The following is a 230,686-nucleotide window of genomic DNA, read 5'->3' as shown; positions in this document are numbered from 1 at the left end:
CTTCTTCCTGGTAGCGCTTCTTCAGTGTCCGATAGAGCTTCGCGTTTTTCTTGCCCATCTTCACGATCGCACCTTCAGCCTGCTCTTCAAAGCCGGGTTCGCGACCATAGATGTGATTGAACCGACGGGCGATTTCCCGCGTGATTTCCACATGCGAAACCTGATCCGCGCCAACAGGCACCTTACCGGCCCGGTACATCAGAATATCCGCGGTCTGCAGCAGTGGATAACCGAGGAATCCATAGGTTGCCAGATCCTTTTCCCGCAGTTTTTCCTGCTGGTCCTTGTAAGTTGGAATGCGCTCCAGCCAGCCCAGTGGCGTAATCATGGAGAGCAGCAAATGGAGTTCGGCGTGCTCAGGTACCTGGGACTGGATAAACATCGTGGAGGATCCGGGATTGACACCGGCGGCCAGCCAGTCGATCACCATATCCCAGACGCTCTGTTCGATGCCGGAAGGGTCGTCATACTGGGTCGTCAGAGCATGCCAGTCGGCTATAAAGAAGAAGCACTCGAACTCGTGCTGGAGCTTTACCCAGTTTTTCAGCACACCATGGTAGTGACCAAGGTGAAGCTTTCCGGTCGGACGCATGCCCGACAAAACCCTTTGCTGGGAATCTACAGAACTCAAAGCACGAACTCCTTATGTTTCTAGCGATAGGCCGAGAAAAATCGGCTGACCGGGCATTATAGTCTGATAGCCCTCCGCCGTTAAGGACACAGGCCAAAAAACAAAAACCCCCGCACACCGGCCGGTGTCGGGGGTTTTTGTCAGAAAGGAAGGCTTACCAGCCAGTCACTTCCTTGAGCGCCTTGCCAATATCGGCCAGGCTGCGCACGGTTTTGACACCGGCATCGTTCAGGGCCGCGAATTTTTCATCCGCAGTGCCCTTACCGCCGGAGATGATCGCACCGGCGTGACCCATACGTTTGCCAGGAGGCGCAGTCACACCCGCGATGTAGGATACCACCGGCTTGGTCACGTTCTCCTTGATGAACGCAGCCGCCTCTTCCTCAGCGGTACCACCGATCTCACCGATCATGACGATCGCCTCGGTTTCCGGGTCTTCCTGAAGGAGCTTCAGGATATCGATGAAGTTCGAGCCCGGAATCGGGTCACCACCAATACCAACACACGTGGACTGACCGTAGCCGAAATCAGTCGTCTGCTTGACCGCTTCGTAGGTCAGGGTACCGGAACGGGATACGATACCGACCTTGCCCTTCTTGTGGATATGGCCTGGCATGATGCCGATCTTGCACTCGTCCGGAGTGATCACACCCGGGCAGTTCGGGCCGATCATGCGAACGCCTTTACGATCAACGTATTCTTTGGCGTACAGCATATCGATGGTCGGGATGCCCTCGGTGATGCAGACGATCAGCTGGATGCCCGCGTCGGCCGCCTCGATGATCGCGTCCTTACAGAACGGAGCCGGAACATAGATAACGGTCGCTTCGGCACCGGTCGCCTCTACGGCGTCACGGACGGTATTGAAAACCGGCAGGCCCAGGTGCTCGGTGCCGCCCTTACCGGGGCTTACACCACCAACCATCTTGGTGCCGTAGGCAATCGCCTGTTCGGAGTGGAAGGTACCCTGCGAACCGGTAAAGCCCTGACAGATAACCTTGGTGTCTTTGTTAATCAGGATGCTCATTATTTACCCCCTGCGGCTTTAACAACTTGCTCTGCCGCATTTGACAGACTGGTGGCGGCAATGATGTTCAGGCCGCTGTCGGCGAGTACCTGGGTACCCTTTTCGGCGTTGTTGCCTTCAAGGCGAACAACCACAGGAACTTTCACACCCACTTCCTTCACCGCACCGATGATGCCCTCTGCGATCATGTCGCAACGAACGATACCACCGAAGATGTTGACCAGAACGGCCTTGACGTTGGAGTCAGACAGAATGATCTTGAACGCTTCGGAAACGCGCTCTTTGGTGGCACCGCCGCCAACGTCCAGGAAGTTGGCAGGCTGGCCGCCGGACAGCTTGATAATGTCCATGGTGCCCATGGCCAGGCCAGCACCGTTGACCATGCAGCCGATGTTGCCTTCGAGCGCCACGTAGTTGAGCTCCCACTTGGCTGCTTCCGCTTCGCGGGCATCTTCCTGGGAAGGATCGTGCATCTCGTGGATTTTCTTCTGGCGGTACAGCGCGTTGCCATCAACCCCTACCTTGGCGTCCAGGCAGTGAAGATCGCCGGCCGGAGTGATTACCAGCGGGTTGATCTCTACCAGTGCCAGGTCGGCATCTTCAAACAGCTTGGCAAGGCCCAGGAAGATCTTGGTGAACTGACCAATCTGCTTGCCTTCCAGACCCAGCTTGAATGCCAGCTCGCGGCCCTGGTATGGCTGAGCGCCAACCAGCGGATCGATTTCGGCCTTCAGGATCTTTTCCGGAGTCTCCTCAGCCACCTTCTCAATCTCAACGCCACCTTCGGTGGACGCCATGAAGACGATGCGACGGGTACCGCGGTCAACAACCGCGCCGAGATAAAGCTCTTCAGCGATATCGGTCAGGGATTCCACCAGAATCTTGCTGACCGGCTGGCCATTCTCGTCAGTCTGGTAGGTCACCAGGTTCTGACCCAGCCACTTCTCCGCAAACTCACGGATCTCGTCTTTGCTCTTGACCAGCTTTACACCGCCGGCCTTACCACGGCCACCGGCGTGAACCTGGGCCTTGACTACCCAGCCGTCACCGCCGATTTCATCTGCCGCTGCTACGGCTTCCTTGGGAGTATCGCAGGCAATGCCCTTGGATACGGGCAGGCCGTACTCGGCGAACAGCTGCTTGCCCTGATATTCATGCAAATTCATAGTTAATGTCCCGCTTATTGATGGAGGATAACCACGTACGGAAATTGAACCCGCGCAAGCTCCGCAAGACGGAGCTGCTGTTGCGAATTCCGCTCGGCGGGCCGGGGATCACCTCAACCCGCCCGGTGCGCAGCCGGAAACGTGCCTTTCAGATGGCAGCGGGGCGCCGATCCAGGCGCCCCCGTTTTCCTGACTTGCGTTACTTCTTCTTGCGACGGTTGGCGACGTGAATCGCCCCGCCCGCTACGGCCAGTGCTGCCTCGTGCACAGACTCGGACAGAGTCGGGTGCGCAAAACAGGTCAGGGCCAGATCTTCGGCGCTGGAGCCAAACTCCATGGCGATCACGCCCTGTGCAACGATTTCGGAGGCGGCAGGACCAACCACGTGGAAACCGAGGATCCGGTCAGTCTTGGCGTCAGCAATGATCTTGACCATGCCACTGGCAGCATTGGCAGCCATCGCGCGACCATTCGCTGCAAACGGGAAGACCCCGACGTTGTATTCTTCGCCTTCGGCCTTCAGTTGCTCCTCGGTTTTGCCGACCCAGGCCACTTCCGGCGCGGTGTAGATCACGTTCGGAATGCAGTCATAGTTGACCTGCGGCTTGTGACCGGCAATGCGCTCGGCAACCATGACCCCCTCTTCGGACGCCTTGTGCGCGAGCATCGGACCCCGAACAACATCCCCAATGGCCCAAACGCCCGGGGCCTCGGTTTTGCAGTTGTCATCCACGAAGATGAAGCCACGCTCGTCCATCTGGACGCCGGCATCCTCGGCCAGGAGGTTGTCGGTGTACGGCCGGCGACCGACCGCGACAATCAGCTTGTCGAACTTCGCTTCCTGTTTGCCCTTGGAATCCTCATAGCTCACATTGACCAGCTTGCGCTTCACTTCCGCGTTGGTCATACGTGCGCCCATGACAATGTCCAGGCCCTGCTTCTTGAACTGTTTCAGGGCATCCTTGGCAACCTGCTGGTCCACTGCCGGCAGGAAGGTTTCCTGCGCTTCCAGCACAGTCACTTCTGAACCCAGGCGCGCCCAGACGCTGCCGAGTTCGAGACCAATGACGCCTGCCCCGATGACACCCAGACGCTTGGGCACTTCGGTGAACTCCAATGCGCCCTCGGAATCGACGATGTGCTCGCCATCAAACGGAGCGGGAGGAATCTCGATCGGCTTGGAGCCAGTCGCGAGGATCACGTTGTCCGCTTCGTAAGTCTTGGTCTTGCCATCCTTGTCGGTCACTTCGACCTTGCGACCTGCCAGCAACTTGCCGTGACCGTGGATGGGTGTGACGCCGTTGGACTTGAACAGCCCGGCAATACCGCCGGTCAACTGCTGAACGATTCCGGACTTGCGCTCCATCATCTTCGCGATGTCCATCTGGACATCCTTGGCGACGATCCCCATGGTCTCGTAGTCGTGGTTGGCTTCCTCATACTTGTGAGAAATCTCCAACAGCGCCTTGGACGGAATACAACCCACGTTCAGGCAGGTACCACCGAGCACCTGGCTCTTTCCATCTGTGGACGTCCAGGACTCAACACAGGCGGTCTTGAGGCCGAGCTGGGCCGCCTTGATGGCTGCCACGTAGCCGCCCGGGCCAGCACCAATGACAATGACGTCGTACTTGTCAGACATAATTTATCCCGTTTTCTGATTCGTTAAGGGTCAGTTCACACGTCCAGCAGAATACGTGCCGGGTCTTCCAGCATTTCCTTGATCGCAACCAGGAACTGCACCGCTTCCTTACCGTCGATCATACGGTGATCGTATGACAGCGCCAGGTACATCATCGGCAGGATCTCGACCTGACCGTTGACCGCCATCGGGCGCTCCTGAATCTTGTGCATGCCCAGAATTGCAGTCTGCGGCGGATTCAGGATCGGCGTGGAGATCAGTGAACCGAAAATCCCACCGTTGGTAATCGTGAAGGTGCCCCCGGTCATTTCATCAATACCGAGCTTGCCTTCTTTGGCCTTGGTACCGTATTCGACAATCTTCTTCTCGATGTCGGCCAGGCCCATGGCGTCGGAATCCCGAAGCACTGGAACCACGAGTCCGCGATCGGTGGAGACAGCCACACCAATGTCCTGGTAGCCGTGATACACCATATCGTTGCCGTCGATGGAGGCGTTAACGGCCGGGAAACGCTTGAGCGCTTCCGTCGCCGCCTTGGTGAAGAAGGACATGAAGCCCAGCTTGATACCATGACGCTTCACGAAGCTTTCCTGGTACTGCTTCCGCAGGTCCATAATCGGCTTCATGTTCACTTCATTGAAGGTTGTCAGCATGGCTGCGGTCTGCTGTGCCTCCACCAGACGCTTCGCAATGCTCGCGCGCAAACGGGTCATCGGAACCCGCTTCTCGGGACGCTCACCCTGGGCAACATTCACTTCCGGCATCTCGGTCGCAGCGGGCTTGGCCGGCGCAGCGCTCTTTTTACCATCGACGTAGCTCTGAACGTCTTCCTTGGTTACCCGACCGTCCTTGCCAGTGCCTTTTACAGCGTTCGGATCAACGTTGTTCTCCTCAGCCAGCTTGCGAGCGGCCGGGCTCAGAATGGCTTCGCCGGAGCTGGCTTGCGAAGCCTCTTCCTGTTTCGGAGCCTCTTCTTTTTCCCCGGACTTATTGTCGGCGGGCTTGGATTCGCCTGCGGCACCTTCCTTGAATTTGCCGATCACTTCGCCACTTTCGACGGTGTCGCCTTCACCCTTGACGATTTCCTCGATCACACCATCTGCTGGCGCCACGACTTCCAGAACCACCTTGTCGGTTTCGATATCGACAATCAGTTCGTCACGTGAACAGGCCTCGCCCGGCTGTTTGTGCCAGGTCGCGACGGTACCCTCTGCGACCGACTCTGGGAAAACGGGTGCTTTAATCTCAGTTGACATTACAAATCCTTAGTTCGGTAGCTCGTCAGATTTCAAACGCGTCGTTGACCAGTTTCTTCTGCTCTTCAATGTGCACTGACATGTGCCCACAAGCAGGAGCAGCAGAAGCATCACGACCGGCATACTGAAGGTACAGCTTGGGATCCAGGCGCTGCAGCGCATTACGCATATGGTGCTGACTGCAGTACCAGGCACCCTGGTTCATCGGCTCTTCCTGGCACCACACCACGTTCTTCAGCTTGGTGTACTGCCCCAGTAGTTCGTCCAGATCGTCTCCGGGGAACGGATACAGCTGTTCAATACGCACAATGGCAGTATCGTCTCGCTCATCCGCCTTTTTCTTCTCCAGCAGATCATAGTAGACCTTGCCGCTGCACATAATCAGGCGGGTCACCTTCTTCGGATCGGAAGGCTCCTTCTCTGGCAGCACAGTCTGGAAGGTACCGGACGTCAAATCATCCAGCCCCGAAATCGCTTCCTTGTGACGGAGCAGACTCTTGGGCGTGATGGCAACCAGAGGCTTACGGAGCGGCCGCTTTACCTGCCGCCGAAGCATATGGAATACCTGGGACGGAGTCGTCGGCACACACACCTGGATATTGTGCTCGGCACAGAGCTGCAGGAACCGCTCGAGTCGGGCGGAACTGTGTTCCGGGCCCTGGCCTTCATAGCCATGCGGCAACAGAAGCGTCAGACCGCAAAGCCGGCCCCACTTGTGTTCGCCACTGGTCAGGAACTGGTCGATGACGACCTGAGCGCCGTTGGCGAAGTCACCAAACTGCGCCTCCCAGACGATCAGAGCGTCGGGTGTGGTCGTTGAATAGCCGTACTCAAATGCCATTACAGCTTCTTCGGAGAGCAGCGAGTCATAAATCTCGAAACTCGGCTGATCATCCGCGATGTGCTGCAGGGAGGTATGCGTCGATCCGTCTTTCTGGTTGTGCAGGACCGCGTGCCGGTGAGAGAACGTACCCCGACCGACATCCTGGCCGGTAATCCGGATCGGATGGCCCTCGTTGATCAGTGTGGCATAGGCCATCATTTCGCCGTAGCCCCAGTTCAGGGCCAGTGCGCCAGCCGTCATCTTTTCCCGATCATTGATGATCTTGGAAACCTGACGCTGGATACTGAAACCTTCCGGTACCGATGTCAGCTGCTTACCGAGCTTCTGGACTGTCTTCAGGTTGACACTGGTCTTGCACTTGGCCGTCCACTCGTGGCCAAGGTACGGCGTCCAGTCCACGTAGAGCTCCTTGTTGGGCTCTTTAACCAGCGACTTGACCACGTGCTCGCCCTTGTCCAGGGCATCGCGATACTCGGTTTCGATCTGCTTTGCTTCATCCTCGGCAATGACACCCGCAGCCACGAGCTGCTCGGCGTAAAGGCCCCGGGTCGTTTTCAGCTTGCGAATCTTTTCGTACATCATCGGCTGCGTGGCAGCCGGCTCGTCGGCTTCATTGTGGCCGCGGCGACGGTAGCAGACCAGATCAATCACGACATCGCGCTTGAATTCGTTGCGATAATCCATCGCCATCTGCGTGGCAAAGATGACTGCTTCGGGATCGTCCGCGTTCACGTGAAGGATCGGCGCCTGGACCATTTTGGCGACATCGGTGCAGTACTCGGTGGAGCGGGCATCTTCCTGTTTGCTGGTGGTAAAGCCAACCTGGTTGTTGATCACGATATGGATCGTTCCACCAACACCGAAACCACGAGTCTGCGACATCTGGAACGTTTCCATGACGACGCCCTGCCCGGCAAACGCCGCATCACCGTGCATGACAATCGGCACAACCTGGGTGCCGTCCATATCGCCACGACGGGTCTGGCGTGCCCGTACCGACCCCTCCACCACGGGAGAGACAATTTCCAGATGGGACGGGTTGAAAGCCATTGCCAGGTGAATCTCGCCACCGGCCGTCATAATGTTCGACGAGAACCCCTGGTGGTATTTGACGTCACCGGAGCCGGAATCCGCGAGTTTCTTGCCCTCGAATTCGTCAAAGAGCTCCTTCGGATTCTTGCCGAGGGTGTTTACGAGGACGTTCAGGCGACCACGGTGGGCCATACCCAGAACGATTTCCTTGGCACCGTATGAGCCTGCCCGCTGAATAAGTTCGTCCAGACACGGAATCAGGCTCTCTGCACCCTCCAGCCCGAACCGTTTGACACCGGGATAGCGGGAACCCAGATATTTTTCCAGCCCCTCTGCAGCGGTCAGACGCTCGAGAATATGCTTGCGCGTCTTGGTTTCGTACTCGGGACGGGAGCGAACCGGCTCCATACGCTGCTGGAACCAACGCTTGATGCGGGTATCAACCACATGCATGTATTCAGCGCCGATGCTCTCGCAGTAAGTCCGGCGCAGGCCGTCCACGATATCAGACAGCTTCATGGATTCCGCGCCGAAATTCAGCGAGCCTACCTGGAACTCCAGATCCAGATCGGAGTCACTCAGCTCATGGAACTTCGGATCCAGATCCTCGACCGGGGTGCGTTGCCAGACACCCAGCGGATCAAGCTTGGCCTCCTGATGGCCACGAAAGCGAAAGGCGTTTATGAGCTGCAGAACACGGATCTGCTTCTTGTCCGCATCGGAGGTCGCGCTGGCGGGAACGCCACTGCTGGCGAGGAAGCGCTGATTGCGGGAAATGTGCTCGAACTGTTCACGAATGGAAGAATGAACGACGTCCCGGCCTTTATAGCCATCGACGCTGGGAAGCTTATCGAAGTAGCTTCGCCATTCTTCTGGAACGGCATTGGGGTCTGTCAGGTAGGTCTCAAAAAGCTGTTCAACGTAGGCAAGGTTTCCTCCCTGAAGATGGGAGGTCTGCCACAACTGCTCCATTATGCTTTCGTGCATCTTGAATAGCTCACCTTGGGCTGGTGCGGGGAGCCGGTATGGTCGGTCAGGGGTAATTCTCAGTCAATACGGGATATTACGGCATGACTTTGACCACCACACGCGACATGGATGTTTTCCAATCCCCAGTGGTTTTTATACTCGGCAACGCCGCTGGAAAACCTGATAAGTTATCGTAACGGCATGCGTAGTGTGCACCCGGATAAGACCTTTGACTATAAGCCTTTGGTTGAAGGCCCTGCGTGTTGCAGGGCCTTCGGGGTGCTAACCTGGTCAGAACAGTATAGCGTCTACTGAGAAGTCTGCTGCTTAAGTAGCCCGTTGCAGCAGAAGATTCCGAATGTGGCCGATTGCCCTTGTGGGGTTCAGGCCCTTCGGGCAGACACTGACACAGTTCATGATGCCCCGACAGCGGAATACACTGAACGGATCATCGAGGTTCGCGAGGCGCTCAGCCTGGGCGGTATCCCGGCTGTCTGCCAGGAAACGGTAGGCCTGCAACAGGCCCGCCGGGCCGATAAACTTGTCCGGATTCCACCAGAAAGACGGACAGGAAGTGGAACAGCAGGCACAGAGAATACACTCGTACAGCCCGTCCAGCTTCTCCCGGTCTTCCGGAGACTGCAGACGCTCAATGGCAGGGGCCGGCTTGTCATTGACGAGGTACGGCATAACCTTTTCGTACTGCTTGTAGAAAAGACTCATGTCCACCACCAGGTCGCGAATGACCGGCAGACCGGGAAGCGGGCGCAACACCAGCTTACCGTTCTTGACGACATCGGACACGGGCGTAATACACGCCAGGCCGTTCTTGCCGTTCATATTCATGCCGTCAGATCCGCAAACGCCTTCCCTGCAGGACCGGCGATAGCTCATGGACGGGTCCTTTTCCTTCACCAGGTTAAGGACATCCAGAACCATCAGGTCCTTGCCTGCGGGAATCTCGATCTCAACGTCCTGCATATAAGGGGCGTTGTCAGTTTCCGGGTTGTAACGGTAAAGGCTTACCAACATTGTCTTGATCCCCCCTTAATAAGTCCGGATCTTCGGTTCGAACGTCGGAACGGTCTTCGGCGCAAAGTTCACGTCACGCTTGCCAACACGCTTGTCCAGCGGGAAGTAAACGGAGTGCTTGAGCCAGTTCTCGTCATCACGCTCGGTAAAGTCGTTGCGTGCGTGAGCACCACGACTTTCTTTACGTTCGGTTGCCGATTTCGCAGTCGCGTACGCAACCTCGAACAGGTTGTCCAACTCGAGAGCTTCGATCCGCGCGGTATTGAAGGCATCGCTGGTGTCCGCCAAACGGGTCTTCTTCACCCGCTCACCGATTTCCTCCAGCAGCTTGAGACCTTTCTCCATGCTCTCGCCGTCACGGAATACACCGAAGTACAGCTGCATGCAGTTCTGGAGGTCCTTGCGAACCTGGGCAACGTCCTCACCTTCGGAAGCACTGTTCAGCCGGTCCAGACGAGCCATGGCACGCTTGATGTCTTCTTCGCTCGCGCCATCAACTTCGAACCCACCCCGCAGCTGCTCCTCAATGTGCAGACCAGCCGCACGACCAAAGACCACGAGATCCAGAAGCGAGTTACCGCCAAGACGGTTGGCGCCGTGCACCGATACGCAGGCTGCCTCGCCACAGGCAAACAGACCCGGAATGGGCTTGTCCTTGCCGTCTTCATCCTGGGTAAGAGCCTGGCCACCAACGTTCGTCGGAATGCCGCCCATCATGTAATGACAGGTCGGAACAACCGGGATTGGCTCTTTGACCGGATCGACATGAGCGAAGGTGCGGGACAGCTCACAGATACCCGGCAGACGCAGGTTCAGGGTCTCTTCGCCAAGGTGATCCAGCTTCAGCAGCACGTGATCCTTTTCCGGACCACAGCCGCGACCTTCCAGAATCTCCATCACCATGGACCGTGCAACCACGTCGCGGCCTGCCAGATCCTTGGCGTTCGGAGCGTAGCGCTCCATGAAGCGTTCACCCTCGGAGTTGATCAGGTAGCCACCCTCACCCCGACAACCTTCGGTTACCAGAGTACCGGCACCATGGATACCGGTCGGATGGAACTGCCACATCTCCATATCCTGAACCGGGAATCCGGCACGCAATGCCATACCGATACCGTCGCCGGTGTTGATCATCGCATTGGTGGTAGAGGCATAGATCCGACCAGCACCGCCGGTTGCGAGGACAGTAGCCTTCGATTTGATATAGCAGACTTCGCCGCTCTCGATTTCGATCGCAACAACACCAACGACCTCGTCCTTGGCGTTCTTGACCAGATCCACGGCGTACCATTCGTTCAGGAACGTTGTACCGCCTTTCAGGTTAGCCTGGTACAGGGTGTGCAGCAGGGCATGACCGGTCCGGTCGGCCGCGGCGCATGTCCGGGCAGCCTGGCCACCTTTGCCATAGTCCTTGGACTGACCACCGAACGGACGCTGATAGATTCGCCCCTGCTCGGTACGAGAGAACGGAAGCCCCATGTGCTCGAGTTCGAAAACCGCCTGAGGGCCGACGGAACACATGTATTCAATGGCATCCTGATCGCCAATGTAGTCAGACCCCTTCACGGTGTCATACATGTGCCAGCGCCAGTCGTCATTCGGGTCAGCACTGGCGATCGCGCAGGTAATACCACCCTGGGCAGAAACCGTGTGAGACCGGGTCGGAAATACTTTCGTGATACACGCGGTATTGATACCGGATTCGGTCAGCTGCAGGGCGGCTCGCATACCGGCACCGCCACCACCGATAACAATCGCGTCGTAAGACATGGTTTTGATGTTAGCCATCTATTAAAGCCCCCAAAGAATCTGAATGCCCCACACCAGGTACACAAACATTGTCAGGCCGCACAGCGCCTGCACAATGAAACGCGCTCCCATGGGTTTGATGTAGTCGGTGGTGATCGTCCAGAGGCCGACCCAGGCATGACCGCCAATCGAGAGCAACGCCAGGAGTGTAAAGATCCGGAACCAGGTCTGGTCGAAAAGCCCGGACCAGCTCGCGTAACTGACATCGGTTGTCAGCAGAAATCCGAACATGAACAAGGTGTAGAGGGCGAGTACGTAGGCTGTTACCCGCTGGATCATCCAGTCGAAGACACCACTGCGACCCAGGTTCGTGACGCTGTTTACCATACCCAGACTCCTGCGAGAACGATAAGAATGACGGAAACCACGATCGTGATCTTCGCGGCGAGGCGACCACTCTCAAGCTCTTCACCGATGCCCATATCCATGAACAGGTGCTTGATACCTGCAACCAGGTGGTACAGCAGAGCAGACAGGATGCCCCAGATAATCAGCTTGGCAAGGAAGCTGTCCAGCAGTTCACTTACCCGACTGAACCCTTCTTCCCCGGACAGGGAAAGCTGCAGCCCATACAACAGAAACGCAACGCCGACAAAAATGATAATGCCGCTGATACGGTGCAATATGGACGTGATGGCTGGCAGTGGAAAATGAAACTTGCCGAGATCGAGATTTACTGGTCGTTTGCTATTCACAGCGCTCTCACACTCTCTCTTGGTTCCGCTGAGCCGGCGAGCCGACGGCGGACGTTGGTATGTTAGGATCGGAATATCGATACGGTACCGATAACCGATTGGTTCAGGAGGGCGGATGACAGCCAGGTAGCTTGCTAGGCAGAAGCTTACAGGCACTTTCATCCCCGATTCCGGGCTACGGATTATAAGGAGAGGCCCTTACAATTACAAACGCTCCACCCTTTCTGTTGCCCGTAATCAGGGGGTTGACGGCATCTATAAGGATGATTGACAAACCCGTTTTCGTCCGTCCGGGGCACTATTTGGGATATCCCTGATTTACAAGTGGCGAGAATTTGCACGCTTTTCCACGCCTGTCCATTGACAAAAAAAGCTGACGCCCTATATTTTGCCGCCAGTTTTGCGATAATACGCGCCTTCTAGCGCATCTACACATGCAGCCAAAAGCTGTCGAAGCTGATACATAGGAGAGCACCATGACCGACAGGAAAGCCACGCTCTCGGTGGGTGATAAGTCCATTGAGCTACCGGTATACTCCGGCACCGTCGGCCCTGACGTTATTGACGTACGAGGCCTCGTCCAGGAAGGCGTATTTACCTACGATCCAGGATTCGTATCCACCGCTGCCTGCGAATCAGCCATCACCTACATTGACGGCGCAAACGGCGTGCTCCTGCACCGGGGCTACCCTATTGACCAGCTCGCGGAACACTCCGACTACCTCGAGGTATGCTACCTCCTGCTGAACGGGGAACTGCCCTCGGACGAGGAAAACAAGCGATTCCACGAGACCATCAAGAATCACACCATGCTGCACGATCAGATGCGCAATTTTTTCCACGGCTTCCGTCGTGATGCGCATCCAATGGCCATCATGTGCGGCGTTGTGGGTGCGCTTTCAGCTTTCTATCACGACCAGATGGACGTGACCGACGAAACGCAGCGCCAGATCACTGCACATCGCCTGGTTGCAAAAATGCCAACGATTGCGGCCTGGTGTTACAAGTACAGCCTCGGTCAGCCGTTCATGTATCCCAGGAACGACCTGTCCTACTCCGAGAACTTCCTGCAGATGATGTTCGGCGTACCCTGTGAAGAGTACAAACCGAATCCGGTGCTGGCCAAGGCCATGGACAAGATCTTCATCCTCCACGCCGATCACGAACAGAACGCATCGACGTCAACCGTTCGTCTGGCCGGCTCTACCGGCGCCAACCCCTACGCCTGCATTGCCTCGGGCATTGCCGCACTGTGGGGCCCGGCTCATGGTGGCGCCAACGAGGCGGTACTGGACATGCTGGCCGAAATCGGTGATGAAGCCAATATCGAAAAGTTCATCGAGAAGGCCAAGGACAAAGACGACCCCTTCCGCCTGATGGGCTTCGGCCACCGCGTCTACAAGAACTTCGACCCGCGCGCCAAAGTAATGCGTGAAACGGCCCATGAGGTTCTCAAAGAGCTGGGTCTGGAAAACGATCCTCTGCTGAAAATCGCGCAGCGACTGGAAAAGATCGCACTGGAAGATGACTACTTCGTGGAGCGCAAGCTTTACCCGAACGTCGATTTCTACTCAGGCATCATCCTGAAAGCGATCGGCATTCCAACCTCCATGTTCACCGTTATTTTTGCAATGTCCCGGACAATCGGCTGGTTCTCGCACTGGAACGAGATGGTCAGCGGCAACTACCGTATTGGCCGTCCACGCCAGCTCTACACCGGCTCAGAAAAGCGCGACTACCCGACGAAGTAAGTCTGGACAGATCGCGTTGACAACAGAAAGGCCGCTGGATCCAGCGGCCTTTCTGCTTCCATGGAATCAAACCCCGAAAGGATAGGTGTCCGGCATGCCCGGGACAGCCCCCGTCGACAACGGGGTGATGGCAGACGTCTCATCCAACCAGACAAATTCGTCGAACTGCTCGGGCAGACAAGCCCTGAAATAATGGCTCTGCCGTTCCGTCTCCGGCCGATAGATCACCCCAATCGCCCGCTCCAACTTTTGCGGCTCGAGAGCCTGACGGAGTTCTCCCGCCGCGTTCCGCATCGGCAACAGGAAACATGGCAACCCCGTCTCATGACAGGCATGCTCATAGCTACCTGCGAGCGCCGGTCTCACGGACTTTATCTCCATTGGCGCATCCCAGTTCGACGCCGCTGCAACGGTACCGTGATCGGTACCAAACCCCACGACATACACAGCATCTCCATAACGGGCCCGGGCGAGCCTGCCGATGTTGAATTCCCCGCGCCGCCCCATATCCGTAGCCACGGAGTCGCCAACATGACTGTTATGGGCCCACACGATCGCCTTGCTACCGCTACCGTAGTGGTCCAGCAGATCTGCCAGTGTCTGGAACATATGAGTATCCCTGAGATTCCAGGCACTGTGCGTGCCGTAATACAGCGTCCGGTAATACTCTTCTGCATCGGCAACCAAACGCGCATTCTGGACGGCATCGAGAAAACGGTCAGAATCGTGTTCGGCATAACGCCGGTGACGTGACAGGAGCTCGCGGAGCATGTCCAGCACCGGTTTTTCGCACGTCTGATAGGCAGGATCCAGCGCGGCACGGGCGTAGGTTGCGGGCTCTCCCTCAAACGGCGCCAGGCACTCATATCGTTGCCTGGCATCAACCGCCAGATCCGGATCCACCTCTTCCAGGTAGTCCAGCACCGCACGTATGGAACTGTACAGACTGTAGAGGTCCAGGCCATGGAACGCCACGCGCTCCGACGCGGGCCTGGTGCGATTGAACTCTCGCAGCCAATCGACGAACCCCTGTACCTCTTCATTCCGCCACATCCAGGTGGGAAACCGGGAAAACGCCGTCCACTCGGAAGGAGGATATTCCGCATGCCGCACATAGTGATCAATTCGGGCGGCATCGGGCCAATCCCCTTCAATCGCCACGAAGGAAAAGCCCTTTTGCTCGATGAGTGCCCGGGTAATGCGTTCCCGGGCCAGGTAAAATTCCGAGGTTCCGTGGGACGCTTCGCCCAACATGACGATTCGAGCCTCGCCAATTCGGTCGAGCAGTCCCTCTATCGGGATTTCAGCCCCGGACTCGAAAGGCTCGGCAAGCCCCCTGAGCGCCTTCGGCAAAGCGTCCGCCTTACCTGCTCCTCCAGCATTCACGAACCTGGATTTATCGCCTGATTGGAAACCCTTGTCCATGAGCACGCCCCCTCGTCCAGCAACTCTAAATTCGAGTCTAGTACAGGACGAGGGTTAACCCTCATGCCCGGGTTGTTTCAACGACAGTTGGCGGGCAAATATCGCTGGTCCGCGTTCTGGCCATAACAGGCCCACTCAATCATTCCTTCGTTGACTGAGGGCTCAAGTACCAGATACTGGGCCTCTCCGGACAAAATGGGAGACAAATACAGAATGCACAAAGCTAACTGATAGCGACCGTGTGACTGCGTTCAACAAAAAGGCAGGGTATGATGGAGTAGTCCGGGAAAGTTGCGGATGGGCGCGACAACACGCCCATTTTTCCGGGAACAGGGGTTCCACCGGATATGAGCGGGTTACCCTAGTAACTTCAAACGATAAGAAAAAACATCTCGACTTCAGGAGACCTCTATGACAACCACCGTTAGCTTTATTGGGCTCGGCGTTATGGGCTACCCAATGGCTGGTCACCTCGCCAGGGCAGGCCTTTCGGTTCGGGTCTGGAACCGGACGCTGGCAAAAGCCGGCGAATGGGCCAGCAAGCACCGGGGGACCGCTTGCAGCACCATTGCAGAGGCCGTGCAGGATGCCGATTTTGTGATGACCTGCGTCGGTGCAGACAAGGATCTGACCGAAGTTTATGAGGGCGAAGGAGGCATTCTGGCCAATGCCCCGGAAGGCGCCATCCTGGTCGACCATACGACGGCGTCCGCAGGTATTGCAGAGCATCTTGCCGCTGCTGCGGTTAAAAAGGGACTGGGCTTCATTGATGCGCCGATCTCCGGCGGGCAGCAAGGGGCTGAAAACGGCCAGCTGACTGTCATGTGCGGCGGATCCGAGAGCGACTTCAGCAAGGCCAGTCCGATCATGGATCACTATGCTCGCGCAGTGACCCTCCTGGGCCCTCCTGGAAGTGGCCAGAAAACCAAAATGGTTAACCAGATCGCCATTGCGGGTCTGGTTCAGGGCCTTTCCGAGGCGTTGCACTTTGCCGAGCAGGCCAACCTGGATGTGCGCAAGGTCGTAGACGTCATCTCAAAAGGCGCGGCTCAATCCTGGCAGATGGAAAACCGCTCGGGCACCATGATCGACGGAGAGTTCAACCACGGATTTGCGGTGGACTGGATGAGAAAGGATCTGGGAATGTGCCTTGAGGAGGCAAGAAAGATCAATGCAAGTATTCCGGTAACCGCTCTGGTGGACCAGTTTTACGCCGACGTCCAATCAATGGGAGGCCGTCGGTGGGACACTTCTTCCTTGATACAGCGCTTGAGGAAGTTCAGGTAATCAATTGAAAAAGGGGCATTTCTGCCCCTTTTTCTTATCCACCCTATTTCTCTTTGGGCTGCCACTTTCCGTTAACGTACCAGGCGGACCAGCCCGTGGATTTGCCATCCTTCTCCGACATTACATATTGTTCCTTGGACTTCCGGCTGTAACGAATCACCGTTGGATTGCCCTCCGGATCCGTTTCAGGCGCATCCATAAGGAAGTCGTATTTCGGATCAATTTCCTTCCGGTGCGGTTTGATCTCCTTCACCAGTGGCGGCCGGGTTTCCCGGTTTTTCGGGAATTTACTGGCTGCCAGGAACAGGCCTGAGGCGCCATCGCGCAGAACATAGGTGTCGTCGACTTTCTGGCACTGGAGTTCCGGCATCGGTACCGGATCCATTTTGGGCGGGGCCGGCTCTCCGCTCTTCAGCAGCTTACGGGTATTTTTACAATCGGGATTGGTACATCCGAAATACTTGCCGAATCGCCCGGTCTTCAGCTGCATTTCCGAGCCGCACTTGTCGCATTCAAGAGTGGGCCCATCATACCCTTTGATGCGGAAGGTTCCCTTCTCCACCTCATACCCGGAACAGTCCGGGTTATTACCGCACACATGCAGCTTGCGGGTCTCGTCGATCAGATAACTGTCCATGGCCGTACCACATTTCGGACAGCGACGTTTCTTCCGCAGCAAACGGGTCTCGCCCTCGCCTTCCACGTCCTCTTCCGCGCTGACCACTTCGTCACCGGATACAAGGTTGATCGTGGTCTTGCAACGCTCCTTGGGGGGCAACGAATACCCGGAGCAGCCCAGGAAGACGCCCGTACTGGCGACCCGAATCTGCATGTTCCGACCACAGCTCGGGCAGGGAATATCCGTCTCGGTAGGCGTATTGGCCCGCATTCCACCGTCTTCCCTGCCGGCTTCGTCCAGTTGTTGCCGGAACCGGCCGTAGAAGTCGTTAAGGACGTTCTTCCAGTTGACTTCACCATCCGCAATTTCGTCGAGCTCATCCTCCATTCGGGCGGTAAAATCGTAGTCCATCAGATTGGGGAAAGACTCATGCAGCCTCTCCGTAACGATTTCGCCCATCTTTTCCGCATAGAAGCGCCGATTCTGGAGACGCACATAGCCCCGATCCTGAATCGTAGAAATGATGGAGGCATAAGTGGAGGGTCGACCGATTCCCTGCTTTTCCAGCTCTTTTACCAGGCTAGCTTCGGTATACCGGGGGGCCGGTTTGGTAAAGTGCTGGCTGGGATCCAGTTTTTTCAGATCCAGCGTGTCGTTCACCTGGATATCCGGCAAGGCGACATCCTCGTCCTTCTTTCCGGATTGCGGCGCAGCCTTCAGAAAACCATCGAATTTGATAATGCGACCGCGGGTTCTTAGCTCATATCGGTCATTGGCAACAACGATCGATGTGCTCAGGAACTCCGCATCCGCCATCTGGCAGGCAATAAACTGGCGCCAGATCAGGTCGTAGAGTTTTTCTGCATCCTTTTCGAGGCCACTGATGTCGGAGGGGCGACGACTAACGTCGGTGGGACGAATCGCTTCGTGAGCTTCCTGAGCTCCCTCCTTGCTTCCGTAGACACGCGGCTTCTCGGGCAGATACCGATCACCGAACTGGCCCTGGATAAAATCACGGCAGCCGGCGACCGCCTCCTGGCTCAGGTTGGTGGAGTCCGTACGCATGTACGTAATGAAACCCGCCTCGTACAGACGCTGGGCCAGCATCATGGTTTTCTTGACACTGAAGCCCATCCGGTTGCTCGCAGCCTGCTGCAAGGTCGACGTGATGAAGGGCGCGGAGGGCCGTGAACGGGTCGGTTTGTCCTCCCGCTTTGCGACCTTGAACGTGCCCGCCTTCAAACGATCGACATGTTCACTGCTCTGACTCTCGTTGACCGGACGATAGGGCTGATCCTGGTACCGGGTCACCTCAAAGCGAACGGGCTCTTTTGCCTGCGCTGGCGTGAGATCGGCATGCAACTGCCAGAATTCTTCCGGAACGAACTTCCGGATCTCTCGCTCCCGCTCGACGATCAGCCGAACGGCGACGGATTGAACCCGCCCGGCGGACAGACCACGGGCAATCTTGGCCCACAGCAGGGGTGAAACCATATAGCCGACCACCCGATCCAGGAATCGGCGGGCCTGCTGGGCATTGACGCGATTGGAATCCAGGTTCCCGGGATCCTTGAATGCCTCTTTGATTGCGCGCTTGGTGATTTCGTTAAAAACCACCCGACGATATTTTTCCGGTTCACCACCGATGGTTTCCTGAAGGTGCCAGGCAATCGCCTCCCCTTCACGGTCCAAATCCGTTGCGAGATAGATATGATCTGCCGATTTCGCCAGACGTTTCAGTTCGCTGACGACCTTCTCTTTGCCGGGGAGAATTTCGTATCGGGCCTGCCAGTCATGATCCGGGTCCACACCCATACGGGTGACCAGCTGTTCGCGCGCCTTGCGTTTCTTGTGCTCGGCTTTTTCCTCCGGACTCATCTTGCGTGTCAGTGCAGCCTGACGTGCACGCTCTTTCGGATCAGTCTGGGAACCACTGCCGCTGACCGGCAGGTCGCGGATATGGCCCACACTGGATTTAACGATGTAGTCCGAGCCCAGGTACTTGTTGATGGTCTTGGCTTTCGCTGGCGACTCGACAATAACGAGACTTTTACCCATATCGGAGATCTGTTTCCTTGGCGACAAATCGGTCAAATATTCAGCAAACCGTAAACTCGCTGTAAAATCAGGCGGCTAGAAAACACATACGCACCGCCCCTTGGTATAGGCTCACTGTTTTACAGGGTCAAGATTGGCAAGACAACCCATTCTTTGTTCTAAACCGGCCTTTTTCACATTCCCGAAACAGCGAGGCCCGGCATTTGCCGGGCCTCCTGCATTCAGAGCATCAAGCTACCCAAACGGGTCTCAGAGACGCTCCCACACTGTGGCAATGCCCTGACCCAGACCGATACACATGGTGGATACACCAAGCTTACCGCCTTTGGCCTGCATCACGTTCAGCAGGGTTGTGGAGATCCGGGCACCTGAACAGCCCAGCGGGTGCCCAAGGGCAATCGCACCACCGTTCAGGTTCACCTTCTCTTCCATCACGCCCAGCAGTTTCAGGTCTTTCAGAACCGGCAGTGACTGGCCAGCGAAGGCTTCGTTCAGTTCCCAGAAGTCGATGTCTTCGACTTTCAGGCCAGCACGCTTAAGCGCCTTCTTGGTGGCCGGCACCGGACCGTAGCCCATGATCGCGGGATCACAACCGGCAACGGCCATGCTGCGAATCTTGGCGATCGGCTTCAGGCCAAGGGCCTCTGCCCGCTCCGCGGACATCAGTACCATGGCAGCAGCGCCGTCAGTCAGCTGGGAGGAGGTGCCTGCAGTGACAGTACCGTTCTTCGGATCAAACGCCGGACGCAGCTGAGAAAGAGACTCAGCGGTAGTTTCCGGGCGAATGGTCTCGTCTTCCTCGATCAGCTTCACAAAGCCATTCTCATCATGACCTTCGATGGGAACGATTTCGTTCTTGAAGCGGCCTTCAACGGTTGCCTCGTGGGCCAGTCGGTGAGAACGGGCACCGAACTCATCCTGCTGCTCACGGGTAATACCATGCATCTTGGCCAGCATCTCCGCGGTCAGGCCCATCATATTGGACGCTTTGGCGGAGTACTTGGAAGCTGCCGGGTTGTGGTCGAAGCCTTCGGTCATGGGCACGTGACCCATATGCTCAACACCACCCACCATGAACATATCTCCGTTGCCAGTCTGGATAGCCTGGGCAGCGGTATGGATAGCGGACATGGCAGAACCACACAGACGGTTTACGGTCTGCGCTGCAGACTCGTGCGGGATACGCGTCAGCAGGGAAATCTGCCGGGCCACGTTAAAGCCCTGCTCCTTGGTCTGGTTCACACAGCCCCAGATCACATCTTCAACTTCTTTCGGATCGAGCTTCGGGTTGCGCTCAAACAGTGCTTCAATCAGCGCAGCCGACAGTGTCTCGGCACGTACGTTGCGGAAACAGCCGTTTTTGGCACGACCCATCGGAGTCCGCACGCAATCGACGACGACAACGTCTCTCGGATTAAGGCTCATAGATCTTTCTCCGTTCGGAAATCTCGTAAGGGTTAGCCAAAGAACTTCTTGCCAGTCTTGGCCATTTCACGCAGCTTCTCGGTCGGCGCGTAAAGAGGACCAAGATCTGCATACTTATCTGCCAGTTCGACAAACTTGTCGACGCCCATGTCGTCGATGTAGCGCAGCGCACCACCACGGAACGGCGGGAAGCCGATACCGTAGATCAGGCCCATGTCTGCATCGGCCGGGTCTTCAACAATGTTGTCTTCGAGGCAGCGAACGGTTTCCAGGCACAGAGGGATCATCATGCGGGCGATGATCTCTTCTTCGTCGAAGTCTTTGCTGCCGTTAACCACAGGCTCGATGAGCTTGTAGGTCTCTTCGTCGACAACCTTCTTCGGCTTGCCCTTCTTGTCTTCTTCGTACTTGTAGAAGCCCTTGTCGTTCTTCTGGCCGTAACGGTCATTCTCGAACATCACATCAATGGCGGACTTGAAATCGGCCTTCATGCGCTCGGGGAACCCGTCAGCCATGACTTCGTTGGCGTGCCTGGCGGTGTCCATGCCAACCACGTCGAGCAGGTAAGCCGGACCCATCGGCCAGCCGAATTTCTCCATGACCTTGTCGATCTTCTGGAAATCGGCACCATCACGTACCAGTGCTGCGAAGCCACCAAAGTACGGGAACAGAACGCGGTTCACCAGGAAGCCCGGGCAGTCGTTGACGACGATCGGAGTCTTGCCCATGGCCTTGGCGTAGGCCACCGTAGTCGCAATGGCACGATCGCTGGTCTTCTCGCCACGGATCACCTCAACCAGCGGCATCATGTGTACCGGGTTGAAGAAGTGCATGCCGCAGAAGTTCTCCGGACGCTTCAGGTTCTTGGCCAGAAGGTTGATGGAGATGGTCGACGTGTTGGAGGTGAGGATGGTGTCTTCACGAACCGCATCTTCGGTCTCGCGCAGAACGGCATCCTTGACCTTCGGGTTCTCAACAACCGCTTCAACCACCAGGTCGACGTTCTTGAAGTCGCCATAGTTCAGGGTCGGTGTGATGTTGTTCAGGACATCGCCCATCTTGTCGGCGTTCATCTTGCCCTTGGCAACACGCTTGGACAGCAACTTCTTGGCTTCATTCAGGCCAAGCTGGATGCCTTCCGGAGCGATGTCCTTCATGATGATCGGCGTGCCCTTCAGTGCAGACTGGAACGCGACACCGCCACCCATGATACCCGCGCCGAGTACGGCGGCCAGGTTCACATCAGACGCTTCTTTCTCCCAGGCGCCGGCTTTCTTTTTCAGGGCCTGGTCGTTCAGAAACAGACCAACCAGACACGCGGCAACGTTGGTCTTGGCCATCTTGGCAAAGCCTTTGGCTTCAACCTCGATTGCCTTGTCGCGAGTCATGCTGGCGTGCTTCTGCATGGTCTTGATCGCTTCCACCGGCGCCGGATAGTTCTTGCCAGCCTTGCCGGCCACGAACGCCTTGGAAATCTCGAATGCCATCATGCTTTCCATGGCATTGAGTTTGATCTTGCCTTTCTTCTCTTCCCGACGGGCCTGGTTATCAAGCTTGCCTTCGTTGCACTGATTGATGATCGCAACGGCCGACTCGACGAGTTTTTCAGGCGCAACCACGGCATCGACAGCGCCGACTTTCAGAGCTGCGTCCGCCCGGTTCTCGGTACCGCCGGAAATCCACTCGACCGCATTATCAACGCCCACCAGGCGCGAAAGACGCACAGTACCGCCGAAACCGGGGAAGATACCCAGCTTCACTTCCGGCAGACCTACCTTGGCCTTCGGAGCCATGACCCGGTAGTCGGTCGCCAGGCACATCTCGAAACCACCCCCCAGAGCGATACCATTGATAGCGGTAACGGTCGGGAACGGCAGGTCCTCGATGGTGTTGAACACCTCGTTGGCCTTGAGGTTGTTGGCAACGAGATCTTCCTCGGAACCCGCAAACAGCTCGGTGAACTCGGTGATATCGGCACCGACAATGAAACTGTCCTTGGAGCTGGTTACCACCAGACCCTTCAGATTCTTCTGGGACTTGAGTGCTTCGGCTGCGGCACCCAGCTCTTCAATGGTGAGACGGTTGAACTTGTTGACTGACTCGCCTTGCAAGTCGAAGTCCAACTGAGCGATCCCGCCTTCGATCTCTTTAACCGTGATGGCTTTACCTTCGTAAATCATCAACTGATCTCCAGTCTGTGTTTGGAACTGCTGGCAGCCCACAGACCTGGTCCGTCGTTGGGGCTGCCCGTGCAGCGAGATTTCGGTCACTGCCCGATCATTCGATCCAAAATTCATACAGTCGTTTGAATCGTGAGGGCACACGATGAAAAAAAACCGAGCGTTTGTCAATTTGTTTCTTGTCTGGCCGCCCCAAAAGTTCTCGCTCGAAGCAACAACTGAGGGCCGAAACCATCAAGACGTTATGAATTTCAGGGACATATAGTGGGTCTTGAAGAAAAACCGTGAACTTTGTCACATAGATTTCAAAGTTCTTTGCAATTTAGACTCCGAACCTTCGGAAAACCGCTTGATTGGTTGGTGCAGTTACTTTACCTTCGAATTGCGACTTTGGTCGACAATAATAAAACTGTATTACGGAGAAATATCCGATGAATGATGCCCGCTTGCGGTTTCGATCCCTTGCCCTGGCCCTTGTTGTCCTGGCCATCACATCCCTCAGCGCCAGGGCCCAGGAGAATACGAGCGCCTTCCTCTCCGACCTCCACAGTTTCCGGATCAGCAATTATATGGCCCTGGATGCGTTCTACCGTTTCAGCGCATCTGGATCCACCGACACCCTGAACGAAATTGTCGCAGGCATCAACGCCGCAAATGATGCCATGAACGCCGTCAGCGAGAGCACCGGCGGGGTGTTATCAAAAGATCAGATCGAGTCACTGAATCAGGAGTTCGACAAGTTCAAATCCCTGATGCGGGAAAATATCAACGTTGTTCGCAAAGAGGGATATCCCGATCTGCGCCTGGTCTCCGACATGGCCAACCAGGCTGTTGCCATGAGCAACAAGGCCACGGACCTGTATAAAGTCGCCCAGGACAGCACCCAGACGGATACCAACGGCCGGATTGAAGCGGCACGTATGGCGGCCGTCAAAATGGCGCAGATGATGGCCAAATACTCGGCAAGGACAAATTCCTCCGTCGCCCAGACATTCCAGGGCTCCTCCTCCGAGAAACCGCTTGATGAACAGGCGCGCGATTTTGATGCGCTATTCGCGACGGTCCGGAAGGGCCCGGCACAGGGAGAGCTCAAGGACCAGTTGGACAACATCAGCACCAAATGGCAGTTCATCCGTGGCTCTTACGTCAATTACAACGAAAACAACGTCAGCTTCGTGATTGACCGCTATTCGAAGGGCATCCTGAAGCATCTTGCCAAGACCATCGAACTCCTTCAGAAAGCCAACGGCTAACGCCGTATTCCGGCCGGCGCTTCATCTGTCAGCGTCGGCCTGTTTCCCTCCCGTTCTTGATGCCTGTCACTTTGGCACTACACTGTTGTTCTAAAATTTAGGCTACTATTCCCCTATACGCTGAACCCTAAGGAGTAATGCGATGTCCGCCTATCAGAAAATGCTTGTTGCCATTGATCTCACCGAAGAAGCCCCGCAGGTTCTTGAGAAGGCAAAGGCAGTGTGTAGTGCCCACGGTGCGGAACTGGTTCTCGTCCATGTTGTTGAACCGGTGGGTTACGCTTATGGCGGGGATATTCCAATGGACCTGACCGAGCTGCAGGATCAACTCGACAAGGCCGCCCGAGAGGAGCTCGGTAAATACGGCGATCAGTATGGCGTTGCAAAGGATCAACAGATTGTGACCGTCGGTCGCCCGGAATCGGAGATCCATCGACTGGCCAAGGAGCACAATGCCGATCTGGTCATAGTCGGCAGCCATGGACGTAAAGGCTTCCAGCTGCTGCTGGGCTCAACGGCCAACGGCGTTCTTCACGGTACCGAATGCGACGTACTCGCCGTCAGGATTCACTGATCCTCAGGCACCGGGGCGGTCTTTCCAGACCGCCTCATTCCCCCTTCATTTTTGCTTCGAGCTTCCTCAGCTGACTCTCCAGGGAAAAACTCACGCTTGAGGCCATCGAGAAGAAATTGAGCAACGCTTTCAGGTTGCTGTCGCCCTTGCACACCGAATGAATTCTTTGCCAGAGGGCCTGGTTTACCAGTTGCAGCCGCTGGTTTCGTTCGACCAGCCCTTTCAGCTCCCAGTCCGGCTCGCCATGATTGCGCTTTACAAAATATTGCTCCAGCAGATAGTGCGATACGCTGCGCATGATAAATTCATCACTGCTGGCAAACGGCAGATGATGGACCGCCATCGACTTGAGCTCCGCAAGCACAGGACACCCACTGGTCGCCATTTTAAGCCCCAACAACGAACGCAGTGCTTCCTCCAGCGCCGTTTGTTTGTGGTAATCCCGGCGATCGTCAGTCACCCTCACATCGACCTTCTGATAGGCATCTTCTGCCTGGAAGGCCTCCACCACCGGGAGGATTTCCAGGGCTGCCGGGCATTCCGGCGAACTCTCGCGCTTGAGCGGACAATTACTGCATTGACAGTGTTCCAGCTTCACCCACGCAGGGACCTTTCCGGTCACCCTCGCGGGCTGGTCAGTGACCCTGAACTCAACCTGCCGCCCGTCTTCAAATCGAAAATCATAGGTAACGTTCATTGATTCGCCTGTTCTTCCAGCTCCATCCACCGCTCGATAGCCTGCTCCAGACGGGCCTCCGTGTCCGTCAGTTTCTGCAGAGTGGCCGCGACATCATCGGGTGGGCCTGAATAAAAATTCGCGTCTGAAATTGTATCCTGCAAATCAGCAACTTCCTGTTCCAGTGTCTCAATTTTGCCCGGAAGTTGGTCCAACTCAAGTTTCAGCTTGTAACTCAATTTGGCAGGCTTCTTTTTACCGGAAGACTCGACGGATGCCGATGCTCCAGAAGACTGCTCATTCCCTACCGAACTTGCCGGCTTTTCGTGCTTATCCTGTTTATCCGGTCGGTTTCCGCCGAGCTCAGAAGGAAAACGGCCTCCCTGATGGCGCCAATCGGAATAACCGCCCACGTATTCCCGGACCCTGCCCGTCCCGTCCAGGAAAACCGTCTCGGTAACCACGTTGTCCAGGAACTCCCGGTCGTGACTGATCACAATGACCGTACCCTGAAATTCGGCCAATTGCTCTTCCAGCAGTTCAAGGGTTTCGACGTCAAGGTCGTTGGTGGGCTCATCAAGTACCAGAATATTGGCCGGTTTACTGAACAGCTTGGCGAGCAGCAAACGTGCCCGCTCTCCACCCGAAAACACCCGAACGGGGGACCGGGCCCTCTCGGGCGTAAACAAAAACTCCTGAAGGTAACCCAGGACGTGCTTGCTCTGACCATTGATATCAATGAACTCGCGCCCTTCCGACAGGTTATCGAGAGCATTCCGCTCAAGATCGAGTTCACCCCGAAGCTGATCGAAATAGGCCACTTCAAGACGGGTACCCCGTCGAATACTTCCCTCTGTCGTAGCCAGGTCTCCCAGCAACAGCCGAACGAGAGTGGTTTTTCCGGTACCGTTTTCACCCACAAGGCCGATCTTGTCACCCCGGAGGATCGTCAGGTTCATGTCGCGGATGACCGCCGTGCCATCCGGGTAATGAAAGCCGGCGTTGGCGGTTTCTACTACCAGCTTGCCGGACCGGTCCGCCTGCTCGACGGAGAAACTGGCCGTGCCCCCACGGACTCGACGCTGACGATGCTCTTCCCGCATTGCCTTCAACGCCCTCACCCGCCCCATGTTGCGGGTCCGCCGCGCCTTGATACCCTGTCTTATCCAGGCTTCTTCCTGCTTGAGGCGCTTGTCGAACAGGGCGTTCTGGCGCTCTTCTTCCGCCAGGGCCTTTTCCTTGAGGTCCAGATAACGGTCGTAGGTGGCCGCAAAACTCACCAGTTTACCCCGGTCGAGCTCCACAATCCGCGTCGCCATGCGGCGAATGAACGCGCGATCATGGCTGACAAACAGCATGGCTCCACGGAACTGGGAAAGCGCATCCTCGAGCCAGGCAATTGCCGGCACGTCCAGGTGGTTGGTTGGCTCGTCCAGCAACAGGATGTCCGGCTCCGCCACCAGCGCCCGGGCCAGAAGAACCCGCCGCTGCCACCCACCAGAGAGCGTGTTCAGGCGTCGATCCGGATCGATACCGTATTGTCCCAGAATGGTGGTGACTTTCTGGTCGAGCATCCAGCCATCCAACGCCTCAAGCCGCTCCTGAACTTTCATCAGGGCCTCCAGGGACGATTCGTCCGCCTGCTGCGACAGTCGGTGATATTCCGAGAGCAATTCACCGGTTTCCGGAAAGGCACCGGATACAACGTCGTAGGCCCGGCGATCGTCATCCGACGGCAGGTTCTGGGGGAGCACGGCCAGAATGGCGCCATCATCCAGCCGCACGGTACCGCTGTCAGGCGTGATTTCGCCACTCACAATCCTGAGCAAGGTGGACTTGCCCTCACCGTTACGGCCCAGCAGACACACCCGCTCACCCGCTTCCATGATCAGCGAGGCGTCGTCCAGCAGCGGGTGCATTCCGTAGGCAAGGGATATGGAATCCAGGGTCAGCAAAGGCACGTTCAATCATTCTCCGATTTGACAATAGTGACTGCGTCGCCGACTCGAAGCTTGCCGGGCCGGTCGTGTATCGCGTTCATTCCGAAAATGACGCCATCGTCGGTGCGACGATAGCTCGTCAATGTCCGTAAAGGCTGAACAGAGGGGTCCTTTATTCCGGTATCCGGATCAACCGTTGTCATAACGCAGCGCGAACAGGGTTTGACCAGCCGGAACGGCTGCTCGTTGATCATCAGCTCCCGCCAGCCATCCTCTGCCCAGGGACGTGCGCCCTCTATGACGATGTTCGGTCGAAAACGCCGTATGTCCACCGGCGTCTCCAGCCTACTGTTCAGCTCCTCGAGTGAGCCGAGGCTGGTGATCAGGAAGGGAAAACCATCGGCAAAACTGACGCGCCGGTTGTCCGGAACCCGGGCAGGATCCACACGACGGAAGCTGTCGTCAGACATGTACACCAACCGGAGCGAGACTCCACAGAAACGACTCAACGCCTCATTGGCACTCTGTTCTCCAACCAGGGCCTCTGGCCAGTCTCTCCAGACCTGGACCCGAATTGCGGCCGACGTGGGCATCAACCTGAAGCGACCCTCTCCGGGGATACTGATTTCCACCTGCTGATCTTCCAGGTGGGCTCCCACCAATGCCAGTTCAGGATGACGCCGCTGGGTAACAAAGACTCCATCATCGTCAACAATCATCCAACGACGATCTCCCCGAGGCCCGAAATCGTCCATCTCAAAATGTTCGACCGATACGCCGGCAAGGGATTTGACTGGGTATACGAATAGCGAGTGGATTTTCATCGGGCGCGGCTCCTTGGCGTAATTGGCTGGCACGGCCGAAGAGTATAACCGAGAGGGAACCGGGGCGCTGTCAGCTTGCCGGCCCGGAAACAAAAAAACCCGGCTTGAAACAAGCCGGGTTTTCGAAATCTGGAGCGGGAAACGAGATTCGAACTCGCGACCCCAACCTTGGCAAGGTTGTGCTCTACCAACTGAGCTATTCCCGCGTGGCCAACGCTTGATGCGTCAACGGAGGCGTATTCTACGGATCAGAATCCCTCCGTCAACCTCTTTTTCCCAATTTTTTACCCAAAGCTATTCTGGCACCCGGAAACCAGCCAAGTTATTGAAAAGCCAGCTCAGCTCTGGCCACCGTCGCTTGTGGAGGAAGACGCCATCCGGGAATCATCGCAATGCAAAAACTCACTGGTCTGTAACCAATCCTGATCCGGGTAATATTTGAAGACCAGCTGCCCCCCTTTCAGATCATCCACCACTTCCTCAATCACCTTGTTATCCACCGCCGGACACCCGAAACTGCGGCCAATTCGACCGTACTTCTGAACCCAGCGTTCACTGACATAGCCGGCACCGTGTATAACGATTGCACGGTCCCTGGCCTGATCATTCACTCCTCGCTCCAGCCCGTCCAGACGCAGGGAATAACCGTGTTTGCCATAGTAGGTCTCGCTGGCCCGGAACAGACCCAGGCTGGACTTGTGACTGCCTTCCACATTGGAGAAGGAGGTGGATCGGGTCATGCCCGAGGCCTTTCCGTGTGCCACAAGGTCCTTCAACAAGAGCTCCCCCGACCGGATATCAAAAATCCACATGCGTTTTCGATTTGAAGGCAGAGAAAAATCGATAACCGCCAACCGGGCGGGCTCCTTGACACCACTTGCGACAGCGCAATGGGCCGCCCGGACAGCCTTGGAGAGCACCTGACGATCAATACCGGGAGCAGCGCCCGCAAGACGTTGAACGAGATTGTTATCGAAACCCTGCGCACCGGCAGGTGTGGAAACCAAAAGGAACAGCGGCAGGACCAGGCCCATACACGCCTTGAGGCTCAAGGATTGCATCAATCATCACCACTGGCTGCCGGAAGACACGGCAAGCACTCATAAAGATCGTAAAAGTTGAGGTTAAACTGTGCCGCATTCTACCAGTGTTCGTAGCCAACCCGGTCACGCTGTACACTTTTTATACATTTTGGTAACAAAATCGAGGAATCACTGACCAAACGTGCGACCGCTTTCAAGGTACGCCAACTCTTCAGGGGTCGAGGTTCGTCCAAGCGCCCGGTTTCGATGGGGGAACCGGCGAAACTTCTGGATGATCTCGCGGTGAACGGAGGCCGACTCGAGAAAACTTTTCATGAATTCACCCAGCGGGCCGGACGTCGTTGCCGCCAACTGCTTGTAGCGCTCAACCGAAAGCTCCTGATCTTCCGCACGTTCGGAATGTTGCAGGGGCATATAAAGAAACGCTCGCTGGACCGGTGGCAGACTCATGTCCTGCCCCTTCCGCATCGCCTGGTGGCAAAGCTTTCTGGCAAGCCGGTCCTGGTCAAAGGCCAGCGCCGCTCCGCGAAAGATATTCCGGGAAAACTGATCCAGCATAATTATTTCTGCCAGGGCACCGCCGGGGCGGGCGCGCCAGTGTTCCAGTCCGTTCTCCGAGGCAAAGAGCACCATGGAAAGAAAACGCCTCCGAATCTCCTGATCAAACTTTCGATCAGACCGGAACCAACGATCACGGTGAAGCCGATCAGGCAGCCCCTGATCATCGAGTTCGCCAAACCAGAAATCCAGAATCTCACTCCAATCGAACATTCATCCGTACTCCGTACCCTGCTATGGTGAAGGCATAAAAGGCCCGAATCGCTCAATCTGGCAGTTATACGGGGAATTGCCAACCACCGATTAAACCGGAGCATCCATGAAGCAAGCCCCTCGCATCGTTCTCCTGGCCCATGGAAGCAGCGATCAACGCTGGTGTGACACCTTCGAGCAACTGGCCAAACCCACACTTGAGGCCGTGCCCGGCGCACGCATTGCCTACATGGAACTGGCACAGCCTTCATTGCAACAAGTTATCGCTGAGGGCGTTGCCGCAGGCGCAGAGTCTTTCACCGTGGTTCCGTTGTTTCTGGCGGCCGGAAGGCACCTCAGACGGGACGTTCCCGAAATGATTGCCGCTCTCGAAGAGGAATACGCGGTGCGTGTCTCCCTGGCGCCAGCCATCGGAGAAAATCCGCTGCTGGCAGAAGCGATAAAGGACGTTGTGACGCTGCAACTGCAGACAACCGAAGCATCAGTCGGGTAATGCCAACCGCAAAGGAGGCTCGACGTCATGTCAAAGAACATTCTGATCACCGGTGGTACCGGTTTCATCGGCCGGGAACTGTGTCGGCAACTGCTCGAACGGGGCGATACCCTGACGATACTCAGTCGCCAGGCGCCGGAAACCGTGAAGGCGGTCTGCGGCCGCGTTCAATGTGTTTCCAACCTGACCGAACTGAGAGATCACCAGGGATTCAGTGCCGTCATTAACCTGGCCGGAGAGGGCATTGCAGAGAAGCGGTGGACGGCGGCCAGGAAGCAGGCCCTGCGCGATAGCCGCATAGCGTTGACTGAGACGCTCGTCCAGGTCATGCAGAGCTGGTCCAAATCACCGGAGGTTCTTGTCTCGGGGTCTGCTGTCGGCTTTTACGGCGATCAGGGGGACCACACTGTCAACGAAGACACGCAGCCCCGGGATGAATTCACCCATCAGCTCTGCCGGGACTGGGAGAATGCGGCAGGAGCCGCGCGGGATCTTGGCGTACGCGTTTGTGTGTCGCGCACAGGTCTTGTCGTTGGACCGGGCGGAGGCTTTTTACAGCGGATGGTTCCGCCCTTCCGTTTCGGCCTGGGTGGGCGTCTTGGCAGCGGAACACAATATATGCCGTGGGTGCACCGAGCCGATGTCGTTAACGCGCTGATCTGGATGCTGGACCACGCCAGCGCTTCCGGCGCTTACAACGTTGTCAGTCCTGACCCGGTAACCAATCGGGAATTTACCGCAACACTGGGCAAGGTATTGCATCGCCCCACCCCCTTTCCTGCGCCGGCAATGGCACTGAAACTGGCACTGGGAGAGATGGCAGGACTTCTGCTTACCGGACAGAGGGCAATCCCCTACAGACTTTCCGACGAAGGGTTCCGATTTGAATTTCCGGAGCTGCAAACCGCGCTGGAAGACGCCTTGCGGCGGGGAACAACGGCCTGACGATCGGCCTTTCGAAGTGGCGGCTATTTTTTTCGTGAAAAGCGTTGACAGAGGTCAACGCCTTACTTAATATACGCGCCACCTCGACGAGGCAAGGCTTTGAAAACGTTGCGTCCCCTTCGTCTAGTGGCCTAGGACTCCGCCCTTTCACGGCGGCAACAGGGGTTCGAACCCCCTAGGGGACGCCAATTTTCAACTGACCTACATCGGGTCAGTGCTTGCCTGAATTACCCCCGCTTTTGTCATGATGATGCAACCCTGCATGACCATGGCGTTTCTCGTCTCTCATGACGAAGATGCCGACCCCGATAAAAAATCCCAGCATCAGCAGAACCGTTACAATCCCTGCAATTACGACGGAATCCATATACATTTTACGTCTCCTTCACTCAACACGTTCGATTGAGTTCAGGTTACGCCCGCGATCAACCACCCGTATTGACCTAAATCAACTGGCTACATTTACACCGAAACCGGGTATTTTGCTGAACGGCCCCACATTTCTCTCCATTTTTCCTGTATTTGCAAAGCATTTGATAACGACTACTGCTATATTCGACGGGGTGCGGTTGCTTCGTTTTTTACATTCCGAACAGGGTGGCTGAAGTTACGACATGGCAAAACTGTCGACACGTCTTCAACGTTTCCGAACGGGATCGCCCCTGTCCTTCCGGTTGCTCGCCTGGATTCTGCTGTTCAGCTCGGTGTTCACGCTGATCGCTTCTGCGATCCAGATCTACTCGGATTACCGCAAAGACCTTTCCCTGATCGATCGCCGAATGCAGGTTGTGGAATCCGGCTATTCCTCCAGTTTGTCGAGAAGCCTGTGGGCACTTGACCAGAAACTGCTTCAGACGCAGATGGAGGGGATCCTGAGCCTTCCGGATATTGTCCATCTTCGCCTCAGAATCGAGCCGGATTCAGAACTGGTCCTCGGCGATATCCCCCGGAATTCGCAGACCAAAACCCACAGCTTCAATCTCTATCACGAGGGTGACGAGAGCGTGAAGCTCGGCGAGCTTACAATCACCGCCAGCCTGGATCGTGTGTACCGCGAAATGAAACACAAGGTCGGCGTCATTCTTGCGACCCAGTTTCTCAAGACGTTTTTTGTCTCCATCCTTATCTTGTGGATATTCCGTTTTCTCGTTACCCGACACCTTAGTGCCATGGCGGACTACGCCAGGGATTTCTCCCTGGAAACCCTCGGCCTGCCCCTGTCCCTCGATCGTCCTGACACGCCGGTTAACCGGCGGGATGAACTCGGACAGGTAACCGACGCCATCAATCAGATGCGCGAGCGACTCAATGCGGACCTGGCACGCCAGGAACGCGATGCCGCCGAAATCCGGAAGTTTTCCAAAGCCATTGAACAAAGTCCTTCATCGGTCCTCATTTGCGACAGGCAGTGGCAGATCGAATTTGCCAACCAGAAGTTCAGCCAACTCACCGGCTTTGATCGCGAGTCGATCATCGGCAAGCACCCCGCCGAACTGAATGAAAAGAATGTCGACAGCCGTGAAAGCCGAAATCTCTGGCAATCCATCCGGCTTCAGGTTCAGCGGGTCGGCGTCTGGCAGGGGGAAGTAAACAGCGTCCGGAAAAGCGGAGAGCGTTTCTGGGAGCAACTGATCGTCACTCCAATCAAGGATAATTCCGGCGAAATCACCGGTTATCTGATTCTTGGTGAGGACATCAGTATCCGGAAACGTTACGAGCAGCAGCTGTTGCGCCAGGCCAACTACGACATCCTTACAGGGCTTCCCAACCGGATGCTCGCACTGGATCGCCTCAAACTTGCGCTTGCCCAGGCCCGCCGCGAGAACACGCTCGTGGGCGTCATGTTCCTGGATCTGGATAATTTCAAACACATCAACGATACCCTCGGCCACGACGCCGGCGACAATCTCCTGATCGAGGCCGCGCGCCGGATCTCCAGCTGCCTGCGTGGGACCAGCACGGTCGCGCGCCTGGGCGGCGACGAATTTCTGGTAATTCTTCCCGGGCTGCCCGGGGCGGAGGCGTCGTCACAGGTAGCTGAGCGGATCCTGAAAACGTTTTCCACACCCTATATTCTCAATGGTCAGGAAGTCTTCGTGACCACCAGTATCGGTATCGCCATATTCCCGACGGATTCAGACAATAGCGGAACTCTGCTGCAACATGCCGATGCGGCGATGTATCAGGCCAAACACAAAGGTAAAAGCGCTTTTGCTCACTTTGCGCCGGAGATGACTGAAGTTTCTCATGAGAGGCTTCAGATGGAATCAAGGATGCGGCGTGCGCTTGAACTTCAGGAGTTCGAACTCTACTACCAGCCCATCGTCCGGACCGATACCGGAAATCTTCATGGGGTCGAAGCGCTGTTGCGGTGGAACAATCCCACAATGGGCATGGTGATGCCGGACCGCTTCATCCCGCTGGCAGAAGAAACCGGCCTGATCATACCGATTGGTGAATGGGTTATCGAAGAGGCCTGCCGCGCTGCGGTCAGCTGGCGAGATATGGCGGGACGCGACATCGGAATATCCGTGAACGTATCACCGAGACAGTTCCGTGACCCGGGGTTTACCAATGTCGTAATGAACGCGCTCAAAAGGACCGGCCTCTCGCCACAGCTCCTGGAGCTGGAAATCACCGAACGACTGATACTGGATAACTCCATCGAAACCGCCGAAATCCTTCGTCAGCTTGACCACGCCGGCATCAAACTGTCCGTGGATGATTTTGGCACGGGCTACTCCGCGCTCAGCTATCTCAAGAGTTACCCCTTTGATACGCTGAAAATTGACAAGTCCTTCGTACAGGATCTGATGAAGAACCCGGAGGATGCCTCTCTGGTTCGCGCAATCATCAACATGGCCCACAGCCTTGGGCTGAGCGTGATTGCCGAGGGTGTTGAAGAAGAAGCCCAGACGCACTTCCTCAAACACGAGGGATGCGATTTTTCACAGGGCTATTTCTACAGCCGGCCGCAACCGGAAGCGGATTTCGAGCGCTGGCTGAAAACCAATCACCGGGTACGGATCCAGGAATCGGAATGATGGCATGGAAGACACGATTCTCGTTGTAAATTGCGGAAGCTCCACTCTCAAGCTCGCGGTGTTTGACGGCGCGTTTCGGGTCCGGGCCTCAGGTCTTGCCGAAAGACTCCACCAGGGCGACGCGGTGGCCCATCTCCGGCATCACGACCAACCGGTCAAACTACCACCGGATGCTTCGCACCGGGAGGCCCTGGAAGCGATGATTCACGCGTTGGTCGACCTGGACGTTATCCAGGGAACACCCTCCGCTGTCGGACATCGGGTGGTTCATGGTGGGGAGACCTTCCATGATGCGGTATTGATAGACGAGGCCGTCATCGAGGCAATTGAAGATTGCGCCAGTCTTGCACCCCTGCACAATCCGGTGAATCTGTCCGGCATCAGGGCAACCCGCGCGCTGTTTCCATCGGTGCCCCATATTGCCGTATTTGATACCGCATTCCACCAGACCTTGCCCCGGAAGGCCTACCTGTATGCCCTGCCCTATGATTATTATCGCCAGTGGGGCGTGCGTCGCTATGGCTTTCACGGGACCAGCCATCAGTTCATGCTGACTGAATCGGCCCAACGCCTCGGGAAAACACCGGCCACTACCTCCATCATCTCGGCCCATCTGGGCAACGGCTGCAGCATTGCGGCAATCCGGGACGGGATCAGCGTTGACACGAGTATGGGGTTAACGCCGCTGGAGGGGCTTGTCATGGGCAGCCGGAGCGGCGACATCGACCCCGGCCTGTTCGACTTCCTCAAGACCAAAGGCATTGATCAGGACCAACTCCACCACGTCCTCAACCACAAAAGCGGCCTGTTGGGACTCTCCGGCCAGACCAACGATATGCGCACACTGTGTGAACTGGCGGACCACGGACACGAACCTTCGCTCGTCGCTGTAGAGGTCTTCTGCTATCGCCTCGCGCGCTATATCGGCGCCATGATGGCCTCTCTGGATCGCCTGGATGGCCTTGTGTTCACCGGCGGCATTGGCGAAAACAGTGCGAGAGTCCGAAAGCAGACACTGGATCACCTCCGGCTTTCAGGACTCTGCCTGAACGCGGAACTGAATCAGGAGCACGGTCAGAACAGCGACGGCTACATCAATGATGCCGACTCCCGGTTCCCTGTTCTGGTTGTACCAACCAATGAGGAACTGGTCATTGCGCGGGAATCACAGAGAATTGCCGCCTCTCAGGAATAAATAACGGAAACCGGTGTCCGACTATGGCAAAAAGTCTCTTCATTGCTCCCACCTCCATGGATTCCGGCCTGACGTCGGTGTGCCTGGGCCTGCTCCGGGCACTTGAACGCGTGGGGGTCAGCGTCGGGTTTTACAAACCCTTCAGTCAGGCTGTACACCAGGCCGAATCCCGACACAACAAGGGAAAGGACTCCTCGGTCACCTTCATTCGCGATCGCAGCCATAGAAATACACCGGATCCGATTCCTCTCAAGAAAGCGCAACAGTTGCTCAATCGCAACCAGTCAGACCTGCTCATGGAAAATGTGGTTGGCGAATTCCAGAAGGTCGCCAGCCAGTTCGACGTCGTCCTGATCGAGGGTCTGGTACCCGACCGCAGTGAGGCCTACATCGCCCGCCTCAACGTAGAGGTTGCCAGGAATCTGGGTTCCGAAGTCATACTGGTCAGCACCCCGGACAGTTGCGGAGCTTCCGAGCTGGATGAACATCTGGAATTCTCCGCGCGTCTTTACGCCTCGCCGGAAGACCCGGACGTCATCGGTGTCATCCTAAATAAGGTGGGCGAACCCCAGAAAGACGGACTGATTCTCCATCGCGAGCTGGAAAGCACGCCCAACGTCGATTACCGGCAGGAGTGTCGGGTCTTTCGGGAGAACCGATTCCGGCTGCTGGCCGAAATACCCTGGCAGCCGGATCTTCTGGCTCCGAGGGTTTCTGACATCGTGCGGGAACTCGAGGTACCCGTCCTCAGTGAGGGGCAGATGCACGCCCGCCGCGTGAAGACCGTCTCCGTTTGCGCCAGAACCATTCGCAACATGACCAGTATCCTCAAACCGGACACGCTGGTCGTCACTCCCGGCGACCGTGAAGACATTATCGTAACCACGGCCCTCGCCGCCCTGAACGGTGTCCCTCTGGCCGGCCTCATGTTGACTGGTGGCCTGATGCCGGCCCAATCCGTCATCGATCTCTGCCGTCGAGCCCTGGACACCGGCTTGCCGGTTCTGGGCTCCGACTGCAATACCTACGAAACGGCACATATGCTCGCCAGTCTCTCAACGGCAATCCCACTGGACGACCCGGAACGTATTGAAAAGGCGATGGACGCCGTGGCCCCCCGGATAGACGCCGAATGGCTCCGCGAACACCTCCGCGTTGAGCGACAGAGCCGGCTGTCTCCGCCCGCCTTCCGCTACCAGCTTTCCGAACGCGCCAGAGCCGCACACAAGCGGATCGTATTGCCGGAAGGGAGCGAGCCACGGACAGTTCAGGCGGCCATCATCTGTCACCAGAGGAATCTGGCCCGCTGTGTCCTGATCGGTAAGGCCGAAGAAATAGAGAGTGTTGCCCGGGCACTCGGCCTCACGCTGCCCGAAGATATCGAGATTATTGATCCTGCCGAGGTTCGGGAGCGCTATGTGGCCCCGATGGTGAGCCTTCGCAAACACAAGGGGTTGACCCACCAGATGGCCGAAGCGATGCTGGAAGACAACGTGGTGCTCGGAACCATGATGGTCGCACTCGACGAAGCCGATGGCCTGGTATCCGGCGCTATTCATACGACCGCAAACACGGTCCGTCCTGCACTGCAGCTAATCAAGACGCATAAAAAGGCAAAAGTGGTCTCGTCCGTCTTTTTCATGTTGCTGCCGGAACAGGTCGTGGTCTATGGCGACTGCGCCATCAACCCCGATCCGGATGCCGAGGAGCTTGCGGACATCGCCATCCAGAGCGCCGAGTCGGCTGAAGCATTCGGGATTGACCCGGTGGTTGCGATGATCAGTTACAGTACGGGTGAATCAGGCACGGGCTCGGATGTGGAAAAAGTGCGGAAGGCAACGCATATCGCGCGTCAGAGACGCCCTGACCTGCTGATCGATGGTCCGCTCCAGTACGACGCCGCTGCCATCGAAAGCGTCGCCCGCAGCAAAGCTCCGGACAGCAAGGTTGCCGGCCGGGCAACCGTGTTCATCTTCCCGGATCTGAATACGGGCAATACCACCTACAAGGCCGTTCAGCGCAGCGCCAATGTGGTGAGCATCGGCCCCATGCTTCAGGGTTTGAGAAAGCCCGTGAACGACCTGTCCCGCGGTGCTCTGGTAGAGGACATTGTTTTCACCATTGCCTTGACGGCCGTTCAGGCCCGGCAGGTGGAGCAACAAAAGCCCGTCAGCGCTTGAGACTTTTCTGGCGTGTCTTCCTGATACGCCGCCCTTTCTTCAGGTCATTGTCTTTTTTGACCTTTTGACGGGGTGTCAGACGATCCACCTTGCCGGCAAACGGGTTTTCACTGGACCGGAATTCGAACCGTATGGGAGAGCCGTTGACCTTCAGAATCTTTCGGAAGGTGTTTTCCAGGTAGCGCTTGTAGGCACCGGGCAACGCCTCGGTCTGGTTTCCGTGAACCACAATAACTGGTGGGTTGGAGCCACCCTGATGGGCATAGCGCAGCTTGATCCGGCGGCCATGCACCATGGGCGGCTGATGCTGAACAACGGCATCCTGAAGGATCGCGGTGAGGCGGTTTGTCGGCCACTTCGCCATGGCGGATTCGTAGCAGGCTTCCACAGACTCATACATCACACCCACTCCGGAACCGTGGAGCGCAGAGATGTAATGCTTGTCAGCGTAGTCGAGAAAATCCAGGCGCCTTCTGACCTGCTCCTTGACCCGGGAGCGCTCTTCGGGATCCATGCCGTCCCACTTATTGACAGCAATCACCAGCGAACGGCCGGCATCGAGCACAAATCCGATCAGATGGAGGTCCTGATCGACAAGACCTTCCCGTGCGTCAATCACCAGAATGACGACATGGGCATCGTCGATTGCCTGAAGAGTTTTGATAATCGAGAACTTCTCGACGGTTTCCCGAACGTTCTTTCTTCGACGCACCCCGGCGGTATCGATGAGCGTGTACTGCGTTCCCTGCCTTTCGTATGGGATATAGACACTGTCTCGCGTGGTCCCGGGCATATCGTATACCACCACCCGGTCTTCCCCGAGCATCCGGTTAACCAGAGTGGACTTGCCCACATTTGGCCTGCCAACCACGCCAATCCGGATACCGGGATAACGTTCTGCGCTGTCTTCCTCACCTTCTTCCGGATTCGGAAGCAGCTCTTCAAGCATCGAGCGAATGCCCCGGTTGTGGGAGGCCGCAATCAGGTAGGTGGAATCAAAACCCAGGCTGTAGAAATCGGCGGCAGCGACATCCGGATCCTGACCATCCGTCTTGTTGACGACCAGATGTGCCTGCTTGCCGCTTCGGCGGAGATGATCGGCGATCATTTCATCGCCAGCCGTCAGCCCGGCACGCCCGTCCACCAGGAACAGTACGATATCGGCTTCTTCGACGGCCTGCATCGACTGGCGCGCCATCTCGGCGTCAAGTCCGACCTCATCGCCAGTCAGTCCCCCGGTGTCGATGACAATGAACCGCTGGCCCTCGTAATTACCTTCGCCGTATTTACGGTCCCGGGTCAGGCCCGGAAAATCCGCGACAAGCGCATCCCGGGATCGGGTCATCTGATTGAATAGCGTCGACTTTCCCACATTGGGTCGACCAACAAGGGCAATTACTGGCGTCATAAAGGTAGGTTACTCTGATTTTCTGAGTTCGAAGACGGCCAGACGTCCGCCGTTTCCAAAAACGAGCAGGTTACCATTCGCCAGTCTCTGTGCCGGTACGCGGATACCCTCATCGTCGAATTCCATCTGCCCCTGAAGGCTCCCGTCTTTCGCAGACAGGGCGTGGAGGTAGCCCTCAAAGTCGCCGACCACGACATAATCCCCCGACACCACCGGCTGGGTAACCTGCCGCCAGGCGAGGCGGTCCTGGACCCACAATTCATCGCGATCGGAACCGCGCAGGGCTCTGACATCACCGTTGGCCGACGCCAGATAGATGTTGCCGTCGCCAAGCGCAGGTGCGTAAAGGCTGGACGCTTTCGTGCTCCAGATCTCCCGTCCGGTCTGGATATCAATCAGCGCAAGCTTTCCCTGATAGCCAACGACCATCAGTGCCCGGTCAAGGACAACAGGCTGGCCGGTGATATCCACCAGGCGCTCAAGCTCCGTCCGCCCTTTGGGCTGGCCGACTTCATACTGCCAGATGGGCTGCCCGGAGTCCCCGGCAAGCGCCATAAGCTTTCCGTTGGCGAAGGAGGCAATAACAACATCCCCACCCACAAGAGGCGCAGCGGCCCCCCGGATGGAAAGAACCGGGACTGTGCTCTCATATTGCCAGAGCTTGTCACCCTTGGCGGAATCGTAGGCCAGGACGCGACCATCGGTCGTCTGAACCACGACCATGGAGCCGTTCGATTGGGGGGCAGAGAGCACCTCTGTCGGCAGGGATTTGCGCCAGAGTTCCTCGCCGTTTTCCCTTGAAAGAGCAATCAGATCCGCTTCCCGCGTGACGAGATACAACTGGTCGGCGTCGCCACCAACGCCGGCAAAGATTCGGTCCTTGAGCTCCCGCTCCCAGATCAGCTTGCCTGTGTCCGGTGTTACGGCGACCAGGTCGCCATCCGCGGAAGCTGCGTAGATCGTATCGCCGGCATTCAGCGGCGCCAGATACAAAAAGCTTCCATCATGGCCGTCGCCAACGGACATGTCCCAGACCTGATCAAATTCTACCGTGGTATCGACGTCGGGCAACGGTGCCGGTTGTTCAAAGGTATCTGTCGTGCTGCAGCCACTCACCCCGATGATCGAAGCGAACAGCGCCAGCATCCAAACCGTCGATCTGCCAATGCGCAGGCCTGGCATCAAGCGCCCTCCCCGACACCGAGGTCTGACAGTTTGAGTTCCAGCACACCATTCCGGCCCTGCTCGCTCTGCTCCCGCGCGGTAAGGTAGGCCTCGCGTGCACCATCACGGTTACCCTGTGCCAGCAGAATATCCCCTTTCAACTCGGAGAGTATGGAGGCAAAGGTTCCCGGATCTTTCACGTTACTGATGGTCTGCAAAGCGTCGTCATACTTGCCAGCGGCAAACTGCGTACGAGCCAGACGGTTCTGGATAACCAGGGTAAGCTCGGGGTGGCCCTTGGCATGCTCCAGCGCCCAGCTCAGTGAATCAATGGCCCCATCGGCATTATCCTCACGCATCAATTGCTGGCGAGCCAGAATCAGGTTGCCGTAGATGGCGTAGGCACTGTCTGTGTAATCTTCCCGAAGCTTCTTGGCAACGTATCCGACCGTTTTGGCCGAGGTTTCGTCGTCCTGATTACTGAACGCTCCGAGCAACTCGGCAAACTGGTTAGCCGCTTCCGCGCGCTGTTGGGCCTGCTGGTTCTGCCAGGCCTGCCAGCCGAATACGATTGCCAGTGCTGCGGCAATACCAATCAGCAAGGAACTGCCGTTTCTTTTCCACCAATCCTTGATCGCCTGAATCTGTTCTTCTTCGGTGCGCAGTTCGGCCATGATGACTCCTGTTAAAAATTATTGCTCTTGTCGGGTTCGTTTCAGTGTGAAAGCCTTTCTGACAGCGCCTGCGCCAGATCCTCCTGGGGCACTTCCTGCTGGGGCTCATCATCACGCAGAGGTTTGAGAGCGGCGGTACCGCTGGCCAATTCGTTTTCGCCCAGAATAATGGCGTAGCGGGCTCCGCTCTTGTCGGCTTTTTTCATCTGGCTCTTGAAGCTGCCACCGCCACAATGAGTGACAATGGTTCGCCCAGGCAACTGATCGCGGAGCTTCTCTGCCAGCGCCAGAGCGGGAGCCACCGCGCTGTCGCCCATGGCTGTCAGGTACACATCCGCATTCGCGTTGACCGATTCCGGAATCAGGCCGAGGGTCTCAAGCAACAGAATGAGCCGCTCCAGCCCCATGGCAAAACCAACGGCAAACGTCGGCTTACCGCCCAGCTGTTCAACCAGGCCGTCGTATCGTCCCCCCGCGCAGATTGTGCCCTGCGCACCCAGGCTGTCGGTCATCCATTCAAAAACGGTCTTGCCGTAGTAATCCAGCCCCCGAACCAGCGCCGGGTTCACGGTATAGCCAATACCGGCAGCATCAAGGAGTTCCCGCAACCGGTCAAAATGGGCACGGGACTCTTCGTCGAGATAATCGTCCAGTTTCGGGGCACCCTCCAGAATCTTGCGGGTGCCGGCATCCTTGCTGTCCAGGATGCGCAGCGGATTGGTTTCGAGCCGGCGCTGACTGTCTGCATCCAGCTGGTCCTGGAACTGCCGGAGGTAGTCTACGAGAGCAAGGCGATACTCCTTGCGGGACTCTGAGGTACCAATGGAATTGATTTCCAGCCGGGCATGATCGGACAACCCCAGTGCCTGCCAGAGGCGCGCTGTCAGAATCAACAGTTCGGCATCAATGTCCGGACCACTCATTCCGAAACATTCCACGCCAATCTGATGAAACTGCCGGTAACGTCCTTTCTGGGGACGTTCGTGCCGGAACATTGACCCGGTGTACCAGAGCCGGCGCGTCTGGTTGAACAGAAGTCCATGCTCTTCCGCTGCCCTCACGCACCCCGCGGTACCCTCCGGGCGAAGTGTCAGGCTGTCCCCGTTGCGATCCTCGAAGGTATACATTTCTTTTTCGACAATGTCGGTTACCTCACCGATGGACCGTTTGAACAGATCGGTCTGTTCCACAATCGGCATCCGGATTTCCTGGTAACCATACTGGCCGAGCACCTGTCGAACCGTTGCTTCAACAAACTGCCACACCGGCGTCTGTTCCGGCAGGATATCGTTCATCCCGCGAATTGCCTGAATCTTAGCCAAATGAAAACCTTACTGATTCTGTCTGGTTGTTAGCGTGTATTCCGGAAACGTTCAATCATCCGAGCGGGCAATGATCGCCTCTTCCTGCTCCTGACGGCGGGCAACCTCCTCACGGATCAATCGTTCCAGATCATCGGTGAGCGTGGCATTGTCCAGCTTCTGGTTTGGTTTTCCTGCCATATAGAACAGGTTCTTGGGGCTACCTCCGGTCAGGCCGATATCAGCCTCCTTGGCCTCGCCCGGCCCGTTCACGATGCACCCGATAATCGCCACATCCATGGAGGTATTGACGTCTTCAAGGCGTGCCTCGAGGTCGTTCATGGTCTGTATGACATCAAAGTTCTGCCGCGAGCAGCTCGGGCATGCGATGAAATTGATCCCACGGCTACGAAGCCGCAGACTCTTCAGGATGTCATAACCGACCTTGATTTCCTGCACAGGGTCCGCGGCAAGCGATACCCGGATGGTATCGCCAATGCCGTCCATCAGAAGCATTCCGAGTCCGATGGAGGATTTCACCGTACCAGAGCGAAAACCACCGGCTTCGGTGATGCCGAGATGCAACGGCTGGTCGATCTGGCTGGCAATCTTTCGGTAGGCATCCACAGTCATGAACACTTCCGAGGCCTTCAGGCTGACCTTGTAATTCTGGAAGTCATAGCGGTCAAGGATGTCGATATGCCGCATCGCTGATTCCACCAGCGCGTCTGCGGTGGGCTCGCCGTATTTCCGTTGCAGGCTCTTTTCAAGTGACCCTGCGTTAACCCCGATCCGGATCGGAATGCCACGATCACGAGCCGCCTCAATCACGGCGCTGACCCGGTCGTCCCGGCCAATGTTCCCGGGGTTGATCCGAAGGCAATCGACGCCGAGTTCAGCCACTCGCAGTGCGATCTTGTAATCGAAATGAATGTCTGAGACGAGCGGAACATTTACCTGCTGACGAATCTTTCCGAAGGCTTCCGCCGCGTCCATCGACGGCACAGACACTCGAACGATGTCCGCACCAGCCTCCTCCAATGCCCGGATCTGGGCAACGGTGGCAGCAACATCACAGGTATCGGTGTTGGTCATGCTCTGCACGGCAATGGGTGCATCACCGCCCACCGGAACCTTCCCCACCATGATCTGGCGGGATTGACGTCTCTTGATAGGAGATTCGTGCTTCATGTTTTCAGGACCAAAAAAATACGAATGAATTCGTTCAGGGTGCCAGGGTGAATTCCGTGCGATTGTTTGTCACGCGAAAGTCATTCAAATCCACCGGCTCGCCCTCGAAGTTGATGGTATCTACCGCGTCCACGGCACCAATCACGACCCGCAGTGGCGCCTCGCCGGCCACATCAATTGTATCGCCGGAACGTTGCAGTGAGGCGACCAACCGGTTGCCAACGGAATCGGATACCTGGATCCAACAATCTGCCTTGAAGGTCATCTGCAACCTGCCCTTATCCGACAGTGCGATCGGCTCAGGCTCAGTGGCGGTTGACGGGGCCTCTGCGTTTGTTTCCGCTCCCGCCACGGCTACAGCCTCTTGCCCTGTGGGCGCTGCAACCGCGGTTCCATCCGGAGCAACCGGCGCCGTCAAATCCCCGCTCTCCGATGTGTCAACATTGTCCAGGGTGCCTGTGTCGGCAGGCGCAGCCAGTTCCGACTCATTCGACACGCCTGCAGGCTCCTCCTCAATCGCGGGCTGCTCCTGGGCGGATTCCGCCGTATCCGCCTGGGCCGGAACCGCGGATTCCGCCTGAGAGGACGCAGCGGTTTCAGAGACCTGGTCTTCAATCACAAAATGGAACACCAGATAGCCCGCCAGAACCAGTACCAGAACCAGCAACAGGCCCTTGGCGATACGGCGTTTCTGCCGTCGCCGGCGTTCAATATCCACCAGCGGGTTGGCTTCGTATTGCCGCTCCCGCTCCTTTCGGAGTGGCTCCAACTCCCTGTCCAGAGATTCGATCAACGCATCCGGGTCAAGGCCAACCTGATTGGCATAGGCTCGGACATATCCCTTCAGGAAAAGTTCGCTATCGATGCGTGAGTGATCGCCGCTTTCAATGGCCTGTATCACAGCGGGACGCAGGTGCTGCGCATCCGCAACCTGGGCAACACTCAGGCCAAGCTTTTCACGCGCCCGTTTGAGCTGCTGCCCAACAGGGTCATTGACTTCTGGTTGAGGTGTTTCATCACTGGCCATTAGAAATCAGCACCTTGTATTGTTGGTATTCCACTGACTCCGGGTATTCATTTTTCAGCAACAACGCCAGGCTGGCTTCCTGGTCGCGGTCGTTGAAATGGCGGGCAATCCGGATACCGGTATAGAGGCTTTCCGCCGAATGTTTAATGCTTTTATTATGGGCAATCACCGATAGCAGCCGACTGTAATACCGGGAGGCCGCCTGATAGTTCCCTTCTTCCACCAGTACACGGGACAGGGACAGCAGCGGGCGTGAATCACCACGGGACAGTTCCACCGCGCGCCGATAGGAAGTCGCGGCTTTGTCGGGTTCACCGAGCTTTTCCTGGGTCAGCCCCAGATTGTAGAAAACCGAACCCCGGTCCTTGTACTCGGTATCCCGGGAGGCTGCCCGGAACTGGTTTCTGGCCTCCTCCATGCGCCCCTGGGCGTAAAGGAATGCGCCGTAGTACACGCGCCCCCGGGTATAACCGGGATCTGAATCAATGGCCTTCCTGAAACTCTCGTCGGCGAGTTCAGTCTCTCCATTGGCGTTCTCGACCAGCCCCCGTGCCGACAACGCGGCGGCATTATCAGGATCGATCTGAAGCGCACGATCGAGGTGGTGACGAGCTCGCTCGAAATTTCCCTGCCCAATGTAGGCGGTCGCCAGTTTTACATAGTTATGGATGGCTTCCTGTTTGTCTGCTTCCCGGGCAAACGGACTGTTCGTGGTCGTTACGCATCCCGCTAAACCGGCGAGACCCACCAGTATCAACGCCATGGAGATTCGCCTGATTACACGTTTAGTCCTCACGATTCCACAGTCCTCGCATCTGGTGGTTTTAGCCTCAGGGATTGACCTGTTGTACCGCAATGTATCGCTGACTTCGGCGAGTACGGTCTTCTACCCGTCCAACGAGTTGACCGCATGCCGCGTCGATATCATCCCCACGTGTGGTCCGCACAGTCGTGACGAAGCCGGCTTCATTCAGTACTGCCTGAAACCGCCGGGTTGCATTCATGCTGGGGCGCCGGAAGTCACTCTCCGGGAACGGATTGAACGGAATGAGATTGATCTTGCACGGCAGCCCTTTGAGGACCGTAACCAGTTCCCGAGCATGTTCGGGCTGGTCGTTCACACCCTCGATGACCGTGTACTCGATCGTTGCCTTCCGTTTATCCGGCAGCCGACTGAGATAACGACGCGTTGCCGCCAGCAATTCCGAAATCGGATACTTTTTATTCAACGGCACCAACTGGTTACGCAGCTCATCATTCGGTGCATGGAGCGAAATGGCCAGTGAAACATCGGTAACTTCACCCAAACGGTCCAATGCTGGTACAACACCCGAGGTGCTGAGTGTCACCCGACGTTTGGAAATCCCGTAAGCGAGATCCTCCATCATCAGGTTCATCGCATCGACCACATTGTCGAAGTTCAGCAGGGGCTCACCCATGCCCATCATGACCACATTCGTGATCGGTCGATCGGCATTGGGATCAAAAGGCATGAAGGCCTTCCGCGCAACCCAGACCTGGCCAATAATCTCCGCAGCCGTGAGATTGCGGTTGAACCCACGCTTGCCGGTGGAGCAGAAGGTACAGTCAAGGCTGCACCCGATCTGGGAGGACACACACAAGGTACCGCGCTCGCCATCCGGTATCAGCACCGTCTCGACGCTGTTACCGTTGTCCATGCGCATGACCCATTTCCGGGTTCCGTCTTTCGAAGTCTCATCGTAGACCACCTCCGGGCCACGCACTTCGGCAACGTCCTTGAGCTTCTCCCGAAGCACCTTGCTCATATTGGTCATTTGATCGAAGTCATCCACACCACGCTGGTGGATCCACTGCAATACCTGCTGGGCCCTGAAGCGTTTCTCGCCCAGTGTTTCAAAGAATGCCTCAAGCTTGGCCTTGGGCATTCCGAGCAGATTGGTCTTTTCGACACCAGCGGTCATTTGTAACCTCGATCAGATAACCAATCCGGGGCAGCCAGTGGCTGCCCCGGGACAACACGATCAGCCGCGCGGGCAAATCTCGTTGTCATTGAAGAAATAAGCGATTTCGCGCTCAGCAGACGCTGCGGAGTCGGATCCGTGCACGGCATTCGCATCAATTGAGGAGGCAAAATCAGCGCGAATGGTACCGGCTTCCGCTTCCTTCGGGTTGGTAGCACCCATCAGGTCACGGTTTTTCAGGATGGCGCCCTCGCCTTCGAGCACCTGAACAACAACCGGACCGGACGTCATGAAGGCCACCAGGTCGTTAAAGAACGGACGCTCTTTGTGTTCGGCGTAGAAGCCCTCGGCCTGTTCCTGAGTGAGATGCATCATCTTGGCGGCAACAATCTTGAGATCGGCCTTTTCGAAACGGCTGTAGATTTCGCCAATCACATTCTTGGCAACCGCGTCGGGCTTGATGATAGAGAGCGTGCGCTCATTTGCCATGGTAAGTCTCCACTATGGTTAGGGTAAAAATTCAGGCCTGCGATTATACGCAGTCCGGGACCGACTGCCTACCGCACCTTGCGTAGCCGGCCCACAACATCAACTATTTGCGTCCCCGCGAAGGCGATTTCCTCTTCGGTGGTAAACCGGCCGAACGAAAACCGTAACGCCCGATGCGCCTGGGCGTCATCCAGACCGATACCCCGGAGCACGTATGACGGCTCCACTGTCGCCGACGCACAGGCGGAACCGGAGGATACCGCCAGGTCTCGCAAACCCAGCATCAGCGACTCCGCCTCAACACCCTCAAAAGACAGGTTCAGCAGACCGGGCACACGATGGGACTCGCTGCCATTGAACGACACGCCTTCCAGACCTTCCAGCTGCGCCAGAAAAGCCGAACGCAGCCCCTCGAGCCGATCCATTTCAGCCTCAAGTCCCTCACGGGCAATGGCAAAGGCTTTCCCCATGCCGACAATCTGGTGCGTCGGCAAGGTTCCCGATCTCATGCCACGCTCGTGTCCACCACCGTGCATCTGGGCTTCGATTCGAACATCAGGCGAGCGCCGAACGTACAACGCCCCCACCCCTTTGGGGCCATAGACCTTGTGCCCGGATAACGAGAGCAGATCCACAGGGGTCACATTCACGTCGATGGGCATCTTGCCCGCCGCCTGGGCCGCATCAATGTGGAAAAGCACACCGCGCTCACGCAATGCGGCACCGATACTCTCGACATCGGAAATGCAGCCCAGTTCATTATTGACCATCATCAGGCTGACCAACACGGTGTTATCCTGCAGCGCATCCAGCACCCGGTCTACAGGAACCCGTCCGTCGGGATCCGGAGACAGCCAGGTAACCTGAACGCCTTCAGCTTCCAGCCATTTGCAGGTATCGACCACGGCCTTGTGCTCGATAACCGATGTTACGATATGGGCATTGTCGCGACCCGCGACCGCGCCTTTGATCGCCAGATTGTCGGATTCTGTTGCGCCGGAGGTCCAGACAATTTCGCGAGGGTCGGCATGAATCAGGTCAGCCACCTGACGGCGGGCCGCTTCAACGGCGGCTTCGGCTTGCCAGCCATAGGCATGGGTCCGGGATGCCGGGTTCCCGAACACGCCATCCATCGTAAGACAGCGGCTCATTTCATCGGCAACAGCAGGATCAACGGGCGTCGTGGCCGCGTAGTCCAGATAGACGGGCTTTTTCATGATCAGTAGAAGCTTTTTGAATCAGGCCGGCGCCTGGTCGCTCAGGCGTTCGGTATTAATGGTTTCAGATTCCGCGTCAGATTGAAGGCGGTTCTGGCGATCCGCTACCTCGCGGATCTCGTGTTTTTTCATCAGGTCCCCAAGACTGATTTCACTGAGGAACTGATGGATCTGGTCGCTCAGATCGGACCAGAGATGGTGGGTCAGACACTTCTCGCCTTTCTGGCAGTCCCCTTTGTTTCCACAGCGCGTCGTATCGAGGGACTCGCTCACAGCGTCTACCACTTCCGCGATAAACACGTGATCGGCATCCCGGCTCAGGCGGTACCCGCCTCCCGGTCCCCGAATGCTGGTGACGAGCTTTTGGCGACGAAGCCGGGAAAAAAGCTGCTCAAGGTAGGACAGTGAGATCTCCTGCCGGGCCGAAATGTCCGCAAGACTGACGGGCCCCTGGTCGCCATGGAGCGCCAGATCAAGCATCGCTGTGACAGCATAGCGGCCTTTGGTCGTCAGTTTCATGGTCTAAGCCCCGGGCGGGATCGTTCTCGGATGACAGGAACGAGTATGAATTGACCCAGTAAAGCAGTCAAGTATTCAGCTCCGGGTGTCCGTTTCATCCCGGACGCAGTCAAAGTCCTCGTCATGCAACGGCGGAAGCTCGCCATTCTGATACTCGCTGTTCACTTTTTTCAGTGCTTTGCACATGGTCTCGATGCGATCGTCCACCGCATGCATGTGGTCGAGCAACGCCCGCATTGAACGCGCCACGGGATCCGGCATCTCTTCGGTGACACCGTAGGCATCGAAGCCCATGCGTTCTTCCATTTCCTTCCGGCGCACATCGTCTTCGGATTTGCGTTTTACAATCGAACGACCGGGAATTCCCACGACCGTTGCGCCAGCCGGAACGGCCTTGGTTACGACAGAGTTCGATCCGATCTTGGCACCCTCTCCGACCTCAAAGGGGCCCAGAATCTTCGCGCCCGCTCCCACAACCACACCGTTCCCGATGGTGGGATGACGTTTGCCCTTGTTCCAGCTTGTTCCGCCCAGGGTCACGCCCTGATACAGCGTTACATCATCACCGATAACGGTGGTTTCACCGATTACCACGCCCATCCCGTGATCAATAAAGAACCGCCGGCCAATGGTGGCCCCGGGATGAATCTCGATCCCGGTCAGCCAACGCGCAATTGTGGAAATAGTCCTGGCAAGCCATTTAAGGCCCAGGCCCCAGAGCCAGTGCGCAAAACGGTGAGACAGCAGCGCATGCAGCCCCGGGTAATTCGTCAGCACCTCAAAGGTATTTCTTGCCGCCGGATCCCGGTGAAAAACACTGTTAATGTCTTCCCTCAGCTGGTTAAACATGATCTTTTTCCTGTCCCGGTGCCGGGGCATCATCCCCGGCGGATTGAGAGTGAGCGCCTTGCTTTCCGGCCGCTTTCTGGGCAGCCGTCAGGATGCCACGGAGGATATTGACCTCCATCTCGTCCAGTCTGGCGCGCTGGAATAGCCTCCGCAAGCGCGTCATCAGCTGACGCGGATTGTCCCTGCGATGGAATTCGACATCGACCAGCATCTGTTCCAGGTGACCAAAAAAGCCCTCGACGTCACGGACGCTTGCCAGCGACACATCCCACCCGGCATCACCCGGTGCAGCCATGGGCTTGAGGTATGGGCTCCCCTCGCCCGCTTCAAGGCCGCGGAGATAATGCATTCGCAATTCGTAACACATCACCTGGACTGCCATGGCCAGATTCAGCGAGCTGTACTCGGGGTTGGACGGAATGTGGATATGATGGTGGCAACGCTGCAACTCTTCGTTGCTCAGGCCGTTACTTTCGCGCCCGAACACCAACGCAACACATCCACCGGCCGTGGCTTCGGAGGCGGTAATCGCGGCCTCCGGCGGCGGCATCACCGGCCAGGGCACTTTCCTGCCTCGCGCACTGGTGCCCATCACCAGGACACAATCATCGATTGCCTCATCCAGACTGGCGACAACCCGGGCCCGATCGAGCACATCCGAGGCGCCGGCGGACCGGGCGTAGGAGGCCTCATCCGGAAAGGACTTCGGATTGACCAGCCAGAGACTGCCCAGCCCCATGTTCTTCATGGCACGGGCAACGGCGCCGATATTCCCGGAATGAGTGGTCTCAACCAGAACGATCCGGATCCGGTCATTGAAAGTATCCGTGCCTTCCAGCGGGAGCGCGGGTTTGTGCATGATGAAGTCGCCCGTATCTGAGTACTAGATGAACCGAGCGCGACATCATACCAGAACGAGCAGGACCAGGCTCCTCAGGAGAATCCGTAACCTGCCGCCATCCGTGGATTTCCGGAGTCAAAAAACAGACAAATCAAGTCATCTTTTGCTATGATACCGGCCCTCCATACACCGGGATAATGAACACTCCGATGCAACCAGCAATCAAAATGGCCCTGCGCATTGCGCGGCAGGGGTCCGATTATCTGAAAGCCCATTTCGAGCGTCAGGAATCCAGCGACAAGGACAGCAGCGAACGCAGCCGCCAGCTGGACCGGGTTGAGCAGTCCATTTATGACAACTTCAAAGAGCAACTTGAGAAGGCGTACAAGGACCACAGCATCGCCCCGCTCAACGAGGCAAGTGCCGGCGACAGCGACAAGAGCTGGCATATTTTTCCGGTCCTTGGACGGGAGAACTTTCTGCGAGGCATCCCGGAGTTTGCCCTGGCACTGTCTCAGAAGAAAAACAACCGGACCGAAAACCTGCTCCTGGTGAACCCGATCACCGGTGAAGAATATTCTGCCTCGCGGGGACACGGTGCAGCGCTGAACAGCCGCCGGGTAAGAACCTCCGAAACCCGCCAGATCGAGAAAGCTGCCATTGCCAGCAACCTTCTTGACCAGGCCAGAAAGAGCGAGCAGTCCCAACTGTGGGGCGAGATGGCCGCCGTGCTGGCACACGATTCAGCACTGTTCCGCACCAGCGGCTGCGTTGTGCTCGACATTGCCAGAGTGGCCTCCGGTCAGCTCGACACCGCGGTAATCTTCCGACCAGAGCCTGCCGAGCTGGATCTTGGCGTCACTCTGGCCATGGAGTCAGGTGCACTCACAGGCGACTTCTCCGGCAATCCATCCACCGGCACTGCGCGCCAGTTGGTGGTAGCCAATCCGAAGCTGTTCCGGGAAGTCCTCAAGACCCTTCACCCCTTCCGTGGTCGCCTGCCCCGCTGAGGCATTGCCTACAGCAAACAGGCATAAAAAAACCGCCAACTCATCGAGTGGCGGTTTTTTTGTTGGCCGGTCACATCACATGCGGTTCAACCATTCCGGCGGCTCTTCCTCTTCTTCTCCAGCAGCCCCTTCCTTCACCGGCAGGAGCATGTCTTCGCGGGAGACCCGGAAAACCATCAACAGGTTGGCGGCGACATAGATGGACGAATAGGTACCCACGACAATACCGATGATAAGCGCCAGCGCGAAGTTATTGATCGCCTCGCCACCGAACAGGTAGAGCGCAAACAGAACCATCAGGGTCGTTCCGGAGGTGTTGATTGTACGGCCAATGGTCTGATGAACCGAAACGTTGATGATGTCCCAGGCGGAGCCCACCCGCATTTTCCGGAAATTCTCACGGATGCGGTCCGCAACGATAATCGTGTCGTTCAGTGAATAACCGATAATCGCCAGCAGCGCGGCAAGTACCGTCAGATCAAACGTCCACTGGAACAATGCAAAAACGCCAAGCACGATGATGACGTCGTGAGCCAGCGGCAACACCGACGCAATACCGAACTTGAACTGGAAGCGCATACCCACATAGATCAGAACCACCGCAAGCGCGAGCAACAGACCAAGTCCACTATCTTCCTTGAGCTGCTCACCAACCTGGGAACCGATAAACTCCGAGCTGATCAGATCCAGCTTGTCGCCACCCGCCTTCAGGGCGTCGGTCACTCGCTCGGCGAGCTGATTATTGCCCGCCTCGGCAAGACGGATCAACACCGTGGTGTCCGAACCGAAGTTCTGCACCACGAAATTATCGAATCCGGACTTCTCCAGGGTTGCGCGAACCTCATCGAGAGACGGCGCCTGGGCATACTCCAGCTCCACCGAGGTGCCGCCGGTAAAGTCCATACCCAGATTCAGACCACGAACCGCCAGCAACGCGATAGAGATTACCAGCAGCGAAATGGAGAGAATGGAGGCCGCTTTCCGCAGCCCCATGAAATCAAATGGCTTCTTATCCTGATCAGACATTGGCCAGCTTCCCTCCGATTGAGAGTTTTTCGATTCTCCGGCCGCCGTATACGAGGTTTACGATTGCACGGCTGATCATCAGTCCGGAGAACATGGACGTAAGGATACCGATGCTCAGTGTCACGGCGAAGCCCTTGACCGGACCGGAGCCCATGGCAAACAGGATCACCGCGACCAGCAGGGTCGTTACGTTGGCGTCAAAGATCGAGACAAAGGCCCGGGAATAACCGGAATTAATGGCCAGCTGAGGCGGCGCACCGGCTTTTAGTTCTTCCCGTATTCGTTCGAATATCAATACGTTGGCGTCAACGGCCATACCCACGGTCAGAACAATACCGGCGATACCCGGCAGGGTCAGCGTGGCAGACAGAATCGACATACAGGCGATCAGCAGAACCAGGTTCAGAGTGAGCGCGACATTGGCGATCAAGCCGAACACCCGGTAGTAGGCTGCCATGTAGATCAGCACCAACAGGAAGCCCAGGCCCGCAGATGCGACACCGGCGTCAATGTTCTGCTGTCCCAGGCTAGGCCCAATGGTCCGTTCCTGGACGAAATACATCGGAGCGGCCAGAGCACCGGCACGCAGCAACAGGGCAAGCTCCGACGCTTCGGGAATGGAGTCGAGTCCGGTAATACGGAAGCTGCTGCCCAGAGCAGACTGAATGGTTGCGAGACTGATGATGCCTTTGTCCACAACACGCTTGTCGACGGTTTTCTGCTCACCATCAACCATTTTGGTTTCCGTCTCGGTCCGGTACTCGATAAAGAGCACCGCCATCCGGCGACCGACCGCATTGCGGGTTGCCCGATTCATCAGGTCACCACCCACGGAATCGAGGGTGATATTAACCTGCGGCTGACCGTTCTGATCGAACGCCTGCTGCGCGTTGGACACATTGTTACCGGTTACGATGACGTCCCGCTGGAGACGGGCCGTGCGCTGGGGATTATCCCGGAAACCGAATTCTTCGGTTTCCCCGGCAGGCGCATCCGGGCGCGCTTCAAGCCGGAACTCAAGATTGGCTGTTGCCCCGAGTACCCGTTTGGCCTGGGCAGTATCCTGGACACCAGGCAGCTCTACGATAATCCGGTCGGCGCCCTGGCGCTGAACCAGCGGCTCGGCGACACCCAGTTCGTTTACCCGATTACGGATGGTCGTCAGGTTCTGCTCCAGTGCGTAATCCCGGATGGACTTCACTTCCTTCTCTGTGAGCGCCAGGATCAACTGGTACTCGTCACCGTCCCGCTTCTGGTCCAGGAGAAACTGATTGTACTGACCCTTGATCAGATCGAACGCTTCGGCCCGCGACTGCTCATCCCGGAAACTGAGAACGATGTTCCGGTCCCCCTGGACGTCACCACCACGGTACCGGATCCGATCATCCCGCAACTGGCGCTTGATCTCGCCGGACAGCGCATCGAGCCGCTGACTCACTGCGGTATCCATATCGACCTCGAGCAGGAAATGCACCCCGCCCCGGAGGTCGAGCCCCAGCTTCATCGGACCGGCACCGAGGCTCCTCAGCCAATCCGGCGTGGAAGGGGCCATATTCAGTGCTACCAGATACTGATCGCCAAGCGCGCGCTGAACAGTCGGTCGCGCCTTGAGCTGTGCATCGGAACTGGTTTGACGGATCAGGGCATCCCGCTCCTGAAGTGTGCTGTCCTTGACCTCGATCCCTTCCGCCTTCAAGGCCTCAACGGCACGATCAAGCACCCCGGCGTTGACCTCGGTGCTGCTTCTGGCACCGGTGATCTGGATGGCGTAGTCATCGGGGAAGAGATTGGGCAGAGCGTAGATGATCCCGATCACGAGTGCGATCAGGATAACCAGGTTTTTCCAAAGCGGATACTTGTTCAGCATGGGTTCCCTTATAGCCGGCACAGAGGCCGGCCTTGGTTATCAGCCAGAAAGAATCAGACGGGCAGGCTCCGGGATCGGGTAAAACGCCCGGAATCAGATATCCTTCAATGTACCCTTGGGCAGGGCGGCGGCTACTGCAACTTTCTGAACCTTGATCTCGACGTTGTCGGCCACTTCCAGAACGATGAAATCATCGGCGACCTTGGTGATCTTGCCGACTACACCGCCAGAGGTAACGATCTCGTCGCCCTTATTGAGGCCGGACATCAGCGCTTTGTGCTCTTTGGCGCGCTTGGACTGGGGACGCCAGATCAGGAAGTAGAAAATGAGAATGAAGCCGGCGAAGAAAATCACCTGACCGATGACCCCCATGCCCCCCTGAGCACCCGCGCTCTGGGCAAAGGCCAGTGTCGGCGCCAGTCCCAGCAGTGCAGCGATAAGTACCTTCATTGATTTCATTAACTGTCTCCGTTGGTTTTTAAGTTTGTTCAGGCGGCCGGCATAGGCGGTACAGACTCGCCACGCAGGCCATAGAATTCGCTGATAAAGTCGGACAATGTACCTGCTTCAATGGCCCCACGCAATCCGGCCATCAGGTTCTGATAGAACCTGAGATTGTGAATCGTGTTGAGCTGTGCGCCGAGCATTTCTCCACATTTATCCAGATGATGCAGGTAACTTCTCGAAAAATTCTTGCACGTATAACAGTCGCATCGTGCGTCCAGCGGCGATGTATCGTGACGATGCCTTGCATTACGGATTTTTACGATTCCCTCGGATGTGAACAGATACCCGTTTCGGGCATTGCGTGTCGGCATCACGCAATCGAACATGTCCACGCCCCGCCGCACGGCTTCCACGACATCCTCCGGCCGCCCGACACCCATCAGGTACCGCGGCCGGTTTTCAGGCATTTTGGGCGGCAAATGATCGAGGATGCGTATCATGTCTTCCTTGGGCTCGCCGACAGACAGGCCCCCGATGGCATAACCGTCGAAGCCGATCTCGGTCAGGCCAGCCAGCGACCGGTCACGCAGCCCTTCGTACATCCCGCCCTGGACAATGCCGAACAGCGCCGCCGGATTACCCTCGTGGGCCTTCTTGCTGCGTTCAGCCCAACGCAGGGACAGCTCCATGGACTCCCGCGCCTGCTTTTCGGTCGCCGGGTACGGTGTACACTCGTCAAAGATCATGACGATATCCGAACCAAGGTCACGCTGTACACGGATCGCGATCTCCGGTGAAAGTTCCACTTTGGAGCCGTCAACCGGTGAACGGAAAGTCACGCCCTCTTCCGTGATCTTGCGCATCTCCCCGAGGCTGAATACCTGAAAGCCGCCGGAATCGGTCAGGATGGGGCCCTGCCACTGCGTAAAATCGTGCAGATCACCATGGGCTTTGACCACCTCGGTTCCCGGGCGCAGCATCAGGTGGAAGGTATTACCCAGAATAATCTCGGCGCCAATTTCATGGATGTCCCGCGGTAACATGCCCTTGACCGTTCCATAGGTACCAACGGGCATGAAGGCCGGTGTTTCAACCGTCCCACGCGGGAAGGTCAGTCGCCCCCGACGGGCACGACCATCCTCGGTGAGCTTTTCGAACGACATGAAGCAGGTTTCGGTCACTGGGGATCTCCGGACTCATCAGAATCGACACCGGCGGAGGTGTCTGAGGCGCCCAGAAGCATACCGCGACTGGGGTCCTGGGGGGTAATGAACATCGCATCGCCGTAACTGAAGAAGCGGTAACGCTCTTTGACCGCCTCCCGGTACGCGCCCATCACGTTATCGTAGCCGGCAAACGCAGTGACCAGCATGATCAGCGTGGATTCGGGCAGATGGAAATTGGTGATCAGGGCATCCACTGTCTGGAAACGATACCCGGGGTGAATAAAAATGTCGGTTTCACCGCGGAATGCGCAAACCCGACCACCGCGACTTGCCGACTCCAGGGAACGAACCGACGTAGTGCCTACCGCGATGACGCGCCCTCCCCGGCTCCGGGCCCGCTCGACCGCAGCAACCGTTTCCTCGGGCACATGGGCGACCTCGCTGTGCATCACGTGGTCCTCGATCCGATCGACCCGAACCGGCTGAAAGGTTCCCGCTCCGACGTGCAGGGTGACAAACGCAATCTCGACGCCTCGGTCGCGCAACCGGTCCATCAGTGCCTCGTCAAAATGTAACCCGGCCGTGGGCGCGGCGACGGCGCCTGCTTCCCGGGCATAGACCGTCTGGTAGCGCTCACGGTCAGACGATTCATCCGGGCGGTCAACGTACGGGGGCAGAGGCATGTGCCCGATGCGTTCCAGCAATTCCAGCACTGGCTCCGCCTCGGGTGCTGCCAGCCGGAACAACGCGTCCTGGCGTTCAACCATGGTCAGCCGTGTGCCATCCTCAAGAATCAGCACCTGCCCGGCCTTGGGTGACTTGGACGCACGCACGTGAGCCAGGAATTCGTGCTCGCCGGTGAGTCGTTCCACCAGGATTTCCACCTGTCCGCCGGTCTCCTTTCGGGCGAACAGACGAGCCGGGATCACCCGCGTGTTGTTGAAGACCAGGAGGTCGCCGTCCTGAACAAGGTCGGGGAGATCGGTGAAATGACGATGATGGATTTGACCGGTCAGTCCGTCCAGATCGAGCAGCCGGGAAGCACTGCGTTCTTTGAGCGGGTACCGGGCAATGAGTTCGTCCGGGAGATCAAAGTAAAAGTCAGAGACATTCATGGATGGACTGGTTTTGCAACTGCAGGAAAGAAGGTGGTAGCGGCGGGCGGACTCGAACCGCCACGGGTTTTACCCCAACGGATTTTGAATCCGTCGTGTCTACCAATTTCACCACGCCGCCATCGGAGAGTGTGGGCGATTATACTGACGTCGTTCGCGAAAGCAATAACTTATGCGGGCATTGGGGCCCGCATCGATCAACCTTTAAAGTCGGTCAAACAGTGACAGCCGCGAGACCTGTGCAAACGACTGTTGAGCCGCCTGGAGCACGAAACTCTGGAAGCTCAGATTGCTGATGGCCTCGGCATAATCAACATCTTCAAGCTGGGACCGGATATCCTTGGAGTAAACGGCCGAATCCTCAAGAAACCCTTTGGTGGATTCCACCGCATTCATCCGGCCACCCAGCTCGGTTTGCTTGAGTGTCACACTCTCCTGGGCGTTATCGAGATTGACCAGCGATTCAGCTATGAGGGAATCGTAGGCCGCCTGCCCTTTCGGGGTCGTCTTATCAATGGATTCCAGCCCCGAGATAAGGTTCTCAATGGAGCCAAAGACCGACTGTTTGTCATTGATCCCAATCGTGAAGGTGTCCCCCGCAACCGCATCATTGACGGTCATCGCGACGCCCGCCACCTCGAAAGCTTGACCGACTGTCGGTGCCGGACTCGGGGTAAGATCCTTCGGACTGCCGTTAACCTGGCCAGTTATCTGCAACTGGCCACCAGCGCCAACGGTCACCGTCAGATCATCGGGAACATTGCCCGGAGCCGGCGTTGAGAACGCAGTCCGGAGTGCCTGCTCATCATTTACCGACAGGTCCGAAATGTAGCCGTCTGCCGAGGTCGCAGACTTGACGGTTGCTGCGCGGGGCACATCCACAAAAATCCCTTTCCCCGGATCGCTGATAGGAACCGTAACACCATCATCGATCTCAAGTACCCGCTGGCCCTCGTCGCCGTTATAGCTCCAGGTGCCATCCGCCTCTTTCACAAACGCCGGCTGGTGCCCCTGAAAGCCACTGAAAATGTACTCTCCGGACGCGTCCTGGGTGTTGGTGATATCCGCCAGTTGATCCACCCGCTCCCGCAGTTCGGCAGAAATGGACTGTCGATCATTAACCGAAAGAGCGCCATTGCCCGCCTGCACCGTCAGCTCTCGAATCCGTTGAATAATATCGACGGAGCTGCTCAGCGCACTCTCTTCCTGTTGCAAACGGTTGTCAGCCAGATCCGCATTTCGCTGGTAGGTTTCAATGCGCTTGACCTCCTGATCCAGCTTCAGGATTCGTGCGGCCGCTACGGGATCATCCGAAGGCTGATTGACCTTCTTGCCAGTTGAGATCTGTTGCTGAGTTTTATTCAGCGTCGTATTCAGATCCTGGAGGCGGTTGATGCCGCCGGAAAACACCTGTTGTGATGAGATCCGATTCATACGTCGTCACCTCGCACCCTGAGCGGTGCCATTAGCGGAAACTTTGTAGCAATGTGTTGAACAAATCCTGCCCCACCGAGATTACCTTGGCAGAGGCGTTGTAGGCCGCCTGGTACTGAATCAGCTTGCCGGCTTCTTCGTCGAGGTTGACGCCCGACATCGATTCCCGCTGATTCGTTGACTGCTCCAGAAGGGTTTTCCCGGCTTCCAGGTCCAGCTGACTCTGCCTGGTCTTGACACCGACATCCTCGACGAGGCCTGCATAGCCCTCGGCAAAGCTCTGGCTGGCACCGTTCATGGTATTGGCGGTACCAAGTGCCGCCAGGAACTGGGCATTCCGGTTATCGGAAACCCCGCCGGCGTTGAAATCGATTGTGAAGGTATCGCCGGATTCCGGCTGGCCGGAAATTTCGAACTGATACCCCTGGTAGGCATCTCCGGCTCCGGGATTTTCACTGAAGATCTTGTTGGACTGGCCTGCAACGTAGTTCGTGGGTCCCACGATTTGAGTGCCGCTGTTGTCGTATACACTGAACGTCATGGATCCGGAACTGTTGTCAAAGCGCACTTCGAGCGGGCCATTGGCCAGATCCTGCTGCTGGGTAAAACCAGGAAGCAGACTGTTTGTCAGCGGGTTGCGGACATTGAGCATAGTGCCCTGACTGATGATGCCAGTGCCCTTGTTGTTGTCTGCCACTTCCAGAGGGTTAGCAGTGACAACCTGCCCCGTCAGGGCCTTTATCGGGCTTGCCAGTGCCAAATCTTCTTCCCGGCGGATCTCAAGCCCCATATTGGCGGCTGCGTTACGGCTGGGCTGGATCAGAAACTTGTCGCCGGCATTGATATCACCGCCCTCATACCGGATGTTGAACCCCGGCATGTTGATCTCGGCCAGCGGCGTCGCCGGCAGCCGGCCCTGGTTTACGATTTCGCCGGTCTCATCATCAATCAGTTCATAGCTGCCATTGGTTCCGAACTGCAGCGTCCAGGTTCCGCCCTCCAGTGCCCCGGCGTCGGTAATTTCAACCGCCAGCTGGGTATTCTGGGGAGACTGGTTATTGGCGTTGGCAACGACCCGGCTGGTCTGCGCCGCCATAGTGTTGATGTCCTTGAAGAACAGCCCCCCGAGGTCGCCTTCCAGGTCCATACCGATTTCATGCTGGTGATTGATGGCAGAGGACAGAGCCAACGCCACCCGACCGAGGTCTTCAAACGCCGACTGCAAACCTTCTTTCTCGAATCGACGCAACCCGCCCAGTTTGCCTCCGGTGATCTGGTCATCCACGACGAGGGTGCGATCGCCGGCCCTGAGCGTAAACTCAAGGCGTGTCGGATCCTCCGCATTCTCACGGGTACCGAAAGTGGCCGCATTGCTGCCCACCACCAGCGCGAGGCCATTGGACAGGGACACGTTGACCTGACTGCCTTCGGTTTCGGTGACTTTGACGCTGACCAGTTCCGATAACTGACGAAGCTTCTCATCCCGCTGGTCCAGCAGATCGTTAGGCATCTTGCCTTGGGCAAGGCCCGGCGACTCCGAAATCGCGAGGTTCAGATCCGCAATGCTCTTGAGCAGACTGTTCGCATCCTTGGCACCCTGCTGCATCTGGGTCTTTACCGATTCGCGTTGCTGAATGAGCTCCTCATTGAGCCCCTGGAACCGGTTGACGACCTGCTGTCCCTCGCTGATCACCATATGGCGCTGAGGCAAAGACGTCGGGTCCTCCGCGGCATTCTGCAGGGCCGCGAAGAAATTGTTCAGCGCGTTGCTGAGCCCGGTAGAATCGCCTCCGAGCAGGTTGTCGAGCCGAGTCAGTTCCGAGTTGAGAGCCTCCTGCTCGCCCGACAGCGATGAATCTTCCCGGATCTGCTGGGTCAGATACTCATCTGCCAGCCTCCGGACATCTGCCACGTTAACGCCGCTGCCAATACTGCCTGCACCGGTGCGTTGTGCCGGCTGGGTTTCAAACAGCACTTCCTGCCGGCTGTAGCCCGGCGTATTGGCATTGGTAATGTTGTTACCGGTGGTATTCAGCGCGGTCTGGTGACCGAGAATCCCGGTGAGACCGATATTGATCAGGCCTGCCATAACCGTTACTCCTCAAATCCGTCGTCAGTCCGGGCGCTGTTACCCATGGCGGCGGTCATCAGGCCATCACGGCCCATAATGTTATGAATCTTGTTGCCGTATTCCGGATCGGTTGCGTAACCGGCCTGCTGCAAGCGGTGTGCGAATTCCCTGGGCTGATCCGCGACCGCCAGTACATCCCGGTAGCGGGGATTGGATTTCAGGAAATCGACGTAATCCCGGAAACTGTCTTCATACCCGTCGTAAGCCCGGAAATCCGCCTTTTCCTTCATCGGCAGGCCGCCGCGATACTCGGTCGTGGTGATTCTGACGGAGTCACCCTGCCAGCGCTGATCCGCCTTGATACCGAAGAGGTTAAAACTCGGCTGATCGCCATCGCCCTTGATCATATGGCGGCCCCATCCGGTCTCAAGGGCTGCCTGGGCCACCATCAGGCGCGGATCAATGCCACTGTCGCCTGCCGCCCTCTGAGCGATCGGCAACAGGGTTTTCACAAAGGATTCCGGTGAATCGAAGGTCTCCGGAAGCGAGTCACGGCCTGCTGCCTCTACCGAGGACGCATCGGAAGCGGTTGCTTCTTCTGCCGCCATCTTGTCGACCTTTGCGACCTGCTCTGGCAACTTCCGGGACAACACCGGCAGACTGCGGTCGTAGTCCGCCAGCGAAGTCTTGTGGCCCGGCAAGGTCTGGCCGTCTGCACTCATGCCCGGTATCTGACGGCTCAACTGCGACACCAGCGCATCCGCCAGTCCGGTTCCCTGGTTGCCCGCCATGGTCAAACTCAACTGGCTGTCGAACATGTCCCGATAGAACTTGGATTGCTGGCTGTTCAGGTAATTGCCCTCGGAAAACGCTTCTCCGGCCTTGCGCATCGACTTGAGCATTTCCGAAAGGAAAAGACTTTCGAACTGCTTGGCGACCTGTACAAGGGCGGCCTTCTTGTCGGTATGGGATTCGGTTTTCAGGGCATTCAATCCCTTGAAATCCGTGTAAACCTGAGCCTGCTGAAGCTGATAGTCCTGCATGGCGCCCCCTAGATCACAATCAGCTCAGCGCGAAGTGCACCGGCCTGCTTGAGAGCCTCCAGGATCGCCATGACGTCCCCGGGGGCAGCGCCAACCTGATTGACCGCCTGGACCACTTCGTTCAGCGTCACTGCAGGACCAAACTTGAACATGTGGGCCGGCTCCTGGGTCACTGCAATCTGGGTATCCTGCTGCACGGCTGTCTGGCCCCCCGACAGCGGATTCGGCTGACTGACGTTCGGGTTTTCCTGGATCGTGACTGTCAGGCTACCGTGGGTCACCGCCGCCGGGCTGACCTGAACGTTCTGGCCGACCACAATGGTGCCGGTGCGACTGTTGATCACCACTTTCGCGGCCTCTTCTGCCGGGTCGACTTCAATGTTTTCCAGGATCGACAGGAAGCTCACACGCTGTGATGGATCCCGCGGAGCCCTTACTGAAACCGACGTCGCGTCATGGGCATAGGCCATATCGGGCCCGAGTTTGCCATTGATGGCCTCAACCACCCGCCGCGCGGTGGTGAAATCCGGCTGCATCAGGTTGAAAGTGATCGTATCGCCGGAATTGAACGGTGATGCGATTTCGCGCTCAATGGTCGCACCGTTCGGGATACGCCCGACGCTGGGAATATTGACGGTGATCCGCGAACCGTCCTTGCCTTCTGCTCCAAAACCTCCAACCACCAGGCTGCCCTGGGCCATTGCATAGATCTGGCCGTCCGCGCCCTTCAAGGGTGTCATCAGGAGTGTTCCACCACGCAGGCTTTTCGCGTTACCGATGGAGTTCACGGTAATGTCGATTTCCTGACCGCGCTTGGCAAAAGGCGGCAAGGTAGCACTGATGGTGACCGCAGCAACGTTGTCCGCGCTCGGGTTCACGCCATCCGGCAAGGTGATGCCGAACTGGTTCATCATGTTCCGGAAGGTCTGATTGGTGAACGGAGCCGAATCCCCGGTTCCATCCAGACCAACCACCAGGCCATAGCCAACGAGCTGGTTATTCCGCACACCCTTGATGCGCGCCAGGTCCTTGAGACGATCGGCCATTACCGGAGCCGCCACCAGGCAACCCAGTACCACAATCAACGTCAGGTTACGCAGATACCTCATAGTGGCCACCACTCGCCGTTGAAGAATCGGGCCAGCCAGCCCATGCGATTGGACTGATCGAGGTCACCCGTACCGCCGTAAGCAATCCGCGCATCGGCAATCCGGTTGGATGCCACCGTGTTGTTCGGCTGGATATCCTGGGGACGAACCAGTCCGGTCAGCCGGATGTACTCCTTCCCGTTGGTGAGCGAGAGCCACTTCTCCCCCCGCACCTTCAGGATGCCGTTGGGGAGTACTTCGGTGACGGTAACCGTGATGTTGCCAGCGAGGCTGTTGCTCTGATCGGCCGAAGCCTGGCCCTGGAAATCCCGCTTATTGTTCAGGTCGGTATTTATGCCGAAATTGCTTTTTCCAAGAATGGTCGGATTCGGCAGCGTGATCTTGTTGTCCTTCTTGATGCTGGTGTCCGAGGCCTTGCTCGCCTGGGTGGACTCCCTCAAGGTCACCGTCAGCACGTCCCCGACATTCAGAGCGGTGGTATCGCCGTAGAAATTGTAGTTCCGGGACGTCTGGAAGATGGCACCGGAGTTTGGATCCCGTTGCATCATTGCCTGGGGCTGCACCGGTGCATAAGCCGGATCATCCGGTTTTGCCCGCTCCCGGCTCACCGCCGCACACCCCTGTAGCGTGACCAGCAGCGCAACCAGACAACTGGTGGCCAGGGAGTCTTTTCTGAAAAAGGTCATGGTGCTTTTCATCGCAATACCGTCCCGACGACCGGTTTACCCGTTCGTCCTGTCTTACCCAATGTTATTGGTAATGAACTGGAGCATCTGATCCGTGGTCGAGACCACCTTCGAATTCATTTCGTAGGCGCGCTGGGTCGTGATCATGTTGACCAGCTCTTCAACCACTTCAACGTTGGAAGATTCGATCTGTCCCTGTTCAATGGTGCCCAGTCCGGCCAGTCCGGCTTCGCCCTCGTTGGGGTCGCCACTGGCAGTCGTCGCCTTGTAGAGGTTGTTGCCCACCGCCTGCAGACCCTGAGGGTTAACGAAATCCACGAGGGTAATCTGGCCCAGGTTGATCGGTGCAGTCTGGTCATCCACCACCGCCGACACGGTTCCGTCCTTGCCGATGGTGACGTTGGTGGCGTTGTCGGGCACATTGATATTGGGCACCAGTGGGAAGCCGTCCGGAGTCACCACATCGCCATTCGAGTTCAACTGGAACTCGCCATCGCGGGTATAGGCGATCTGGCCATCCGGCGTTTCGACCTGGAGGAACCCGCGGCCATTGATCGCCATATCCAGCGGCTGATCAGTCACCTGGAGGTTGCCCTGGGAGAACTGTTTGGTTGTACCCACCACCCGCACACCGGTACCGAGCTGAAGGCCGGAGGGCAGTTCGGAGTTCTGTGTGTTCAGACCACCGGGCTGACGCTTGATCTGGTAAAGCAGATCCTGAAACTGAGCCCGATCCCGCTTGAACGCCGTGGTATTGACGTTCGCCAGGTTGTTCGAAATGGTGGACATTTTGATGTCCTGGGCACTTAACCCGGTTTTACTGACCCAAAGTGCTGGATGCATCGTCTTCTCCTCGCCGGGACCCTGAGGAGCGGCCATATTTTGCCGCTTACCGGGCCCCCGCTGTGTTTAATCGTTCACTGTCAGAGGTTCTGCAACAGGCGTGCCGTCGCCTCGGAATTGTTCTGCGCCGTTCTCATCACCTTCACCTGCATTTCGTATTGCCGGGAGAGCTGCAGGTTGTCGATCATTTCCTCGACTGCATTCACGTTGGAGCTTTCAAGAAAACCAGAGGCGACGCGAAGTGCGCCATCTGCAGGCTCAGGGCCGCCCAGTGCCTGATCCGGCTTGCGACGCATAAATCCGTCCTCGCCCTTCTCCAACGCGTCTTTGGGTGGATTGACCAGCTTCAGACGATCGATCTGCACCACCTGCCCCGGATCGCCCCCGGCAGGCACGATGGAAATGGTGCCGTCATCACCGATGTCGATTTTGTCGTAGGGAGGAAGAGCGACAGGCCCACCGTTACCAAGGACCATTTCACCGCTGGGCAACCGCAGCAGACCGTTCACATCCACCTGCAGACTGCCGGTGCGGGTGAACACCTCCTGCCCCTGCTGATTCTGAATGGACAGCCAGCCATCACCCTTCACGGCAACGTCCAGCTTGCGCCCTGTCTGCATCAGCGAACCAGCCGAAAGATCGGTGCCCGGACGCTCGGTCATTGCATAGGCGCGAGTGGGAAAGTGCTCGCCGAAAACCGGCATACTCCGGGCCTGGGCAAAATCCCGTTTGAACCCGGTGGTATTGACGTTAGCGAGGTTGTTGGCGTGGGCACGCTGGGAAAGCATGTTCTGCTTGGCACCCGACATGCCGATATATAACGCTTTGTCCATGGGCAAACTCCTGCCGGAATTTTGACTGTTTCCAGTATTCCTGCAGGAGTCATGCCATGTTGGTTATGTTACTGATTAGCGGAGGTTGATGATGGTCTGGGTGACCGCATCGGAGGTTTCGATGGTCTTGGCATTGGCCTGATAGTTCCGCTGGGCAATGATCAGGTTCACCAGTTCCGCCGAGAGATCGACGTTGGATTCCTCCACCGAACTCGCCTTGATGGAACCCAGCGTTCCGGTATCGGCTGCGCCAATAATTGGCTGGCCGGATTCGAACGTTTCCACCCAGGTGGTATCTCCCACCGGGGACAACCCATCCGTGTTATTGAAAGCAGCCAGGGCAACCTGTCCCAGAGACTGGGACTGGCCGTTGGTATAACGGGCGAAGATCACCCCCTGATCCGACACGTCGAGCCCGGACAGACGGCCAGTGGTGTAGCCGTTCTGCTGCTGGTCGTTCACCCCGAACGCCGCGCCATACTGCGTGGTATTACCGAGATCCACTACAAAGGCTGAGCTGGTCGGCGGTTCCGGAATGGGGCTGACCACGCTGGTGGGATCGGCAGGAGGGCCGTCTGCACCGTTCGGCGCGCCCGTGGCGTCCTTGGGAATCCAGTCGGTAACGATGATCTCGCCGTTGGGATCGCCATTGATCGACTCAAGCTGTCCATCCTGATCAAACAGCGCGGTGTATGGCTGGGTATCGGTCCCGGCTACCAGCTCGCCGTCGATCTGCATATAGATGGACCACTGGCTCTGTCCAACGCCGTTGCCCGGTGACGGGTCCTTGACATAGAACTGGGTCAGTTCGTGGGAGTTGCCCAGGCTGTCGTAGATAGTGGTCGATGTGGCGTGATTGTAGGTCCGCTGGTCAAGCGGATTGAATTCGTTGGTGATGCGAATGGGCGACGCCGTGTAGGCATCGGCAAAGTTAGTAGTACCAGAAATCGGAGTCACACCCGCGATGGAGCGGTCCGTGGTGACATTGACATCACCCTGAAGGGTCGCCGTGGTCGGAGTTCCGCTGCCATTGTCAAATGAGTAAGTCAGGTCCTCACCGCGACTTTGAATAACTCTGAGTTGAGGACCTGATCCTTCGTCGACCACGGATGCGGAGATGGTCGTCTCGCTGGAATTATTGATGGCGTTAGCCAGGGTTTCCAGAGAATTTACCTTCGCCGGGCTGGTATCCAATGCCAGCGGCGCACCACCGATATTCAGAGAAAAGGTGAAGTTACCGGCGGCCTGCGCGTTCTGGATATAGGTATCGTTCAGGGTCGTCGGCAAAAGCGCGGTGGTAGACGCAGAAGCACTGACACCCGCCGCGCCGTCAATCAGCCCGGCGGCTTCCCGGGCATCCGCGCCGGCAGGAATCGCTACCTGATAGTCGGCGGAGCCATCGGTGTACTGGAAAGAAAAGGTCTCCCCCTGGATCGCCGAAACGTTTACGGGACCAATGTCACGTACTCGCTGTTCCAGGACCGACTCCCGTGAATCGAGATTCACGTCGGTCTGAAGATTCGTGGTGCGCCGGGGCGCCAGGTTAGCAGTTTCAATCTGCAGATCGCCCCGAATACCGCTGAGGTTGCCGTCCTCATCCGCCGTGTACCCCTGAACCTTCATGTTCTGGTTATTGACGACATAACCTTCCTTGTCGATGCTGAACTGGCCCGCACGTGAGTACCGCACTTCCCCGTTGTTATTGAGGATAAAGAACCCGTCACCACTGATGGCCATGTCCAGGCCATTGTCGGTAAAGCTGATGTTGCCCTGGCCGAACTTCTGCTGAACGTCCTGTACCCGGACGCCATCGCCAATCGGGTTGGTACCACCGCTCAGAAAGCCGCTGGCGTAAAGATCGCCAAACTGAACCCGACTTCCCTTGAAGCCCACGGTGCTCGCATTGGCAATGTTGTTGCCGGTCACATCCAGGTCTACCGATGCTGCCCTAAGGCCACTCAATCCCGTATTAAATGCCATAAATCACCTCTTGGTCTGACACCGGTATCAGTTGATTTCTTTTACATCCGACAGGGCAATGGAGCCCATGCCGGCCAGATTCAGGGTGATGGAGCCGTTCTGGCCCAGCGAAACGCTGTCCACGTTCGCACTCACCATCGTATTAAGCTGTTGCGCGCCGCCCGGGTAGGAGCCCTCGGCAACAAACTGGTAGCGCCCTGGCGGCAAGGCATTGCCGTTACCGTCTTTGCCGTCCCAACTAAAGGAGGTCACACCGGCCGGGCTGTTACCCAGATCGATTTGCCGCACCAACTCACCATTCGCATTCTGGACCGACAGCCGCAGGCCACCGGTAGAGGCCGGCACTTCGATAGCACCGGTGACCTGGCCATCAGCGCCCAACATGCCAACGCCAGAGGGCGCCAGCACACTCTTGCCAACCATGGCCGAGGCCTGAAGCGCCTGGGTCGAACGGAATTGGCCGACCACGTCATCCACCGTGCCGGAAAGATTCTGCATCTCCTGCAGCGAGCTGAACTGGGCCAGCTGGGAGATAAACTCTCCATTATCCTGGGGCTCGAGGGGATTCTGGTTTTTCAACTGCGCCAGCATGAGATCCATGAACTCATTCTGGCCCAGTTCATTGCTGCCTTGTGCGGAGCCCTGCTGCTTGGCCTGGTATTGGGCAAGCACATCAGAAACCCCGTTTGCATTGATGGCACTCATGATTATGCTCCTCGCCCGTTACTGCTGACCCAGCGTCAGAATGCGCTGCATCATGGTTTTGGCGGTGTTCATTACATCCACATTCATCTGGAAACTGCGGGACGACGACATCATGTCCGCCATCTCTTCCACCACATTGACGTTGGGGTAGAAAACGTAACCGTCCTCGTTTGCCGCCGGGTGATCGGGCTCATAGCGCATCTGGAGTTCTGCGTCGCTCTCCACGATGCCGGCGACCCGGACGCCCGCCCCGGCCTCCTCACTATCACCCGCCATATAGCCCTGCTGATCCGGATTCAACATCGACTGCTGGATCGCGGCAAAGACCGGCTTGCGGGCCCGGTAGGTTTCACCGGTGCTGGAACTCGCGGTTTCCGCGTTGGCGATGTTAGAGGCCGTTGTGTTCAACCGCAGTGACTGGGCCGTCATGCCGGAACCGGCGATATCAAAAATGCTACCCAAAGACATAAGGATCTCCTTGAACCGTAAAACTGCGGCTTATTCGCCTCTCAACGCCTTGGTCAGGCCGGAAAATTTGCTACTCAGAAACTGGAAGCTGGCCTGGAAGTCCATGGCGTTTCGCATGTAACGGGCCTGCTCCTGCTGGGCATCCACCGTGTTGCCGTCCACGGACGGCTGATACGGCACGCGGTACTTCAGGTCGTCAGCCCCATCCCCGGAACCTCCGCCGATATGGGCACTGTTGGTCCGCTCAAGGGCCAGGCCCGACATGGAGTCCTTCGCCTGCTGCATCATCGACTGGAAGTCCACATCCCGGGCCTTGAAGCCCGGTGTATCGGCATTGGCCAGGTTATTGGCAAGTACTTCTGCCCGCTTTACCCGCGCCTGAAGGGCCTGCTCGTGGATACCCAGCGCCTTGTCGAATGAGATTGCCATACCGCCTCCAAAACCTGTCACAACCGGCCAAACTGTTGCCGGCATTGCGTTCTGACGGTACTGAAGCAAGGGGGATGCCAGAATTGAAAAAGGAGGGGAAATCGAATGGGAAGGCCCAAAAACGAAGGGTTCCTGGCGTCAGTCAGAAAATCGGCGGTATCAACAGCCGGAAAAAAGCGGCAAACCCTTTCCTCCGGCCGGTTACACGAGGAAGCCGGCCGTTTTCACTGGCCGCCGGGCCAACGCTTCACAAAATCCGCTACGGCCGGGCGGGGAACAGCGGGTTTCTCCACCGCAATGGTCCCGGTATAGAGAAAGCCGATGATGGACTCACCCTCCCCCAGTCCAAGCCCCTCTTGTACCACCGGGTTGTAGGCAACCGATCCGGTCCGCCACATAACTCCGAAGCCGGCATCCTGGAGGGCCAGTTCCAGAAAGCTCATCCCTGCAGCGGCAGACATGATCTGCTCGACCTCCGGTACTTTCGGGTGTGCCGATGGTGAGGCAATTCCGACGATCACCATCGGCGCCCTCAGCGGAGCACGTCGAAGCTTCTCGATGGCGGCATCATCGGCATCGTCCGGACAGGTTGAGGCAAACAACTCACCCAGCGCTTCCCGCCCCTTCCCTTCGATCACCAGATAACGCCAGGGCCTCAGCAGCGCGTGATCCGGCGCCCTGGCCGCGCACGAAAAGGCCTTTTCAAGAACGTCCGGGGACGGAGCGGGCGCCTTCAGGCGCGGCTCGGAGGAACGGTTCAGCAGGAATTGGCTTACTGACGTCATAATGCCTCTTGGTCTGAGCGATCGAAGGTGGATGATGCAGGCAAATCGTGATCAAGTTTGTTAATTGTGGGTTATACGTAATACTGTTAACCTTTAGTCGTATGTCTGGCCTGACCAACAATCAAAACAATGTGGCAGTACCATGAGTGACAATCAGACGTTTCGCAACTTCTCTGAATTCTATCCCTACTACCTGGAAGAACACAGCGATGTTACCTGTCGGCGACTTCATTTCGCCGGAAGCCTGCTGGTTCTGATCGTTGCCCTGTACGCACTGATATCCGGCAAGCTCCTCTGGCTTCTGGCCTTGCCTGTCATTGGTTATGGCTTTGCCTGGGTCGGACACTTCAAATTCGAAAAGAACCGCCCGGCAACGTTCCGCTTTCCTCTGTACAGTCTGATGGGAGACTGGGTGATGTTCCGGGACATGCTGATTGGCCGGATTCGCTTCTGAAATGATGAGTGCCCACGTGGATCTCCGCAACGCCAGCAGCGCCACCAAGGCGCTGTCGTCGGATCAGGCAACGGGCTCCGTTGCCATTCCGCCGATGCCCGACTACAACGGTCGGGTCATGGCGTATACCGTCACCGCAGCGATCATTGTTGTCGGCGTGTTGCAACAGGCGTTTGCCCACTGGCTGCTGTGGCTGGTCGCCGGGGCGGTCGTCTGGCCGCACATCGTCTACGTCGTTACCCGGAAGACCTTCCTGAGCCGATCACCCCGCATCCGGCAAAAAATGCTGCTGGTCGATTGCGTGATCGGCGGTGCCTTTGTTGGCTGTACCGGACTGGTGGCGATCCCCTCCGCGTCGGTCGCGCTGATGCTGATGTTCAGTTGTCTGATTGTCGGCGGCATCCGCCAATGGCTGATTGGCAGTTGCTTCATGGCGATTTCGGTTCTGGTGGCGCTGGCCTTCGTCGGCCCTGCGGCGTCGTTCCAGTCTCCCCTGCTGACCAGCCTGTGCGCCATCGTCTCCACCGGTCTCTATATCTGCATGACCGCCTACTACTCCCACCAGCAGGCCCGGGCGCTGATGCTCGCCAAAACCCAGATCCAGAACCAGCGGGAACAGTCCATTGCACTGTCTCACAAACTGTCCAAGTATCTGTCGCCGCAGGTATGGCAGTCGATTTTTACCGGTGAACGGGATGTACGCCTGGAAACCCAGCGCAAAAAGCTCGCGGTGTTTTTCTCCGACATCAAGGGCTTTACGGAACTGTCTGAAGAGATGGAGCCCGAGGCCCTGACCGAACTGCTGAACCACTACTTCAACGAGATGTCCGAAGTGGCCCTGAAGTACGGTGGCACCATCGACAAGTTCGTGGGTGACTCGATCATGGTGTTCTTCGGCGATCCCACCAGCCGCGGCCAGCGTGAGGATGCCTTTGCCTGTGTTTCCATGGCCATCGAAATGCGCAAGCACATGAAGATCATGCGCCAGAAGTGGCGAAGCCAGGGCATCAAGACGCCCCTGGAAATCCGTATGGGCATCAGCACCGGCTACACCACAGTGGGTAACTTCGGCGCCGAGAACCGGATGGACTACACCATCATCGGCAAGGAAGTGAACCTCGCCAGTCGCCTAGAGTCCCTGGCCCAGCCAGGCGAAATCCTGATTTCCTATGAAACCTTCTCGCTGATCAAGGACCGGATCATGTGCCGGGACAAGGGAGAGATCACCGTGAAAGGTTTCGGCAAGCCGGTTCCCATCTACGAAGTGGTCGACTTCCGTCGTGACATGGGCCCGAACCGCAGCTTCCTTGAGCATGAACACAGCGGATTCGCCATGTATCTCGATTCTGACAAGGTCACCGAACGGGAACGCCAGGTCATCCTGCAGGCATTGGAAGACGCCGCAGAGCGACTGCGTACCGGGGAAGACGTTCCGGAATCCGAAACCGGCAAGCTCGGCTAGGGACTACTGCCGAACCAGCCGAGGGCCCGGATCGCCTTCGGGTGCCGTACTTCTCCACGGATTGATATCCAGGCCGCCCCGCCGCGTGTATCGGGCACAGACCTCCAGCGAATCCGGAGCGCAATGCGCCATCAGATCCGTGAACACCGTTTCGACACAGTGCTCATGGAAATCCTGCTTGTTGCGGAAACTCACGACGTAACGCAGAAGCCCTGCCCGATCAATCGGTTTGCCGGTGTAGCGGATCAGCAGGGTCCCCCAGTCCGGCTGGCCGGTGACCGGGCAGTTACTCTTCAGCAGATGGGAACACAGCGACTCCGTGACGACAGCCTCGTCCCGAACGGCCAGTGACGCGACATCGTATTCGTAAACGACGCCGTCAACCGGCTCATCGTCAATCAGCTCATAGCCGGCCGGACGCCCCCGGGTCACAACATCCTCATCAACGGAGTGCAGCTGCACCCTGACTGCCGCACCACAGGCACTCGACAGATCATTGATGATGGTTTCGCCAGCCTGTTGCCAGGAAGAAAACGTGTGCTGATTGAGCGAGTTCAGATACAGCTTGAGGGATTTCGACTCGATCAGGAATGGCGATGCACCGGGAACATGAATCTCGGCCCAGGCGACCACAGGAACCCCTCCGGGCTTCAGCCAGGAAAGCTCCCAGGCCTGCCAGAGATCCTCTCCAAACCAGGGCCAGCGGCCGTCGTCCAGCCCGATACGACGACGATTTTCCTCCCGGGGTACCGGAAACAGAATATCCGGATCGTATCGATCCGGATATTCACTGGATTTGCCCAGTGGGGCGGTGTGCAGAGCCATATCGGTTCCTGAAACTCAGTGACGGATACCCTTGCCGCGCTGGAGCATTTGAAGGGCAACCAGCGACAGCAGGACGATAAACACCAGTATCATACCAAGGGATACGAACGGATTGACGTCCGATACACCGAGTATGCCGTAACGGAACCCGTTCACCATGTACAGGATCGGGTTCGCCATGGACACGCCCTGCCAGAAATCCGGCAGCAATCCGATGCTGTAAAACACGCCGCCGAGATAAGTCAGCGGCGTCAGCACAAACGTCGGAACAATAGAGATATCGTCAAACTTGGTTGCCAGCATCGCATTGATAAAGCCACCCACCGAGAACAGCGCCGACGTCAGGAAAACCGTAATCACGACCATCGGCAGGTTATGGATGGTCAGATGGGTGAAAGCCAGCGACACCAGCGTGACAATCAGTCCGATGCCCAGACCCCGCGCCATGCCTCCGGTGACATAGCCTGCCAGGATGACCCAGTTGGGCACGGGAGACACAAGCAGTTCCTCAATGCTGCGCTGGAACTTCATTGAGAAGAACGAGGACACCACGTTGGAATAGGAGTTGGTGATCACCGCCATCATGATCAGCCCGGGAACGATAAACTGCATGTAGGTAAAGCCACCCATCTGGCCGATCCGGGAGCCGATCAGGTTACCGAAGATGATGAAATACAACGTCATGGTGACGGCCGGTGGCAACAACGTCTGGGGCCAGATCCGGGTAAAACGGCGAATCTCGCGAATGACGATGGTGTAGAACGCCACCCACAGCGCTTCGATTCTCATGCCGCGCCCTCCAGATCTTTCGCAGAGTCCGAGGCGTTTTCCTCCACCAGGCGAAGGAACAACTCTTCCAGGCGGTTCGCCTTGGTTCGCATACTGACCACCTTGATGCCCAGGGCGTCCAGCTGGGCAAAGACCGCGTTCAGTCCCTGCCCTTTTTCAACATCCACTTCCAGCGCACCCTCGTTGTTGATCCGGCAACTGACACCCTCAAGAGTCGGCGCGCCCTCAAGCTCCTGCTCGGTATCCAGAATGAAGGTCTCCACGCTCAGTTGCTGGAGCAGGTCCCGTTTGCTGGTGTGTTTGACGATCCGGCCGCGGTCAATGATCGCAATGTTCCGACACAGGGCCTCTGCCTCTTCCAGGTAATGGGTCGTGAGAATGATGGTGGTGCCCTCACGATTGATCTGCTCAAGGAAGGCCCACATGGACCGGCGCAATTCGATGTCCACACCGGCCGTCGGTTCATCCAGGATCAGGAGCTTTGGTTCGTGCACCAGTGCCCGCGCAATCATCAGGCGACGCTTCATCCCCCCGGACAACATCCTCGCTGGCGTGTTCCGCTTGTCCCAGAGGCCCAGCTGCTTCAGGTATTTCTCGGCCGATTGTGCCGCACGCCCCAGCGGAATGCCGTAATACCCGGCCTGGGTCGTCACAATGTCGAACACCTTCTCGAACTGGTTGAAATTGAATTCCTGGGGCACCACACCGAGGTTCAGCTTGGCCTGAACGAGGTGGGTATCGATATCGTGTCCGAACACCCGGACCTTGCCGGACGTCTTGTTCACAAGCGAAGACACGATGCCCAGCGTCGTTGATTTTCCGGCGCCATTAGGCCCGAGAAGGGCAAAGAAATCTCCTTGCCTGACGTGGAGATCAATTCCCTTCAGCGCCTGGAACCCGTCCCCGTATTGTTTGGTCAGGCCTTCGATTTCCAGTGCATTGGTCATAAATGATTCCGCATTGAGTAACTTTTGACGGCGACCCTGTCGGCCGCTGGCAGTAAAACGTAGATTGCTATTCTTTGTGGCAAAGTCCGGGAATTCAAGGGGCTGGCTTTCCAGCATTCCGAAGGCCCAAACTGCGACGGGAATCCCGATATCGGCCGATACCGCCCCCTATAATGCGGTTACAACTTATTACAAAGCGTCGCGCAGTTGTCTCTGCCGGCCGAACAACAAGGGATGTACGCCGAAGAATGAAATCCGTTCACCGACTTTCTCCCCTGGCCCTCCTGTTCAGCTCCGTTTTTCTGTCCGGCTGCCTGGGAGGTGGCGGTGGCAGCGACAACGACCCCAGCATCGGCCGCCTGAATTATAACGGCTTCAATGGACTGAGCTATCAGACTGCCAGCCAGTCCGGAACCACCGATGCCGAGGGGCGCTTCCGTTACTACCCGGGGGAAACCCTGTCATTCAAGGTGGGCAATCTCCCGCTGGTGCAGGATGTGCCCGCCAAGCCCTACATCTCCCCACTGGAATTCTTCGCCGACGTCCGGACCGCGCTGCAAACGCCTATCGTGGACGACCAGAACCTCCGCTCCCATCAGCTTACCGAGGAGCAACTGCTCTATAACGTACCGCTGATGAACCTGACTCGCTTTCTCATGTCCCTGGACTGGACCCAGGGGGTTCGGGAAGGAGAAGGCATCGATATCCGGCAACGAGTGATTGACCAGCTCAACGCCGCGCTGCCCGATATCACCGGAACCATCGATTTCAATGCGACCGAACAGGAATTTACAGCTCTCGGGGCTACCCCCTCCCCGGCCAACCAGCTGCTGGCAAAGATCTGCTTTTATCCGGAAGACGACGAATTATGCGACGAGCCGCCCACCCAGGCGGAAATCGACGCCGCCCCGGTCAGACCTGAAAACGAAGCCGACTGGGATCCTGATGTGGAATACCAACAGGATCTGCGCGCCAAGCGTGACCGCATACTCGAATCCATTCGCACGCTGGATGAGATTGACAATGAAGACGCCCGGACCTATCTGTCCCGGGAGCTGGACGCCATTACCACCGCCTTCGGCAACCAGTATTACCTCGAAAACCACGTGGCCGAATACCCGGCATCGGATACCGGGATAAAGTCGGTAAAGATCGAGAAAATCGGAGGGGATACCGCACTGACAGACATCGAGGCCATCAGTACACGGCCCACGGACGTCACCATCCATTCCTGGAGTTGGCAAACCGCCGATGTCGATTTTTTCGTCAGTGGAGATACCGGAGGGGAATCTGAACTGCTGATCAATTTCCGGCCCCAGGGCACCTACCGCTGGATCCGGAAATCGCTCAGGGTGCTTATCCGCTGATCAATCGCCCGAGTCCCCAGCGGGATTCGGCGCCGGTCACATCATACCGGGCAGGGTCCAGGCCATCGGTTCCGTGCGGCAGGCATTCACGGACGGCAAGGGCCTCCTCCGCCGCACGGTCTTCGTTGAATTTCGCCAGGTCGATGATACGGGCGGATTTCAGCGGCATCTGCTGCTGGTCCGTCATCACCATGACCTTGGGCCACAACCTCCGGCCTGGCGTATGCGACACCACGATCCCTCGCTGGCCATCACTCAGTTCGACAAGGCTTCCAGTCGGGTAGATACCGATCGCCTGAATGAAGTGCTCAACAAGGTCCTCCTGAAACTCGATGTTGCGCATCTCATAGAGAAGGCTTACCGCTTTTGCCGGGGTCATGGGCTCGGCACCGCCGCCCCGCGGCCCTATCAGGGACTCGAAGAATTCCGCAATCCCGGCAACTTTCGCCAACAGCGGAATCCGGTCACCGCGGATGCCCTGGGGGAAACCGGAACCGTTATGACGCTCCCGATGACCCTGCACGACGCTCAGAACGGCGCGCGACAGACCGCTGTCCTCCAGCAGTGCCACGCCTTTCTGCACATAGCTCTTGTACAACGCATGCTCATCGGCACTGAACTGCCCTTCCTTATCGAGCAGCGACCGGGGCAACGCCATTTTGCCCACCTGGGACATCAGGCATCCCAGGCCAAGGTGGTTCAGGAGTCCTTCGTTCAGGCCGAGTTCCCGGCCACAGACAAGAGCCCATACAGAAGAATTCAGGCCGTGACGATAAATGTAATCGTCATAGGAACGTACCCGACTCAGCCAGAGCAGCGCATCCGGCTGCCGGATCACGCTGCTGACCATCTTTCGGGTGATATCCGCCAGCGGGCGCAAATCCGGAACCGATCCGGACTGGAGCGTCTTGAACAGGCGATCGAGTGTGACTTCGGCATCGTCGAGCAGCCGTTTGGAAACCTTCATTTCCTTTTTCAGCGTAGAAACCGTTTCGTATTCGACCGGTTCCCGAATCGCCAGCGGGGGCAATTTCAGCTCTTCGCGACCGCGCCGACTCCGCTTCGCGGCGCGACCGAAAACCGAGGACTGCTCGGAAGATTCTGTGGTTTTCAGGTCACGGACTTCAGCAACATCGATCATGACCCACTTGCAGTGAGAGACCAACGCACGAATGTCGTCCTGCGAACGGATGTGAAAACCCTGGATGGGGAATGGAGTCTGGTGCCAGGGCCGGTCCAGGTCGGACACGAACATACCCACTTCCAGGTCGTGCACTGCTACTTTTTTCTGTTGGACGCCCACGAGCCACCCCGTACTGCAAGAATTTTCGATGTTTTACATTTTGACGGGATGACGGGAAGAGTCCATTACATTTTCGTATCGCAATGCAACCGTTCAGCAACATGACGTAACGAGAATGTTCACCGGGAAACAGAATGTAGCAACGTGACTGTTATCACACTCTGAAAGTGAACCTTATTCGCATTCAGTCGTCGCACACGGAATCGTCGAATTCCGGCAAACGAGCCCGAAGCGATCCCCTTGGCGCTTTTCTCGCATAGACGGTATACGGGACTGATGAAGCACGGAGGTAATCCATGTTCACTTTCTCATCGGCCTTCTGAACCACTGGCCTGGTCGGCTCGCAGGCCACAAGCAGGTCGAACCGGTCACCCATGCCCGCAATCGTGGCCTGTTCGTCGCCCGGGTTAATCACCATGCACGCAGAGGCGTCCAAACCGGGCAAGGCAACAACCTTCCAGTCAAGTGCCTTATCGCCACAGGCCCGGATGCCGCGGCCACAATCCACCGCCTGGTCGTGCCCATCGTCATAAAGACGCCAGACACGGGCACTGCATTGGGTCTCCACCTTCACCGAGGTGGTCTGATTGTCGCTGAACCACCAGCCGGGATACTCGGCGGTGTCCCAGGACACCCGCACCTGACGGGTCGCCCCCTGCGAATTTTCCGCAGGAAACATGGCAAAGTGGGTGTAATAGCTGGCGCAGCCAGTCATGGCCACAGACGTGAGTAACAACAGTACTATCGACTTCATGGTATCCATCCCTGAATACAGTTCATTCGGGATCGAACTGTAACCCGAATCCGTCGTTGGTTTTGCGAACCACCACCATATTCAGGACGGGCGCAGGAACGGGAAGCCCCTGTACCTGCACGGTGACCTGATCACCGATCTTAGGCTCGAACGGCTCACCCTCAACCACGATGAAGACCCCACCATCGGAAATGTCACGGGTCGAAAAAACGAACTCTCCGAGGGACTCGTGCACTACCTTCACCTTCGCACTCATCGCGGTGCGGATATACTCTCTGCGATCGTTCACTGGCGTTATCCGGATTCCGGTCCATTTACTTAATTTTTATAGTGTTCCGAAGCATACCACCATTTTCCAGGAAATAGATCTCACAGATATTGACTCGACAGCAAACACAAATGAGAATGGTTGCTGTTTTTAGTTATCCACCACCCACCCGGTGGAGCGAATACACAAAAGCTGGAGAATCATCTACATGACAGTGACACGGACGCTTGTTGCCGCTGCAGCAATGACTCTTCCACTGGCCGCGTCGGCCAGCGGTGACGTCAACATCTATTCCTACCGCCAGGCCTACCTGATTGAACCGCTTCTGAAGGCCTTCGAGAAGGAAACCGGCATTGACACCAATGTGGTCTTTGCCAAGAAGGGGCTCGCCGAGCGACTGGAGCGCGAGGGACGGAACAGCCCCGCGGATGTGGTCATGACCGTGGACATTTCACGCCTGAACGAACTGGTCGAGCGTGATCTTGTTCAGGGCGTGGACAGCCCGGTCCTCGAGCAGAATATTCCGGAGAACCTCCGCAACCCTGATGGCAAGTGGTTTGCACTCACCACCCGCGCGCGCCTGATTTTCACGTCCAAAGACCGGGTAAAAGAAGGCGAAATCACGACCTACGAGCAACTGGCCGATGACAAGTGGGAGGGCCGGATCTGCACGCGAAGCGGCAAGCACCCCTACAATATTGCCCTGTTTTCGTCCATGATTGCCCACCACGGTGAAGAGTGGACCGAACAATGGCTGCAGGATCTGAAAGATAACCTCGCCCGGAAGCCCCAGGGCGGCGATCGGGACCAGATCAAGGCCATCGCCGAGGGCGTCTGTGATGTGTCCATCGGCAACAGCTACTACTACGGCAATATGCTGCAGGACAAAAACCAGCGTCCGATTGCCGAAAAGGTCCGGCTGGTATTTCCGAACGCCGACGGACGTGGCACTCACATCAACATCAGCGGCATCGCGATGACCAAGAGCGCGCCGAACCGGGAAAATGCGGTCAAGCTGATGGAATTCCTCTCCTCACCGGAAGCCCAGCGTATTTACGCCGAAGCCAATACGGAGTACCCGGCCAATCCCGCGGTTAAACCGTCCGGCCTGGTGGCAGAATGGGGAGACATCCACCCCGATTCCCTGCCGCTCCAGACCATCGCGGAAAACCGTGAGAAAGCCGTCAAACTTGTTGACCGGGTCGACTACGACGGAGAGTAGGATTCACACACAATGACCGAGACCACCGCTGTCGCCGATCCGGGACCAACGCAGCCATTGCTGTCCGGGCGCACATCCCGACGCTGGATCGTCGCCGCAACCGTCATTACAGCCATCGTTGCGTTACCGGTGCTCTCGGTCATTTTCCTGGCCTTCTTTCCCGAAGAGAACATCTGGCCCCACCTGATCGACACTACACTGCCACGCTACCTGGTCACCACCCTGAAACTGATGATCGGAGTGGGCGCGCTTACCCTGGTGATCGGTCTGTCCAGCGCCTGGGCGGTAACCATGTGCGAATTCCCCGGCCGCCGCTTTTTCGAATGGGCCATGCTTCTGCCCTTCGCCGTGCCCGCCTATGTTATTGCCTACGTCTATACCAGCCTGCTTGATTACGCCGGTCCGGTACAACGGGGACTGAGAGAGCTGTTCGGCTGGCAGAACGCCAGCGACTACTGGTTCCCGGAGATCCGCAGCCTTGAGGGGGCCATGCTGATGCTCGGGCTGGTTCTCTATCCCTACGTCTATCTGTTGGCCCGAGCGGCGTTTCTGGAGCAATCCCCATCGCTGTTCTCGGTCAGCCGAAGCCTTGGCCATTCCGCCCTGAGCACCTTTTTCAGAGTCGTCCTGCCGATCGCCCGGCCCGCCGTCGCGGTGGGCCTTTCCCTGGTTCTCATGGAGACCCTGAACGATTTCGGCACCGTGGATTTCTTCGCGGTACAGACCCTCACCGCCGGCCTGTTCGACACCTGGATGAACCTGGGCAACCTGGGCGGCGCCGCACAGATCGCCACCACCATGCTCGTCTTCGTGGTTATCCTGGTCTCGCTGGAACGGTATTCCCGCCGGCGTCAGCAACAGTTTGCAGCCCGCGACAACCGGGATCCGATACGTCGATTCACCATGTCCTTCCCGCGCCAGCTGATCTGCCTGGCGGTGTGTGCGCTGCCGGTCATATTCGGGTTCATCATTCCCGCCGGCACACTTGGCCTCTATGCGTGGGAGTATTTCGAGGAAAGCTGGAACCCGGATTTTCTGGAAAATACCCTGAACAGCCTGCTCCTCTCGGGCAGCGCCGCATTCACGACGCTGGTCATTGGCGTGATCCTGGCGTACAGCCGGCGCCTGCATAATACCCGCGGCATGCAAGTGCTGCTCAGGCTGTCGAGCCTCGGATATGCGATGCCGGGCGCGGTACTTGCGGTGGGCGTGATCGTACCGCTGGCAGGATTCGATAACTGGCTGGATGGCCTGTTGCGGGATTCGGTCGGCATCAGCAGTGGTCTGTTATTGAGCGGGACCGCCTTTGCCCTGGTATTTGCCTACACGGTGCGCTTCCTGGCAGTGTCCGCGGGCAGCGTGGAGAGCGCACTGCAGAAAGTCACGCCAAGCATGGACATGGCGGCCCGCTCCATGGGGCATACGCCCGGCAAAACCCTGCTGAGAGTCCATCTGCCCATGCTGCGGGGCACGCTTCTGACGGCGGCGCTGGTGGTCTTCGTTGACTGCATGAAAGAGCTGCCGGCAACATTGATACTGCGGCCGTTCAACTTTGAAACCCTGGCCACCTATGTCTATCAGTTTGCGTCAGACGAACGGCTCTTCCATAGCGCCCTGCCCTCGCTGATCATCGTCCTTGCGGGCATCGTGCCGATCATCCTGATGAGCCGGTCGATCTCCAACACCCGGGCCATGACCTGACAAGGCCCCGGAGATCCTGCCGGCTTCAGCCGGAACGCACATCCCGGACCACGAAACGCCCCTGGAACACCGCAACCGGGTCTCCCGAGGGCACCGCCGAGGGTTGCCCAAGGAACACCTCTGCCGTCAGGTCGAGGCGCCCCTTCCCGTGACGCGCCAGGCTCTTGCGGAACCTTTCGGGGATTTCATCCCCCGGTAGCCGGCAGACCGCGTAGAAGTCCATGGTGACCGGTTCGACATAGTCAATGGTGCCATTCTGGACGACCACCGATCCCCGGAGCCCCAGATCCGCCAGGGAAAGCTCTGTAAGCCCCCATGCAGCGGTGACGGCCACGGCATAGACGCTACCACCAAACCCCGTTCCCTGATGATTCTGATTCGGTTCCAGAGGGGCGCTCACCACCAGCGCTTTGCCATCCCAGGAATGCAACTGGACGCCCATCGCCCGGGACAGCGGAATTTCGTCGTGAATACGTTTCTGGAACAAGGCCAACTGAGTCATAACTTCCTCCCAACTACTTGAAGTTTAGGCCCTTCAGGAGGGTTTCCCTATGCGACTAACGTCGGTCTGAAACAAAAAAGGCCCGGTCGAAACCGGGCCTTTTGGCGTAGCACGAAAGTCGCTTATTGCCAGATCACGGGCTGCTTCTGCGCGTACCAGTTATCGACCTTTTCCTGGTAGGCATCTTCGACCACGTTACGCTTGAGCTTCAGGGTGGGCGTCAGGAAGCTGTTCTCAATGGACCACTCGTCGCTGACCACCGTAATGAATGCCAGCTGCTCGTGCGGATCCACCGTCTTGTTCACTTCCTTGATCAGGTTCGTGAAGCTCGCCTCCAGTTCCTTTCGGAAGTTCTCGTCGGCCAGCTTCGGACGCGTCTCCTCGCCCAGCATAACCAATGCGTGGGGCTGGGTCTGGTTGGCACCGGACACGCACACCATCTCGATGGCGTCGTGGGACATCAGGCGGTTTTCAATGGGCGCGGGCGCAATGTACTTGCCCTTGCTGGTCTTGAAGATCTCCTTGATGCGGCCGGTCAGCTTCAGGCGACCCATCTCGTCGATCTCGCCCTTGTCACCGGTTTTCAGGAAACCATCCTCAGTGAACGTTTCCCGGGTTTTTTCCTCGTCCTTGTAATAACCCATCATGGTCGCCGGACTCTTGACCAGGACCTCGCCTTCGTCGCTGATTTTCACTTCCACGCCCGGCAACGCCTCACCGACGTACCCGGTACGGGAACGACCCGGCTTGTTCATGTGGGAATAGGCAAAGTTCTCGGACATGCCGTAGCCCTCAAGCAACTCGAGCCCCAGGTTCCGGTACCAGTCCAGAACATCGTGGGACAGCGGTGCAGAGCCACTGCCCGCCAGTTTGACCTTGTCCAGGCCCAATCCCTTGAGCACCTTCTTCTTGATCACGCGATTGAGCAAGGGAACCTTGAGCAGGCGGTCGAGCTTCTGCTTCGGAAGCTTTTGAAGGACACCGTGCTGGAATTTCACCCACAGACGCGGAACAGACAGGAACAGCGTCGGCTGGGCCCGCTGCAGATCCTGCACGAAAGTGTCCAGGGAATCGGCGAAGTACAGCTGGAAGCCGGAGTAAAGCGAACCCAGTTCCACGAACGTGCGCTCGAACACGTGGGCCAGCGGCAGATAGGACAGCATGCGCTCCTCGGGGCCCACGCCAAGTGTCTGGATGCCACCGGCAGCGGCAAAGGCCATGTTACCGAAGCTCAGCATGACGCCTTTCGGGCGACCGGTGCTGCCGGAGGTATAGACAATCGTCGCCAGCTCATCCGCATCGCGGTGGGTGTTTTCCTCCAGCGGCGGGTACTTGCTGACGATATCGTCCCAGGTTTCGAAGTCGTTGGGCGGGCTCAGCGGGAATGAAATGCAACGGACCGATTCCGGTACGCCCGGCTTCATCATGTCCCAGTCGTCCAGCTTTCCAACGAACAGCACCTCACATTCGGCGTGATTGAGGATGTAGTTGACGGTGTCGGCATTGAGCGTCGGGTACAACGGGACGGAAATATGGCCTGCCATCCAGATCGCCCAGTCCGTCATCACCCACTGGGCGCAGTTCTTGGAGATCAGGCCGATACGGCTCTTCTCCGGCAGGTTGAGGGATTTGAGGTAGGCCGCCATGCGACGGGCTTCGTCAACCGCTCGGCCCCAGGTGTATTCGACCACCTTGCCATCACCGATGGGCTGGGTCATATACAGGGAGTTCTTCTTCGCCTGCTCCCAGTGGTACACCATATCCAGGGGAAGTTTATTAGTCGTGTCCATGGACCTTCCTTGTTATAAGTTGTGTTTTTCGTCAGCGTGTTCTTATAAGGGCTATTATTAGACTTTCGTAGGGTATTGCAACACGGTAAGGGTCGTCAAAACGTGATTCAACCGGAATTATTCAATTCCTCAACTATTGACCGATCTTTTCACCCCCTACCCCTTGCAATGCCAGGCTGTGGTAAACTCTCGCACTTTCCGAATTCCAGACACCGATCCAAGTCACACCTCTAACCACTCGGAGATGGGTATATGGCCACCAAAACACTGCGCACCCTTCTGGGCGCTTCCCTGCTGGCAGCGGCTAGCCTGGCTCAGGCCCAGGACACCAAGACCGTCGCCATCACGCAGATCGTTGAACACCCGGCACTGGACGCCGTGTATCAGGGGGTCAAGGACGAGCTCGCCGACGAAGGCTTCAAGGAAGGCGACAACCTGAAGATCATGCACGAGAGTGCCCAGGGTAACTCGGCAATTGCCGCCCAGATCGCGCGGAAATTCATCGGCGAAGAGCCGGACGTGATTGTGGCCATTGCAACCCCCTCCGCCCAGACCGTTGCAGCCGCTGCCCGGAACATTCCGGTCATCTTCTCGGCGGTCACCGATCCGGTAGGCGCAAAGCTGGTTAAAAGCCTCGACAAGCCCGGCGCCAACATCACCGGCGTCAGCGACATGCTGCCCATCGACAAGCACATCGATCTGCTGCAGCGCGTCATGCCCGACGCCAAGCGCATCGGCACCGTGTACAACCCGGGCGAGGCCAACGCCGTGTCCCTGGTGAACCTGCTGGACGAACGCCTCAAGGCCCGTGGCCTCACCCTGGTAAAAGCCGCTGCCACCAAGACCTCGGAAGTGCTGGGCGCCGCCCGCTCCCTGGTCGGTGACGTAGACGCCATCTACCTGACCACCGACAACACCGTGATCAGCGCCGCCGAGGCCGTGATCTCAGTGGGTGAGCGCGCCGACATTCCCGTGTTTGCCGCAGACACCGCCACCGTCGAGCGCGGCGCGGTTGCCGCCCTGGGCTTCAACTACTACAACCATGGCCGCCAGACCGGCAAGATGGTCGCCCGCGTCCTGAACGGCGCCAGCCCCGCGGACATGCCGGTTGAGACCATGGACACCCTGGACCTGTATGTGAATCCGGCCGCGGCCAAGAAAATGGGCATCACCCTGTCTGATGATCTCATCAAGGAAGCCAAAGAAGTCGTCAAAAGCGACAAGTAAAGCCTGACGAGAGCGGGCGGACCCCACAAGGGCCCGCCCGTTTTCTTTCACAGTGAATCGTACCCATGCTCAGTGAAATCGCTTTCTATGGCGCCCTGGAGACCGGCCTTATCTACGGTCTGGTCGCCTTCGGCATCTATATCTCGTTTCGTGTACTCGATTTTCCCGACCTGACCGTCGACGGCAGTTTCCCGCTGGGTGCTGCTGTTTCCGCCGTCCTGATCATCCACGGCTGGAACCCCTGGATCGCCACCGGCGCCGCCGTTCTGGCGGGTATGGCGGCGGGCTCGGTTACTGCCCTGCTGAACGTCAAGCTGAAGATCCTGAACCTGCTGGCGTCCATCCTGACCATGATCGCCCTCTACTCCGTGAACCTCCGGGTCATGGGGCGCCCGAACGTGGCCCTGCTCTCCGAACAAACCGTTCTGACACCCTGGTACGACCTGGGGCTCGCCTACCACCAGGTACCGGTGGTGCTGTTCCTGATCGTCGTGCTCGTGGCCCTGTTCCTGCTCTGGCGATTCATGAAATCGGAGACCGGGCTGGCCATGCGCGCCACCGGCGCCAACCCCCGGATGGCCCGGGCCCAGGGCATCGCGACCGGCGGCATGATCGTGCTCGGCGTGGCCCTGTCGAATGGCCTGGTCGGGCTGGCTGGCGCACTTTTCGCCCAGAGCCAGGGCGCTGCCGACGTCACCATGGGCGTGGGCGTGATCGTTATCGGCCTGGCTTCCCTGATTGGCGGTGAAGCGCTGATCACACCGAACACGGTCATTCGGGCCCTGCTGGCCTGCGTTGTCGGTGCCATCATCTATCGCCTGGCTATCGCCTTCGCCCTGAACGCTGACGTTCTTGGCCTCCAGGCACAGGACCTGAACCTGATCACCGCCGTACTGGTCACACTGGCCATCGTATTGCCGGGTGTACGGAACTCCGTGGTCAGCAAATTCACCCGCAAGAAAGCCTGAGGACTCGACATGATCAGTGCAGACGATCTCCGACTCACCTTCGGCAAGGGCACGCCGCTGGAAAACCCGGCGCTGCGAGGTATGAGCCTCACCGTTAACCAGGGTGAATTCGTAACCGTGATCGGCAGTAACGGCGCCGGCAAATCCACCTTCCTGAACGCCCTGGCCGGCGAAGTGATGGTCGACAGCGGCCAGATTGTCGTCGACAACCAGGACGTCACACGCCTGCCGACCTACAAGCGGGCCTCCCGGGTGGCCCGGGTCTTTCAGGATCCGCTCGCGGGCACCTGTGAAAACCTGTCCATCGAAGAGAACCTGGCCCTGGCGATCAAGCGGGGCCAGCGTCGTGGACTCAGCACGGCGGTCAAGAAGCAGTACCTTGGCCAGTTCCGGGAAAGCCTCTCATCCCTGAAACTCGGGCTGGAGAATCGCCTGGGCGACAAGATGGGCCTGCTCTCCGGCGGCCAACGCCAGGCCGTCAGCCTGCTGATGGCAAGTCTGACGCCATCGAGCATTCTCCTTCTGGATGAGCACACCGCCGCGCTGGATCCCAAGACGGGCGCGTTCGTGCTGGAGCTCACCGAAAAGATCATCGAGGAGCAGAAGCTGACTGCCCTGATGGTGACCCACAGCATGAAACAGGCCCTGGACGTGGGAGACCGCACGGTGATGCTGCACCAGGGACAGGTGGTGTTCGACATTGCCGGCAAGGAACGGGAGGGGCTGGAAGTGAAAGACCTGCTCGGCCTGTTCGAAAAGCAGCGTGGGCTGGAGGTGGACGACGACAGCCTGCTGCTGGGCTGACCATCGATCCACCGGGAAACAGCGATAAAAAAAGCGGGGCCTGGCCCCGCTTTTTTACTGCTTTGCCGAACGCCGGTCAGTGACCGTAGATCAGCATCGACGTATTGGTGATCGCCAGGTTATCCATGGCCACCGAACCAATCGACGTTCCCCCGATGAGCACCCCACCGATACGGATATCGGCGTTGAAGCTCTGGAGGTCCACCGCAAGACTGTCTACACCGGCGTTGTTCGGCGCCTTGTAGATGTCCATGTCGACACTCGCAAACAGATCCAGTGGCTGGGGAGCCGAAAGATCATAGTCTGCGCCGGTCAGCTGGAAGTCCCGAATCCCGATCGCCAGGAACGGCACGTCAAAATCCATGTCGTCAATGGCGAAATCGGTCTTGAAGTTCAGCTTGTCGGTTGCAGTATCAATCCGGATCGTGCCGGAACCGATCAGCGCGTCCATCTGGAAGTTATCCAGAATGGTTGTACTGTCGGCCGTGGTGGAACTCACGAGGTTCCAGGCACCGGTTTTCACGGTGAAATCCACCGCACCGAATGCCATCGGCAGGATGTTGATGATTGCATCGCCATCGGCGGCAATATCAACGTTGATCCGGAGGTTATCGATCAGATCCGAAGGTGCCTGCCCGGTGAGGTTGAACCCCAGCTCCGAGAAGTAATCGTTGCGGTTACCACCGCCCACGAAGATATCGTTGACTTCCAACGAGCCTTCGTCGGTGTAGATAAACCGATCGATGTTCACCTTGGTCTCCAGCTCAATGGTGACACCAGCCTGGCCGGTGATATTCCCCATTGCAGCTTCATCCAGCATCTGGATTTCCGCCATGGCTGCAGGTGGCGCACCCGCAACACATAGCGCTAGCAAGGAAGGTTTCAGGCCTTTCATTTCTTGTTCCTTTTATAGTGGTTATCACTTCCTGTGGGCCACTGCGATACTACGACGCCACCCTACTACTCTAGCGACAGGTCCGGTTCAGATACGTGCAGGGATCACAAAACTAATTGCACAAGGGAACTATCCAGCGTGTTACTCGTGCCCCCTTCCCCGCCTGCCGAATTTTTAACCACAACATATAGTAATTGTCCGACATCCTGTCCCAACCACGGCGTGACGCGGCTTCCCGCCAATGCAAGGCCTCTTCCATTGATTTTCTTTCGAGGCTCGCCGTATTCAATAGTTGCGTTCTTGTTCACACACCACTATATCCTGTTATACTTTCGAAAAATAAGCCCACATATAGGGTATACAATAAAACCGCCGCCGGACCTCCCGGGGGCCAGACGAAGGGGCTACACGCCAGGCCCGCAGCAATGATTCGATACCAGACCGGCCTCAACGCAGGCAAACGCACCAGACGACCAACCACCACATGTTGTGGTCGCTGGCCCGTTTTGACCATGGCCGGCCAGGAACCAGACCGGAACGGAATGGCTCCAACGATTTAAAAGGGGTATGACGCTGGAGACAGCGCCATCAAAAAGAGACAGACTGGAAGAACCGAGGGTGGCAATGAACGCTAAGGCACAGGCAGTGATCACAACGATTCCGATGCAGGAAGCTTCGCTGGACATCTGGAGCAGCAAATATCAGCTCAAGACCAAGACCGGCGAACCCGTGGACAAGGACATCAACGCAACTTACGAGCGCGTTGCGAAAGCCTTGGCCGAAGTGGAAAACAAGTCTGTGCGCACCAAGCACATGAAGGACTTCATCTGGGCCCTCCAGAACGGCGCCATCCCGGCCGGGCGGATTACCTCCAACGCCGGTGCGGAAGCCCACAAGCCCGCAACGTCCACCATCAACTGCACCGTCTCCGGCACCGTCCATGACTCCATGAACGACATCCTGGAGAAAAACCACGAAGCCGGCCTGACCCTCAAGGCCGGTTGCGGTATCGGTTACGAGTTCTCCACCCTGCGCCCGCGCGGCGCCTACGTGGCCGGCGCCGGCGCCACCACCTCCGGCCCGCTGTCCTTCATGGACATCTTCGACCGCATGTGCTTCACCGTTTCTTCCGCCGGTGGTCGCCGTGGTGCCCAGATGGCCACCTTCGACGTGCATCACCCGGACGTGATCGAGTTCATCCAGGCCAAGCGTGAAGACGGCCGCCTGCGCCAGTTCAACCTGTCCCTGCTGATCACCGAAGACTTCATCGAAGCCGTCCGCAACGGCGACGACTGGCACCTCTCCTTCCCCGTCACCCAGAAGGAAGTGGACGACGAGAACCTCGACCTGTCCGACACCTCCCAGTTCGTGTACCGCGACTTCCCGGTTCTGGACGGCTACGTGGTGAACGACGAGGGCAAGGTCGCCTGCCGCATCTACAAGACGGTGAAGGCCCAGTTCATCTGGGACACCATCATGACCAGCACCTACGACTACGCCGAGCCGGGCTTCATCCTGATCGACAAGGTCAACCAGATGAACAACAACTGGTTCTGCGAGGACATCCGCGCCACCAACCCCTGCGGTGAGCAGCCCCTGCCCCCGTACGGCAGCTGCCTGCTGGGCTCCGTGAACCTGACCAAGTTTGTCGAGTACCCGTTCACCGAGAAAGCCAGCTTCAACTACGAGAAGTACCGCAAGGTGGTGGGCATCTTTACCCGCATGCTGGACAACGTGGTTGAAATCAACGGCCTGCCGCTGGCCGAGCAGCGCCACGAGATCACCCACAAGCGCCGACACGGCATGGGCATCCTGGGCCTGGGTTCTACCCTCGCCATGCTGCGCATGCCCTACGGTTCTGACGAGTCCGTACAGTTCACCGAAGAAGTCGTGCGTGAAATGGCCGTAGAGGGCTGGCGCCAGTCCCTGGCCCTGGCCGAAGAGAAAGGCCCGGCGCCGATCATGGACGAAGAGTTCGAAATCACGCCGAAGATGATGAACAAGTGCCCGGAGCTGGCCAAAGAAGGCTACAAGATCGGGGATGTTCTCAAAGGCAAGCTGCTGCACGCCCGTTTCAGCCGTTACATGCAGCAGATCGCCCACGTGGAACCGGAGCTGGTGAAGCAATTGGCCGAGAAAGGTGGCCGCTTTACCCACCACACCTCCATCGCGCCCACCGGCACCATCAGCCTGTCGCTGGCCAACAACGCCAGTAACGGCATCGAGCCGAGCTTCTCGCACCACTACGCGCGCAACATCATCCGCGAAGGCCGCAAGACCAAGGAGAAGGTAGACGTATTCTCCTTCGAACTGCTGGCCTACCGCCACCTGGTGAACCCGGGCGCCATGCCGTTCTCCGACGACGAGGACAAGAAACTGCCCTCCTACTTCACCACCTCGGACGACGTCACCCCGGCGCAGCACGTGGACATCCAGGCTGCGGCCCAGAAGTGGGTAGATTCCTCGATTTCCAAAACGGCCAACGTTCCGACAGACTTCGCCTATCCGGACTTCAAGGGCATCTACCTGTACGCCTACGACAAGGGCCTGAAGGGCTGCACCACCTTCCGCTTCAACCCGGAAGCGTTCCAGGGCGTACTGGTGAAAGAGAAAGACCTCGAGAACACGCTTTACGAGTTCACACTGGACGACGGCAGCAAGGTGACCCTGCGCGGTAACGAACAGGTAGAATACGACGGTGAGACCCACACCGCCGCCAACCTGTTTGATGCGCTCAAAGAAGGCACCTACGGCAAGTACTGATCCGGGAACCGACCACAGGACAACGAACATGACAGTCAAAATCAGCAACCAGATCGTCGGCTACCGCGTAAAGAAAGCCGATACCGACACCCCGAACGAGCACCAGGCACCGGTGCAGGCGGAAACCAAGCCCGTTGAGATGAATGAATACATCGAACGGCCGGACTTCCTGCTGGGCACCACCTACAAGATCAAGCCGCCGGTGGCCGAGCATGCGATGTACATCACCATCAACGACATCCTGCTCAACGAAGGCACCGACCACGAAAGCCGGCAGCCGTACGAAGTGTTCATCAACTCCAAGTCGATGGAACACTTCCAGTGGGTTATCGCCCTCACCCGCGTTATCTCTGCGGTGTTCCGCAAAGGCGGCGACGTGACCTTCCTGGTGGAAGAGCTGCGCTCCGTGTACGACCCGAACGGCGGCTACTTCAAGAAAGGCGGCGTATTCATGCCGTCCCTGGTGGCCGAGATCGGCGCCGTGATCGAGAAGCACCTCAAGGCCATCGGCCTGCTGGAAAGCGAGGAAATGAGCGAAACCACCAAGCGCATCCTCGCCGAAAAGCGCGCCGAGTTTGAAGCCAGCCAGAGCACGGCGACCAACGACGAAACCAGCAACGACTACCCCGCCAACGCCACCATGTGTGGCAAGTGCAACACCAAGGCGGTGATCGTGATGGACGGCTGCGCCACCTGCCTCGCCTGCGGCGACAGCAAGTGCGGCTGAGGTGATTGAGCAGTGAGTAACGAGAACGCCCGGAGTGAAAGCTTCGGGCCTTTTTGTTTGGTCGGTAGGAAAAGTGATCGGCTTGATCGAAAAGTCCCCCAATCAAGGAGAAACGGTCACCGTGATCATTTTTATCGAAGCTCTGAGACAGGCTTGGGATTCAGGGCATTGAATTTGCGGGACTTTTGGTTAGATTGGGAGCGTGGCCAAAGTTGATTTTGGACGGGAAATATGGTCATCGCGACCGCTATACAAATGTTATGCGCTTCTACGACGCAATTTGTCGCCTAGATGGCGCAAGCTGAAAGAATAACGAGTAAAAGGAGAAAATATGCCAAATTTTGATCAAGACTTTGAAGCTACTCGTCTTGCTATGCTTGCCAAGCAGTATCCTGAGATTGTGAAAGCAAATGGTGAAGTGGTTTTCTGTTCGGAAGATGATGAATCTCGCTTGAGCGGCACTCGTTGGACGGTTGAAGACGACATTTTTGAGAAGGCTACTGAATCAGGGTTCAAAGTGCACCTGATCGAATTGCTTGATAATTTTATTGAGTATCGAGGCCAATGTAATGAACTACCAAAAAGGGAAGGTGTTGTACGTTTTGGTGAGGGTGGTTTAAATATCGAATGGTTACCTGACGGATCTACTCATTTATCTAACTGATTTTTCTAAGAACTAACTTTGAGTGTCTTTATGAATAATGAAGAAATTTCCGGAATAGACTGTCTTGATAAGTTGATGGATGCCTGGGAAGGGGCATTTCCGGAAGGCTGGCACTTCAACCATGATGGAGTGATCTCAAAAGATAACTGGGATAGTAGCGGGAAAAGGGTTTTGTTTGTTTTAAAGGAAACAAATAAAGCAAAGCAGAATGTTGTTACTGCGATTAATAGAGCTATTGAAGTAAAGAAAAGCGGATGGTGGCGAGGGAAAGTTCTTCGTCGGGTGGGACGTTGGGCTTACGGGCTTCAAAATTATGATGGGGTTGTGCCGCCGATCAAAGATGCTAAGTTAAATGAAAAAAGTGCAATTAAGAGCATTGCATATATAAATATAAGGAAGACTGCTGGAAAAGCCCGAACTAACCGAAAGACGTTTGATGCCCATGCGAATGAGTATGCTTCTTTTGTTAGAAGGCAGGTTGAGTTGATAAATCCAGATATCGTTGTGCTTTGCGGTACATATAGTCAAGTAAAGCGTTATATCTTCCCTGAGCTTAAAAAAGTTAGCGAGCGAGTTCATTTGAATGAGGATGTCGTCTTCATCAATGCTTTTCACCCTGCCGCTAGGAGAAAATCATCAATGTTGTATCATCAAGTACTCGACAGTTACCACGCCTACAAAAATCTGTAAAACTTGAAGTTGTGCATAACAAGGCCAATCACGGCGACGCCTACTACATTGCGGCTTCGCCTTCATTTCGTAGCCGCGCATGTTGGCTGGCGTTATGTTCTCAGCCGAATGTCCGCTACAGTTCGGTAAGTTAGGTCTTTAAGCATGCAGGGGCGGGATGAAGTTCAAGAGTAGGAATCTGCGGGCAATTGCGGAACTGGTAATTGGGGACAAAGAGTTTTTCCCATATCGTTCGAGCAGCTACATCACTCAGTTTTTTGAGGAATGTGACCTGGACTTTGTCCACGATGGTTCAACACGCTGGCATTGGACATCTGAGCGGCTGGAGGAATTGCTGCAAGAACCGCAACCGGCTGCTCATGCTCTTCCTGAACGTTTTGTCCATGTGCTTCGGGTGTTGATGCACAAATCTGACGCCGAACCGAATGATCCCGATCGTTCCAAGGCACTGGAGGAGTTAAACAAGCCGCTATCACGAGAGGGCTATGAAGCCTTCTATGGCGATGATGAGCTTCTTTATATCCACCATATAGGAACAAAGACGATTTCCCTAGCGGCAAACCCGCATCGACCGTTCACTCCAAAAGAAATAGAAAAGCGGGACCAGCTAATCACCTACCTGAGTCAATGCTCCGAAGATGAACTTATTGAAGCGGTTCTTCTTCCGCTGTTTCGTCAATTGGGCTACCACCGAATAACTGCAGCGGGCCACAAAGATAAGGCCCTGGAATACGGTAAAGACATCTGGATGCGGTATGTCCTCCCAACACAGCATGTTCTCTACTTCGGTATACAGGTCAAAAAGGGGAAGTTGGATGCATCAGGGGTAAGCAAAGCAACCAATGCAAATGTGTCTGAGATCTACAATCAGGTGCTGATGATGCTTGGTCATGAAATATTCGACCCAGAAATCAGCAGGCGAGTCCTTGTTGATCACGCATTCATAGTCGCGGGTGGGGAAATTACCAAGCAGGCTCGAAACTGGCTCGGTGGAAAGTTGGATGCGTCTAAGCGGAGCCAAATACTCTTCATGGATCGCGAAGACATATTGAATCTTTATATAGCTAACGGTTTGCCGCTACCTGAAAAAGCACTCCCCACCACAGAACCCGAATGTGATGATGATATTCCTTTTTAAGCTGAGAATCTGAACCATAACCAGTCGCTGTTGCCGGACAATTTTTTCACTGCTTCGCGGCTCCAAAATTGCCACAAACCGTGGCGTTAAGTGTTTTCAGGGAGGAAGCCGTGAGTAAGTATCAGATTGCACAACTCAATATTGCTACGCTGAAGTCTCCTATTGATTCACCGGAGCTTGCTGATTTTGTTGCAAACCTCGATAGGATTAACAGGTTGGCTGAAGACACTGCGGGCTTTGTCTGGCGACTCCAAACTGAAGAAGGCGATGCTACCGGAATTGATTATTTTGGCTCCGATAAGATTGTGAATCTCTCCCTCTGGGAATCGGTCGAGGCCTTACACAATTATGTTTATCGATCTGCTCATGTTGAAATCATGCGCCGCAAAAAAGAGTGGTTCCACAAAATGAGCGAGGCTCACATGGTGCTTTGGTGGGTCCGTGTCGGTCACATTCCATCAATTGAAGAGGCAGCGCAAAAGCTGAACACTCTGCAAGAGAGTGGCCCAACCTCCGAAGCTTTTACATTCAAGAAAGCCTTCCCGGCTCCCAGTGAACTCGCCAGTGTGCCACCCCATACCTGGGATGGTGAGTGTCCGGCCACTTAACAAGTCAATTAGGTACGTGCCGGCCTGCAGCCTCCAACGGACGCCCGTATCAGGGCGCCGCTTATGGCCGGAGTTGATAGCAAAGGAGAGTGCGTGAAAATTTACGGTGATACCAAATCAGGCAACTGCTACAAGGTTCAGCTGGTTTGTAGCCTCCTTGATATTGACCATGAATGGATTGCTGTCGATATCCTGGCTGGTGACACTAAGTCTGACGAGTTCCTGCAAAAGAACCCCAATGGCAAAATACCGCTGCTCGAGCTCGATGGGGGCGAGACTCTTGCTGAATCAAACGCCATTATCAACTACCTGGCAAGCGGATCAGCTCTCTATCCAGAAGGGAGTCTGGCCCAGGCGCGCATCCTGCAGTGGCAATTTTTCGAACAATACAGCCATGAGCCGTTTATCGCGGTAGCCCGCTTCATCAACAAGTACCTTGGGCTTCCTGAGGAAAAGGCCGACGACTATGCTTCAAAGCAAGCTGGCGGTCACAAGGCTCTGCAAGTTATGGAGCAACAACTTGGGAAAACACCATTTTTAGCAGGTGATAACTTTACCACCGCAGACATTTCGCTTTATGCATACACACACGTGGCTCACGAGGGTGGCTTCGAGTTGGAGGCCTACCCGGCCATTCTGGCATGGCTGGACAGGGTGGCTTCAATGCCAAATTTCAAAGGCATGGCGTGATTGCCATAAAACCAATACAGGCACAGCGACGTTTACCGCATTGCGGCTTCACCTCTGTTCCGTAACCGCACGTGCTGTTGACGTTCTAACAATGGGATCACAGGGTGAATGCCTTACTACAAACACTGGGGCTTGTTCCCTTCTTTACCCAGCAACTGGAAGACGCCAGCTTATTGCAGGAGCGTCTCGGGCGGGTAATGACAGTACAACGCTCGAAAATCATGGTTGCCTGTGGTTCGGGCGAGCGGATGGTCGAGCTCACGCCTGCCCTACTCCGGAAGGCCCCCATTGATCGACCGACGGTCGGTGACTGGGTCGTACTGGATGAGTCGCTTTCGAGAATTGAAAACGTCCTGGAGCGGAAGAGTTTATTCAAGCGCTTGGGTGCGGGCGGGAGCAACGAACTTCAGCCCATCGCTGCTAATATCGATACCCTCTTCATCGTGACGTCCTGCAATGAGGAGTTTAAAGAATCACGCCTGGAACGGTACCTTGCACTGTGCACCGAGGCCGGAGCAATGCCCGTCATTGTTCTCACCAAGGCGGATCTCGTTGACGATGCAGATACTTATGTCCGTCGGGCCCGAAAAACCAAATCAGGCGTTCCGGTCGAGGCAATCAATGCGCTTGACCCTGCATCCATCAAAGGGCTTTCCTCCTGGATTGATAGCACCTCCACCGTCGCGCTCGTTGGTTCCTCCGGTGTGGGCAAGTCTACAATCCTGAATACATTGGCGGGACAGGCCCTGGCGTCTACGGGAGACATTCGCGACGATGACAAGAAGGGCCGCCATACGACGACGCACCGTGAATTGCACATCCTGCCCTCCGGTGGCCTTCTTGTTGATGTCCCGGGTATGCGAGAGCTGAGAGTGGCAGACATCGATGGCTCGATTGGTACCGTTTTCGAGGATATTGAGGCGCTTGCGGCGCAGTGCAGGTTCGCAGACTGTCACCACGAAACGGAGCCAGGTTGCGCGGTACTTCGAGCGATCGAGGAAGGCGAGCTTGATCGTCGCCGACTGTCCAATTATAAAAAATTGCTGCGAGAGAATGCTCTTGCAACCGCAACCCTGGCTGAGAAGCGAGCCCAGGGGCGGGACTTCGCGAAAATGGTCAAAGAAGTGAAAGCCATAAAGCAGAAAAAGGGCGACACCTAGGCGATCCTGACAATGCAAATCGGTACGTCCTGGGCTCGCTGACATTCGCCGCTGTTTGCTGAATAACGCATGGAGGAATCCCCATGGCGAAACCACGTTGGTACGACAGATTTGCCCCCTTTTACGACGCCGGAACAATCGGCGACCTCTTCTATCGCAAGCCTCGCAAAGCCGCCATTGACCAACTGAATCTGTCCAGTGGCGACAGCGTGGCGGATGTGTTTTGTGGTACCGGGGTCGATTTCCCCTTGCTGGCGAACAGAGTTGGTGAAAAAGGTAAGGTACTGGCGGTGGACGGCTCCAGCGGGATGCTTGAGCAAGCGAAGGCCCGCGCTGAGCAATACCCGGCCAGCAGGCGCTTTGAGTTCCTCCGAGCGGATTTTTCAGAGGTCGACGGCCTCAACTCACTGAAAGAGGCAATCGACAAAGAAGCGCCGCGGCACGTTTTTTTCTCCCTCGGTCTCACGTGTCTGGCGAACTGGCGGGAATTCTGTTCCCTGATGTTCGATGCCGCCCCTTCCGGTACCCGCTTTTCCATCATGGACGTCTACAGCGAACGGCTGACCCTGGGTGCCCGTTTCATAAACTGGATAGGAGCCGCCGACTGCCGCCGTCCGGTGTGGAAGGTTCTTGAGGAACGGTGTGAATCTTTCGCCTGGGAACAATTTCGGCCATTCAAGGTTCTGGATGTATCTGTAGTCGTGGCAAGTGGCAGTAAACCTTGACCGCCTTTTCTGTCCGGCGGTAAAAAAGGAATACCACAAGGAAGGTGACACGTGGGTGAAAGATAAGAATTGAGGATAGACTCACAGAATCTTTGTCAGACCATCCTCGATGTCTTCGCGGTTGTCCGGGCGCACGACCCGCGCCATTTCTTCACCATCCTTCAGGAAAATCAGCGACGGCCAGAGCTTAACGCCAAAGGTCCGCCCCAACCGGCGGCCTTTGCCATCCTCGACTTTCACATGCGGAATATCGGGGTGATTGTCCATGGCCACCTTGATCGCTGCCTGCGCACCTTTGCAGAACCCGCACCAGTTGGTGCCGAATTCGATCACCATCGGGCCCGAGGTCTGGTCCAGCTCGTCACGGCTGAGCGTTTCGGGTGTATATTGGCTGGTATAGGGCATGGTGTTTCCTCGCTGAGTTATCGGCTATCTTGGAGCGCCTGCACTCGAATGATAACGTTTGGTGGTTTCAGTCATCCAGACTCCGGAGGGGCTCATGGCAGGTGGATGGTCACGTGATGGTGCGGTTCAGGAACAGATCGACGCAAGCGTTGAAGACGAAATTCAACGCGCCCGCAGCCAGTTATCCGGAGGCGAAAGTGCCACGGAATGCGATGAGTGTGGAGCCCCGATTCCGGAAGCCCGCCGCGAGGCTATTCCCGGCGTTCGGCTATGCATAGCCTGCCAGTCCGCACTCGAAAAGGAGGAGAAGGCGTCCGGCGGCATCAATCGCCGTGGCAGCAAGGACAGCCAACTGCGGTAATCCAATAAAAGACGCCGATAATGACAACTATCCAAAAAGCCGTTTCCGCCATTGCCCTCTTCACCTTGCTGACCGCCTGCTCCACCGTTCAACCAGGCGCTGGCGGCAGCTGGAGCGGTTATACGCAGACCGGACAGGCCTCCTATTACGCGGATAAATTCCAGAACCGCAAAACCGCCAGCGGCGCCCTCTACAAGAGTGAACTCCATACCGCGGCCCATCGCAAGTTGCCGTTCGGTTCCAGGGTGAAAGTCACCAACACCGCCAACGGCAAAAGTGTGGTCGTGAAGGTCAATGACCGTGGTCCCTTCGTGAGCGGGCGCATCATCGACCTCTCAAAATCCGCGTTCAGCAGTATTGCCCGTACGTCCCTGGGCGTGATCGACGTTCGGATTGAGGTTTTGCGCTAACTCCATCTTCCCCGGCAGTCCTGGCCTATAATTTCAGCATAGGAAGCAGTGCCTCACGCGTGGCTGAAACGCATCCCGCTCAACGCACATAGGCTCCCGGCCATGGTTTTCTCGGACCGCTCATTTCATTTCGGTGTACTGCCCATTGTTCTCGGGTGCCTTCTCGCGCCTGCCCCAACCTACTCCGAAGAGCTCGAATTACAGAGCCTCAGCATCCGCGCCCGGGTGTCAGAAAGAACCCTGCTGGGAGAAGAGGCGCCGGAGGATTTCCGGGAATACGATGTGTCGGTGAACTTCCGCCTGCCCTGGAATCATTACGGGGACTCAGGCTGGGGCGTGGGAAGTCGTCTAATGGCCAGCGCAGGGCTGTTGCGAGGCGCCGAGAAGAACGCGCTCGTGGTGTCACTGATCCCGGAAATGACGCTGGGCAGTCAGGATGGGCGCTTTGTCCTGGATCTGGGCGTAGGTGGCGCTTTGTTCAGCCGGTGGCGGTTCGGAACACAGGATTATGGCGGGCCATTCCAGTTTGCCCTTACGGCGGGCATCACTGTTCCGCTGTATCAGAAACTGGGGCTGGGCTACCGGTTTCTTCACTACTCCGATGCCGGCGTGAATGGCTCCGATACAATCGGGGCGGATTTTCATATGATCGAATTCAGCTACCGGTTTTGAGATTGGAGTTCCCAAACATGGCATACAAAGCGGTCATTCTGACGGCCTTCGGAGGCCCGGACGTCCTCCGGGTTGAAAACATCAACGAGCTCCCGGAACCGCAGGAAGGTGAGGTTCGCATCCGGGTTCTGGCTTGCAGTGCGTCTTTCACCGACACATTGATCCGGCGGGGTATCTACCCGGACGTTTCTGAACAGCCGCCGTTCATCCCCGGTTACGACATGGTGGGCGTGGTCGACAAACCGGGCACCGGGGTCACTAGCCTGGCGGTGGGCGACAAAGTCGCCGCGCTCACCATCACAGGCGCCTATGCCGAGTATGTGGTTCTCCCGGCGGACCAGCTCGTCCGGGTTCCCGAAAACGTCGATAATGCCGACGCCGTATCGCTAATCCTGACCTACGTGGCCGCCCACCAGATGCTCACGCGTTCGGCCCAGGTCCACGAGGGAGACGCGGTGCTGATCCACGGCGCGGGCGGTGCCGTGGGCGGTGCCCTGGTTCAGTTGGGCGCCGTCATGAAGCTCAGGATGTTCGGGACCGCTTCGGAATCACAGCATGAAAGGCTCCGCCATTTTGGTTGCGATCCAATCGATTACCGGAACGAGGATTTTGTCGAGACGATTCGGGCAGCGATCCCCCAGGGCCTGGACGCGGTTTTTGATGGTATTGGCGGGGATAACCTCAAGCGCTCCGTGAAAGTGCTCGGCAAGGAAGGCAAACTCGTCGCCTATGGTTCCTACAACGCCACCTCGTCCCGAGATCTGGTCAGGGATTTCCTGCGGGTGAACCTTTGGAATATCCTGCCATGGCGGTCTTCAGCAACCTTCTATTCCATCGGCGCCTGGCATCGCAAACATCCCGACTGGTTCAAACAGGACCTGACAACGCTCCTCGGATGGTTGTCCGAAGGCAAGATCAAGCCCTTCATCAGCCGGAAAATGCCTCTTGAAGAAGCGTCGGCGGCCCATGAACTGCTGGATAAAGGGGCCGCCGGGGGCAAGATTGTTCTGTTGGTGGGCGAATAGCGACGCTCGTTGATTTTCTCGTAACGCCCCTACAGTGAAAGCGACCTCACCCTGACCTCATTCCGCAGCCGGTCGACCGTCTCCTTATGAAACAACTCGGTCCCCGGCTGCATCACCGTTGCCGCACTGCAGGCAATACCCTCTCGTAACGCCTCTCCGGCCGAGGCGCCCTGGGCCAGCAGGCCGGTCATTCCGGCGACCATGGAATCCCCCGCGCCGACGGTGGAGGCCACCGTGACCGACGGTGCCTCGCCTTTGAGAACGCCGGATTCTGTCACCAACAAGGCACCATCCGCGCCCAGGGAAACGCACACCCAGGTCACGCCCCGCTCCTGCAACCGGCGGGCTTCCCGAACGATGTCCTGTTCATCCGCCAGAGATCGCCCGATCAGGGTTTCCAGCTCGAATCGGTTCGGTTTGATCAGGAAGGGCTGGGCGTCGATGGCATGCCGCAGTAGCTCATCGTGAGAGTCGACCACCGCACGCCCGCCAGCTGCCCTCACCCGACGCACGGCTTCGGCGTACAGGTTGGTTGGCAAGCTTCGCTGGAGGGAGCCGGTAATCACCCCGAATCCGTCGTCGCAATGAGTCACGAACCGGTCCAGCAAATGCTGCCATTCTTCGGTCGATACAGTGGGGCCGAGACCACTCACCTCAAACTGCGCGCCCGTGACGCTCTCTAGAATGGTCCCATTGATCCGCGTTTCGCCTTCCACCTCCAGGTAGCTCACCTGATCCAGTTGCGCATCCAGTTGATGCCGGAGGAAGCGACCGATTTCACCTGCAACCACACAGAAGGTGCAGGCTTGCACCCCGAGGCGTTTCAGACCGCGACCAACATTGATCCCGTTACCGCCGGGATCATAGCGGGAATCGGAGGCATGGACTTTCTGGTCGGCAATCAGCCGGGGAATCTCATAGGTGATGTCCACCGCCGGATTGAGGCTCAGAACGGCCACGGGCAACCGTGGGTAAGCATTCTCCATCAAGTACTCCCGGATGACTTCAGGCGCGCTTCCACGTCAAGCACATGGCGCGTGGTGTTGATGACGGTATCGGGATTGAGGCTCATGGAATCGATGCCCAGTTCCACCAGATATTCGGCCATTTCCGGATAATCGGACGGCGCCTGGCCACACAGCCCCGAGTGAATCCCGTTGCGGCGGCAGCCTTCGACAGCCAGCCTGATCATTTCCTTCACGCCGTCGTCGCGCTCGTCGTAGTCGAAGGCCACGATGTCGCTGTCCCGGTCCACGCCGAGGGTGAGCTGGGTGAGGTCATTGGACCCGATGGAAAAGCCGTCGAACCGCTTGGCGAACTGGTCGATGAGAATGACGTTATTGGGAATTTCGCACATGGCATAGATCTGCAGGCCATTCTCCCCGCGTTTGAGCCCGAATTCCGCCATTTTTGCCAGCACGCTGTCCGCTTCCGCCACCCGGCGCACGAACGGTAGCATCAGAATGACGTTGGTCAGCCCCATTTCCTCGCGCACGCGTTTCATGGCGCGGCATTCCAGACGGAAGCCTTCTTCATAGGCGGGGTGGGCATAGCGTGACGCGCCCCGGAAGCCAATCATCGGGTTGGCCTCGTCAGGCTCGAACGCGGCGCCGCCCACCAGGCTCGCGTATTCGTTGGACTTGAAGTCCGACAGCCGCACCACCACGGGCTTGGGCCAGAAAGCCGCCGCAATGGTTCCAATCCCCTCTGCCAGCCGCTGCACAAAGAAGGTTTCCCCGTCCGGAGCGCCGAGGGTGAGCTGTTGAATGGTTTCCCTGGCACTGGCGTCGGTAACCTTCTCAGGGTGCAGCAGGGCCAGCGGATGCGCCTTGATGTATTCGGTGATGATGAATTCCATGCGCGCCAGGCCCACCCCATCGTTGGGCAGCAAGGACGTTTTGAAGGCGATCTCGGGGTTGCCGAGGTTGATCATGATCTCCGTGTTCGGGCGTGCGATATCGCCAACATCTGTTTGTTCCCGGTGGAACGGGACTTCGCCCCGGTAGATATGGCCGTTATCGCCTTCGGCGCAGGAGACGGTGACGGTCTCGCCATCCGGAATGGCGGAGGTTGCGTTGCCGGTACCAACCACGGCGGGAATGCCCAGTTCCCGGGCGATAATGGCCGCATGGCAGGTGCGCCCGCCACGGTTGGTGATGATCGCTGCCGCGGTTTTCATCACCGGCTCCCAGTCGGGTGTGGTGTTATCGGCGACCAGCACTTCCCCGGGTATAAAGTCGCCCAGGTGGGCGGCGGAGGTGATGACCCGGCTGCGACCCGAAGCGATCCGCTCACCCACGGCATGGCCGGTCACGATGATTTCGCCCTTTCCGTCGAGGAAATCGGTTTCCAGCAGGTTCACCTGGCGCTGGGAGGTAACGGTTTCCGGGCGTGCCTGAACGATATACAACCTGCCGTCGAGACCGTCTTTTGCCCATTCAATGTCCATGGGCCGCTTATAATGCCGCTCGATACTGAGGGCATAGTCGGCCAGTTGCAGGACGTCATCGTCGTCAAGGCAATAGCGCTCCCGCTCTGCCTGGGGCGTGGAGGTATTGCGCGTGGTGTGGCGGGTTTCGCCCTCCAGGTAAACCATTTTCAGGGCCTTTTTGCCCAGGCTGCGGCGCAGCACGGTTCGGTGGCCCTGGGCGAACGTCGGCTTGTGGACATAGAATTCGTCAGGCTCCACGGCACCCTGGACAATGTTCTCCCCAAGGCCATAGGCCGCCGTGATAAACACCACATCCCGGAAGCCGGATTCGGTATCCAGCGTAAACATGACACCGGCTGAGGCAAGGTCGGACCGGACCATCTTCATCACACCAATGGACAGTGACACCTTGAAATGGTCAAACCCCTGGTTCATCCGGTAATGGATCGCGCGATCGGTAAACAGGCTGTCAAAGTCCCGGCGGCAGGCATCAAGCAGGCTCTCATCGCCCCGGATGTTCAAATAAGTGTCCTGCTGGCCGGCGAAACTGGCGGTGGGCAAATCCTCGGCCGTGGCGGAGCTACGAACAGCAAGGCTCAGATCCTCCCCGTATTCGTCCTGCAGCATCCTGTACGCGGCCAGAATTTCATCGGCCAGATCCCTGGGCAAGCCGGCACCGTAGACAATCTCCCGTGCACGCTTGCCTCTCTTCGCCAGATCTTCCATGTTGCTGGGGTCCAGATCGTCCAGAGCCTCATGCAGTTTCTCCCAGGCGCCGGCTTCATCCAACATGTACCGATAGGCTTCGGCGGTGGTCGCAAAGCCGTTTGGTACCGTCACACCCTGACCTGACAGCGTTCGGTACATTTCCCCGAGTGAGGCATTCTTGCCGCCGACCAGCGGCACATCATTGTTATCGAGTTCACTGAAAAACCGGATGTATTTGAAACCGTCCATGTTATGCCTCCTGGGATAGGCGGGGCCGGACCGGGCCCGCAAGCCATTTGATCACTTCTCAACCAATATAGCGTGCTATCTCACTCATTCTTCCGGCTCAGTCCATCGGATTTGACGTGTATCATGTTTGTGGTTTCTCCTGATCAGACCGCACCCCACTCAGTCTTCAGAGGAAGGGAAACCACCATGGCAAATCGACCAAAGTCATCCTCTCATCCCCACTGGTCCGATAAGGTCACTCAAAAGAGTGATGCACTGGATCTGGAGAAAGGTGTCTTTACCTGGAAAGATCCCGGGAAGATTGCGGAATCCCTCAAGAAATCCGCGGATTCCAGCCAGCGCCGAAAGGCGGACCCCTACCGCTCGGCCATGTCTATGCTGGTGTTCTATATCAATCGTGCCGGCAAGAATCTGGATCAGGAACAGCTTGATATCCTGGAGGCGGCAAAGGACGAGCTGCGTGTGCTCTATGGGAAGGAATAGCCTGTTGCTGACGATGCGCCCAGCGTCACACTTGCGATGCTTTCTCGATCTCCTGAATGCGCTTGTATATCTCGTCAGCCTCAAGCGTGAGTTGGGAGCATGACCTGATGTCACCATTGCGTTGCGCTTTCATGGCCTGCTCCAGTTTGAGAGCGTGCTCCTTCTTGAGTTTTTTCGTCGGATCCGTCTTGAATAAAGAAAACATGTAAGTGTCTCTTGGAGGGCTGTTCCTGTATTTACGTTGAAACCCGGAAATGGTTTTTGCTGCAGATGTCTAAATCCCGGTTACCGCCTCTGTGGCATTGAACTCAGCATGGCGTATGATCAACCGCTAGAGTTCAAGACTGATCGTATTGTCGATCCTGACCATTTCCCACAAAGCAGCATAACGGTACCTCGTACAGGCCTATGAAAACTCCCAAACGTTTGCAGTCCCTTGCCGATGACGGATTAATTGATGAAGTCATCGCTCAGTTAATGAGCGGCAAGGAGGCGCAGGTTTATGTGGTCAGGAGCCACGGCGAGTTATGCTGCGCCAAGGTTTTCAAAGAGGCCAAACAACGCAGCTTCAAGCAGGCTGTGGAATATCAGGAGGGCCGAAAGGTTCGCAACAGCCGGCGAGCCCGGGCGATGTCGAAGAAAACCCGTTACGGCCAGAAAGAGCAGGAGGAAGCCTGGCTCAATGCCGAAGTGGATGCGCTATACCGCCTGGCGGATGCCGGCGTGCGGGTTCCCAAGCCCCGGGGCTTTATCGACGGGGTACTGCTGATGGAAATGATCACCGACGCCGAGGGTAACGCAGCGCCCCGTCTGGACGACGTTACCCTGACACCGGATCAGGCGCGTCGCTACTACGACAAAATCATCCGGGACGTGGTTCGCATGCTCAGTGCCGGACTCATCCATGGCGATCTGTCGGAATTCAATGTGCTGCTGGCTCCGGACGGTCCGGTCATCATCGACCTGCCCCAGGCGGTTAATGCGGCGGGCAACAACAGCGCCGAGCGTATGTTCGAGCGCGACGTCAATAACATGCGCCGCTACTTTGGCCGGTTCGCGCCGGAACTGCTGGCAACGGACTATGGCAAGGAAATCTGGGCGTTGTACGAAGCCGGCGACCTGCATCCGGACAGCACCCTGACCGGGTGTTTCGAACACGATACCCACAGTGCCGACGTCAATGAACTGATGGCCATCATTGACGATGCCAAAGAGGAAGAGTTCGAGCGACGGGCGCGCATGAATCCCGATGAAGAGGACCAGTAGTCCTTGCCTCCTGTCACACCTGATCCAGGGGATAACTGAGGAGCCCACATGAAAACCATCGGCCTGCTCGGCGGCATGAGCTGGGAATCCACACAAACCTACTACCGCCTGATCAACGAAGGCGTGAAGGCCCAGCTTGGCGGCCTGCACTCCGCGCGCATGGTGCTTTACAGCGTCGACTTCGCCGAGATCGAGGCGCTTCAGCACGCGGGGGACTGGGCAGCCACCGCCCGCATCCTGTCCGAGGCCGCAGTGTCCCTGCAAAACGCCGGCGCGGACTTTCTGGTGATTGGCACCAACACCATGCACAAGGTGGCGCCTGAGATCGCGCAAACCATCAACATTCCCCTGCTCCACATTGCCGATGCCACCGCAGCGGTCCTGAAACAGAACGGCGTTGATCGGGTGGGCCTGTTGGGCACCCGGTTCACGATGGAACAGGACTTTTACCGGGAAAGACTGGAGGACGCCGGCATCGAGGTACTCACGCCGGATGAACCCCAACGTAACGACGTGCACCGGATCATCTACGAGGAGCTGTGTCAGGGAGATATTCGAGCAGCGTCACGGGAAAGCTATCTGGCTGTGGTGGCATCACTGGCCGATCGCGGCGCCCAGGGCGTCATCCTGGGCTGTACGGAGATCGGACTTTTGATCAACCAGTCCGATACCTCGATTCCGCTTTACGACACAACGGCCATCCACGCTCGTCAGGCGGTGGAACAGGCGCTGGCCGCGGCCAGTGACTAGTTGACGGCCTACTTGTTGGCGAGCATACCCAGCGTCTTTTTGGCCTCATCTCCAGCCATGTGGTGGAACCCCAGTACAATGGAGGCCAGCTTTTTCTCCGCCTCGGTTGCGGCCACGCTGTTTTCCACGTTCTTCAGCGCCGCCACGTCATCCGGTTGGGCTTTGTGCTGAATATTGTGGATGGCCGTTGCGATGGTACGGGTGGCCTCGCTGTTGCTGTCATCGTTGCTGATGGCAGCGAGTGTCTGCTTTTGCTCGTCGGAGGGGAAATGCTGCATATCCGCCAGGATACCTGCCATCCTGGCAACGGCATCGGATTGCGCAAACGCGGCCGGCGATGCCAGCAAAGTCAGTAAGGAAAAAAAGAATACTGCAACTGCGGAACGGTTGGTGCGGTGCGAGCTCATAGCTGCCCCCTGATTCTCAGTTGTGTGGATTCACAAATTCATCATGCGCTTCACCCCCATTATCGGGCAAGATTCTTTGAAACCCTCGCCATCCTGGCGTTAAATAACGGGTCTCTCCAAAGCTGTCCCAAAGAGGGTTTTTCCAATGAGCAAAGATTACTTCGCCCACAAAGCACATACATACGAACAGAACCCGGATCGGATCGACAATGTCTCGAACATCGCCAACGCGATACGGGCAAAGGCGGAGTTGTCACCGGACATGCATTTGCTGGATTTCGGTTCCGGAACGGGCCTGTTGCTGGAGCGGCTTGCGCCTTTGGTTGGCAAAATCACTGCAGTGGATATCTCACCCGCCATGAACCGGCAGCTTGAGGAAAAACGCGACAAGCTGGGCTGTGAGCTGGACATCCGCGAGATGGATCTGGAGAAAGAAGATCTGCAGACACAGTTCGATGGCATCATCTCTTCGATGACCATGCACCACGTCCGGGATATCAATGCCATGTTCCGGCGTTTCCACGAGCATGTGAAGCCCGGCGGCTTCATCGCCATCGCCGATCTGGAGAAGGAAGACGGCACCTTCCATACGGAAGATACCGGTGTATTCCATTTCGGATTCGAGCACGGAACCATTGCCGCGGCGGCGGAACAGGCCGGCTTCAGCAATGTCGAGGTCCAGTCGGTCAGCGTGATCGAGAAAGAGGATCGGGGCTACCCGGTGTTCCTGCTGACCGCGACCGCCTGAGCGGCTTAACAAACAGGGAGGTTTGTCCATGCTGACCGAATTCGCACCTTCACTCTACGTCGCCGATGGGCCAACGGTGCCCTTCTACGGTTTCCCCTACCCGACCCGGATGGCCGTGGTCCAGCTGTCCGGCGGCGGATTGTGGATCTGGTCGCCGGTGGCGCTGACCGACGATCTGGCCCGGAGCGTGGAAGCCCTGGGCACGCCCCGCTACATCGTCTCGCCCAACAAGATTCACCACCTGTTCCTGACCGGCTGGGCAGAGCGCTGGCCCCAAGCCCGTCTGTACGCGCCGCCCGGTCTGGCCGAGCGGAAACCGGAGATTCCCTTCGATGCGGACCTGGAAGACGATCCGGACCCGGCATGGGCGGAGGAGATCGATCAGGTAATTTTCCGGGGGTCCCTGTTCATGGAGGAAGTCGTGTTCTTTCACCGGCCTTCACGGACCGCGATTGTGGGCGACCTGATCCAGCGTCATGATCCGGAAACCGCGGCCGGCTGGAAAGGCGCCTTGATGAAACTCGACGACCTGGTCGGCGAGCACGGCAGCACCCCCAGGGAGTGGCGGGCCAGCTTCCTGAAACGGGGCCCGGCCCGGGCAGCCCGCCAGAAAGTCCTGGACTGGCAACCGGAGCGACTGCTGATTGCCCACGGCGCCTGTGTGGACAGCGAGGCCACGGCGGTTATCCGCGATGCCCTCGCCTGGATCTGATCGGAACCGACGTTAAAAGCGGCCCCGGATCTTCTCCACCACGTCCTGTAGCCAGCCCCTGGCATCCTCCACCGTGTGGTTGTTCTCGATCAGTCCGCGAATGGCCTGTAACTGCTGCTCGAGCACGCCGGGTTTGGCAACCTCAATCTCTTCCTCATCCGGCCCCAGCGGGAGGATATGCTGGAAGTAGGTGCCGCCGAGGATCCACCGAAGCAGCCCTTCTCCAGGGAAAGGTTCGTCGTTGTTGAGCGTCCGGGTGGCCCGCAACAGGCGACGAATGTCGTACTGCCCGGGGTAGATGTCCGGCACCTGTTTGGGAATGTCGAGCAGGCTGTAGACGCCAATGCGGGCTGTCCGCACGGAACTTTCCAGGGTGAACACCACGTCGTTGTGGGTTTCCACAAACTGGCCCATCAAGGCGAGATTGGTGCATCCCTCCGGGACGACCGCTGGCCGGTCGCCTTTTGCACGGGGCATGAACTGAGCGGTGATGTAGGGCATCAGGGCAATCCGGGCCCTGGTCGCCTTCAACACTTCGTCCAACTGGTCCATCAGTCCCAGGTGATAGCAGAGTTCCGTCACCACTTCCTTTCCGGTGCACTCCGGCATGGGTTTCTTCACGTAGTCGCCGGGCTTGTCGATCAACAGGGCGTAGACCCAGAGCACGATCACGTCGTCCGGCTGGTCCGGGAAATGCGGCTGCCGATTACACGTAAAGCTCATCAGCCACGCGGAATCGGTAAGGGTGACGATCCCGCCGGTGGCCGTAAAACCGGAGTACGGATCGTTGACGGACAGCTCCTTGAGCTTGTCCATCAGTGGCGAGGGTTTACACGTCAGGGTGACGGATTCCCAGGTGGATTGGGGAATGTTGCCGCAGAACTTGTCCGGCCGGCCGAAGACGTCGGACTGGGCTGCCAGGTTTTTCCAGAGCTGCCAGCCGGAACCGGAACCCGGCTCGTCCCGGTCCTCAAGCACCGGTGCCGTGTCGTCATCACCGTAGGCGGTGTCTTCCGTCATGGAACCGGTGGTGGCAAATACCAGGTCGTTCTTACCAACCCGGATGGTCTTGTCGCCGCTGCCGGTGTGGCACTGGATGCCGGTAACCGTCCGGCGGCCGTTTTCCGTGTGCATCTCCAGGTCCGAAACCACCGTGTCGTACTCAATGCGCACGCCCTGCTCCTTGAGCCAGTTCATGAGCGGACGGACAAAACTGTCGTACTGGTTGTATTTCGGGAAAACCAGTGACGTCATGTCGTTGAGGCCATCCATCAGGTGCAGGAAACGATGCATGTACAGTTTCATCTCCAGCACCGAATGCCAGTTCTGGAAGGCAAACATGGTGCGCCAGAACGTGTAGAAGTTACTCTCCAGGAAACCGTCGCTGAACCATTCTTCCACGGTAACATCGTCCAGCTCTTCCTTTCGGGCCAGCAGGAGCTTCACCACTTCCAGTTGTTGCAGGCGGGTCAGACCCATTCTGGAGAAGTCCTTGATCTGGCCCTGATTTTCGAGCAGGCGCGCCTTCGACCAGTTCTTGTCTGCGTCGTTGACGATGCGGTACTCGTCCAGCACGCTGAACGGTTCGGGCATTTCCAGGGCGGGAATCTCCGAGAACACGTCCCAGAAATTCTGGTAGGTCATTTCCATTTCCCGGCCACCCCGCACGATGTAGCCTTCCTCGGGGTTACCGGCACCATCCAGGGAACCGCCTTCGATGGACTGTTCCTCCAGGAACACAATGTTGCCGGCGGGCATGTGCCCGTCGCGGATCAGGAAGAACGCAGCGGACAGTCCCGCAATTCCACTGCCAATGATGAACGCCCGAAGATCCCGGATGCCCTCGGTTGGCAACGGTCGTTGGTTGGTGTAGTTGCCGTGCAGGTCCGGCGGCGGCAACGGCGTATCGATGCCGTTATGCAGGTGGTGCGAGGACGCATCCGGCGTCACATTCACGCCCTGGGCCTTGAGTGCCCGGATGTGGGGTTCAAGCCGGGCATTGGCAGTACTGTTCGTTTTCGGGTCTGGCATTCCATGCTCTCCTGTCAGTATGTGGCAACCCCTATGGTGCGGCCCAAATCGTTACAGGACCGATGACACACATCAACCCGATGTGAGATAAAGAATATTTAACCCTGATGCATTAAATAAGGAGCCATGTCGTGCCGTCATCCGAACAGTTCGCCAGCGATAACTACAGCGGAATCTGCCCTCAGGCCTGGGCGGCCATGGCGGAGGCGAACCGGATGGATGAGCCCGCCTATGGCGAGGATATCTGGACCGCCCGCGCCGCCGATGGTCTGCGCGAGCTGTTCGATACCGACTGCGATGTCTACTTCGTGTTCAATGGCACCGCCGCGAATTCTCTGGCACTGGCCTCCATCGGCCAGTCCTTCCACAGCGTGATCTGCCACGAGCTGGCACACATCGAAACCGACGAGTGCGGTGGGCCGGAATATGCTTCCAATGGCGCCAAACTGCTCCTCGGCGATGGTGCCGATGGCAAACTGACGCCCGAAAGCATTGAGCACCTGGTGACCAAGCGCACTGACATCCACTACCCCAAGCCCAAGGCCCTGAGCCTGACCCAGGCGACGGAGGTGGGCACCGTCTACACGCCCGAGGAGCTGAAGGCCATCCGGGCGGTAGCCGGGAAGCATCGTTTGAACGTCCACATGGACGGGGCCCGGTTCGCCAATGCGGTGGCGGCGCTTGACGTTCACCCTTCCGAGATTACCTGGAAAGCGGGCGTGGACGTACTGTGTTTTTCCGGAACCAAGAACGGCCTGGCGCTCGGAGAAGCGGTCGTGTTTTTCAACCGGGACCTGGCGGAAGATTTCGAATGGCGCTGCAAGCAAGCCGGTCAGCTTGCCTCGAAAATGCGTTACATCTCGGCACCCTGGTGCGGGTTGCTGAAGGACAACGTCTGGCTGGAGAATGCCCGCCACGCCAACCGCTGTGCGGCCCGGCTCGCCGCCGGTCTGGAGGGGTTGCCCGGAGTCACACTGCGGTACCCGCGACAGGTCAACGGTGTTTTCGTGGACCTGCCAGACCCCCTTCAGGCCACCCTGCGCGACGCCGGATGGCGTTTCTATAATTTTATCGGCGGCTGTTCCCGTCTGATGTGTTCCTGGTCCACCACCGAGGAACAGGTGGACCGGTTCCTTGCGGACGTACGCGCAAACCTTTGACACCCAGCCTGGAGGCCGATAGTTCAGCTTCTCAATAAACCGAAAAGAGAATCGGGCGCATTTAGCACTCATTATTGATCTGGGTCATTTTCATCAATCTAAATGCGAATCTTTCTCTTTTAAACCCTCGTCTGTCTGTGTACACTGCCTTCCAAGTTGATCAGGACTCATTCAGTTTCAACAAAGGAACCAGTGCCCATGACACGACGGAACACTTCTCTCAAAGCCTCTGCCCTTCTGCTCGCCGGCGTTGCTGTTGCACCTCTGGCGTCTGCCGCAGAGTACCCCATTGGCCATCCCCAGCAGGCCCATGGAATGGAAGTGGGTGCGGTTTATCTGCAACCGGTCACGATGGAACCGGCGGGCGGCTTGCCAGCGAAACAGGCAGATGTCCACCTCGAGGCCGACATCATGGCGCTGGAAGACAACCCGAACGGCCTGCCCGCCGGTGCCTGGGTGCCCTACCTCACGGTGGATTACAAACTCACTCGTCAAGGCAGCGACGACACCATGTCCGGCACCTTCATGCCCATGGTGGCGAGCGACGGCACTCACTATGGTGCCAACGTCAAACTCGACGGCCCGGGCAAGTACCACCTGGAATACACCATCCATCCGCCCACTTACATGGGCAAGCCATTCATGCGCCACGTTGACCGGGATACCGGCGTGGCCGAGTGGTTCGAACCGTTCACCCTGGAATACGATTTTGTCTTTGCCGGGACCGGCAAGAAGGGAGGTTACTAAGCGTGTCGAAGTTTCTCCGTGCGTCTTTGCTGATGCTGTCACTCGGAGTCGTCATGCCCGCTTTTGCGGGCTTGCCGTCTTACGATCTTGAACTGAAAGACGGGGCACTGAACCCCAGTACTCTCGAAGTGAAAGCCGGTGAGCGTTTCAAGCTCAACCTTCATAACACGGGCAAGGGTCCGGTTGAGTTCGAGAGCCAGCGCCTCCGGCAGGAAAAGGTGCTGGCCCCGGGCGCCAAATCCTTTGTCGTCATCCCGCCCCTGAAAAAGGGCGAATACGAGTTCTTTGACGAATTCCATCTTCCCGACGCCAAGGGCAAGATCATCGTGCAGTAGGAGTTTCCGATGGAACAGATCATTTTCGTCGTCTGGCGTGAGAGCATCGAAGCCCTTCTCGTTGTCGGCATTCTCTATTCCTGGCTCAAGCAGTTCGGTGCCGACGGCACCCTGAGATACCTCTGGTTCGGGGTAACCGGCGGTGTCGTCGCCGCGTTGGCCCTTGCAGGCGCGCTTCTGGGAATGCAGCAGTTCCTCAGTGGCAACGGGCAGGAAATCTTCATGCTCGTGATGATGCTGACCGCCATGGTTCTGATTGTTCACATGGTGCTCTGGATGCGTGAGCACGGTCGCCACCTGCACAGCCATTTCCGGGATCAGACACGAAAAGCGATCAACAACCAGACTTTCTGGTCCATCTCCATCCTGGTGGCCGTTGCCATTGCCCGCGAGGGTTCTGAAACGGTCATCTTCCTGTATGGCATGAGCTACGCCCAGCAGAGCATGCAGGACTGGGTCAGCTTCACCGGCGCAGTGGCACTGGCGCTGGCCCTTGCAGGACTGACCTACTATCTCCTGCAGGCCGGTCGCTACTGGCTGTCCTGGAAACACTTCTTCCGGGTGACCGAGATCATGCTCTTGTTGCTCGCCAGCGCCCTGCTCCTCTCGGCCATCGACAAGATGATCGGGCTGGGCTGGATCCCTGCCGGGGTCGACCCACTGTGGGATACGTCCGCTTTGCTCAGTGACAGCAGTCGACTGGGTGGCGTGATCTCGGCCCTGACAGGTTATCGGGCATACCCGGCTCTGACCGATGTCGTCGCCTGGGTCGGTTTCTGGGCGGTGATCGTTGGCCTGTTCAAGTACCAGAGCCGCCAGAGTGTCAGCGCCACCGCCTGAGAGATCCATGTCGACCATCATTGCCACCGACCGTACCGATCAGGAAGCGAACCAACGCCCGGGCAGACTCGCCGCATTCGGACAATGGATGCGGCGTAACCAGCGGGTCATCCGCCGCATCCAGTGGGTCGTGGTGGTTTTCTACGCCGTCCTGATCATTGTCCCGGCCGTGCGCCCGCTACCAGACCACACCGCCCATATCTGGGATAACGTGACGCTGTTTGCCCAATTCCTGTTCTGGGGCATCTGGTGGCCCTTCGTTTTGATCAGCATGGTTTTGATGGGTCGGATCTGGTGCGGCGTGTTCTGCCCTGAGGGATCCTTGAGCGAATGGGCGAGCCGGCATGGTCGGGGCGGCGCCATTCCTCGATGGGTACGCTGGGGCGGCTGGCCGTTCGTGGCGTTTGTCGGCACCACGGTGTATGGGCAGATGGTCAGTGTCTACCAGTATCCGAAGGCCACCCTCCTCATTCTCGGGGGTTCCACGGTGGGGGCCATCATCATCGGCTATCTGTATGGGCGGAATGTGCGGGTCTGGTGCCGTTACCTCTGCCCGGTGAATGGCGTTTTCCGGCTGCTGTCCAAACTGGCACCGGTGCACTATCGCGCCGATCCGCAACTCTGGCAGGCAAGCCGTGCACGTGGTGAACGGCCCGAATCCGTCAACTGTCCCACGCTGTTGTCGCTGAAGGATCTTCAGACAGCCAGCGATTGTCATGTGTGCGGTCGTTGCGAGGGTCACAGGGATGCGATTGCACTGACCGCAAGGGCACCCGGCGAGGAAATTGTCCATGAAAGCAGCCGCCGGGCAACGCTCGGTGATTTTATTCTGATCACATTCGGCTTATGCGGTATTGCTGTCGGAGCCTTCCACTGGTCCGCCAGCCCATGGTTCGTTCAACTCAAGCAGTCCCTCGCCGTCTGGCTCATCGGCCATGACTGGATGTGGCCGCTGCAGACCCATATGCCATGGTGGATTTTCACCAACTATCCGGAACAGAACGATGTGTTCAACCTTCTGGATGGCAGTCTGCTGCTGGCCTATATCGGCGTGACCGGTCTGGTAATGGGAACCGCACTCTCGCTGTTGTTGATGGCAGCCCAGCGCACGCTATCGGGCTTCAATGCCCGCCGGCTCTACCACCTGTCCCACGCATTGATTCCGCTTGCAGGGGTTGGCGTGTTCCTGGGCTTGTCGGCGGTTACCATCAGTATGCTTCGTGCCGAACAGGTACCACTGTTCTGGGTTGGCCCGACCCGTGCCTTCCTCCTGGCCGCCGCCTCCGTCTGGGCTCTGAAGCTTTTCTGGCAGATCACTGGCCACTACACCACCTCGGCAAGCCGCCGGCTGTTCGCAACGATCCTTGGCGCAGGGTCCATCACCGTGATCGCCGCCGCCTGGTGGTTGCTGTTCTGGGGCTGGTAAGCTGCTGGCCCCGACTTCCCTTCCCTGCATTTGACATTTCTGGCTATCAATCCCGGACGATTCGGCTATTATCTGCGATGTTTTCATCGCCCCGGGGCCGTTCTGAGCCGGTCTCGGGGAAACGCCTGCCAGGAGTCGACGGAATGCAGAATCACACCGAACACCATAAATCCCATCGCACCGGCTGGCTGAGGGCCGCCGTCCTGGGTGCCAATGACGGAATTGTGTCCACCGCCAGTCTGATCATCGGGGTTGCGTCAGCGGAGACGGCACAAAGCGGAATTCTGCTGGCAGGCCTTGCGGGATTGGTCGCCGGCGCCATGTCCATGGCGGCTGGTGAGTATGTGTCCGTCAGCTCCCAGGCGGACACCGAGCAGGCGGATCTTGAACTGGAAAAGAACGCGCTGGAGAACCATTACGCGGCGGAGCGGGACGAACTGGCAGCCATCTACGAAGGCCGCGGACTGGAGCCTGCGCTGGCATTACAGGTGGCCGAGCAGTTGATGGCCCATGACGCACTGGGCGCCCACGCCCGGGACGAAATCGGCATCACCGACACGATGAAGGCCCGCCCGATTCAGGCGGCAGTCTCATCCGCGGCAACCTTTACCATCGGCGCGCTCCTGCCGCTGGTGACCGCCTGGCTGGTACCCGGGGGCTGGCTCGTTACCATGGTTGCCCTGTTCTCCCTGGTGTTCCTGGCCATCCTGGGAGGCATTGCGGCGCACGCCGGGGGCGCCCCCGTGATCAAGGCAGCCTCGCGGGTAACCTTCTGGGGTGCCCTGGCCATGGCACTGACGGCCGGCGTTGGTCTGGTATTCGGCATCAGCGCCTGAACGCGATGATCAGTGGGCGGTGGACTTTTTTCCACGGCCCAGCCATTTGCGTTTTGCCTTCTCAACCAGGTCCCGGGCATCGTGATTCCAGGGATGGAAGTTCGGGCTGTAATACCGGAAGTATGCAGGCAGTAAGCGCCGGAAAACGCCGGGTTTGCCCCACATGTAGTTGACCGCACCAGCCCAGGACTTCAGGTTGGACAACTGACCGTCCTCCTTCATCAGCTGGTACACGTGCAGACTGGTGAACAGCGGAAACGCCACGCTGACTACCATCATCTCGGACAACCGGATGAACTCGCTGCCACCGATGCTTTTGTAGACATCGAATGCCACTGCCTTGTGCTCGGATTCCTCAATGGCATGCCACGCCCAGACCGGAGCGATCCTGGGGTCCATCTCCTCCAGCGCGTCGTATTTCAGCAGGAACTCCTCCGCCATCAGCGCGGTAAAGTGCTCCACAGCGACGGTGTGTGCCAGCTGACGCTCCGGGGTGAAACGGGTTCGCATCCAGTCCATGAACCCCTGGATCTCTTTCTCAAGGCGAGCCAGCCCAATGCCACGATCTTCCAGGAAGCCGTTCATCAGTTTGTGCTCGCGGGAATGATGAGCCTCCTGCCCGATAAACGCCCGGACCGCCTTCTTGAGCTCGGGATCGGTAATACGATCCTGATAATGGCGTACTGAGTCGATAAAGAATTTTTCCCCCGGCGGGAAGCTCGACGACAGCGCTGCCAGCAACAGGGTCTTTACCGGGTCGTTGTCCCACCAGTAGCGGGGCATGTCATCGGCAAATTCGAAATCCGGCTGACGGACTTCGGGGATCATGCCTTCCGGTGTGGCTGTCCTGTAGGCGTCCGTTCTGTTCATACGCTCACGCGTAAGCTGTGCCGTCATCGGATATCTCCTCTTTGATGGACGGAATCACCGGCCTCCAGAATACCTCCCCGCGCCTCGGTTTGTCGGACAAAATACTTGTCAAAAGTGGCCAATTATTGGCCGATACCCGCTGCTTTACCCAATGCTTCAGAGGGCGCATCATAGACAGACGCATTTTCCAGGAGGGTGTCACCATGATCCGTTACAGCATTGCCCAAACCAGCCTCGGCCCGGTGATTGTTGGTATGAGCCCGCGGGGTCTATGCGCGATTGAACCTGGCGATGACGAAACCACCCTGCCGGAACGGCTGAAGGCCGATTTTCCTGACACAACGATCCGGGAAGCCGGTGCCGAGCTGGCACCGGTGCTCGAGCAGGTTGTCCGTTTTCTGGATCAGCCCGGGATCGACCTGGACATTCCGCTCGATATGCAGGGCAGTGAGTTCCAATTGAGAGTCTGGCAGCTATTACGCGCCATTCCTGCGGGTACCACGCTCAGCTATACCGATCTGGCCGAGCGGCTGGGAAGCCCCGGCAGTGCCCGTGCGGTGGCCGGGGCCTGCGCAGCTAACCGCCTTGCAGTGGCCATTCCCTGCCACCGGATCATTCGCAGGGACGGTGGCCTGAGCGGCTACCGCTGGGGACTGGAACGCAAACGGGCGTTGCTGGAGCGGGAGGCGGTTCAGTTGGCGGCTACCGCCTGAGAGTCCGTCTCTTCCTCTGCTTGAGCCGCAAGGACACGTACGCGCTCGAAGTCCTCCTCGGAGAACACCCCGTTCACACCGGAAATCGAGGCCAGTTCCATACCGTGTTTCAGGCCCATTTTGTAGATTTCCCGGACTTTCTCCCATTCGATGTTGCGGCCCAATGTGAAGTTCTCGAACCGCCCTTCCAGGGTCAACACGATGGTTTCTGCCAGGCAGGCGTAGGCGATTCCGGCCGGGAGCCCGATGTCCTTCATCCTCGGTTCACCCGGAAGCTGGATTTCACCGGATTCGATGACCAGGACGTCGGGCCGTTTCGCGACGTCTTCCGCCGGAATATCGAGCGGACGGGCGACATCGGTGATGACACATCCGGGCTTGACGCGCATGATGTCCAGGATCCGCTTGCCGGCTCCGGAGGTGGCCGTCACGATCATATCCATATCGGCAACGTCCCGGTCGGCGGAGCCCGCCACATGAACAATCGCGCCCGGGGTTTCCTGTTCGATACTCTCTTTCAGGGCCAGCAGCTTGGCGGGTTCCGGCGCGGCGAGATAGATTTCCTCAACGGCTTTCGCCAGCAACCGGGCACACACAGAGCCAATGGCCCCGGTTGCCCCGACAACCATGGCCTTGCCGGCCATCTTGCCACTCTCGCCAATACTCACCCGGCCAATGCGTTTGACAGCATCATGGGCCGCCCACAGCGCGCCAGAAGCGCTATAGCTGTTGCCGGTGGTAATGGGCAGCGGCGCCCGCTTCGCCACGGTGATACCGGCATCCCCCACGACCTTGGTAAAGGCGCCAAGCCCCATGATCTGCGCACCCAGCTTCTTGGCCAGCTTTGCCGCCGCAAGCAAGCGACTGTAGGTGAATTCCGGACCGTGGGACATGATCTCCCTGGGCGTACCACCCACGGTGATCAGCCATCCTTCGGCTTCTTCTCCGGTCGGTGAACGGATCCCGGAAACCTTGGAGTAGATGAAAGGCGGGGTATAGGCGACGGCCTTTTCCACCAGGTTCATGACTGCCGGTGGCGACACACTGGAAATCCAGTCCAGCGGCGGTGTCTTGGTCAGGTACTGCTGTGACAGAGGATGAATGACAAAGGCAAAGCGATTTACCCGACGGTAACCGTTCGGATAAAGGATACGGGGTTCAATACCGAGGCTCTGGATCACGTCCAGATAATCGTCCGGCCCGAGCTGCTCCGGTGTACGCGACAGCGCGGCACTGATCATCGCCTCCATCACGTTGACGCCAATCGGTCGACCGGCCAGCCATGGGCTGTAATCCACCACCATGGCCACCTTGCGCGAGCGCATCCAGTCGAGCACAGAATCCGTGACCCGTGAGGTTATCACGGTCTTGCCATCGAGCTCCTTCGAGGTGAAGGTTTCCAGGTCACCCACCGCGCCGACGATCACGTGGGAGTCCTGGACCGCACTGTGCAACGATCCCGACACCAGCTTCTCCCCGAGCCGGTAGAGTGGGCTGTGATGCAGGGCATTGATGGCTTTCACAGCCATGGGCTGGAACATCACCGGCGCGGTGAGTCGGGTGTAGGTTTCCAGTTGGTTCAGCGAGGTCAGCAACCGGGGTATTCCGAAATCCAGATAGGGATCGGCAAACTGGAGGTTCTCTGTGTGTTCAGAGAGCGAACGCGCAATCCGGTAGCCCGCCTGGCCGTTCAGGAACAGCACCCTCGCATTATCGAAAAAGTGGCCCAGCTCTGTCTGGGTATGCCGGACGGCCCATTCCTGAAGGATTCCCCGCAGCCCTGCTCCCGTGGTAACAGGAACGTCCGGCACACAGGCTTCAAGCCGCGCCGTTTCGGGGTGTTCCAGCTGTTCACGGCCCACCTGATAATGATCATGAATCATGCTCAGTCCGATAGCATCGGCTTGAGGCCGGACGGACTCAAGTACGGCTTCGGCCCGGGACAGATCGCCGTCAGTGCCGATCCGAAGAATCCGGAACGGCTGACCGAGAAAATCCGTTTCCAGCTCGTAATCGGCGTCTGAGGAGCCCTGGCTAACACTCACAACCGTTTTCATGGCGACCTTCCCTTTTATTGGCGCTGTTGTAAAACCAAGCGTATGCCACCTGAATTGATCACATCTTAGCCTAGGTCAAATTTCGATCCTTCGCAGAGAGACTACAATTACCGGGATCATCCAACAGGCTACCGGTGCCGCCGGTCGAAAAGGAGCGCTCCATGACCACTCAGGAAGAACTCACAGCAACCATCGCCGATCTGGTGCAGCCGGGAAAAGGTATTCTGGCCGCCGATGAAAGTACCCCCACCATCGCCAAACGCTTCAAGGCAGTCGGCGTCGAATCCACCGAAGCGAAGCGTCGCGAATACCGCAGCATTATCTTCTCGACGCCCGGCCTGGGCGATAGCATCAGTGGTGTCATTCTTTATGAAGAAACCCTGTCTCAGCTCAGCCTGGAAGACGTGGCCATGCCTCACCTGCTTGAAGCCCAGGGTATCGTCCCGGGAATCAAGGTCGATAAGGGAAAAGGACCGCTGGTGAATGCGCCGGGTGACGAAATCACCTTTGGCCTGGATGGGCTGGAGAACCGTCTGGCGGAGTACAAGAAGCTGGGTGCCCGGTTCGCCAAATGGCGGGACGTGTTTCATATTTCCGATACCCAGCCCTCCCGGCAGGCGATTGTGTCCAACGCCGAGGTGCTGGCCCGCTACGCGGCCATCTGCCAGTCTCTGGGGGTGGTACCCATTGTCGAACCGGAAGTCCTGATCGACGGAGATCATACTATTGAGCGGGCAGCGGAGGTCAGCGAGGCGGTTCTGGGAGAAGTCTTCCGGGCGCTTGCCCGGCATGGAGTGCAACTTGAGACCATGGTGCTGAAACCCAGCATGGTCACCCCCGGCAAGGCGTCCGGAAAGGCAACGCCGGAACAGGTGGCAGAGTTCACTCTCACCACGTTCCGCCGCTGCGTGCCGGCCGCCGTACCGGGAATCTTTTTCCTGTCCGGTGGCCAGAGTCCGGAGGAAGCCACCCTTAATCTAAATGCCATCAACAACATGGGCGCTGAGCCCTGGGAATTGAGCTTCTCTTACGGCCGCGCGCTCCAGGAGCCGGCCCAGCATGCCTGGGCCGGACACCCGGAAAACGCCCCTCAGGCCCAGGCGGCCCTGAAGAAGCGGGCCAGGCTCAATGGCCTGGCCCGCTCCGGCGACTACACCGCAGACATGGAGAACCGCGACTGAGCGTCCCGCTCAGTCACACCCCCCGACGCACTGCCCCATTCCGTTGAACGCCAGGGTACGGCCGCTCAACGGGATATGGACGGGAACCTGGACCGCATCCCGGAACGTTGCCGTCCGGGTTCCCTCTTTCACTTTTCCGCCTTCGGTCGCAGGTTCATTGGCGTGCGAGGGAATCACCGACGCTGGCTTGATCAGGTCGTTGATGACGTAAGCTGCCTCGGTGGGACCGGTCGTGTAGGTATCACCAATGTTCATTACTACCAGCCTGGCCCCGTAGTGATCACGAACCACCAACTTCTGCTCCGCCGTAATGCCGGTATCGCCGGACAGATAAGTAACCAGACCGTTGGAGAACGTCAGCACATAGCCCGTTGGCGGCCCGACGTATACGGAGACACCCGCTTCCGAGAGGTGATCGGACAGCGCGCCCGTCAGGAAGGCTGGAGAGACCCCATTGCTGTGCACCGCCGGCACGGTTGTGATGGTAACGCCCCCGACCGTTTTGCTGGCGCCAAACCGAACCAGCTGGGACTTCGACGGATCGCCCCCGGCGGCCTTGAGCTTGGCGCCCAGGAACGCCGGCATCTCACTACCGGTTAACAGGGTCGCCTGCTTTTTCAGGGCGATCTCGACGGTATTCGACCGGGGCGTGGTGGCCACCGGGAATTCGGGTGAACCACACCCACCCTGATTGACCTTCTCGATCCGCTTGTCGCCGAGGTGGTCACCATGCACATGTGAGAGCAGAACCACATCGATATCCCCCAGGCGTGGATCGTCCGGTCCCGCGACCGTGCGACCGGCGTCATAGAGAATCCGGGTGCCGTCCGGGTCCTCAAACACCATGGCCCGGTCGAGTACGCAAAATTCACCATCGTGACTGCCCAATGGCGTGACCTTGACGACGCCGTCGGCAGCCTGAGCCGCCGTGGTCAGAAACAGACCTGCCGCCACCAGTAATCCAGTTGAAGCGCTTTTTAACCTACCTTGACCCATGGGATGATCCCTCCCTGCTGTTTTTGGTATTTGTCCTCATGTCATACGACCACAGCACTTCCTTGTCCCAGTCTAGTCATGAAAAAGCCGGGCAGGCACAAAAAAGCCCCTGAACGGGGCTTTGGAATCAAGGCGGGACAATGCGGGGATCAGGCCGCGTGGGTTTTCAGCCGGGCTTCGGGGATGTCCTGGTCCAGGCACGCAAGCATGGGCGCCACGTCCCGGATCTTGCGCGCCTCCGGCCAAAGCAATTCGGCTTCGGCAAAGCCCACACGCAGAAAATTCATCCACTGTTTGATTCGTCCGGTAATAAAACGGTCTTCAAGCCGTGCCTGGAGTGCTTCGGCGTACTCGCGCACAAGGTCAACCGCCTCCGGCCAGGTCATGTCGGGGATAGACTCTCCCCGTTGTGACGCCTTGATGCGGGCGGCCAGGTCCGGGCGTGCGATCAGCCCCCTGCCGATCATGACGTCGTCGCACCCTGAAACCTCCCGGCAGCGCCAGTAATCGGCCACGGTCCAGATTTCACCATTGGCAATAACATGGCTGTTCACGGCCTCACGGACTTTCGCGATCTCCTCCCAGTAGGCGGGAGGTTTGTATCCGTCCACTTTGCTGCGGGCATGAATCACGATTTCTTCCGCGCCGGCCGCTTCCAGTGCCTGGCCACAGGCCACCCCCATGGAGCGATCGTCATACCCCAGGCGCATTTTCGCAGTTACCGGAATTCCCTCAGGCACCGCCTCGCGAACCGCGGCTGTGATGGCGTACATGAGCTCGGGCTCGCGCATCAGCACACAGCCGCCCTTGTGTTTGTTGACCGTTTTGGCGGGACACCCGAAATTGATGTCCACCTGCGTGGCGCCCAGCTCGACCGCCTTGAGACCGTGCAGGCCCATCTGGCCCGGATCGGAACCGAGCAGCTGGACAGCCACCGGAGTCCCCACGCGGGTTGCGCAATCGCGCTCCAGCTCCGGGGCGTATTTGAAGAAGATACGGGGCGGCAGGGTTCCGTGAGTCACCCGGATGAATTCCGTCACACAACGGTCTATGCCGCCAACCCGAGTCAGGGTTTCGCGGATGGGGGCATCGACCAGCCCTTCCATCGGGGCAAGGATGACTCTCATGTCGGCTCCGGGTGATTAAAGAATAAACGGGCCGGCATTGTAGTGCGTTTGCGGCGGGCTTTGAAGCCGGAAAACCGCTATGGCAGCCGTTCCACCGACTGGAACTTGCCTTGGTCATCGAACAGGATCCGGAACGAACCCCGGATGCCGTCCTGCAGGTAAAAACGGGACAGGATACGAGCCGGGAAACGGACAGAACGTCCGTCCCGGGCCGTGGTATGAACATCGCTGGCAACGCCCTGATAGAGCTTGATCCACTCATCAGGGCTGATGCTCAGATCAACGATGATCTGCTGCATGGCACTCAGTTCGCCAGTTCCAGCAGCAAGCGGTTGAGCCGGCTCACATAGGCACCGGGATCCTTGATCTGCTCACCACTGGCGAGCGTGGCCTGGTCGAAGAGTACCGCGGACAGCTCACCGAAGCGATCTTCGTTCTGCTCGCTTTCGAGGCGCTGAACCAGCGGATGGTCCACGTTGATTTCAAAGATCGGTTTGCTGTCAGGCACCTTCTGGCCGGCCGCTTCCATGATCTTTTTCATCTGCGCGCCCATATCGAACTCGCCAACCACCAGACAGGCCGGTGAATCCGTGAGGCGGTTGGTCACCCGGACTTCCTGAACCCGGTCTTCGAGGGCCTTCTGGATGCGATCCACAAGATCCTTGTGCTCCTCGGCCGCTTCTTCCTTGTGCTTCTTGTCTTCTTCGGTTTCCACCTCACCCAGATCCAGGTCGCCACGGGCCACATCCTGGAACTGCTTGCCGTCGTACTCGCTGAGGTAACCCATCATCCATTCATCAATACGGTCGGACAGGATCAGGACCTCGATGCCCTTCTTCCGGAACACTTCCAGGTGTGGGCTGCTCTTGGCGGCGGTGAAGTTGTCGGCAGTAATGTAGAAGATCTTCTTCTGGCCATCCTTCATCCGCTCGATGTACTCATCCAGCGAGACATTCTGGGTGGGCTCACCGGTGTGAGTCGACGAGAAGCGCAGGAGGCCGGCAATTTTCTCGCGGTTACTGAAGTCTTCCGCGGGGCCTTCTTTCAACACGGTCCCGAACTCGTTCCAGAATGCCTGATAATCCTCGGCATTCTTCTTGGCCAGCTTGGACAACATGTCCAGAACCCGCTTGGTCATGGCCGTGCGGATACTCTCGACGGTGCTGTCGTTCTGCAGGATTTCCCGGGAGACGTTCAGGGACAGGTCGTTGGAATCAATCACACCCTTGGCGAAGCGCAGATACAGCGGCAGGAACTGCTCCGCGTCGTCCATGATAAACACGCGCTGAACGTAGAGTTTCAGGCCGCGCGGCGCTTCACGGTTGTACAGGTCAAACGGCGCCCGTTTCGGGATGTACAGGAGGCTCGTGTAGTCCAGCTTACCCTCGACCTTGTTGTGGGACCAGGTCAGCGGGTCCTCGAAATCGTGGGCAATGTGCTTGTAGAACTCCTTGTACTCCTCGTCCTTGATCTCGGTACGCGGCAGGGTCCAGAGCGCGGTGGCGTCGTTGACGGTCTCGTCCTCGCCTTTCTTGTCCTCTTCCTCGGATTCGGACTTCATCACCACCGGGAAGGAGATGTGATCGGAGTACTTTTTCACCAGACTGCGCAGGCGCCAGCCATCGGCGAATTCCGTGGCGTCGGATTTCAGATGCAGAACAATCTGGGTGCCTCGCTGCTCACGATTGGTCTGTTCGATGGTGAACTCGCCATCGCCGGCAGATTCCCAGTGCACACCCTCTTCTACGGGCGCGCCGGCACGGCGGGTGAACACCTCGACACGATCAGCGACGATGAACGCAGAGTAGAAACCAACACCGAACTGGCCAATCAGCTTGCTGTCCTTCTTCTCATCACCGGACAGTTGCTTCAGGAATTCGGCGGTGCCGGACTTGGCGATGGTCCCCAGATTGGAGATCACATCATCGCGGGTCATCCCGATGCCGTTATCGGTGAGGGTGACGGTGCCGGCGTCCTTGTCATAGTCCAGGCGGATTTGCAGCTCGGAATCGCCCTCATACAGCTTGTCGTCTTTCAACGCGGCAAACCGGAGCTTGTCCTCGGCGTCCGAGGCGTTGGAAATCAGCTCACGAAGGAAGATCTCTTTGTTCGAATACAGGGAGTGGATCATCAGGTTAAGCAGTTGCTTAACTTCGGTCTGAAAACCCAACGTCTCTTTTTTTGCTTCAACCGTCATGGCGTTCGTTTCTCCTGCCTTAGGTAACTCACAGTTCTGCGAAGCGGGTGCGGATGCGTGGCCGAAACCGTGCGGAGCCATGGATGGCGGAGCCGAGCGTACAGGGACGTATTCACAGCGTGTTTCGGCCACGTATCCGCACTCGCTTCATGCACGGATTTCGTCTGTGAGGAGAAAATGGGGACACCCCGGGGCATTTCAAGCCCCGGATAATAGAGGGAAGTCAGTCTTCGAGGAGGAAATGAGCCCGGGCGGTGGCGATGGGTTCGGACCGGGATTTCTGCCAGGCCGACACCATCACGTTGGCGACACGGTTGCCCTGCCGGGTCAGGCGGCACTCGGCGTAGGTTTCCCGGTTCAGGCCGGCGCGCAGGTAGTCCAGCGAGAAATCCACAATTCGGGGCATACGCAGCGAATCCTGGGTCATCATCAGGTAGATATTGGCGGACATTTCCATGAAGCCGCCGATCACGCCACCATGGATGGCAGGCAGGATCGGGTTCCCCAGGTTTGTCTCTTTGCGGGGCAGCCTGAAAATCAGGTCATCCCCGAAGCGGTCGCAGGTCAGGCCGATGAAACCGGCATAGGGAATGCTGGCAAGCAGTCGCGAAAAATCACCGGTTTCACGGGTGTAGCGAAGGATTTCCGGCTCGGTCATTCCTCACCTCCGGTGATCAGGTCACGAAACTGCTTGGGCGAAGCATCCTTGCCGATCCGCATGAACGTGGCCACGCAGTTGGCGATGGTCTCACCCCCTTCCTGATAGGCCTCGCATCTCGTAAAGATAATATTCCGGGTGATGCGATAGGTTTCAGCCCTGGCATAGACCGGCTGATGGGGATGGGCTGGCCGCATGTAGTCGACCCGCAGGTCCAGGGTCGGACACAGCTCGAAATCCTCCAGCGCGCACAGGATCACGCAGCCGGAGGTGGTATCCATCAGCGTCGTGATGGCTCCGCCATGGATGACACCGGTATCCGGATTGCCAATGATGCGATCGTCATAGGGAAGGCACAGGGTCAGTGTGCCCTCGTCCGCGTCGGTCACCGAGATCCCGAGTTCGCGGGCCTGGTTGAGCGTATTGATAAACCGGGTTACCCGGTTGATTCGCGTCTGATTATCCATTCACACAAAGCCTGTGAATCAGTTGGGTTTGGACGCCGGGTCCGCCTTGCCCGGCAGGGGCTCTTCGAACACCTTACCGGATCTGAGGGCGCCCAGGGCGTCGGAACAGAACTCCCGCCGATAAAGGACGATCACCACCACGGTGGACGCAACAATGAAGGCTATGGGGCTGAAGAACCACGCCACTACGGCGAGCGCATAATAGTAGGAACGCAGGCCGAGGTTGAAAGCGTCGCCCGCCAGGTTACAGATATTGCCTGCACTGCGAGCAAAGGCTTCACGGGCTGCCGGACTGATTTTGCTGTCATCCGCCAGTGGTGCGCTGCCGATCATCACGGATACGAAATTGTACATGCGCATCGACCAGGTGAACTTGAAGAAGGCGTAGACAAACACCACCAGCAGCGTGACCAGCCTCAGTTCCCAGATCTCCCGGCTGGGCGCCGTGCTGAACGGCAGCGTCGCAAACACCTCCATCGCCTGTGAGGTATACCCCAGCGCCGTAATGATGCCCGCAAGGATAAGCAGGCAGCTGGAGGCGAAAAACGCGCCATTGCGTTCCAGGTTGCCCACCACGGAGGCATCGGCGATCCGGTTGGTGCGCCTCAGCATCACCCGCATCCAGTCCTCACGGTACAGATCAAGGGTATTGGACAGGCAGGAACGGTCGGCCGCCCGGCGTCTGGAATACAGGGTGTACCCCATCCAGCAGGCAAAAAACCACAGCAGTGCGAGCAATTCCAGCAAGTTACCCATGAAAAGCCTGGTCAGGATTCGATAAGCGGCACGCTTCTGCCACTATAATACGTGATGAGCTGGTTGCCCTCCAGAAATCGGGCTTTTTCACCGGGTTCCGCCGTGCAATGATGCTTTGCGGACTTCCCGAATCATCAAGGACGTTTCCACAGGAGTTCAATGTGCGTCGCATTTCCATCAAACCTTTTGTCCTGCTGACACTGCTCGCACTCGGCCTGGCCGGCTGTACCGTCAATCCGGTGACCGGCGAGAAACAGCTTTCACTGATCCCGGAAAGCCAGGAACTGGCGATGGGCGCTGAACAGTACATTCCCACGCAACAGACCCAGGGCGGGCGATTCTATGTGGATCCGGAGCTGACCCTGTATGTCCGGGACGTGGGTGAAAAGCTGGCCCGGGTCAGTGACCGCCCCGACCTGCCCTATGATTTTGTCGTCCTGAATAACAGTGTACCCAATGCCTGGGCGCTTCCGGGCGGCAAGATTGCCGTGAACCGGGGCCTACTCACCGAACTGGACGACGAGGCCCAGCTCGCGGCAGTACTCGGCCATGAGATTGTCCATGCAGCCGCACGCCACAGCGTTCAACGGATGCAGCAGGCCCAGTTGATCAGCCTCGGCGTCGCCGGCCTTGGCATTGCACTGTCAGACAATGAATGGGCCGGACTGGTCATGGGCGGTGCCGCCCTCGGCGCCCAGCTCGCGCTGGCACAATACAGTCAGGGAGACGAGCTCGAATCCGATCACTATGGCATCACCTACATGAAGCGCGCCGGTTATGATCCGCAAGCCGCAGTGGAACTTCAGGAAACGTTCGTGAAGCTTAGCGAAGGCCGGGATTCCAACTTTATCCAGGGACTTTTCGCGACCCACCCTCCTTCCATCAAACGGGTCCACGAGAATCAGCAGATGGTTAACAAGCTCGGTGCCGGTGGATACCGTGGCGAGGATGTCTACCAGCGAAAAATCGCAAAACTGAAAGAGCTGCAGCCAGCCTATGATGCCCACGACAAGGCCCTGGAGCTTGCCAAGGACAAGCAATACGACAAGGCGTTGGCAAAGGTCAACGAAGCCATTCGAATATTGCCTCGGGAAGCCATGTTCTACTCGCTGCGTGGCAGGATTTACGAGGCAAAGGATCAGGTAAAGAAGGCCGAGGCAGACTTCGACAAGGCCGTGTCCCTGTACCCGGAGATGTTCGAATACCGGCTGCGTGACGGGCTCAACGCCCTGGACCTGAACAAGCTGGAAAAGGCCCGGAGCAATCTGCTCAAAGCCAACGACGTAGTCCCCACCTCCATCGCCTTCCTGCGACTGGGGGACATTGCCGCCCGCCAGTCCCGTCGTGACGATGCCGTAGCCTATTACAGCCAGGCAGCCAAAGCCGGCGGTCAGGTCGGTGAAGAGGCGCAGAAAAAGCTGGCGGCGATGACGCAATAAACGATACGACTCGCTGGAATCACGACAAGGCCGGGGCCCACGCAGGGTCCCGGCCTTTTTCGTTCAAAACGGGATTTGCCGCACTGACGCAACAAATCAGTCACTGGCTGCATTGACTTTTAGAGCAATAACTCTAAAAATCAGTATATCGACAACAAACAATGGACAACGGCCATGTTGCGCAAACGTATCCAGCCGATGGTTTTGCAGGCTCGCCGCCTGTATGTGGACATCATGTTCCAGGTCATGGGCCGAGCCCTTCAGGCGGTCAGTGAGGTGGACGAAACCGTTCAGAATGACGCCCGGGCCCTGCCGGAGGGATTGCTTTTCGAGATGATGGTGATGCCGGACGGGCCGCGATTGATCGTGGAGCATACCGGCAACGGACACTTCCACTATCACGGCGAGTCGGCGCCCCGCCCGATCGACCTGTCCATCCAGTTCAAGCACATCGCCCACGCCTTCCTGGTACTGTCGTTCCAGGAGAAAACCGCCGAGGCGTTTGCCCACGACCGCATGCTGGTGGACGGAGACCTCAGTTATGCGGTTCGCATGACCCGGGTACTGAACCGCCTGGAGGCCTTCATTCTGCCCAAGCTGATTGCGGAACGGGCCGTGAAAGAATATCCCGCCAGCCTGCATCTGCCTGAAAAGCTGGTCAGTGCGGCCCGCATCTACCTGAAAGTTGCCACCAACTTCGTCGAGACAGTGAGAGCATAAATGAGCCAGAAATATTACGAGTTCTTCTGCCCGGTCAAGGTCATTGCCGGCAAGGCGGCCCTGGAACACATCCCCTACGAGCTGACCGGACTTGCGGCCAAACGGCCCATGATCATTACCGATAAAGGCGTTCGCGCTGCTGGCCTTCTGGATCCGGTGATTGCAGCCTGCGAAGAGAGCGGACTGGACATTGTCAGCATCTACGACGACGTTCCGCCCGATTCGTCCACCTCTGTGGTTCGTGACATTGCCGGCATTTACCGCCAGGAAAAATGCGATGCGATCATCGCGGTCGGAGGCGGTTCTTCCATTGATACCGGCAAGGCGGTGAACATCCTGGTCTCGGAGGGTGGCGATGACATCGCAAAATACAGCGGTGCAGGCGTTCTCAAACACCCCCTGAAACCCTTCTTCGTGGTGCCGACGACAGCCGGTACCGGCTCGGAAGTGACCGCTGTTGCCGTGATCACGGATGAGAAAAAAGGCGTTAAGCTGGCGTTCACGTCATCCTTCCTGCTGCCCAATGCCGCGATCATCGACCCGCGTATGACGCTGACGCTTCCGCCCCACATCACGGCGGCGACGGCCATGGACGCCATGACCCACGCCACTGAAGCCTTCACCTGCATGGCTAAAAATCCGCTGAGTGATGCCTACGCCACGGCAGCGGTCAAGAAGGTCAGCCAGTCCCTGCTGAACGTCATGGATAATCCGAAAGATACCGATGGCCGCCTCGAACTGGCCCAGGCCTCGACCATGGCCGGCATTGCTTTCTCGAATTCCATGGTGGGACTGGTGCATTCCCTGGGACACGCCACAGGCGCCATCTGTCACCTGCCCCATGGACTGTGCATGAGCCTCTATCTGCCCTACGTCCTGGAGTTCAACCTCGAATCCATCCGGGAACCGCTGGGGGAACTCCTGCTCCACCTGGAAGGCCCGGAGGTCTACTCGGCGACTCCCGCGAGCCGGCGCGCCGAAGCCAGCATCTCCGCCATCCGAAAGCTCCGCGATCAACTGTACAAGCGCTGCCAGCTACCCCGCACCCTGAAAGAAACCGGAAAAGTACTGGAATCGCAGCTTGATCATATTGCCGAGCAGGCCCTCGACGACGGCTCCATCATGTTCAATCCCAAGGAAGTCACGCTGGAGGACGCCCGCGAAATACTCAGGCGAGCCTGGGCATGATCAGGAACGGGCCGAACGGCCCGTTTTTTGTACAAAACATTGACAGGAAATGATTGAAATCATCGGCACAGGCGGTAACAATTGGCAGGTTCTGGCAGGGAGGTAGCCGGGTACGCATAACAGCAGCCGCATCATCAGAGATTTTTCATGATTGACCACGCCAGCCTCCGCCTCCCTCTGTCATCGCTCATCCTGCTCATTGCCTTTTGCCTGTGCCCGGCTCTTGTTCTGGCAGAGACTGACGAGAGCAAGGTTGTCCGGTTCAATATCTCACCAAATGGCTATCCGCCGTATCTGATCGTTGACCAGGGTTCGCCCTCCGGGATCATGTGGGATGTCATGAAGGCCATCACGGATCGCCTCGGCTATACACTTCAGGCGAAGCGCATTCCCCGCAAACGCGTGGATCAGATGCTCCAGGATGGCTACATTGATGCCACTTCCCGTGCCCGGGAATGGACAGATCAGCCGGATCAGTTCCAGTTCACCAATCCGGTCGTCGCGATTGAGGAAGTCTTTTTTATTCCGAGGGAATCCAGCTTCAAGTTCACCAGAATCGAGGACCTGTATTCCGGTACCCTCGTGACCCACCTTGGTTACATCTATCCTTCCCTGGAGCCCCATTTCGAAGCAGGGCGAATAAAGCGCTTTGACGTGGCCAGTGACGGGCTTATGTTCACCTATGTCCTTCATGGCGAACGCTTCGATGCGGCAATCGCAGATCGACTGGTCGGCAAATGGATATTGCGGAATCGAGGGCTCAAAGACCGTTTTCGAATCTCGGACAAGGGTATCAGCCACTATGGTTACCGGATCATGCTGCGCAAGGACTGGGGCGAGTTTGCGCAGCAGTTTAACCGGGAGTTGACCCGCCTTCGGGAAACCGGCGAACTGGACAACATCCTTTCCCAATACCGTTGATCGCCTATTCCAGACGCCTCAGAAGCAACATGGGCGATACCGACAATACCGGTCCGAGTTGCCAACGCCCGAACAACGAGACGAGCAGTGCGCTGGCCAGAGGCACAGGAACAATCACAGACCAGTGCCAGCTGAAACTCCCCTCAAACATCCGGTACTGTAGGGCATAGACGGCCGCCTCCGCTGCCAGCACGCCCACGATCCCGGCAAACCCTCCGAGCACGCCGAATTCCAGCATGGTGCTTCGAACCAGCAAAGACTGGCGCCCGCCGAGGGTCCTCAGCAGGGCCCCTTCCCTTTGCCGGTCCCTCAGGGTCGCACTGACGACCGCGGCCATGACCACCAGGGCTGCCGCGAGAATCATCCCGAGAATGGTCTCGATGGCCAGCGTGACCTGCCGGATAATGTCCTGTATTCGGGCAATGATGTGATCGATCTCCAGCACCGAGATGGTCGGGAATTGCCGCGTGAAGGTATTCAGTTCGGTCTTCTGGTCCGGCGGCAGATAGAAACTGGTAATCCAGGTTGCGGGCAGCCCCTCCAGGCCGCCGCCCGGCGGAAACGCCATGTAGAAATTCGGTTTCATACTGTCCCATTGGACGGTCCGGAAACTGGTCACCGGTTCGGTAACGGTCTCGGATCCCACCGTGAAGGTCAGACGATCACCAAGCTTGAGGCCCAGGCGATCGGCCAGCCTGGCTTCCACCGACACTCCGGATACGGTATCGGGGGCAAACCACTGGCCTTTCACGATCTTGTTGTCGTCGGGCAACGTTGCCATCCAGGTGAGGTTCAGCTCCCGGTTCAGCGCGCCGATGTTCCGATCGCTGCCGACCGCTTCTTTCACAGGAACGCCATTGAGTTCAGTCAGGCGCCCCCGGACCATCGGATAAAGGTTTTCAAGAGGATGCCCACGTTCGCGCCAGAAATCGGCAACGTCGTTCTTCGCGTCCGGAGCGATGTTGATCAGGAAATGGTTGGGCGCCTTCTCCGGCAACTGGGCCTGCCAGTCGTCCAGGAGTGACGTCCGGACCAGCAGCAATGTCGTCGCGAGCATGATGGTCATACCGAAAACGGCCATCTGGGACAGACTTGCCCCCCGGTGACGATACAGTCCGACAAGCGCCAGTCGCCAGGCATTGCCGCCGCCGCGAATCCGACGCAGGCCCGCAATCAGGGCCCCGCCAACCAGTCCCAGCGCGAGCAACAGCAACACCAGACCACCAAGTAGCGCAACGACCAGATCCAGTTCCCTCGCATAGAGCCAGACGAGGCCGAAGATCGCCGCGACTGCAATCAAGCCATCCCGCCAGAGCTCTCGGCGCTCGCCGGTCGGTTGGCTTCGCAACACCCGCATGGCGGGCACATCCCGAAGCCGACGGATCGGCGGATAGGCAAAGGCAAACAGGGAAACAACCGCTGTTGCCAGCGCAGGAAACACTGCGTTCGGGTCGAAATACAGCTCGACGGGCCGATCCAGCAGGTTACCCAGCATGCCGGCCAGAACCCAGAACAGCGGCAAGGCAATCGCCAGGCCGCCGATAATTCCCACAATCCCCCAGATGGCCAGGCGTCTCAGGTAAAGACGGGCAATGCCGGGGCCGCTCAGGCCGAGGGTTTTCAGCAGAGCCACCGTGTCCCTCTGGGACATGGCGTATTGCCGGCTCGCCACCGCCACCGCAACGGCAGCCAGCAACACCGCGAGACTGCCACCCAGCAACAGGAAGCGCTCCGCCCTCTGCAGCGATCGTGACAGTGTTTCTCCATCCCGAACGCTGCGCCATTCGTGACTGGGTTCAAGCCGGGGCTTCAGCCATGCGCCGAACGACTCCAGTGCGTCCGTATCGCCGGCAAACAGATAGACATACTCGACACGGCTGCCGGTCTGGATAACACCGGTGGCGGCCACATCATCCTTGTGCATCATCACCCGGGGAGCCAGGGCGGACATACTGAAACCACCGTCCGGCTCCCGAACCAGCAGGGCCGATACCGTCAGTTTTTCGTTGCCCACTTCCAGCGTGTCGCCCGGGGTCAGGCCAAGCAGCCTGAGAAGTCGGGGGTTGATCCAGACTTCTCCCGGCGGTGGACCGGACCGGACGGTCTCACGCGGCCCGGCCTCCCGGGTCTGGATCTCCAGATCACCGCGGAGCGGGTATTCGTCACTGACCGCCTTGACCGATACCAGCTGGAACTGATCGCCACCGAACACCATGGTGGAGAACTCCACCATCTGTCCCGTCCGCAATCCCCGGCTGTGAGCTTCCTCCAGCCAGCTGTCCGGAATGGGACGGCCGTTCTCGACGTCCAGTTGCCGGTCAGCTGCGAGGAAAGTGCTGGCCGAGCTGACCAGTGTTCTCTGAAGCTGGCTGGCAAACAACGCAATCGTGGCCACCGTTGCGACAGCGATCATCAGCGCTGCCAGCACCACCCGAACGTCCCGCTCGCGCCAGTCCCGACGGACCGAGTGAAGCTTCTGTGATGCAGCCATCAGGACACACTCTCTTCCGCGGTCGGTTCCGACAACTGACCCGCTTCGATGTGCAGCTGCCGGGCGCATCGGGCCGCAAGATGCTCGTCGTGAGTTACCATCACCAGCGTAGTGCCCTGCTCCCGATTGAGCGCCATCAACAGATCCGACACGGCCTGACCGGTGCGGTTATCCAGGTTTCCCGTGGGTTCGTCGGCAAAAAGCACTGCGGGCTCGCAGGCAAAGGCCCTCGCAATGGCAACACGCTGCTGTTCGCCCCCGGAAAGCTGACGGGGTGTGTGGTTCAGACGCTCGCCCAGTCCGACCCGCTCCAACAACTCTCGGGCGCGTTTGTCGGGATTATCCATGCCCGCCAGCTCAAGCGGTAACATGACGTTCTCCAGCGCGGACAAGGCCGGCAGGAGCTGGAATGACTGGAAAACAAATCCAACCCGACTGGCCCTGAGTTCGGCCCGTTTGTCCTCGCTGAGCTGGCTGATCATCGCACCATCCAGCTCCACGGTGCCCTCACTGGGGGTATCCAGCCCTGCCAACAGACCGAGCAACGTGGTCTTGCCCGATCCGGACCGGCCAACGATGGCCACGGATTCGCCACGATTGATTTCCAGGTTGACCCCCTGCAAGATCGTCAGCGTATCGGTTTCAAGGGGGACCCGATGGCTCAGGCCTGCCACTCTCAGCATGGGAGTACAATGGTCGGCATTCGGATTGGTCATCTGGTTCACGGGCCCTCCCGGGGTTCCTTGTTTATCCATTCAGGACAGGTCACTGAATTGTTTATGCATACGCTATCCAACTACGCCAGATCAATCCTGTTGCTGCTTTTCACAACGCTCGCCCTGCCGGCCTCCGCAACGGCCAATACGATCCTGATCATGGGCGACAGCATCAGCGCAGGTTACGGCGTATCCACCGAAACAGCCTGGGTGCAGCTGCTGCGAAAAAGACTGGACGATACCGGCCTGAATCAGTGGTCGGTCGTCAATGCCAGCATCAGCGGGGAAACGACCGACGGAGGCGCCCGCCGCCTGCCGGATCTTATCAGCAAGCATCATCCGGATATCGTGGTCATTGAGCTCGGAGGAAACGATGGCCTGAGGGGTTTCCCTCCGGATGTGATCAAGTCCAACCTCACTGCCATGATCAGGGACTCACAGGACGCCGGCGCCCGGGTACTGCTGGTGGGGATGCAGATCCCGCCGAACTACGGCCCCCGGTACACCCGGATGTTCGCCGACCTGTTTCCGACTCTCTCCGACAGTTACAACACCGCACTGGTTCCCTTCTTCATGGACGGAATCTACGATCAGGAGGGAATGATGCAACAGGACGGTATCCACCCATCGGACGACGCCCAGCCCAAACTGCTGGATAACGTCTGGCCGGCACTCAAACCAATGCTGGAGACGGAAAACACCACGTCAGTCGGTTCATGATATGGCACTGAGGAACCCGAGTGCGCGCCTTTCAGACCAGTAAAAGCCATCTCTGGCGTGCTCGACAAATCCGACGTGCCCACCCCATTTCGGGGCCTCCAGACGAACATGGGCACCCAGGATTCTTTTCGACTCCGGATAACAGGCGCTGGACAGGAATGGATCGTCCGCGGCATTGACCATCAACGCCGGCACCCGGATGTCTTTCAGTCTCGGCAGCGCAGAACACTGGGCCCAATAATCCGTCGCATCACGGAATCCATGCAGCGGCGCCGTGTATCGGTCATCAAACTCCCGGAAGGTTCGGATCGATTCAAACCCGGACACATCGATCCTGTCCGGGAAGCGTCGGGACTTCTCCTGCATTTTTTCGTGCAGGTCTTTGAGGAACCGCTGCATGTAGATGCGACGACTGGGCAGCGCAAGCATCTCTGCACTGCCCGCCAGATCACAGGGAACCGAATAGGTCACGGCGCCGCGAATCCGACTGTCCACATGCTCACCCTGCTGACCCAGATAAAGCAGAGTGAGGTTTCCGCCCATGCTGAAACCGGACATAAAAAGCGACTGGTAATCACCGCCGAGGGCATGACGAACCACATGGGCCAGATCTTCCGTGGCGCCGCTGTGATAGAACCTCGGCTTGAGGTTCATGGTGCCGCCGCAGGAACGATAGTTCCACGCCAGGACGTCCCACCCTTCCGCCAGAAGGGCTCGGGCCAGCCCCAGCACGTACGGGCGACGGCTGTGGCCTTCCAGTCCGTGGGAAATAACGGCCAGCCGGTCACTGCCCTGACGATACCAGTCAAGATGCAGCTCGTCTTCATCCGGAGTCGGCAGTATTTCTTCTTCCGGCGCACGCATGGCAACGGAACGGAACAGGGACGGCCAGACCGACTGGACGTGACCGTTGCGCAGCCAGACCGGTGGCCGGTATTGCAGGTGTCTGCTTTCGTACAATGTTTAACCTTTCAATTCAGGGGGTTGACGACACAAATCAAAGCGCTTAATATGCGCGCCACTTTACTGATGTTCCCCGATAGCTCAGTTGGTAGAGCAACGGACTGTTAATCCGTTTGTCGCTGGTTCGAGCCCAGCTCGGGGAGCCACTTATTCCGAAAGGCCGCTGATTGTTGATCAGCGGCCTTTTTTGTTGCGCCTCAGAAAATCGTTTTCCGCTGCATGAATTCCGACAACACCCGAAACAGAGTATAGCCGTCCTCCGCACCGACGAGCTCACGGATGGAATGCATACCAAACTGCGGCACCCCGATATCCAGGGTGGTCACACCCAGATTTCCCGCCGTCAGGGGGCCAATCGTGCTACCACAGGCCATATCGCTGCGCACCACGAAGGTCTGGTGAGGCAGGCCCAGTTCATCGCTGATGTGCCGATACAGGGCAGCCGAACGGCTGTTGGTCGCATAGCGTTGATTGTGGTTGACCTTGATAACCGGGCCCTGGTTCAGAACCGGACCATGATTTTCATCATGCCGGTCACTGTAATTCGGATGAACACCATGGGCATTGTCCGCAGAAATCATCATTGAATGGGCAATGGCCCGGGCCTTGCCCGCGCCACACCAACGGTCGAGCACCGCTGTCAGGAACGGTCCCTGTGCCCCTTCCGCAGACATGCTACCGACTTCTTCGTGGTCGTTGCATACCAGCAAGGCTGCTTCGTCTCCAGACGTGTGCAGCAGCGACTGAAGGCCGATGTAGCAACTGAGCAGATTGTCCATTCGTGCCGATGCCAGAAACTCCTCCCTGAGACCGACAAAGGCGGCTTTCTGGGCATCGTAGAAACTCAGCTCGTAGCCCAGAATCTTTCTCGCTTTCAGCCCCGTTTCCGCCGCAACCTGCTGGCCCAACAGATCGTCAAACCGCGTTGTATCCGCCTCGGGCACCTGCATGAGCACCGGAGGCAGATCGGTCTGCGCATTGACAGAGCGATTGCTGTTGGCCTCCCGGTCCAGATGAATGGCAAGGCTCGGGATGAAGGCTACCGGCTTCTGGAAGTCGACCAGCGTATCCCGGACCTCTCCGGCCTCATCCAGCAGGGTAACGCGACCCGCCAGGGAAAGATCACGATCAAACCAGGGATTGAGCAACACACCGCCGTACACTTCGACACCCAGCTGGAAGTATCCTTTGCGTCGAAGTTCCGGATTGGGCTTTACTTTCAGGCAGGGGCTGTCCGTATGCGCTCCGACCATCCGGATGCCATTCAGGGAAACGTCCCCGATGCCGGTACGGAAGGCGACAATGGAGGAGCCGTTGCGAATGACGTAGTAACCTTTGTTGCGCGCCAGTGACCAGTCATCCCGCTCGTCCAGCTGTTCGAATCCGGCCGCATCCAGACGACGTTTCATCGTTGACACGGCGTGCCACGGAGTCGGCGACTGATTCAGAAACTCCATCAAATCTTTGTTGAATTCAGCGTGTTCCATGATGTCCCTGATTGATTGATAATGGCGCGCACAGTATGGCATGAAGCGATAATGGCTCCTACAGGCCATAGTGACATTCCCTATACTCACCTCTCAGCTCAAGCGGAGTGCGACCTTGGCTTTACCCCGATTCCTCGACATCGAATACTGTCAGACCGACGACGCGCTGTTCCCCGTTGCCATGGCCTGGTCCCTGGAAGACGGCCGGATGAAGACCGTGGTGATTGCACCGGAGGATGCCTGGTTACCGGACGATGGCGATCTCGGCGACGTTGACCTCAGGTACCTGGAGGAACAGGGGGTACCCGTGATTGAGCTTGCCCGGGAACTCCACCAGGATTTGCCCGACCAGACCGTGTACGTGGATGGACTGGATCCGGATGAGGTGCTGGTTGACCTGATCTTCGGTGCCATTCAACAGGACCCTCCCTTTGAAATTGCGCCGATCAGCGAACTGATCACCGGGATCGACCAGGAAGCGCTGGAAGATAGACGTCACCAGTTGATGATCGAGGAAGGCCTGGAACCGCAACTGCCGGAAAACGGCGTCTATGCCCTGCTCCTGCTGGCGAAAGAAGAAGGTCTTCTCGATCACTGACACCCTGCCCCCTGCGAAAGGCGGGGAAGTGTGACGCGGGTCGACGTAACAATACGTTACAGAAGGCAGAATCGGCCCAAACGCTCAGCTTTCAGGAAACCGGAAATCCATGAAACAGGTTGTGAACACCGCCCTCGGCGCCGTCCTGGTGCCAGCCTGCCTGACGGCGCTGTTGGCGAGCTCGGTCGCCCACGCGCAGGAAAAGGAGGTCACCGAAAAACCCAGGGCCGACAAGCACTACATCGGCCTGCTGGCGACCACCATGCAGCACCGTTCCATTGGTCCGGCAACGGAAAGGGCCTGGGGACAGGCTGGCACCCTGGTGGTGGGTGGTCATATTTCCGACCTTTTCCACGCCGAGTTACGGGCCGGAGCCGGTTACCAGGATGCAGAGGTCCCCGGCAGTGACCTCACCCTGGCGGTCGATTATTACGCCAGCTGGTATCTTGGCATGCACTATCCGATCACCGACTATGCCAATCTCTACGGCCAGTTTGGCTTCTCCTACATCCAGGGCAAGGCGGAGCTGAAGAATCCGGACGCGGACCGTAACGCCCTGTACCGGAATTTTGGCGAGGAGTTTCCGGCAAGCAGCTTCGCAGTCAGCTGGATTGCGGGCATGGACTTTGAAGTGATGGACGATACCTATCTGGTTTTCGAGGGCGGCAAACTCTTTGAAGACACGGATACCAAGGTAAACAGCTTCCAGTTCTCGGGCGGTCTCCGTTACGAGTTTTGAGCCGCCCGACGAAACCGGTGGTCAGGACAGATGCCGAATGTGCCAGCAGCGGTGGATTTTCGGGTTGCGCTGAAAATCCCGGTCAATGGTGCTTCTGGAAACTTCCTCCACCATAAACTCCGACGCCAGTGATTCGTCCAGCCTGAACCGACGGAAATTGTTCGAAAAGATCAGCAGGCCGTCCGATGTCAGTCGGCTCATTGCTTGCCGGATCAGCATGGCATGATCCTTCTGAATATCGAGAACACCCTGCATCCGTGCAGAATTCGAGAAGGTGGGAGGATCCATAAAAATCAGATCAAACCGCTGATCCGGCGAAGGCTTCTCCGCCAGCCAGGCGAGACAGTCTGCCTGCTCGACCCGATGTTTTCTCGAATCCGCCCCATTGAGCGCCAGATTCTCGCGCGCCCAGTTCACATAAGTCTTTGACATATCGAGGCCCAGGGAACGGCTGGCGCCACCTGCCGCAGCATGAACCGAAGCAGCACCCGTGTAGCAGAACAGGTTCAGGAATCGCTGCCCCTTTGCATGGGTCTGGATCCAGTATCGGACCGGTCGGTGATCCAGAAACAGCCCGGTATCCAGGTAATCTTTCAGATTGACCCGGAGCGCGCAGCCATACTCGTGTACGGTCATGAATTCGCCGGTTGCGGACTGCTTTTCGTATTGCTGGGTTCCCGCCTGACGCTGACGTTGCTTGCAGATGAGATCCGCAGGATCAACGCCCAGGACCTCCGGAATTACCGCCAGCGCTTCCGCAAGGCGTTCCCGGGCCGCCCTCTCGTCCACCGTTTTGGGCGCGGCGTATTCCTGAACATGAACGCGCCCCTCATAGAGATCGATTGCCAGGGCGTATTCAGGCATGTCCGCATCGTAAACCCGATAACAACCAATCCCCTGTTTCCTTGCCCACTGTCCGATCGTTTTCAGATTCTTCTTCAGGCGATTACGAAGCATCGACGCCCGCTCCTCATTTGCGATTCGCGGACGGATCTCTCCCGATCTGTCCGGATCCCGGGGCGTCATGGCGTTGGCCTCGTCTACCTCGAAGAGCAGCAATTGCGCAGGCAACTTTCCGTTGAAAAGCTTGTACTGCTTGAAGCTCCGCAGCCCGATCGATTTGCCAAACTCCGGGGCGCCGGTGAATACCGCCATCCGCCAGCCCGGCACGGCATTTTTCACCGCTTTCCCCAGCGCTTCGTACAATGAGGATAGCTCCCTCCGCTCACTGAGGCGCTCACCATACGGGGGATTGGTCAGAACCAACCCGCGCTGTGACCATTTTTCCTCACGAGTAAACGATTCGACCGGACGGGCTTCAACATGGACGATGCCCTCCAGCCCGGCACGCGCTATGTTCTTCCAGGCCGTCGCAATAACCCGGGAATCCTGATCAAATCCGGCAAATGTCGGAACACGGGCCTGCTTACCCTCGTGGGCCCGGCGCTCTGCCTCCTGCTTCAGCTCCAACCAGATCTCCGGTTGGTGACCCGGCCATTTCTCGAAACCGAATCCCTCCTGTCGGCGACCCGGCGCAATATCCAGAGCCATCATGGCCGCTTCGATCAACAGCGTTCCCGAACCACACATCGGGTCAACAAAATCACCACCGGCCGCTGCGATTTCGGGCCAGCCCGCCCGATACAACAGGGCCGCAGCCAGGTTTTCCTTCAACGGCGCAATGCCCTTTTCCGTGCGATACCCCCGCATGTGCAGACTGTGACCACTCAGGTCGATACCCAGCGACAGCCGGTTCCGATGGAGACGGGCCGACACGGCCACATCCGGGCTTTTAGGGGCAACCGACGGGCGCTGGGCGCCGGCCGCCCGGAAACTGTCGACGATGCCGTCTTTTACCCGTTGGGCGCCAAACTGCGTGTTGCGGATCGCCTGGTTCTGCCCCAGGAAGGTCACCCGGAAACTGCCCCGCTCAGGAATATGCGATGACCAGTCGACCCCGAGCACGCCCTCGTACAGGGCGTTCTCGTTGGCCGCGTCCACTTCCGCGACATGAAGGATGACCCGGTTGGCCAGCCTCGACCACAAACAGGTGCGATAGCCCGCTGCAAGGTCACCCTCCGCCCAGACGCCGGCGGGCGAGTGTCGAACCAGCTCCAGGCCGAACGCCTGGATTTCATCCGCCAAAAGGTATTCGACACCCTTGGGGCAGGTTACAAAAAAGACACGTCTGGACAATGGGAACTCCTGATTGAAAAAGCCGATTGGGTAAGTTTCCGTTTTCGCGGTACTTATCCAGAGACCGCGTCGTTTTTATTTCATCAAAATATAAGAATCGCGTCATATAGATGAAATAATTAGTGTACACGCGCCGAACGTTCGTTCTACCTTGTAACTGACGCGTCGTTCCGGAGGTCGAAAAAGCCTCCGTTAACAGGATCCTGACTGCTCTGGCCTGAGCTGGCAATAGTGGGTTATCCCGGAGGGAAATCCAATTGCCACGGTCACTGCAGAAGTGTACACGCTTGTTCTGTTAATCCATCAGTGAGGAACGGCATGAAAAGACAGAAAAGAGACATGCACGCTCGTGCATACAAGCGGGGTTATCTCGCTGGCGTGTCCGGTAAATCCAAAGACACCTGCCCGATTGAACAACCCGAGGTCCGCCAGGAATGGTTAAACGGGTGGCGTGAAGGCCGACAAGATAACTGGGAGGGCATGACCGGCGTATCCGGTATCCACAGGCTGGCCGACGTAACGTCTGCCTAGACAAACCCCGAAACCTGATCTGATCTTTTTACACAATTTGATGCAGTAGCAAGAGCAACCCAAACGGGGCCTCCCGCCCCGTACCATGCGAAGAAGCGCAACGGGGTTCATTCCCCGCAAGGGCCCGCTTGGCGGGCCCATCTTTTTTTCAGCTCCCGGAAATCTCCTGCCGGATGGCTTCCACCGCTTCTCCGATCAGTGCCGGACCCCGGTAAATGAAACCGGTGTAGATCTGTACCAGTTTCGCCCCGGCGCGCACCTTCTCCGCCGCACTCTCGCCGTCGTTAATACCGCCAACGCCGATAATTGGCAGGCGCTCTCCGAGCTCGGCATACAGCCCTTGTATCACCCTCAGCGACGCCTCGCGAACCGGAGCACCACTCAAGCCTCCGGCTTCCTCTGCATGCCTGTGGCCGGCGACCGCATCTCGACTGATGGTGGTGTTGGTTGCGATAACGCCATCCAGTCCGGTCTCGATCAAAGCATTTGCAACGAAGCGGATACCCGTGTCGTCCATATCCGGAGCGATTTTCACAGCAATCGGTACATAACGACCAAACTGTTGCTCACACCGCAGCTGCTCCTGCTTGATAGCGCTCAACAGCGTCTTGAGAGCATCGCCGAACTGAAGATCCCGCAGGCCCGGCGTATTCGGCGAAGAAACATTGACGGTGATGTAGTCTGCATGGGCATAGACCGCAGCAATCCCACGACGGTAGTCCGAATCGGATTCGTCGGCGGGAGTGTCCTTGTTCTTACCCACGTTTATGCCGAGGATACCCTTATATTTCCGCCGCTGGACCCGATCAATCAGGTGATCGAGACCTTCGTTATTGAACCCCATCCGGTTAATGATCGCCTGGTGCTCCGGCAGCCGAAACATCCGCGGCTGAGGATTACCCGGCTGAGGACGGGGCGTGACCGTGCCCACTTCAATAAAACCGAATCCCAGCGTACCGAGTGCATCGAGGTGATCCGCATTCTTGTCGAGCCCGGCCGCCAGACCAACCGGGTTGGGAAAATCCAGCCCCATAACATTGACAGGCAATGCATCTATCTTCGGGGCAAAAAGGCTGAGCATGCCCAGCTTCTGCGCAAGATCGAGGCTGCTCAACGCCAGGTTATGAGCCTGTTCGGGAGGCAGGCGAAACAGAAGGTTTCGAATAGCACCGTACATCTTGAAACTCCAGCAAAATCTGCTGCGGGAGTATACCGGAAGTTTTCCACAGCATCCCGTGTTTACCTTCCATGACACGTAAATGGTTGAAGAACGAACCTCCCACACGCTTTTCCACGAAATCTGTGGATAACCCTGTTGAAAATCGAGGGGCAAGCGTTGCCAGCCCTTGATAACTGCGCCAGTCTACAGATTGATCATTTTTTAACCAGTTATTTTATCCTTATTTTTCAGTGTCTTATAGAGGTCTTTCGGGTTTTTCCCAGTGATGCGCCAATTTGAGAACTCTGTCATCAATTCGCAACCATGTGCATAAATCGCACAATTAGCCAAGCCGGTAATGCAGACGCGCCCCCCTCACAAGCCTCCCTGTTTAGGGGTATACTCGCCCCCTCAGATTCCACCGGAGTGTCATGAATGGAACAACCCGCCTCGCCCGCTCGACAAAGTCAGGAGGCTTTGAACGGCGAAATGAAAGCTGCTGCCCGGGTCACCATTATAGGAATGATCCTCGATGCAGTACTGGGTGTGATAAAAGTCATCGGAGGTGTACTTTTTCATTCCCAGGCATTGGTAGTCGATGGCGTTCATTCGTTCACCGACGTTGCGTCCGATCTTCTGGTTCTGGGAGTCATGCGGGTTTCCCGTCAGGAACCGGATGAAGATCACCCCTATGGACACCAGCGAATCGAAACGTTCGGCACATTGCTGCTGGGCAGTATTCTGATTGCTGTCGGCGCGGCCCTGGGCTGGGAATACCTGATACGTCTTTTTGAGGGTGGTGCTGATCAGGTCCCGGAATGGCCGGTTCTTGTTGCCGCGGGGCTGTCCGTTGCCGGCAAGGAGTGGATCTACCACTACACCCGTCGGGTTGGCCAGGCCATCCGCTCCGATCTGATCATTGCCAATGCATGGCACAGCCGTACCGATGCCTTCTCATCAGTGGTGGTACTGGCCTCCACGGCAGGCGCGATGCTGGGCTGGGTCTGGCTTGATCTGCTGGCGGCGGTCGTGATTGCGCTCATCATCATTCACATCGGCTGGAAATTCACCTGGGACAGCGTAAAGGAACTGGTCGATACCGGACTCTCGGTAGAGGATACCGAGATGCTCAAGTCCATTGCCCGTGAGACCGACGGCGTACGTCACGTTCACGAACTGCGCAGCCGCCGGATGGGGCACGACATTCTTCTGGACGTGCACCTCGTGGTTCGGCCGGAGATCAGTGTGTCCGAGGGGCACCAGATCGGCATGCGGGTCGTATCTGGAATGCGCGATACCCTGGACAACATCCGCGACATCAACTTTCATATCGATGCCGAGAATGACGAGGACGAAATGCCGACCTCGGAAGCACTACCCTCGCGGCAGGATGTTCTCCAGACCCTCACACGGCATTTCGGGGAGTTGCCTGTCGACAGTCGCATCCGCCTGCACTACCTGAGAAATCAGGTGCACCTGGAGTTGTTCTTCGACTCACCTGATAAGACAGGTGGTATAACATCCGAGCAGGTCCGCGAAACACTCTCCGGCTACCCCTGGTTCGGCAGTGTCCGCGTCTGGATCGGCGAAGACTGAAACAACCGGGCCTCATCAGGCCCGGCGCTTTGCTTCCATCCTTGAGAGAAATTCCTGCATCACAAGGGTATATAACTCGCCGCCAAGGAACTTGTCCTCAACGCCGGAATCGATGCTCGGATTGTCGTTGACTTCAATAACGGCCACCCGGTTGCCGGACTGTTTGAGGTCCACACCGTAAAGACCGTTGCCAATCAAACGGGTCGCGTTCAGCGAAGCCTGAATCACGTTGCGAGGCACCTCAAAAGTGGGAAGGGTCTCGAATCCGCCACTTTCCACCCGGGACTCACCGTGCTGGTATATCTGCCAGTGCCCCTTCACCATCATATACTTACAGGCGTATATCGCACGTCCGCCAAGTACCCCGATCCGCCAGTCATAGTCGGTGTACAGATACTCCTGGGCCAGCACCAGGGCGGACTGCCGAAACAGGTCGCGCAGCCCGGCCTTGAGTTCTTTTTCGTCTTTCGCCTTGGTGACTCCCCGGGAAAAGGCGCCATCGGGGATCTTGATCACCACGGGGAAGCCCAACTCGCTGACGATACGATCCACCGCGTCTTTCTGATCCTTCGAGATAATCAGGGTTCGCGGGGTCGGCACCTTGTTGTTTTTCAGCAGATCGGCCAGGAACACCTTATTGGTGCAGCGCAGAATGGAGACCGGATCGTCGATGACTACCAGGCCTTCCGCCTCCGCCTTGCGTGCAAATCGGTAGGTGTGGTGATCAATGGCGGTGGTCTCACGAATGAAAAGACCGTCGTATTCCGGCAGGCGCATGTAATCCCGGCGGGTAATCCGTTCCACATTGATTCCCAGTTTCCGCCCCGCTTTCTCGAAGCGTTTCAGAGCTGCCTCATCACTCGGCGGCATGGCTTCATCAGGGTTGACCAGCATAGCCAGATCGAATCGATACCGGCGTCGGGTTCTGGGCTTCCGCCAGACGATAGTACTGAATCGATCCAGGGCAGCAGCAAATACGTCCTGCTCGCTCTCTGAAAGATCCGCAGGAGACGCCGGGCGCATGGACTCAATCTGCCAGGCCTTCCGGCGCTTGAATACAACCTCAAGAACGGGACAGGGAAAATGTTCGAACAACGCCCTGGCGACCGGCTTGAGCTCAGGATGCTGAACCTGGCCAAAGTAGGTCCGCACCCGGACTTCGTGGGTGGCACCACTGTCATCATGACCCGGGCGAACTCTGGCCCCGGATTCCTCAAGCCATTGAATCACGCTGGGATCCAGCTCGGTCAGCTCCAGTGAAAACAGCCCTTTCCGGCTAAGATCATTCAGCGTCATCACCGAAGGCACAACGTTGTGCCCGCGGGCTTCCGCCAGCAGGGAGCAATAGTATCCCTGACTCAGGTAACGGGCACTCTGACACAGGTTGATGACACGGACCCGAGCCGTTCCGGAGGAGGTAAAATGGAGGTACTGTTCGAACGTGAGCACGTCCTCGCTGGGATAATAAGGCGCCCAGTCCGTGGCGCGGTCGACAACAATAAGCAAACGGGACATGAAATGGCATTCCTCCCTGAAGGTCGTGCCGATATTTTGCGCAACAATACGCTCGAGCCCACATCCACACAACCAGGCGGGAATGCGTGCTTTTACGCATGAGTACGCCCCTTGTGTCGACGCATTTCTCTACCATAATAGCGCCAAGAGGGAAGCCCGCCAGCATGCCCACACGAACCCATAGCAAGGCACCGACCAACATGGCTGAGGTTGTACTTCGACAGGCAGAGAGCGACGACCTGGACGCTCTGTTGGCACTGGAAAACCGGAGCTTCCATGAAGACCGGATTTCCCGCAGGAGCTTCCGCCGCTTTCTGGAAATGCCAAGGGACCGGCTGATTGTCGCGGAGCTGGACGACCAACTGGTGGGTTATTGCCTGGTCCTGATGAATGCGGCCACGCGCCTGGCACGGATCTACTCCATTGCCGTTTCCCCGGACGCGCGTGGCCGGGGTATCGGGGAAAAGCTAGTTCAGGAAGCGGAACAGGAAGCGGTGGACGCAGACCGGATCGTCATGCGACTCGAAGTCCGCGAAGACAACGGAAGCGCGATCAACCTCTACAAGCGCCTCGGCTACCGGCAATTCGGGACCTACCGCGACTACTACGAGGACCACGGTAACGCACTGCGGTTCGAACGCCGGATCCTTTACTACGAACCATCCCGGGAATTCCCGCCGGTGCCCTACTATCCCCAGACCACCGAGTTCACCTGTGGTCCTTCCGCCCTGCTTATGGCCATGGCCGCGGTGGATGAGCACCAACCACTAAACACCGGCGAGGAGCTGAAGATATGGCGCGAAGCAACCACCATTTTCATGCTTTCAGGCCACGGGGGCTGTGGCCCCCATGGGCTTGCGCTGGCCGCATGGCACCGGGGCTTCTACGCCAGCGCCTGGATCAGCCAGGAGGGGGCCCTGTTCAAGGACACCGTCAGGAATGAAGACAAGAAACGCGTGCTGGAGCTGGTGCATGAGGGGTTCGTGCAGGATATCGGGCAGACCGGTATCGAACTTCATCACGACCCCCTGACGCTCGAGGGCATGGAAACCGCGCTCCACGAGGGACGCATTCCCGTGATACTGATCAGCACCTGGCAGCTCAACCGAAGCCGGATCCCTCACTGGGTGACCGTCTGTGCGATGGACGACCAGTTCGTCTATCTGCACGATCCGGAGATCGATGTGGAGGCGGGCGAGACCGTGGCGGACAAACAGTACCTGCCGGTGGACCGGAGGATCTTTACCCGGATGTCCCGGTACGGTCGAAACCAGCCCCTGCAGGCAGCGGTTATTGTAGGCCCCCGAAGGACCGGCTGATCAGCCGGTCCGGAGTGCCGCTTCCTTCAGCTCGGAAATCTCGTCCCGCAGACGTGCGGCAGTCTCGAAATCCAGATCGGAAGCCGCCTTGTACATCTCGTCCTCAAGACGGGCCACTTCCTTGAGCACTTCCTCGGGCGATCGATTTCCGGCTTTTGCCCGATACTGTTCAGCTTCCTCAGCCGCCTTCTGGCCCGGCCGCTCGGCACGACGACGCCCACGGCCGCCGCCACCTGCGGCGCCTTCCATGATGTCGGCAATCTTCTTGTTCAGTCCCTGAGGGGTAATGCCCTGCTCTTCGTTATGCGCTTCCTGCTTGGCACGGCGACGCTCGGTTTCGTCAATGGCTCGCTGCATGGAGCCGGTGATCCGGTCGCCATACAGAATGGCCTTGCCATGCACGTTCCGGGCGGCACGGCCAATCGTCTGGATCAGGGATCGTTCGCTGCGCAGGAATCCTTCCTTGTCGGCATCGAGAATGGCCACAAGGGAGACCTCCGGCATGTCCAGGCCCTCCCGGAGCAGGTTAATGCCGACCAGCACGTCGAACTCACCGCGTCGCAGATCCCGGATGATTTCCACACGCTCCACCGTATCGATGTCCGAGTGCAGGTACCGTACCCGGACATCGTGCTCCATCAGAAAGTCGGTCAGATCTTCCGCCATCCGTTTGGTAAGCGTGGTCACCAGCACCCGCTCCTCCACAGATACGCGGGCCCGGATTTCCGACAGCAGATCATCCACTTGCGTGGAGGCCGGCCGCACCTCAATCTCCGGATCTAGAAGCCCCGTCGGACGGACCACCTGCTCTACGACCTGTCCGGCATGCTCCGCCTCATAGGGCCCCGGCGTCGCCGACACAAAGATCATCTGGGGCGCAATGCGCTCCCACTCCTCAAAGCGCATTGGGCGGTTATCCAGCGCTGAAGGCAGCCGGAAACCATATTCCACCAGCGTCTCTTTCCTGGACCGGTCACCCTTGTACATGGCCCCGATCTGGGGAATGGTCACGTGGGATTCATCCACTACCAGCAGCGCATTCGGTGGCAGGTAATCGAACAGCGTGGGCGGCGCTTCGCCGGGACGGCGACCGGACAAGTAGCGGGAATAGTTCTCGATGCCGTTGCAGTAGCCCAGCTCCAGCATCATCTCGATGTCGTAGCGCGTACGCTCCTCCAGGCGCTGGGCTTCGACCAGCCGGTTGTTGTCCCGCAACTGCTGCAAACGTTCGTCCAGTTCCACCTTGATGTGTTCCACCGCATCGAGCACCGTCTGTCGCGGCGTCACATAGTGGGACTTCGGGTAGATGGTCACCCTCGGCACCCGCCGTAATACTTCACCGGTCAGGGGATCAAAGTAGCTGAGGTTCTCGACCTCATCATCAAACAACTCGATCCGGATCGCCTCCTTTTCGGATTCAGCCGGGAATACATCGATGACATCGCCCCGCACCCGATAGTTGGCACGATGGAATTCCACGTCATTCCGGGTGTACTGAAGCTCCGCGAGCCGACGCAGGATGAAACGCTGGTCGATCTGGTCACCCCGGTCCAGGTGCAACATCATCTTCAGGTAGGACTGGGGATCACCGAGGCCGTAAATCGAGGATACCGTGGCGACGATGATTGCATCGGGCCGCTCCAGCAGCGCCTTGGTCGCCGACAGTCGCATCTGTTCGATGTGTTCGTTGATCGACGCATCCTTCTCGATAAAGGTATCGGACGAAGGCACGTACGCCTCAGGCTGGTAATAGTCGTAGTAGGACACGAAGTATTCCACGGCATTGTCCGGGAAGAACTCCCGGAACTCACCATACAACTGCGCTGCCAGCGTCTTGTTGTGGGCCATGATGATCGTGGGCCGCTGGACCTGCTCGATCACGTTGGCCACCGTGAAGGTCTTGCCCGAGCCGGTCACCCCGAGCAGTGTCTGGTGGGCGAGCCCGGAATGGATACCATCCACCAGCCCCTCGATGGCCTTGGGCTGGTCACCGGCCGGCTTGTAGGGCGAATCGACTCTGAACACACCGTCTTTGGCGGCAACGGATTCTTTACTGGCCATAAGGGGCGGACAACCTCCGGTCTTGACGGGCGTCAGTCCGGGACGGACTAATGCCTTCGAGAAATTTAGCGTTACGCTGGCTTCATGATACCATCGTTGCGATCGACGGCTGGGCGAAATTCAGCCAGACACTGAGACTCCTCCCGGCCGATCGAAGCCCAATAAGACGCAGCTTTAAGGAGCTCAAAGTTTGGACCTTCAACTTTCCAGCCGAGTACAGGCTATCAAGCCCTCTCCCACTCTCGCCGTGACCAACAAGGCCGCAGAACTTCGTGCGGCAGGCCAGGACATCATCGGCCTTGGCGCCGGCGAGCCCGACTTCGACACCCCCGAACACATCAAACAGGCGGCCATTGAGGCCATCCAGAACGGCCAGACCAAATACACCGCCGTGGATGGTACGCCCGCCCTGAAAAAAGCGATTATTGCGAAGTTCAAACGGGACAACGGCCTGGAATATGAAGCCAACCAGATACTGGTAAGCAGTGGTGGCAAACAAAGCTTTTTCAACCTTGCCCTGGCAACACTGAACGCGGGTGACGAAGCGATCATCCCGGCTCCTTACTGGGTATCCTACCCGGACATGGTGCTCGTGGCAGAGGGCAAGCCGGTCATTATCGAGACCAGCGCGGAAACCCGCTTCAAGATCACACCGGAACAACTGGAAGACGCGATCACCGATCGTACCCGCCTGTTCGTGATCAACAGCCCGTCCAACCCGAGCGGCATGGCCTACTCCCTGGAAGAACTGCGGGCGATCGGCGAGGTCCTGAAGAAGCACCCGAACATCATGATCGCAACGGACGACATGTACGAGCCGATCCTGTGGACCGGGAAGCCGTTCTGCAACATCGTCAACGCCTGTCCGGAACTCTACGACCGCACTTTTGTACTCAACGGTGTCTCCAAGGCGTATTCGATGACGGGCTGGCGCATCGGTTATGCGGCAGGCCCTGCGAAAATCATCGGCGCCATGAAAAAAATCCAGTCCCAGAGTACGTCCAACCCCTGCTCGATCTCCCAGGCAGCGGCCACGGCCGCTCTGGACGGCGACCAGGCGTGCGTGGGCGAGATGGTCAAGGCGTTCAAGGAACGTCACGACTGGCTGGTCGAGGCACTGAACAAGCTGCCCGGCGTGGAATGCCTCCATGGTGACGGCACCTTCTATGTGTTCCCCAGCTTCCAGGGCGCCATCGATTCGGACAACAGTGTCAGCACGGACGTGGAATTCGCCGAAAAGATGCTGTCGGAAGCCGGAGTCGCCATCGTCCCTGGCTCGGCATTCGGCGCGCCAGGACACATGCGTCTGAGCTTCGCCACCAGCATGGAGAACCTGCAGAAAGCCGTTGAACGGCTGCAGAAGGCGCTGGGCTAAAAAGTTCCCGCCAGGGGTTGACGGGGCCGTATCGCCAACTTAATATACGCGCCTCGTCACACGACGACGTTCCCCGATAGCTCAGTTGGTAGAGCAACGGACTGTTAATCCGTTTGTCGCTGGTTCGAGCCCAGCTCGGGGAGCCACTATTCTGAAAACCCGCTAATTCTCTGAGTTAGCGGGTTTTTTATTGCCTCTTTTTTGGCATCTTGGTACCACGTTTTTGACCGCCCCCTCGCTGATAATTTCTGCTCCTGCCCTAGCCTTCGTGTGTTGGGGCTGGCGGCGTGGGACCGCCCTCCCAAAAACCGCTACGAGCACGTCCATGTGCGCTTGACTGTGGCCATCCCTGGCCACAGACATTTTTGGGAGGGCGGCCCCACACCACCGATCCGGTCCTGAAAGATATACCACTGTATATTGACCGAATTTATGCAAACCGCCGAGCGATAGGCAGCGAGGGGAGCGAGCAGCGCAGTTTGACCTACGCCTTTCAATAAACAGAGGGCAACTGGGAGATCAAAACGGGACAGCTGGCAGGGCTTTCCAAAACTGTAGAGGGCCATGGATGGCCCGAAACAAGCGCACATGGATGTGCTTGTAGCGTGTTTTGGAAAGCCCTGCCAGCTGTCCCACGCCACCGAAACTCGATGGCTGGGGCAGGATTAAAAGTCCGACGAAATCAGAGCCCCATCACCTCAGAATGGATATCCTCCAGGGCAGCCAGAGGATCCGGCGCCTGGGTAATCGGACGGCCGATTACGAGGTAATCGGAACCGGCTTTGAGGGCATCTGTGGGCGTCATGATGCGCTGTTGGTCGCCCTTATCGGCGGTCAGCGGGCGGATACCCGGAGTGACCAGCTTGAAATCAGCGCCCTGCTCCGCTTTCAGCTTTGGCGCTTCCTGGGCGGAACAGACAACGCCATCAAGGCCGCAGTTTCTGGTCAGGGTCGCGAGGCGGGAGACCTGGATTTCCGGGGAGTCCGTAATGCCAATGCCTGCAAGGTCCTCAGCGCCCATACTGGTCAGCACGGTTACCGCGATCAGCAGCGGCTTTTCAGCACCAAAGGTTTCCAGCCGCTCACGGCAGGCAACCATCATCTTCTCGCCACCGGAGGCGTGGACGTTAACCATCCAGACTCCCAGATCCGCAGCAGCCGCAACGGCGGCCGACGTCGTATTGGGGATATCGTGAAATTTCAGATCCAGAAAGACATCAAAGCCCTTGCGCTGAAGAGTCTGGACGAGCTGCGGTCCCGAACGGGTGAACAACTCCTTGCCAACTTTCAGCCGACATTTGGACGGATCAAGCCGATCCACCAATGCGAGAGCCGGATCCTGGGATGGAAAGTCGAGGGCAACGATGATTTTGGGGTCGATGGACGATTGCACGGGTAACATCCTGCGATTGAATAAGGGTTATTCGGCCTCTACGCCCTGGATGGGACGAATGGTTTCCCACTGTTTACAACTGGGACACAACCAGTGGAGCTGCTGCCCGGAAAAACCACAGCTCACACAACGATAAACAGGACGGTTTGCCAGAAGCAGATGTCCGATCCGGCTGACCAGACGTCCTTCGTCAGTGGTCATGCCTTTTTCATAGCCGGCAAGCTCAACCAGTCTTAATAGCCCACGGACCGACGGGCGTACTTCCAATTCCTGGCGCAGCAGATCGATGGCAGCCGGCCGGCCGGCGGAACGCTCTACCGATTCCACCAGAGCAAGTAACAGACTGGTGCTGGGATACTTTTCATACAGTTTGCGAAGCCTCTTGCCGAGGCGGCCTACATCACCGTGTTCATGCTCGAGCTTCATCAGTCGATCAATGGCTTCAGGCCCGAACTCGGGGTTCTGATCGAACACTTTAAGGCTTTCTTTTCCGGCTTCCCTGAAACCGCCCTGGCGAATATGAAGGTTCATTAGAATCAGAGTGGCCCGAACACAGGAGCGATCGTACTCCAGAGCCTCCTTGGCGAGTTTCTGAGCCGTCCAGCGATCATCCCGCTTGAGCGCCTGTTCGGACAATTCACAGGTAATATAGGCAAGGGATTTGAACAATCCGGGATCCGAATCACCCCGGGTCAGGGTTCTGGCCACATCCGCCGCCTTGCCCCACTCCCGCTCCTGCTGATACAACTCGATGAGGTGCATGGCTGCCTCGCGACCATATTCCCGATCGCCAAGAATCTGATGCAGCAACGCCTCTGCCCGGTCCAGCAAGCCGGCATTCATATAATCAAGGGCCAGCTCCATGGTGACCTGGGGCGAGTATCGGCCGGGCAATTCCGGACGAGCCAGCAGGTTCTGGTGAATCAGAATGGCGCGATCCGTCTCGCCTTTATTTCGGAAGTGATTACCGATCGAAAGATGGAGGCTGACGGTCTCCTTGTTGACCGCAAGAGACTGCACGAAATTCTCGACCGCCTGATCCGAGTAGTTGGTAAACAGGAACTGGAGGCGATCGCGGACGGATTCTTCGTCAGCTATGGAGGTCTGGGAACGCCGGCTATGGCTGCCAAGCCGACCCGCAAGCCAGCCCGCTGCAACCGCTACCGTCAATAGCAGCCACTGAAACACAATATCCATTAAAGCGTCCGGTCGTTCTCGGCCCTGGTCTTTTCCAATGCCTGCTCGGCTCGATCGAGTCGCTTTTTGAGGGTACGGCGCGATACTGACGTTCGAACAGTCGCCAGCACAGTCATCAACACACCAAAAAGCGCGCCTATGACAAACGCCATAATAATCCAGACAGCAACACCATGGGGCTGGGTTTCAAACAACAGGAAGTTGAGTGATACCGCCATCTGATTATTCAGCGAGAACACAAGTGCCAGCAATACCAGGACCAGTACCAACAGAATAATGAGGATCTTCTGTAATCCTGCCATAGTGATAGCACTCCAAAGACCTTATTGGCCCGGGGTTAGTGTTCCCTGTTGAATTCTAGAAGCCTTTTTTCAGGCTATCGTTTACCTGTTCGCGAAGCTCTTTGCCCGGCTTGAAATGCGGCACATACTTGGCCGGCAGGTTCACGGCTTCGCCGGTTTTCGGGTTACGCCCAACCCTTGCTGCCCGATGGTGAAGGGAAAAACTGCCAAATCCCCGAATTTCAATTCTCTGACCATCTGCGAGCGACTGGGACATATGCTCAATAATGGTTTTAACCGCCAGCTCAACATCTTTAACAGACAACTGGGTTTGCTTGGATGCAATCAGTTCGACCAGTTCGGACTTCGTCATGAGGCGCTTCCCTCTTCCTTATTATTCGGCAGCCTATTACCGCATACCCATTGCCCTAGTTTAGCCAAACCAGAAAAAAACACAAAAAAAACGGGCTCTTAGAGCCCGTTTTTTTCACGCTGACAGGAAATTTATTCCTTGTTGGCGTTCTGCTGCTGCATCTGCTCCTTGATGAGATCACCGATGGTGGTCGCACCAGAAGATTCAGCCGCCTTGCTACGAACGCTTTCCAGCGCCTGCTTGTCGTCTTCAACGTCCTTTGACTTGATGGACAGGTTGATGACGCGGTTCTTGCGATCGATGCTGATGATCTTCGCTTCGACTTCTTCGCCTTCCTTCAGCGCGTTGCGTGCATCTTCAACACGGTCACGGCTGATTTCAGAGGCTTTCAGTACCGCTTCAACCTCATCGTTCAGGGCCACGGTCGCGCCTTTGGCGTCAACTGCAGAAACGGTGCCCTTGACGATGGAGCCCTTGTCGTTCAGCTGTACAAACTCGGCGAACGGATCGCTTTCCAGCTGCTTGATGCCCAGGGAGATACGCTCGCGCTCGGGATCAACAGACAGGATAACGGTTTCGACTTCGTCACCCTTCTTGTACTCGCGTACGGCTTCTTCGCCAGTCTCGTTCCAGCTGATGTCAGACAGGTGTACGAGGCCATCGATACCGCCTTCCAGACCGATGAAGATACCGAAGTCAGTAATAGACTTGATCTTACCGGAGATGCGATCGCCCTTGTTGAACTTGCTGGAGAAGTCTTCCCAGGGATTGGACACGCACTGCTTGATACCCAGGGAAATACGACGACGCTCTTCGTCGATATCCAGGATCATGACTTCTACTTCGTCACCGACCTGAACAACCTTGGACGGATGGATGTTCTTGTTGGTCCAGTCCATTTCGGACACGTGTACCAGACCTTCAACACCCTCTTCCAGCTCGGCAAAGCAGCCGTAGTCGGTCAGGTTGGTTACGCGTGCAGTAACCTTGGAACCTTCCGGATAACGACCCTTGATGTCGACCCAGGGATCTTCACCCAGCTGCTTCAGACCCAGGGATACACGGTTGCGCTCACGGTCGAACTTCAGAACCTTGACGTTGATCTCGTCGCCAACGTTCACGATTTCGCTCGGATGCTTGATGCGCTTCCAGGCCATGTCGGTGATGTGCAGCAGGCCGTCAACGCCACCCAGATCTACGAACGCGCCGTAGTCGGTCAGGTTCTTGACGATACCCTTGATTTCCATACCCTCGGTCAGGGTCTCGAGCAGGGCTTCACGCTGCTCGCTGTTCTCGGCTTCCAGAACGGCACGACGGGAAACAACCACGTTGTTCCGCTTCTGGTCGAGCTTGATAACCTTGAATTCCAGTTCTTTGTTCTCCAGGTGCGCAGTGTCGCGAACCGGACGAACGTCTACCAGTGAACCCGGCAGGAAGGCACGGATACCAGACAGGTCGACAGTAAAACCGCCCTTGACCTTGCCATTGATCACGCCCTTGACAACTTCTTCGGCTTCGAAGGACTTCTCCAGAACCTTCCACGCTTCGGCACGCTTGGCCTTCTCGCGGGACAGACGGGTTTCACCGAAGCCGTCTTCAACAGCATCGAGAGCCACATCGACAACGTCGCCGACAGCTACTTCCAACTCGCCTTTTTCATTGAGGAACTGGGAGGCGGGGATAACGCCCTCGGACTTCAGTCCGGCGTTAACGGTGACCCAGTCGTTGTCGACGTCAACTACGGTTCCCTGGACGATGGAACCCGGTTGCATGTCAATTTCTTTCAGGCTTTCTTCAAAAAGATCCGCAAAGCTCTCGCTCATTATGTGTCCTATGTGATCAACGCAAGTGTACTCCGTGTCGCCAGCAACACGGTCTGTTAACGATTGCCGGGAGCAGCCAATGGCTGGCAATAATCACTGCATCCGGCATTCCAACGACAAAAAGGTGTAGTCAGGCCTGACCTGCAGCGGCCATACACCTGTCCAACACCTCTTCTATGCTCAAACCCGTAGAATCAATGACTTGCGCATCATCTGCAGGCTTGAGAGGGGCTGCGGAACGGTTCATATCCCGCTCGTCACGAGCCCGTATCTCCTCTAAAAGGGCATCAATGTTAACATCGACACCCGCCTCCTTCAACTGATTAAAACGTCGCCGGGCACGCTCTTCGGCGCTGGCCGTAAGGAAGATCTTGACCGGCGCATCCGGAAACACGACCGTCCCCATATCCCGACCGTCGGCAACAAGTCCGGGGTTCTTGCGAAAATCCCGCTGCCTTTGCAGCAGGGCATCGCGGACCGGCTGCTTCACCGCCACCCTGGACGCATTGTTGCCACAGCTTTCCGTACGGATCTCGGCGGTGACATCCTCGCCTGCCAACAAGACCCGTACCGGCTCGCCAACCGGCGTCGGCTCGAAGGCCACATCCAGCGACGATGCGACTTCAACCAGGCCGGCATCATCCTCCAGGGAAACGCCCTGACGCTCGGCGGCAAGCGCCGTCAACCGATAAAGTGCACCGCTGTCCAGGAGAGACCAGCCCAGCTTTTGCGCCAGCATCTGCGTGATGGTCCCTTTCCCGGCACCGCCCGGGCCATCAACGGTAATCACCGGAGCTTTGTTATCCGACATCATTCGCTACCTTCTGCGGTGATCTGGATTCCGGTTTGCCTTGCCAGCTCGACGAAACCGGGGAAGGACGTCGCCACGTTGGCACAATCCTCAACCTTGATCGGGCCAGTTGCCCGGAGCGAGGCCACGGCAAAAGCCATCGCGATACGGTGATCGCCATGACTGTTCACGGTACCGCTTCCGATCGGCTGGCCACCGTCAATAACAATGCCATCCGGAGTCACCGTGGTTTCAACGCCTACGGCAGCGAGGCCGTCCGCCATCACCTGGATCCGGTCACTCTCCTTGACCCGCAACTCCTCGGCTCCGCGCAGTACCGTGCGACCCCCAGCACAAGCCGCCGCAATGAAGAGAACCGGAAATTCATCAATGGCGAGTGGTACCTGATCTTCCGGAATATCAATGCCCCGGAGTTCGGCTGAGCGAACACGCAGGTCGGCGACGGGCTCGCCACCGATTTCCCGCTCTTCCAGAATCTCGATGTTCGCGCCCATTTTCTGGAGGATGTTGATCACGCCAACCCGGGTCGGATTCATTCCAACGTGGCGGAGAACCAGGTCGGAGCCTGGTGCAATGCTCGCAGCCACCAGGAAGAACGCCGCTGATGAGATATCGGCCGGAACGTCGATCGCGCAGGCGGTCAACGTTCCTCCACCGGTGACACTGGCCGTCGCACCGTCCCGATGGACGTGATAGCCAAAGCCGGCGAGCATTCGCTCTGTATGATCCCGCGTGGGGGCCGGCTCGGTCACCGATGTTACGCCCTCGGCATAAAGGCCGGCCAGCAACAGGCAGGACTTGACCTGCGCGCTGGCAACAGGCATTTCATAATGGATACCGGTCAGTGTCCGGCCACCGCGAATTTTCAGGGGAGGCCGTCCGCCTTCAGCCGTTTCTATGACCGCACCCATGGCCCTCAGCGGATCCGCCACACGCCCCATGGGTCGCTTCGACAGGCTGGCATCCCCGGTCAGCTCCGAGTCAAACGACTGGGCCGCCAGGAGACCGGCAAACAGACGCATGGCAGTACCGGAGTTTCCGACGTAGAGTGGCCCACGCGGGCGCTGAAGACCCTGCATACCCACCCCGTGAATACGCACAAAGCCGTTATCCGGGCCCTCAATGGTCACGCCCATGTCCCGGAAAGCCTGCAGGGTGGCCAGGCTGTCCTCGCCCTCGAGAAACCCTTTTACCTCGGTAATCCCTTCCGCCAGGGCACCCAGCATGATGGATCGATGGGACATGGACTTGTCGCCGGGGACACGAATGTCGCCCGTGATGGCCCCGCCCGGCGTGAGCTGGAAGGTTACCTGTTTATCGCTGTTAGTTGTCACGTACGCCTGCCCTGAAAGCATCTTTGAAAAATGTTCCCGCGCCGCCTTGGCGCGACTGAAGACCCGCAGCATTGTCGCCCCGTCACCGCTGGCAATCGCCGTACGAAGCTGATCAAGATCATGAGTAAAGTGATCGATAACCCGGAGAACGGCATCCCGGTTCGACAGGAAGATATCGTGCCACATGACCGGATCGCTCGCTGCGATGCGGGTGAAATCCCGAAAGCCGCCTGCCGCGTAGCGGAAAATATCCATATTCTCATCCTCGCCGGCCAGGGTGTCCACCAGGGAGAAGGCAATCAGGTGCGGCAAATGACTGGTCGCGGCCAACACTTCATCGTGGTAGTCGACGGACATGGTCAGCACAGTGGCGCCGCAGCCTTCCCAAAGACTCTTCAGGCGTTCAAGCGCGTCTGCGTTGGTATCCGGCGCCGGGGTCAGGATCACCTTGTGACGGGAAAAGAGCTCCGGATTGGCCGCCCGGATCCCGCTTTTTTCAGAGCCTGCGATGGGGTGCCCCGGGATGACCCGGGGAGAAAGTTCGCCAAAAACGGCCCTGACATCTGACACAAAACTGGATTTCGTGCTGCCCACGTCTGTCAGCACAGCATCCGAATCCAGATAAGGTTTGAGAGCCTCCAGTACAGAGCGGGTCGCACGGACCGGCACGGCGAGAACCACCAGGTCGCTTCCCTGAACAGCTTCCGCCAGAGAACCCGAGGCCCTGTCGATCACTCCGAGTTCGGCGGCCAAAGCCAGTTCATCGGCCCGCTTGTCAAAACCGACGACTTCGCCGGTCAGTCGACGCTGCCTGAGCGCACAGGCCAGGGAACCGCCGATCAGACCGAGACCGATAATGGCAACACGGGCGAAAAGCGGCTTCTCCTCACCCACTTCAGACTCCCTGCCCTGACTCGTTCAAAGACGTCGACAAGGCCTCCAGGAACCGGGCGTTTTCCTCCGGCAGTCCCACGGAGACACGAAGATGTCCAGGCATCCCATAACCGCCGATCGGCCGAACGATCACACCCTGGGACAGCAGGGATTGATAGACTGCCCCGGCCTTTTCACCCACGTCCACGGCGATGAAATTCCCGACGGACGGGATATAGGACAACCCCAATCGATCAAAACCGTCTGCGAGCTGAATGAGCCCCGCCGCATTCACTTCCCGTGAACGAACCAGATAATCCTCATCGCTCAGAACGGCGGTGGCGGCGGACAGCGCCACCGTATCGACATTGAATGGCTGCCGGACACGATTGAGGATATCGGCAATCTCCGGCGAACTCAGGCTGTATCCAACCCGCAGGGCCGCAAGCCCCCAGGCCTTGGAAAACGTCCGGCAGACAATCAGATTCGGAAACCGGGAGAGCAGTCGAACGCCATCCGGATACTCATCGCCGGTCAGGTATTCACAATAGGCCTCGTCAAGCACAACCAGGACCCGCTCCGGGATACGCTCCAGAAATGCTTCGATGGCGTCCGCAGTGTGCACCGTGCCAGTGGGGTTATTCGGGTTGGCAACGAATACCAGACGGGTCCGGTCGGTCACCGCATTCGCCATCGCCTCCAGATCGTGCCCCCAGTCTCGGGCCGGAACGGACACACCCCGGGCACCAATGGCCTGGGTCACCAGCGGATAGACCGCGAATGCGTATTGGGAATAGATCACTTCGGCGTCGGAATCGGCGAAACAGCGCGCAATCACTTCAAGAACGTCATTCGAGCCGTTACCCAGGGTTATCTGGTCAGGATTGACGCCATACCGTTCGGACAATGCCCGCTTCAGATCGAAGCCGTTGCCGTCCGGATACAGACACAGTTCGGAGAGCGCGTTCCGGGCCGCCGACAGCGCCTTCTCACTGGGGCCCAACGGGTTTTCATTGCTGGCAAGCTTGATAATGCCAGAGGGCTCGAGGCCCAGCTCCCGGGCCAGTTCTTCTATGGGCTTGCCCGGCTGATACGGTGACAGAGCCTGCACACCCCTGACAGCCAGACTCTGGTAATCCACGGCCATGCCATCTTCCTCCGAACCGATTTACCTGGATTTAAAGGACACCAATGGGATAGGAGCCAAGTTTTTTCAGCTCCACCGCTTCCTCATCCACATCTGAAAGCACCTTCCGGACCTGCTCGTCCTCGACGTGACCTTCAAAATCGATGTAGAAAACGTAAGCCCAGGTACCACTGGGCGACGGACGCGTCTCGATGCGGGTCAGGCTGATGCCGTGACGATGGAAGGGTTCCAGCAACTGGTAAAGCGCGCCGGGTTTGTTGCGCATCGACACCAGGATGGACGATTTGTCGTGGCCGCTTGCAGAGACTTCCTCGCGACCAATAATCAGGAACCGGGTGGTGTTATCCGGACGATCCTCGATACAGTTTGCCAGCTTTTCGAGACCGTACAGCTCGGCAGCCATGTCACCGGCAATGGCTGCGGTGCCCGGCTCTTCCGCCGCACGACGGGCCGCCTCCGCATTACTGGAAACAGTGACCCGCTCGATGCCGTACCGGTGGGTATCAAGCCACTGGCGGCACTGCGCAAAGGACTGCTGGTGGGAATAGATCCGGGTAATTTCCTGATCCTTGCTTTCCGGCGACACCAGCAGGTGGTGATGGATACGCAGCTGAACCTCGCCGCAGATCTTCAACGGCGACGACATGAACATATCCAGGGTGTGATTGATCATCCCCTCGGTCGAATTCTCGACAGGCACCACCCCATAGTGTGCTGCGCCAGACTCGACTTCGCGGAAAACCGCATCAATCGCGGGAAGCGGCACACTGACCACTGAATGGCCAAAATGTTTGAGCGCCGCGGCCTGGGTAAAGGTGCCAATCGGCCCCAGGAAGGCGATATGCATCGGTTTTTCCAGAGCGAGACAGGCCGACATGATTTCCCGGAACAGCCGGGCCATCTCTTCGTCCGCCAGCGGCCCCGGATTCTGCTCCTTGATACGGCGAAGCACCTGCGCCTCGCGCTCGGGACGATAAAAGAACACGTCCTGTCCGGGGTTGGCAGCCATTTTGACATTGGCCACTTCCTGGGCGCAGGCGGCACGGGCACTGATCAGATCCATGATCTGCTGATCAATGCTGTCGATCTGGTCCCGCAACTCGGCGAGCCGGGTTTTCTCATCAGTCATGGTCAGCCGCGCTCCCTGGCGAATTCGCTCATGTACTGAATCAACGCATCCACGCCGGCTTCCGGCATGGCGTTATAGATGCTGGCACGCATACCACCAACAGAGCGATGACCTTTCAGATTGAGCAGCCCCCGCGCATCCGCACCTTTCAGGAACTCACCGTTAAGGGCATCGTCCGCCAGCGTGAACGGCACATTCATCCAGGAACGGAACCGTGGCTCGATGGGATTGGCATAGAAGTCGTTATCGTCGATGAAGTCGTAGAGCTTTTTCGCCTTACGATAATTGATCTCGCCCATGGCCTCGACGCCACCCTGCTCCTTCAGCCACTTGAACACGAGTCCGGCCAGGTACCACGAATAGGTGGCCGGCGTGTTATACATGGAAGCGTTGTCGGCGATGACCTGATAGTTCATCATCGTCGGCGTTTCCTTTCGCGCTTTGCCAAGCAGGTCCTTTCGGATAATGACGACGACCAGGCCCGAGGGACCGATGTTTTTCTGGGCACCGGCGTAGATCAGCCCGAAACGGGAGACATCCACCGGGCGCGACAGCATGGTGGAGGACATGTCCGCAACCAGCGGCACGTCACCACTGTCTGGCACAAAATCGAACTCCAGACCACCGATCGTTTCGTTCGGCGTGTAGTGGAGATAGGCCGCATCGGCGCTGGTTCGCCACGCAGACTGGTCAGGGATCGTTACAAAGCCGGAATCCTCGGAACTGGCCGCCACGTTCACAGTGCCATAGCGTTTGGCTTCCGCGATCGCCTTTTTGGACCAGATACCGGTGTTGATGTAGTCCGCGGACGCTTTCTCGCCGAGCAGGTTCAGGGGGATGGTGGAAAACTGGCTGGAAGCTCCACCCTGCATGAAAAGAACCGCGTAATCATCTGAAATTCCGGCCAATTCACGGAGATCTTTTTCTGCTGTTTCAGCGATCGCCACGAACTCGTCACTGCGATGGCTCATCTCCATCACCGACATTCCGGTACCGCGCCAGTCCAGCATTTCCTCCTGGGCCTGTTTCAACACAGGTTCCGGCAACGTTGCCGGACCTGCGCAAAAGTTGAACGCCCTGCTCATTCTTCGCTTTCCTCGCCTTCCATCTCTTCATCATCGGATTCTGCGATCCGCTCGACACCCACCAGACGCTCGTCTTCCTGGGCCAGACGAATCAGGCGCACGCCCTGGGTATTCCGGCTGAGCACCGATACTTCATCGGTCCGCGTACGGACCAACGTACCCTTGTCGGAAATCAGCATCATCTCGTCGCCGTCAAACAGCTGCAACGCCGTGACCAGGTCACCGTTACGCTCGGAACACTGCATGGCGATAACACCCTGACTACCGCGACTGTATGTCGGGAACTCGTCGATGGCCGTGCGCTTGCCGTAACCATGCTCACTGGCGGTGAGGATGACGCCGCCCTCTTCCGGGATAATCAGCGACACCACGTGCTTGCCTTCCGGCATCCGGATACCACGTACACCACGAGCGGTCCGGCTCATGGGACGGACCTGATCCTCGGCAAAACGAACCGCCTTGCCTGCACTGGAGAACAGCATGACTTCGGCATCACCCTTGGTGATTGCCGCGCCCACCAGCGTATCGCCGTCATCAAGATTCAGAGCGATCAGGCCGCTACTGCGCGGACGGGAAAAGTTCGGCAGCGGCGTTTTCTTGACCACACCGTTGGACGTCGCCATCAGGACAAACTGGTCTTCCGGATAGTCCCTGACCGGCAGGAAGGTAGTGATGCGCTCTCCTTCATCCAGCGGCAGGATGTTGACCATTGGACGCCCACGGGAGCCACGGCTACCACGGGGAATCTCGAACACACGCAGCCAGTACACCTTACCCCGGTTGGAGAAACACAGGATGGTGTCATGGGAATTGGCCACCAGCAGCTTTTCAATGAAATCTTCGTCTTTCATCGACGTCGCCGCCTTGCCACGTCCACCACGGCGCTGGGCCTGATAATCTTCAACGGCCTGGGTCTTGGCATAACCGCCGTGGGAAATCGTGACCACCAGATCTTCTTCGTCAATCAGGTCAGCGATGGTCAGATCCCGACGCGAGCTGGTAATTTCAGTGCGACGCTCATCGCCATAATCGCTGACGATCGCCTCGAGTTCCTCGCGGATAACCTGAAGCAGACGCTCCGGATCACCCAGAATGTCCAGCAGATCGGCGATCTTCTCCAGAATGTCTTTGTATTCGTTCTGAAGCTTTTCGGTTTCCAGGCCTGTCAGGCGGTGCAGGCGAAGGTCCAGAATGGCCTGGGCCTGTTCCGGAGAGAGATGGTAGAGCCCCTCACGGAGCCCATAGATCTCCGGCAGATCATCCGGGCGGCAGGCATCCTCACCAGCGCGTTCGAGCATCGCCAGAACGTCGCCCGGCGCCCAACCCTTGTCCATCAGCTTTTCTTTGGCTTCGGCCGCGGTCGGCGATTGCTTGATCAGCTCGATGATTTCGTCGATGTTGGCCAGCGCAACGGTCAGGCCTTCCAGGATGTGGCCGCGCTCGCGGGCCTTGCGCAGCTCGTAGATGGTCCGGCGGGTGACCACTTCCCGGCGGTGACGCAGGAACGCATCCAGCATTTCCTTGAGGTTCAGGATCTTGGGCTCGCCATTGATCAGCGCCACCATGTTGATACCGAACACCGTCTCCAGCTGGGTGTGGGCGAACAGGTTGTTGATCACAACGTCGGCGTTTTCACCGCGACGCAGTTCGATCACAACACGAATGCCTTCCTTGTTGGATTCATCCCGCAGCTCGGAAATGCCCTCAACGCGCTTCTCTTTCACCAGCTCTGCGATTTTCTCGATCAGCCGGGCCTTGTTGAGCTGGTACGGCAGCTCGGTAATGATGATGGATTCGCGACCGGTTTTCTTGTCCTGCTCGATTTCGTGACGGGCCCGGATATAGATCCGGCCACGCCCTGTCCGGTACGCCTCAACGATACCGGCACGGCCGTTGATAATGCCCTGGGTCGGAAAATCCGGGCCCGGGATGTACTCCATGAGCTCGTCCACGGTCAGATCGGCATTATCGATCAGAGCCAGGCAGCCATTGACGACTTCGGTGAGGTTGTGTGGGGGGATGTTGGTCGCCATACCCACGGCAATACCGGAGGAGCCATTCACCAGGAGATTCGGAACCCGGGTGGGCAATACATCGGGTATCCGCTCGGTGCCGTCGTAGTTGTCGACGTAGTCCACCGTCTCCTTGTCCAGATCCGCCAGCAGGGAGTGGGCAATCTTCTCCATGCGAATCTCGGTGTAACGCATGGCTGCGGCGTTATCGCCATCAATGGAGCCGAAGTTACCCTGACCATCCACCAGCGGGTACCGCAGAGAGAACGGCTGGGCCATGCGCACGATGGTGTCGTAGACCGCGGAGTCGCCGTGGGGGTGGTATTTACCGATAACGTCACCGACCACACGGGCCGATTTCTTGTACGCCTTGTTCCAGTCATTGCCCAGCTCGGACATGGCGAACAGTACCCGACGGTGTACCGGCTTGAGGCCGTCTCGTACATCCGGCAGCGCTCGGCCGACGATTACACTCATGGCGTAATCGAGATAGGACTGTTTCAACTCGTCTTCAATGTTTACCGGCAGGATCTCTTTGGCTAACTCACCCATCGAGAAAGGTTCCTTTGCGTTATCTGGAAGTCGTGCAGAAGGCTTTGTCAGCCCCCGTCGTTATTCTTCAACAAGCCGCCAAGCATACCACAGTCAGCCCCGCCACGGGGCAACCGAGACATTGGCTTAACCAAACACCACGGTCTTGTTTTCGTAGGTAATGACCCGGTCCTCAACGTGGGCGCGAAGCCCCCTGGCCAGAACGTTTTTCTCGACGTCCTTGCCCAGACGAACCATATCCTCAATGGAGTCGCTGTGGTTGATCCGGATAACGTCCTGTTCGATGATCGGCCCTTCATCGAGATCCTGGGTCACGTAGTGGCAGGTGGCACCGATCAGCTTGACGCCACGGCTGTAGGCCTGATGGTACGGACGGGCACCCGCAAAGGACGGCAGGAAACTGTGATGGATGTTGATCACACGACCGGCGTATTTTCCGCACAGTTCCGCAGGCAGGATCTGCATGTAACGGGCCAGCACGACGACATCCACCTCGTACTGCTCGAACAGTCCCTCGATGTGCGCGAAGGCCTCGGCCTTGTTTTCTTTGCTGACCGGCACGTGGTGGTAGGGAATCTCGTGCCACTCGACCATCCGACGAAGGTCATCGTGGTTGGACACGACGGCCACGATCTCCGCATTGAGCTCCTTGCTGTGCCAGCGATGAAGGAGATCCGCCAGACAGTGGGATTCCTTGCTGCACATCAGGATCACCCGTTTCGGACGGGCCGAATCCTCGATGCGCCAGTCCATATTGAATTCCCGGGCGATCGGTTCGAATGCCGCGCGGAACTGGTCGAGCCCGAACGGAATGGACTCGGCCTTGATTTCGTGCCGCATGAAAAACCAGCCAGCCTGGGTGTCCGAATGATGGCTTGCCTCAGTGATCCAGCCATTATATGTGGACAGGAAATTACTTACCTTGGCGACAATTCCGACCCGGTCCGGGCAGGAAATCACAAGACGATAGGTATGCTCCATGAAGCCTTTCCTTAACTTGAATCCGGGAAAGCAGGTGCGACAGGATCCGCGGTGGCAAACCGGGGCGGGCAATCGGTACGCACCAGTAAAAATGACCGGCTATCATAGCCTATCTGAACGCCTAAAACGAGGAATGGACGCATGCGGACGATCGTGTTTTTTCTGTTGATGAGTTTTGTCTCCGGGGCCTGGGCCCAGGCCATTCTGGAAGGCGAGCGGTTCCACCCCGTCGAAGCCCGTCACGGCATGGTGGCCACCAGTCACACCCTGGCGACAAAAATAGCCCTCGATGTACTGAAATCCGGCGGCAATGCAGTGGATGCTGCCGTCACCGCGGGGTTCGCCCTGGCCGTGACCCAACCCCGGTCCGGCAACATCGGCGGTGGCGGATTCATGCTGATTTCTCCCGGGGATGGTGGCGACGTTGAAGCCATCGACTATCGGGAGAAGGCACCGGCCGGAGCCACCGAAACCATGTTTCAGGACGAAGACGGCAATGTCGTAACCAACCGGAGTCGCTTTACCCACCTGGCGGCCGGTGTGCCGGGAACCGTGGCAGGCTTCGCCATGGCACTGGAGCGCCACGGAACCATCTCATTGAAAGAAGCCCTGGCTCCGGCGATCAAACTCGCACGGGAAGGCTTTATCGTACCGCCCCGGTTTACGGAAGGCCTTGAACAGGCAAAGGAACGCCTGCAACGCTGGGAAGCCACGCGAAATACCTTCTACAAAGACGACGGCTCCCCCTGGCAGCCCGGTGAGCGGTTCCGGCAGCCAGACCTGGCGGACACCCTGCAACGTATCGCCGACCAGGGGATCAAAGGCTTTTATCAGGGTAAAACCGCCGAGCTGATCGAAGCGGAAATGCAACGCCATGGCGGCCTGATTACCCGGGACGACCTGAAAAACTACGAACCGGTGATCCGCAAGCCGGTTCATGGCACCTACCGGGGATACGATGTATTTTCCATGTCACCGCCCTCCTCCGGTGGCACCCACATCGTCCAGATTCTGAATATCCTTGAGGGCTACCCCATCGGCTCCTGGGGCCATAACTCGGCAAAAACGATCCACCACATGGCCGAAGCCATGAAACTGGCCTACGCTGATCGCTCAAAGTACCTTGGCGATTCCGATTTCGTCGACGTTCCGGTCAAAGGCCTGACGAGCAAAGCCTACGCAAAGGAGCTCCGGGAAGGCATTGACCCCGACCACGCCCGGCCCTCGAGTGATATCCGGCCAGGAGACCCGGCGCCCTATGAGAGCAATGAAACCACGCACTTCTCGGTTGTCGACCAATGGGGCAACGCGGTTTCCAACACCTACACGATCAATTTCAGCTACGGCTCGGGCATAACGGTGGCCGGTGCGGGCTTTCTGCTTAACAACGAAATGGATGACTTCAGCGCCAAACCGGGGGTGCCCAATGCCTACGGCCTCATCGGTGGTGACGCCAACAAGGTGGAGCCTGGCAAACGAATGCTCAGCTCCATGTCTCCGACAATCGTCCGCAAGGATGGCAAAAACTGGCTGGTAACCGGCAGTCCGGGTGGTTCCCGAATCATTACCACCACCTTGCAAGTCATCATGAATGTCATCGACCATAATATGAATATACAGACGGCGGTGAACGCCCCACGCATCCATCACCAGTGGTTGCCGGATGAAATCCGTGTCGAACAGGGTGTCAGCCCCGATACGATCCGGCTGCTGGAGGATAAGGGGCACAAGGTCGTCACGAAGACCGCGATGGGGGCCATTCAGAGTATTCTGATTGATGAGAATGGCACACTCTATGGTGGCGCGGATCCACGGCGAAGCACATCCTCCGCCATGGGCTTTTGATGCAACCGATTGACCGGGGTCACCGACCCCACGGGAGGCACCATGTATCTTTCTGTACAATTAAGCTGTTATCCCCTCAAAGACGACTACAAGCAGCCCATCTGGGACCTGATTGCCCGACTGGAGCAGTCAGGCCTGGAAGTGTATTCCGGGCGAATGAGCACAGAGCTCTTTGGTGAATACGACGAGGTCATGAAAGTACTTTCGGACACCATGAAGTGGTCCTTCGAGACCTATGGCAAGTCCGTTTTCGTGGCAAAAATCATGGAGGGCGACCGGAGGCCCAGATGACATCACAGCAGGGACCAGACCAGCAGAAACCCGGCGACAGCAACCCACAGCCGGCCATTCCCAACCAGTTTGCGTTTCTCTGGTTAAGTGCGGCCATATTCCTGATGGTGCTGTGGATGCAGGACAGCAACCAGCCTCGCCAGCAGGATCTGGCCTATTCGGAGTTCAAGACTGCGGTGGCCCAGAACCAGGTTTCCGAGGTCACATTGAAGTCCGAGGACATCATCGGAAAATTCACCGATAGCGGTACCGCCGCGTTCAGCAGCGACCAGACCTCGAACCAGAAACCGGCGACCACCTTCCATACCATCCGACCGCCCATGGACGATCCGGAGCTGTTGCCACTACTGGAAAAAAACAGCGTTACCATTCGGGCCACGCCTTCGGGCCTGCCCTGGTGGCAGGAACTGATTCGTGGATTCCTGCCGTGGATTCTGCTCCTGGCCCTGATGTTCTGGTTCTGGGGTGCCGCCCAGCGACGCATGAGCCAGGGTGGAGGCGGACTGTTTGACTACGCCAAATCCAAGGCTCGCCGGGCCCGCAAGGAAACCTCCCACACCACGCTGGATAACGTGGCCGGAATCGAGTCGGCCAAACGGGAAATCACCGAGATCATCGATTTCCTGAAAACGCCAGAACGGTTTCGCCGGCTGGGTGCGGTAATGCCCAAAGGCGTGCTGCTGGTTGGTCCGCCGGGCACCGGCAAGACCCTGCTGGCCCGCGCCATTGCGGGTGAAGCAGATGTGCCCTTCTTCAGCATCAGCGCTTCGGAATTCATCGAGATGTTTGTGGGTGTCGGCGCGGCACGCGTGCGAGACATGTTCCAGACCGCGCGGAAGGAGGCCCCGGCCCTGATTTTTATTGACGAACTGGATGCGGTAGGCCGTTCCCGCGGAACCGGCCTTGGGGGCGGACACGACGAACGGGAACAGACCCTGAACCAGATCCTCACCGAAATGGACGGTTTCGAGGAACACGAAAACGTGCTGGTTCTCGCTGCGACCAACCGACCGGATGTCCTGGACAGTGCCCTGCTCCGCCCCGGACGCTTCGACCGGACCATCACCCTGGACCGCCCCCACAAGGATGCGCGGGAAGCGATCCTCGCGGTTCACGTGCGGAATACACCTCTGGCAGACGATGTAAATCTGGGTCAGATTGCCGCGCGCACCATTGGTTTTTCGGGCGCAGACCTGAAAAACCTGGTGAACGAAGCTGCCCTGACAGCCGTTCGGGAAAACAAGGACAAAGTCGATGCCCGATGCTTTGATGAAGCCAGAGACAGGCTGATTCTCGGCGAGGAACGCGATGCCAAGCTGACGCCCGAGGAAAAAGAAGCCGTGGCCTACCATGAATGCGGCCACGCCATCATGGCCTATTTCATGCCCAAGGCAGACCCACTGACCAAGATCACCATCATTCCCCACGGCATGGCCATGGGGGTCACCGAGCAGACACCGAAGGAAGACCGGTATACGTTTACCGAGAGCTACCTGAAGGATCGGATCAAAGTCATGCTCGGCGGTCGATCCGCCGAAAAAATCGTGTATGGCGAGGTCAGTACCGGCGCCCAGAACGACCTGAAAGAGGCCACCAAACTGTTGCGCAAGATGATTGGCCAATGGGGTATGAGCGAAAAGCTGGGCCCCCTGGGTCTGAGCGTGGGCGAGGAGCATGTGTTCCTGGGCCGGGAAATGGGCGCCCCCAGGGAATTCAGTGAAAAAATGGCAGAGCTGATCGACGGAGAAATCCAGTCTCAGCTGCTGGAACTGGAAAAGGCCACTGTCGATTTCCTCAACGAGCACCGGAACCATCTTGATGCCCTGGCCAAGCGGGTACTCAAACAGGAAACCATGTCAGCCGAGGAGATCGACGAAATCCTGCGCAAGGAGGACGCCCGCGCCATCGCCTGAACACCATTCAGCTGTAGCTGGCCAGCATATCGCTGTACATGGTCAGGCAGAACCCGAACACGGCGCCCAGGGGTGGGCTCCAGTGATGATTCAGGCGCGACTGGGGGGCAATATCCTGGAAGATCAGGTACAGGATGCCCCCGGACGCCACCAGCATGATGGCACCAAGGACCTCCCGATGCCCGGCGAGGAAAAAGTACCCCAGCAGGCCGGCAACCGGCCCCGAGATGACCAGCATACTCATGAAACGAAGCGTCTTGCCGGGCGTGTATCCCGGCTGATCGTTGAGCTCCCGGTAAGCATTGAAGCCCTCCGGGAGGTTCTGGAGCGCAATCAGCGCGGCCATCAGGGGCGCGATTTTCGGGCTTGCCACAATCAACCCACCCAGTGCCGCCGCTTCGGGAATGTAATCAAGCAATACACCAGTGAGCTGGGGCGCCTCCTTCTGTTTGACGCCCAGCAGTCGCTCAATGCCGAAAAACAGCAGACCGCCTCCAAGAATGAAGTAGATCCCCAATACCGAATGCCCCATCTCCTTTAGCCCTTCCGGCACCAGAACGACGGCAACAGCGCCCACGAGGATTCCTCCGCCGAACGCAATCAGAAAGTGGCGAAACTCCTGCTCCAGCCAATTGGGGCTGATGCGCTCGATGCTGGCCAGCACTCCCCCAAGGGGTATGCAGGCTCCGGCCAGGGTTGTCAGGGCGAAAATATAGACGACATCCGCGTACAGGGCATTCAGAGACATCAGCAAAACATTCCGGAAAGGTCTGGGGGTCAGGATGTTACCGTAATGGGCATGTTCAGTTCGACCACCAGGCGATCCATGTCATGCTCGTCAAACACACTGCATTGGCGACTGAGAACCAGCTGACCTGCGGACTCCTCCCGAAGCAAACGAGCAATCTGGAGTGCACTGGCACGGGGGATCACACGGATCCGGGCGCTGGCATCGTGGGCTGCCAGCTGCTGCTCGATGGCCCTGACTGCATCCGGATTACCGGCGCGCTCGCTTCGAATCAGCACGGTCAATGGCTGCCGGTGTCGGCGGGCAAGCTCCAGGGCCGCCGACAGGGTTCGGTGATTCTCAAGCTGATCGTCGTTCAGCAACACCACGACACGGTTGCGCTGCCGGGGTTTCAGCTCGGTCCAGAGCAACACATCACCGGGCGCTTTGCGTATCAGGCCCCGCGCAGTCGATCCCAGGCGCGATCCCGGCATCGCCGACCAGCCGGCACGCCCCATCACCACAAGGTCGTCGGGAGTCGCCAGGCCAAGTACTTCGTGAATCACACTACCGCGACAGAGCTTGAGGGCCTGGCGAAGACCCCGGCCACCTACGGCCTGCTCGAGCGACCGGCGCGCCTGTTCTGCAAGTGCGCGAAGGCGCGTTTCCATCACGGCACTGTCCATAGGGCGCGTGGCGCCCGAGCTTGCTCCCACCTCCCGTGCGAAACCGTAACCAGCGCTGCGAAGAACATCCACTTCTTCAACGAACACCCCCAGGACTTCCGCGCCCCTGACAGCGGCAATCTCCGCCGCTGCCTCCAACGCCAGCATGCTCAGACGTGAACCGTCCAGTAACACCAGAACGCGACCGACAGACGGGGTCGCCGGCCTGGATTCGGGCTGATCAGTCATTGCTGGTTTTACCTCCCTCGCCATTGTTCCTGTCATCGTCCGGTTTCCGACTGACTTCCGCGAATGCCTTCAATCGCGCCTGCACCTTGCCGTTGAACGTGCCCTCCGGATAGTTGCCCTCCTCGTCCGGCACACCGGCTTCCATGCCGGTGAGCAGCTCAATCGCCTCACTGATGTCCGAGATCGGGTAGATGGCAAAATGCCCCTCAGCCATGGCATCGCGGACCTCCTGCTTCAGCATCAGGTGTTCGATGTTACTCGCCGGCAGCAACACTCCGTGGCTGTCCACTTCCCCGGCGTCCCGACAGACGCTGAAAAAGCCCTCGATCTTCTCGTTCACCCCGCCAACCGCCTGCACCTCACCATGCTGGTTCATGGAACCGGTAACGGCGAAGGTCTGTTTCAGCGGGACACCGGCAATGGCCGATAGCAGAACACAGGTTTCGGCGACCGACGCCGAATCGCCTTCGACGCCACCGTAGGATTGCTCGAACGCCAGACTGGCAGACAGTGACAGGTCGCCGTCTCCGGCGTAACGACTGGCCAGGAAACGGGACAGGATCATTACTGCCTTGCTGTGAATCGGGCCGCCCAGCTTGGCTTCCCGCTCGATATCCACCACCTGCCCCTTACCCGGTCGGGCCGTTGCCGTGATGCGCGTTGGCTGACCGAACATAGAGGCCCCAAGACGCAGCACCGACAGACCATTGACCTGTCCGATGGCTTCTCCGCGGGTCGCGATCTTCACAACCCCCCGGCTGATCTGCTCCATGCTCCGGTCACGGACCCGGCTGGCACGATATTCCCGCTCATCGATGGCCTGTTGCACATGCGCCGCATCAATGAACGAGGCATCCTGCTGCCCAGCCCAGTGGTCCGCCTCCGTTAACAGATCCTTGAGCACCCGATCGTGGGCCGTGAGTTTTTTCTGGTCGCTGGCCAGCCGGCTGGCGTGCTCAATCAGTCGCGCCACAGCATCCCGGGTAAGCGGACGCGCTTTTACGTCCCTGGCCATGGTCGCGATCATACGGGCATAGAGGCTGTAGCAGGTGTCGTCCCGATCCAGATCGTCTTCAAAATCTGCCTCAACCTTGAACAGGTCCAGGAAATCCGGATCGTAATGGGACAGCAGGTAATACAGCGTCCTATCGCCCAAAAGGACAACCTTGACCGATACCGGAATCGGTTCCGGCTGAAGGCTCACCGTACTGACAAGGCCATAAAGCCGCTCCAGCGACTCGATGCGGATTTCACCGGAGAAGAGAATCCGTTTGAGACTCTCCCACGCCATGGGCTGGCTCAGTACCCTGCGGGCGTCCAGGATCAGGTACCCACCGTTCGCACGATGCATGGAACCACCCTTTATCAGGGTGAAATCCGTGTAGAGTGTGCCCTGGCGCGCACGATGCTCGATCTGCCCCGTCAGGTGCTGATGGTTGGGAAGATCCTCATAGATGACTGGCGCCCCCTCAGTCTCGGCGTTGTCGACCAGCAGGTTCACCCGGTAACGCACCAGCAACCCCGCGGGTGGCCCGTTTTCACTGTCCTGAAAGACTTCCGCGTGCTCGACCACGTCTTCCCGGACCCGATCCAGATGATCAACGATCTCCGGAAGATGGGACCATTTCTGGCGCAATTCACCGATGGGACCTCCAAGGGTCAGCTGTACCATCTCCTCATTCAGGGCATGCACGCGCTCGCGCACCTCTTTGCGTAAACGGGGAATCTGCTGAATGGTCTGCTGCAGTTTTTTCTGAAGCTCCTCAACCTTGGATTCAACCAGTTCCTTTTCCTCGTCGGAAAACGTCTTGTAATCCTCCGGATCAATGACCTCGCCATTACGCATGGGGGCGAACGTAAAGCCCGCAGGCGTGGTGATCATGGCGATATTGTTCTGGTTGGCCTCCTCCTGGATATCGAACAGTCCCTGGTGCTGTCGTTTGGCCATCTCCTCCTGAAGTTCCTGGAGCCGGGACTGGTATTCCTCACTCTCGAACGTAGCCGGAATAGCGGTTCGCAACTCGTCGGCCAGACCATTCATGTCCTTGCGGAACTCCCGACCCTGACCTGACGGCAGGGACAAAGCCCGGGGCCGATCCGCATTTTCAAAGTTGTAAACGTGACACCAGTCGGACGGCACTGCCTGTTCGCTGGCATGTTTGCCCAGAAAGCGCTCGACCAGCTCGTGCTTCCCGGCACCCGATGGCCCCAGAACGAACAGATTGAATCCGTCGGCCCGCATGCTGGCGCCGAACTCAAGGGCCCGAAGTACCCGATCCTGACCACAGGGCAACTCGAGATTTTCGAGGGTTTCGGTGGTTTCAAACTCCAGCTTCTCGGGCGGACAACGGTGGTAAACCTGATCGATGTCCAGGGGGGCGGGTACTGTCATCAACAACTCCTCTGGGCAATACTCGTGGTGAGTGATGAAACGGTGAGTGACTCAAAGAATAGACCACAGCAGCCGGATGTTCAGGCCGTGCGTCCAACCGGTGTGACGTTATCACGTCTAGCCATCAACACATTATGAGCTGGGTCAGGCAGCAGGCCAGATAAGACGCCGGCGAAAACCATAATAGGAATCGAAATGAAAGCGGACAGACGCTGAAAAAGAAAAATGCGGACAAGTCCAACCAGCATCAAAATTCACGAAAATAGATAGAACTACTTACGATCTTATGCGAAAAAGTTACATTCTTATGCGAACCTTCATTCACCTCTTGTCGTCTTAAGTAATGAATCCGGATTTTTCCGATAGCTGAACAATGAGGTTGTTTATGAACACAAAACCCTTCATCACTGCCGCCCTGATTGGTTCTTTCTTCGCCAGCTCAGCAACACTGGCTGCCGGCGGCCCCGGTTACGGCGGCGGACATCGGGCCAGTACCGCCTCTACCGACACAGAAACATCCACCAGCACGGACAGCACCAGTTCCGACCTGACCACCGTTGAGGTCAGTGACCTTCAGTACATGCGCGAAGAAGAGAAGCTGGCCCGGGATGTCTATCTGACCCTGGACCAATACTGGGGCCAACAGACTCAGGTCTTCGCGCAGATTGCGCTGTCGGAGGAATCCCATACCAGCACGGTAAATTACCTGCTGGACAAGTTTGACGTCGAAGATCCCGTGGTGAATGACACGATTGGTGTTTTCGTCAATGAGGAGCTTCAGGCGCTCTACAATGAGCTCGTCGCCAAGGGCGAAAACTCCTTCCTGGACGCCCTTTATGTCGGCGCGCTGATCGAGGAAAAAGACATGGTGGACATTCTCGCCGCCATCAACGAGACCGATGAACGCCCCATCATTCTGGCCTACTCCAACCTGCTGGACGGCTCCAAAAGCCATCTGCGCGCCTTCGTGAGCGTGATCGAGGCCCAGGGCATAACCTACGAAGCCCAGATCCTCGATTCGGAAGAAGTCGAGTTGATTATTGAAGAGGAAGACGAGGACTGAACCCTCGTTCCGGTTACGGAAAACACGAAAGGGCAGCCGATGGCTGCCCTTTTTTGTCGTGCACGACCGGCGCAGGATCTACTGTTCGTTCTCGAGCTTGTCCTGGGTCCGGAGCTCGAAATCGCTGGCATCGTGACGTTCATGCAACTGGGACGACAGATCCCCCCAGGTCTTGTTCACCATCCGGCCGCGCTTCACGGCCGGCCGTTGCGCCACCTCGTCAGTCCAGCGAACCACATTCGTGTAGGTGTGGGTCTGGAGAAACTCCGCTGCCTCATACACCATGTTCTTCACCAGCGCGCCATACCAGGGCCAGATGGCCATATCGGCAATAGTGTACTCGTCGCCGGCAATGTATCGGTTTTCCGCAAGCTGACGATCCAGGACATCCAGCTGACGCTTGACCTCCATGGTGTAGCGGTTAATCGGATACTCGTACTTTTCCGGCGCATAGGCATAGAAATGTCCGAACCCGCCACCAAGGAAGGGTGCGCTACCCATCTGCCAGAATAGCCAGTTCAGGGCCTCGGTGCGGCCGACCAGATCCTGAGGCAGAAACTCACCAAATTTTTCAGCCAGATACAGCAGGATGGAGCCGGACTCGAAGATCCGGACCGCCGGATCCACGCTGTGATCCATCATCGCGGGTATCTTGGAGTTGGGATTCACCTTCACAAACCCGCTGCCAAACTGGTCGCCTTCGGTAATCCGAACCAGCCAGGCATCGTATTCCGCGCCTTTGTGGCCTTTCTCCAGCAATTCTTCCAGCATCACCGTGGCTTTCACACCGTTCGGTGTCGCCAGGGAATAGAGCTGGATCGGATGCTTGCCGACCGGCAGTTCCTTGTCATGAGTCGGCCCTGCGATCGGGCGGTTGATGCTGGCAAAGCGGCCACCGCTTTCGGCATCCCATTTCCAGACCTTCGGCGGTGTGTAGGTGGGGTCGCTCATTGTGACATGTCTCCGTTTAATGAATAGGAAGCTACCTCTGACTCTACAGGAAAAGTTCCTGGACGGTGAAGGTTTACGAACTTTACGCGATAAAGACCACCGGCGCAGGATTCTCCTGACAATGGATCAGCTATCGATGGAAAAAGACACGATCCGTGATAAGTGGCTATACGGAAGGCCCGTCTCACGATGCCAGCGATTGAACGCTTCCTGAGCCTGGATCAATCTCTTTTTCGACCCGGGAGAGGCGTCCACCAGCCCTTCCCTCTCAAGAACCGTGACGACATCCGGCGAGAGGATAAAACCGTCCCATCCGACCCGGCGAAGGAAATACTGGGCCGATGCGCCTCCAAGGCGACTGCCGTGTCGCTTCAGCCATAGCAGCAATCCGGCCTGATCGTCCGACGGCCACTGGCTTAGAAAGGCACCAAAACTGCCATGCTCCCGCGCAGCATCCACAATCATCCGGGCATTCTCCGGAACCGTGCGGATTTTCTGCATGTTGCGCACAATACGCTCATCCTTTGCCAGCTCTTCCAGCACCTCCGGAGGTACCTGTTGCCAGTACAGTGGCACAAAGCCCTGGAAAGCTGCTTCAAAATCCGACCATTTGTTCTCGATCACCCGCCAGACAAATCCGGCCTTGAAAACACAGCGGGTCATCTCGGACAGGTAACGATCATCGCCCCTTGCTTCCAACTCACCCGGCCCGGCAATGCGAGGCATCAGGGCCGCCATAGCGGTTTCGCCGCCTTTACGGCGAGCGGCGCGGTCATGGATGGGCGCAAATGACATAGATATTCTCCTGACTCCGGATAACCATTCCGTAAGGCTTGCTTTAAGGAAACTTTAAGGACGATCGACAACAGTCATCGAGGCTCCCGGGGTTCTTCGTGTTTGAACTGACGGGGTTCATTTCCAATGGCAAGAAGGATGTCTGAGATGAATGTATCCGCTTCGGTACAGGCTCAGCAACTGATGCAGATGGCATCGGCCCAGGCCAAGCCCGCTGCACAGACTGCGCAGCAGGTACCGCCTACTGCAAACGCGACCGGGGAGGAGACGTCCGAATCCCCTGCCGTGCAAATGGCTGAAGGAGAGATTGGCGGCAGGATCAATACCTACGCCTGAATAACAGCCAGCAGGCGGTCGTTCTACGACCGCCTGTCCGACTGCATCAGTGTTGCCCCACCATCTTCGCCAGTTTGGCGACATCGGCTTTCACCGCCTCGTTCGGCTCGCTCTGGATGGCCATGAACGTGGGGTGGCCCTGATCGTCAAACGCGAGAACGGCGCTGGAGTGCGACACATTGTAATTGCCACTCTCGTCCGGTTCATCGTAGCTGTAGGAAACCCGATAGCGATTGGCAATGTCGTCGATCTGCGCTTTCGAACCGGTCAGCCCGATGAACTCGGGTCCGAAGGCGTCTGTGTAGGTGGCAAGTGACTCTGGCGTATCTCTTTTCGGATCCACCGAAACAAAGAGCACCTGGACCCGGTCCCGCAGGGTACCGTCCAGTTGCTGCAGGATGGCTCTCAGACGAGCGAGTGTCGTCGGGCAGACATCCGGACAGTGGGTATAGCCGAAAAACAGGAGCGTCGCCTTGCCGGCGTAGTCCTGTTCGGTAACGGTGTTGCCGTTCTCGTTGACCAGTTTGAAATCCAGGGGCGGCAGAACATCGGAAACGTCCTGCGTCCTCCAGTCTTCGCCAGTACAACCGGCCAGGATCATCACGACAAACAGCGGAAACAAGAGTTTGGACATAGGCTCCCGGTTAATTCAATCGATGGGGCCGCCACCTTACATGGCGGCAGGAGACACAACCTTGAAGGACACCGGCATCGGGTCCCGGCCCTCGAACTCGAGCGTGATGACCACATCGTCACCGACTTTCAGAGGCGCAGAACGCTTCATCAGCATCAGATGGTAGCCGGATGGCGCGAACTCGAAGTCTTCACCGGCAGCCACGTCGATTTCGGGCACGGCCTTCATGTGAGCCATCCCGTCCTTTTTCATGCTCATGTGCATGTGGACCATTCCGAAAGCATCACTGCGAGCGCCCACGAGCTTGATGGTTTCGTTGGTACCGTTATGCAGCTTGAAATAGCCGGCACTGGGAATGTCGCCCGGCATCAATCTCACTTTCGGGTTCGAGACAGCCACATCGGAGGCGAAAGCCAGGCCAGTGGACAGGAGAAGCGCTGAAACTCCCACCAGCAATGAGCGGAAAAATGGATACATGGAGTGCTCCTTGAAAGGTTGAATCGGGCAAGCTGTGGTATCGAACACGCACTCTACCAACCGGCTCCCCGGTGTCACAGCAGATGCGACATTTGGTCTCAGCCGCCAGTCATGTCAGAACGTGTCGCAGAGCGTGGAAAATCCGCAACGGGACTGGAATGCCTGGGAGGAGGTATCCAGAACAACCTTTTTATTGACCGTTTCGTAGTAGAAAGACGAGAAGCCCTTATCGCTACCAGTCACACGGTAAGTGCCACAGACACCGTAACCATGATCCACCCGCTGGAGGTTCACAACTTCGACGTCTGCATTGCCTGCATTCACGGCAGCAGCAATCGCCTGCTGAACCTCGGCATCACCGCGGGTTTCGGAAAGCGCCTGCCCTCCGAAAATCACAGCCCCCAGGATCACAAAGACTGCCAGGGGAACAATGAATACAAGAACAAAGGAACGTGTCTGCGTCATGGTCGGGCTATGACTCCCAGTTACTCGAAGGAATGCGCTTGATGTGAATGTGACTGATCAGCCGGATGGTAGGGCGAATCAGAAACTGGAAGCTGCCAATGATAAACAACCAGACGGCCGCCGTCTCGTATTCCGGAAACAGGAACAGAATACTGCCGATCAGGAACCAGATAGCAATGAAAAAGTCGTTAATGATACTCAGGACCTCGTATCGACGGCGAATGATCAACTCTTCCCGTCCAAGCTTCAAGGTCAGTGGGTTATCCGTCCAGTCTTCAACCATGACTGATCCTGTTTCCGGTCAATGATATTGGCAACTCGATAAACACTGCCTCACTGCATGGCCTTGTAGGCCTCGTCAGTACGGGCGGCCATGATGAAGTCATTCTTGTGCAGACCCCCTATTTTGTGGGTCCACCAGCGAACCGTCACCTTGCCCCATTCCAGCAGGATGGCCGGGTGATGGTTTTCCGCTTCGGCCAGGTCCGCCACTTTGTTGGTGAACGCCTGGGCCTCGGCAAAATTCCGGAATTTGAATGCATGCCGGAGCTGCTCTTCCCCGTCCAGGGTTTCAACTTCCCAGCCGGGCACATCTTTCAGCAGCTCTGCCTTTTCGGCATCACTGACTCTGGGCGCATCGGCACTGCAGGCTTCACAGGATTGCTGTCTCAATTGGGTCATATTCGAACCTCCTTTTTGCTCCCTGCCATTACGTTGGGTGCAACACTCCGGTTTATCAACCCGTGCTTGAAATCCGGCCCACTTCAGAATACTGTATATTTAAACAGTATTGGAGAGCCCCACCATGAGCGAGCTGCTGAATACACTGATGCAGGACGCACGGGTCTGGCAGGGACACCGGCACAACAAAATTGCCACGCCTTCGGAGCCAACCGGCTACCAGGTACTGGACAATCAGCTTGGCGGCATTGGCTGGCCCCGGGGCGCCCTGAGCGAATGCCTTGTCGATCAACCGGGCATCGGCGAAATACATCTGCTGCTGCCACTGATGCAACGGCTGACCGGCACGGGCAAAACCGTGTTCTGGCTGAATCCGCCCCATACCCCCTATGCTCCGGCCCTGGCCCGGGAGGGGATCAACCTGGATCAGGTCGTCATGATTCAGGCCGAGGACGAAGGGGATTTCCTCTGGACCCTGGAAAACTGCCTGCGTTCCCCCGTTACCGGCCTGGTACTGGCGTGGCCGGGCAAACTGGCCACTCGCGACATACGTCGGCTCCAGCTTGCGTCAGAAGCTGGCAGCAACGTGTGCGTGTTGTTCCGGGAGCGACGGCATACAGATCAGAATTCCCCGGCCGCTTTGCGACTGGAGCTGACACCGGGTGATCGCCAGGATCTGAAGGTCAATGTGGTCAAGCGGCGTGGTAGCTGGCCCGGCCAGCGCTGCAGCCTGGCCATGGCGCACCGGGCTGACCTGGCTTTCCGGGACACCCCTCAGGTGGTTCAGGGTCCCTGGCACCAATCGCGGCGATAGGACCAACATGCTCTGGCTGTACCTGCACTTTCCACACTTGCTGTTGGATCACATTCGCCGCGATCGTCAGGAGCAACGCCCCCTGGTCATCGTGGAAGGCACCGGACAACGTGTACTCCAGTCCTGCCCGGAAGCCCGGAATCGGGGGGTTCAGACCGGCATGCGCTTGAAAACCGCCATCACACTGGTGCCGGAACTGGGTATCGTGCGAGCGCAGCCCGAACAGGACGAGCGGATACTGGAAGACCAGGCCCGGTGGCTGTACCGGTACGCCGCTCATATTACTCTGACGCCCCCTGATGGTCTGTTGGCCGAAATCGGCAGCCTGCAAAAACTGTACGGTGGTTTGCCAGCGGTCTGGCAAACCGTGGAGCAGGCGCTGGATGAACATCGGCTCACGGCCTGGGCGGCTACCGGTCATACCCCGCTGGCCGCCCGCCTGATTGCCCGGGCCGGCAAGGGCGAATGCACGGGAGACCGGGGACACATCCTCCGCACCCTGGAGGCCATGCCCCTGATGGCGGCGGAGTTTGATGCCAAAACCTGCACCCGTCTGCAACGACTGGGGCTGAACACCCTGGGCGAGGTGTTTGCCCTGCCTGCACCGGAACTGGCACGCCGCCTGTCTCCGGAAACCCTCGCACGCATCCAGAGAATCCAGGGTTCTCGCCCGGATCCCCAATCCCCCTGGCAGCCGCCCCACTCTTTTCGCCAGCAGGCAGACTTTGTACAGGAAATTGAGCATAGCCAGGGCTTGCTGTTCCCCCTCCAGCGCATGCTCTCGGAACTGGAAGACGACCTGTGTTGGCGCCAGCAGGATACTGACAGCCTGCACCTGATCCTGCAGCATCGGCATGAGGAGGGTACCCGCCTGCGTATCCGGACGTCCGGCCCGGAACACCGGGCTGATGCGTTTCTGAACCTGATCCGGCTGCGGCTCGAACAACAACCACTTCGAGCCCCTGTCGTGGCACTGGTGCTGTCGGTGAAACGCTTTGTCGGGCGCGAAGCCCCCACAGGACAGGATCTCCTGGGCGAAAGCCAGGACCTGAACGAAGCCTGGCACACCCTGATCAGCCGTTTACAGGCCCGATTGGGCGATCACGCCCTGAAACGACTGTCCCCCCGGGAAGACCATCGACCGGAAAGGGCCTGGTCGGCCTCGGAGGTGCAAAGCAAACACAAAACCCGCCTGACCAATCCGGAGTATCTGCCCCGCCGCCCTGTCTGGCTGCTTCAGGGGCCACAGCCCCTGACCGAACCACCAATAGCCTGGTTTTCGGGCCCGGAACGCATCAGCGGTGGCTGGTGGGATGGCGAACGGGTGCACCGGGACTACTACATTGCCCAGCTACGGAGCGGGCAGCTGGCCTGGGTTTTCCGGGATGTGCGTGAGGGCTGGTTCATCCATGGCTGGTTTGGATAGCGCCATGCCCGGCTACGCCGAACTCTTCTGCTTCAGCAATTTCACCTTCCTGACCGGTGCCTCCCACCCTCATGAACTGGCTCAGAGGGCAGCAGAACTGGGCTATGCTGCTCTGGCCATCACCGATGCCTGCTCCGTCGCCGGCATTCCCCGGGCCTGGGCCGCGCTGAAGGACAGCCCGGTGAAGCTGATCACCGGCAGCTGGTTCGCTCTGGAGGATGCCCCGGACGGTGCCGCAACGCCCCGATTCATCCTCCTGGCCCGTACCCGACGGGGCTATGGCCAGTTATGCCAACTGATTACCACTGGCCGTCGTCGGGCCGAAAAAGGTCAATACCGGTTACTCTTCAGGGACGTGGAAACCCACGAACTGGATGACTGCCTTTGCCTCTGGCTGCCACCTACCGTTGCCGAGGCAAACGCCAACCGGGCACAGGCTTGTGGTGAGTGGCTGAACCGGCTGTTTGAGCATCGACTCTGGATCGCCGCCGCCCGCACCCTGGAATCCGGCGAAGAACACCATCTGGCCCGTGTCCGATGGCTTGCAGAACAACTCCACTGCCCGATCACGGCCTGCGGCGAAGTGCATATGCATACCCGGGAGCGCCAGCCCCTGCAGGATGTACTGACCGCCCTGCGCCATCACACGCCCCTGGAACAGGCCGGCCATTGCCTGTTCCAGAACGGTGAACGTTACCTGCGTCCGCTGCCCGTTCTGCAACGGCTGTTTCCCGAAGAATGGCTGCACCAGACCCTTCGCATTGCCGAAGCCTGTTCGTTCGAACCGGGCAGCCTGCGTTACGAGTATCCTCCGGATCTGGTTCCCTCCGGAGAAACCCCGGCCGGCTACCTCAAACGCCTGACTCACGAGGGCGAACGCCAACGCTACCCCGGAGGCACGCCGCTGCAGGTCCAGGCCCTGATCCGCAAGGAGCTGGAACTGATTTCGGAGATGAAGTACGAACACTACTTCCTCACCATTCACGACATCGTCGCCTTCGCCCGGAGCCAGGGCATCCTGTGCCAGGGCCGCGGGTCAGCCGCCAATTCCGCAGTGTGTTACTGCCTGGGCATTACAGAGGTAAACCCCGCTAACGTGGAACTGCTGTTCGAGCGGTTCATCTCCAAAGACCGGGATGAACCGCCGGATATCGACGTGGATTTCGAACATGAACGCCGGGAAGAGGTCATCCAGTACATCTATCAGCGCTATACCCGGGAACGGGCTGCGCTGGCCGCAACCGTCATCCGCTACCGTCCGCGCAGCGCCATCCGGGATGTTGGCAAAGCCCTGGGATTCGATCCGGCACTGGTCGAACAGCTGCTGGATGGCATCGACTGGCGGGACAAGGCTACCAACTGGCGCCAGCAGGTACTGGACAAGCACCTTACCCGGAATCCATCAGTGGCAGATCAGTTCTTTACCCTGGTCAACACCTTGCTGGGCTTTCCCCGGCATCTGTCCCAGCATGTAGGCGGTTTTGTCATCAGCGCCGGGCCCCTGGCGGAACTGGTCCCGGTGGAAAACGCCGCCATGCAAGACCGTACCGTCATCCAGTGGGACAAGGACGACCTGGAAAGCCTGGGCCTGATGAAGGTGGACGTACTGGCCCTCGGCATGCTCTCCGCCATCCGTAAGGCACTGACCCTGATCGGCGAACAGAAAGGCGAGCCTTTCAATATCCAGGACATTCCACAGGAAGATCCGGCCACCTACGCCATGCTTCAGAAAGGCGACAGCATCGGCGTGTTCCAGGTAGAATCCCGCGCCCAGATCAACATGCTGCCCAGACTCAGGCCGGAAACCTATTACGATCTGGTGATCGAAGTCGCCATCGTGCGGCCCGGCCCGATCCAGGGGGATATGGTTCACCCGTACCTGCGTCGAAAACATGGCCTGGAACCCGTGGACTACCCCAATGACGCGGTCCGCCGGGTCCTCGAACGCACCCTCGGCGTTCCCATTTTCCAGGAGCAGGTCATCAAACTTGCCATGGTGGCCGCCGGTTTCTCGGCTGGCGAAGCCGATCAGCTCCGCCGCGCCATGGCCGCCTGGAAATCCCATGGCGACCTGACACCTTTTCGTGAAAAACTCATCACCGGCATGCTCGAACGGGGCCACGATGCTGATTTCGCAGAACGCCTGTATCAGCAGATCTGCGGCTTCGGCGGCTACGGCTTCCCGGAATCCCACGCCGCCAGCTTTGCCCTGCTGGTCTACGTGTCCGCCTGGATCAAACGACATTACCCGGCGGCGTTTTACTGTGCCCTGCTCAACAGCCAGCCCATGGGCTTCTATTCGCCCTCCCAGCTGGTCCAGGATGCCCGCCGCCATCGGGTTCAGGTGTTGCCTCCCGATGTAAACCACAGCCAGTGGGACCACACCCTCGAAAGCCCGGATCACCACCTGCGCCTGGGCCTGAGAATTATCCAGGGACTGTCCCGTGAAGGCGCCAACCGCATTCACCAGAACCGGCCTGACAGCGGCTACCGCTCCGCAACCGAACTGCGACGCCAGGCCCACCTGAACCAGCGGGATATGGAACTGCTCGCCGGCGCCAATGCCATGCCCGGATTCACCGCCAACCGCCACCAGGCTTACTGGCAACTGCTGGATCACGAACAACCGGCTGCCCTGTTCGCAGAGGACATACCAGCGGACTACCAGCCAGACCACTGTACCCTGCTCCCCGACCCCAGCGAAGGCCAGAACGTCCTGGCCGATTACGCCAGCCAGGGCCTCACCCTGCAACGCCATCCACTGGCCCTGCTCCGGGAACAGGGGCACCTGCGCTTTTGCCTGACCTCCGAACAACTGAAGAGCACGAAGGCCGGGATTCCCGTCCAGGTCGCCGGTCTGGTCACCGGCCGTCAACGCCCCAGCTCCGCCTCCGGCGTGACCTTCGTCACCCTCGAAGACGAAACCGGCAACGTTAATGTGGTGGTGTGGCTCGAAACCGCACGACGGCAACGCAAACCGCTGCTGACCGCTCGGTTGTTACACGTGAAGGGTGTTCTGGAGAGAGAGGGCGATATCGTTCACGTTATGGCGGGAAAGCTCTCGGATCTTAGCCATCTGATAAAGACGCTTCCAGTCACTTCAAGAAATTTTCACTAAGATCTCAGAAGCGACAACTCGAAAGTCCAGGAGTGTATGCGGGGACCTTCTTTCAGGAATGTCGGAGGCCATGGATGGCCGGAGTCAAGCGCACAGGGATGTGCTCGTAGCGGTTCCTGAAAGAAGGTCCCCGCATACACTCAACTCCCCAGGTTACCAGTCCTGTAAAAGAAAACCCCGCACAAAGGCGGGGTTTTCGGTACTGCAACGAGACGATCAGCCCAACAGCTTGATCATCACACCCGCCGCAACCGCCGAGCCAATCACACCGGCCACGTTTGGCCCCATGGCATGCATCAGCAGGAAGTTGTGCGGGTTGGCATCCAGCCCGACCTTGTTCGACACCCGGGCCGCCATCGGCACCGCCGAGACACCCGCCGAACCAATCAGCGGATTGATCTTCTCCTTGGTCACGGCATTCATCAACTTCGCCATCAGAACACCACAGGCCGTACCCACACAAAACGCCGCCATACCCAACACCAGGATACCCAGCGTCTGGAGATCCAGGAATTTATCGGCACTCAGTTTGGAGCCCACCGACAACCCAAGGAAGATGGTCACAATGTTGATCAGCGCATTCTGGGAAGTATCGCTCAGGCGCTCCACCACACCACACTCACGCATCAGGTTACCGAAGCAGAACATCCCGAGCAGCGGTGCCGCATCCGGCAGGAACAGCGCAGTTGCAATCAGAACGACGATCGGGAAGGCAATACGCTCCTTCTTGCTGACCGGGCGCAGCTGGGACATCTTGATGGAACGCTCTTTCTCAGACGTCAGCGCTTTCATGATCGGCGGCTGGATCATCGGCACCAGCGCCATGTAGGAATAGGCCGCTACCGCAATCGCACCCAGAAGATGCGGCGCCAGTATGCTGGACACGTAAATCGAGGTAGGACCGTCGGCACCACCGATGATCCCGACCGCAGCCGCCTCCAGGATGGTGAAATCCATGGTGCCACTCCAGTCCAGCAGAGCCGCGCCAAGCACCGTGCCGAAAATACCGAATTGCGCAGCCGCACCCAGCAGCAACGTTTTCGGGTTCGCCAGCAAGGGACCAAAATCGGTCATGGAACCAACGCCCATGAAGATGATCAGGGGCGCCGCACCGCTGGCAATCGCCACCGAGTAGAAGTTGTAGAGCATGCCGTTGGTGTAGCCATAGGTCTGGGCCACCACACTGGCCTGCTGGACCACATCGTAGCTGGCCTCTTTATAGGCATGCTTGAAAGCGTCCAGCAAATCCGGCGTCACCGCCTGCCCCGCCTGATAGGACACATCCAGAACAGCCGACAGTGCCGCCAGCACATCGGGTTTACCGATGTGAATGGCATTCTCCGCCGCCGACAGGGCCAGGCCAGCCTCCGGAATGTTCGCCAGGATTCCGCCGAAGCCGATGGGCACCAGCAACAGCGGCTCAAAGCCCTTGCGGATGGCAAGGAACAGCAGGAGCAAGCCCACACAGATCATCACGAACTGGCCGGCTGAGAGGTTGAACAGGCCACTGCCCGTCCACAACGTTATTAACTTATCCATGGAATGCTGGCCCTTATCCGATTGTCAGCATTTCATCATCAGGGGATACGGCATCACCGACCTTGATGAAGACTTCGCCGACAGTGCCGGCTCTGTGTGCGCGGACTTCCGTTTCCATCTTCATGGCTTCGAGAATCACCAGGACATCGCCGTCCTCGACCACGTCTCCGGCCGACACCAGCACCTTGAAGATATTGCCACCAAGCGGTGCCACCACCGGCTCTCCCTCACCAGCCGCGGGCGCCGCAGCCTGGGCGGGCGCCGGGGACGATGCCGCACCGCCCTCTGGCTGGATCTGGCTGATCTCGCCGCCTTCGGTAACCGCAACGACGAATTTCTTGCCGTTGACATCCACGGTATAGGTTTCCGGACCACCGGCCTTTTTGGCAGGCACACTGGCCGCGCTATCCGCTGAGGGCGCCGGCTCGAACGCATCCGGGTTGCCACGGTTTTCCAGGAACTTCAGGCCGATTTGCGGGAACAGTGCGTAGGTCAGCACATCGTCAACGACGTTGTCGGCGAGCTTGAGCCCTTTCTCGTCCGCCAGCTTTTTCAGCTCGTCGGTCAATTTGTCCATTTCCGGCTCGATCAGGTCGGCCGGACGGCAGGTAATCGCTTCCTTGCCATCCAGAACCCGTTCCTGAAGTTCCTTGTTGAACGCTGCCGGAGCCGCCCCGTATTCCCCTTTGAGAATGGCGGAGGTCTCCTTGGAGATGGATTTGTAGCGCTCACCGGTCAGCACGTTAAGCACCGCCTGGGTGCCCACGATCTGGGAGGTCGGAGTTACCAGCGGGATGTACCCCAGGTCCTCACGAACTTTGGGAATTTCAGCCAGAACGTCATCGAACTTGTCCGCCGCGTTTTGCTCCCTCAGCTGGCTTTCCATGTTGGTCAGCATGCCACCTGGCACCTGGGCCAGGAGAATGCGGGAATCCACCCCTTTGAGACTGCCCTCAAACTTCGCGTATTTCTTGCGAACTTCCCGGAAGTAGCCGGCGATCTCCTCAAGCAGGTTAAGGTCCAGGCCGGTATCCCGATCGGTTCCCTCGAGAATAGCCACCACTGCCTCTGTGGGGGAATGGCCGTAGGTCATACTCATCGACGAAATAGCCGTGTCGACGTTATCAATCCCCGCTTCCGCCGCCTTGACGGCGGTAGCGGTGGACATGCCCGTCGTCGCATGACATTGCATGTGAATGGGCACATTCAGTTCTTTCTTGAGCCGGCTGACCAGATCATAGGCCACGTAAGGCTTGAGCAGACCGGCCATGTCCTTGATCGCAATGGAATCAGCGCCCATGGATTCGACCTGCTTCGCCAGCTCGACCCACATCTCGATGGTATGTACCGGACTGGTGGTGTAGGAAATCGTGCCCTGGGCGTGTTTGCCCGTCTTGCGAACCGCCCGGATGGCAGTTTCCAGGTTGCGCGGATCGTTCATCGCATCAAAGATGCGGAACACGTCCACGCCATTCTCGGCAGCGCGCTCTACAAACCGCTCGACCACATCGTCTGCGTAATGGCGATAACCCAACAGGTTCTGCCCCCGAAGAAGCATCTGCTGGGGGGTATTGGGCATCGCCTTCTTGAGTTCCCGGATACGCTCCCACGGATCTTCGCCCAGGTACCGGATACAGGCATCAAAGGTCGCACCACCCCAGGATTCCAACGACCAGTAACCCACCTTGTCGAGCTTCTCGGCAATGGGCAGCATGTCATCCAGTCGCATTCGGGTCGCAAGCAGGGACTGGTGGGCGTCTCGCAGGATTACGTCCGTAATACCCAGCGGTTTTTTTGTATCAGTCATCGCGTCAGCCTTCTGAAAAGGTTCCAATCGGTGTCCGGCTCACTTCTTGTGGCGAGTCCGGTATTGTGCAATCGCCTTCTTGATGGCCTCGGCGGTATCAGCATCCACAGACGCGGGGGCTTTTGGCCTGGCTCGGGGAGATCGGGCCGGTGTCGCCGGCTCCGGAGAGGAAAAGCGGGTGATAATTCGGGACATCAGGCCGGTTGCAAACACCAGAATAATCAGGAATGCAAACACGAAGCCCATTCCTGCGATCATCAGATCGACGGCTTGTGACATCAGCTCATTCATATCGAACAGCTACCTGTTTTGTTGTGTGTAACTTCCCTATCTGCGCAGTCCGGCGCAGGTAACACGTCAGATTAATCCTGCGTAATGTACCGTTTCAAACGGTGCCCGGCAACCAAGAACCCTATTTTCCATACGCGTTTTCCGAAACCCTGTCAGGCGTAACGAACCCGAAGGTTTCGGCCCTTGATCTTGCCGCGCTCAAGGCGCTTCAGGGCCGGGGCCGCGTAGTCCGTCTCAATCGCGACAAAACTCTCGAACTCGAACAGATCAATCTTGCCAACTGCATTGCCGGGGATACCCGCCTCACCGGTCAGGGCGCCCAGAATATCTCCGGGACGAACTTTGTTCTTTCGTCCACCGGCAATGTTCAGAGTCACCATGGGAGGCGTCACCGGGCTGATCTCTGTCGCAAGCAAAGCATCCGAATCGCCCCATTGGACCGCCTGCCCCCGGGCCGACTCCAGACGGGATATCTTGTGCCCTTTTGAAGGAGTACAGAGGGTAACGGCAACACCTTCCTCACCCGCTCTGCCGGTTCGTCCGATGCGATGGGTATGGACCTCCGGATCCCTTGCCGGCTCGGCATTGATCACCAGCGGCAGGGACTTGATGTCCAGACCTCGGGCGGCCACATCCGTTGCCACCAGTATCGAACAACTACGATTACCGAAGCGTACCAGCACGCTGTCCCGCTCTCTTTGATCGAGATCACCGTGCAACGCCTCTGCCGAAAAGCCATGCTCACGCAGACGCGCTGCAAGATCGTCACAGTTCTGTTTGGTAGCACAGAACACGATGGCCGAAGTCGGCTGATACCGGGACAGCAAGGCCATGACCGCCGGAACTTCGGCCTGGGGTGGAATTTCAAAAAAGACTTCGCGGATATCCGGAGCCGCCTGCGCTCCCTCGACCCGCACATCAACCGGATCTTTCTGGTAACGACCACTGAGGGCACGAATTGCCCCGGGCCAGGTCGCAGAGAACATCAGTGTCTGCCGACGATCCGGCGTGGCGGCCAGGATCGTCTCCACCGAGGCCTCGAAGCCCATGTCCAGCATACGGTCGGCCTCATCCAGCACGACCATTCCGGCCTTACCCAGATCCAGCGTGCCTTTGCGCAGATGATCCTCAATACGTCCGGGGGTTCCCACCACGATATGGGCACCGTGGCTCAGGGAGCCAATCTGAGGCCCGATCGGGACACCGCCGCATAAGGTCAGGATCTTGATATTCCGCTTCGCCCGTGCCAGCTCCCTCAATGCTTTGGCCACCTGGTCGGCCAGTTCCCGGGTCGGGCACAACACCAGCGCCTGGACCGAAAAGTCCCGGGGGCGCAGGTTTTCTACCAGCCCGATGCCGAACGCCGCCGTCTTGCCACTGCCGGTGCGAGCCATGGCAATGACATCCCGGCCAGCAAGACAGTGAGGCAGTGCCTGACGCTGGATATCGGTGGGTTGAACCAGCCCGAGCCGGCTCAGGCTGGACATCATGGCCGGGGAAAGACCGAAGTCGTCGAAGGAAGGCATAGGCAAACTGTCCGGAATCGTGAGGTACGGTTTATGAAGGCGAAAATGACGGCGTATACTACCCCATCGTAACAGGCGAGTTCGCAACTATTCGACGGAGTACATAATGGCGTCCTTACAGGATCAGCTTTTGAAGGCCGGCCTGGCCGATGAGAAGAAGGCCCGATCGGTCCGCAACGAGAAACGAAAACAGCGTAAACAGCAGCCCAAAGGTTCGGTCCAGGTCAATGAAGCCGAGATCCGGGCACGAAAGGCCCGTGAAGAAAAAGCCGAACGGGACCGTCAGCTGAACCTTGAGCGTCAGAAAGAGGCCGAGAAAAAAGCCATACAGGCACAGATTCGCCAACTGGTCGAGACCAACCGCCTGGACCGCAGCAAGGCTGAAACTTCCTACCAGTTTGTCGACGGCAAGAAGATCAAGAAAATCCTGGTCGACGATACCATGGTGGACCAACTTTCCCGGGGCCGCCTGGCCGTTGTCCGCCTTGGCGAAGATTACAACGTGGTCCCTGAAAAGGTTGCCCGCAAGATCATGGAACGGGATGAAAGCGCCGTGGTCGTTCTTCACGACCGGAAACAGGATGATCAGGGAGACGATGATCCGTATGCCGGGTACGAAATCCCGGACGATCTGATGTGGTAGATTGTTCCCGGACACAAAAAAACGGGGCTGAAATTCAGCCCCGTTTTTCGTTTCTGCCTCTGGCTATTTAACGACCGGGCATATCAGGCTTTGGCAAAGCGCTTACGCGCCCACAGTCCGGCCATGGCCATCAGCGCCATGCCTGGCAGAACGGGGTCAAACGGAGCGCCCGGCTTACCAGCGGTACATCCGAACGTTGTGCCGCGACCTTCTGACGGGGCCGCCGCCGCAACCGGCGTTGCTGGAATGGTCGGCTGGGCAACCGAATCATTCAGACCGGTGACCCGGAGAGTGAAGGTACAGTGTGTCGCCGTGCCATCACTGGTACAGGTCGGCCAGGCCGACGTATTCGCCACACTGACCGTGGTGTTGATATTGACGTTCGCCAGGTCTTCCACGGGTCCCTGAACGTACCCGGCCTTGCGCACCAGCGTACCGCCAGAGCTGGAAATCTCGGCATTCATATCCGACAGGCTCACCCAGGAAGAGTCCGACGCCAGTTGATACATGCCGTCTTCGCCTTCGTCCGGATACCAGGTGGCGTAAAGCGCATTACCATTGCTGCTATCGACCACGGTAAGTGGAGTATTGGCCCAATCGGCAAAGGAATCGATGGTCACCGCCTGGCCTTCGATCAGAACCTTGAAGTTACCATTATAGAGCGTGGAAGCTGCTGTCCCGCTGAGAGAAATCGCATCAGTTACGGCTCCCTCAGGATCACCCTCATCCAGCGTCTCTACGAGCGGCATAACGTCGCCGGCAACAGTCGGATCAAAATCACCATTATTAGGATCCCACGCAGTAGCCGGCGTTTCCGGTGTTGACGGGTCGTTGTCAAGGTCGAAAGTAACCCCTGAGTTGAATACCTTCTCATAGGTCTTCCAATCTGGCGCACTCGCCGTTCCATCATTCCAAGCCAGAAGAATGGAGTCGTTGGCCGGGTTGCCGTCATGATCGAAGAACCAGCCGGTTGGTACCTTTTGCAGGGTTCTCCAGTTGCCGAACAGATCTGAATAGGGCGTCGGAATCGTGCCGTTAGTCTCAATCATGTCCGAATCGAGATCCGTCGCGTTCGATTCAACAAACTCGGCAATGCTGGTGCTGAAAAACGGTAGGCCCTCGACTTTACTGCCGCCGAACAGACCGCCCGGATACTTTCCAAGGGAGCCGACAGAGAGTTTCGAGGAATCGTCGTTGGTGCGGGGGAAAGTCAGCCCGTCCGAGGCGGTGGAAGGCACAAAGTCGTTACCCACCCCGAAGCCGGTTTCAAACCGGAACCCCTTCAGATCGCCGCCTGCCGTGTTGAGCGCATCCGTCAGGTTCGACAGCTTACCGATAGCTTGGTCGTGCCATCGACGGTAATGTTGAAGACCAGATCAATCGGGCCGTTGGTTTCTGTGGTCTTCAGCTTGAAACGTTTACCGGAATCCCCAGGTGCCAAGCAATTCGGATTCGGTTGAAGATCCGGCTGCGCCATGATGCAACCGTCAAAGTCATAAGCCCCCTGCTGAACACTGAAGGCTTCGTTATAGACCGAGATCCCCAGCCCCACGTCGCCGCTGTCGTTGATTGGATCAATCCAGCCGAAGCTCGCCGTTCCATCAGCATCCGTGTAAACGAGCGTTTTGCCTTCGACTGGTGGAACAGAGAGATTGTCAGTATTAACGCTGTCAACCGTTGCGGCAAAGGCCATCGGCGACAAACCGAGCACGGAACAGATAACCGCTCCAGCAAGCGGCTTTCTCTTGAAGATAGTGGTTTTCATTGTCATTCAACTTCCTTTTTTGGAACCGGCTTTATAAGCACTCACACAGCCAACAGTAAGATGTATAGATGCTATATCCAAATATTAGAAAGTAATAAGACATTAAATTCACACCCGGCGAATCAGTGTGTCCATGCCGGCTAATATCCCGATGTCCTGCTAATCTTTCCGATGAACCCGCTGCAATGCCGTGAGGAGCCTGATATGTCAGCCCGAATAAGGTGGATTCTGTGTTCAGGATTGCTGACCCACGACATGACTGAACGAGCGCACAGCCGACGCAGTGCGGCACCATGTCGCACCTATTTCGCAGTATTTGGCTTGATCGATCGGATTGTCTGGCGTGAATAATCAACCGCAACCCTCAGCATCAACAGGAACGATCGCGGCTGTGCGCGGCAATGTGGTGGACGTGCGTTTCACCACCAACTTGCCGCCGAGACATACCGAACTGCACTCGGGAAAGGGAGGAAGTGTCGTCCTTGAGGTGCAGACACACCTCGACAAAGCCACCGTCCGATGCATTGCCCTCACCCCCACCCGCCGCCTGGCCAGAGGCATGCCGGTTCAGCAGACCGGCACCGGATTGCAGGTACCGGTCGGCCCGTCACTACTGGGCCGCATGATCAATGTCTTTGGCAAACCGGTCGATGGGGGTGCACCCATTGAAACATCGCAGCACTGGCCCATCCATCGTCCTGTCCTTCCGCTCTCCGAGCGCACCACCAGCACCGAAATCTTTGAAACCGGCATCAAGGCCATCGATCTGCTCGCCCCTATTGAACGCGGCGGAAAATCCGGCATGTTTGGCGGCGCGGGCGTTGGCAAAACCGTTCTGATCAATGAACTGATCAATAACATGGCCGAGCGTTACGAGGGCGTCAGCCTGTTTTGCGGCATCGGGGAGCGCATGCGCGAGGCCGAGGAAATGTACAGCTCCATGCAGGAATCCGGGGTTCTGGAAAAAGCCGTACTGATCTACGGCCAGATGAACGAACCCCCGGGTGCCCGATTTCGCGTTGGTCACGCCGCATTAACGGTGGCCGAGCATTTTCGCGACATCCAGAAACGGGATGTCCTGCTTTTGATCGACAATGTCTTTCGCTTCGTCCAGTCCGGCATGGAGGTCTCCGGACTCCTGGGCCGGATTCCTTCAAGGGTCGGGTACCAGCCAACACTGGCCACCGAGTTGGCGCAGCTTGAGGAGCGCATCTGTAGTTCAAAAAGCGCCAGTATCACATCCGTCCAGGCCGTTTACGTGCCGGCCGATGACCTCACCGACCCCTCTGCCACACATATCTTCTCGCACCTGACAGCGTCCATCGTCCTGTCCCGGAAGCGGGCCAGCCAGGGTCTGTATCCTGCCATCGACCCACTGTCGACGGCTTCGAAAATGCTCACCCCTACCATTGTCGGTCGCCGCCACTACCGGGTGGCACAGGCCGTCCGCAGTACCCTGGCAGAATACGAGGAACTGAAGGACATCATTGCCATGCTGGGGCTCGAAGAACTGTCGCGGGAGGATCAGGCCACTGTCAGCAAGGCGAGACGACTGGAACGATTCCTGACCCAACCGTTTTTCACCACCGGGCAATTCACCGGCAAGGGTGGCCGACTGGTGCCGCTGGATAAGACGATCGAGGGTTGTGAGCGGATTCTGCAGGGGGAATTCGAGAACGTCAGTGAAAAAGCCCTCTACATGATTGGAGCGATTGAGGAAGCCGCTGCCCGGGAGACGGATCATGAGCACTGACTCACCGTCTCATATGAACCTGAAACTGCTCCTGCCGACCGAAGTCCTGCTCGAGCAACCGGTCACCAAAATCATTGCCGAGGCAGAAAACGGAGAGTTCTGCCTACTTCCCCGGCACATCGACTTTGTGGCCGCGCTGGTGCCCGGCATTCTGAGCTTCATCACCGAAGATGGCGAGGAACGCTTTGCGGCGATTGATCGCGGCATCCTCGTGAAATGCGGCCCGGATGTTTCGATTTCGGCGTTCCAGGGTATCGCCGGAACGCATATCGACACACTCCAGGCCCTGATTGATGAGCGCTTCACCGTTATGGATGAGCATGAACGCAAGGCCAGATCGGCTCTGGCACGCCTCGAGGCCAGTACTCTCCGGGGATTCCTGAATCTGGAGGAGCCCCATGGATAACTTCCCGCGCCACCACGGCTCTGACCAGGACCCGGATCGCCTGGGTCGGAAAATCGGTCGCCGGGCTCAGCGCAAGCAACAGGCCCGTGAACAGAAACCCGGGCCGGCCTGGTTTGGTCTGGGCATGTTTGGTCTGGTGGGCTGGTCGGTTGCCATACCGACCCTGATCGGAATCGCGGTGGGGGTCTGGGCCGATGGGCGCTGGCCCGGCGAGGTGTCCTGGACTCTAACCCTGCTGTTCATCGGCCTCGCGCTGGGCTGCGCAAACGCTTGGTACTGGATCAAACAGGAGAGTCATCGTGACTGAAGCAGCAGGCCTGATCCTCTATTACGGCATCTATCTGGCCGGCGGCGCTGTCCTCGGACTGGCGTTTCTCTGGGGGCTCTGGCTGACGGTGCAAAAGCTTCCCACCACGCGGCACCCGGCACTTCTGGTGTTCGCAAGCCTGATACTGAGATTTGCAATCTCACTAGCGGGGTTCTATGTCATCGTACAAATGGGAAGCTGGGATCAGATTCTCGTTGCGGTGGCCGGCTTCACCCTGCCCAGACTGTTTCTCTCAAGGCGTCTGCAGCGCCCGCAGGAGGTGAATGGAGGTGTCGACTCATGACCATTTCTCCGGACAGCATTGTGTACTGGCAATGGAATGGCGTTACCCTTAACGCAACCATCGTCTTCACCTGGCTGGTCATGCTGCTTCTGGCGGTCGGCTCATGGCTGATCACCCGGAACCTTTCTGAAGGCCCGGGGCTGTCGCGTCTGCAAAACCTGCTGGAAGTCGTGGTAACGGGTATCAGGGACCAGATCGCCCAGGTAAGCCTGCAAAACCCCGGCCCCTACCTGCCCTTTGTAGGCACACTGTTCCTGTTCATTGCTACCGCCAATCTTCTCAATATCGTCCCGGGCTACCAGGCACCTACAGGCTCACTTTCGACCACGGCAGCCCTGGCAATCTGCGTGTTTATTGCGGTCCCCGTTTTTGGCATAGCCAATCGGGGAGCCGGGCGTTATCTGCGGCATTACATTCAGCCGACGCCTCTGATGCTGCCGTTCAACATTATCGGGGAGCTTTCCCGAACCGTTGCGCTGGCCGTTCGCCTGTATGGCAACATCATGAGCGGGACCGTTATCGTCGCCATCCTCCTGAGCCTGACACCCTATTTTTTTCCCATCGTCATGCAGCTGCTGGGGCTTCTGACCGGCATGATCCAGGCCTACATTTTCGCCGTTCTGGCCATGGTCTACATCGCTTCGGCAACCTCGGCCCAGGAGCCCGGAAAAAAGAACACAAAGACATCCCCCCCCTCCCAGGAACGCTGAAGGAGTTACTCTATGGACAGCATCTCGATCATTGGCATGGTGTCAGTCATTACCGCAGGCCTGACGATTGCGATCGGGTCCCTTGGCCCCGCCTTCGGAGAGGCACGGGCGGTCGCACAGGCCCTCAGTGCCATTGCCCAGCAGCCTGACGAATCTGCCACCATCACCCGAACCCTGTTCGTCGGCCTGGCCATGATCGAGTCTACGGCGATCTATTGTTTTGTCGTGGCCATGATCCTGATCTTCGCCAACCCCTTCTGGAATCATGTGACCGCTGCGGCGGGAGGGTGATTCATGGACATTGACTGGATAACGGTCTCCGCACAGGTCGTTAACTTTCTTGTACTGGTCTGGTTGCTTAAACGTTTTCTCTACCAACCGGTCATTCGCGCCATGGACCGGCGGGAACAAACCATACGGGACCGGGTTGATGACGCAGAACAGCGTGAACAGCTTGCTGAAAACGAACGGAAGACTTACCAGGACAGGATTGCCGAGCTGGAGACGAAGCGCGAGGAACTGCTCGAAGAGGCCCGTCAATCGGCAAGACAGACCCGAAGCCAGTTGCTTGACGAAGCGCGTGAGGAAACGGCTCAGGCCCGGACTAACTGGATGCGCGAAGTGTCCGAAGAGAAGTCCGCCTTCATTGATGGATTGCGAACACAGACGCTTGAGGTGGTCGAGTCAATCGCCCGAAATGCGCTGCGGGACCTTGCGGACGAAGCGCTGGAAGAAAAAATGGCTCACGCCCTCGCGCGCCGGATCCATCATCTCCAACAGGAACTCAGGGATGCCCTTCGGGACTCGAAAGACGCCATCGTCGTTACCAGCGCTTTTGAGCTCAGTCCTCCTGTCCGCAGCGCCCTGACCCGGGCAATTCACGAACAGGTCGGCCCCACTGTGGCCGTCGACTATGCGAGCAACGCGGATCTCATCTGCGGCATCGAACTGATCGGCGGGGGACTCCGGATTGCCTGGAACCTGTCCGACTACCTGAATGAATTGACGACTCGCATAGAGAAGGCTTTCGAACCGGTAGAGGCAGCATCCGATGGAACATGATGGCGCACTGAACCGGATGCTGTCAGATACCATGTCGAGGGTCCGGCAGGAACTGGTCCATAGGCAGCCAGCGTTGATCTGTCAGGAAACGGGCACGGTCCTTCAGGTTGGCGGCGGTATTGCGCGCGTTCAGGGACTGGCCAGCATTTCCTCGGAAGAGCTGGTGGCGTTCCCCGGGGGCGTATTGGGCGTCGCAATCAATCTGGAACCTGACGAGGTCGGTGTCATTCTCCTCGGTGAAAACGAACAGCAGGGCGCCGGCGTCCGAGTGACCGCCACAGGCCGGGAGACCGACACACCGGTAGGCGATGGCCTGCTCGGCCGGATTGTAGACGCAACAGGAAAAGTGCTTGATGGTGGCAAACCGCTGGAGGTGCACGAACGCCGGCCCATCGAACGGACAGCACCGGAAATCATTGAACGCGCGCCGGTTACGGTCCCGCTGGAAACCGGACTGAAACCGATCGACGCCCTGATTCCCATAGGTCGGGGGCAACGGGAGCTGATTCTCGGCGACCGCCAGACGGGCAAGACGTCCATCGCCATTGATACCATTATCAATCAGCGGGACAAGGGCGTTATCTGCGTTTATTGTGCCGTTGGTCAACGCGGCACATCCGTTGCGAAGGTGATCGAAACGCTTCGCCAGCACGATGCACTTGACCATACCATTGTCGTCGTTGCCTCTGACGAGGACCCGGCCGGGCTCAGATACATTACCCCCTATGCGGCCACAACCATGGCCGAATATTTCATGGAACAGGGGCGCGATGTGCTCATTGTCTATGACGATCTGACCCGCCACGCCCGCGCCTACCGGGAACTGTCCCTGCTCCTGCGCCGCCCACCCGGGAGGGAAGCTTATCCCGGCGACATTTTCTACATCCACTCGCGTCTGCTTGAACGCAGCACCCACATGCGCACCGAGTATGGTGGTGGCTCCCTGACAGCACTGCCCATCATCGAGACCCAGGCCCAGGACATTTCGGCCTACATCCCCACCAATCTCATTTCGATTACCGATGGGCAGATCTACCTCTCCCCGACGCTGTTCCAGAAAGGTTTGCTGCCCGCCATCAACATCGGCAAGTCCGTCTCCAGGGTGGGCGGAAAAACCCAGCATCCGGCGCTCCGGACCGTTGCCAGCGACCTTCGCCTCGCCTATTCCCAATTCGAGGAACTGGAAACCTTCGCCCGATTCTCAACGCGACTGGACCCGGAAACCAGAGACACCATTGAACGGGGCCGACGCGTTCGGGAAATTCTCAAACAGAGTGAGCATCGCCCCCTTCGGACCAGCGAGCAGGTGGGCATTCTCACGGCAGTGAATGCGGGCCTTTTCGACAGCCTGCCCCTGGAGGAACTGGCCGACGCGGAAGAATTGATCCGCCGCGGGTTGCTTGAAAGGCTGCCCGAGCTCTGCGCCCACATCGATAGCGGCAAGCCCCTGGACAAAGAACAGTCACAACGGATCCTTGACGATATATCCACCAGCCTGACCGCCCTGACCTCCTGATCGGACCAATACCATGGAAACGCTGGAATACCTGCACAATAAAATGGACAACCTCGAGGATCTTCGAGGCATTGTGAAGACCATGAAGGCCCTCTCAGCCGCCAACATCCATCAGTACGATCAGGCCGTCGGCGCTCTCGACGGCTACTACCGGACCATCGAGATGGGGTTGCACATTGTGCTCAAAGATTATGATCCAGCCGGGTTCAATCCCCCACGCCCCGGAACGGCACACCGGCTGGGCGCCATCATTTTTGGTTCTGATCACGGCCTGTGCGGTCGATTCAACGAAGACATCGCCCGGTATGCCACGGAACGGATGGGGGCCATTCCCGCAGAAGGTACCCATCGACAGATTCTCGCGATCGGCACTCGTGTCGCCGAAAATCTCGAGGACGCGGGAGAGCGCGTTGGTGAGGTGATGCCGGTACCCGGTTCCGCCGCCCAGATCACCGGCCTGGTCGAACGCATCCTGATCACGATCGATGAATGGCGCGAAACAGGGAATGTTCACTACGTCTACCTGTTCTACAACCATCCACTGAAACGGTCGGGGTATCATCCGATCGGCGTTGAACTGCTTCCGGTGAATCTCCAGAGGTTTCATCGCCTGGAGGAAGAGCGCTGGCCCTCCCGTTCGCTCCCGACCTACACCATGGACCGGCAGATCCTGTTCCAGCGACTGCTCGATCAATATCTCTTTGTGCTGCTGTTCCGTGCCTGTGCGGGATCCCAGGCGAGCGAACATGCCAGTCGGCTTGTTGCCATGCAGTCGGCAGAGCGGGCGCTGGACGAGCGGCTGGAGGATGTCACCATGAATTTCCGCCGGGTCCGGCAGTCGATCATCACATCGGAGCTCCTCGACCTGATTTCGGGATTCGAGACAACCGGGTCGACAGACCACACAATTTGATTTTATTTTCCTGCTTTATTTTTTCGTACCGTGTCACTTTGCGAACGACAGGAAATCATCTGTTACCTTAAACCACTGGAATTTTTCACAAATTCAGGCCTTAATAAGGGCATCAACAATAAACAGAATGCCGCTTTTCGTATCAGGACATATGGTTGAACTGTTTCAACTCCCTGGCACGTCAGCATCGGTTTTGTTCAAGGAAATCAAGGGCGCACCATGAGTCTTCCAAACCTCCTCAACAATTTGACCATTCGCTCCAAGCTCGCAGGTGGGTTTGCGGTGTTGCTGGTGCTGACCATCGTGGTTGGCGTTGTCGGTAATCGGGCACTGGAAAGCTACAGCACCCGGTCGAACATCGTTGCAATGCTCGGACAGGTGAACACGAGGCTGATCGAAGCCAGGGTCGAAGAGAAGAACTTCCTGCTGACCAGCGAAGCCGACGCGGTCAAGAAAGCGCAGGCAAAGGGTGACGCGGTGCTTGCCGTAACCGGCCAGATCGAGCCCTTACTGTCGGTCACCGAAGATCTCGACACATTGGACGGTATCGAGAAAAACGTCCACCAGTATCAGACCCTCCTGGGTGAGGTAAAAACCAACCTCTCGGATCGGGAGGCGGCACTGGGTCGCCTGGAAACCAAGGCGCGGATTGCCGAGTCGTCCCTCAAAGCGCACAGTTCGCTGTTCTTCGCATCGGCCATGTTCGGAGATCTTCGCCGATCCGAACGGAAATTCCTGGTCGAGCACGATCAGGACAGCGTTAAGGCCTTCGAGGGAGATTCGGAACGAATCAAGGAACCCCTCAAATCCGCCGCCCTTTCCGCCGAGGACAAGGCAAAAGTCACCAAAGCCATCGACGATTACATCAACGAATTCAAGACGGTCGTCGGCCTGTTCCAGTCCGGTGAGGAACTTTCCAATCAGATGGTGGATACGGTGACAGGCGCGATCGGCTCCGCCAACCGCCTGAGAGAAAACCAGGTCGAAATGATGGCCTCCGAACGCAGTGAAGCAACGCTCCTGATTTTCGGTACGACGGCTCTGGCATTGTTACTGGGGGCCGCAATGGCCTACCTCATCATCCGCGCGATCACCGCCCCCATTAATCAGGCGGTCTCCATTGCATCGGAAGTGGCATCCGGCAACCTGTCGGTTAGCATCGACAACCGGAGAACCGACGAAATCGGCAAACTGATGGCCGCACTGTCAACCATGGTGGTGGGGCTGCGGGAGCTGATCCGGAGCATCGAAACAGGTGCGACCAACATCGCGTCCTCCGCCGAACAGCTCTCAAGAGTCACCGCCCGGACCAGCAGCGGCATTGACCGACAAAAGCAGGAAACCGATCAGGTGGCTACTGCAATGAATGAGATGACGGCAACCTCTGCCGACATCGCCCGGAACGCGGAGCAGGCCTTCAACGTTGCGTCGGAAGCAGCTTCCCAGGCCACCGATGGTGAGCGGGAAGTCAAAGATACCGTCGACCGGGTGAACCGGCTGACCCAGGAAGTCAATCAAAGCATGGAAACCATCCAGGGACTGCAGCGGGAAACCTCCAACATCGGAACCGTGCTGGATGTGATCAAATCCGTGGCGGAACAGACCAACCTTCTGGCACTGAATGCCGCCATTGAGGCAGCGCGAGCCGGTGAACAGGGGCGCGGCTTTGCGGTGGTAGCGGACGAAGTAAGGTCCCTTGCCCAGCGAACCCAGACATCGGCCCAGGAAATCGAAACTCTGGTGACGTCACTTCAGAGCAGCGCAGGCAATTCCGTTTCGGCGATGGAATCCAGTGCGAACCTGGCATCGGATACCCTGACGCGGGCGTCAGCCACCGGTGACACCATCGCACGCATCACTCGCGCCGTGGAGGAAATCCAGCAGTACAACAACCAGATCGCAACGGCCTCGGAACAACAGACATCAGTCGCCGAGGAAATCAATCACAATGTCACCCGGATACGGGATGTGACGGAGCAGTCCGCTACATCGGCGAACGAGACAGCCGGCTCCAGTTCAGAGCTCGCGGCGCTGGGCAGCGAACTCCAGAAACTGGTTTCACGATTCCGTCTGTGACGATCGCAAGTCAATCACGGCGCCAGTACACCCGGACCAAATTGGATTCCTTGGTGTACTGGATATCGAGATTGCCATCGTAGGCCCGTTCGATCGCCTGTCCGGTGCCCCTGGGCAGGTGCATATCGGTGAACGTCAGCACCACTTCGCCATCCGGTCCGTCCTCAATGGCCATCAGTCGCTTTAGAGGGTGCCCGGCCTTCTCGTCTTCTACCTTGTGCTGAACCAGCCTCAGAATTTCTTCCTTGTGACCATCGAGAAAGGCACCGCTTAGCGTAAGTATGCCCGCCGGCATATTGTCCTCAATCCGCTCACAGGCCGGACACATCACTTCGTCAGCGTCCCCGATGTAGTCCACTTTCCATTGCCACCGGCCCTTGTGAAAAATGGCACCGCATCCCGGACAGACCGTGGGTTCAGACAGCTTACCCCTGGCCTGGTAGGGATCGTGAATCTCTTCCTTTATCAGACGGTCATGACGATCGCCGCCGGAACCGGGATCATTTCCCGTACTCATCTCGCTGCTCCTCTGACATTCGGATGTCTCACCCGCGCAGTCTCCGTTTAATGGAGCTTGTGCCGGTCAAAAATTTCCCGGACCTCCCGTTCCGCTTCGGCCGGCACAATAACCTTGACCGTGCGGGCATCCTCGTCAATGTAGATATTATCCCTGGGTATTCCGGTCGCGATCAGATCGTCCCAGGCGTTCTTGGCCTGATCATGATTGTCGTAGGATCCATTAAGGGTTTTGTTCATCGCGGAGCCTCCTTGGCGGAATGTTACTGGCATCCTTCAGAATAGGCAGCGAGACTCCAGGTGTGCAAATTTTGAACAGACAAAGTTGATTTGGCGCAACCCCGGCATTACGACGTTTTCTGACGTCCCGCCCATTTCCAGTCCCGGATATCCGGCATGTCCTGCCCCACGCGCTCTATGTAGCGCTTGTGCTCGGTGAGCCGGTCCCTCATTCGCTGTTTGAGATAGGCTCCGCTGGCGCCCAACGACGGAACCCGGTCAACCACATCCATCACCAGATGGAAACGGTCAAGGTCATTCAGAACCGCCATGTCGAATGGGGTAGTGGTTGTGCCCTCTTCCTTGTAACCGCGCACATGAAGATTGTCATGATTGGTACGCCGATAGCACAGCCGGTGAATCAGCCAGGGGTAGCCGTGAAACGCGAATATGATCGGCCGGTCTGTGGTGAACAGGGTGTCGAAATCCCGGGTCGATAATCCGACCGGATGTTCCTCCCTGGGCTGAAGTGTCATCAGGTCGACCACATTGATTACCCTGACCTTCAGATCCGGAAGGTGCTCATCAAGGATTTCCACCGCCGCCAGGGTTTCTATGGTCGGTACATCGCCGGCACAGGCCATGACGACATCGGGCTCACTTCCCTGGTCGTTGCTGGCCCATTCCCAGATGCCGATACCGGCCCGGCAATGATTGATGGCCGCATCCATATCCAGCCACTGCGGATTCGGTTGTTTGCCCGCGATGATAACGTTGACCTTATCCCGACTGCGCAGGCACTGGTCTGCAATATAGAGCAACGAATTGGCGTCCGGCGGCAGGTATACGCGGACAATGCTCGCCTTTTTGTTGACCACATGATCGATAAACCCCGGATCCTGGTGGGAAAAGCCGTTATGGTCCTGTCGCCACACATGGGACGTGAGCAGAATGTTGAGCGAAGCGATTGGACGGCGCCAGGGAATCTCTTTGCTCACTTTCAGCCACTTGGCGTGCTGGTTGAACATGGAGTCCACGATGTGGATGAACGCCTCATAGCAGGAGAAGAAGCCATGGCGACCGGTCAGAAGATACCCCTCCAACCACCCCTGACAGGTGTGTTCGGAGAGTATTTCCATCACCCGACCATCGGGCGACAGGTGGTCGTCGTAGTCGAAACGCTCCGCCTCCCAGGTCCGATCCGTTGCTTCCAGAATGGCGCCCAGTCGATTGGAAACGGTTTCATCCGGACCAAATACGCGAAAATTCCCCTGGGCACGGTTAGCGATCATCACATCCCGTAAAAAATCCCCCAGTCGACGCGTTGCTTCCCCCATCACCGCCCCGGGCAGCGGTACGGTCATCGCATAGTCAGCGTAATCCGGCAGCTGCAGGTTCTTCATCAGGAGCCCGCCATTGGCGTGAGGATTGGCTCCCATTCGTCGCAAACCCTTCGGTGCCAGTTCCGCCAGCTCAGGCTTGAGGCTTCCGTTATGATCAAACAACTCCCCGGGCCGGTAACTCTTCATCCATTGTTCAAGCAGCTTCAGATGCTCCGGCTTGCTCGCCAACTCGGCAAAGGGCACCTGATGAGCCCGCCAATAACCTTCCAGCTTCAGACCATCGACTTCCGGCGGACAGGTCCAGCCTTTGGGTGTCCGAAGAATGATCATGGGCCAGGTTGGACGGGCTGATGCACGCCCTGAACGGGCGTCTTCCTGAATCGTTCGAATGCGGTCGAGTGCATAGTCAACCTTCTGCGCCATGGCCTGATGAACGACCAGCGGATCCTGTCCATCCACCAGTAGCGGCTCGTAACCATAGCCGGCAAACAGGCTGAGCAGCTCCCGGTCACCAATTCGGGCCAGAACCGTCGGGTTGGCAATCTTGTAGCCGTTCAGGTGAAGGATGGGGAGCACCGCTCCGTCGCTGGCCGGATTCAGGAATTTGTTGGAGTGCCAGGCCGTCGCCGCCGGCCCGATCTCGGCTTCTCCGTCACCGACCACGCAGGCCACGATCAGATCAGGATTATCGAACGCGGCGCCGAAGGCATGGCTCAGCGAGTACCCCAGTTCTCCGCCCTCGTGAATAGACCCAGGCGTTTCCGGCGCGGTGTGGCTGGGAATGCCACCCGGAAATGAGAACTGCCGGAACAGTCTGGTCATGCCCTTCCGGTCCGCACTGACACTGGGATAGATCTCGGAATAGGTGCCCTCCAGGTAGGTATTCGCAAGGATCCCGGGGGCACCATGGCCCGGGCCGGTTATGTAGATCATGTTCAGATCCCGGGCCTTGATGACCCGGTTCAGATGAACATAGATGAGATTCAGACCCGGCGCGGTGCCCCAGTGTCCCAACAAACGGGGCTTGGTGTGGGAAAGCTTCAGAGGCTCTTCCAGCAGCGGGTTATCGAGAAGATAGATCTGGCCGATAGAGAGATAGTTGGCTGCGCGCCAGTAGGCATCCATCCGCACCAGTTCGTCATCTGTGAGTGGATGGGAAGCATTCCCGGCCTTCGTCTCGGATCCCGCCATGATCGCCTGCCCCCCGCCCTAGATGGAAAACTCGTCATGCAGACCCGGCATGATCACTTTGGTATCACTCAGTTGACCGGCAAAGCTGTTCATCGCGTCTTCCTCGCCGTGCACCAGGAAAGTCAGCTCGGGGTTGCCGAGTTTCTGATGCCACGCCAGCAACTCATCCCGGTCAGCATGGGCAGAGAACCCACCGATGGTATGGATTCTGGCACGCACCTGGATGTCTTCGCCGAATATCCGGATCTCGCTCGCACCATCGACAATACGCCTGGCCGGTGTTCCCTGTGCCGCATACCCTACGAATATCACGCTGCTGTCTTCCCGCCAGAGATTGTGTTTCAGGTGATGCCTTACCCGCCCACCCGTACACATGCCGGATCCGGCGAGTATCACAGCACCGCCGCCAATACGGTTCAAAGCCATCGATTCGGCGGTCTGACGGGTAAAATGAAGGCCCGGGAAATCAAACGGATCATCCCCGTTACCAAAAAGCTCACAGGCCTTCTCGTCGTAGCATTCCGGGTGACGACGGAAGATCTCTGTGGCGGAAATAGCCATCGGCGAATCCAGGAAAACCTGCATCGAGCTGGACAACGCGCCATTCTGGATACCCTCCCGGAGGTAGTAAAGAATCTCCTGGGCGCGCTCCAGGGCGAACGTGGGAATGATGACGTTGCCGCCGCGCTTGAAGGTATCGTTGATCGCCTGGTACAACTCCTCAATAGACGGCTGGAGACTCTTGTGTAGCCGGTCCCCGTAGGTAGTCTCCATGACCACGACGTCCACCGGCGAAGGCGGCGCCGGATCCCGCAGGATTATACGATCCTTGTAGCCCAGGTCCCCTGAGAAAAGGACTCTCCGCGAGATTCCATCTTCCTCAAGCTCCAGCAACACTGACGCTGAACCGAGAATGTGTCCGGCATCATAAAATGTGGCCTTGATCCCGCCATCCAGTGTCAGGGCCTGGTCATAGTTTGCCGTCCGCCCAAAATGATCCAGGCTGTTCAGGGTATCCAGAACCGTATAAAGCGGTTTGATTTTCTTCCCTTTCTTGCCGTGACGGGCATTTTTACGTGCCTGCCATTCAGCTTCCTCTTCCTGCAGGTGGGCACTGTCCAGCATCACCAGTTTGGCCAGCTCCCGACTCGCCGAGGTGGTGATGATCTCACCACGAAAGCCCCGGTTGAACAGCAACGGAATCCGGCCGCAGTGGTCCAGATGGGCGTGGGTCAGCAGCAAATAGTCGATGGTGGAGGGATCGAAGCCCAGCGGCGCCTGATTTTCCTCCTCGAGATCATGTCCGCCCTGGTACATACCACAGTCAATCAGTATCCGTGTATCGCCACATTGCACTAGGTGACACGACCCCGTCACACCAAGATCAGCACCGTGAAAAGAAATCTTCATGGATAATTCCCTTGTTTTGAATTTTGCTCAGGCAAGCCCGATGACTATCGCTGGCCTACGCCAACGCACCCTCTCGCCGCAGCATCCGGTAGGTGAATACCTTGACCGCATCATTGACCAGAAACCACACCAGGGCATAGCCCCAGATCGCCAGCGCATAGGTCCAGCCGATGGGGGCAATGAATATGCCGTAGACCGCGATGAACGTCCCCAGAATTTCAGTTCCAAAGGTAGCAACCAACAGCAAAGGTGCCGGCAGGGGGCGCTCCCAGAACCATCCCTCCGAGCGGGTAACGTAAAGCGTACTGTGTCCGGCGACTATCAACTTGAGAAAGAGCATGCTGCGAATGACATCATCCGAGAATCCCTGCTCCCGCAGGATAAAAAACAGCAGGAATGAAGCCAGAACACCGAAAACGCCCAGGACCATGGATACCGTAAGCAGTTCACGCATGTTCCACCGCACAGGCTTTTGATGGACGCGCGTGTTGTCATAGGCAATGGCCAGGATGGGAATGTCGTTGAGCAGCGCCAGCAGGATGATCATCAACGCCGTGATCGGATAGAAATTGAAGACAATGATGGACAGGGTCATGAACAGAATGATCCGTATCGTCTCCGCAATGCGGAACGTGGCGTAACTCTTCATCCTTGCAAAGGTGATCCTGGCCTGCCGCAACGCGTCGTTGATCACCGAAAGCCCGGGGGCGGTCAGAATGATATCGGCCGCAGCCCGGGCTGCATCTGTGGCATTGGAGACAGCAAACCCGCAATCGGCCTTTTTCAGGGCCGGTGCGTCATTAACGCCATCGCCGGTCATGGCCACGATGTGATCGCCTTTCTGGAGCGTATCAATAATGCGGTACTTATCTTCCGGCACCACCTCCGCAAAGATATCCACTTCCTCGATCATTTCGATAATGGCGGACTCATGGGTATGGATAAATTCCCGCTCGAGAACCCGGGTGTCATACAGCTTCCCCACCTCGTCCATCACTTCACTGGCAAACCTCCGGGCTTCTTTCGCGGCCACATCCCCTTTCAGCCTCTGATAGATCACCCGGGCAAGCACTTCTGCGAGTTCCAGCAACTCGTTGCTGGCGGCACCAGAGAGCTGGGACGAGCGAATCGTGCGCTGCTGGAGCCCGAGCAGTCCACCAATTTCACGGGCAATGGCCAGATTGTCGCCAGTGACCATCTTGACCTGAACCCCGTAATTCTCCATTTCAGCAATGACGTCTTTCGAATCATCACGCGGCGGATCGTAGAGCGGAATCAGGCCCAGAAGCTCCAGGGGGGCCTCTCCCTGCCGCCGCCCTACCGCAAGCGTCCGATAGCCCTTGGCAGCGAGTTCGTCGACCCGTTGATTGATTTCCCGGGTCTTCGCGTCATCCAGTTCCGTCATCCCCAGCAACACCTGGGTAGCACCCTTGGTTACAACGAACTGTTCGCCGTCCTTTTCAACGGTGGCTTCTGTGCGCTTGCTGATGGGGTCGAACGGCGTGAACGACGCCTGGTTCCAGGCGCGCCAGTCGGATTCGTTGCCGTGCTCCTCGAGCCACTGAAAAATGGGAGACTCGATGGGGTCCTGGTTTTCCCGTCGGGAAGCCAGTGCCGCAAATACAAACAGCTCCTGCTCCGTAAAGCCGCTGAATGCCACGGGATCCTTCACCTGCATCTGATTTTGCGTGAGCGTCCCGGTTTTGTCCGAACAGAATACGTCCACCCCCGCCAACTCTTCGATTGCGGTGAGATGGGACACAATCGCTTTACGTCGGGCCAGATTCACAGCACCCACAGCCAGGGTGACCGACAATACCGCAGGCAATGCAACCGGAATGGCTGCCACGGTCAGAACCAGCGCAAAGCGGGCGATCTCCAGCAGCGGCTCATGCCTGAACAGGGAGACCATAACGATCAGCAACACCAGCGCCAGAGAAATCAGGATCAGGAAATTACCGATCTGCATCACCATCTTCTGGAAATGGCTGCGCTCCTTGATACCAGCCCTGGCCACGAGTGACACGACGTTAGAGAAATTGGTGTGCATGCCGGTGTTGACCACCACCGCCTCCATCTCGCCCTGCTTGACGATGGTATTGGCGTAGGCCACTTCCTGGGCTTTTTTGCTGACAGGAAGCGACTCTCCGGTCAGTGCGGCCTGGTCCACCAGAAGATAGTCCCCTCGCAGGAGCTGGACATCGGCCGGAACCACGCTACCAATCTTGAGACGTATAATGTCCCCTGGCACCAGTTCGCGAACCGGCACCGAACGGTATTCACCATCCCGCAGCACCGGCACCTTTCCGGCCAGTCCCTTCTTGAGCGCTTTGAGGGCGTTCAGGGCGCGGTGCTCCTGGAAGAAATCCAGAAACGCATTTACCAGAAGCATCACGAGGATGATGCTGAAGTCTTCCCACTTACCCACCATCGCGGACAGTATTGCCGCGATCTCGATCATCCATGGGATGGGCCCCCAGAACCGACGGAAAACCCGATGCCAGACGGATTCTTCTTTCTCCACAATTTCGTTGAAGCCAACGGTTTCCAGCCGCTCCTGGACCGCCGCATCGGTCAATCCCGAGGTGCCATCCGAACCAAGGCGCTCCAGCGTTTGGTCCAGGGTTAACTCCGCATAATCATCGGTTTTGGTGCGTTCCATGAACGTCGGAATCCTCGTACCAGGAATGAAGAAGCAAAGACAGGAAGAACCAGGGGGCGTGGGCGAAATCCCCATCTAAAGGTAGTAAGCCACCGACTCCGTGTCCACGTTTTGACCTTTCTCAAAATTTTTTTAATGCAAAGTGCAACTTTCTCCTGCGCTGCGCCGAATACCCTAGGCGACCTGTCGCAAAAAATGACAATGAACATAGGGTTCAGGAGAAAGGCAATGAATGGAACAATCACAAAATCACTGGCTGTCGCTTTCTGTATTTTCGGATTCTCGTCGCTGTCCTATGCAGGACACACCAACCATGTGCTGACTGCGAACCTCGACGGAGACCAGATGGTAGGCACCGAAGGCGACGGGAACGGAATGGGCAAAGCCTACGTGTTCGGTATTGATGGTGATCCGAAAACGCTTTGCTATGTCCTTGAGGTTGAGGATATTCAGACCGTTCCGGTCAAGGAAGGGATGGCGGCGCATATCCACGAAGCCAGGAAGGGCATGAATGGATCACCCGTTGCCGTACTGGCTGGCCCAGAGGATGGTGATGCGGCGGATTGCCTGACTGAAGGTGAAAAAGGGAAGTTTCCCACCGGGGAGACCGGCATTGTGCAGCGGATTCTCGCGAATCCCGACGACTTTTACATCAATGTACACAACCCGGAGCACCCTGAAGGTGCCGTTCGCGGTCAGTTACACGGCAAACACGACATGAAAATGTAATAGAAAAAGGCAAAGCTCGGCAGCGATGAAGCCCCGGTCCGGCAACGGATCGGGGCTTTTCTGTGCGAATAATAAAAAACGCCTCAGCCTGTGGGGTACACAAACTGAGGCGCTTTGACTTTAATATGGCGCGGCTGGGAGGATTAGGCGGGCCTATGGCCCTTCCCCTGCGGGCCGCCGTCGCTATGCTCCGGCGTTCCTTCGCGCACGAGTGTGCGCTGCGGTCGAACCTCGTATCGGCTCAAATCCTCCCAGCAATACATAGCAAAACGCCTCAGCCTGTGGGGTACACAAACTGAGGCGCTTTGACTTTAATATGGCGCGGCTGGGAGGATTCGAACCTCCGACCGCCTGGTTCGTAGCCAGGTACTCTATCCAGCTGAGCTACAGCCGCTTGAAATCGGTTGCAAGTGTCGGGAAGTGGCGCGGCTGGGAGGATTCGAACCTCCGACCGCCTGGTTCGTAGCCAGGTACTCTATCCAGCTGAGCTACAGCCGCGCATCAATCACTTGCCTGTCGAGTGCTACCTCAACGGTTCCCTGCATTTCCGGAAAAGGAAATGGCGGAGAGGGAGGGATTCGAACCCTCGGTACGATTGCTCGTACGGTTCCTTAGCAGGGAACTGGTTTCAGCCACTCACCCACCTCTCCTTGAGAACGGGGCGTATACTACCATAATTTTTCTGTTTTCATAGGGTTGACACAAGATTTTTCCGGGACGATTTGTCCGGGAATAAAAAAAGCCGTTCGGGCTTTTCCTGAACGGCTTTTTTCTGATTACCGGTTACCCGGCTCCGGCTCTTCAGTTCCTTTTTCGGACTGAATCCGCTGGTAGATTTCTTCACGGTGTACTGCCACATCCTTGGGCGCGTTCACACCAATACGTACCTGGTTTCCCTTCACCCCCAGAACGGTGACGGTGATTTCATCACCGATCATCAAGGTTTCGCCAACGCGGCGAGTCAAAATCAACATATCCCTTACTCCCTCTAAGAGCTTCTACCTGTTCCGACAAATGGTTTTTTCATACTTCTTGTACTTGTTATTTTTATAGTGAGATCACTGGCTGATCAAAAGACGCACATACCCTTATACTGATATGCATTTCGATAGACTCAGACAATGATCTTTTTCCAGAGACCAGCGGATTGACCTGAAATCCGCTGTATCAGGCCTCTTCCTGTACCCCGTTCCTGTCGAGTTCGAATGCGCTGTGCAACGCACGAACCGCAAGTTCGAGATATTTCTCATCGATCACCACCGAGACCTTGATTTCAGAGGTGGAGATCATCTGGATATTAATACCTTCATTGGAGAGGGCTTCAAACATTTTTGTCGCCACACCCGCGTGCGAGCGCATGCCCACACCGACAATACTGACCTTGGCAATCTTGCTGTCGCCGATCACCTGGCCGGCGGTCAGCTCATCCGCCACCCTCTGGAGAACTTCCTTGGCACGCTTCAGATCATTGCGATGTACCGTGAATGTAAACGCGGTTTTGTTATCTTCTCCCACATTCTGGACGATCATGTCCACTTCAATGTTCGCATCGCTGACCGGTTTCAGGATTCTCAGTGCGCTGCCGGGAGTGTCGGGCACACCGGAAATGGTCAGTTTTGCTTCATCACGATTAAAAGCAATGCCGGAAACAACCGGTTGTTCCATGGCGTCTTCATCCTCAAAAGTAATCAGGGTGCCTTCACCTTCAGTAAAGCTTGAAAGTACCCGTAATGGAACGTTGTATTTACCTGCAAACTCGACGGCACGAATCTGGAGCACCTTGGACCCGAGGCTCGCCATTTCAAGCATTTCCTCAAAGGTGATCTGCTTGAGCCGGCGGGCACTGTCCACAACACGTGGATCCGTTGTATAAACGCCGTCCACATCCGTGTAGATCTGGCATTCGTCAGCGTTCAGAGCCGCCGCCAGGGCCACGGCCGTGGTGTCAGAACCACCCCGGCCCAGCGTGGTAATGTTGCCAAGTTCGTCAATTCCCTGGAAGCCTGCAACCACAACCACCCGACCGGCTTCGAGATCGCCCCGCATATTGTGCTCATCAATATGCTGGATACGGGCCTTGGTATGACTGCTGTCCGTCAGTATCCGGACCTGCGATCCCGTATAGGAACGAGCATCGCAACCGCGTTTCTGGAGCGCCATGGACAACAGGGCAATGGTCACCTGCTCACCTGTGGAGACCAGAACATCCATCTCACGGGGCGTGGGCTCTTCCATAATCTCACTGGCAAGTCCAATCAGCCGATTGGTTTCGCCACTCATCGCCGAGACCACCACCACGACATCGTTTCCTTCATTGCGGAAACGGCACACCTTGTCCGCAACCGCTTCTATCCGCTCGGTAGTGCCTACGGAGGTACCACCAAATTTCTGAACCAACAGAGCCATGTCTTCCCAAACTCCGAAACGGGGACTCACGACAGGAATCAACCTGCCAATCAAAAGAAAGCGGGCGGGATTATAAACCCCTGCCCGCTCTCAAAAACAGTTGCTCAAGCGATATTTTGCTCAACCCAACCCGGCACCGCCTGCAATGCCTCTGCCAATCGGGACGGATCATTGCCACCGCCCTGGGCCATGTCTGGCCGGCCACCTCCTTTACCGTCAACCTGTGACGCGAGGTGTTTCATAAGATCGCCCGCCTTGATACGGCTGGTAGCCGACTTGGTCACACCGGCCACCAGGGTCACTTTGCCGTCAGCTACCGTTGCCAGGACGACAACACCCTCACCCAGCTTGTTCTTGAGCTGATCGGCCGTTTCCATCAGCGCCTTGCGATCAGCACCCTCAAGCTCGGCGGCCACAACCTTGAGACCAGCGACTTCAACGGCCGACGCCGCCAGATCGGTTCCGGCGGAACTGGCCAGCTTGGCCTTCAGGGCATCGACTTCCTTTTCGAGCTGGCGATTGCGGTCCATTGCCTGCTGAACCTTCTCGACCACCGTGTCCCGGGTCGCCCTGACAAGTCTTGCCGTGTCGCGAAGGGTACGCTCCGTTTCCTCGACCCACTCCAGCGCACCGAAACCGGTCACCGCCTCGATCCGCCGGACACCAGAGGAAATGCCGCTCTCGGAGGTAATCCGGAAAAGACCAATATCACCCGTACGCGCAACGTGGGTTCCACCACACAACTCTACCGAGTAATTGTCGGTGCCCATGCTCAACACCCGCACGGAATCACCATACTTTTCACCAAAGAGCGCCATGGCACCCTTCTCTTTCGCATTTTCCATATCGGTGATTTCGGTATGCACCGGGGTATTCTCGAGAACCTGCTCGTTGACCTGGCGCTCGATCTCTTTCAGTTGCTCGGGAGTCACGGCCTCAAAATGCGAAAAGTCGAAACGCAGTTTGTCCGGATCCACCAGAGATCCTTTCTGACTGACATGCTCACCCAGAACTTTCCGGAGAGCCGCATGCAGCAGATGGGTGGCTGAGTGATTGCGTTTGGTGCGCTCACGGCGGGCATGATCAATGCGGGCATCGACCTCCAGCCCAGGGAAAAGCTCGCCCTCAATGACGGTGCCGAGGTGCAGATGGTTGTCGCCTTCCTTCACCGTATCAGTAACCTGAAAACGACCACCACTCCAGGTCAGCAGGCCGGTGTCACCGACCTGGCCACCGGACTCGGCGTAAAACGGCGTCCGCTCCAGCACGACGACTGCCTCGTCACCTGCCTCGGCATTACGCTCTTCGGACCCCACCAGAACCGTCCGGATTCGCTCGTGGCCATCAACGTGATCATAACCGGTGAACTCGGTCTCGCCTTCGATCTTCAGTCCGGTTGCATTGTAATCGATGCCGAATTTGCTGGCGGCCCGGGCGCGCTCGCGCTGGGCTTCCATGGCTTTTTCATAGCCCTCGTAATCCAGCGTCAGGCCTCTTTCACGGGCGATGTCGTTGGTCAGGTCAACCGGGAAACCATAGGTATCGTAAAGCGTAAAGATGGTCTCGCCCGGGATTTCGGAACCTTTCAGCCCGGCAATGTCCTGCTCCAGCAGGCGAAGCCCCTTGTCCAGAGTCTTGGCAAACTGCTCCTCTTCCTGCAGCAATACCTTCTCGATCTGCTTCTGACTGCTGACCAGTTGCGGATAGGCCTCTCCCATCAGACCCACCAGGGCGCTGGTGAGCCGGTAGAAGAACGGCTCCGATGCACCCAACTTGTTACCGTGGCGGGCCGCGCGACGGATGATCCGACGCAATACAAAGCCGCGGCCTTCATTGGAAGGCATGACACCGTCAGCAATGAGGAAGGCACACGAGCGAATATGGTCGGCCACCACACGAAGCGACGCTTCCGTAGCAGGCACGCCGCCGAGAACATCAGACGCCGCTTTCAGCAAATCCTGAAACAGGTCGATCTCGTAGTTGCTGTGGACGCCCTGCAGGACCGCTGTAATACGCTCCAGCCCCATACCGGTATCGACAGACGGCTTCGGCAGTTTGAGCATTTCGCCGTCGGCAGTACGGTTGTACTGCATGAAAACCACGTTCCAGATCTCGATGTAGCGATCACCGTCTTCGTCCGGGCTACCGGGAGGGCCGCCGGCGACATCCGGCCCATGATCATAGAAGATCTCGGTACAGGGACCGCAGGGACCGGTATCTCCCATCTGCCAGAAGTTATCGGACGCGTAACGGGCTCCCTTATTGTCGCCGATCCGCACAATCCGCTCAGCCGGCACCCCGATTTCACTGTTCCAGATATCGTAGGCTTCGTCGTCTTCCGCATAGACCGTTACCCACAGCTTGTCTTTCGGCAGCTTCAGCCACTGATCGCCGGTCAGGAACGTCCAGGCGTAATTGATCGCTTCGCGCTTGAAGTAGTCACCGAAACTGAAGTTGCCCAGCATCTCGAAGAAGGTGTGATGGCGCGCGGTGTAGCCGACATTCTCAAGGTCATTGTGCTTGCCGCCGGCACGCACACATTTCTGGGAGGTGGTCGCTCGTGTATAGTCGCGATCTTCGCGCCCAAGGAAGACGTCCTTGAACTGATTCATGCCCGCATTGGTAAACAGCAATGTCGGATCGTCATGAGGCACCAGTGAACTGCTTTCAACAATGGTGTGACCCTGCTGCCTGAAATACTCGAGAAACGCCTGTCGCAACTCTGCGGTTTTCATAGACCTTTGATACCTTTCCAGAAACCGGGCGGAAATCCCCTAGGGACCGCGATTGAATACGAATACTTACATGCGTGTGCAAATCGGCTACTCTAGCACACGCCGAGTACAGGAAAAACGTGAAACCTCACAGGAGAGACCATGCCCCGACGCTTCCACGACGCGGAAGACCTTTTCCCACCCGCCACCTTTGTAAAGCGGGCTCTGGCCATCATTTATGACGGGCTCATCAGCATCGCGGTATTAATGGTCGCGACCTGGGTGTACACCATGATTGCCGGCTCTTTCACCGGATGGGAGCGGTACGAGAAAATGGCGGAAGCCAATCAACTGTCCGGCGACCCGGCCCTGACCTTTATCCTGTTTCTCGTTCTCTACCTGTTTTTCGCCTACTTCTGGACCCGCATTGGCCAGACGCTTGGCATGCAGGTCTGGCGGATCCGGATCGAAAACCTTGATGGTACTTCGGTGAACTGGACGCAGTCTCTTCTGCGCTACGGCACGGCTGCAGCGGTCATTTTCATTGCGATGCTGGGCGGCTATTACATTGGCCCTGTCACCCTGCTTATGACTATCCCGGCCATCATCGCCCTGTTCCTCCCGATCAACGGCTTATCCCTGACAGACCGGGCATCCAACAGTGTCGTTGTACAAGTCCCAAAGGAATCCAGAAGCCGCTGAAGATCAGCCGGCCCTCCGCATCAGAATCAGGCCGGCAATACCACTGATGATAATCGGAATGAGAACGGCGAGCGCGGGGTTGAAACCGTAAACCACGCTCATAGGACCGAGCAGGTCCTGCATGTATTTGAACAGAAGCCCCACCAGCAGACCTGTAAATACCCTGAAACCCATGGTGACCGACCGGAGCGGGCCAAAGATAAAGGAAATCGCCACCAGTACCATGACGGCGGTGCCCAGCGGCTGAAGGGCTTTCTTCCAGAACGCAAGCCAATACTGAGCTGCATTGAGGTCCTGCTCCCCGAGATACCGCGCATAGGTATACAATCCCGACAACGAGAGATCTGTCGGATCGACAATCAGCACACTCAGGACCCCGGGCGATAACCCGGTGTCCCACGTCTGTTCCGCATGCTTTTCAACCCGGGTCCGATCTTTCTCGATATAGGTCGTTCGGATGTTCTGCAGCAACCAGTGATCGCCCTGGTAGATCGCTCTCTTCGCGAAGCTGGCCGATAGCAGTTTTCGCTGGTCGTTGAAACGATACAGTGAGATACCATGCAAAACGCCGTTGGGCTGAACGGCATTGAGGTGGATAAATTCGTTCCCTTCCCGGTGCCAGACGCCGTTCGAGGACGCAATATTCTTGTTGGCACCGCGCGCAACCGCTCTTTCACTTTCGGCAAGACGCTCAGTGGCCGGTGCCACGTATTCGCCAATCAGAACGCCGATCAGGACAACGACCAAGGCCGGCTTCATTGCCGACCAGATTATCCGCATCAGAGACACACCCGCAGCGCGGATGACGGTCAATTCCGAAGAACTGGCCATGGCGCCCAGACCCACCAGGCATCCCATGAAAGCACCCAGCGGCAGGTAGTCGTAAATACGGCGAGGCAGTTTCAGAACCATATACCAGAGCACGTCCAGAACCTGATAGTTGTTCTCGACGTTCTCGAGCTCCCCAATGAACCCGAAGATCCAATCCAGGGACAGCACCACCACCATGACAAGGACTATCGCCCCGCCCACGTTACGCATTACATAGCGGTCAATCTTACGCATGGGCCGCTCCCTGCTTCAGCAACCGACGCCGATGGAGCCAGGCCGGCCCGAACTGGAGCCAGAACCACAGCCCCAGAAACAGCGCGTGAACCCACAGCATGCCGACCCACTCCGGCACCTTCCGATCAGCGAGCATATCCCGCGCGACAATCAACAGGCCGAGGTAGGTAATGTAAACAAGCATTGCGGGCAGCAGGTGGAAAAACCGCCCCTGACGCGGGTTCACCCGACTGAGGCGAACCGCCAGCAGAGTGACAATCGGGACAATCAAAGGTAATGAAAGACGCCAGTGCAGCAGTGACCTGTACTGCGGATTGTCCGACTTCCAAAGGTCAGCCGTGCTGATCGCATCCTTGTAATGCAGATCCTGTCCGGCACCACTCTGCAGCTTGAGACCATAAGCTCCGAATTCCGTCACCTTGTAGTCCAGTGCTCCAGGGGCGCCGTCAAAACGGGCACCGTTCTTGAGAATGAGAAAACGACTCCCGGTATCCTTGTCGATCAACTGCGAACCGCTATCCGCCGTAATAATGCTCAGCCCTTCACCATTCCGACCGTACTCGGCGATAAAGACTCCCTCCAAACGGCGCTTGTCGTCACTCAGATCCTCGGTGTAGGTGACCCGCCCTCCGGACATGAGATTCTGGAAACGCCCCGGGGCCAGCATCTCGAACTCCGTGGCCTTGGCCTGATCCTCGATAATGGTCTCAACCTGCTTCATGCCCCAGGGGCCCAGATACAGACTCATCGAACCCACAATGATCATGATCGGCAGGCTGGCCAGCAGGGATTTGGCAAGCAACTGTTTGTCACTTACGCCGCAGGCATAAAGCACCGTCATTTCGCTTTCCAGGTACATGCGACCGTAAGCAAGCAAAATGCCGATGAACAGGCCGAGCGGCAATATCAGCTGGATCAGATCCGGGAACCGATACATCATGATCGTTGCCAGAACGTCCACGGAGATTTTGCCCTCGGCCGCGTCCGCCAGGTAGCGCAGAAAGCGGCCGCTCATGAAAATCAGCACGAGAATCGCCGAAATGGCGAGCATGCTGACCATAACCTGGCGGGTCAAATAGCGAAAAATGATACTCAAAACGGTGTCTCTGGCCGCGCTCTCGGAAACGAATGGAGGAATCCCGAAACTGCGCGTATTCTATGTAACCTTTGGTCCGAATGACAGAGCAACGGAATTACAGGCGTGCCATGGATCCACCGGATCCCGCCAGCTTGATTAATTCCCTGCCAGCCCCAATGCTAGTCTAGACATAATAATCACTCCGCTTTCCTGCGGAACGTTTCCGGAATAAACCAACAGGAGTTGTCATGAACTTCAGCCTGAGCAGCAAAGCTATTGCAACCATCAAGGCAGACTGTCTCGTTGTCGGTGTGCCTGAAAAAGGCGATTGGCCAGAGTCCACCACCCATGCGGATGAAGCGCTTGACGGACTGATCAAACGGTTGCAAACGGCTGGGGATATCACAGGCAAGAGCGCCAGCACCGGCGTATTCCCGCTTGAGGGCCGCCCCTGGAGCCGCCTGATGGTAGTCGGAACCGGCAAGGATACTGACCGGTCATACGCCGCTTTTCGTAAGTCGGTCATTGCAGCAGTCACCGCCCTGAAGGACGGCCCTTCCAGGAGCGCCCTGATCGCATTGGCCGACACACCGGTTACAGGCGAAGAGGCGGTGAGCTCTGAAGAAGCCCTGCTGAACCTGATCGGCCGGACCCTTGAGGAGCAGCTCTACACCTTTACACAATTCAAGAGTGACAAGCCTGCATCGCGGAAACTGAACAAAGTCATCGCCCTGGCTTCCGGCAACGGAAAGGCATTGAAAGACGCTTTCAACCTCGGCCTGGCGACCGGTCGCGGAATGAACTTCACCCGCGATCTGGGCAACACGCCGCCCAACATCTGTCACCCCATCTGGCTGGCGGACCAGGCCAAGCAGATGGCAAAGGAATACGACTGCATCAAGACCGAAGTCCTTGATGAGAAGCAGATGGAAAAAATGGGGATGAACACCATCCTGGCCGTGGGCAAAGGCAGCACCCAGCCGCCCCGGCTGATCGTCATGGAATACCGCGGTGGCAAAGCCAAGGACAAGCCCTACGTGCTCGTCGGCAAAGGCATCACCTTTGATACCGGCGGAATCAGCCTGAAGCCGGGCGAAGCCATGGACGAAATGAAGTACGACATGGGCGGTTCCGCCAGCGTCTTTGGCACCATGAAAGTCATCGCCGAAACCCGGCCGAAAATCAATGTGGTTGCCGTTGTCGCAGCGGCTGAAAACATGCCGGACGGCGGTGCCTCACGCCCGGGTGACATTGTTACCACGCTCTCGGGACAGACCGTAGAAATCCTCAACACCGATGCGGAAGGCCGTCTGGTCTTGTGCGATGCCCTCACCTACGTCAAAAAGTTCGATCCGGAAGCGGTTATCGACATGGCCACCCTGACCGGTGCCTGCATCATTGCGCTGGGTAATCATGCGACAGGTATGCTTGCCAACAACGATGACCTGGCCAACGAACTGCTCGCTGCCGGGGAACGTACCGGTGACCGCGCGTGGCGCCTGCCGCTCTGGGATGAATACCAGAGCCAGCTTGACAGCAACTTCGCCGATATGGCCAACATCGGCGGCCGTCCTGCGGGCACGATCACCGCCGCGTGTTTCCTGTCCCGGTTTGCCAAGGACTACCGCTGGGCCCACCTGGACATCGCCGGTACCGCCTGGCTCTCTGGTAAAGCCAAAGGTGCCACCGGCCGCCCGGTACCCCTGCTGGTCGACTACCTGATGTCCCACGCCGGCAAGTAATGCAGGACCATCAAACAGACAACGGGACGGATGCCGGCAGCAGCGCTGCCGGCTCACCCGGGCAGGTTGATCGGAACCAGCGCTACTGGTTTCATATCCTCGCCAGGAACACCCCCGCCGCACGCAACCTCCATGCGATCAAACTGGTGGATAAAGCCTGGCAGCAGGGCGATCGTGTCTGCGTGGTCTGCGACACCATGCAACAGGCTCAGGAATTCGACGACCTGCTCTGGAATTTCAGCCCGGACGCCTTCATCCCCCACTCCATCGTTCCGGACTCAGCCACCACCTGCACCGACCCTGTCGGCATCCTGCTGTGCCCGCCAGTGGCAGAGGACTGGGATACCGTTATTATCCTCTCCGCCACCTTGCCGGCGGATGCCGATCGTTTTAAACGACTGGCACTGGTGGCCCACAATGATCCAAACGTGCTGAATCAGGCACGGTCCCACTTCAAGCAACTTCGAGCTCTCGGCATCGAACCCAGAGTCCACGATCAGCGAAAGCGGTAACGAGCGAACTACTCACAGACTGAAGCGTCGGAGGAAAAGTCCCTTTCCAAAACTGTTGAGGGCCAAGGACGGCCCGAAACAAGCGCACATGGACGTGCTCGTAGCGCGTTTTGGAAAGGGACTTTTCCTCCGGCGCCACACCCAAGAAAGCAGTCCTGATAGATCAAAACCGAGGTTCGCCGCAAACAACCCGACCATGTATAATCGGGCGTCTAATTTTTCCCTTGTGAATCAACCAACGGTCACTGCAGAACCCCATGGAAAAAACCTACCAGCCAGAAAACATCGAGCGCCAGTGGTACGAAAACTGGGAATCCAAAGGGTACTTCCGCCCCAGCGGTGAAGGCCAGTCCTACAGCATCGCCATTCCGCCGCCCAATGTGACCGGCAGCCTGCACATGGGTCACGCTTTCCAGCACACCATCATGGACACCCTCACCCGCTACAAGCGCATGCAGGGCCGCAACGCCCTCTGGACCGTCGGCACCGACCATGCCGGCATCGCTACCCAGATGGTCGTCGAGCGCAAACTGGCGGCTGAAGAAGGCAAGACCCGCCATGATCTGGGCCGGGAAGAATTCATCAAACGCATCTGGGACTGGAAAGAACACTCCGGCGGTACCATCACCCGCCAGATGCGTCGTCTGGGCAATTCCGTAGACTGGGACAACGAGCGCTTCACCATGGACGACGGCTTCTACAAGGCCGTCCAGGAAGTCTTCATCCGGCTGTACGAGGATGGCCTGGTCTACCGCGGCAAACGCCTGGTCAACTGGGATCCGAAACTGCACACCGCCATTTCAGACCTTGAGGTTGAAAACAAGGAAGAGAAAGGCTTCTTCTGGCATCTGCGCTATCCGCTGGCTGACGGCGCGAAAACGCAGGATGGCAAGGATTACGTCATAGTCGCCACCACCCGGCCGGAAACCATGCTGGGCGACACCGCTGTCGCTGTTCATCCGGACGACGAGCGCTACCAGCACCTGATCGGCAAGCAGGTTCTTCTGCCTCTGGTGAACCGTCGTATTCCTGTTATTGCGGATTACCACGCTGATCCGGAGAAAGGCTCCGGCTGCGTCAAGATCACCCCCGCCCACGACTTCAATGACTACGGCGTGGGCAAGCGCAATGACTTGCCCATGATCAACGTCATGACCCAGGACGCCAATATCCGGGACGTGGCCGAGGTCTTCAACGCCGATGGCACCGAAAACACTGATATCGACGGCACCATGCCTGATGCCTATGCCGGCCTGACCCGTGAAGAGGCCCGCAAGCAGATCGTCGCCGACATGGAAGCCGAAGGTCTGGTCGAGAACATTGAAGACCATGTGCTGAGTGTTCCTCGTGGGGACCGCTCCGGCCTGATCATCGAACCCATGCTCACCGATCAGTGGTTCGCCGACGCCAAGACCCTGGCCAAGCCCGCCATCGAAGCGGTCGAAGATGGTCGGATTCAGTTCGTTCCCAAGCAATACGAGAACATGTATTTCGCCTGGATGCGCGACATTCAGGACTGGTGCATTTCCCGGCAGCTCTGGTGGGGTCACCGGATTCCGGCCTGGTACGACGCTTCGGGCAACATCTACGTCGGACGCAGCGAAGACGAGGTTCGACAGAAGCACAGCCTGGCAGCAGACGTACAGCTCAGTCAGGACGAAGACGTGCTGGACACCTGGTTCAGCTCCGCTCTCTGGACCTTCGGCACTCTCGGCTGGCCCGAGATCACCGAGCGTCTGAAAAACTTCCATCCGACCGATGTGCTGGTCACCGGCTTCGACATCATTTTCTTCTGGGTCGCCCGGATGATCATGATGACCATGCACTTCATGAAAAACGAAGATGGCACACCCCAGGTGCCCTTCCATACCGTGTACGTCACCGGCCTGATCCGGGACGAGCACGGCGACAAGATGTCCAAGTCCAAGGGCAACGTTATTGATCCGCTGGACATGATCGACGGCATCAGCCTGGACGACCTTCTCGAGAAGCGTACCGGCAATCTGATGCAGCCCAAGCTGGCCGAAAAAATCGGCAAGCGCACCCAGAAAGAATTCCCGGAAGGCATCGCCGCCCACGGTACCGACGCCCTGCGCTTTACCCTGGCGGCCATGGCCACTACCGGCCGTGACATCAACTGGGACATGAAACGCCTCGAAGGCTACCGCAACTTCTGCAACAAGCTATGGAACGCCGCCCGTTACGTCCTGATGAACACCGAAGGTGAAGACTGCGGCGTGAATGACGAGCCGGTCACCCTGTCACTGGCCGACCGCTGGATCGTCAGCGAGCTTCAGAAGTGTGAGCGTGACGTCATCCGCCACCTCGACCAGTACCGCTTCGACCTCGCGGCATATGCCCTGTACGAGTTCATCTGGAACGAATACTGCGACTGGTACCTGGAGCTGTCCAAACCGGTCCTCAATGACGACAGCGCGAGCGCAGAAGCCAAGCGCGGCACCCGCCGGACCCTGGTCCGGGTTCTGGAGGCGGTGTTACGCCTGGCCCATCCGATGATGCCGTTCATCACCGAGGAAATCTGGCAGCGTATCGCACCGCTGGCCGGCAAGAGCGGCGACAGCATCATGCTGCAGGCCTTCCCCCAGCCCGACGAGAGCAAGCAGGATGACGCCGTTGCCGCCGATATCGAGTGGCTCAAGGGCGTCATTGTCGCCGTGCGTAATATCCGTGGCGAGATGAACATTTCTCCCGCCAAACAAATCCCGGTGTTGCTCAAAGGGAACCGGGACGAAGATCGCCGCCGGATGGACGACAACCGTCAGTTCCTGATCTCCCTGGCGAAGCTGGAAAGTCTGGAATGGTTCGACGGGGACAAAGCCCCGATGTCCGCCACTCAACTGGTGGGCGAGATGGAAGTCCTGGTTCCGATGGCCGGCCTGATCGACAAGGATGCCGAACTGAAACGGCTCGACAAGGAACTCGACCGCCTGCAGAAGGAAATCGGCCGTCTTGAAGGCAAGCTTGGCAACGAAAAGTTCACCGCCAAAGCGCCTGCGGAAGTCGTGGAGAAAGAAGAGGAAAAACTTCGCGATGCCCAAAGCAGCCTGGAGCGCCTGAGCCACCAGCGGTCTGAAATCGAGGCCATGTAAGCATCATGATCGGGGTCCTGGGTGCGGGGTCGCTGGGGCGGTTGTGGGCCGCCCTGCTGCCCGGCGATCAGATCGGCTACCTGCCCCGGCCGGAGGCCAGCCTCTCCGGCCAGGTTCTGACCTACACCTTCGAATCAATCGGCGGCGAAGAACGTCCAATCCGGCTACCGCCGACCACACCGGAAGCGATCAGCGTGCTGCTGGTCACAACCAAGGCCGGCGACACGTTCACGGCCCTTCAAGGCTGTATATCGGCCATACCGGCCCAAACCCCCATCGTTTTGTTCCAGAACGGCCTGGGCAGCCAGCAATCCGTTGCCGAGGCCTGGCCCAGCCGGCCCATTCTGGCAGCGTCGACGACGGAGGGAGCCAATCGTCCAACGCAGGAACGTGTGATACACGCCGGACTGGGTGAAACCTGGCTGGGCCCGCTGACAGGCTCTGGCAGCGCGCGTGTCGGGAGCGTCATCCAGGTGCTGAACCAGACCGGCCTCGTGCTTCACGCCGAGGAGAATATCCTGACACGGCTCTGGGACAAGCTGATCGTTAATGCCGGCATCAACCCGTTTACGGCGATTCTGGACTGTCCGAATGGCGATCTTCCGGAGTCGGCCTTTTTCCAGCAGCACATCGGCGACTTATGCCGGGAAATGGCCATTCTGGTGGCGGCGGATACGGACCGGCACCCATCGCCGGAAGCTTTGCAGGAGCGGATCCGGGATGTCGTGACCAAAACCGCCCGCAACACCTCGTCGATGCGCGCCGACGTGATGCGCGGAAAGCCGACAGAGATCGACTTTATTAATGGCTACCTGGTGAGCCTCGGCAAAAAACTTGGCATACCCACCCCGGTGAACCAATTACTGACAGAGCAGGTAAAACAACTGTCACCACACTCAGAGTGAGAGGAGTTTCCTGATGGGCAACCGTCTTTCAAAGATTTACACCCGCACCGGCGATGATGGCTCGACAGGCCTGGCCGACGGCAATCGCATCGCCAAGAATGCCCAGCGCGTAGAAGCCATGGGGACAGCCGATGAACTGAACAGTCATATCGGTGTCCTGATCGAAACACTGCCCTCTGGCGATGAGCTGATCGAGACTTTTCGGCGCATTCAGCACCACCTGTTCGACCTGGGGGGTGAATTCGCCATTCCGGGCAGCCAGGTCATTGGCGACGAACACATTGAATGGCTGGAGCAGACCCTGGACCATCACAATGAGAGCCTCCCTCCCCTGAAAAACTTTATACTGCCCGGCGGAACCGCAGCCACCGCCCAGTGCCACCTTGCCCGGGCGGTGTGTCGACGTGCGGAGCGAGTGGTCGTCGCCCTGGGTCATGAGGACTCCATCAACACCGCATCGAGGCATTACCTCAACCGCCTTTCGGACCTGCTGTTCGTGATTGCACGTCAGCTGGCCCGGCAGAACGGTGGTCAGGAAATTCTCTGGGAACAAAAAAAATCCGGCCTCTAGGGCCGGATTTTTATCTCTCGAGACGGATCAGCCTGGCGATCACACTTTGAACGCTTCCACCAGCCGCTGGAGTGATGCCGTCAAATCGGACATTTCCCGGGATGCTGCGAGGGTCTCGTCTGCATTCTCCGCCGTGCTCTGCCCAAGCTCCCCGATCTGTTCCACCGACGCATTGACGTTTTTCGAGACCGCCGACTGCTCTTCTGCAGCCTGGGCAATCTGATGGCTCATGTCCACGATGGTCGAGATCCCGCCGGCAATGCGGTCGAGGGCCTCGGTGACCTCTTCGGATTTTGCAACGGTGGTCTCGGTGACGCTGCGACTGTTGGTCATGGCATTTACGGCATCCTTGACACCACTTTGCAGCCGCGAAATCATGCCCTCGATTTCTTCCGTTGATTTGTGGGTTCGCTGTGACAGCGACCGAACCTCATCAGCCACGACGGCGAAACCGCGCCCCTGTTCACCGGCCCGCGCAGCTTCGATCGCCGCGTTCAGTGCCAGCAGGTTGGTCTGTTCGGCAATTGCCTTGATCTCCACCAGAACCTGGCTGATGTTGTCGCTGTCCCGACTCACACGATTGATCACCTCAACCGCATCGGCGATTTCCTGGGCCAGGTGGTTGATCGTTTCCACCGTGCCGGCAACGACCCCACGACCGGTCTCCGTATCCCGTTCCGCCACCCCGGCACTGTCCGCCACCCGATGCGCACTCTCGGTCACTTCCCGGACCGCTTCCACCATCTGATTCATGGCTTCGGCGATGTGTCCACTTTCTTCCATCTGGCGACTGACGGCCTTGGCGTTGGCTGAGGCCGTATCGTTGACCCGCGAGGCCTGCTGATCGACCTCTGTCGTGGTTCTGGTGACCGACCGGACGAGCTCGGCAATCCGATCGGTCATATTGTTGAATTCGGAGGTCAGCTCACCCAGCTCGTCCCGATTACGGATCAGGACGTGCGTGGTCATGTCACCTGCCGCCACGCTTCGGGCGGCAGCAGTAAACCGGTTGATCGCAGTCCGAACCGACACAAAGAAACCAATGTACAGATACACGACCACCAGAAGAATCGCGATCAATGCGATGACGATGGCGTTGCGCTGACTGGACTCTGCCTGAAGACGGGATTGCAGGTTGTCATGGACCACACTGAAGATCGCCCCCGTAAGGGTGTCAAAGTGCGCCATCTGCTGGTTGATCTGGTCGTCATAGTCCTGCCAGGGCAATTCAAGGCGCATCGGCGTTATTACATTGGTATCCAACACGTCACGGACGGCCAGCAGGCTGTTCTTCACTTTATCAATCGCGCCATCGGAAGCAGTGACCAGCCGCGGGGACGCGTCCTGAGCAACGTTCAATGCCGGTGCGAGCAGAGAACTCCGATTGGTCAACTGATCGTAGATGCCGTTGAGGGTTTCGCTCAGCGCATAACCAACCTGGCCCTCCACAAGGGCGAAGATGCCGTAAGATCTGGCGCGTCCCAGTGCCTGGCGTGCTTCCGGTAAGGCTTCTTCGATCAGCCCAAGCAAAAGCTGGCTCTCGCGCTCCGCCTCCTGGCTCAATCCGGAAATCTCGATCATTGAGGATGGCAGGGCCATCACCTTCTGGACGAACTCCTGATAGTACTTGAACTGAGGGTCCATATTGCCCTGATAACTGTCATCGGCACGGAGCTTTTTCCAGGCCTTGGCCACCGTTTCCACCTGGTTTTTCCAGGTCCCTGACCGGTCGAGGGAGTCCGGCACCGATGACAGCTGTTTGAGCAGTGTATCGATCGTCTGCGCCGCCGCTTCAGCTTTGGCGGTGATTTCCGATTCGTCCTTGATGATTCCGGGCGCCTTATAGTCCCGGTACTGCATGGAGGCCACCACAAGGCGATTGACGTTTTCGAGCTGGCCGAGCCCTTCCACCCCCCGGGCGATGGTCTGAACAGAACGGTTCAGATCCGAGATTACCAGCCATGAAAGACCACCGATGGGCAACAGGAAGAGAATGCTGATGAGCCCGAACTTGTATACCATCGGCAGACGGTTCATCAGTGCAATCGCGGGTTTAATCAGTTTTTTCACGAATACCCTCACGGAAATGGTGAACCATACCTGGATTGTTGTTCTTTTCTATATTGTCGCCCGAAGTTCCGAAAACTTAATCACTATTTGGTGTGAAACTGTAATATTTTAAAAAATATAACCCGGTTCAAATCACACCTGAGATCACCATGAGGGCCAACCCGCACAGCCAGACCAGCATCGATCGGTTCAGAAGATCCCGGATCGCCTCAGCGCTTCGGCCACCGAATTCCAGCCAGTCGTCGGCATGAAGGGTCCTGAACCGGTCCGGATCCAGTGCATATCCGGTCAAAGCCCCGTTGGCAGATGCCATCAGTGCGTCCCCGGTGGTCAGTCCCGGGTGACTCAGCACCCGCCGGGCCACCCGTAACCAACCCGCCAGATCACCGGCCAGCCCAAACGTCAGACACAGAAGCCGGGATGGAAGCCAGGCGAGCCAACGGGCCATACGGGCAAATGCCGGCCGCGCCGGCGCCTGCGGCCACTGTTCTTCCAACGCGACAAGCCCCCTTGCCAGGATGGCTCCGGCCATACCGCCGATCACAAACCAGAACGCCACCAGGAAGAAACGGTTAAACACCGCCAGCATCAATGCCCGGGAAAGCGACAGATGCATGGCTTCCGGAGACAGGGCGTCACCGCGCTCTCTGGCAGGGAGCTGATCACGGACATGATGCCAGGCTGCCTGCATGTCACCCCGGGACCAGGCTTCCGAGTAATCCGTCATCAGGGAACGCCAGCCGGGAGTTCCCATCATCAGCACCAGCACAACCAGTTGCAGCGGGTACAGCAGCCCCCAGACACCAAGTGTGGATAGTTCGAATTCGATCACTGCGGCAATGACCACGGGGAGCAGTAACAGGATCAGGGCAGGACCTGCCGCCTCTTCCTTTCCCGGCCTGGACCGGGATCCCCATTTGAACCAGAGACGCCAGAGCGCATCGGAAGAAAGATGGTTGGCATTATCGAGCCGCCGGCGGATCAGATAAGCAAGCAAAAAGACAATTAACGCCATCAGGCATCGACTCCGTCGAGGGGTCTCGTCGCCAACAGATCCCGGAAACGTTGCCAGTCAAAGGCGGGGCCCGGGTCTGTTTTCCTGCCGGGAGCGATATCACTGTGTCCGGTTATGCGATCCACATGAATATCGGGCCATGCTGCCATCAACAGCGCTGCCAGTTCAGCCAGACAGTGATATTGCGATTCGGTGTAGGGAATGTCGTCGCACCCCTCAAGCTCGATACCAATGGAAAAGTCATTACACTCCTCCCTGCCATCGAAACAGGAACGACCGGCATGCCATGCGCGATCAAGCAGGCTGACAAACTGGACAACGGTTCCATCCCGTCGAATCAGCGCATGCGCTGACACCTGCAGACCTGCAATTTCCTGAAAATAGGGATGGGCCGAGGTGTCCAGCTGATTACAGAAAAAATCCGCAATCTCAGGGCCTCCAAACCGCCCCGGCGGAAGGCTGATGCTGTGCACGACCAGAAGACTGATGCCGGCGCCGTCCGGCCTGGCACCGTAGTTGGGGGACGGGCGCCATGTCACTCCGGGCAGTCGCCCCGTTTTACGGAGCGCCTCAAGGTCCGACGGATTGGAGGTTACTGAAGCAGGAGGTGCTTTTGTTTCTGGCAAGGTTGATCCCGGAGCTGCACATCATTGAACGATGTGAACGATTGAATCACAAAGCACTTCCGGTTGCCATGCTCTCAGTCTTTGCGGCTGCTGCGCAGGTTATCGATGATGGATTCAAGCGCACGGTCAAAAATCAGGCCGTCATCGAGCATGCCGATCTCGCCCGCCTCCATGGCTGTTGCAAGTTCCTCGCGGAGGTATTCAGCCACCTTGGCGCCGCTGCGATTGACGAAGATGTACTTTCCGGTCGCTTTGATGAACGCTGCCAGCTTGCAACGAACCTTATTGCCATCCCGGGTGAGTTCAATCCAGGAACCAACGCGAAGGCCGTCGGCACGCTCCAGCCACTCTGGCGCAATCCCGACAACGGCGCCCTCGCTCCCTGTTGCTGCCTCCTCAACCGGCGGCGCAGTGCGATCGGCGGCTTCGCTTTCGGGGACCTCCACCGGGGTCGGCTCTGGTTCAACCGAAGTTCTCGCTTCCGTCTCAATTGAGTCGGGAACATCAGTAACGGGCGCCTCAACCTCCTGCTTCGATGCCGGCGGCTCAACTGGCTCTTCGCGCGGTGCGGCCGTTACCAGCCGCTGAAACACGTCCACGTGGGCCAGTTCGAGGTCCCGGATCGCGGAATCCGTTGCAAACGGATCCCAGGAAATTTCCTGCAGTGCGGCCCGCAAATCATCAACGATGGACGGGATGGCTCGCAAAAGCTCGCTTCGGGTAGATGGGCCAACCGGATCGGGATCGACACTCCACACCAGCCTCTCCGTCAGCGCAACGCCGGTATTCCAGCGATCAGCTTCCTCACCTTCCCGGAGATACAGCCACTGCAGGTAGCGGTTCCAGGCGTCCTTCAACAGAGACACCACGGACTCGGGCACATCATGGTTTTCAAGCAGAGGCTGTATGACAGCGTCTGCCGCTTCCGACGCTTTCTCCTGCCGGGCACGCCCCTCCTCAGCATCGCGGAGCCGTTGCTCGATAAGCTCCCGCCGCCTCCGGTCAAGGTCGGTGAACCGGCTGAAGTCCTCAAGGAGTTCCTCGAACAGTGCGACGTCGTCGGTGAAATCATTCAGCACGCGTGTCACAACTGCTTCGATCTTTTCCTTGAGCGGATCCCGCTGCCCTTCCCTCTTTTCGCTCCAGCCGATGGCCGAGAGCGCCAGTTCATTGAGCAACTTGCGTACCGGGTGTCCACCGCGGTTAAAGAAATTACGGTCACTCAAGGCGACCTTGAGTACCGGAATCTGAAGACGACCGATGAGCGCCTTCATGACGGGATGAAGCTGGCGATCCTCCAGAATGAAATCAAACAGCATGGACACCAGGTTGATGACATCGCTGTCAACCTGTTCGACTTGCAGGGTCTGCCCCGACTCGTTCCTGAGAACCGGTTGCAGCTGGGTCGTCAGGGAGACAACTTCCCCTGGCTGCCAGTTGCCGGGCTGGGACTGGATACTGCTCAGCCGGTCAACCAGGCGATGGGTGTCAAGAAAATGGGTACCGGCTCCGGCGCCCCCACCCTCGGAGGACGCGCCCCCCTGGCGCAGGAGAGCGGTAAGCTCTGAAAAGGTAGCGCCACCCGACGTCGATCCCTGATCCTGCCGATTGTCGCCCCCCGTCCCCGATTCATCGGTGTGACCTGGACGACGGGCCTTTGTGTTGGGTGTCGGCGGCCGCTTCAGCTCCGGCAATACCCCCTCAGCAGCCAACGCTTTGTTGGCATTCTGGTAAAAGGGCCCCAACTGGTCCGCGAGCAGCCGATCGAACAGCTTCAACACCACCAGTTTGGCCCGGATATCAATGTCCAGGTCGGAACAGGCTTCGGCAATCGCACCACAGATCACCTCAGGGCTCAGCGGCATCTGGCTGTCGCTGAGATCGACATTGGGCACCAGGTGGCTGACCCGGGCCTTGAGCATGAGGATGGCGTCCAGGTGACGATTCCGGAACTTGTTGACCATGTTATCGATCGCGACCTTCTGCTCCATGTCGGCATGGTCCAGAAGACTCAGACCTTCACTGTCGATGTCGTCCAGAGACCGACCCGAGGATCGTGAGCGAAAACGACCAATATCGTTGAAGGCGCGGGAAACATACTGCAGCATCGATAACATCATGGCTTTCCGATGCATCCTCAGCTCACGCATGGCATCGAAATAAGCGTTCTGATCGACATTGCTGGCTGCACGGTCGGCGAGTTCGAACAGGGAGTCGTCTGCGCCATCGAAAAAGTCGGCCAGCATGGACTTCATGGAGTGACCCGATGCGTCACGCAGACGTACCAGTGCGGCCGGAAGGCCGGATCCGCTGGACGGATTGCCGCCGGAGAAAGGAACAACCTTGTTATCCTGCGCCATTGAGCTACTCCCGGAATCAGTGTGCGCATTCACTCTGCGCGTCTTACTGACAATGGTACGAGCTGAGCACGTCAGCTTGTGTCAGATTTTGTCACCTTTTGTGTAGATCGGACCTGAGTCACAGTTTAGCTGACGGTAAGCCGTCATTTGGCGAAAGCCGGACATCGCTATAGAATCGTCCGCCAGTCATTTTTACTCTGAATCCGCGGACCACCTATCATGCTGCCTGACGAACGTTTACGCCAATCCCGAATTGAATCCGTCGCCCTCAGCCTGCGCGAGGACATCGGTGATGGTGACATCACTGCACGTCTCATTCCGGCTGAAACCCACGCCACGGGACGAGTGATAACCCGGGAAGCAGCAACCATTGCCGGGATTGAGTGGGTCAACGAAGTCTTCCGTCAGGTCGATCCACGGGTTTCCGTAAACTGGCAGGTAACCGACGGTGACCAGGTCGTGCCCGATCAGACCCTGTTCACCCTCGCAGGGCCCGCCCGCAGCCTGTTAACCGGAGAACGCACGGCCCTCAACTGGCTGCAAACGCTCTCCGGTGTCGCAACCACCTGCGCCTCCTACGCAGCAAGGGTGGCGCACACCCGGGTCCAATTGCTCGATACCCGCAAAACAATTCCAGGCCTGCGAATGGCAGAGAAGTACGCTGTGACCTGCGGCGGCTGCTTCAACCACCGCATCGGTCTCTGGGATGCCTTCCTGATCAAGGAAAACCATATCGCCGCCTGCGGTTCCATCGCCAGCGCAGTGGCTGAGGCCCGCAGAATTGCACCGGGCCGTCCGGTTGAGGTGGAAACCGAAACACTGGACGAACTCGACCAGGCACTGGCTGCGGGCGCCGACATTATCATGCTGGATGAGTTTACCCTGGCGGACCTGAAGACTGCCGTCACTGTCGCAGCCGGTCAGGCCAGGCTGGAAGCATCAGGCGGAATCAACGCCCAGACTCTGGTCCCGATCGCAGAAACCGGGGTGGACTTTATTTCCATCGGAGCCCTGACCAAGGACATCAAGGCCATCGACCTTTCCATGAGGCTGGACTGAACGCAACTACCGATCGGACAACAACCTGTCCATGACCTGAAGCTCCCTGATCAGGCCATGGCCGGATTCCGGCCGGCCACGGAAATGCTCTTCAGCCATGGGGGCCATGCCTGAGACCTCGGGCAACGGATGGCCGTTCTCAATCAGGATTTTCATTCTTTCCACGAACACGAACTGAAGCCACTGCGTAAACTCCATGGTATCGACGCAGAAAGGCTTGTCGCTCTGGAAGGCCTCCCGGGGAGGTGCTTCTTCTTCCCACACGTCCAGTTGCCTGAGCTCGACTTCGATCTGCAGCAGGCTGTCAGCGACTCGCGACACTTTGCTATTGCCATCGGTCATGCAATCACCTATTCGGTCAGTGGCTCCAGCTCGACCGCCTCACCATGCAAGACGCGGAACAGATCTTCGTACTGCCGGGTCAGCGGATGCTTCGGAGCCATATGAATGAGAGGCTGCCTGCTCTGATGCGATTCCTTCATCTTGACGGAGCTGGACAGACGAACGGGGAGAACCGGCAGTCCCTCTTCCGTCAGTTCCAGAACCAACCTTCTGGGGAGACTGGCCCTGGGCTGGAACTGGTTGGCGATAATGCCCTCCACGACCAGATCCTCATTGTGATCCTCCTGCAATTCCCGGATTTCACCCAGGATGTTGTACAACGCCTGACGGGAGAAATCGTCGCAATCAAACGGAATCAGGCAGCGCTGTGCAGCAATCAATGCGGACCGGGTGTAAAAATTCAAGGCCGGCGCCGTATCAATGTAGATCGCGTCGAAACTGTCACTCAGTTTTTTCAGAGCTTCCCGGAGCTTGTAGATCTTGTGTTTGGCCTCGAGTTTGCGCTCCAGAAAATCCAGTTCCGGACTCGACGGCAGCACAAACAGGTTATCGAAGGGCGTGGCGTGGACAAATTCGTCGGGCCGACGATTGAACATGGTAAACGCCACGGTCTGCTCCAACAGATCGGCGATGGTATCCTTCAATTCGGCCGCCGGCCTGCCCAGCAGATAATGTGTGGAGTTGCCCTGCGGATCCAGGTCAACGACCAGCGTCCGCTTTCCTCTGGCAGCGCTGATAGCCGCCAGATTGCAGGTGATACTGGACTTGCCCACACCACCTTTCTGGTTGAACACAACCCGTCTCATCTCGTCTCTCTCCTTGCGCGATCCTGTTGATCGGTCGTTTTTATCATCACCCGGCTTACCATCCCATGACCGTTTTGACGAACGGAATGGTCAGACGCCTCTGGGCCTGCAGTGAATTTTCGTCCAGGACATCCAACAGGGCCAGCAGATCCCCAAGCCGTCGCGGCGCCCGACGCATGATGAATCCGGCAACGTCATCCGCCATCACCAGGCCTCGCTGCTCCGCTCGGGCCTGCAGAATTCTCTGGCGATCCTCGTCCCGATAAACGCCGAGCTGCAACAAAAGTCCGTGGCCCAGCCTGGAAATCAGGTCAGGCAACGTCAATCCCAAGGCCGAAGGCACATCACCGGCACTGACCACCAACAGGCTACCCTGATCCTGAATCCGGTTATAAAGATGGAAAATGGCCTCCTCCCAGGCCGGATCGCCGGCGATCCGCTCCAGATCGTCCAGA

209 protein-coding genes, 8 tRNA genes and 1 pseudogene (2 of these 218 only partly in view) are annotated in these 230,686 nt (G+C 57.8%); 85 read left to right on the top strand and 133 right to left on the bottom strand.

The window, feature by feature from the left end; genetic code table 11:
- The 10 genes from MSNKSG1_RS05175 to sdhC all read right to left on the bottom strand — a co-directional run.
- Window positions 1-631, bottom strand: partial view of a tryptophan--tRNA ligase gene (locus tag MSNKSG1_RS05175; protein ID WP_083870969.1) — the 5' portion only. It extends 584 nt beyond the left edge of the window; only the first 631 of its 1,215 coding nucleotides appear in the window; it begins with the start codon at window positions 629-631; its stop codon lies off the left edge, out of view.
- A gap of 154 nt (window positions 632-785) precedes the next feature.
- Window positions 786-1,658: a succinate--CoA ligase subunit alpha gene (sucD, locus tag MSNKSG1_RS05170; RefSeq protein ID WP_008938189.1), complete on the bottom strand. Its 873-nt coding sequence runs from the start codon at window positions 1,656-1,658 to the stop codon at window positions 786-788.
- Window positions 1,658-2,824, bottom strand: a complete 1,167-nt coding sequence (sucC, locus tag MSNKSG1_RS05165; RefSeq protein WP_008938188.1) for an ADP-forming succinate--CoA ligase subunit beta — start codon at window positions 2,822-2,824, stop codon at window positions 1,658-1,660. Before sucC ends, sucD begins: the two co-directional genes overlap by 1 nt.
- Before the next feature lie 199 nt (window positions 2,825-3,023).
- Window positions 3,024-4,466: a dihydrolipoyl dehydrogenase gene (gene lpdA, locus MSNKSG1_RS05160; protein ID WP_008938187.1), complete on the bottom strand. Its 1,443-nt coding sequence runs from the start codon at window positions 4,464-4,466 to the stop codon at window positions 3,024-3,026.
- 35 nt (window positions 4,467-4,501) lie between these two features.
- Entirely contained in the window at window positions 4,502-5,722 is a 1,221-nt protein-coding gene (gene odhB / locus MSNKSG1_RS05155; RefSeq protein ID WP_008938186.1) for a 2-oxoglutarate dehydrogenase complex dihydrolipoyllysine-residue succinyltransferase, read from the bottom strand.
- Window positions 5,723-5,747: 25 nt separating this feature from the next.
- Window positions 5,748-8,585 (bottom strand): 2-oxoglutarate dehydrogenase E1 component, encoded by a 2,838-nt coding sequence (locus tag MSNKSG1_RS05150; RefSeq protein ID WP_008938185.1) that lies wholly within the window; start codon window positions 8,583-8,585, stop codon window positions 5,748-5,750.
- Window positions 8,586-8,894: 309 nt separating this feature from the next.
- On the bottom strand, window positions 8,895-9,599 hold the full coding sequence (locus tag MSNKSG1_RS05145; protein ID WP_008938184.1) for a succinate dehydrogenase iron-sulfur subunit: 705 nt from the start codon (window positions 9,597-9,599) through the stop codon (window positions 8,895-8,897).
- A gap of 15 nt (window positions 9,600-9,614) precedes the next feature.
- Complete coding sequence (gene sdhA, locus MSNKSG1_RS05140; RefSeq protein ID WP_008938183.1) at window positions 9,615-11,387, bottom strand: succinate dehydrogenase flavoprotein subunit; 1,773 nt, start codon at window positions 11,385-11,387, stop codon at window positions 9,615-9,617.
- 3 nt (window positions 11,388-11,390) lie between these two features.
- Complete coding sequence (sdhD, locus tag MSNKSG1_RS05135) at window positions 11,391-11,735, bottom strand: succinate dehydrogenase, hydrophobic membrane anchor protein (protein ID WP_008938182.1); 345 nt, start codon at window positions 11,733-11,735, stop codon at window positions 11,391-11,393.
- Window positions 11,729-12,103 (bottom strand): succinate dehydrogenase, cytochrome b556 subunit, encoded by a 375-nt coding sequence (gene sdhC, locus MSNKSG1_RS05130; protein ID WP_008938181.1) that lies wholly within the window; start codon window positions 12,101-12,103, stop codon window positions 11,729-11,731. Before sdhC ends, sdhD begins: the two co-directional genes overlap by 7 nt.
- A gap of 476 nt (window positions 12,104-12,579) precedes the next feature.
- On the opposite strand from sdhC, the gene gltA reads away from it, so the two are divergent.
- On the top strand, window positions 12,580-13,854 hold the full coding sequence (gene gltA, locus MSNKSG1_RS05125) for a citrate synthase (RefSeq protein WP_008938180.1): 1,275 nt from the start codon (window positions 12,580-12,582) through the stop codon (window positions 13,852-13,854).
- 66 nt (window positions 13,855-13,920) lie between these two features.
- Here gltA and MSNKSG1_RS05120 read toward each other — a convergent pair whose 3' ends face one another.
- Window positions 13,921-15,279, bottom strand: a complete 1,359-nt coding sequence (locus MSNKSG1_RS05120) for an erythromycin esterase family protein (RefSeq protein WP_008938179.1) — start codon at window positions 15,277-15,279, stop codon at window positions 13,921-13,923.
- A gap of 77 nt (window positions 15,280-15,356) precedes the next feature.
- On the bottom strand, window positions 15,357-15,473 hold the full coding sequence (locus MSNKSG1_RS19695) for a pilin (RefSeq protein ID WP_227497967.1): 117 nt from the start codon (window positions 15,471-15,473) through the stop codon (window positions 15,357-15,359).
- Between the two features lie 217 nt (window positions 15,474-15,690).
- Between MSNKSG1_RS19695 and MSNKSG1_RS05115 the strand changes: the two genes are divergently transcribed.
- Window positions 15,691-16,566, top strand: a complete 876-nt coding sequence (locus tag MSNKSG1_RS05115; protein ID WP_008938178.1) for an NAD(P)-dependent oxidoreductase — start codon at window positions 15,691-15,693, stop codon at window positions 16,564-16,566.
- A gap of 43 nt (window positions 16,567-16,609) precedes the next feature.
- Here MSNKSG1_RS05115 and topA read toward each other — a convergent pair whose 3' ends face one another.
- The 3 genes from topA to fadB all read right to left on the bottom strand — a co-directional run bounded on the left by topA (window position 16,610) and on the right by fadB (window position 22,848).
- A complete protein-coding gene (gene topA, locus MSNKSG1_RS05110; RefSeq protein ID WP_008938177.1) occupies window positions 16,610-19,243 on the bottom strand; it encodes a type I DNA topoisomerase in 2,634 nt (877 codons plus the stop codon).
- Window positions 19,244-19,492: 249 nt separating this feature from the next.
- Complete coding sequence (gene fadA / locus MSNKSG1_RS05105; RefSeq protein WP_008938176.1) at window positions 19,493-20,668, bottom strand: acetyl-CoA C-acyltransferase FadA; 1,176 nt, start codon at window positions 20,666-20,668, stop codon at window positions 19,493-19,495.
- 32 nt (window positions 20,669-20,700) lie between these two features.
- Window positions 20,701-22,848, bottom strand: coding sequence for a fatty acid oxidation complex subunit alpha FadB (gene fadB, locus MSNKSG1_RS05100; RefSeq protein ID WP_008938175.1), 2,148 nt, complete (start codon window positions 22,846-22,848; stop codon window positions 20,701-20,703).
- 431 nt (window positions 22,849-23,279) lie between these two features.
- Between fadB and MSNKSG1_RS05095 the strand changes: the two genes are divergently transcribed.
- Window positions 23,280-24,101 carry a hypothetical protein gene (locus MSNKSG1_RS05095; RefSeq protein WP_008938174.1) on the top strand — a complete coding sequence of 274 codons (822 nt, stop codon included), beginning with the start codon at window positions 23,280-23,282 and terminating at the stop codon, window positions 24,099-24,101.
- Window positions 24,102-24,243: 142 nt separating this feature from the next.
- Window positions 24,244-24,675, top strand: coding sequence for a universal stress protein (locus MSNKSG1_RS05090; protein ID WP_008938173.1), 432 nt, complete (start codon window positions 24,244-24,246; stop codon window positions 24,673-24,675).
- Between the two features lie 34 nt (window positions 24,676-24,709).
- Here MSNKSG1_RS05090 and MSNKSG1_RS05085 read toward each other — a convergent pair whose 3' ends face one another.
- The 6 genes from MSNKSG1_RS05085 to MSNKSG1_RS05060 form a co-directional block, all read right to left on the bottom strand.
- Window positions 24,710-25,372 (bottom strand): DUF6901 family protein, encoded by a 663-nt coding sequence (locus tag MSNKSG1_RS05085; RefSeq protein ID WP_008938172.1) that lies wholly within the window; start codon window positions 25,370-25,372, stop codon window positions 24,710-24,712.
- Entirely contained in the window at window positions 25,369-27,312 is a 1,944-nt protein-coding gene (locus tag MSNKSG1_RS05080) for an ATP-binding cassette domain-containing protein (RefSeq protein ID WP_040886676.1), read from the bottom strand. The genes MSNKSG1_RS05085 and MSNKSG1_RS05080 overlap by 4 nt, the downstream gene beginning before the upstream one ends.
- Before the next feature lie 2 nt (window positions 27,313-27,314).
- A complete protein-coding gene (locus MSNKSG1_RS05075; RefSeq protein ID WP_008938170.1) occupies window positions 27,315-28,115 on the bottom strand; it encodes an MOSC domain-containing protein in 801 nt (266 codons plus the stop codon).
- A 130-nt stretch (window positions 28,116-28,245) separates the two neighbouring features.
- Window positions 28,246-28,321, bottom strand: a tRNA-Gly gene (locus MSNKSG1_RS05070).
- 132 nt (window positions 28,322-28,453) lie between these two features.
- The gene (locus MSNKSG1_RS05065; protein ID WP_040886655.1) at window positions 28,454-29,176 is read right to left on the bottom strand and encodes a murein L,D-transpeptidase catalytic domain family protein; all 723 of its coding nucleotides are present in this window, start codon (window positions 29,174-29,176) and stop codon (window positions 28,454-28,456) included.
- 150 nt (window positions 29,177-29,326) lie between these two features.
- Window positions 29,327-29,929 carry a DUF924 family protein gene (locus tag MSNKSG1_RS05060; RefSeq protein WP_008938168.1) on the bottom strand — a complete coding sequence of 201 codons (603 nt, stop codon included), beginning with the start codon at window positions 29,927-29,929 and terminating at the stop codon, window positions 29,327-29,329.
- 106 nt (window positions 29,930-30,035) lie between these two features.
- On the opposite strand from MSNKSG1_RS05060, the gene MSNKSG1_RS05055 reads away from it, so the two are divergent.
- From MSNKSG1_RS05055 to MSNKSG1_RS05045, 3 genes are all read left to right on the top strand, one after another.
- Entirely contained in the window at window positions 30,036-30,422 is a 387-nt protein-coding gene (locus tag MSNKSG1_RS05055) for a sirohydrochlorin chelatase (RefSeq protein WP_008938167.1), read from the top strand.
- 27 nt (window positions 30,423-30,449) lie between these two features.
- The gene (locus MSNKSG1_RS05050) at window positions 30,450-31,367 is read left to right on the top strand and encodes a TIGR01777 family oxidoreductase (RefSeq protein WP_008938166.1); all 918 of its coding nucleotides are present in this window, start codon (window positions 30,450-30,452) and stop codon (window positions 31,365-31,367) included.
- A 112-nt stretch (window positions 31,368-31,479) separates the two neighbouring features.
- Window positions 31,480-31,555: transfer RNA gene (locus tag MSNKSG1_RS05045), tRNA-Glu, on the top strand.
- 23 nt (window positions 31,556-31,578) lie between these two features.
- Here the strand turns inward: MSNKSG1_RS05045 and ccoM are convergent.
- Entirely contained in the window at window positions 31,579-31,740 is a 162-nt protein-coding gene (gene ccoM / locus MSNKSG1_RS19690; protein ID WP_008938165.1) for a cytochrome c oxidase subunit CcoM, read from the bottom strand.
- Window positions 31,741-31,981: 241 nt separating this feature from the next.
- On the opposite strand from ccoM, the gene MSNKSG1_RS05040 reads away from it, so the two are divergent.
- The 3 genes from MSNKSG1_RS05040 to pta are packed head-to-tail and all read left to right on the top strand — an operon-like array spanning window position 31,982 to window position 37,786.
- Window positions 31,982-34,411 (top strand): bifunctional diguanylate cyclase/phosphodiesterase, encoded by a 2,430-nt coding sequence (locus tag MSNKSG1_RS05040; RefSeq protein WP_008938164.1) that lies wholly within the window; start codon window positions 31,982-31,984, stop codon window positions 34,409-34,411.
- Between the two features lie 4 nt (window positions 34,412-34,415).
- A complete protein-coding gene (locus MSNKSG1_RS05035; RefSeq protein ID WP_008938163.1) occupies window positions 34,416-35,606 on the top strand; it encodes an acetate/propionate family kinase in 1,191 nt (396 codons plus the stop codon).
- Window positions 35,607-35,629: 23 nt separating this feature from the next.
- Entirely contained in the window at window positions 35,630-37,786 is a 2,157-nt protein-coding gene (gene pta / locus MSNKSG1_RS05030) for a phosphate acetyltransferase (RefSeq protein ID WP_008938162.1), read from the top strand.
- Here pta and der read toward each other — a convergent pair.
- From der to trmJ, 13 genes are all read right to left on the bottom strand, one after another.
- The gene (der, locus tag MSNKSG1_RS05025) at window positions 37,776-39,194 is read right to left on the bottom strand and encodes a ribosome biogenesis GTPase Der (protein ID WP_040886654.1); all 1,419 of its coding nucleotides are present in this window, start codon (window positions 39,192-39,194) and stop codon (window positions 37,776-37,778) included. The two genes, pta and der, sit on opposite strands and share 11 nt — an antisense overlap.
- Before the next feature lie 9 nt (window positions 39,195-39,203).
- On the bottom strand, window positions 39,204-40,376 hold the full coding sequence (gene bamB, locus MSNKSG1_RS05020; RefSeq protein ID WP_008938160.1) for an outer membrane protein assembly factor BamB: 1,173 nt from the start codon (window positions 40,374-40,376) through the stop codon (window positions 39,204-39,206).
- Entirely contained in the window at window positions 40,376-41,032 is a 657-nt protein-coding gene (locus MSNKSG1_RS05015; protein ID WP_008938159.1) for a YfgM family protein, read from the bottom strand. Before MSNKSG1_RS05015 ends, bamB begins: the two co-directional genes overlap by 1 nt.
- A gap of 41 nt (window positions 41,033-41,073) precedes the next feature.
- Window positions 41,074-42,354: a histidine--tRNA ligase gene (gene hisS, locus MSNKSG1_RS05010; protein WP_083870967.1), complete on the bottom strand. Its 1,281-nt coding sequence runs from the start codon at window positions 42,352-42,354 to the stop codon at window positions 41,074-41,076.
- Between the two features lie 51 nt (window positions 42,355-42,405).
- Complete coding sequence (ispG, locus tag MSNKSG1_RS05005; protein WP_008938157.1) at window positions 42,406-43,524, bottom strand: flavodoxin-dependent (E)-4-hydroxy-3-methylbut-2-enyl-diphosphate synthase; 1,119 nt, start codon at window positions 43,522-43,524, stop codon at window positions 42,406-42,408.
- A 34-nt stretch (window positions 43,525-43,558) separates the two neighbouring features.
- Window positions 43,559-44,551 carry a RodZ domain-containing protein gene (locus MSNKSG1_RS05000; RefSeq protein WP_008938156.1) on the bottom strand — a complete coding sequence of 331 codons (993 nt, stop codon included), beginning with the start codon at window positions 44,549-44,551 and terminating at the stop codon, window positions 43,559-43,561.
- Window positions 44,541-45,314 (bottom strand): type IV pilus biogenesis/stability protein PilW, encoded by a 774-nt coding sequence (pilW, locus tag MSNKSG1_RS04995; RefSeq protein WP_008938155.1) that lies wholly within the window; start codon window positions 45,312-45,314, stop codon window positions 44,541-44,543. The genes MSNKSG1_RS05000 and pilW overlap by 11 nt, the downstream gene beginning before the upstream one ends.
- Window positions 45,315-45,381: 67 nt before the next feature.
- Window positions 45,382-46,494, bottom strand: a complete 1,113-nt coding sequence (gene rlmN, locus MSNKSG1_RS04990; RefSeq protein ID WP_008938154.1) for a 23S rRNA (adenine(2503)-C(2))-methyltransferase RlmN — start codon at window positions 46,492-46,494, stop codon at window positions 45,382-45,384.
- A gap of 60 nt (window positions 46,495-46,554) precedes the next feature.
- Window positions 46,555-46,983, bottom strand: coding sequence for a nucleoside-diphosphate kinase (gene ndk / locus MSNKSG1_RS04985; RefSeq protein WP_008938153.1), 429 nt, complete (start codon window positions 46,981-46,983; stop codon window positions 46,555-46,557).
- 68 nt (window positions 46,984-47,051) lie between these two features.
- Window positions 47,052-48,200 carry an IscS subfamily cysteine desulfurase gene (locus MSNKSG1_RS04980; protein ID WP_008938152.1) on the bottom strand — a complete coding sequence of 383 codons (1,149 nt, stop codon included), beginning with the start codon at window positions 48,198-48,200 and terminating at the stop codon, window positions 47,052-47,054.
- Between the two features lie 21 nt (window positions 48,201-48,221).
- On the bottom strand, window positions 48,222-48,719 hold the full coding sequence (gene iscR / locus MSNKSG1_RS04975) for a Fe-S cluster assembly transcriptional regulator IscR (protein WP_008938151.1): 498 nt from the start codon (window positions 48,717-48,719) through the stop codon (window positions 48,222-48,224).
- Between the two features lie 75 nt (window positions 48,720-48,794).
- Entirely contained in the window at window positions 48,795-49,568 is a 774-nt protein-coding gene (cysE, locus tag MSNKSG1_RS04970; RefSeq protein ID WP_008938150.1) for a serine O-acetyltransferase, read from the bottom strand.
- Complete coding sequence (trmJ, locus tag MSNKSG1_RS04965) at window positions 49,561-50,427, bottom strand: tRNA (cytosine(32)/uridine(32)-2'-O)-methyltransferase TrmJ (protein ID WP_008938149.1); 867 nt, start codon at window positions 50,425-50,427, stop codon at window positions 49,561-49,563. The genes cysE and trmJ overlap by 8 nt, the downstream gene beginning before the upstream one ends.
- Window positions 50,428-50,618: 191 nt before the next feature.
- On the opposite strand from trmJ, the gene MSNKSG1_RS04960 reads away from it, so the two are divergent.
- Window positions 50,619-51,419, top strand: a complete 801-nt coding sequence (locus tag MSNKSG1_RS04960) for an inositol monophosphatase family protein (protein ID WP_040886653.1) — start codon at window positions 50,619-50,621, stop codon at window positions 51,417-51,419.
- Between the two features lie 75 nt (window positions 51,420-51,494).
- Here the strand turns inward: MSNKSG1_RS04960 and secF are convergent, their stop codons facing one another.
- From secF to MSNKSG1_RS04870, 18 genes are all read right to left on the bottom strand, one after another.
- Window positions 51,495-52,445, bottom strand: a complete 951-nt coding sequence (gene secF, locus MSNKSG1_RS04955) for a protein translocase subunit SecF (RefSeq protein ID WP_008938147.1) — start codon at window positions 52,443-52,445, stop codon at window positions 51,495-51,497.
- Complete coding sequence (gene secD / locus MSNKSG1_RS04950; RefSeq protein ID WP_008938146.1) at window positions 52,438-54,312, bottom strand: protein translocase subunit SecD; 1,875 nt, start codon at window positions 54,310-54,312, stop codon at window positions 52,438-52,440. The genes secF and secD overlap by 8 nt, the downstream gene beginning before the upstream one ends.
- Before the next feature lie 93 nt (window positions 54,313-54,405).
- Window positions 54,406-54,771 (bottom strand): preprotein translocase subunit YajC, encoded by a 366-nt coding sequence (gene yajC, locus MSNKSG1_RS04945; protein ID WP_008938145.1) that lies wholly within the window; start codon window positions 54,769-54,771, stop codon window positions 54,406-54,408.
- A gap of 29 nt (window positions 54,772-54,800) precedes the next feature.
- The gene (gene tgt, locus MSNKSG1_RS04940) at window positions 54,801-55,922 is read right to left on the bottom strand and encodes a tRNA guanosine(34) transglycosylase Tgt (RefSeq protein WP_008938144.1); all 1,122 of its coding nucleotides are present in this window, start codon (window positions 55,920-55,922) and stop codon (window positions 54,801-54,803) included.
- A 14-nt stretch (window positions 55,923-55,936) separates the two neighbouring features.
- A complete protein-coding gene (gene queA, locus MSNKSG1_RS04935) occupies window positions 55,937-57,040 on the bottom strand; it encodes a tRNA preQ1(34) S-adenosylmethionine ribosyltransferase-isomerase QueA (RefSeq protein ID WP_008938143.1) in 1,104 nt (367 codons plus the stop codon).
- Window positions 57,041-57,074: 34 nt separating this feature from the next.
- Window positions 57,075-57,161 (bottom strand) — tRNA-Leu (locus tag MSNKSG1_RS04930).
- A gap of 83 nt (window positions 57,162-57,244) precedes the next feature.
- Window positions 57,245-58,474 (bottom strand): flagellar hook-associated protein FlgL, encoded by a 1,230-nt coding sequence (gene flgL, locus MSNKSG1_RS04925; RefSeq protein ID WP_008938142.1) that lies wholly within the window; start codon window positions 58,472-58,474, stop codon window positions 57,245-57,247.
- Between the two features lie 31 nt (window positions 58,475-58,505).
- Window positions 58,506-60,563 carry a flagellar hook-associated protein FlgK gene (gene flgK, locus MSNKSG1_RS04920; RefSeq protein WP_008938141.1) on the bottom strand — a complete coding sequence of 686 codons (2,058 nt, stop codon included), beginning with the start codon at window positions 60,561-60,563 and terminating at the stop codon, window positions 58,506-58,508.
- A 5-nt stretch (window positions 60,564-60,568) separates the two neighbouring features.
- Window positions 60,569-61,588 (bottom strand): flagellar assembly peptidoglycan hydrolase FlgJ, encoded by a 1,020-nt coding sequence (gene flgJ, locus MSNKSG1_RS04915; RefSeq protein WP_008938140.1) that lies wholly within the window; start codon window positions 61,586-61,588, stop codon window positions 60,569-60,571.
- 8 nt (window positions 61,589-61,596) lie between these two features.
- Window positions 61,597-62,697, bottom strand: coding sequence for a flagellar basal body P-ring protein FlgI (locus MSNKSG1_RS04910; RefSeq protein ID WP_008938139.1), 1,101 nt, complete (start codon window positions 62,695-62,697; stop codon window positions 61,597-61,599).
- Window positions 62,694-63,383 (bottom strand): flagellar basal body L-ring protein FlgH, encoded by a 690-nt coding sequence (flgH, locus tag MSNKSG1_RS04905; protein ID WP_227497953.1) that lies wholly within the window; start codon window positions 63,381-63,383, stop codon window positions 62,694-62,696. The genes MSNKSG1_RS04910 and flgH overlap by 4 nt, the downstream gene beginning before the upstream one ends.
- A gap of 54 nt (window positions 63,384-63,437) precedes the next feature.
- Entirely contained in the window at window positions 63,438-64,226 is a 789-nt protein-coding gene (gene flgG, locus MSNKSG1_RS04900) for a flagellar basal-body rod protein FlgG (RefSeq protein WP_008938137.1), read from the bottom strand.
- Between the two features lie 80 nt (window positions 64,227-64,306).
- Window positions 64,307-65,059, bottom strand: a complete 753-nt coding sequence (locus tag MSNKSG1_RS04895; RefSeq protein WP_008938136.1) for a flagellar basal body rod protein FlgF — start codon at window positions 65,057-65,059, stop codon at window positions 64,307-64,309.
- 75 nt (window positions 65,060-65,134) lie between these two features.
- On the bottom strand, window positions 65,135-67,039 hold the full coding sequence (locus MSNKSG1_RS04890; protein WP_008938135.1) for a flagellar hook protein FlgE: 1,905 nt from the start codon (window positions 67,037-67,039) through the stop codon (window positions 65,135-65,137).
- A 27-nt stretch (window positions 67,040-67,066) separates the two neighbouring features.
- Window positions 67,067-67,744 carry a flagellar hook assembly protein FlgD gene (locus MSNKSG1_RS04885; protein WP_008938134.1) on the bottom strand — a complete coding sequence of 226 codons (678 nt, stop codon included), beginning with the start codon at window positions 67,742-67,744 and terminating at the stop codon, window positions 67,067-67,069.
- Between the two features lie 18 nt (window positions 67,745-67,762).
- Window positions 67,763-68,212, bottom strand: coding sequence for a flagellar basal body rod protein FlgC (gene flgC, locus MSNKSG1_RS04880; RefSeq protein WP_008938133.1), 450 nt, complete (start codon window positions 68,210-68,212; stop codon window positions 67,763-67,765).
- Window positions 68,213-68,242: 30 nt separating this feature from the next.
- Window positions 68,243-68,641: a flagellar basal body rod protein FlgB gene (gene flgB / locus MSNKSG1_RS04875; RefSeq protein ID WP_008938132.1), complete on the bottom strand. Its 399-nt coding sequence runs from the start codon at window positions 68,639-68,641 to the stop codon at window positions 68,243-68,245.
- A 224-nt stretch (window positions 68,642-68,865) separates the two neighbouring features.
- Window positions 68,866-69,426 carry a nitroreductase family protein gene (locus MSNKSG1_RS04870; RefSeq protein ID WP_008938131.1) on the bottom strand — a complete coding sequence of 187 codons (561 nt, stop codon included), beginning with the start codon at window positions 69,424-69,426 and terminating at the stop codon, window positions 68,866-68,868.
- Between the two features lie 142 nt (window positions 69,427-69,568).
- Here MSNKSG1_RS04870 and MSNKSG1_RS04865 point away from each other — a divergent pair, with 142 nt between their 5' ends.
- The gene (locus MSNKSG1_RS04865; protein WP_008938130.1) at window positions 69,569-69,880 is read left to right on the top strand and encodes an Mpo1-like protein; all 312 of its coding nucleotides are present in this window, start codon (window positions 69,569-69,571) and stop codon (window positions 69,878-69,880) included.
- Between the two features lies 1 nt (window position 69,881).
- Entirely contained in the window at window positions 69,882-71,342 is a 1,461-nt protein-coding gene (locus MSNKSG1_RS04860) for an adenylate/guanylate cyclase domain-containing protein (protein ID WP_008938129.1), read from the top strand.
- Between the two features lie 3 nt (window positions 71,343-71,345).
- Here the strand turns inward: MSNKSG1_RS04860 and queF are convergent, their stop codons facing one another.
- From queF to MSNKSG1_RS04845, 3 genes are read right to left on the bottom strand one after another with little or no spacing between them, the layout of a single operon-like run.
- Window positions 71,346-72,167, bottom strand: coding sequence for an NADPH-dependent 7-cyano-7-deazaguanine reductase QueF (gene queF / locus MSNKSG1_RS04855; RefSeq protein ID WP_008938128.1), 822 nt, complete (start codon window positions 72,165-72,167; stop codon window positions 71,346-71,348).
- Window positions 72,168-72,182: 15 nt separating this feature from the next.
- On the bottom strand, window positions 72,183-72,956 hold the full coding sequence (locus tag MSNKSG1_RS04850) for an ABC transporter permease (RefSeq protein WP_008938127.1): 774 nt from the start codon (window positions 72,954-72,956) through the stop codon (window positions 72,183-72,185).
- A complete protein-coding gene (locus MSNKSG1_RS04845) occupies window positions 72,953-73,903 on the bottom strand; it encodes an ABC transporter ATP-binding protein (RefSeq protein ID WP_008938126.1) in 951 nt (316 codons plus the stop codon). Before MSNKSG1_RS04845 ends, MSNKSG1_RS04850 begins: the two co-directional genes overlap by 4 nt.
- Before the next feature lie 248 nt (window positions 73,904-74,151).
- On the opposite strand from MSNKSG1_RS04845, the gene MSNKSG1_RS04840 reads away from it, so the two are divergent.
- Complete coding sequence (locus MSNKSG1_RS04840) at window positions 74,152-75,270, top strand: hypothetical protein (RefSeq protein ID WP_008938125.1); 1,119 nt, start codon at window positions 74,152-74,154, stop codon at window positions 75,268-75,270.
- On the opposite strand, the gene MSNKSG1_RS04835 is transcribed toward MSNKSG1_RS04840, so the two are convergent.
- The 3 genes from MSNKSG1_RS04835 to MSNKSG1_RS04825 all read right to left on the bottom strand — a co-directional run bounded on the left by MSNKSG1_RS04835 (window position 75,260) and on the right by MSNKSG1_RS04825 (window position 77,616).
- Window positions 75,260-76,573, bottom strand: coding sequence for an HD-GYP domain-containing protein (locus tag MSNKSG1_RS04835; RefSeq protein ID WP_040886652.1), 1,314 nt, complete (start codon window positions 76,571-76,573; stop codon window positions 75,260-75,262). The two genes, MSNKSG1_RS04840 and MSNKSG1_RS04835, sit on opposite strands and share 11 nt — an antisense overlap.
- Before the next feature lie 184 nt (window positions 76,574-76,757).
- On the bottom strand, window positions 76,758-77,327 hold the full coding sequence (locus MSNKSG1_RS04830; RefSeq protein ID WP_227497952.1) for a hypothetical protein: 570 nt from the start codon (window positions 77,325-77,327) through the stop codon (window positions 76,758-76,760).
- Window positions 77,328-77,349: 22 nt separating this feature from the next.
- Window positions 77,350-77,616, bottom strand: coding sequence for a PilZ domain-containing protein (locus MSNKSG1_RS04825; RefSeq protein WP_008938122.1), 267 nt, complete (start codon window positions 77,614-77,616; stop codon window positions 77,350-77,352).
- Between the two features lie 187 nt (window positions 77,617-77,803).
- On the opposite strand from MSNKSG1_RS04825, the gene MSNKSG1_RS04820 reads away from it, so the two are divergent.
- Together MSNKSG1_RS04820 and MSNKSG1_RS04815 are read left to right on the top strand one after the other, a co-directional pair.
- A complete protein-coding gene (locus MSNKSG1_RS04820) occupies window positions 77,804-78,817 on the top strand; it encodes a Fe(3+) ABC transporter substrate-binding protein (RefSeq protein WP_008938121.1) in 1,014 nt (337 codons plus the stop codon).
- A 12-nt stretch (window positions 78,818-78,829) separates the two neighbouring features.
- On the top strand, window positions 78,830-80,518 hold the full coding sequence (locus MSNKSG1_RS04815; RefSeq protein WP_008938120.1) for an ABC transporter permease: 1,689 nt from the start codon (window positions 78,830-78,832) through the stop codon (window positions 80,516-80,518).
- Window positions 80,519-80,543: 25 nt separating this feature from the next.
- Here MSNKSG1_RS04815 and MSNKSG1_RS04810 read toward each other — a convergent pair whose 3' ends face one another.
- A complete protein-coding gene (locus MSNKSG1_RS04810; protein WP_008938119.1) occupies window positions 80,544-81,020 on the bottom strand; it encodes a thioesterase domain-containing protein in 477 nt (158 codons plus the stop codon).
- 122 nt (window positions 81,021-81,142) lie between these two features.
- Window positions 81,143-82,810: an AMP-binding protein gene (locus tag MSNKSG1_RS04805; protein ID WP_008938118.1), complete on the bottom strand. Its 1,668-nt coding sequence runs from the start codon at window positions 82,808-82,810 to the stop codon at window positions 81,143-81,145.
- Between the two features lie 252 nt (window positions 82,811-83,062).
- Between MSNKSG1_RS04805 and MSNKSG1_RS04800 the strand changes: the two genes are divergently transcribed.
- The 3 genes from MSNKSG1_RS04800 to MSNKSG1_RS04790 all read left to right on the top strand — a co-directional run bounded on the left by MSNKSG1_RS04800 (window position 83,063) and on the right by MSNKSG1_RS04790 (window position 85,809).
- Window positions 83,063-84,037 (top strand): ABC transporter substrate-binding protein, encoded by a 975-nt coding sequence (locus tag MSNKSG1_RS04800; protein WP_008938117.1) that lies wholly within the window; start codon window positions 83,063-83,065, stop codon window positions 84,035-84,037.
- A 65-nt stretch (window positions 84,038-84,102) separates the two neighbouring features.
- Window positions 84,103-85,005, top strand: a complete 903-nt coding sequence (locus MSNKSG1_RS04795; protein WP_008938116.1) for an ABC transporter permease — start codon at window positions 84,103-84,105, stop codon at window positions 85,003-85,005.
- A 9-nt stretch (window positions 85,006-85,014) separates the two neighbouring features.
- A complete protein-coding gene (locus MSNKSG1_RS04790; protein ID WP_008938115.1) occupies window positions 85,015-85,809 on the top strand; it encodes an ABC transporter ATP-binding protein in 795 nt (264 codons plus the stop codon).
- Between the two features lie 76 nt (window positions 85,810-85,885).
- Here the strand turns inward: MSNKSG1_RS04790 and MSNKSG1_RS04785 are convergent, their stop codons facing one another.
- Window positions 85,886-86,704, bottom strand: coding sequence for a DUF6160 family protein (locus MSNKSG1_RS04785; protein WP_040886651.1), 819 nt, complete (start codon window positions 86,702-86,704; stop codon window positions 85,886-85,888).
- A 624-nt stretch (window positions 86,705-87,328) separates the two neighbouring features.
- On the opposite strand from MSNKSG1_RS04785, the gene MSNKSG1_RS04780 reads away from it, so the two are divergent.
- From MSNKSG1_RS04780 to MSNKSG1_RS18680, 9 genes are all read left to right on the top strand, one after another.
- Window positions 87,329-89,467 carry an adenosylcobalamin-dependent ribonucleoside-diphosphate reductase gene (locus MSNKSG1_RS04780; RefSeq protein ID WP_008938113.1) on the top strand — a complete coding sequence of 713 codons (2,139 nt, stop codon included), beginning with the start codon at window positions 87,329-87,331 and terminating at the stop codon, window positions 89,465-89,467.
- A 28-nt stretch (window positions 89,468-89,495) separates the two neighbouring features.
- Window positions 89,496-90,194, top strand: a complete 699-nt coding sequence (locus MSNKSG1_RS04775) for a TSCPD domain-containing protein (protein WP_008938112.1) — start codon at window positions 89,496-89,498, stop codon at window positions 90,192-90,194.
- 331 nt (window positions 90,195-90,525) lie between these two features.
- A complete protein-coding gene (locus MSNKSG1_RS04770) occupies window positions 90,526-90,858 on the top strand; it encodes a hypothetical protein (protein WP_008938111.1) in 333 nt (110 codons plus the stop codon).
- 30 nt (window positions 90,859-90,888) lie between these two features.
- Window positions 90,889-91,548 (top strand): uracil-DNA glycosylase family protein, encoded by a 660-nt coding sequence (locus MSNKSG1_RS04765; RefSeq protein WP_040886650.1) that lies wholly within the window; start codon window positions 90,889-90,891, stop codon window positions 91,546-91,548.
- 157 nt (window positions 91,549-91,705) lie between these two features.
- A complete protein-coding gene (locus MSNKSG1_RS04760) occupies window positions 91,706-92,686 on the top strand; it encodes a PDDEXK family nuclease (protein ID WP_008938109.1) in 981 nt (326 codons plus the stop codon).
- Between the two features lie 110 nt (window positions 92,687-92,796).
- Window positions 92,797-93,294, top strand: coding sequence for a DUF3291 domain-containing protein (locus MSNKSG1_RS04755; protein WP_008938108.1), 498 nt, complete (start codon window positions 92,797-92,799; stop codon window positions 93,292-93,294).
- A 93-nt stretch (window positions 93,295-93,387) separates the two neighbouring features.
- Window positions 93,388-93,984: a glutathione S-transferase family protein gene (locus MSNKSG1_RS04750; protein WP_040886649.1), complete on the top strand. Its 597-nt coding sequence runs from the start codon at window positions 93,388-93,390 to the stop codon at window positions 93,982-93,984.
- Between the two features lie 104 nt (window positions 93,985-94,088).
- Window positions 94,089-95,144, top strand: coding sequence for a ribosome small subunit-dependent GTPase A (gene rsgA / locus MSNKSG1_RS04745; protein WP_040886648.1), 1,056 nt, complete (start codon window positions 94,089-94,091; stop codon window positions 95,142-95,144).
- 83 nt (window positions 95,145-95,227) lie between these two features.
- The gene (locus MSNKSG1_RS18680) at window positions 95,228-95,869 is read left to right on the top strand and encodes a methyltransferase domain-containing protein (RefSeq protein ID WP_008938105.1); all 642 of its coding nucleotides are present in this window, start codon (window positions 95,228-95,230) and stop codon (window positions 95,867-95,869) included.
- A gap of 81 nt (window positions 95,870-95,950) precedes the next feature.
- Here the strand turns inward: MSNKSG1_RS18680 and MSNKSG1_RS04735 are convergent, their stop codons facing one another.
- Window positions 95,951-96,274 carry a thioredoxin family protein gene (locus tag MSNKSG1_RS04735; RefSeq protein ID WP_008938104.1) on the bottom strand — a complete coding sequence of 108 codons (324 nt, stop codon included), beginning with the start codon at window positions 96,272-96,274 and terminating at the stop codon, window positions 95,951-95,953.
- A gap of 94 nt (window positions 96,275-96,368) precedes the next feature.
- On the opposite strand from MSNKSG1_RS04735, the gene MSNKSG1_RS04730 reads away from it, so the two are divergent.
- The 4 genes from MSNKSG1_RS04730 (at window position 96,369) to MSNKSG1_RS04715 (ending at window position 98,742) form a co-directional block, all read left to right on the top strand.
- Window positions 96,369-96,635, top strand: coding sequence for a DksA/TraR family C4-type zinc finger protein (locus MSNKSG1_RS04730; RefSeq protein WP_008938103.1), 267 nt, complete (start codon window positions 96,369-96,371; stop codon window positions 96,633-96,635).
- Between the two features lie 20 nt (window positions 96,636-96,655).
- Complete coding sequence (locus MSNKSG1_RS04725) at window positions 96,656-97,045, top strand: septal ring lytic transglycosylase RlpA family protein (protein WP_008938102.1); 390 nt, start codon at window positions 96,656-96,658, stop codon at window positions 97,043-97,045.
- 102 nt (window positions 97,046-97,147) lie between these two features.
- Window positions 97,148-97,717 (top strand): acyloxyacyl hydrolase, encoded by a 570-nt coding sequence (locus tag MSNKSG1_RS18675; RefSeq protein ID WP_008938101.1) that lies wholly within the window; start codon window positions 97,148-97,150, stop codon window positions 97,715-97,717.
- A 17-nt stretch (window positions 97,718-97,734) separates the two neighbouring features.
- Window positions 97,735-98,742: a medium chain dehydrogenase/reductase family protein gene (locus tag MSNKSG1_RS04715; protein WP_008938100.1), complete on the top strand. Its 1,008-nt coding sequence runs from the start codon at window positions 97,735-97,737 to the stop codon at window positions 98,740-98,742.
- Between the two features lie 29 nt (window positions 98,743-98,771).
- Here MSNKSG1_RS04715 and MSNKSG1_RS04710 read toward each other — a convergent pair whose 3' ends face one another.
- Window positions 98,772-99,728, bottom strand: a complete 957-nt coding sequence (locus MSNKSG1_RS04710) for a 1-phosphofructokinase family hexose kinase (RefSeq protein WP_008938099.1) — start codon at window positions 99,726-99,728, stop codon at window positions 98,772-98,774.
- Window positions 99,728-102,130 carry a phosphoenolpyruvate synthase gene (ppsA, locus tag MSNKSG1_RS04705; protein WP_008938098.1) on the bottom strand — a complete coding sequence of 801 codons (2,403 nt, stop codon included), beginning with the start codon at window positions 102,128-102,130 and terminating at the stop codon, window positions 99,728-99,730. The genes MSNKSG1_RS04710 and ppsA overlap by 1 nt, the downstream gene beginning before the upstream one ends.
- A 186-nt stretch (window positions 102,131-102,316) precedes the next feature.
- On the opposite strand from ppsA, the gene MSNKSG1_RS04700 reads away from it, so the two are divergent.
- Entirely contained in the window at window positions 102,317-102,613 is a 297-nt protein-coding gene (locus MSNKSG1_RS04700) for a DUF3175 domain-containing protein (protein ID WP_008938097.1), read from the top strand.
- A 25-nt stretch (window positions 102,614-102,638) separates the two neighbouring features.
- On the opposite strand, the gene MSNKSG1_RS04695 is transcribed toward MSNKSG1_RS04700, so the two are convergent.
- Complete coding sequence (locus MSNKSG1_RS04695; protein WP_008938096.1) at window positions 102,639-102,818, bottom strand: DUF6435 family protein; 180 nt, start codon at window positions 102,816-102,818, stop codon at window positions 102,639-102,641.
- 203 nt (window positions 102,819-103,021) lie between these two features.
- On the opposite strand from MSNKSG1_RS04695, the gene MSNKSG1_RS04690 reads away from it, so the two are divergent.
- A complete protein-coding gene (locus MSNKSG1_RS04690; RefSeq protein WP_008938095.1) occupies window positions 103,022-103,879 on the top strand; it encodes a PA4780 family RIO1-like protein kinase in 858 nt (285 codons plus the stop codon).
- Window positions 103,880-103,927: 48 nt separating this feature from the next.
- A complete protein-coding gene (locus tag MSNKSG1_RS04685) occupies window positions 103,928-104,629 on the top strand; it encodes an aspartate/glutamate racemase family protein (RefSeq protein ID WP_008938094.1) in 702 nt (233 codons plus the stop codon).
- 8 nt (window positions 104,630-104,637) lie between these two features.
- On the opposite strand, the gene MSNKSG1_RS04680 is transcribed toward MSNKSG1_RS04685, so the two are convergent.
- A complete protein-coding gene (locus MSNKSG1_RS04680) occupies window positions 104,638-105,036 on the bottom strand; it encodes a hypothetical protein (protein WP_008938093.1) in 399 nt (132 codons plus the stop codon).
- A gap of 145 nt (window positions 105,037-105,181) precedes the next feature.
- Here MSNKSG1_RS04680 and MSNKSG1_RS04675 point away from each other — a divergent pair, with 145 nt between their 5' ends.
- Entirely contained in the window at window positions 105,182-105,784 is a 603-nt protein-coding gene (locus tag MSNKSG1_RS04675) for a class I SAM-dependent methyltransferase (protein WP_008938092.1), read from the top strand.
- A gap of 28 nt (window positions 105,785-105,812) precedes the next feature.
- Window positions 105,813-106,496: a DUF4336 domain-containing protein gene (locus MSNKSG1_RS04670; protein ID WP_008938091.1), complete on the top strand. Its 684-nt coding sequence runs from the start codon at window positions 105,813-105,815 to the stop codon at window positions 106,494-106,496.
- Window positions 106,497-106,508: 12 nt separating this feature from the next.
- Here MSNKSG1_RS04670 and MSNKSG1_RS04665 read toward each other — a convergent pair whose 3' ends face one another.
- Window positions 106,509-108,527: an oleate hydratase gene (locus tag MSNKSG1_RS04665; protein ID WP_008938090.1), complete on the bottom strand. Its 2,019-nt coding sequence runs from the start codon at window positions 108,525-108,527 to the stop codon at window positions 106,509-106,511.
- 131 nt (window positions 108,528-108,658) lie between these two features.
- On the opposite strand from MSNKSG1_RS04665, the gene MSNKSG1_RS04660 reads away from it, so the two are divergent.
- From MSNKSG1_RS04660 to MSNKSG1_RS04635, 6 genes are all read left to right on the top strand, one after another.
- Window positions 108,659-109,687 (top strand): threonine aldolase family protein, encoded by a 1,029-nt coding sequence (locus MSNKSG1_RS04660; RefSeq protein ID WP_008938089.1) that lies wholly within the window; start codon window positions 108,659-108,661, stop codon window positions 109,685-109,687.
- Window positions 109,688-109,885: 198 nt separating this feature from the next.
- Entirely contained in the window at window positions 109,886-110,434 is a 549-nt protein-coding gene (locus MSNKSG1_RS04655) for an iron transporter (protein WP_008938088.1), read from the top strand.
- 2 nt (window positions 110,435-110,436) lie between these two features.
- Entirely contained in the window at window positions 110,437-110,769 is a 333-nt protein-coding gene (locus MSNKSG1_RS04650) for a cupredoxin domain-containing protein (RefSeq protein ID WP_008938087.1), read from the top strand.
- A 9-nt stretch (window positions 110,770-110,778) separates the two neighbouring features.
- Window positions 110,779-111,609, top strand: coding sequence for an FTR1 family iron permease (locus MSNKSG1_RS04645; protein WP_008938086.1), 831 nt, complete (start codon window positions 110,779-110,781; stop codon window positions 111,607-111,609).
- Window positions 111,610-111,616: 7 nt separating this feature from the next.
- Window positions 111,617-113,035 (top strand): 4Fe-4S binding protein, encoded by a 1,419-nt coding sequence (locus tag MSNKSG1_RS04640; protein WP_008938085.1) that lies wholly within the window; start codon window positions 111,617-111,619, stop codon window positions 113,033-113,035.
- Window positions 113,036-113,178: 143 nt separating this feature from the next.
- Window positions 113,179-113,871 (top strand): VIT1/CCC1 transporter family protein, encoded by a 693-nt coding sequence (locus tag MSNKSG1_RS04635; protein ID WP_008938084.1) that lies wholly within the window; start codon window positions 113,179-113,181, stop codon window positions 113,869-113,871.
- Between the two features lie 9 nt (window positions 113,872-113,880).
- On the opposite strand, the gene MSNKSG1_RS04630 is transcribed toward MSNKSG1_RS04635, so the two are convergent.
- Complete coding sequence (locus tag MSNKSG1_RS04630) at window positions 113,881-114,768, bottom strand: metal-dependent hydrolase (protein ID WP_008938083.1); 888 nt, start codon at window positions 114,766-114,768, stop codon at window positions 113,881-113,883.
- A 176-nt stretch (window positions 114,769-114,944) separates the two neighbouring features.
- Between MSNKSG1_RS04630 and MSNKSG1_RS04625 the strand changes: the two genes are divergently transcribed.
- Window positions 114,945-115,454, top strand: coding sequence for a methylated-DNA--[protein]-cysteine S-methyltransferase (locus MSNKSG1_RS04625; RefSeq protein WP_008938082.1), 510 nt, complete (start codon window positions 114,945-114,947; stop codon window positions 115,452-115,454).
- Here MSNKSG1_RS04625 and MSNKSG1_RS04620 read toward each other — a convergent pair.
- A complete protein-coding gene (locus MSNKSG1_RS04620; protein WP_008938081.1) occupies window positions 115,433-117,511 on the bottom strand; it encodes a shikimate/quinate 5-dehydrogenase in 2,079 nt (692 codons plus the stop codon). The genes MSNKSG1_RS04625 and MSNKSG1_RS04620 overlap by 22 nt on opposite strands.
- Before the next feature lie 161 nt (window positions 117,512-117,672).
- Here MSNKSG1_RS04620 and MSNKSG1_RS04615 point away from each other — a divergent pair, with 161 nt between their 5' ends.
- Window positions 117,673-118,692: a class I fructose-bisphosphate aldolase gene (locus tag MSNKSG1_RS04615; protein WP_008938080.1), complete on the top strand. Its 1,020-nt coding sequence runs from the start codon at window positions 117,673-117,675 to the stop codon at window positions 118,690-118,692.
- 9 nt (window positions 118,693-118,701) lie between these two features.
- Here MSNKSG1_RS04615 and MSNKSG1_RS04610 read toward each other — a convergent pair whose 3' ends face one another.
- From MSNKSG1_RS04610 to MSNKSG1_RS04580, 7 genes are all read right to left on the bottom strand, one after another.
- Window positions 118,702-119,646 (bottom strand): MBL fold metallo-hydrolase, encoded by a 945-nt coding sequence (locus MSNKSG1_RS04610; RefSeq protein ID WP_008938079.1) that lies wholly within the window; start codon window positions 119,644-119,646, stop codon window positions 118,702-118,704.
- Between the two features lie 191 nt (window positions 119,647-119,837).
- A complete protein-coding gene (locus MSNKSG1_RS04605) occupies window positions 119,838-120,815 on the bottom strand; it encodes a tRNA dihydrouridine synthase (RefSeq protein ID WP_008938078.1) in 978 nt (325 codons plus the stop codon).
- 77 nt (window positions 120,816-120,892) lie between these two features.
- Window positions 120,893-121,114 carry a DUF2835 domain-containing protein gene (locus MSNKSG1_RS04600; RefSeq protein ID WP_008938077.1) on the bottom strand — a complete coding sequence of 74 codons (222 nt, stop codon included), beginning with the start codon at window positions 121,112-121,114 and terminating at the stop codon, window positions 120,893-120,895.
- Between the two features lie 5 nt (window positions 121,115-121,119).
- On the bottom strand, window positions 121,120-123,012 hold the full coding sequence (gene htpG / locus MSNKSG1_RS04595) for a molecular chaperone HtpG (protein ID WP_008938076.1): 1,893 nt from the start codon (window positions 123,010-123,012) through the stop codon (window positions 121,120-121,122).
- 223 nt (window positions 123,013-123,235) lie between these two features.
- On the bottom strand, window positions 123,236-123,670 hold the full coding sequence (locus tag MSNKSG1_RS04590; protein ID WP_008938075.1) for a PaaI family thioesterase: 435 nt from the start codon (window positions 123,668-123,670) through the stop codon (window positions 123,236-123,238).
- Entirely contained in the window at window positions 123,667-124,137 is a 471-nt protein-coding gene (locus MSNKSG1_RS04585; protein WP_008938074.1) for a PaaI family thioesterase, read from the bottom strand. Before MSNKSG1_RS04585 ends, MSNKSG1_RS04590 begins: the two co-directional genes overlap by 4 nt.
- Before the next feature lie 18 nt (window positions 124,138-124,155).
- On the bottom strand, window positions 124,156-124,893 hold the full coding sequence (locus MSNKSG1_RS04580; RefSeq protein ID WP_008938073.1) for a DUF599 domain-containing protein: 738 nt from the start codon (window positions 124,891-124,893) through the stop codon (window positions 124,156-124,158).
- A gap of 161 nt (window positions 124,894-125,054) precedes the next feature.
- Between MSNKSG1_RS04580 and MSNKSG1_RS04575 the strand changes: the two genes are divergently transcribed.
- The 4 genes from MSNKSG1_RS04575 (at window position 125,055) to MSNKSG1_RS04560 (ending at window position 129,161) form a co-directional block, all read left to right on the top strand.
- Entirely contained in the window at window positions 125,055-126,332 is a 1,278-nt protein-coding gene (locus MSNKSG1_RS04575; RefSeq protein WP_008938072.1) for a M48 family metalloprotease, read from the top strand.
- A gap of 174 nt (window positions 126,333-126,506) precedes the next feature.
- Window positions 126,507-127,052: a hypothetical protein gene (locus MSNKSG1_RS04570; RefSeq protein WP_008938071.1), complete on the top strand. Its 546-nt coding sequence runs from the start codon at window positions 126,507-126,509 to the stop codon at window positions 127,050-127,052.
- Window positions 127,053-128,240 (top strand): iron-containing alcohol dehydrogenase, encoded by a 1,188-nt coding sequence (locus tag MSNKSG1_RS04565; protein ID WP_008938070.1) that lies wholly within the window; start codon window positions 127,053-127,055, stop codon window positions 128,238-128,240.
- Between the two features lie 147 nt (window positions 128,241-128,387).
- Window positions 128,388-129,161 (top strand): substrate-binding periplasmic protein, encoded by a 774-nt coding sequence (locus MSNKSG1_RS04560; RefSeq protein ID WP_008938069.1) that lies wholly within the window; start codon window positions 128,388-128,390, stop codon window positions 129,159-129,161.
- Window positions 129,162-129,165: 4 nt separating this feature from the next.
- Here the strand turns inward: MSNKSG1_RS04560 and MSNKSG1_RS04555 are convergent, their stop codons facing one another.
- Window positions 129,166-131,652: an ABC transporter permease gene (locus MSNKSG1_RS04555; protein ID WP_008938068.1), complete on the bottom strand. Its 2,487-nt coding sequence runs from the start codon at window positions 131,650-131,652 to the stop codon at window positions 129,166-129,168.
- Window positions 131,652-132,368, bottom strand: coding sequence for an ABC transporter ATP-binding protein (locus MSNKSG1_RS04550; RefSeq protein WP_040886647.1), 717 nt, complete (start codon window positions 132,366-132,368; stop codon window positions 131,652-131,654). Before MSNKSG1_RS04550 ends, MSNKSG1_RS04555 begins: the two co-directional genes overlap by 1 nt.
- A gap of 63 nt (window positions 132,369-132,431) precedes the next feature.
- Here MSNKSG1_RS04550 and MSNKSG1_RS04545 point away from each other — a divergent pair, with 63 nt between their 5' ends.
- The gene (locus tag MSNKSG1_RS04545) at window positions 132,432-133,088 is read left to right on the top strand and encodes an arylesterase (protein WP_008938066.1); all 657 of its coding nucleotides are present in this window, start codon (window positions 132,432-132,434) and stop codon (window positions 133,086-133,088) included.
- Here MSNKSG1_RS04545 and MSNKSG1_RS04540 read toward each other — a convergent pair.
- Window positions 133,083-134,048, bottom strand: coding sequence for a YheT family hydrolase (locus tag MSNKSG1_RS04540; protein WP_008938065.1), 966 nt, complete (start codon window positions 134,046-134,048; stop codon window positions 133,083-133,085). The two genes, MSNKSG1_RS04545 and MSNKSG1_RS04540, sit on opposite strands and share 6 nt — an antisense overlap.
- Window positions 134,049-134,121: 73 nt before the next feature.
- Here MSNKSG1_RS04540 and MSNKSG1_RS04535 point away from each other — a divergent pair.
- Window positions 134,122-134,197 (top strand) — tRNA-Asn (locus tag MSNKSG1_RS04535).
- A gap of 51 nt (window positions 134,198-134,248) precedes the next feature.
- Here the strand turns inward: MSNKSG1_RS04535 and MSNKSG1_RS04530 are convergent.
- Window positions 134,249-135,538, bottom strand: coding sequence for a M18 family aminopeptidase (locus tag MSNKSG1_RS04530; RefSeq protein WP_008938064.1), 1,290 nt, complete (start codon window positions 135,536-135,538; stop codon window positions 134,249-134,251).
- 115 nt (window positions 135,539-135,653) lie between these two features.
- Between MSNKSG1_RS04530 and MSNKSG1_RS04525 the strand changes: the two genes are divergently transcribed.
- Window positions 135,654-136,136 (top strand): hypothetical protein, encoded by a 483-nt coding sequence (locus tag MSNKSG1_RS04525; RefSeq protein WP_008938063.1) that lies wholly within the window; start codon window positions 135,654-135,656, stop codon window positions 136,134-136,136.
- A gap of 109 nt (window positions 136,137-136,245) precedes the next feature.
- Window positions 136,246-136,875, top strand: a complete 630-nt coding sequence (locus MSNKSG1_RS04520; protein WP_008938062.1) for an outer membrane beta-barrel protein — start codon at window positions 136,246-136,248, stop codon at window positions 136,873-136,875.
- Window positions 136,876-136,896: 21 nt separating this feature from the next.
- Here the strand turns inward: MSNKSG1_RS04520 and rlmKL are convergent, their stop codons facing one another.
- Entirely contained in the window at window positions 136,897-139,071 is a 2,175-nt protein-coding gene (rlmKL, locus tag MSNKSG1_RS04515) for a bifunctional 23S rRNA (guanine(2069)-N(7))-methyltransferase RlmK/23S rRNA (guanine(2445)-N(2))-methyltransferase RlmL (RefSeq protein WP_008938061.1), read from the bottom strand.
- Between the two features lie 318 nt (window positions 139,072-139,389).
- On the opposite strand from rlmKL, the gene rmf reads away from it, so the two are divergent.
- Window positions 139,390-139,602: a ribosome modulation factor gene (rmf, locus tag MSNKSG1_RS04510; RefSeq protein ID WP_008938060.1), complete on the top strand. Its 213-nt coding sequence runs from the start codon at window positions 139,390-139,392 to the stop codon at window positions 139,600-139,602.
- 148 nt (window positions 139,603-139,750) lie between these two features.
- Here the strand turns inward: rmf and MSNKSG1_RS04505 are convergent, their stop codons facing one another.
- Window positions 139,751-140,779 carry a quinone-dependent dihydroorotate dehydrogenase gene (locus tag MSNKSG1_RS04505; RefSeq protein ID WP_008938059.1) on the bottom strand — a complete coding sequence of 343 codons (1,029 nt, stop codon included), beginning with the start codon at window positions 140,777-140,779 and terminating at the stop codon, window positions 139,751-139,753.
- A 417-nt stretch (window positions 140,780-141,196) separates the two neighbouring features.
- Between MSNKSG1_RS04505 and MSNKSG1_RS04500 the strand changes: the two genes are divergently transcribed.
- Complete coding sequence (locus MSNKSG1_RS04500) at window positions 141,197-142,357, top strand: cation diffusion facilitator family transporter (protein WP_040886645.1); 1,161 nt, start codon at window positions 141,197-141,199, stop codon at window positions 142,355-142,357.
- Window positions 142,358-142,372: 15 nt separating this feature from the next.
- Here MSNKSG1_RS04500 and MSNKSG1_RS04495 read toward each other — a convergent pair whose 3' ends face one another.
- Window positions 142,373-143,872, bottom strand: coding sequence for a RimK family protein (locus MSNKSG1_RS04495; RefSeq protein ID WP_008938057.1), 1,500 nt, complete (start codon window positions 143,870-143,872; stop codon window positions 142,373-142,375).
- 200 nt (window positions 143,873-144,072) lie between these two features.
- On the opposite strand from MSNKSG1_RS04495, the gene rimI reads away from it, so the two are divergent.
- Complete coding sequence (gene rimI, locus MSNKSG1_RS04490) at window positions 144,073-145,191, top strand: ribosomal protein S18-alanine N-acetyltransferase (RefSeq protein ID WP_008938056.1); 1,119 nt, start codon at window positions 144,073-144,075, stop codon at window positions 145,189-145,191.
- Here rimI and uvrB read toward each other — a convergent pair whose 3' ends face one another.
- Window positions 145,192-147,252: an excinuclease ABC subunit UvrB gene (gene uvrB / locus MSNKSG1_RS04485; protein WP_008938055.1), complete on the bottom strand. Its 2,061-nt coding sequence runs from the start codon at window positions 147,250-147,252 to the stop codon at window positions 145,192-145,194.
- A 190-nt stretch (window positions 147,253-147,442) separates the two neighbouring features.
- On the opposite strand from uvrB, the gene MSNKSG1_RS04480 reads away from it, so the two are divergent.
- Together MSNKSG1_RS04480 and MSNKSG1_RS04475 are read left to right on the top strand one after the other, a co-directional pair.
- Window positions 147,443-148,627, top strand: a complete 1,185-nt coding sequence (locus MSNKSG1_RS04480) for a pyridoxal phosphate-dependent aminotransferase (RefSeq protein WP_008938054.1) — start codon at window positions 147,443-147,445, stop codon at window positions 148,625-148,627.
- A gap of 70 nt (window positions 148,628-148,697) precedes the next feature.
- A tRNA-Asn gene (locus MSNKSG1_RS04475) sits at window positions 148,698-148,773 on the top strand.
- A 536-nt stretch (window positions 148,774-149,309) separates the two neighbouring features.
- On the opposite strand, the gene pyrF is transcribed toward MSNKSG1_RS04475, so the two are convergent.
- From pyrF to purU, 12 genes are all read right to left on the bottom strand, one after another.
- Complete coding sequence (gene pyrF, locus MSNKSG1_RS04470; RefSeq protein WP_040886644.1) at window positions 149,310-150,029, bottom strand: orotidine-5'-phosphate decarboxylase; 720 nt, start codon at window positions 150,027-150,029, stop codon at window positions 149,310-149,312.
- Between the two features lie 18 nt (window positions 150,030-150,047).
- A complete protein-coding gene (lapB, locus tag MSNKSG1_RS04465; protein WP_008938052.1) occupies window positions 150,048-151,217 on the bottom strand; it encodes a lipopolysaccharide assembly protein LapB in 1,170 nt (389 codons plus the stop codon).
- Window positions 151,217-151,519 (bottom strand): LapA family protein, encoded by a 303-nt coding sequence (locus MSNKSG1_RS04460; protein WP_008938051.1) that lies wholly within the window; start codon window positions 151,517-151,519, stop codon window positions 151,217-151,219. The genes lapB and MSNKSG1_RS04460 overlap by 1 nt, the downstream gene beginning before the upstream one ends.
- Window positions 151,520-151,574: 55 nt before the next feature.
- Window positions 151,575-151,871: an integration host factor subunit beta gene (locus MSNKSG1_RS04455; RefSeq protein WP_008938050.1), complete on the bottom strand. Its 297-nt coding sequence runs from the start codon at window positions 151,869-151,871 to the stop codon at window positions 151,575-151,577.
- Window positions 151,872-152,002: 131 nt separating this feature from the next.
- The gene (gene rpsA, locus MSNKSG1_RS04450; RefSeq protein ID WP_008938049.1) at window positions 152,003-153,694 is read right to left on the bottom strand and encodes a 30S ribosomal protein S1; all 1,692 of its coding nucleotides are present in this window, start codon (window positions 153,692-153,694) and stop codon (window positions 152,003-152,005) included.
- Window positions 153,695-153,824: 130 nt separating this feature from the next.
- Window positions 153,825-154,505, bottom strand: coding sequence for a (d)CMP kinase (cmk, locus tag MSNKSG1_RS04445; protein WP_040886643.1), 681 nt, complete (start codon window positions 154,503-154,505; stop codon window positions 153,825-153,827).
- On the bottom strand, window positions 154,505-156,733 hold the full coding sequence (locus MSNKSG1_RS04440; protein WP_008938047.1) for a bifunctional prephenate dehydrogenase/3-phosphoshikimate 1-carboxyvinyltransferase: 2,229 nt from the start codon (window positions 156,731-156,733) through the stop codon (window positions 154,505-154,507). Before MSNKSG1_RS04440 ends, cmk begins: the two co-directional genes overlap by 1 nt.
- A gap of 1 nt (window position 156,734) precedes the next feature.
- Window positions 156,735-157,859 carry a histidinol-phosphate transaminase gene (gene hisC, locus MSNKSG1_RS04435; protein WP_008938046.1) on the bottom strand — a complete coding sequence of 375 codons (1,125 nt, stop codon included), beginning with the start codon at window positions 157,857-157,859 and terminating at the stop codon, window positions 156,735-156,737.
- A 31-nt stretch (window positions 157,860-157,890) separates the two neighbouring features.
- Entirely contained in the window at window positions 157,891-158,988 is a 1,098-nt protein-coding gene (gene pheA / locus MSNKSG1_RS04430; protein WP_008938045.1) for a prephenate dehydratase, read from the bottom strand.
- 2 nt (window positions 158,989-158,990) lie between these two features.
- Window positions 158,991-160,073 carry a 3-phosphoserine/phosphohydroxythreonine transaminase gene (serC, locus tag MSNKSG1_RS04425; RefSeq protein ID WP_008938044.1) on the bottom strand — a complete coding sequence of 361 codons (1,083 nt, stop codon included), beginning with the start codon at window positions 160,071-160,073 and terminating at the stop codon, window positions 158,991-158,993.
- Window positions 160,070-162,637: a DNA gyrase subunit A gene (gene gyrA / locus MSNKSG1_RS04420; protein WP_008938043.1), complete on the bottom strand. Its 2,568-nt coding sequence runs from the start codon at window positions 162,635-162,637 to the stop codon at window positions 160,070-160,072. The genes serC and gyrA overlap by 4 nt, the downstream gene beginning before the upstream one ends.
- A gap of 126 nt (window positions 162,638-162,763) precedes the next feature.
- Window positions 162,764-163,618, bottom strand: coding sequence for a formyltetrahydrofolate deformylase (gene purU / locus MSNKSG1_RS04415; RefSeq protein WP_008938042.1), 855 nt, complete (start codon window positions 163,616-163,618; stop codon window positions 162,764-162,766).
- A 141-nt stretch (window positions 163,619-163,759) separates the two neighbouring features.
- On the opposite strand from purU, the gene ggt reads away from it, so the two are divergent.
- The 3 genes from ggt to ftsH are packed head-to-tail and all read left to right on the top strand — an operon-like array spanning window position 163,760 to window position 167,667.
- Complete coding sequence (gene ggt, locus MSNKSG1_RS04410; RefSeq protein ID WP_008938041.1) at window positions 163,760-165,463, top strand: gamma-glutamyltransferase; 1,704 nt, start codon at window positions 163,760-163,762, stop codon at window positions 165,461-165,463.
- 42 nt (window positions 165,464-165,505) lie between these two features.
- The gene (locus tag MSNKSG1_RS04405; protein ID WP_008938040.1) at window positions 165,506-165,754 is read left to right on the top strand and encodes a YkoF family thiamine/hydroxymethylpyrimidine-binding protein; all 249 of its coding nucleotides are present in this window, start codon (window positions 165,506-165,508) and stop codon (window positions 165,752-165,754) included.
- On the top strand, window positions 165,751-167,667 hold the full coding sequence (gene ftsH, locus MSNKSG1_RS04400; protein WP_008938039.1) for an ATP-dependent zinc metalloprotease FtsH: 1,917 nt from the start codon (window positions 165,751-165,753) through the stop codon (window positions 167,665-167,667). The genes MSNKSG1_RS04405 and ftsH overlap by 4 nt, the downstream gene beginning before the upstream one ends.
- 7 nt (window positions 167,668-167,674) lie before the next feature.
- Here the strand turns inward: ftsH and MSNKSG1_RS04395 are convergent, their stop codons facing one another.
- The 3 genes from MSNKSG1_RS04395 to MSNKSG1_RS04385 are packed head-to-tail and all read right to left on the bottom strand — an operon-like array spanning window position 167,675 to window position 171,700.
- Entirely contained in the window at window positions 167,675-168,415 is a 741-nt protein-coding gene (locus MSNKSG1_RS04395; protein WP_008938038.1) for a ZIP family metal transporter, read from the bottom strand.
- 29 nt (window positions 168,416-168,444) lie between these two features.
- Window positions 168,445-169,308 carry a universal stress protein gene (locus MSNKSG1_RS04390; RefSeq protein ID WP_008938037.1) on the bottom strand — a complete coding sequence of 288 codons (864 nt, stop codon included), beginning with the start codon at window positions 169,306-169,308 and terminating at the stop codon, window positions 168,445-168,447.
- Window positions 169,301-171,700 carry a Lon protease family protein gene (locus MSNKSG1_RS04385; protein ID WP_008938036.1) on the bottom strand — a complete coding sequence of 800 codons (2,400 nt, stop codon included), beginning with the start codon at window positions 171,698-171,700 and terminating at the stop codon, window positions 169,301-169,303. Before MSNKSG1_RS04385 ends, MSNKSG1_RS04390 begins: the two co-directional genes overlap by 8 nt.
- A gap of 385 nt (window positions 171,701-172,085) precedes the next feature.
- Here MSNKSG1_RS04385 and MSNKSG1_RS04380 point away from each other — a divergent pair, with 385 nt between their 5' ends.
- Complete coding sequence (locus tag MSNKSG1_RS04380; RefSeq protein ID WP_008938035.1) at window positions 172,086-172,763, top strand: DUF2202 domain-containing protein; 678 nt, start codon at window positions 172,086-172,088, stop codon at window positions 172,761-172,763.
- A 78-nt stretch (window positions 172,764-172,841) separates the two neighbouring features.
- On the opposite strand, the gene yghU is transcribed toward MSNKSG1_RS04380, so the two are convergent.
- A complete protein-coding gene (gene yghU, locus MSNKSG1_RS04375; RefSeq protein ID WP_008938034.1) occupies window positions 172,842-173,714 on the bottom strand; it encodes a glutathione-dependent disulfide-bond oxidoreductase in 873 nt (290 codons plus the stop codon).
- A gap of 126 nt (window positions 173,715-173,840) precedes the next feature.
- Entirely contained in the window at window positions 173,841-174,509 is a 669-nt protein-coding gene (locus MSNKSG1_RS04370) for a DNA-3-methyladenine glycosylase I (RefSeq protein WP_008938033.1), read from the bottom strand.
- Between the two features lie 147 nt (window positions 174,510-174,656).
- On the opposite strand from MSNKSG1_RS04370, the gene MSNKSG1_RS04365 reads away from it, so the two are divergent.
- Entirely contained in the window at window positions 174,657-174,845 is a 189-nt protein-coding gene (locus MSNKSG1_RS04365; RefSeq protein WP_008938032.1) for a hypothetical protein, read from the top strand.
- Between the two features lie 46 nt (window positions 174,846-174,891).
- On the opposite strand, the gene MSNKSG1_RS04360 is transcribed toward MSNKSG1_RS04365, so the two are convergent.
- The 5 genes from MSNKSG1_RS04360 to MSNKSG1_RS04340 form a co-directional block, all read right to left on the bottom strand.
- Entirely contained in the window at window positions 174,892-175,479 is a 588-nt protein-coding gene (locus tag MSNKSG1_RS04360) for an SCO family protein (RefSeq protein ID WP_008938031.1), read from the bottom strand.
- A gap of 36 nt (window positions 175,480-175,515) precedes the next feature.
- The gene (locus MSNKSG1_RS04355) at window positions 175,516-175,956 is read right to left on the bottom strand and encodes a copper chaperone PCu(A)C (RefSeq protein ID WP_008938030.1); all 441 of its coding nucleotides are present in this window, start codon (window positions 175,954-175,956) and stop codon (window positions 175,516-175,518) included.
- Between the two features lie 114 nt (window positions 175,957-176,070).
- The gene (locus MSNKSG1_RS04350) at window positions 176,071-176,421 is read right to left on the bottom strand and encodes a hypothetical protein (protein ID WP_008938029.1); all 351 of its coding nucleotides are present in this window, start codon (window positions 176,419-176,421) and stop codon (window positions 176,071-176,073) included.
- A gap of 7 nt (window positions 176,422-176,428) precedes the next feature.
- Window positions 176,429-176,704, bottom strand: coding sequence for a YrhK family protein (locus tag MSNKSG1_RS04345; protein WP_008938028.1), 276 nt, complete (start codon window positions 176,702-176,704; stop codon window positions 176,429-176,431).
- Window positions 176,705-176,754: 50 nt separating this feature from the next.
- Window positions 176,755-177,102 (bottom strand): 4a-hydroxytetrahydrobiopterin dehydratase, encoded by a 348-nt coding sequence (locus MSNKSG1_RS04340; protein WP_008938027.1) that lies wholly within the window; start codon window positions 177,100-177,102, stop codon window positions 176,755-176,757.
- Between the two features lie 124 nt (window positions 177,103-177,226).
- Between MSNKSG1_RS04340 and imuA the strand changes: the two genes are divergently transcribed.
- The 3 genes from imuA to MSNKSG1_RS04325 are packed head-to-tail and all read left to right on the top strand — an operon-like array spanning window position 177,227 to window position 182,460.
- On the top strand, window positions 177,227-177,916 hold the full coding sequence (imuA, locus tag MSNKSG1_RS04335) for a translesion DNA synthesis-associated protein ImuA (protein WP_008938026.1): 690 nt from the start codon (window positions 177,227-177,229) through the stop codon (window positions 177,914-177,916).
- Between the two features lie 7 nt (window positions 177,917-177,923).
- A complete protein-coding gene (locus MSNKSG1_RS04330) occupies window positions 177,924-179,342 on the top strand; it encodes a Y-family DNA polymerase (protein ID WP_008938025.1) in 1,419 nt (472 codons plus the stop codon).
- Window positions 179,326-182,460 (top strand): error-prone DNA polymerase, encoded by a 3,135-nt coding sequence (locus MSNKSG1_RS04325; RefSeq protein ID WP_008938024.1) that lies wholly within the window; start codon window positions 179,326-179,328, stop codon window positions 182,458-182,460. The genes MSNKSG1_RS04330 and MSNKSG1_RS04325 overlap by 17 nt, the downstream gene beginning before the upstream one ends.
- Before the next feature lie 216 nt (window positions 182,461-182,676).
- Here MSNKSG1_RS04325 and MSNKSG1_RS04320 read toward each other — a convergent pair whose 3' ends face one another.
- From MSNKSG1_RS04320 to dbpA, 4 genes are all read right to left on the bottom strand, one after another.
- Window positions 182,677-183,999 (bottom strand): sodium ion-translocating decarboxylase subunit beta, encoded by a 1,323-nt coding sequence (locus MSNKSG1_RS04320; RefSeq protein ID WP_040886641.1) that lies wholly within the window; start codon window positions 183,997-183,999, stop codon window positions 182,677-182,679.
- A 13-nt stretch (window positions 184,000-184,012) separates the two neighbouring features.
- The gene (gene oadA / locus MSNKSG1_RS04315; protein ID WP_008938022.1) at window positions 184,013-185,806 is read right to left on the bottom strand and encodes a sodium-extruding oxaloacetate decarboxylase subunit alpha; all 1,794 of its coding nucleotides are present in this window, start codon (window positions 185,804-185,806) and stop codon (window positions 184,013-184,015) included.
- A gap of 39 nt (window positions 185,807-185,845) precedes the next feature.
- Window positions 185,846-186,097 (bottom strand): OadG family protein, encoded by a 252-nt coding sequence (locus MSNKSG1_RS04310; RefSeq protein ID WP_008938021.1) that lies wholly within the window; start codon window positions 186,095-186,097, stop codon window positions 185,846-185,848.
- 152 nt (window positions 186,098-186,249) lie between these two features.
- The gene (gene dbpA, locus MSNKSG1_RS04305) at window positions 186,250-187,623 is read right to left on the bottom strand and encodes an ATP-dependent RNA helicase DbpA (RefSeq protein ID WP_008938020.1); all 1,374 of its coding nucleotides are present in this window, start codon (window positions 187,621-187,623) and stop codon (window positions 186,250-186,252) included.
- 106 nt (window positions 187,624-187,729) lie between these two features.
- Here dbpA and MSNKSG1_RS04300 point away from each other — a divergent pair, with 106 nt between their 5' ends.
- Window positions 187,730-188,266, top strand: coding sequence for a DUF2058 domain-containing protein (locus MSNKSG1_RS04300; RefSeq protein WP_008938019.1), 537 nt, complete (start codon window positions 187,730-187,732; stop codon window positions 188,264-188,266).
- A gap of 83 nt (window positions 188,267-188,349) precedes the next feature.
- Here MSNKSG1_RS04300 and MSNKSG1_RS19590 read toward each other — a convergent pair whose 3' ends face one another.
- Both MSNKSG1_RS19590 and MSNKSG1_RS04295 read right to left on the bottom strand, forming a co-directional pair.
- On the bottom strand, window positions 188,350-188,622 hold the full coding sequence (locus MSNKSG1_RS19590; RefSeq protein WP_264622957.1) for a JDVT-CTERM domain-containing protein: 273 nt from the start codon (window positions 188,620-188,622) through the stop codon (window positions 188,350-188,352).
- A pseudogene (locus MSNKSG1_RS04295) lies at window positions 188,605-189,959 on the bottom strand (choice-of-anchor F family protein); the annotation flags it as partial. The gene MSNKSG1_RS19590 and the pseudogene MSNKSG1_RS04295, both read right to left, overlap by 18 nt.
- 415 nt (window positions 189,960-190,374) lie before the next feature.
- On the opposite strand from MSNKSG1_RS04295, the gene atpD reads away from it, so the two are divergent.
- The 10 genes from atpD to MSNKSG1_RS04240 all read left to right on the top strand — a co-directional run bounded on the left by atpD (window position 190,375) and on the right by MSNKSG1_RS04240 (window position 199,078).
- On the top strand, window positions 190,375-191,784 hold the full coding sequence (gene atpD / locus MSNKSG1_RS04285; RefSeq protein ID WP_040886640.1) for a F0F1 ATP synthase subunit beta: 1,410 nt from the start codon (window positions 190,375-190,377) through the stop codon (window positions 191,782-191,784).
- Window positions 191,774-192,190 carry a F0F1 ATP synthase subunit epsilon gene (locus MSNKSG1_RS04280; protein ID WP_008938015.1) on the top strand — a complete coding sequence of 139 codons (417 nt, stop codon included), beginning with the start codon at window positions 191,774-191,776 and terminating at the stop codon, window positions 192,188-192,190. The genes atpD and MSNKSG1_RS04280 overlap by 11 nt, the downstream gene beginning before the upstream one ends.
- Window positions 192,183-192,497 (top strand): AtpZ/AtpI family protein, encoded by a 315-nt coding sequence (locus MSNKSG1_RS04275; protein ID WP_008938014.1) that lies wholly within the window; start codon window positions 192,183-192,185, stop codon window positions 192,495-192,497. The genes MSNKSG1_RS04280 and MSNKSG1_RS04275 overlap by 8 nt, the downstream gene beginning before the upstream one ends.
- The gene (locus MSNKSG1_RS04270; protein ID WP_008938013.1) at window positions 192,490-192,801 is read left to right on the top strand and encodes an ATP synthase subunit I; all 312 of its coding nucleotides are present in this window, start codon (window positions 192,490-192,492) and stop codon (window positions 192,799-192,801) included. The genes MSNKSG1_RS04275 and MSNKSG1_RS04270 overlap by 8 nt, the downstream gene beginning before the upstream one ends.
- Window positions 192,798-193,511: a F0F1 ATP synthase subunit A gene (locus tag MSNKSG1_RS04265; RefSeq protein WP_008938012.1), complete on the top strand. Its 714-nt coding sequence runs from the start codon at window positions 192,798-192,800 to the stop codon at window positions 193,509-193,511. The genes MSNKSG1_RS04270 and MSNKSG1_RS04265 overlap by 4 nt, the downstream gene beginning before the upstream one ends.
- Before the next feature lie 12 nt (window positions 193,512-193,523).
- Window positions 193,524-193,802, top strand: a complete 279-nt coding sequence (locus tag MSNKSG1_RS04260) for a F0F1 ATP synthase subunit C (RefSeq protein ID WP_008938011.1) — start codon at window positions 193,524-193,526, stop codon at window positions 193,800-193,802.
- A 3-nt stretch (window positions 193,803-193,805) separates the two neighbouring features.
- Window positions 193,806-194,573: a F0F1 ATP synthase subunit B family protein gene (locus MSNKSG1_RS04255; RefSeq protein WP_008938010.1), complete on the top strand. Its 768-nt coding sequence runs from the start codon at window positions 193,806-193,808 to the stop codon at window positions 194,571-194,573.
- The gene (locus MSNKSG1_RS04250) at window positions 194,563-196,089 is read left to right on the top strand and encodes an alternate F1F0 ATPase, F1 subunit alpha (RefSeq protein WP_008938009.1); all 1,527 of its coding nucleotides are present in this window, start codon (window positions 194,563-194,565) and stop codon (window positions 196,087-196,089) included. The genes MSNKSG1_RS04255 and MSNKSG1_RS04250 overlap by 11 nt, the downstream gene beginning before the upstream one ends.
- A 13-nt stretch (window positions 196,090-196,102) precedes the next feature.
- Window positions 196,103-197,002 (top strand): F0F1 ATP synthase subunit gamma, encoded by a 900-nt coding sequence (locus MSNKSG1_RS04245; RefSeq protein ID WP_008938008.1) that lies wholly within the window; start codon window positions 196,103-196,105, stop codon window positions 197,000-197,002.
- 219 nt (window positions 197,003-197,221) lie between these two features.
- Entirely contained in the window at window positions 197,222-199,078 is a 1,857-nt protein-coding gene (locus MSNKSG1_RS04240) for a HAMP domain-containing methyl-accepting chemotaxis protein (RefSeq protein WP_008938007.1), read from the top strand.
- A 10-nt stretch (window positions 199,079-199,088) separates the two neighbouring features.
- Here MSNKSG1_RS04240 and MSNKSG1_RS04235 read toward each other — a convergent pair whose 3' ends face one another.
- From MSNKSG1_RS04235 to MSNKSG1_RS04215, 5 genes are all read right to left on the bottom strand, one after another.
- Entirely contained in the window at window positions 199,089-199,595 is a 507-nt protein-coding gene (locus MSNKSG1_RS04235; RefSeq protein WP_008938006.1) for a BCAM0308 family protein, read from the bottom strand.
- 47 nt (window positions 199,596-199,642) lie between these two features.
- Complete coding sequence (locus tag MSNKSG1_RS04230) at window positions 199,643-199,834, bottom strand: hypothetical protein (RefSeq protein ID WP_008938005.1); 192 nt, start codon at window positions 199,832-199,834, stop codon at window positions 199,643-199,645.
- Between the two features lie 107 nt (window positions 199,835-199,941).
- Complete coding sequence (locus tag MSNKSG1_RS04225) at window positions 199,942-202,347, bottom strand: phosphoketolase family protein (protein WP_008938004.1); 2,406 nt, start codon at window positions 202,345-202,347, stop codon at window positions 199,942-199,944.
- An 18-nt stretch (window positions 202,348-202,365) separates the two neighbouring features.
- The gene (locus tag MSNKSG1_RS04220) at window positions 202,366-203,757 is read right to left on the bottom strand and encodes an MBL fold metallo-hydrolase RNA specificity domain-containing protein (RefSeq protein WP_040886638.1); all 1,392 of its coding nucleotides are present in this window, start codon (window positions 203,755-203,757) and stop codon (window positions 202,366-202,368) included.
- A gap of 55 nt (window positions 203,758-203,812) precedes the next feature.
- Window positions 203,813-206,419, bottom strand: a complete 2,607-nt coding sequence (locus MSNKSG1_RS04215) for a plasma-membrane proton-efflux P-type ATPase (protein WP_008938002.1) — start codon at window positions 206,417-206,419, stop codon at window positions 203,813-203,815.
- Between the two features lie 228 nt (window positions 206,420-206,647).
- On the opposite strand from MSNKSG1_RS04215, the gene MSNKSG1_RS04210 reads away from it, so the two are divergent.
- Window positions 206,648-207,148, top strand: coding sequence for a CHRD domain-containing protein (locus tag MSNKSG1_RS04210; protein WP_008938001.1), 501 nt, complete (start codon window positions 206,648-206,650; stop codon window positions 207,146-207,148).
- Between the two features lie 317 nt (window positions 207,149-207,465).
- On the opposite strand, the gene MSNKSG1_RS04205 is transcribed toward MSNKSG1_RS04210, so the two are convergent.
- The 6 genes from MSNKSG1_RS04205 to alaS all read right to left on the bottom strand — a co-directional run bounded on the left by MSNKSG1_RS04205 (window position 207,466) and on the right by alaS (window position 212,289).
- Window positions 207,466-207,542 (bottom strand) — tRNA-Arg (locus tag MSNKSG1_RS04205).
- A gap of 27 nt (window positions 207,543-207,569) precedes the next feature.
- Window positions 207,570-207,646 (bottom strand) — tRNA-Arg (locus MSNKSG1_RS04200).
- A gap of 62 nt (window positions 207,647-207,708) precedes the next feature.
- Window positions 207,709-207,798 (bottom strand) — tRNA-Ser (locus MSNKSG1_RS04195).
- Window positions 207,799-207,924: 126 nt separating this feature from the next.
- Window positions 207,925-208,122: a carbon storage regulator CsrA gene (gene csrA / locus MSNKSG1_RS04190; protein ID WP_008938000.1), complete on the bottom strand. Its 198-nt coding sequence runs from the start codon at window positions 208,120-208,122 to the stop codon at window positions 207,925-207,927.
- 193 nt (window positions 208,123-208,315) lie between these two features.
- Window positions 208,316-209,554, bottom strand: coding sequence for an aspartate kinase (locus MSNKSG1_RS04185; RefSeq protein WP_008937999.1), 1,239 nt, complete (start codon window positions 209,552-209,554; stop codon window positions 208,316-208,318).
- A gap of 104 nt (window positions 209,555-209,658) precedes the next feature.
- Entirely contained in the window at window positions 209,659-212,289 is a 2,631-nt protein-coding gene (alaS, locus tag MSNKSG1_RS04180) for an alanine--tRNA ligase (protein WP_008937998.1), read from the bottom strand.
- 141 nt (window positions 212,290-212,430) lie between these two features.
- On the opposite strand from alaS, the gene MSNKSG1_RS04175 reads away from it, so the two are divergent.
- Window positions 212,431-212,970: an RDD family protein gene (locus tag MSNKSG1_RS04175; RefSeq protein ID WP_008937997.1), complete on the top strand. Its 540-nt coding sequence runs from the start codon at window positions 212,431-212,433 to the stop codon at window positions 212,968-212,970.
- A 3-nt stretch (window positions 212,971-212,973) separates the two neighbouring features.
- Here MSNKSG1_RS04175 and lptG read toward each other — a convergent pair whose 3' ends face one another.
- Window positions 212,974-214,035: an LPS export ABC transporter permease LptG gene (gene lptG, locus MSNKSG1_RS04170; RefSeq protein ID WP_008937996.1), complete on the bottom strand. Its 1,062-nt coding sequence runs from the start codon at window positions 214,033-214,035 to the stop codon at window positions 212,974-212,976.
- Window positions 214,028-215,131 carry an LPS export ABC transporter permease LptF gene (gene lptF / locus MSNKSG1_RS04165; RefSeq protein ID WP_008937995.1) on the bottom strand — a complete coding sequence of 368 codons (1,104 nt, stop codon included), beginning with the start codon at window positions 215,129-215,131 and terminating at the stop codon, window positions 214,028-214,030. The genes lptG and lptF overlap by 8 nt, the downstream gene beginning before the upstream one ends.
- 230 nt (window positions 215,132-215,361) lie before the next feature.
- Between lptF and MSNKSG1_RS04160 the strand changes: the two genes are divergently transcribed.
- The 5 genes from MSNKSG1_RS04160 (at window position 215,362) to MSNKSG1_RS04140 (ending at window position 221,953) form a co-directional block, all read left to right on the top strand.
- Window positions 215,362-216,855: a leucyl aminopeptidase gene (locus tag MSNKSG1_RS04160; protein WP_008937994.1), complete on the top strand. Its 1,494-nt coding sequence runs from the start codon at window positions 215,362-215,364 to the stop codon at window positions 216,853-216,855.
- Window positions 216,855-217,367: a DNA polymerase III subunit chi gene (locus MSNKSG1_RS04155; RefSeq protein WP_008937993.1), complete on the top strand. Its 513-nt coding sequence runs from the start codon at window positions 216,855-216,857 to the stop codon at window positions 217,365-217,367. Before MSNKSG1_RS04160 ends, MSNKSG1_RS04155 begins: the two co-directional genes overlap by 1 nt.
- Before the next feature lie 257 nt (window positions 217,368-217,624).
- Window positions 217,625-220,477 (top strand): valine--tRNA ligase, encoded by a 2,853-nt coding sequence (locus MSNKSG1_RS04150; RefSeq protein WP_008937992.1) that lies wholly within the window; start codon window positions 217,625-217,627, stop codon window positions 220,475-220,477.
- Between the two features lie 5 nt (window positions 220,478-220,482).
- Window positions 220,483-221,382, top strand: coding sequence for a ketopantoate reductase family protein (locus MSNKSG1_RS04145; RefSeq protein ID WP_008937991.1), 900 nt, complete (start codon window positions 220,483-220,485; stop codon window positions 221,380-221,382).
- 13 nt (window positions 221,383-221,395) lie between these two features.
- Window positions 221,396-221,953: a cob(I)yrinic acid a,c-diamide adenosyltransferase gene (locus MSNKSG1_RS04140; RefSeq protein ID WP_008937990.1), complete on the top strand. Its 558-nt coding sequence runs from the start codon at window positions 221,396-221,398 to the stop codon at window positions 221,951-221,953.
- Between the two features lie 39 nt (window positions 221,954-221,992).
- Here MSNKSG1_RS04140 and MSNKSG1_RS04135 read toward each other — a convergent pair whose 3' ends face one another.
- From MSNKSG1_RS04135 to MSNKSG1_RS04120, 4 genes are all read right to left on the bottom strand, one after another.
- On the bottom strand, window positions 221,993-223,990 hold the full coding sequence (locus MSNKSG1_RS04135) for a methyl-accepting chemotaxis protein (protein ID WP_406564591.1): 1,998 nt from the start codon (window positions 223,988-223,990) through the stop codon (window positions 221,993-221,995).
- Window positions 223,991-224,150: 160 nt separating this feature from the next.
- Entirely contained in the window at window positions 224,151-225,038 is an 888-nt protein-coding gene (gene ampE, locus MSNKSG1_RS04130) for a regulatory signaling modulator protein AmpE (RefSeq protein WP_008937988.1), read from the bottom strand.
- Window positions 225,038-225,664 (bottom strand): 1,6-anhydro-N-acetylmuramyl-L-alanine amidase AmpD, encoded by a 627-nt coding sequence (gene ampD, locus MSNKSG1_RS04125; RefSeq protein ID WP_040886635.1) that lies wholly within the window; start codon window positions 225,662-225,664, stop codon window positions 225,038-225,040. The genes ampE and ampD overlap by 1 nt, the downstream gene beginning before the upstream one ends.
- Before the next feature lie 74 nt (window positions 225,665-225,738).
- Window positions 225,739-228,024, bottom strand: coding sequence for a DUF1631 domain-containing protein (locus tag MSNKSG1_RS04120; protein WP_008937986.1), 2,286 nt, complete (start codon window positions 228,022-228,024; stop codon window positions 225,739-225,741).
- A 219-nt stretch (window positions 228,025-228,243) separates the two neighbouring features.
- Between MSNKSG1_RS04120 and nadC the strand changes: the two genes are divergently transcribed.
- The gene (nadC, locus tag MSNKSG1_RS04115; protein WP_008937985.1) at window positions 228,244-229,083 is read left to right on the top strand and encodes a carboxylating nicotinate-nucleotide diphosphorylase; all 840 of its coding nucleotides are present in this window, start codon (window positions 228,244-228,246) and stop codon (window positions 229,081-229,083) included.
- Window positions 229,084-229,089: 6 nt separating this feature from the next.
- Here the strand turns inward: nadC and MSNKSG1_RS04110 are convergent, their stop codons facing one another.
- The 3 genes in view from MSNKSG1_RS04110 to hda are tightly spaced (at most 55 nt apart) and all read right to left on the bottom strand, a layout consistent with a single transcriptional unit that may run on beyond the window.
- Entirely contained in the window at window positions 229,090-229,425 is a 336-nt protein-coding gene (locus tag MSNKSG1_RS04110; RefSeq protein WP_008937984.1) for a YqcC family protein, read from the bottom strand.
- An 8-nt stretch (window positions 229,426-229,433) separates the two neighbouring features.
- Window positions 229,434-230,231 (bottom strand): ParA family protein, encoded by a 798-nt coding sequence (locus MSNKSG1_RS04105; protein ID WP_008937983.1) that lies wholly within the window; start codon window positions 230,229-230,231, stop codon window positions 229,434-229,436.
- Between the two features lie 55 nt (window positions 230,232-230,286).
- On the bottom strand, window positions 230,287-230,686 hold the 3' portion of the coding sequence (gene hda, locus MSNKSG1_RS04100; RefSeq protein WP_008937982.1) for a DnaA regulatory inactivator Hda. It continues 299 nt past the right edge of the window; the window shows 400 of its 699 coding nt (coding positions 300-699); the start codon falls outside the window, past its right edge; it ends in the stop codon at window positions 230,287-230,289.

The sequence above is a fragment of the Marinobacter santoriniensis NKSG1 genome (assembly GCF_000347775.1).
GTDB classification, from domain to species: Bacteria; Pseudomonadota; Gammaproteobacteria; order Pseudomonadales; family Oleiphilaceae; genus Marinobacter; species Marinobacter santoriniensis.
The sequence above is the reverse complement of the archived record's forward strand: the minus strand, read 5'-3'. Positions and strand labels throughout refer to the sequence as shown.

Bases quoted from the DNA above. Each gene is read 5' to 3' on its own strand.
- MSNKSG1_RS04265 (WP_008938012.1), top strand. From the start codon at position 192,798: ATGACCATTTCTCCGGACAGCATTGTGTACTGGCAATGGAATGGCGTT.
- MSNKSG1_RS04885 (WP_008938134.1), bottom strand. From the start codon at position 67,744: ATGAGTGCCATCAATGCAAACGGGGTTTCTGATGTGCTTGCCCAATAC.
- flgG (WP_008938137.1), bottom strand. From the start codon at position 64,226: ATGCATCCAGCACTTTGGGTCAGTAAAACCGGGTTAAGTGCCCAGGAC.
- MSNKSG1_RS04520 (WP_008938062.1), top strand. From the start codon at position 136,246: ATGAAACAGGTTGTGAACACCGCCCTCGGCGCCGTCCTGGTGCCAGCC.
- MSNKSG1_RS05090 (WP_008938173.1), top strand. From the start codon at position 24,244: ATGTCCGCCTATCAGAAAATGCTTGTTGCCATTGATCTCACCGAAGAA.
- MSNKSG1_RS04215 (WP_008938002.1), bottom strand. From the start codon at position 206,419: ATGGAACGCACCAAAACCGATGATTATGCGGAGTTAACCCTGGACCAA.
- MSNKSG1_RS04530 (WP_008938064.1), bottom strand. From the start codon at position 135,538: ATGGAACACGCTGAATTCAACAAAGATTTGATGGAGTTTCTGAATCAG.
- MSNKSG1_RS05015 (WP_008938159.1), bottom strand. From the start codon at position 41,032: ATGGCCGAACTGCGCACCGAAGAAGAACAGATTCAGGCGATCAAGGAT.
- hisC (WP_008938046.1), bottom strand. From the start codon at position 157,859: ATGGCCGTGGATTACCAGAGTCTGGCTGTCAGGGGTGTGCAGGCTCTG.
- rpsA (WP_008938049.1), bottom strand. From the start codon at position 153,694: ATGAGCGAGAGCTTTGCGGATCTTTTTGAAGAAAGCCTGAAAGAAATT.
- MSNKSG1_RS04620 (WP_008938081.1), bottom strand. From the start codon at position 117,511: ATGAAAACGGTTGTGAGTGTTAGCCAGGGCTCCTCAGACGCCGATTAC.
- flgJ (WP_008938140.1), bottom strand. From the start codon at position 61,588: ATGCAGGACTATCAGCTTCAGCAGGCTCAGGTTTACACGGATTTCAAG.
- MSNKSG1_RS04185 (WP_008937999.1), bottom strand. From the start codon at position 209,554: ATGGCTCTGTTGGTTCAGAAATTTGGTGGTACCTCCGTAGGCACTACC.
- serC (WP_008938044.1), bottom strand. From the start codon at position 160,073: ATGAGCAGGGCGTTCAACTTTTGCGCAGGTCCGGCAACGTTGCCGGAA.
- bamB (WP_008938160.1), bottom strand. From the start codon at position 40,376: ATGCCAGGCCTGCGCATTGGCAGATCGACGGTTTGGATGCTGGCGCTG.
- MSNKSG1_RS04775 (WP_008938112.1), top strand. From the start codon at position 89,496: ATGACAGTCAAAATCAGCAACCAGATCGTCGGCTACCGCGTAAAGAAA.
- MSNKSG1_RS04980 (WP_008938152.1), bottom strand. From the start codon at position 48,200: ATGAAAAAGCCCGTCTATCTGGACTACGCGGCCACGACGCCCGTTGAT.
- MSNKSG1_RS04765 (WP_040886650.1), top strand. From the start codon at position 90,889: ATGAATAATGAAGAAATTTCCGGAATAGACTGTCTTGATAAGTTGATG.
- MSNKSG1_RS05055 (WP_008938167.1), top strand. From the start codon at position 30,036: ATGAAGCAAGCCCCTCGCATCGTTCTCCTGGCCCATGGAAGCAGCGAT.
- MSNKSG1_RS04725 (WP_008938102.1), top strand. From the start codon at position 96,656: ATGACAACTATCCAAAAAGCCGTTTCCGCCATTGCCCTCTTCACCTTG.
- MSNKSG1_RS05150 (WP_008938185.1), bottom strand. From the start codon at position 8,585: ATGCACGAAAGCATAATGGAGCAGTTGTGGCAGACCTCCCATCTTCAG.
- MSNKSG1_RS04580 (WP_008938073.1), bottom strand. From the start codon at position 124,893: ATGGGTAACTTGCTGGAATTGCTCGCACTGCTGTGGTTTTTTGCCTGC.
- yajC (WP_008938145.1), bottom strand. From the start codon at position 54,771: ATGAAATCAATGAAGGTACTTATCGCTGCACTGCTGGGACTGGCGCCG.
- MSNKSG1_RS18680 (WP_008938105.1), top strand. From the start codon at position 95,228: ATGGCGAAACCACGTTGGTACGACAGATTTGCCCCCTTTTACGACGCC.
- MSNKSG1_RS05065 (WP_040886655.1), bottom strand. From the start codon at position 29,176: ATGCAATCCTTGAGCCTCAAGGCGTGTATGGGCCTGGTCCTGCCGCTG.
- ftsH (WP_008938039.1), top strand. From the start codon at position 165,751: ATGACATCACAGCAGGGACCAGACCAGCAGAAACCCGGCGACAGCAAC.
- MSNKSG1_RS04895 (WP_008938136.1), bottom strand. From the start codon at position 65,059: ATGGACAAAGCGTTATATATCGGCATGTCGGGTGCCAAGCAGAACATG.
- MSNKSG1_RS04275 (WP_008938014.1), top strand. From the start codon at position 192,183: ATGGATAACTTCCCGCGCCACCACGGCTCTGACCAGGACCCGGATCGC.
- ccoM (WP_008938165.1), bottom strand. From the start codon at position 31,740: ATGTATATGGATTCCGTCGTAATTGCAGGGATTGTAACGGTTCTGCTG.
- MSNKSG1_RS04850 (WP_008938127.1), bottom strand. From the start codon at position 72,956: ATGAGAATCGAAGCGCTGTGGGTGGCGTTCTACACCATCGTCATTCGC.
- pta (WP_008938162.1), top strand. From the start codon at position 35,630: ATGGCAAAAAGTCTCTTCATTGCTCCCACCTCCATGGATTCCGGCCTG.
- MSNKSG1_RS04455 (WP_008938050.1), bottom strand. From the start codon at position 151,871: ATGACGAAGTCCGAACTGGTCGAACTGATTGCATCCAAGCAAACCCAG.
- MSNKSG1_RS05115 (WP_008938178.1), top strand. From the start codon at position 15,691: ATGACAACCACCGTTAGCTTTATTGGGCTCGGCGTTATGGGCTACCCA.
- MSNKSG1_RS04585 (WP_008938074.1), bottom strand. From the start codon at position 124,137: ATGGATAATCAGACGCGAATCAACCGGGTAACCCGGTTTATCAATACG.
- MSNKSG1_RS04245 (WP_008938008.1), top strand. From the start codon at position 196,103: ATGGAAACGCTGGAATACCTGCACAATAAAATGGACAACCTCGAGGAT.
- MSNKSG1_RS04785 (WP_040886651.1), bottom strand. From the start codon at position 86,704: ATGAAAGGCCTGAAACCTTCCTTGCTAGCGCTATGTGTTGCGGGTGCG.
- MSNKSG1_RS04210 (WP_008938001.1), top strand. From the start codon at position 206,648: ATGAATGGAACAATCACAAAATCACTGGCTGTCGCTTTCTGTATTTTC.
- MSNKSG1_RS04365 (WP_008938032.1), top strand. From the start codon at position 174,657: ATGAATGTATCCGCTTCGGTACAGGCTCAGCAACTGATGCAGATGGCA.
- cmk (WP_040886643.1), bottom strand. From the start codon at position 154,505: ATGTCGGATAACAAAGCTCCGGTGATTACCGTTGATGGCCCGGGCGGT.
- MSNKSG1_RS05060 (WP_008938168.1), bottom strand. From the start codon at position 29,929: ATGTTCGATTGGAGTGAGATTCTGGATTTCTGGTTTGGCGAACTCGAT.
- MSNKSG1_RS04550 (WP_040886647.1), bottom strand. From the start codon at position 132,368: ATGACCAATCCGAATGCCGACCATTGTACTCCCATGCTGAGAGTGGCA.
- MSNKSG1_RS04360 (WP_008938031.1), bottom strand. From the start codon at position 175,479: ATGTCCAAACTCTTGTTTCCGCTGTTTGTCGTGATGATCCTGGCCGGT.
- MSNKSG1_RS04600 (WP_008938077.1), bottom strand. From the start codon at position 121,114: ATGCAGCAGATCATCGTTGATCTGAGCATCAGCCCTGATGAGTGGATC.
- MSNKSG1_RS05040 (WP_008938164.1), top strand. From the start codon at position 31,982: ATGGCAAAACTGTCGACACGTCTTCAACGTTTCCGAACGGGATCGCCC.
- MSNKSG1_RS04160 (WP_008937994.1), top strand. From the start codon at position 215,362: ATGAACTTCAGCCTGAGCAGCAAAGCTATTGCAACCATCAAGGCAGAC.
- ndk (WP_008938153.1), bottom strand. From the start codon at position 46,983: ATGGCAAATGAGCGCACGCTCTCTATCATCAAGCCCGACGCGGTTGCC.
- MSNKSG1_RS05120 (WP_008938179.1), bottom strand. From the start codon at position 15,279: ATGGACAAGGGTTTCCAATCAGGCGATAAATCCAGGTTCGTGAATGCT.
- MSNKSG1_RS05085 (WP_008938172.1), bottom strand. From the start codon at position 25,372: ATGAACGTTACCTATGATTTTCGATTTGAAGACGGGCGGCAGGTTGAG.
- secD (WP_008938146.1), bottom strand. From the start codon at position 54,312: ATGCTGAACAAGTATCCGCTTTGGAAAAACCTGGTTATCCTGATCGCA.
- MSNKSG1_RS04565 (WP_008938070.1), top strand. From the start codon at position 127,053: ATGAGCCAGAAATATTACGAGTTCTTCTGCCCGGTCAAGGTCATTGCC.
- MSNKSG1_RS18675 (WP_008938101.1), top strand. From the start codon at position 97,148: ATGGTTTTCTCGGACCGCTCATTTCATTTCGGTGTACTGCCCATTGTT.
- MSNKSG1_RS04840 (WP_008938125.1), top strand. From the start codon at position 74,152: ATGAAATCCGTTCACCGACTTTCTCCCCTGGCCCTCCTGTTCAGCTCC.
- MSNKSG1_RS04695 (WP_008938096.1), bottom strand. From the start codon at position 102,818: ATGTTTTCTTTATTCAAGACGGATCCGACGAAAAAACTCAAGAAGGAG.
- flgL (WP_008938142.1), bottom strand. From the start codon at position 58,474: ATGAATCGGATCTCATCACAACAGGTGTTTTCCGGCGGCATCAACCGC.
- MSNKSG1_RS04605 (WP_008938078.1), bottom strand. From the start codon at position 120,815: ATGAGAGTCATCCTTGCCCCGATGGAAGGGCTGGTCGATGCCCCCATC.
- MSNKSG1_RS04710 (WP_008938099.1), bottom strand. From the start codon at position 99,728: ATGGAGAATGCTTACCCACGGTTGCCCGTGGCCGTTCTGAGCCTCAAT.
- sucD (WP_008938189.1), bottom strand. From the start codon at position 1,658: ATGAGCATCCTGATTAACAAAGACACCAAGGTTATCTGTCAGGGCTTT.
- MSNKSG1_RS04555 (WP_008938068.1), bottom strand. From the start codon at position 131,652: ATGGCTGCATCACAGAAGCTTCACTCGGTCCGTCGGGACTGGCGCGAG.
- purU (WP_008938042.1), bottom strand. From the start codon at position 163,618: ATGGAGCATACCTATCGTCTTGTGATTTCCTGCCCGGACCGGGTCGGA.
- ispG (WP_008938157.1), bottom strand. From the start codon at position 43,524: ATGAAGCACGAATCTCCTATCAAGAGACGTCAATCCCGCCAGATCATG.
- MSNKSG1_RS04395 (WP_008938038.1), bottom strand. From the start codon at position 168,415: ATGTCTCTGAATGCCCTGTACGCGGATGTCGTCTATATTTTCGCCCTG.
- MSNKSG1_RS04625 (WP_008938082.1), top strand. From the start codon at position 114,945: ATGATCCGTTACAGCATTGCCCAAACCAGCCTCGGCCCGGTGATTGTT.
- rimI (WP_008938056.1), top strand. From the start codon at position 144,073: ATGGCTGAGGTTGTACTTCGACAGGCAGAGAGCGACGACCTGGACGCT.
- MSNKSG1_RS04870 (WP_008938131.1), bottom strand. From the start codon at position 69,426: ATGACGTCAGTAAGCCAATTCCTGCTGAACCGTTCCTCCGAGCCGCGC.
- MSNKSG1_RS04960 (WP_040886653.1), top strand. From the start codon at position 50,619: ATGCAACCAGCAATCAAAATGGCCCTGCGCATTGCGCGGCAGGGGTCC.
- nadC (WP_008937985.1), top strand. From the start codon at position 228,244: ATGCTGCCTGACGAACGTTTACGCCAATCCCGAATTGAATCCGTCGCC.
- MSNKSG1_RS04815 (WP_008938120.1), top strand. From the start codon at position 78,830: ATGACCGAGACCACCGCTGTCGCCGATCCGGGACCAACGCAGCCATTG.
- secF (WP_008938147.1), bottom strand. From the start codon at position 52,445: ATGTCTGATCAGGATAAGAAGCCATTTGATTTCATGGGGCTGCGGAAA.
- MSNKSG1_RS04350 (WP_008938029.1), bottom strand. From the start codon at position 176,421: ATGACGCAGACACGTTCCTTTGTTCTTGTATTCATTGTTCCCCTGGCA.
- alaS (WP_008937998.1), bottom strand. From the start codon at position 212,289: ATGAAAACCGCAGAGTTGCGACAGGCGTTTCTCGAGTATTTCAGGCAG.
- MSNKSG1_RS05095 (WP_008938174.1), top strand. From the start codon at position 23,280: ATGAATGATGCCCGCTTGCGGTTTCGATCCCTTGCCCTGGCCCTTGTT.
- MSNKSG1_RS04120 (WP_008937986.1), bottom strand. From the start codon at position 228,024: ATGGCGCAGGATAACAAGGTTGTTCCTTTCTCCGGCGGCAATCCGTCC.
- sdhA (WP_008938183.1), bottom strand. From the start codon at position 11,387: ATGGCTAACATCAAAACCATGTCTTACGACGCGATTGTTATCGGTGGT.
- MSNKSG1_RS04230 (WP_008938005.1), bottom strand. From the start codon at position 199,834: ATGAACAAAACCCTTAATGGATCCTACGACAATCATGATCAGGCCAAG.
- MSNKSG1_RS04630 (WP_008938083.1), bottom strand. From the start codon at position 114,768: ATGACGGCACAGCTTACGCGTGAGCGTATGAACAGAACGGACGCCTAC.
- MSNKSG1_RS04330 (WP_008938025.1), top strand. From the start codon at position 177,924: ATGCTCTGGCTGTACCTGCACTTTCCACACTTGCTGTTGGATCACATT.
- dbpA (WP_008938020.1), bottom strand. From the start codon at position 187,623: ATGCCTTCCTTCGACGACTTCGGTCTTTCCCCGGCCATGATGTCCAGC.
- MSNKSG1_RS04780 (WP_008938113.1), top strand. From the start codon at position 87,329: ATGAACGCTAAGGCACAGGCAGTGATCACAACGATTCCGATGCAGGAA.
- lptG (WP_008937996.1), bottom strand. From the start codon at position 214,035: ATGCGTAAGATTGACCGCTATGTAATGCGTAACGTGGGCGGGGCGATA.
- MSNKSG1_RS04615 (WP_008938080.1), top strand. From the start codon at position 117,673: ATGACCACTCAGGAAGAACTCACAGCAACCATCGCCGATCTGGTGCAG.
- MSNKSG1_RS05000 (WP_008938156.1), bottom strand. From the start codon at position 44,551: ATGGCCAGTGATGAAACACCTCAACCAGAAGTCAATGACCCTGTTGGG.
- MSNKSG1_RS04140 (WP_008937990.1), top strand. From the start codon at position 221,396: ATGGGCAACCGTCTTTCAAAGATTTACACCCGCACCGGCGATGATGGC.
- MSNKSG1_RS04690 (WP_008938095.1), top strand. From the start codon at position 103,022: ATGAAAACTCCCAAACGTTTGCAGTCCCTTGCCGATGACGGATTAATT.
- MSNKSG1_RS04845 (WP_008938126.1), bottom strand. From the start codon at position 73,903: ATGACCAATGCACTGGAAATCGAAGGCCTGACCAAACAATACGGGGAC.
- lapB (WP_008938052.1), bottom strand. From the start codon at position 151,217: ATGGATATTGTGTTTCAGTGGCTGCTATTGACGGTAGCGGTTGCAGCG.
- MSNKSG1_RS04250 (WP_008938009.1), top strand. From the start codon at position 194,563: ATGGAACATGATGGCGCACTGAACCGGATGCTGTCAGATACCATGTCG.
- MSNKSG1_RS04135 (WP_406564591.1), bottom strand. From the start codon at position 223,990: ATGAACCGTCTGCCGATGGTATACAAGTTCGGGCTCATCAGCATTCTC.
- MSNKSG1_RS04680 (WP_008938093.1), bottom strand. From the start codon at position 105,036: ATGAGCTCGCACCGCACCAACCGTTCCGCAGTTGCAGTATTCTTTTTT.
- rmf (WP_008938060.1), top strand. From the start codon at position 139,390: ATGAAAAGACAGAAAAGAGACATGCACGCTCGTGCATACAAGCGGGGT.
- MSNKSG1_RS04560 (WP_008938069.1), top strand. From the start codon at position 128,388: ATGATTGACCACGCCAGCCTCCGCCTCCCTCTGTCATCGCTCATCCTG.
- MSNKSG1_RS04830 (WP_227497952.1), bottom strand. From the start codon at position 77,327: ATGAAGTCGATAGTACTGTTGTTACTCACGTCTGTGGCCATGACTGGC.
- MSNKSG1_RS05145 (WP_008938184.1), bottom strand. From the start codon at position 9,599: ATGTTGGTAAGCCTTTACCGTTACAACCCGGAAACTGACAACGCCCCT.
- flgH (WP_227497953.1), bottom strand. From the start codon at position 63,383: ATGACCTTTTTCAGAAAAGACTCCCTGGCCACCAGTTGTCTGGTTGCG.
- MSNKSG1_RS04665 (WP_008938090.1), bottom strand. From the start codon at position 108,527: ATGCCAGACCCGAAAACGAACAGTACTGCCAATGCCCGGCTTGAACCC.
- MSNKSG1_RS04310 (WP_008938021.1), bottom strand. From the start codon at position 186,097: ATGAATGAGCTGATGTCACAAGCCGTCGATCTGATGATCGCAGGAATG.
- MSNKSG1_RS04260 (WP_008938011.1), top strand. From the start codon at position 193,524: ATGGACAGCATCTCGATCATTGGCATGGTGTCAGTCATTACCGCAGGC.
- MSNKSG1_RS04150 (WP_008937992.1), top strand. From the start codon at position 217,625: ATGGAAAAAACCTACCAGCCAGAAAACATCGAGCGCCAGTGGTACGAA.
- MSNKSG1_RS04675 (WP_008938092.1), top strand. From the start codon at position 105,182: ATGAGCAAAGATTACTTCGCCCACAAAGCACATACATACGAACAGAAC.
- flgC (WP_008938133.1), bottom strand. From the start codon at position 68,212: ATGTCTTTGGGTAGCATTTTTGATATCGCCGGTTCCGGCATGACGGCC.
- MSNKSG1_RS04635 (WP_008938084.1), top strand. From the start codon at position 113,179: ATGCAGAATCACACCGAACACCATAAATCCCATCGCACCGGCTGGCTG.
- MSNKSG1_RS04320 (WP_040886641.1), bottom strand. From the start codon at position 183,999: ATGGATAAGTTAATAACGTTGTGGACGGGCAGTGGCCTGTTCAACCTC.
- MSNKSG1_RS04355 (WP_008938030.1), bottom strand. From the start codon at position 175,956: ATGTATCCATTTTTCCGCTCATTGCTGGTGGGAGTTTCAGCGCTTCTC.
- trmJ (WP_008938149.1), bottom strand. From the start codon at position 50,427: ATGCACAAACCCGCGCTCCCGCTGGAAGGCACGGATACTTTCAATGAC.
- MSNKSG1_RS04735 (WP_008938104.1), bottom strand. From the start codon at position 96,274: ATGCCCTATACCAGCCAATATACACCCGAAACGCTCAGCCGTGACGAG.
- sucC (WP_008938188.1), bottom strand. From the start codon at position 2,824: ATGAATTTGCATGAATATCAGGGCAAGCAGCTGTTCGCCGAGTACGGC.
- uvrB (WP_008938055.1), bottom strand. From the start codon at position 147,252: ATGGCCAGTAAAGAATCCGTTGCCGCCAAAGACGGTGTGTTCAGAGTC.
- imuA (WP_008938026.1), top strand. From the start codon at position 177,227: ATGAGCGAGCTGCTGAATACACTGATGCAGGACGCACGGGTCTGGCAG.
- MSNKSG1_RS04800 (WP_008938117.1), top strand. From the start codon at position 83,063: ATGGCCACCAAAACACTGCGCACCCTTCTGGGCGCTTCCCTGCTGGCA.
- MSNKSG1_RS04645 (WP_008938086.1), top strand. From the start codon at position 110,779: ATGGAACAGATCATTTTCGTCGTCTGGCGTGAGAGCATCGAAGCCCTT.
- pyrF (WP_040886644.1), bottom strand. From the start codon at position 150,029: ATGTTACCCGTGCAATCGTCCATCGACCCCAAAATCATCGTTGCCCTC.
- MSNKSG1_RS04590 (WP_008938075.1), bottom strand. From the start codon at position 123,670: ATGACCGAGCCGGAAATCCTTCGCTACACCCGTGAAACCGGTGATTTT.
- MSNKSG1_RS04805 (WP_008938118.1), bottom strand. From the start codon at position 82,810: ATGGACACGACTAATAAACTTCCCCTGGATATGGTGTACCACTGGGAG.
- MSNKSG1_RS04345 (WP_008938028.1), bottom strand. From the start codon at position 176,704: ATGGTTGAAGACTGGACGGATAACCCACTGACCTTGAAGCTTGGACGG.
- rlmN (WP_008938154.1), bottom strand. From the start codon at position 46,494: ATGACCGCTGGTGTCGAAAAGACCAATCTGCTCGGAATGCCCAAGGCC.
- ampE (WP_008937988.1), bottom strand. From the start codon at position 225,038: ATGGCGTTAATTGTCTTTTTGCTTGCTTATCTGATCCGCCGGCGGCTC.
- MSNKSG1_RS04760 (WP_008938109.1), top strand. From the start codon at position 91,706: ATGAAGTTCAAGAGTAGGAATCTGCGGGCAATTGCGGAACTGGTAATT.
- MSNKSG1_RS04570 (WP_008938071.1), top strand. From the start codon at position 126,507: ATGTTGCGCAAACGTATCCAGCCGATGGTTTTGCAGGCTCGCCGCCTG.
- flgB (WP_008938132.1), bottom strand. From the start codon at position 68,641: ATGGCAATCTCATTCGACAAGGCGCTGGGTATCCACGAGCAGGCCCTT.
- MSNKSG1_RS04280 (WP_008938015.1), top strand. From the start codon at position 191,774: ATGAGCACTGACTCACCGTCTCATATGAACCTGAAACTGCTCCTGCCG.
- MSNKSG1_RS04145 (WP_008937991.1), top strand. From the start codon at position 220,483: ATGATCGGGGTCCTGGGTGCGGGGTCGCTGGGGCGGTTGTGGGCCGCC.
- gltA (WP_008938180.1), top strand. From the start codon at position 12,580: ATGACCGACAGGAAAGCCACGCTCTCGGTGGGTGATAAGTCCATTGAG.
- MSNKSG1_RS04255 (WP_008938010.1), top strand. From the start codon at position 193,806: ATGGACATTGACTGGATAACGGTCTCCGCACAGGTCGTTAACTTTCTT.
- MSNKSG1_RS04860 (WP_008938129.1), top strand. From the start codon at position 69,882: ATGATGAGTGCCCACGTGGATCTCCGCAACGCCAGCAGCGCCACCAAG.
- MSNKSG1_RS05035 (WP_008938163.1), top strand. From the start codon at position 34,416: ATGGAAGACACGATTCTCGTTGTAAATTGCGGAAGCTCCACTCTCAAG.
- MSNKSG1_RS04790 (WP_008938115.1), top strand. From the start codon at position 85,015: ATGATCAGTGCAGACGATCTCCGACTCACCTTCGGCAAGGGCACGCCG.
- MSNKSG1_RS04300 (WP_008938019.1), top strand. From the start codon at position 187,730: ATGGCGTCCTTACAGGATCAGCTTTTGAAGGCCGGCCTGGCCGATGAG.
- MSNKSG1_RS04105 (WP_008937983.1), bottom strand. From the start codon at position 230,231: ATGAGACGGGTTGTGTTCAACCAGAAAGGTGGTGTGGGCAAGTCCAGT.
- MSNKSG1_RS04655 (WP_008938088.1), top strand. From the start codon at position 109,886: ATGACACGACGGAACACTTCTCTCAAAGCCTCTGCCCTTCTGCTCGCC.
- MSNKSG1_RS04500 (WP_040886645.1), top strand. From the start codon at position 141,197: ATGGAACAACCCGCCTCGCCCGCTCGACAAAGTCAGGAGGCTTTGAAC.
- MSNKSG1_RS04820 (WP_008938121.1), top strand. From the start codon at position 77,804: ATGACAGTGACACGGACGCTTGTTGCCGCTGCAGCAATGACTCTTCCA.
- MSNKSG1_RS04865 (WP_008938130.1), top strand. From the start codon at position 69,569: ATGAGTGACAATCAGACGTTTCGCAACTTCTCTGAATTCTATCCCTAC.
- MSNKSG1_RS04110 (WP_008937984.1), bottom strand. From the start codon at position 229,425: ATGACCGATGGCAATAGCAAAGTGTCGCGAGTCGCTGACAGCCTGCTG.
- MSNKSG1_RS04795 (WP_008938116.1), top strand. From the start codon at position 84,103: ATGCTCAGTGAAATCGCTTTCTATGGCGCCCTGGAGACCGGCCTTATC.
- MSNKSG1_RS04340 (WP_008938027.1), bottom strand. From the start codon at position 177,102: ATGACCCAATTGAGACAGCAATCCTGTGAAGCCTGCAGTGCCGATGCG.
- topA (WP_008938177.1), bottom strand. From the start codon at position 19,243: ATGGGTAAAAGTCTCGTTATTGTCGAGTCGCCAGCGAAAGCCAAGACC.
- cysE (WP_008938150.1), bottom strand. From the start codon at position 49,568: ATGTTTAACCAGCTGAGGGAAGACATTAACAGTGTTTTTCACCGGGAT.
- MSNKSG1_RS04810 (WP_008938119.1), bottom strand. From the start codon at position 81,020: ATGACTCAGTTGGCCTTGTTCCAGAAACGTATTCACGACGAAATTCCG.
- htpG (WP_008938076.1), bottom strand. From the start codon at position 123,012: ATGACGGTTGAAGCAAAAAAAGAGACGTTGGGTTTTCAGACCGAAGTT.
- MSNKSG1_RS04770 (WP_008938111.1), top strand. From the start codon at position 90,526: ATGCCAAATTTTGATCAAGACTTTGAAGCTACTCGTCTTGCTATGCTT.
- MSNKSG1_RS04890 (WP_008938135.1), bottom strand. From the start codon at position 67,039: ATGGCATTTAATACGGGATTGAGTGGCCTTAGGGCAGCATCGGTAGAC.
- MSNKSG1_RS04325 (WP_008938024.1), top strand. From the start codon at position 179,326: ATGGCTGGTTTGGATAGCGCCATGCCCGGCTACGCCGAACTCTTCTGC.
- MSNKSG1_RS04175 (WP_008937997.1), top strand. From the start codon at position 212,431: ATGCCCCGACGCTTCCACGACGCGGAAGACCTTTTCCCACCCGCCACC.
- MSNKSG1_RS04730 (WP_008938103.1), top strand. From the start codon at position 96,369: ATGGCAGGTGGATGGTCACGTGATGGTGCGGTTCAGGAACAGATCGAC.
- MSNKSG1_RS04495 (WP_008938057.1), bottom strand. From the start codon at position 143,872: ATGTCCCGTTTGCTTATTGTTGTCGACCGCGCCACGGACTGGGCGCCT.
- pheA (WP_008938045.1), bottom strand. From the start codon at position 158,988: ATGACTGATGAGAAAACCCGGCTCGCCGAGTTGCGGGACCAGATCGAC.
- ggt (WP_008938041.1), top strand. From the start codon at position 163,760: ATGCGGACGATCGTGTTTTTTCTGTTGATGAGTTTTGTCTCCGGGGCC.
- tgt (WP_008938144.1), bottom strand. From the start codon at position 55,922: ATGTCGTTCGAAAAGCTCACCGAGGATGGTCGTGCCCGTCGGGGGCGA.
- MSNKSG1_RS04220 (WP_040886638.1), bottom strand. From the start codon at position 203,757: ATGAAGATTTCTTTTCACGGTGCTGATCTTGGTGTGACGGGGTCGTGT.
- pilW (WP_008938155.1), bottom strand. From the start codon at position 45,314: ATGGCGTTGATACTGGTGGGTCTCGCCGGTTTAGCGGGATGCGTAACG.
- queF (WP_008938128.1), bottom strand. From the start codon at position 72,167: ATGGCTCTGCACACCGCCCCACTGGGCAAATCCAGTGAATATCCGGAT.
- MSNKSG1_RS04910 (WP_008938139.1), bottom strand. From the start codon at position 62,697: ATGAGGTATCTGCGTAACCTGACGTTGATTGTGGTACTGGGTTGCCTG.
- MSNKSG1_RS05075 (WP_008938170.1), bottom strand. From the start codon at position 28,115: ATGAAAATCCACTCGCTATTCGTATACCCAGTCAAATCCCTTGCCGGC.
- MSNKSG1_RS04370 (WP_008938033.1), bottom strand. From the start codon at position 174,509: ATGTCATTTGCGCCCATCCATGACCGCGCCGCTCGCCGTAAAGGCGGC.
- MSNKSG1_RS04240 (WP_008938007.1), top strand. From the start codon at position 197,222: ATGAGTCTTCCAAACCTCCTCAACAATTTGACCATTCGCTCCAAGCTC.
- queA (WP_008938143.1), bottom strand. From the start codon at position 57,040: ATGAATGTCTCTGACTTTTACTTTGATCTCCCGGACGAACTCATTGCC.
- MSNKSG1_RS04545 (WP_008938066.1), top strand. From the start codon at position 132,432: ATGCATACGCTATCCAACTACGCCAGATCAATCCTGTTGCTGCTTTTC.
- MSNKSG1_RS04235 (WP_008938006.1), bottom strand. From the start codon at position 199,595: ATGAGTACGGGAAATGATCCCGGTTCCGGCGGCGATCGTCATGACCGT.
- MSNKSG1_RS04225 (WP_008938004.1), bottom strand. From the start codon at position 202,347: ATGGCGGGATCCGAGACGAAGGCCGGGAATGCTTCCCATCCACTCACA.
- MSNKSG1_RS04700 (WP_008938097.1), top strand. From the start codon at position 102,317: ATGGCAAATCGACCAAAGTCATCCTCTCATCCCCACTGGTCCGATAAG.
- MSNKSG1_RS04405 (WP_008938040.1), top strand. From the start codon at position 165,506: ATGTATCTTTCTGTACAATTAAGCTGTTATCCCCTCAAAGACGACTAC.
- MSNKSG1_RS05050 (WP_008938166.1), top strand. From the start codon at position 30,450: ATGTCAAAGAACATTCTGATCACCGGTGGTACCGGTTTCATCGGCCGG.
- MSNKSG1_RS04380 (WP_008938035.1), top strand. From the start codon at position 172,086: ATGAACACAAAACCCTTCATCACTGCCGCCCTGATTGGTTCTTTCTTC.
- MSNKSG1_RS04155 (WP_008937993.1), top strand. From the start codon at position 216,855: ATGCAGGACCATCAAACAGACAACGGGACGGATGCCGGCAGCAGCGCT.
- csrA (WP_008938000.1), bottom strand. From the start codon at position 208,122: ATGTTGATTTTGACTCGCCGCGTTGGCGAAACCTTGATGATCGGTGAT.
- der (WP_040886654.1), bottom strand. From the start codon at position 39,194: ATGACGCCAGTAATTGCCCTTGTTGGTCGACCCAATGTGGGAAAGTCG.
- sdhD (WP_008938182.1), bottom strand. From the start codon at position 11,735: ATGGTAAACAGCGTCACGAACCTGGGTCGCAGTGGTGTCTTCGACTGG.
- oadA (WP_008938022.1), bottom strand. From the start codon at position 185,806: ATGACTGATACAAAAAAACCGCTGGGTATTACGGACGTAATCCTGCGA.
- yghU (WP_008938034.1), bottom strand. From the start codon at position 173,714: ATGAGCGACCCCACCTACACACCGCCGAAGGTCTGGAAATGGGATGCC.
- fadB (WP_008938175.1), bottom strand. From the start codon at position 22,848: ATGATTTACGAAGGTAAAGCCATCACGGTTAAAGAGATCGAAGGCGGG.
- MSNKSG1_RS04385 (WP_008938036.1), bottom strand. From the start codon at position 171,700: ATGACAGTACCCGCCCCCCTGGACATCGATCAGGTTTACCACCGTTGT.
- MSNKSG1_RS04685 (WP_008938094.1), top strand. From the start codon at position 103,928: ATGAAAACCATCGGCCTGCTCGGCGGCATGAGCTGGGAATCCACACAA.
- gyrA (WP_008938043.1), bottom strand. From the start codon at position 162,637: ATGGGTGAGTTAGCCAAAGAGATCCTGCCGGTAAACATTGAAGACGAG.
- odhB (WP_008938186.1), bottom strand. From the start codon at position 5,722: ATGTCAACTGAGATTAAAGCACCCGTTTTCCCAGAGTCGGTCGCAGAG.
- MSNKSG1_RS04670 (WP_008938091.1), top strand. From the start codon at position 105,813: ATGCTGACCGAATTCGCACCTTCACTCTACGTCGCCGATGGGCCAACG.
- MSNKSG1_RS04505 (WP_008938059.1), bottom strand. From the start codon at position 140,779: ATGTACGGTGCTATTCGAAACCTTCTGTTTCGCCTGCCTCCCGAACAG.
- ppsA (WP_008938098.1), bottom strand. From the start codon at position 102,130: ATGGACGGTTTCAAATACATCCGGTTTTTCAGTGAACTCGATAACAAT.
- lpdA (WP_008938187.1), bottom strand. From the start codon at position 4,466: ATGTCTGACAAGTACGACGTCATTGTCATTGGTGCTGGCCCGGGCGGC.
- iscR (WP_008938151.1), bottom strand. From the start codon at position 48,719: ATGAAACTGACGACCAAAGGCCGCTATGCTGTCACAGCGATGCTTGAT.
- MSNKSG1_RS04390 (WP_008938037.1), bottom strand. From the start codon at position 169,308: ATGACTGATCAGCCCGAATCCAGGCCGGCGACCCCGTCTGTCGGTCGC.
- MSNKSG1_RS04640 (WP_008938085.1), top strand. From the start codon at position 111,617: ATGTCGACCATCATTGCCACCGACCGTACCGATCAGGAAGCGAACCAA.
- fadA (WP_008938176.1), bottom strand. From the start codon at position 20,668: ATGAGCCTTAATCCGAGAGACGTTGTCGTCGTCGATTGCGTGCGGACT.
- MSNKSG1_RS04715 (WP_008938100.1), top strand. From the start codon at position 97,735: ATGGCATACAAAGCGGTCATTCTGACGGCCTTCGGAGGCCCGGACGTC.
- flgK (WP_008938141.1), bottom strand. From the start codon at position 60,563: ATGGCAGGCCTGATCAATATCGGTCTCACCGGGATTCTCGGTCACCAG.
- MSNKSG1_RS04460 (WP_008938051.1), bottom strand. From the start codon at position 151,519: ATGGCAGGATTACAGAAGATCCTCATTATTCTGTTGGTACTGGTCCTG.